This is a genomic window from Erythrobacter sp. S259 (genome assembly GCF_057364965.1).
In genome coordinates, this window is record NZ_CP200286.1 from 966,106 (window position 1) to 1,195,033 (window position 228,928).

The following is a 228,928-nucleotide window of genomic DNA, read 5'->3' on the forward strand; positions in this document are numbered from 1 at the left end:
GCCAATGGGCCCACGATTGCGATCAAGACTATGAAGCGCAACATTGCGACCGCGCTCGATGGCAGCGTCACCGAAGTGATGCTAGCAGAGGCCGAAGGTCAACGCATCGCCGGTGCAAGCCAAGATGCGATGGAGGGCGGCATGGCCTTCCTGCAAAAGCGCAAGGCCGAGTTTAAAGGCCAGTAGTGTCGAGGCGACTTTTGCCGCAATCGTCATCCTGAACTCGTTTCAGGATAACACTCACCAGATGTGCCATGTTATGCTGAAACAAGTTCAGCATGACGGAACTTGAGAACTATGACTGAAAAACCGACTCCCGCCGATTGGAACGCCCTCGCTGATAAAGAGGTGAAGGGCCGCGACCTCACTTGGAACACGCCAGAGGGCTTTGCGATCAAGCCGCTCTATACAGCCGAAGACCATCAGGGCTGGGACCCGGGCCTTCCCGGCTTTGCGCCGTTCACGCGCGGGGTGAAGGCGTCGATGTATGCAGGCCGCCCTTGGACGATCCGGCAATATGCGGGGTTCTCTACGGCAGAGGAATCGAACGCATTTTACCGGCGCAATTTGGCTGCGGGTCAAAAGGGACTGTCGGTCGCCTTCGACCTTGCAACGCACCGAGGCTATGACAGCGATCACAGCCGCGTAGTGGGCGATGTCGGTAAGGCGGGCGTGGCGATTGATACGGTCGCCGATATGCAAATCCTGTTCGACGAAATCCCGCTCGACACCATGAGCGTTTCCATGACGATGAACGGCGCGGTGATCCCGGTTCTGGCGTTCTATATCGTGGCGGCGGAGCGTTCTGGCGTGTCACAGGAGAAGCTTTCCGGCACCATTCAGAACGACATTCTCAAAGAGTTCATGGTCCGCAACACCTATATCTATCCGCCTGAGCCTTCGATGCGGATTATTTCAGATATCATCGGATATACTTCGGCTAACATGCCGAAATTCAACAGTATTTCTATCAGCGGCTATCACATGCATGAGGCCGGAGCGACGGCTGTGCAGGAGCTTGCCTTCACCATTGCCGACGGCAAGGAATATGCGACCAGAGCTATGGCAACGGGCCTCGATATTGACGCCTTTGCGGGGCGGCTCTCCTTCTTCTTCGGCATCGGCATGAACTTCTTTATGGAGATCGCCAAACTGCGCGCCGCGCGCACGCTTTGGTACGAGGTGATGGACGGGCTGGGCGCTAAGGCTGAACGGAGCAAAATGCTGCGCACCCACTGCCAGACTTCTGGGGTGAGCTTGCAAGAGCAAGACCCCTACAACAATGTCATGCGCACCACGATTGAGGCGATGGCGGCGACTTTGGGTGGTACACAGTCGCTCCACACCAATGCGCTCGATGAGGCCATCGCGCTTCCCACCGACTTCTCCGCCCGCATCGCTCGCAACACGCAGTTGGTGCTTCAGGAGGAGACCGGGATCACCAATGTCGTCGATCCGCTAGGCGGCTCGCATTATATCGAAGCGCTCACGTCGAAACTCGTCGAAGACGCGCGCGAATTGATGAAGACGGTCGATGAAGCCGGCGGGATGACCGCTTATGTCGGCACTGGCGCTCCCAAAGCAGAGATTGAGCGCGCGGCGGCGGAAAAACAAACCGGGATTGATCAAGGCAAAACCGTCATTGTCGGCGTGAACAAGTATCAGCCCGAAAGCGAAGAACTGATCGACACGCTCGACATCGACAATGCCGCGGTGCGCAAGGGCCAGATCAAGCGTCTCGCCGCTGTGCGTGCAGGGCGCGATGAAGCGGCGTGTCAGGCGGCACTGAAGGCTCTTACCGAGGGTTCCGCAGGCGACGCAAACGTGCTGCAATTGGCAGTGGAAGCCGCGCGCCATGACGCAACCTTGGGCGAGATTTCCAGCGCCATGGAAGAGGTCTTTGGCCGCCATGATGCTACGCCAAAGCCCGTGTCTGGCGTCTACAAAACCGCTTATGAATTCGATGCGCGCTGGGCGCAGGTCACGGACGGCGTTGAAGCGGTGGGGCGGCGATTGGGGCGCAAACCGCGGATTATGGTCGCGAAAATGGGTCAGGACGGGCATGACCGCGGTGCGAATGTGATCGCGAGCGCTTTTGCCGATATGGGTTTTGAAGTGGTCTCAGGCCCGCTGTTCCAAACCCCGCCAGAAGCTTGCGCGATGGCGCTTGAAAAGGACGTTGATGTGGTGGGAGCTTCCAGCCTTGCCGCTGGTCACAAGACGCTGATCCCCGAACTCATCCGTTTGCTCAAAGAAGCAGGCCGCCCCGATATCAAAGTAACCGCAGGCGGTGTGATCCCGCCGCAGGACTATGATTTCCTCCGCGAGGCAGGCGTGCAGGGAATTTATGGGCCGGGTTCGAACGTTGTGGAATGCGCCGCCGATATCCTGACGATGCTGGGGCATAATATGCCGCCTTTGGGAGAGGGACTTGAGGAGGCTGCGGAGTAAGACTGATCAACGAAAACCGTTCGTGCTGAGCTTGTCGAAGCACCGCTCTTTTCTTAGGGGCAACGGGCAAAGCACTAGAGCAGCCCTTCGACAGGCTCAGGGCGAACGGAGAATTTGAAGCTGTGACTATTCCCCGCAACGATTGGACCCGCGAGGAAATCGCGGATCTTTTCAACCTCCCTTTTACCGAGCTGCTTTTCCAAGCCGCTAGCACCCACCGCGAAAACCATCCGCCTGAGCAAATCCAGCTGTGCACTTTGCTCAGCATCAAAACAGGCGGCTGCCCTGAGGATTGCGGCTATTGCTCGCAAAGCGTCAAGGCTGACAGCGGCGTTGAAGCGACCAAGTTGATGGATGTGCAAGCCGTTCTGCAACGTGCAGCGCAGGCCAAGGATCAAGGATCGCAAAGGTTCTGCATGGGCGCCGCATGGCGCAATCCCAAGGACCGCGACATGCCTGCGATTGTTGAGATCGTGAAAGGCGTGCGCGATATGGGGCTGGAGACGTGCATGACGCTTGGCATGTTGGAGCCGCATCAGGCGGACATGCTCGCGGAAGCTGGGCTCGACTACTACAATCACAATATTGACAGCAGCCCGGAATATTACGAGCGGGTGATTTCGACGCGCGACTTTCAGTGCCGCCTCGATACGCTCGACCACGTTCGCAAATCGGGCATCAATGTGTGTAGCGGCGGCATTGTAGGCATGGGCGAAACACGCGAAGACCGGGTGGGCTTTATTCACACCCTTTCCACGCTTGAAGCGCATCCTGAAAGCGTGCCGGTGAATGCCCTCGTACCGGTCAAGGGCACGGTTCTAGGCGATATGCTGGCCGATACGCCGATGGCTAAGATCGACGATATCGAGTTTGTGCGAACCGTTGCGGTGGCTCGGATCACGATGCCGATGTCGATGGTGCGCCTCTCCGCTGGGCGTGAAAGCATGTCAGAGGCGACGCAGGCGCTGTGTTTCTTGGCTGGTGCGAACTCGATCTTCACCGGCGACAAGCTGCTGACCGCTCCCAATGCCGGGGACGACAGTGATGGGGCTTTGTTTGCGAAATTGGGGCTGACGGCGCTGCAACAGGAAGAACCTGCGCGGGCGTGCAAGCAGATGGAGCCTGCCGAGTGAAAAACAAACACGGCAACTCGAAACAGGATAAGTCGAGTTTCGGTGAAAATATACTGATCGGCTGCGGGTGCTTGTTCGCCGCAATCCCGATCATCCTGTTTTTGGTGTTTGATCGCTTGCAGAGCGCAATGAAGGTATTTGGTGGAGTGCCTCAATGACGCCTTTTTGTGTCTCTCAGGAGAAATGAGATCCTCGCCTATCCAGCGTCGATCGCGACATAGGTTGGTATGGACATGACCCTCGGCTTCTCCGTCAACTCACTTCTCCCCAAAGCGCGTGGGGGAGGGCAATTGCGGATGGGACTTTCCAAGCTCACCGAGCGTGAGTGGCTTCAACCCGAACCCGACCTTGCCGCGCGAGCTCGAGCCTTTGCCGAATGGCCGCAAGGGGTGCAGTTGACGCCGGAGGCGGTAGCTCCGGGCCGCGAATTGGCTGCGATGTTGGGGAAGGGCGGCGCTCTACCCGAGGCGGCGCTGGAATGCCACGAGGACATGTGCCTCCTCACTAAGGCCCGCGATGATGGACTATATCGCCTGATAGGAGCAGCGGTCGCGTGGCCCTCTGACTGGCATCCCGGAGAGAAAATCGGCCTTCCTTTGCGAGCGCTTCATAAGCCCATTGCGGGCTATGAAGAGCAACTCGCAACCGGGGTGGACCGGTTCATGGAAACGCTCAAACCCGGCGCAATCTACGGCGGTTGCAATTGGTTTGTCGCGGCAACCGGTGCGCGCCGCTGGCTGGCCGATGGTGACCCGCAAGAGCAATTTGCGCATGTTACTGCTCAAAACGCAGGCGAAACCCTGTTTGTGCGCTCCGAGCGCCAGACCTTGCGGCGGCTGCCCGAAACAGGGGCGATCCTCTTCACGATTGGGATCTATGTCGAACCGCTAGGGGCTCTAAAGGCTCCGAATTTGGAACACTTGGCCAAGGCGATTGCCACGCTTGTCCAGGGCGAAGGTGAAAGGCGCGCTGTGGGGGCTTACGCGCGAGAATTAATCGGCTATGCGGGTCAAAAGAGAGATGAAAAATAGGGGCTGCAAGGGCTGATATGTTTTCAAAGATTTTGGTAGCCAACCGCGGCGAGATTGCATGCCGTGTGTTTCAGACGGCGCGCAAGATGGGGATCGCCACCGTCGCGGTCTATTCTGATGCAGATCGCAATGCGCCTTTTGTGCGCATGGCCGATGAGGCTGTGCACATTGGCGCATCGCCTGCCGCTGAAAGCTATCTGATCCCTGAAAAGATCATCGCGGCGTGTAAGGAAACCGGCGCTGAGGCTGTGCATCCGGGCTATGGTTTCCTCTCTGAACGTGCCAGTTTTGTTGAGGCGCTTGAGGCCGAGAACATCGCCTTTATTGGACCGCCAGCGCGCGCGATCGCTGCGATGGGCGACAAGATCGAATCGAAGAAGCTCGCCCAAGAGGCAGGCGTGAATGTTGTTCCCGGCCACATCGGTGAAATTCGCGATACCGAGCACGCGGTCGAGATAGCCAACAAAATCACTTATCCCGTCATGATGAAGGCTTCCGCTGGCGGCGGGGGCAAGGGTATGCGGCTTGCATATTCTGAAAAAGACGTGCGCGAAGGGTTCGAGGCCACCAAGCGTGAAGGTCTCAATTCTTTTGGCGATGACCGCGTTTTCATTGAGAAATTCATTGAGAACCCGCGCCATATCGAGATCCAGATCCTTGGCGATAAGCATGGTAACATTCTCTATCTGAACGAGCGCGAATGCTCGATCCAGCGCCGCCACCAAAAGGTGGTCGAAGAAGCGCCATCGCCCTTCGTGACCCCCAAGATGCGCAAGGCCATGGGCGAGCAATGTGTCGCCTTGTCCAAGGCGGTGGATTATCACTCAGCAGGTACAGTTGAGCTGATCGTGAGCGGGGCGGACAAAACGGGCGAGAGTTTCTACTTCCTCGAGATGAACACACGGCTTCAGGTTGAGCATCCCGTCACCGAAGCGATTACAGGCGTTGATCTGGTCGAGCAGATGATCCGTGTGGCGGCGGGCGAAAAGCTTGAGCTGACGCAGGACGATATCGGCATTGATGGCTGGGCGATTGAAAACCGCGTCTATGCCGAAGACCCCTATCGAGGGTTCTTGCCTTCAACCGGCCGTCTCATCGAATATTCGCCTTCGGTTAAAGGCTGGAGCGATGACGGCGAAATTGCGGGAAAGCCGCGCCGCGGTGTTGCTCGCGGAACGGGCAGCGTGCGCGTCGATGATGGCGTCTTCGAAGGCGGCGAGGTCTCGATGTTTTACGACCCGATGATCGCCAAGCTCATCACATGGGCACCCAGCCGGGAAGAAGCAGCTGACCTCCAGATTGAGGCATTGGATGCTTTCCGGATCAAAGGTCTTGGCCACAACGTCGATTTTCTCTCTGCCATCATGCAGCACGAGCGCTTCCGCTCGGGCGAGCTGACCACTGGCTTTATCGCCGAGGAATATCCCGATGGGTTCGAAGGTGCGCCAGCAAGTGATGCGCATCTGCGCCAACTTGCCGCGCTTTTTGCAGGCGCGGAATTCGACACTCAAGTGCGCGCGCGCAAAATATCAGGCAAGCTTGCAGGCGTTGTTAATCCGCCGTCTCACTGGATGGTGAAAATTGGCAGCCAAAGTTTTGATGTGACGCTCGAAGAGGGCGGGGCAACAGTCGACGGCGTTGGGCTGAATGGCACATGGGATTGGAGCGTTGGTAAAACCTTTGCGAAGGTCACGGGCGACGCGATAGGTGCAGGGGAAATGGTGGTTCAAGTGGAGCGCGAAGGCGTTCGCTGGCGGATCACGACACGCGGCGCAGCCCACGAAGCGTTGGTTTTGCCGGCTCGTCTCACTGCCCACGAAGGCCGCATGATCGAAAAAGAGCCGCCTGACCTTTCCAAGATGCTCATCTGTCCAATGCCGGGCATGCTGATGAAACTGCATGTGACTGAGGGCGAAACGGTACAGCCCGGACAGCCGCTCGCCACGGTTGAAGCGATGAAGATGGAGAACATCTTGCGCGCTGAAAAAGAGGCCGTGATCGCCAAGGTCAACGCCGAAGAAGGTGAGAGCCTTGCGGTCGATGCGGTGATCCTCGAACTCGAGTGATTGCTCTCTCGCCCCGCATCATGACTTAACGTTTGTTATATAGGAAACGACATAAGGGTAACCACGTTCCGAAACCTTGAGACCGCAACATGCGCAGAAATTGGTCAAAACACACAGTTTTACGCAATCATACTAGCTAGGACTGCGGTATTGGTGGACAATACATACACCGACTCGGCGTGCTGAGTGGCACTTCAGGTTCAAGGAGAAGAGTACTATGGCTAGAAAAGGAACGGGTTATTTCGATCGCAAGGGGCATTTTTTCAAGACTGCTCGTGAGGCGACCGCTAGCGATATTGCTGGATTGCTTGGACAAATTGGCGACGGCGAAAGCCTCGCGCCTGGAATTGCACAATCCTTGATCGAAAAGCGCGCAGAGATTGAGCGTTTGTTCCGCGATCACGATGCGATGATGGAAGAAGATGCCGCCTCAGATACATCAGGCAAAGTGACCCAACTCCCGCGCACGGCGAGTTAATCTCTCAAGACAGCCTGGGCGTGCCTCTTTGTGTAATATCTCCCGCGTGTTAGAGGAAGCGCGTTTCGGGAGAGTTCCATGTCATTGCCTATCACCGCCACCACAACAGCGCTGCTCGCGCTTCTTCTTTTGTTTCTGGCGATCCTGACAGTTCGTCAGCGTCTACGATTGAAGGCTGCCTTTGGTGATGCGGACGATGCAGCGCTTATCTCAGCCAGCCGCAGCCATGGGAATTTGGCGGAGCACGCGCCAATCGTGCTGCTTATGCTCGGCTTGCTTGAGTGTGCCGGCGCTAATGCGACGGCCCTGATTTCTATCGCAGCCGCCTTTGTCGTCGCCCGCATTTGTCATGCGGTGGGCCTTCATACCCCGTCAGAGCCCGGAAAATCGCCTATCGCACGCCAGATCGGTGTTGTGCTGACTTGGCTGGTAATCCTTGCGCTTGCAGCGATGATTTTGATTGGTGTCTTCGCAGGTTAGTCCTCAATCATCGCAACAGCGCGTATCCACCCGGCGCTCGCCCGCTCAATCTTCACCGGGAAGCAGCTGAAGGTGAAGCCGTGGGAGGGAAGCGCTTCCAAATTGGTGAGCTTTTCAATCTGGTAGTAAGGCCGGATGCGGCCCGCCTTGTGGCCTTCCCAGATGATTGCCGGATCGCGGGTCTCGGCCCAACGCTTGGCCGTGTGGCTAAACGGCGCATCCCAGCTCCACGCATCTGTGCCGACGACTTCGACGCCTCGCTCAGTGAGCCACAAGGTCGCCTCTGCGCCGAGGCCGACGCCTTGGTCGGTGAAGTTGTCTGTGCCGTAGACCGCGCCTGATTGAATGAGCACAATATCAAGCGGTTGGAGCTCATAGTTGATATTGGCGAAAGCCTTTTCGAGCTCTGCGGCGCTGACCACATGACCGTGGGAGAGGTGCGAGAAATCGAGCTTCACGCCGGGGCGAAAGAACCGGTCCAACGGCGCTTCATCAATGCTGGGGGCGGGCGCAGCGCCTTCGTCAGTCGTTGAGTGATAATGCCACGGCGCATCCATATGGGTGCCGTTGTGGGTGGAAAGCTCGAGCATTTCCACCGCCCAGCCTTCGCCATCAGGAAGATCGTCTTTCTCAAGCCCCGGGAAGAACATCGCGATCTGTTCCCATGTGTTCTCATGGGTCATATAGGTGACCTTGGGGCGCATAACCTCCGGGTCTGAGATCACGTCATTGGTAATGGGGATCGAGAGGTCGATGAAACGTGTCATGCAAGCTCCTCATCAAGAAACGCGGCAATATCGGCAAGCTCGACATCGCGCGCCATGTATGCCTCGCCTATGCCTTTGAGGAGGAGGAAGGGCAGGGTGCCTGAGCCTTCCATTTTCTTGTCGTGGCGCATGTGGTCGGCAAGGGTTTCGCCCCCGCATCCGAGGCCAAGCTCAGCGATATCCGCAGGCAATCCGCTGGATCTGATTGCTGTGGCCGCGCGGTGTGCATCTCGTTCCGAAAGCGCGCCGCGGCGTGCTGAGTATCTCGCAGCCAAGACCATGCCCAAGGCTACCGCTTCGCCGTGGAGCAGGCGGTCGGAAAAGCCGGTTTCCGCCTCCAAAGCGTGCCCGAAGGTGTGGCCAAGGTTTAACAGCGCGCGAACGCCAGAAGTCTCACGCTCATCTTCTGCAACAATGCGTGCTTTTGCCCGAATGCTGGCCGCGATGGCGTATTCGAGCGGCTGTGCCTCGCGCGCCAGAACGCTTGCGCTGTTCGTTTCGAGCCATGTGAAGAACTCTGCATCTCCAAGCAGGCCATATTTGATGACCTCAGCGAACCCTGCGCGCATCTCGCGGCCAGGCAGGGTGTCAAGCGAGGTCGTATCGGCGAGCACCAAGGATGGCTGATGAAACGCGCCGATCATATTTTTGCCAGCGCCGGTGTTGATTGCGGTTTTGCCGCCCACCGAGCTATCGACTTGGGAGAGCAAAGTGGTCGGCAACTGAACGAAGCCGCAGCCGCGTTTGAGAACGCTGCAGGCAAAGCCGACCAAGTCGCCCACAACCCCGCCGCCAAGCGCAAACACATGGTCAGACCGGGTGATTCCAAGGTTGAGCAGCCAGTCAGTGAGCGTCTCGAGGCTTGCCCAGCTTTTTGAGGCTTCACCTGGCTCAACATCGTACCAAACCGTCTCAAAACCGGCTGCATTCAGAGAGGCATCAATGCGGCCGCCATGATGTTTGCGCGCATGGGTGTCGCCAACTACCGGAACCGGCCGCGCGCCAAAAGGCTCTATAAAAGGCCGGGCCAATTCGGCGATATCATCAAGCAGACTTGCTCCGACATGCACGTCATATGATCGCCCACCCAGTTCCACCCGGATGGTTTCGGTTGAAGTCACAGCCATGCGTCAATTGCCTCTAGGATTGCCTTTGCCGTCTCTACGTGCGGCGCATTTTTACTCTCTACTTTAATTTGAGCCTGAGAATAGTGGGGCCCGCGTTCTTTGAGCAGGCGCTGGAGGATTTCGCGCGGATCGCCGTTCTTTAGCAGCGGGCGTGTGTTTCGGCGCGATGTGCGTTCAACCAAGGTGTCGATGTCGGAATGAATCCACACCGCAATCGCATCCTGCAAGATGAGCGCGCGCGTTTCGCTGTCGGCAAATGCCCCGCCGCCTGTGGCGATTACGCCTGCGTCTTCGCTCATCAGCCGAGCAATGACCCGGCGTTCTCCATCGCGGAAATAGGCTTCCCCAAAATCCTCAAAAATTTCGGGGATAGAACGCTGCGCCGCTTTCTCGATTTCCTCATCGGCATCCACAAATCCGCATTGCAGCATCTCTGCCAGTTTTCGCCCCACGGTGGATTTGCCAACCCCCATCAGCCCGACCAGCACGATAGGCCGCGTTATGCGGGCCGCAATTCGGGCAAGCTCGCCCTCCGCCATTGCGGCGTCCGTTCGCGCATCCATTTGTGCGTCGTCGCTCATATCTGCCTCAACTTTTGCAAGGTTTGACTGTGTGCCATGGGTTTCCCACTTTCTGATAGGACTAGGCTTCTTCTTGGACTAGACTTGGGGTATGGCGCGCGCAATATGTCTGGCGATGCAATTCGAACTTCCATGCAAACTGATCCACAAAACCGCACCACCTCGCAAGGACAGCCGCAGCGCAAGCCGAGCCGCGGGTTGGCGAGCAGGCTGCGATATGGTCTATATGCGTTGGGAGCTATCGCCGTGCTTGTAATGGTTGCTTACATTGACGGCGGGGAGGAGACGTTGCACCCGATTGTGCAGTCTGTATCGCTTGGCCAATTGCAGGAGGCTCGGCCTTGAAATATCTGGCATCTCGCACGCGCATGATCTCTGGCGTTGCAGTTCTCGCGTTTGCAGGGTGCGCGACTGGCGCATTGCTGAGCGGTTTTGCCAATGCGCAAGATGCGCCTGAATCGCTGCTCCCTCCGGGATTTGATGATCCGGCGCCGGCCCCAACCCCTGCGCCCCAGCCAACCGCAGCGCCCACTGCCGCGCCGGTTCCAGTGGCCGGGAGCGGGTCCGGGCGTTGCCCCGCCTGCACCAATAGGCCCCGCCAGCAGGCCAAATCCGGGCAATCTGCCAGAAGTCCCTCAATTGTCGGCTGAAGAGCGAGCCGGGCTCCCCAGTCTTGAGGAATTGGAAAAACTCTCAACCGATGAGCTTGACGACCTTCTGGGGCTAAAGCCTCAATATGATATCCCGCCCGCTGCCCGGCGATCTTTGGCCGAGGTCGGCGTTTTGGCCCCGCAAGAAGGAGGCCTACCAACCGCCTCTCTCGCGAACCAGCCTGAGCGGCTTGTGAAAGCCATTCTTGCTGGAACCAATGGACCGATGGTTTCGCGCTGGGGCCACATTATGCTGCGCCGCGCTTTAGTCAGCAGGCTTGCCGCACCTGAGGGTATGAGCCCGGTTGAATTTGCAGCTCTTAGAGCCAGTGTGCTCAATGGGATGGGCGAATTCGCACTTGCCCGCGCGCTCGTTCAGGATATCGACACGGGCAATTGGAATGAGGCACTCACAGAGCAAGCCATCACCGCATATATCGGTTCAAGCGACGTGGTCGGTGCATGCCCGGCGGTCCGTTTGCAAGGCTCGCAGCGCGACGATGCGCAGTGGGTCATGCTCTCTGCGATCTGTAATGCGTATGCAGGCGAGGGCGCGCTCGCCTCGCGTCAGCTTAACACGGCCCAAAACGAGGAAATCGCCCCAGAAATAGATCTGCTGCTTGCACAGCGTTATGCCGGTGCAGCGGGCCGTGGGCGCGGCGGAACAACGGTCGAATGGGAAGGGGTGGACGGCATCACCCCGTGGCGGTTTAGCCTTGCCAATGCGGTCGGCGAAACAATCCCTGAGGGCATTTTGTCATCTGCGCTCGGCAGCAGGTCAGGCTCTTATTACCGGCTAGCGGGCGCTGCTTCTTCTGCAATTCCGCTGAATGAGCGTCTGGGTTATGCCGAATTTGCGGCAACCCGGGGCGTGTTTTCTTCGCAAAGCCTGGTTGGTCTCTACAGCGAACTCTACAATAATGAGGGCGTTGGCGGCGATGCCGCTCAGCGCGCATCGCGGCTAAGAGATGCTTACGTAGCGCTTGATCCTGCCGCGCGGATTGCAGCAATGCGAGGGCTTTGGGGCGAAGGCGAAGACGGCTTCGCAGGGCAGGTCCTCACCGCTTATGCCGCCGCCCGTATTCCTCCTTCTACCGAAGCTTTGGCGGATGCTGATATGTTGATCGCCTCGATCTTGACGGCGGGGCTGGACCGCGATGCGATGGCTTGGAATGCCTTCATCGAAGAGGGCTCGCTTAGCTGGGGAATGTTGGCGGTTGCTGGTCCCAATGGGCCAGCCGCCAGCATCACCGGGGTGGATGGGTTCTTGAGCGATGATCCAAGCGAAGAGGCCCGGAAATCAGGCTTTCTGATCGCTGGTCTTGGGGGGCTTGACCGGCTTCCAAGCGGTGATCTGAATGGATATGGGGCACAGGTTGGCATTGATTTTTCGCGGCAAACACGCTGGACGCGGAAGATTGTGCGGGCAGCTGAAGTGGACAACAAGGCGATGGTTGCGCTTCTCGCTGGGCTTGGCATGCAAGGCGAAAGCTGGAGCCAGATGACCCCGCTGCATCTTTATCACCTCGTCTCAGCACTCAACAAAGTTGGCTTTGAAGCCGAGGCCCGGATGATTGCCGCTGAGGCGGTTGCGCGCGGGTGAAGCTGGCTGATGTCGTCAGCGACTGAGGACTTTCTGAACATGCTTGCAGCGCAGCGCGGCGCATCTGCGAACACGCTTGCTGCTTACAGGCGAGACCTCGACGGGGCACAGCAATTGCTGGGTGATTTGGCCAATGCGCCGCGCAGCTCAATTGCGAAATTGTCGGGTGCTTGGTCTGATCTTGCGCCTTCAACCATAGCGCGCAAAGCGTCCGCTTTAAGGCAGTTTTTCGGCTTTGCAGTTGAGGAAGGGTGGCGCGAGGATGATCCATCGGGCGCGCTGCCGTCACCTCGCATGCGCCGTCCTCTGCCAAAAGTTTTGAGCCATGACGCTGTCGATGCGCTGTTTGCGCGTGCAGAATTGGAAGCGCATAGCGGCAAATCTTCAAGCGTTCGGCAGTTGGCGCTGCTCGAACTTCTTTACGGATCGGGCCTTCGGGCAACCGAATTGGTGAGCTTGCCCCTTAGCGCAGTGCCGCGTGATGCGCCGCTTCTGACCGTTATGGGTAAGGGCGGGCAGGCGCGCATGGTTCCAGTGAGCGAACGCGCAAAAGAGGCAATTTCGGCATGGCTTGATGTTCGCCCTAAAGAACCGGATTCGCGGTTTCTGTTCCCATCCAGAGGCGGCAAACCTCTGTCGCGTGTGCGGTTGTTCCAGATGCTGAAAGAGCTTGCGGCGCGCGCCGATCTTAACCCGGATGGCATCTCACCGCACGTTCTGCGCCATGCGTTTGCAACCCATTTGCTCGAAGGCGGGGCGGATCTCAGGGTGCTGCAGACTATGCTGGGTCATGCCGATATTGCGACCACTCAAATCTACACCCACGTTGATGCAGCGCGGTTGGTCGAGTTGGTAAACTCGCGCCACCCTCTTGCCCACAAGCCATAGAGGCACTAGCGGAAAAGCCATGATTTCTTATCTCGAGTTTGAAAAACCGGTCGCAAGCTTGGAACTGCGTATCAAAGAGATGCGCAGCCTCGAAACTGAAGAAGGCGTTGATGTTGCTGCCGAGATTGAGCGCCTGGAAACCAAAAGCGGCGAATTGCTCGCCTCGACCTATGCCTCGCTGACACCGTGGCAAAAGACGCAAGTGGCCCGCCATCCGCAGCGGCCCCATTTTCGAGATTACATCGAACACGCCTTCACCGATTTCATGTCACTTGGCGGGGACCGCAATTACGCTGATGACGAGGCGATTATGGGCGGCTTTGCAAAGCTTGGGGAGCGCCGGGTTATGGTAATTGGCCACGAAAAAGGTCATGACACCCAAACGCGCATCAAACACAATTTCGGTATGGGTAAGCCTGAAGGATACCGCAAAGCGATCCGATTGATGGAACTGGCTGGCCGGTTTGGTCTGCCGGTTGTGACGCTTGTGGACACCTCCGGCGCGTTTCCCGGGATCGAGGCGGAAGAGCGCGGGCAAGCCGAAGCCATTGCCCGTTCGACGGAAGCGTGTCTTGCGCTGCCAACACCGATGGTTTCTGTGATCGTGGGCGAAGGCGGCTCTGGCGGCGCGGTTGCTTTGGCGAGCGCTGAGCGGGTTTTGATGCTTGAGCATGCCGTATATTCGGTGATTTCACCTGAAGGCTGCGCGTCGATCCTGTGGCGCACATCGGACAAGGCAGCGGATGCAGCGCAGGCGATGAAAATCACCGCGCAGCATCTGAAACGGCTTGGTGTGATCGACAGAATTGTAAAAGAACCTATCGGCGGCGCGCACCGTGACCCATCAGGGACTGCCACTGCTCTCGGTGATGCTATTGGTGAAGAGCTTGATAAGCTTGCCAAAATGAATAGCGCTGCGATCCTTGCGATGCGCGAAAAGCGTTTCTTGGACATCGGCGGCTAATACGCTCATTTCTCAGAGCGGGGTTTTTACGGAACCCTGACATCCTTATACGGTTAATGTGGAGTTGACTGTATAAAATCGGGAGAGATGAAATGGCCAGCAAATGGCGCAAAGTTGGATTGGCGAGCACAGCGACACTTGCGCTTGCTCTGACAGGGTGCATGGGGGGCGGCGAAATTCCGTCTGCCTCCACTCCGATTACCACGAGCGAAGCGCAGCAAGGCGCTGAATATCATCCCCAATTGCTGGGCCAGTTTGGCGGCGCGATGAGCGGGTCTCAGGCGCAATATGTTGAGCAAGTGGGCAAGAACATCGCTGTGCAGTCGGGGCTTGGCAACGCGCGGGAGAGTTTCACAGTAAGCCTACTCAACTCGCCGGTGAATAACGCTTTTGCGGTGCCAGGCGGCTATATTTATACAACCCGGCAACTGGTGACGCTCATGAATAATGAAGCGGAATTGGCGGCCGTTATGGGTCACGAAGTTGGCCACGTCGCAGCGCGCCATTCGCAAAGGCGTCAGCAAAATGCGCAGCGCAATCAGATCGGCGGCGTGCTTGGCGCGGTGCTGTCCGGGGTTTTGCTCGGCGACAGTTCGATCGGAGAAACAGTTTCGCGCGGTTTCCTGCAAGGATCCCAGCTTCTCACCTTGCGGTTTTCTCGCAGCCAAGAGACACAGGCCGATGATCTGGGTATCCAATATCTGACTTCAGCGGGTTATGATCCTCGTGCGATGGGCACAGTCTTAGCCAGCCTTGCTGCGCAAAATGCGCTCGATGCGCGGCTTCAAGGACGCAACGCTAGCGTTCCGGAGTGGGCATCCACTCACCCGGAGCCCGCGAGCAGGGTGCAAAGGGCGCTTTCGGAATCTGAAGGATTGCCGGGCAGTGTTACCAATCGTGACACCTTCCTCTCGCGGATTGATGGCCTGCTTTATGGCGACGACCCTGCTCAGGGTGTGATCGAAGGCGATCGTTTCATTCACCCCGAACTGCGGCTGAGCTTCACGGCGCCTCAAGGCTATTATATGGTGAACTCATCGCGCGCGGTGAGTATTAATGGCCAAGGAGGGCAGGGACAGCTCACTCTGGCAAATTACTCAGGCGATCTGGCCGCGTATGTGCGGCAACAATTTGCGAGTCTTGGCGGTGAAGATCTCGCAGCTCACGCCTCAAACTTTGGAGCGTACAACCGTGAACGGCCTTTCAGCTGTCTACGGGCAGGCCCGCGTGAACAATGGCAATTCGCAGGTCGATGTGACGGTCTTCGCTTATGAGTTTGCGCAAGACCGCGCCTATCACTTTGCAACGATAACGCCCGCCGGGAGCACCAATCCGTTTACGTCAATGTTCCGCTCGATGCGGCGAATCAGTGCGAGCGAGGCAGGACAGGTCGTACCGCGGCGCTTAGATGTGGTGACGGTGCAAAGAGGGGATACGATTTCAGGACTTTCGCGCCGGATGGCTTATGACACTGCGCAAGAAGAACGCTTCCGGGTTCTCAACGGGCTCGGCCAAAGTGCCAGTTTGCAGGCTGGGCAGAAGGTGAAGCTTGTCGTTCGAGGGCGCTGAGTCTCGACGTCTACAGCGCACAAAAGAAAAGCGGCGGGGATGAACCCCGCCGCTTCGCTTTAGAGTTTCATCTCGCCTTATGCGTTGGCGTCGATGCCAGCCGCCATTTCGGATTCAACTTCGTTGAAGGTGTTTTCAAGCGTGCCGCCCAGTGCAGTCATGGCGGTGATTGCAGCAACAGCGATCAGAGCAGCGATCAGGCCGTACTCGATTGCAGTTGCGCCAGCTTCGTCACGTGCGAGTTTATTCATGAAAGTCATTAGTAGTCTCCTGGTTTTTTGGTCTTCGGTACCCGTGTCCGCCTGACTTGGTCATTTGGACGATTCGTGGAATAGACGGTCAGCGATTGAGAAATTCCTAATTCGGAACCTTTCGAATTGGTTAATTGCCTTCCATTGCCTCCACGGAGCGATCCTCAACCCTCGTCCATGTTTCGTCGGTTACTTGGGCTACACCCTGTAACGCGCCGATCGTGACGATAACGATGAGGCTCACAATCAGTCCGTATTCAACGGCAGTGGCGCCAGCATTGTCGTTCCCAATGTGCTTAAGGAATCTTGTCAATTGCATGATGACACCCGTAAAATTCTTCCTGATGAGACCGAAAATCGGATCAACCCATTAAAAAAAGACTAAGAGAGTGCGCCAAGGTGGAAAAAAATCTGACATGAACGATGAACGGCTATGGGTGGTGGGCGGTGCCTTGGCAGGGTCAAATGGCCGCTGGCTCATGCATCAAAGGCCTCTGGAAAAGGCACATGGCGGCCTATGGGAGTTTCCAGGGGGTAAGATTGAACCCACTGAAATGCCAGTAGAAGCTCTAACTCGTGAACTTCATGAGGAGCTAGGTGTTGTTGTCGAAGCTGCAGATTGCAGGCCTGCTGGATTTGCAGAAGAAGCCAGAAAATCGGACACGCGGCCAATTGTAATAATGCTTTACACGATCACCGATTGGCTCGGATCACCTTTGGCTTTGGAGGGCGGAGATATCGGGTGGTTCACACCTGAGGAGGTCGAGAAACTGGCGAAACCGCCTTTGGATGACCAATTGGCGGCGCAATTTTTCGAAAAACGAAAATAGTACGATCATTTGCGGCTTGAGGGGATTGCCAAGTGTTCCATGCGCCCCTAATAGCCGCATCTCTCGCGCGCCAGTAGCTCAGCTGGATAGAGTACCTGACTACGAATCAGGCGGCCGGAGGTTCGAATCCTTCCTGGCGCGCCAAAAAAGCCCATCCTCTGCGTGAGGGTGGGCTTTTTTGGTCGAGCATTGCCAAGATGCAAACTTCGTCAAATGACGCCGGGCGAGACAATTTGGAACGATCGGCCGTGCCATTCCTAGGTTAGGTATACGAACACTCAAGCCGACGGAGTTACCATGACAATCGAGACGAATATTCTCAAACGCATTGGAGAAGATCACAATCGCCAGCGTGAGCTGCTTGGCAAGATCGCTGAAACTGAAGGCGACAGCGAAGAGCGCAGGCAGCTTTTCGAACAGCTCACCAAAGAGCTCAAAAGTCACGCTGCAGCTGAGGAGCAGTCCCTCTACTCAGAAATGATTGCCGATCCGGAGGCCAACGACGAAACGCGCCACTCGGTGGCAGAACACCAGGAAATTGACGAGATGCTCAACGATCTGGCTGCGACAGATATGAGCTCGCCGGGATGGCTGCAAAAATTCAAACAATTCGATCACCGCTATCGCCACCACATTAACGAAGAGGAAGAGGACCACTTCCCCAACTTTGCAAAACTGATTGATGAAAAAACGGACGCCGAGATGGTGGAAGTTTTCGAAGAGCGCAAAGAGATCGAGAAGGCGGAAGCTGAATTGACACCGGTGAGCGCTGACGACGCCAAAGAATAATTGCTTATCCAAAAGCTGCCAATATCAAGAAGGCCCTTCACACAGCGTGGGGGGCCTTCTTGTTTGAACCGCAGCGTTGCTACACAAATTCGCACGCCTTTTTGTAATCCGCTCCATTTGCGCGTGCAATCGGCGGGATCATGCCTATATATGGACCGCAGGGGCAACCTATCACGGTTGCAATCAATTCAACCGCGCAGATCGGGTGCAAATTCCGCACGGAACGATTTGAGCTTGCAGAGATTTTCACCCTTGGGATCACGGAAGGAAAGTTGACGGACCGGTCACCGGGTCCCTTTGCTTGCCAGGAATATGCCGCACTTGCGGCAACAGAGAGGTAATGCCATGAACACAATGCACAGCCATAGCCACGGCGAATTTGACCCGGACAATCCGTTGAACAAACCCGACGTTCCAGAAGAAGTACAAGACGCGATCCGCACGCTCCTTCGCTGGGCGGGCGATGATCCGGCGCGCGAAGGTCTGATCGACACACCAAAACGTGTAGGGCGTGCATGGCTTGAATATTGCCGGGGCAACCAAGAGGATCCCTCGGTTCACTTGTCGCGCATCTTCGAAGAAGTGGGCGGTTATGAAGAGATCGTTCTCCTCAAAGACATCCCGTTCCAATCGCACTGCGAACATCACATGGCTCCGATCACGGGTAAGGCGCATATCGCATATCTCCCGCACAAAAAGATCGTCGGCATATCAAAGCTTGCCCGTGTCCTTCACGGATATGCCCACCGCCTTCAGGTGCAAGAACGCCTGACAGCTGAAGTGGCAGAGTGCATTTGGAACCATCTCGAACCGCGCGGTGTTGCGGTTGTGATTGAGGCAGAGCATGGCTGTATGACTGGCCGCGGTGTGAAAGTGCACGAGGTTGAGATGCTTACCAGCCGCATGATGGGCTGCTTCCTTGATGATCCGTCGAGCCGCAAAGAGGTTCTTGGCCTCATGGGCTTTTGACCGCGCGCGCTTTGCCGTTAAAGAGCGGGAATGACCTCTCACGACCTTGCGCCTGTGTTGAACGCCGACGAATTGACCGCATTCTTTTGCGAGGCCTTTCCAGGGCAAGACCGCTCGGTTCATGATTTTGTTTCGATTGAGCCGGGCTTTCTGCGCATGCGCCAGTCCGCTGCTCACGCGATGCTGCGTCCGGGAGGGATTGTTTCAGGTCCAACGCAAATGGCCACCGCGGACCGAGCCGCCTATGCAGTGATTTTGGCACATATCGGCATTGTTCCGATGGCCGTAACCAGCAACCTCAACATCAGCTTCCTTCGCGCTGTTGAGGCGCGCGACTTTTGTGCAGATGCATCCCTTATCAAACTTGGGCGCAGGTTAGCGACGGTCGATGTTCGTATATGGCAAGATGACCCGGCAAAGGTCGCAGCGCAGTCGACAGTGACATACGCTCTGCCCGAGACTTAGCCGGGCAAAACAAAAGGGGCGCCCGTTTGGACGCCCCTTTTCTTATATTCAATCAGTACCCGCTTACAGCTGGCCGAGCATGTGTTCCGCGCTGGAGACCTTAAAGTCGCCTGGTTCTTCGACGTTGAGCTGTGTCACAGTGCCGTCTTCGATCACCATTGAGAAACGCTGTCCGCGTTTGCCCATGCCAAAGCCTGATCCGTCCATGGTGAGGCCAACCGCCTCGACAAATTCGCCATTGCCATCGGCAAGCATTGTGATGTCGCCTGATCCGGCTGCATCATTCCATGCGCCCATAACGAAAGCATCGTTCACAGCAGTTCCGACAATCTCATCGACGCCTTTGGCTTTGAGGTCGGCGGCTTTTTCGACAAAGCCGGGAAGATGTTTGGCAGAGCATGTTGGGGTAAAAGCTCCGGGGACTGAGAACAGCGCCACCTTTTTGCCAGCGAAATACTCCGAGGAGGAGACCGGCTGTGGGCCTTCTGCGGTTGCTTTCACCATATTCACTGCTGGCATTTTGTCGCCGACTGAAATCGTCATTGTTGTCTCCTTGAGGGTCTAAGGACTCGTACCTAAGGGCGCATGCCGAATAGGTTTACACACCGATATAGGAGCTTGGCCCGCGTCCACAATGAATGATTTTTTTCCCGGTTTTTGAACGGGAAGCTTGGTTTAAATTGCTTAACTCCACATGTTGAAGTTCACGTAAACCTGCTCAGCGACACTCCGAGGCGTGGTGGAACACAGCTACCTTTGGGGAACGCACAATGAAGAGAGCAAAAGATATAGCAGTAGAGCGGGCAATGCGTCCGGTCACACGAACGGCCGGCCTGATTTTGGGCTTGGTAATGGCAGGCACGGTGACCAGCGCTCCTGCACATGCAAATGATGGGTTTGAAGACGCCCACTCTTTGCGAAGTCTCGACATAATGCTGATGGTGACAGCGCTGAGATGCAGAACGGGGCCGCATGATTTTCAGAACGACTATCACCGTTTTTCGGTAAACCACCTGCCGCGCCTGACTGCTGCGAGCAGAACTTTGAAACGCACGTTTGCAGCTCGCTCTGGCGAGAGAAACCCTGCGCGGGCACTTGACCGTATGGGAGTTAAGATCGCCAATGCTTATGGTGGAGGGCATCCGTGGATGAATTGCGCAGAATTGCAGCAGGTGACCCGCGACTTGTCTCAGAGCACCAATCCCGGAAGCCTCGCCATACGTGCTCGTCAATTGCTGAGCGTATCGCGTCCGCTCACCAATTCTGCGCCGCAAATTGCGCGGGCAGAAGGCGTGCGGATCGGGTACAATATGACGGCTGAATGGGAAAAGCGTCCCTGAAAAACGGGCCGTTTCGAAGAAAACTGCGGTGAGGGCAGGTGCACATATAAAGAAAACTTTATATTGTGATTGCTGAAAGGGTGTGAGGCGGCTATGGGCCTGCTCAACAAGCATCACCCCAAGGGCGTTTTGGCAAGATTGCTATCGCCCCGCACACCCAAGACAGGAGATGGCCCATGGCCACCGCAGCTCACACCCATGAATATGTGATCAAAGATATCGCCCTTGCCCAGTTCGGCCGCGATGAGATTGCCATTGCTGAGACCGAAATGCCGGGCCTTATGGCTCTGCGCGATGAATACGGCGCAAGCCAGCCTCTTAAAGGCGCGCGCATCACTGGTTCGCTGCACATGACGATCCAGACTGCCGTTCTAATTGAAACGCTTGTGGCGCTTGGTGCACAGGTGCGTTGGGCGACCTGCAACATTTTCTCGACGCAGGACCACGCAGCCGCTGCAATCGCTGATCAGGGTATTCCTGTGTTCGCGATCAAAGGCGAAACGCTTAGCGATTATTGGGATTATGTTGGCCGTATCTTCGATTGGTCGACCGCGGCCGATGCGGATCTTACCGCAAATATCATCCTCGATGATGGCGGTGATGCCACCATGTTTGCGCTTTGGGGCGCCCGCATTGAGGCAGGCGAAGAGCTTCCGGCGCCGGCGAACGCTGAAGAGATCGAATTCCAGCGCGCTCTCAAAGCCTATGTCAAGGCGAAGCCCGGCTACCTCACGAAGTCGGTTCAGAACATCAAGGGCGTTTCCGAAGAGACGACGACGGGCGTTATGCGCCTTTACCAGATCGCCAAGCAGGGCAAGCTCCCGTTCCCGGCAATCAATGTCAATGACAGCGTGACCAAATCAAAGTTCGACAATCTTTATGGCTGTAAAGAGAGCCTCGTCGACGCGATCCGCCGTGCAACCGATGTGATGCTTGCAGGTAAAGTCGCTTGTGTCGCTGGATACGGCGATGTTGGCAAAGGCTCGGCTGCGTCGCTTCGTGATGGCGGCGCGCGCGTTATGGTCACTGAGATTGACCCGATCTGCGCCCTTCAGGCTGCCATGGACGGCTATGAAGTTGTCTCCATGGAAGAGGCCACCAAGCGCGCTGACATCTTTGTGACTGCCACCGGCAATGAAGACGTGATCACTGGTGAGCACATGAAGAACATGAAAAACATGGCGATTGTGTGCAACATTGGTCACTTTGATAGCGAGATTCAGATCAGCGCTCTCGACAATTATGATTGGAAAGAGATCAAGGAAGGCACTGACATGGTCACCTTCCCCGAAGGCAATTCTCTGCTGATCTTGGCCAAGGGCCGCCTTGTGAACCTTGGCTGCGCCACCGGTCACCCAAGTTTTGTGATGAGCGCAAGCTTCACCAACCAAGTTCTTGCTCAGATCGAACTTTTCACCAAGTCGGATGAGTACAACAATGAGGTTTATGTCCTGCCTAAGCATCTCGATGAGAAAGTGGCAGCGCTTCATCTTGAGAAGCTTGGCGTACAACTGACCCAGCTTAGCCAGACGCAGGCCGATTACATCGGTGTACCGCAGGCCGGGCCATTCAAGCCGGATCATTACCGCTATTAAGCGGCGCTAACCAATTTTCGGCAAATGTTGACGCAAATTTTGGCCCCCAGACGCTCACTCCATCTGATGTGGTGAGTTTCTGGGGGCTTTTGCATGACTTGCCCGTTGCAAGCAGGCGCTCTCGCGCATAGCTGACAGGGAATGGAAATTTCGCCGCCCGCTCTCATTGCTATTGCGCTCATGCTTGCTGCTTGGACGATTGCAGCGGCTGTCATGGTGCTGCGGGCTTCTGCCAAAACCCAGCGCAGCGCAGCTCTCCAAGCGTCACTTAAGCGGATGCAGCATCTGGTCGATGCAGCGCCCGCCATACCGGTGCTGGTTCGCACCGATGGGAGGATCGAGGCGCCAGAGCGTTTGGCGCGCTGGTTGGGGCTTGAAACTATCCCCGCGTATCTCTCGGAACTCGTAGGCGAAGACGGTGAGGGCCTTTCGAAAGAACAAGCCGGCGCTCTGTGGGAGCATGTTCGCACCACCCAAAAGAGTGCTGCGCCGTTCTCTATGACAATGACGCTGCCGGGATCAAAGCGCAGCTTATCGCTCGAAGGTTCGCTTGCCGATCCGCATGTGTCTCCGGGCGGCGCTGCGATTGTTTGGGTTTTTGATTTCACTACCAGCGAAAGCGAGCTTGCGCGGCTTCGGCAGGATGCGAGCACAGCCAAATCGGATTTCGCGGCGCTCAGCGGCATGATTGCATCAGCGCCTACGCCCATGTGGATCCGCGATCCGGAGATGAAGATCCGTCTCGCCAATGAGGCCTATATTGAGGCGGTGGGCGCGCCCAATCTTGAGGCTGTGATCGAGGATCAAATTGAGCTGCTCGAAGCGCGCGAGGGGCAAACGCCGGCTCAGCTTGCGCGGATGTCATTCGACAATAAGCAGCAGGTTGACCGGATTGACGGTGTCACCATTGATGGCGAGCGCCGTTCGATGCGGATTACTGATTTGCCGCTGGGCGATGATGGAGTGGCGGGGTACGCCATTGATGTCGAGGAGCAACAACAGCTTGCCCGCGATTTTCGCGCCTTCCGCGATGCGCAGCGCACAATGCTGGATCAGCTTTCTGTTGGAGTTGCGCAGTTCAGCCCTGATGAAGCGTTGAGCTTTGCAAACCGACCGTTCCGCCGCCTCTTCGGCTTGTTTTCAACCGATGCACTTGAAGGGAAATTGCCCTTTGCGCGGCTCCTTACGGACGCGCGCGAACGCGGACAAACCCCTGAGGTGCGCGATTTTCCTGAGTGGCGCGAGGAACACCGCGCTTGGTTCGATGCAGCCGACACACAGGAAGAATATTGGCCTTTGCCTGGCGGCATGCACCTTCGCATCGTCGCTCAGCCCATGCCCGATGGCGGGCTCGTGATGATCGCCGAAGATCGCACGGAGCAACTCGCGCTTTCCGCAACGCGCGACACGCTGCTGCGCACAAGGGCAGCAACCCTTGATAGCCTTTTCGAAGCGCTCGCCATTTTTGCGCCAGATGGATCAGTCCAGCTTTGGAACCGAAGCTTTGCAGGCACTTGGGGGCTGACAGGGGAATTCCTAGACACTCACCCAAGCGCTGAAGACTTGCTTGAGGCGATTGGTACGAATCTCAAGGACCCAGCCGAGATCGAGGCGATTGGCGCTGTGGTGCGTGCAGCCACGTTAGACCGGCGGGAAAAACAAGGGCAGGTAGCCTTGGCTGATGGACGCACTTTGCGATTTGCTGGTGTGCCATTGCCGGACGGGAATGGGCTTTTGACGGTGCTGGATATCACTGATCTCGCAAAAGGCCGAGGCGGCCTTGCGCGAACGGGCTGTGGCGCTTGAAGAGGCCGACGCGGTCAAGGCCCGCTTCCTTGCGAATATGTCCTATGAATTCCGCACACCGCTCACCACTATCGGGGGGTTTGCCGAACTTCTGGCAAGCGGTGCAGCGGGCGATTTTAATGAGCAGGCCGCCGAATATGTCGACGCGATCATCACCTCGGTTGCTCGTCTGACAGAGCAGGTGGAGAACGTCCTTGACCTATCTCAGACCGAAGCGGGCCTCATGCCGATCACCAAGGAAGAGGTCGATTTGCTCCCGTTCCTGACCGGTTTGGTGCGCGAGCGAGAAACAGCAATTGTGGAGGCGGGGATTGGCCTTGATCTGAAAGGCCGCCGCGGCCGGATTGTTGATGCAGATCCGCGCCAACTTGGCCGGGCCGTGGGCAATTTGATTGACAATGCGATCAATGGAACGCCCGAGGGCGGCAAGATCACGATTGAGATACCCAAACCTGCGCGCGGCGATGAATGGCGCGGCCGGATCATAGTTCGCGATGACGGGCGGGGCATGTCACCTGAGCATCTTGAGCGGGTCATGGGCGCACTGCCGCAAGATTCTGATCCGTCACTTAAAACCGGATTGGGCATAAGGCTCGCGCGCCAATTGGTTGCAGCACATGGCGGCTTGTTGGAGCTCGACAGCAAGCAGGGCGTCGGAACCATCGCGGTCATTACCCTGCCGTGAGCGGGCTGTTTGAGCAGGACCTGCCCGATTTAGAGGCGGTGGCCGATTGGGGCGCGCAGCTTGCCAATCTTGCGGAAGCCGGCGACGTCATCGCTCTGGAGGGAGGCCTCGGTGCTGGCAAGACCACCTTGGCCCGCGCAATTCTCGCCGGGTTAGGACATCAAGAAGAGGTGCCCAGTCCCACTTTCACGATTATCGAATCATACGATGCGCCGCCAATGCGCCTTCCTGCAGCGCACGCGGATTTTTATCGGTTAGAGCATCCGTCTGAGGCAATTGAGCTGGGATTGGACGACTACCGCGAGGGCGCTGTGTTATTGGCCGAATGGCCCGATCATGCGGGCGGCTTTGCGCATGAAGCCCGGTGCCTCACGATTGTGTTGGAAACCAAGGGGAATGGCCGGATCGCGGTTGTGAAACCGGGCGCGGATTGGCTAGGACGATTTTCATGAGCGACCTGCCGTATGGACTAAACCCGTTTGTTGAAAGCGCTGGCTGGGGAGATGCCGCGATTGAGCCGATCCCGGGCGATGCCTCTTTCCGCCGCTATTTCCGCCTGCGACGTGCTAGCGGCGAGACCGCGATGCTAATGTATGCGCCGCCGCCAGAAGAAGACCCGGCGCCATTCATCAAGGTGGCCGCTTGGCTGACCGAAAATGAGCAGCGCGCCCCGCAAATCTTGAGCGCGGACAAGACACAAGGCTGGGTTCTCACCGAGGATTTTGGCGATGACCGGATGCGCGAATGGCTTGATGCGCGTCCGCAAGACGAGATGCCCGCCTACGAAGCGGCGATTGATGCTCTTGCGGACCTGCACCAGAGGCCAGCGGGGCCGTTTGCGCCCTATGATATGGAAGTGTATCAGCGCGAGGTCGCTCTTTTGACACAGTGGTATTGCCCGGCCAAATCGCTCGAAGTCGATGAGGCTGGGTATCAATTGGCTTGGGAAGAGGTTTTGACGCCTCTTCTTACAAGGCCTTCAAAACCCGTGACAGTGCTTCGCGATTATCACGCCGAGAACATTATGCTTCTAGGGGGCGGCCAAGTGCGCCTCAGGGGCTGATTGATTTTCAGGACGCTCTTACCGGTCACCGCGCATACGATCTCGTCTCTCTTTTGCAGGACGCGAGGCGTGATGTGTCGCCCGAGCTCGAGGAGACAATGCTGAGCCGCTATATCGCTGCGGCGGACGCTGATGAGCATTTCCGCGCCGATTATGCACGGCTTGGAGCGCAGCGAAATGCCAAGATTGTCGGGATATTCACCCGGCTCGCCAAACGCGATGGCAAACCCAAATATCTAAGCCTGATCCCGCGTGTCTGGACCGCGATGGAGCGTGACCTCAAACACCCCGCGATGGAACCGGTTGCCAGGTGGTTCGACGCCAACATTCCCGGCGATCTTCGCAGGTCAGGCGGCGGGACGTTCGAATGACAGACCTTGTGACCGATACCGCTATGGTCATGGCTGCAGGGATAGGCAAACGCATGCGTCCGCTTACCGCGAGCATGCCAAAGCCAATGGTACGGGTCGCTGGTAAGCCGCTGATTGACCATGCATTGGACCGCCTTGCGGAAAGCGGTGTGAGCCGCGCGGTGGTGAATGTGCACTATCTTGCCGATGCGCTTGAGGCCCATGTGCTCGAACGAGAGGTGCCCAAGGTCACAATCTCGGACGAGCGCAGTGAATTGTTGGAGACAGGCGGCGGGCTCATCAAGGCACAAGAAGCGCTGCCCGATCCGTTCTTTTGCTTGAATGCTGACAATATCTGGCTGGACGGACCGCGCACCGCCTTTCAGGATCTGTCAGCCCGCTGGAACCCCGATGAGATGGATGCGCTTTTGTTGCTTGTGGGGCATGCGCGGGCTGAAAATTTCACTGGCAAGGGCGACTTTCACATGGACGGGCTTGGCCGCTTGACCCGGCGCAAGTCAGGCCGGATCGCCCCCTTTATCTACACCGGTATCCAATTGGTGTCCAAGCGCCTCCTTCGCGATGCGCCTGAGGGCAAGTTTTCAACCAACATTTTGTGGAACCGGGCGATTGAAGAGGGGCGCTTGTTCGGCGTTTCCTTCACCGGACTTTGGTATGAGGTCGGGACGCCGGATGCCATCGGACCCACACAAGACGCGCTGAGCCGGGGTTAGGGGAGGCGTGGCCGAGGAAAGCGGACCCCAAATCTACTCAATCGCTGCCCACCGCGGCTTTGCTGATGCGCTGGTCGCAGGCCTTGTCCCGCGCTATTCTGAGGGGGATTTGGGGCTCGCGCGGCTAACCTTGCTGGTGCCCAGTTCGCGGGCAGCGCGCACTATTTCTGAGGCCTTTATCCGCCATACTGGCGAGGTGGGCGGGGCAGGCCTTCTTATGCCCCGTATGGTCGCCATCGGCGACCTTGATCTGGACGAGGCGCTGGGCGTTTTGCTCGATCCATTGAGCGCTATCGACATTGCGCCCGCCGCTGAGCCGACGCGGCGTTGGCTGGAGATTGCCAAGCTAATCGAAAGCGAGCGGGCCGAGCAGGGCGATCCAGAATTGCCGGGAGCCGCGCGGCTTCGTCTTGCGCGAGAATTGGCGCGAACCATGGACCGGCTTTTGGTCGAAGAGAAGACACCGGGTGATCTTCTTAGTGATCCCATCCTCGATATGCTGGGCGATCTGTCCGATCATTGGAAAAATTCTTTGCGTCTGTTTGCAAGGGTTCAAGAGAGGTGGCGCGCACGGCTTGATGAGCTTGGCGAAGTGGATGCAGCAACACGCCGCAACCGGCTGTTTGACCGGGCCGCAAAACACTGGCGGCAAGAGCCGCCGCAATCCCCAATTGTCGCAGCTGGCATCACCAGCGCCTCGCCCGCTCTGGCGCGGATGCTTCGTGTGGTCGCTGGCCTTCCCAATGGCGCGGTGATTCTGCCAGATCTTGACCTGACGCTGTCGGATGAGGCGTGGGAAGAGCTTGGCCGGGCAGGCACAGCGCCTGATGCTGGCGGTGATCCGTTTGGCACAAAAGAAGCGCTGACCCATCCGCAATACCACCTCAAACTGCTGCTTGAACGCATGGGGATCGCGCGCGAGGAAGTACGGCCATGGCATCGCTCCGGAATGGCCGCGGCAGAGCCATCGCGCAGCGTTGCGATCAGTTCGTTGTTCCTTCCGCCCAAGGCAAGCCGCACCTGGGCTGAGCTGGGCCCGGAAAAGCGCCGCCTGAGAGACGTTCGCCTCATGACAAGCGCCACGTCCGAAGACGAGGCTCAGAGTATTGCAATGCTGGTTCGCGAGGCGTTGGAGGTTCCGGAAAAACGCATTGCTGTGGTAAGCGCCGACCGGTCATTGGCCAAACGCGTTGCCCAAAATTTGCAACGCTGGCACATTGAAGCCGACGACACTGCTGGCCGCGCGTTGTCGCTGACGCCTGCGGGACGCCTCTTTGGCCTTATGGCTGATCTTGTGGTTCATGGACCCAGTCCTGCACAGGTGGTGGCATCGCTATCCCATCCGCTGGTCCTGCGCGATGACAACGAGGCGCGCGCGGCATGGCTTAGCGATTTACGAAAGTTTGACCGGCGGTTGAGAGGACCCACACCTGCTCCCGGGCTTGGGCCGCTGCGCAAAATCGCGATTGATGCGGGCGTTACAGAATGGTGGGAGGGGGTTGAACATATACTGTCTCCGCTCACCGATCTGCCCGCTGAGATGATGTTGGCGGATGCGATCGACCTTCTTGTGCTGGCGGGTGAGGCGCTTGCAGGCGATGCTCTTTGGGCACGCGAGGATGGGCGCGCGCTTGCGGCAATGGTCGAAGACCTGCGCCTTCATGCACGCACGCTGGAGACAAAGATTGCGCCTGCTGATCTGGCCGGTGTTTTGCGCGATTGTATGGACGAAATCGCAGTGCGTCCGCCTTATGGAGGGCATCCGCGCGTTGCCATTTACGGCTTGCTGGAATCGCGCCTTGCACGAGCAGATTTGGTGATTTGCGCAGGGCTAAATGAAGGCAGCTGGCCGCAATCACCGGGCGCGGATGCATTGCTTGCGCCCGGCGTCCTGCGCGCGCTCGGGGTGCCGGGTTCTGAATTCCGCATAGGCCTTGCTGCACACGATCTGGCAGGCGCGCTTGGAGCGCCTGAGGTGGTTCTTAGCCGTGCGCAAAGGGATGCTGAGGGCCCAACCTTGCCTTCGCGTTTTCTTTTGCGGGTGGAAGCGCTCTTGGGCGAACTTGCCTCAGAGGCGAGAGAAGACCGAATGGCAGGACTGCTCGCACAGCTCGACAGAGCGCCTGAACCTGCGCCGCAATACAAGCGGCCGCGCCCAGAGCCCAGCGCCAGGCAGCGCCGCGTCGATATCAAAGTGACAGGGCTCGACCGGCTTTTGGGCGATCCCTATCAGTTCTATGCCTCCGAGATTCTAAGCTTACGCAAATTGGAGCCGCTGGCAGCCGATCCCTTTGGTGATCCAGCTTTGCGGGGCACGTTGGTCCACGATATCCTTGATGCATGGCACAAGGTTAGGGTGTCTGATCCCAGCGTGAACATAGCGGAATTTGCGGCAGACGAATTTGCAAGGGCGCAGGTCCATCCGCTTTTCAAAGGTCTGTGGCAGCCGCGTTTGATCGCCGCGCTCGAACGGTTTGAAGCGTGGGTCAACGCAGCGTGCGCAGAGGGTCGGCAAGTGATCGCGAGCGAAGCTAACGGCGAAATGCGCGTGAAAGGCATCAAAGTGCGCGGCCGTGCTGACCGGATCGACCGGCTTGCCGATGGCACGCTTGCTATTGTCGATTACAAGACGGGAGGTCCGCCTTCTGCTGCACAGGTTGAGGCAGGCTATGCATTGCAGATGGGCCTGCTTGGCCTGATTGCGCACGATGGTGAATTTGACGGCGGCAGGCCCATTTCCGGCGATGCTCAGACCTTCGAATATTGGTCGCTGGCACGTTCGAAGAAAGATCGCGAGTTTGGCTACATCGACGTCCCTATGAAAGTGGGCGGTAAGCGTGCAGGCCTTACCCCAGAGGCGTTTTTGCCTGAGCATGCAGCCTATCTCCACCGAGCGATCGACGATTATCTTTTGGGCAACAAACCTTTCACCGCAAAGGAAAACCCCGATTATCCGGGCTATTCCGATTATGATCAACTTATGCGTTTGGAAGAGTGGATTGTGCTGCTCAGTGAACCGCACGGTGCGAGCGAGGCATGAGCGGCGCAGTCTTCCCTCTCAAGGACAACCAACTCCACGCCGCCGATCCGCGCGATAACGTCTGGCTCTCGGCCTCTGCTGGAACGGGCAAGACACAGGTGCTGTCCGCGCGCGTCCTCCGCCTGCTGCTGACCCCCGGCGTTGATCCCTCCCAAATCCTGTGCCTTACCTTTACCAAAGCGGGCGCTGCGGAGATGGCAACACGGATTAATTCGGTGCTTGCGCGCTGGGTTCGGCTTGATGCCGGGACGTTGGGTAAAGAGCTCAATTTTCTCGGCGCAAAATTTGATCCTGCCACGCAGGCCCGTGCACGGACGCTCTTTGCAAGCGTCCTTGATTGCCCCGGAGGGGGCTTGCGCATTGATACGATCCATGCGTTTTCACAGTGGCTTTTGGGAAGCTTTCCTGAAGAAGCGGGCCTGACACCTGGCGCAAAGCCGATGGAAGACCGAGAGCGCGAGCTATTGGCACGCGAGGTTTTGGCCAGCATGCTGAGTGAAGGGAATGCGTCCTTCAATGAAGCTGTCGCGCGCTTTGCCAAGGAAAAGGAACCCGATAGTTTGCGGTTCTGGCTTATGCGCTGCGCTTCGGCAGCAGACATGTGGGAGGGCAGGGCCGCATGGCAATCGCCGATGGGGGGCCGGGTTCGCACGCTCCTTCAAATCCCCAGCGACGCGGATGAAGCCTGGGCCAATGACGTGCTCCACCCGGACACTTTCCCGGATCACCACCTCGCCGCAATGCTTCCCTTGATGCAAAGCTGGGGCACCAAGGGCGGCGATGCATGCGCGGCGTTTTATTCCGTTTGGCTGGCACTCGATGCGTCAGAGCGGCCCCATCATGCCGACCGCTTCCTTGAGACGGCGCTTACGAAAAAAGGCACCCCGCGGCAGATGGCAAAGCCTGCCAAGAACGACCCGCAATTGCCTGAACGGTTACAGGAAATTGCTGATGCATACGCGCTTTACCAAGAACGACGCGCTCTTCTTGCGCTTGCGGAATTCCTGACAGGCGCGCTCGAAATGGGCCGAGCTTTTGCGCTGCGCTGGGAGGAGGCCAAAGCGCGGGAGGGGTATCTCGATTTTGACGATCTCATCCGCCAAGCCGCACGCCTTTTGGGCAATGCTGAGGCCTCGGATTGGATCAGATACAAGCTTGATCGCAGCTTCGACCACATCCTTATCGACGAAGCGCAGGACACAAATCCGGGCCAATGGGATATTGTATATGCGCTGATCGACGACTTCTTCTCTGGTGAGGGCGCACGCGGCGACAAAACGCGCACGATCTTCACAGTTGGCGATTACAAGCAGGCGATCTTTGGCTTTCAGGGCACATCGCCTGAGAATTTTGAACGCGCTAAGGAGAAGGTCCATCGCCGGATCGAAAACGCCCGTGCCAACGCCCATGAGATGCGTGATGAAAGGCGTTTGCCCACTTGGAATGACCTCGACCTTGGCCGGTCGTTTCGCACCGCATTACCCCTGCTCGATTTTGTTAATCACACGATGGATGCCATCGGCCATAGCGCGTTTGGACTGAGCAAGCCTTCAAAACCGCATGTCGGCGATGACCGTGCTGGCCTCGTTGCTTTGTGGCAGCCGGTGACAGGGGCTCAAGATGCATCACACGAAGAGGAGGGGGCCGAGCAGGATTGGCTTCCTGCCCATGATACCCAAATGGCCGAAAAAATCGCGGAACAGGTGAGGCTTTGGGTCAGTGATGAAGAGCCTTACGTGCTTGAAAAGGGCACGCGCCGACATGCACGCGAAGGCGATATTATGGTGTTGGTTCGAAAGCGCAAGGATTTGGCCGCACAGATCGTTGCCAAGCTTCATGCCAAAGGGGTGGCCGTTGCAGGGGTGGACAGACTGCGCCTTGGCGCGCCGTTGGCCGTTAATGACCTCATGGCCGCGCTGCGCTTCGCCTCCCAGCCGCTCGACGATCTGTCGCTTGCCAATCTGTTGGTGTCGCCCTTGATCGGTTGGACGCAAGACGAGCTTCTCGAATATGTGCCAAGAGCATACGGGATGCGCTTGTGGAGGCACCTGAAGGATCACGAAGACCCCCGCGTTATGGAGACTGCCGAGAGGTTGAAATCACTCCTTGCAAGGGCCGATTTTGAAACGCCGCAGGCTCTGTTGTCTTGGCTGCTCACCGGACCTTGGGGCGCGCGGCGCAAGCTGATCGCAAGGCTTGGGCGAGAGGCCAATGACCCGGTTGATGAGCTGATTAATTCTGCTTTCGCTTATGAGAGCGCTCACACACCCAGCCTTGCAGGCTTTATCGAATGGTTCGATGCGGGCACCGCCGACCTCAAACGCGATGCAGATGATGCAGGCGGTCAGGTGCGCGTGATGACTGTGCATGGGTCGAAAGGGTTGCAGGCCCCGATTGTGATCCTAGCCGATGCAGCGGGCGATCCCGGTACAAGCGGTGATCTTGAGCTTGCCGATGATCCCTTGGGCAAGGGGGTTACGGACGTCCGCGCTGTCCCGCTGCCCTCGCTTTCCAAAGAACAGCGTGTGGGGCCCGTCGAGAAAGCGCAAGAGCAGTCCGATATTGCCGCGATGCAGGAGCATTGGCGGCTGCTTTATGTGGCGATGACCAGAGCCGAAGAGGCACTCTTTATCGGCGGCTCTTTGGGACCGAAGCGGGTGAAAGCGGGCGGTCCGCATGAAGACAGCTGGTATGCAAGGTTAGAGCCCGTGTTTGATGGCCCCGCACTCGAAGACCCGGTTTGGGGTGCGCGCCGGGAATGGGGTGTGAGAGCCGATCCGCTTGTCGGCGACGATCTATCGCCGTCTGCGCCGGCCACGGCGGAACCGCCCTCTTGGCTGTTTGCGTCCATTGGCGAAGAGCCCAAACCGCCGCGTCCGTTAGCACCGAGTTCCGCTGGCGAGGAGCAGGGCTCTGATCCGCCGCTTAGCCCCGATATTGCCAAACACGCCGCGCGGCGCGGAACCTTGATTCATGCACTGCTTGAACGCCTGCCCGATGTTGCGGCAGCGCGCAGGCGCGAAACCGCGAGCCAATGGCTTGAAAGGCGGGCGGGGGACTTTGACGCAGACGCGCGTGCGGAGATGATCGACAGCGCGCTTCGTGTCCTCGATCATCCAGAGTTTGCAGCAATCTTCACCGCAGATGCGCTGGCCGAGGTGCCATTGACAGCGCAAGTGGGCGGCATCGTGATCGCTGGCACCGCTGACCGCCTGCTGGTCACCGATGAAGCGGCCACCGTGGTCGATTTCAAAACCACCCGCCGACCGCCCAAGGACGCGGGAAGCATCCCCACGGGCACGATCAAGCAGATGGCGGCTTACGTAAGCGCGCTCGAGGTGATCTATCCGGGAAGGACTGTGAAAGCCGCCATCCTTTATACCCATGCGCCCGCGCTCTTCGAGGTAACATCTGGGCAAATTGAGGCGCACAAAAGAAGTTTGGGGGACACACAGGATAAGTTTGTCCCTCTTGATATTGAGTGAGAGCCCGTCGCGCCCTACCTCAAGACCAACACAAAGATAAGGAGAGCCCCATGGCCACCGTCAATGTCACCGATGATAGCTTTAAAACCGATGTGCTTGAGAGCGATAAGCCTGTGCTGGTCGACTTTTGGGCCGAATGGTGCGGCCCGTGTAAGATGATCGCGCCTGCCTTGGAAGAAATCAGCGAAGAGCTGGGCGGTGCGGTTACCATCGCGAAAATGGACATCATGGAAAACACTGGCATTCCAGCCGACATGGGCGTCCAGTCAATTCCGTTGATGGTTCTTTTTAAGAATGGTGAGCCGGTTGCACGCAAAGTCGGCGCGGCTCCCAAAAGCCAGCTCAAAGAATGGATTGAAGGCGAAATTTAAGAGCGTTTAGAGCTCTTCATCGGAAGGGGCTGCTGGGCGGGGATGCCCGGTCGCCCCTTTTTTCGTTTCTAGCTTAGGTTGCCCTGAACCCGCGCGGCAAACGCCTCCCACAGATCGGGGCTTGATGCGCCGATCATGCCGGTGCGCTCGTGTTCATCGACGCGGTATTCGCTCCCGTCATAGCGTGCCGCTTTTCCGCCTGCCTCATTGAGCCATAAGACGCCTGCTGCATGATCCCATGCAAGCGTGCGCTTGAACACAGAGATATCGTTTTCGCCAAGTGCAAGCCGGGGATATTGCTCGGCAGCGCAGCGCGGAATGCCGACCAGACTGTAATGCGGAGCGATCCGCTCATCCATTTGGGCGCGCTCTTCTGCATCAAGGAACAAGGTGCTGATCCCGGCGATAGGCGGGGTTTGACCTGTTGTCTTGGCGCGGACCCGCTCACCATTGATAAAGGCGCCTTCGCCTTTTCGGGCATGGCACAGGCGGTCTTTGATCGGATCATAGAGCCAACCGGCCACTGCCACGCCTGCATCAGCCAAAGCGATAATGACCCCAAACGGCTCTTTGCCTTGCGTGAAATTCGCAGTGCCATCGAGCGGATCGATAATCCAGCAGGCTTCGGACAGTTTTTCGAGCACGGTCTCGTCCGCCGCAACAGCCTCTTCGCCAACCACCGCCACATCGGGGGCAAGCCGGGTAAGGGCTTCGGTGAGGAACTTTTCAATCTCGCGGTCGACGATGGTGACAGGGTCATCCTTACCCTTCATCTCGATCTCATCGTCCGCCAGCGCGCGGAAGCGCGGCATCATCGAGCGCTGGCAAGCAAATCGGAGGAGATCGCGGATCTCGGCATCCAAAGGTGAAAATTCAGTCATAAGCGCCCCTTATGAACGATAGTCCGCATTGATCGAGATATAGCCATGCGTCAGATCGCAGGTCCAAACTTGAGCTGATCCTGCGCCCATTCCTAAATCCACGGCGACGTCAATCTCTTGGCCTTTTAAGTGCTCAGCTACGGACGCTTCGTCGTAATCTTCAACTGGCAAGCCATCGCGCGCCGCCCATACGCCTCCAAAGGCAATGGAGAGCTTATCCCGGTCGGCAGGCTCGCCAGCTTTGCCCACTGCCATCACGACCCGGCCCCAATTGGCGTCCTCTCCTGCTATCGCCGTTTTGACGAGGGGGAGTTGGCGACCGCTAGACCCACACGGCGTGCGCTGTCGTCGTCCACTGCGCCTGAGACGCGGATGGTGATGAATTTGGAGGCCCCTTCGCCGTCGCGCACCACGGCCTGGGCGAGCTGGCGGCACACATCGCCCAAAGCGGCGGCAAAGGCGTCTGCTCCGGGGCTGTCCCATCCGGTGATCTTGGTATTGCCCGCTTTGCCCGTGGCAAACACCAGCACAGTGTCGCTGGTTGAGGTGTCGCCGTCCACGGTGATGCAGGAGAATGATTGCAAATTGGCAGAACTTAAAAGCTCTTGCAGGAACGCTGGCTCCACATCCGCATCAGTAAAGATATAGCCGAGCATGGTCGCCATATCGGGCGCGATCATGCCGGAGCCCTTGATAATCCCGCACAGCTCTACCCGAGCGCTGCCTAGCATGGCCGAGGCATGCGCGCCTTTGTTGAACGTATCCGTGGTGTTGATCGTGGCCGCAGCATCTTCCCAGCTGCAAGTTTCAGCGGTCAGGGCAGCCGCGACGCCTTCGCGCGCCTTATCCTTGGGAAGGGGCACTCCGATCACGCCGGTTGAGGAAACGAGCACTTCGGCCGGCTCGCACCCAATATGTTCAGCGACCTGGCCCATGATCTGCTCAACAGCCTCGCGCCCGCGATATCCGGTAAAGGCATTGGAATTGCCCGCATTTACGATCAGCGCGCGCGCGGTGCCCGACTTCACCTGTTCGCGCCCAAGCTCAACTTCGCTCGACGCACACGCGCTTTGGGTGAATACGCCTGCAACGCTGGTCCCTTGGGCCAACTCCACAAAGGTCAGGTCGCAGCGGTCCCATTCTTTGTAGCGAGCGCGCGCCACGCGCAGGGCAACGCCATCAATCGCTGGCATGTCGGGAAAGGGCAGGGCGAGGGGAGAAGTCTCTAAGTCCATAATGGGGAGAAGCCCTAATGCGGCGGCAGGATGCTAGCAATTGGGTTTTGTTTTTTGTGCGGTTTCAGTTTGTGTTACGAATGAGCGCATGAATTGGAAAACGGCGCTTTTCGCGGCACTGTGTACTGTCTCTTCTGGCATGCTGAGTGCGCAGGATAATCCGGCTGAGGTAATCCCGGCACCAAGCGGTGCAATTAAAATTGCGCCCGAAACAGTGGAAGCTGTTGAGGCAGAACGTGACAATGCCATTGCTGCTGCCGTTGCTGCTGCTGAGGCTGTTGCAAACCGGAATATCTATCCAAGAGATCCGCAGCCCATAAACTGGCGAAGCTCGAGTAGGCTTGCTGCTGATTACCCTCCACAATCATGGGTCACAATGCGCAAGGTCACCAAATATTCACCATGATTGCCCATAGCTGCTTGTAACCGCACGATAGGCGGTGGACGAACTGGGCTGAAATGCCTATTTGCAAGGTCTCTATGGTCAAACGCCATCTCTTGACGCTCTTTGTGCTGCTCAGCGGGCTTACCGCTTTGCAAGCGCCTGTGCATGCGTCGGCGGCAGAGACTGTGGCCGCGCAGGCCCGCGCGATTGTAGGCGGCTGCGAGGCGGTTGAGGCGGCACACGAGCTGTGCGCTTTTGTTGCTGAAGCGCGCGCAGAGGCGACGGAGCGGGTGAGCGATACGCAGCCGTCTTTTGGCGCACCGCCCCTTGCGGCTCTCAAGGCCCCCTTTGCTTTCGGGGTGGAACGCGCGCTGGAATAGCGTCTTTCTACGGCACCAATCCCTTTGCGCCAGTGGATTTGCCCGCGGCGTTTGTTCCATAATTTAGCAGCTTACGTGTGTGATGCCGAACCGGCACCCCGTGCAAGACCGCGATAAAACAAGAGTTTACCCTGTCCATGTTCAACGCAATCGTCAAATCAGTCTTTGGCTCTTCCAACGACCGCTACGTTAAGAAAATCGGCAAGGTGGTCGAAAAGATCAACGCGCTCGAACCCATGATCGAAGGTCTCTCAGATGAGGCACTAAAAGCGCAGACGTCCAAGTTTCGCGAGCAGATCGACGCAGGCTCTTCGCTTGATGACATTCTGCCCGAAGCCTTCGCGACCGTTCGCGAGGCCTCAAAGCGCGTTTTTGGGATGCGCCATTTTGATGTGCAGATGATCGGCGGTATTGTCCTTCAGCGCGGTGAAATCGCAGAAATGCGCACCGGCGAGGGTAAAACGCTAATGGCGACGCTTGCGTGTTACCTCAATGCGATTGAGGGCAAGGGTGTCCACGTTATTACGGTCAATGATTACCTTGCGCGCCGCGATGCAGAATGGATGGGGCAGCTTTACACTTGGCTTGGTTTGAGCGTCGGCGTGATCGTACCCAATATGATGGAGGCCGATAAGCGCGACGCTTACAATGCCGACATCACATACGGCACGAACAATGAATTCGGATTTGACTATCTGCGCGACAATATGAAGCACGAGCGCGCCGCCATGGTGCAGCGCCCGTTCAATTACGCGATTGTCGATGAGGTGGATCTCGATCCTGATCGACGAGGCTCGCACACCGCTCATTATCTCTGGTCCGACCGAGGACAAGTCTGACCTCTATGTCGCTCTTGATGCGGTCGCCAAAGAGATCCCCGAAGAGTGGTATGATAAAGACGAGAAGACCAAAAACATTCAGTTGAATGAAGACGGCCTTGATGAAGTTGAAAAGCTTCTCATGGAGAAGGGGCTTCTGGAGACAGACAACCTTTACGACGTTGAGAATACGCAGGTTGTGCACCACCTCGATCAAGCATTGAAGGCGGTCCATATGTTCCAGCGCGATGACCATTACATCATCAAGGACGATAAGGTGGTCATCATCGACGAATTTACTGGCCGAATGATGGAGGGGCGTCGCTGGTCCAATGGTTTGCATCAGGCGGTAGAGGCCAAGGAAGGCGTCAAGATCGAGCCTGAGAACCAAACGATGGCCTCGATCACCTTCCAGAACTATTTCCGCATGTATCCAAAACTTGCCGGGATGACCGGTACGGCCGCGACCGAGGCGGCGGAATTTTGGGACATTTATAAGGTCAACGTCGTTGAAATCCCCACCAATCTTCCCGTTGCGCGGATTGATGAGGACGACGAGTTCTACAAGAACACGATGGACAAGTTCCAGGCGATTGCAAAAGCGATCCGCGAAAAGAACGAAATCGGTCAGCCCATCCTTGTGGGCACGGTCTCGATTGAAAAGTCCGAACTTCTATCGAAATTCCTCGATGAAGAGGGTGTGCAGCATGAAGTTCTAAACGCGCGTCAGCACGAGCGCGAGGCGCATATTGTGGCGCAAGCAGGCCGTATCGGCGCGGTGACGATTGCAACCAATATGGCCGGGCGCGGGACCGATATTCAGCTCGGCGGCAACCTTGATTTTCGTATCAATGACGAGTGCGGCGAGATGCCTGATGGTCCCGAAAAAGAGGCAGCTATTGCCAGGATCAAAGAAGAGACCGCAGCTGAAAAAGCCAAAGTGCTCGAAGCGGGCGGTCTGTTTGTTCTGGGCACAGAGCGGCATGAAAGCCGCCGCATCGACAACCAGCTGCGCGGCCGTTCAGGCCGTCAGGGAGACCCCGGCCTTTCACGCTTTTACCTGTGCCTTGAAGACGATCTCCTGCGCATCTTTGGCCCTGACACCTTGTTTGCCAAGATGATGAACTCCAACCTCGAAGATGGCGAGGCTATTGGTTCGAAGTGGCTGTCGAAAGCTATTGAAACCGCTCAGAAAAAGGTTGAGGGCCGCAATTACGATCAGCGCAAGAGCGTCGTTCAATACGACGATGTGATGAACGACCAGCGTAAGGTCATCTACGAGCAGCGCGGCGAAATTCAGGATGCAGAGACCGTCGATGATGTCGTCATGGATATGCGCCACGACAGTCTATCTGCGATCATTTATGCCAATTGCCCGGTGGGTTCCTATCCCGAGCAGTGGAATGTTCAAGGTCTGAAAGACAAGATCGAAGAGGTCTTCGGTCTCACCCCTCCCATCGACACTTGGTTGGAAGAGGATGAGGTTGAACAAGAGATCATAGAAGAGCGCATTAAGGCTGAAGCTGATGCTCTTATGGAAGCGAAGATCGCGAAGAATGATCCAGCAATCTGGCGCATGGTTGAGAAGCAAATCCTGCTTGAGCGTCTCGACTTCCATTGGAAAGAACATCTCGCCACGCTAGATGCTTTGCGGCAAGTGATCTGGATGCGTTCTGTAGCGCAAAAGAACCCGATCAACGAGTATAAGCAAGAGGCGTTTGGCCTGTTCGAAAGTATGCTCGAGACGCTCCGCGAGGATGTGACCAAGCTTCTGCTTAAGTCGGAACTTCGCATTGCAGAGCCTGAGCCTCAGGCATTGCCGGACCTTCCTGATTTCCTGACGAGTCATATTGACCCGCTTACAGGGCTTGATAACTCGAACGATGGCGATGGGTCGGAACTGCGCGGCGACATGATCGGTTCGCTTGCGCCCTCGACCACTCCAGAAGCGGGAACGGGCGGGGCAATCACTGAAAACCCCTACGCGCATCTTAGCCTCAGCCGCAATGCCGTTTGCCCATGTGGATCAGGCAAGAAGTACAAACACTGCCACGGTGCCGCAGGCGTACCGCCGGTCGCTGCGCCTGTCTAATGGCTTTTCGTAGGGCTGACTAACCTGTGCCGTTGATCCTGCTGCTGGGGCTCGCGTTCTTTTTGACCGCGTTGCTCTATGCCAGTGTCGGGTTCGGCGGCGGTTCGACCTATTCCGCGCTCCTTGCGCTTACGGGTACGGACCACCGCGTCCTGCCGTTAATCTCGCTTGCGTGCAATATCGTGGTGGTAGCAGGGGCAAGCGTGCGGTTTGCCCGCGCCAAGGTGACCCCGTGGAAGGGTGCGTTTGCGCTAACCGCGCTGGCGGCGCCGGCTGCGTTTTTGGGCGGATTGATGCCGATAGACCGCGAGGCGTTTCTGCTGCTTTTGGGGGCAAGTCTCGTGCTGACGGCGCTCACCATGATGATCCCGGTCAGGGAGGACGCCGACGAGCGCACTTCAGGCAATTGGGCCAAAGCAATGCCCTTTGCCGCTGCTCCTATTGGGCTTCTTGCAGGATTAGTGGGCATAGGGGGCGGAATTTTTCTCGCCCCGCTCCTTCATCTGACCCGTTGGAACGGGGCCCGCGAGATCGCTGCAACTGCGAGCTTTTTTATTCTCGTAAACTCCGCTTTCGGCCTTGCGGGGCAACTCGCTAAGAACGGCGCGGCGATGTTTGCAGGCGTGGTGGCGGAAGCTCTCCCGCTTCTGCTTGCTGTAGTTGTCGGCGGACAGATCGGCAGCCTTTTGGCTTTGCGAGTATTGCCGGTCAAATGGATCAGGTGGCTGACCGCCGCACTGGTGTTTGCCGTTGGGATGCGCCTGTTGCTGGGGTCGTGAGGTTCTGAGGCTTACAGCCAGCCTTATTGCTCAAAAATCGCTTGCACTGCTTCTTCGGTGAGCGGCTTTTGGATGAGCTTTATTTGAGCGAATTCGGACGGCACGGTGGAAATACTCCCATAGCCTGTGACAAAGGCAAACGACACGCCCAGTTCGTTGAGTTTGACAGCGATAGGAAAGCTCACTTCCTCATCGCGCAGGTTAATGTCAAGCAGAGCGAAATCGGGCCTATGCTCATCAATCATGCTCATCGCGACGCGTATGGTAGAGGCCCGATCGACTTCGCAAAAGCCAACCTTCTCGAGAATTTTCGAATGCTCTGAGGCGAGCAAATAGCTGTCCTCAAGGATAAGAGCGCGGCCGCGTTCGGTCTTGGGCATGACCGAGACAACCGGCGCTTTTTTAACCGGTTCTGGGGCGCCCGGCGAACCTTTTTGTAAGAAAGGAGAGGTCGGGATGGTGTAGCTCGCTTCAAACCCTGTCGTTACGAACCGAAGGTCGGCGGTTCCGCCAAACTCAAATGGGATTGCCTCCCGCAAAAGCTCAAGCCCAAATCCTTGCTGTTGTGGCCGTTTTACAAGAGGTCCGCCGTGCTCTGTCCAATTGAGGGTGAATGTTTCACCGGCGACCTGCCAATCAATCGAAACCTTGCCGCCGGGCGCGGAAAGCGAGCCATGCTTTACCGCATTTGAGGTCAGCTCATGAAACAAAAGGGTGATCATCAATACTGCATCAGCTGAAAGGATCACATGCGGGCCAGAAATGGCATCCTCAATCTGACTGGCTGAAAGATAGGGAGCCAGTTCCATCTCGGTGACGTCTCTTAAGGGAAGCCCCTCCCTCTGCGAGCGTGTCATCATGTCATGCGATGCAGCCAACGAAAATAGACGCTTCTCAAGGCTTTCCGCATAACTCCCTGATCCATCGGTGCTATCGCGGGCATGGCTTGAAAGTGATTTTACCAGAGCCAAGATGTTTTTGACCCGGTGGTTCATTTCATTGGCAAGAAAACGCAAAGAGCCCTTTTGTTGGAGCGCGCGTCCAGTTTCGGTCTGCGCCGAACCGCAATCCTTTTGCATTTGGAGCGCGAACTGGATGTCATAGGCATCCCACTCTTCTGATATGTGGCCGCATTCCTCAAGGTAACGCTCAAACCGCAGAACATGGAAACTGGATTGGCCATATCCAACACCGAGGCTGTGATTACCTTGGTCCTCAAAGCGCTTAAAAGAACGCTTTGAAATGCTGCGCAAAGCCCTGCGAAAAAAGGTCAAGCTTACGCTTGGCTCACCGGACAAATCATCTGATAGGGGAATATGGAGATAGCCCGCCAAGTCAGCATCGCTTTCCCGATTGAGCAAATTTGCCGCATCGTTTGTCCCCTTTATGTCGTTCATCGGGGAGGCAGCGATCACGGGGCCGGTGTCAGGTATATCAAAGCTTTCAGGCGCATCGCCTGATGCGAACCAGGCACCGCCTTTCATCAGGCCGATGCCGTCATATTCAATCGAGCCCTGAACCGCCTCTTCAACGCTCGCCACGAATTGCTCTGGCGCAACATTGCCTTTCAGGAGATTGAAGAATGCGTCTTTGATGGAAGACGCAGCGTGCGCAAAATCAGCAATCTTCTTAGTAAGCACTTTGGCCACGCAAAACGATACGATATGACCAATGACCTCCGCTGAATCGAGCATATCCATGCTCGGCATACGCGGCAGTTCATTGTGGCAAATGATGAGGCCCCAAAGATTACCTTCTACCACAACGGGGATCGTCATTAGGGCGGCGACCTGCATGTTCGCTAAATAGTCGCTGTCGCTTTTTGAAATTCCGCGCAGGACGGCATCCGAGAGGTCAAAATCAGCAGCGCCCAAGCCTTTTGAATAATGCATGGGAATACTTGCCGCCTGGACATCGGCAATAAGACGGATGGGGGTGCGCTCAAAAAGATCGCGGGCCTGCCTGCCAAAATCTTCTGATGGAAACCGCAAACCCATCAGCGGCTCTACATTACCCGTCCGGCGTTCTGCGACCACTTCGCTGGAGCCATTTGGCAGAAAGCGGTAGAATGTTGTTCGGTCGTATTCGGCAATCGCGTGAACGGATTGGGCTGTGAACTTAAATATTTCGGGAAGCGTTTCCAGTTTCTGAATTTCGCTCGTCAAGGATGCAACACCGCCTTGTGCAGCTCTGGTGCCAGCCGACGCTCCTACGAATTCGAGATAGTCATATCGGGGGCCTGCCAGAATAAACACATCAAGGGTAGGCGGGGCCTCGCTGATTGCCGGGCCTTGAATAGTCGCCACATATTCCCGCCTGGCCCGAATGGTCGAGTAAGTAAGCTTGTTCGATATGACATGGACAAACCCGCGCTCAAACAAGTGATTGAGCGATTGATCAAGGCATTCTTCTGGAGCTTTGCCGATGAAATCTGCGCTGTTCTGAGAGATGGCGGTCACTTTGCGCGATCGCCGTTCAAATGCGATTAGACAGCCAAATTTCTGGGTTGTGCCGGGCAAGTGCAATGGTTGGAGATCGCTATCTTCCTGCGATGCTTGATCCATAGTGTCCATTACAATACCCAATGCATTACAAAGATCAGTCTCTCGGACAAGTCGCTGGGACCAATCCCTGTACGAACACGAAAAACGCACCTTACAACACGAATTGCAGTTTGCTGCATATTCAATCGACTTGCATGCGCAAATGTTCCTTTGCTTGTAAGTTTTACCCGTAATCGTTTATGAACATATTGAAGTGGTTTGGCCAATTTCTTGTGAAATCACTCCAAATATCTGAAGAATAAAATCAACAATTAGGATTCAAACGGCGTTGGTAGCTTGGTTTTTTTGTTCCTTATGCATAATGTGTGGCTATGAGTGCATTTGCCTTAATCTTGCCAATTTTTATCCAAGCAGCGCATGTTGCCGAGGATGTTGCACCTCCGCGATCATTGTCTCTTGCTGCAATAACCCCTTCGCTTCGTCAGGCACCGCCCAAACCGAGGTCAAGGGAAGAACCAGCGGACCTGAGCCAACACGCGGTAGCAAGCGGCCAAGGCGCTTGGGCTCGCAAAATCCTTCGAGATCAGCAATCTGATGCGGGCATATCCTCGCTTGAAGGGGCAGTTGCGTTGAGGGTTACTGTTACGCGGGAAGGGCGCGCTGAAGACTGTCAAATCACGGCCAGCAGCGGCACAGAAGCGCTGGACCAAGCGGCGTGTGCAGGGATGGAGAAGCACGCCCGGTTCGTCCCAGCTCGGGATCAGTCAGGCGAATTTGCAACCGGAGTATATTTCACCCGCATCATCTACCATTCGCGTGATTGAACCGACCAACGGGATAGCGGAGCGAAAATGGCTCCCCGAGTTGGATTCGAACCAACGACCAAGTGATTAAGAGAGAGCCTAATGCCTCATAGAAAACAGATAGTTAGGGCGACCAGATGACTAAGTGTCAGATTGTCTCGTTTCCTAAGCTGCTCAAGAGTCCCGTGAAATTTGAAGGCTCTCCAGCGCACGGATTTTAGCGACTAGAACAGCGACTAATCCACACCACTTCGTTCGATAAATGTTCTCTTTCTGTTAGTATGCTCGTATATGGCAATAGCTAAAGACAACTTCCCCAATAGGTTCGAGTGGAAAGACGTGAATAGTTTCGTTCCGCAAAAGCTTTGTGGATGCGAATATATATATCGACACTGCGACGACTGTCGCATGGAAGGATGTCCGTCCCACACGGCTAGATTTCAGTATCACTCGGTTACAGACTCGTTCGAGATGAATTTTGGTGATGGTAAGTCAATCCATCTCGACGGTCATCAGATGGACATAGTTCACGATTGGATTGAACGATTGCGGATTTAGATAGAACGACACCTATTGGGCTTTTTCATTACGCCCATTCATATGCAGCTAGCGCTATTGAGCTTGATGGCCATAAAGTTGAGGCCACTCATTCGGATGCACCAGTCCGCTATCTCTTCAGCCATGCGATAGAGCTTTATCTGAAATCATTCCTTTTGCTGAATGGTGTGCCTCTATCTGAGTTGCGAAGTAGGGGCCTAGGCCACGATCTTCCAGCCTTGCTGACAAGAGCGTCTGAGTTTCAGTTTCACGTCAGCGAAGAAATGGAAGCGCAGATTGGCTTAGCGAATGAGGCGATCTTGGATCGCTACATCGAGACCGGATACCGTCAGGTCTTAAACCCAGACGCACTCACGCGCATTTGCCAGCATTTGAACAATGAGATTGGAACGCTTGTTTATGCAGATTTCGGCACAAAAAGACCCGTTCCGACGCTCAATTCCAGCGACTAAAATGAGACTAGTCTAGGTCTAGAGAGAGCTAAGTCCTTGAAAAAATGGCTCCCCGAGTTGGATTCGAACCAACGACCAAGTGATTAACAGTCACCTACTCTACCGCTGAGCTATCGGGGAGCAGCTTCCCAAGCGGTATAAAGGGAAGCGAGGACGCGGCCTATATGGGGGTGTGCAGGGCTTGGCAAGAGGGCGCGTTTGCTTTTTTGCGCATTCCCGCGAATTCTCCCGAAAATTCCGAAAATCCTGTAGTGCCTAGTCGACCGCAAATTGCTCCGAGACTATCCGTTCGGCCAGCGATTGGCCCGGGTCAAACAGAAGCTCAAGCGCGCTCGAATGATCAATTTCAACGCTCACCTCAGCAATGTCGCGAAGCTCTTTCTGATCGGCGACAGCGGCAACCGGGCGCTTTGCTGGTTCGAGAACGCGCAATGTGATGCGCATTTCGTCCGGCAATATGGCTCCGCGCCAACGGCGAGGGCGGAACGGGCTGATCGGGGTGAGAGCGAGCATCGAACTGTCCAAGGGTAGGATCGGGCCGCTTGCAGACAGGTTATACGCCGTAGAGCCAGCGGGGGTCGCTACAAGAATGCCGTCACCCACAAGCTCTTCAATCCGCACCCGGCTTCCCACAGTGACTTCTATCTTTGCGGTCTGGCGTGTCTCACGCAGCAAAGACAGTTCATTGATGGCGCACATTTTGTGCATCTCACCGTCCTGTGTCACGGCAGTCACTCGCAGCGGCGAAATTGCCTTTCCGCGGGCCTTTTCAAGCCGCCGCATAACATTGGCGCGGTTATCATAACGGTTCATCAGAAAGCCCACTGTGCCTCTGTTCATGCCATACGCAGGGACGATCCGGCGCATATCCAGCATGCTGTGGAGCGTGTGAAGCATGAACCCATCGCCGCCCAGAACCACGACTGCATCCGCCTGTTCAAGCGGCACCCAGCCGCGTTGATCGCTGAGCTTGGCAAATGCCTCTTGCGCCCGCTGCGTGTCCGAGGCGACCAAAGCCACCTTCTCAAACCGTTTTGCGCCGGTGCCAGAAATTTCGCGCGCTGCATCCATAATGGTTGCCATATCCCCATGCGTATTGTGCAAGACTTTCCCCTACTGCATTACAGCTTTGCCTTGCCATGCGTGAAACAGCGTCACACTAAGGCTCTGACAAATCAACAACGCGCCCCCCAATTTTTGGCGCTAGTGGTGAACCCTGATGTTCCAAAATTGGCCGGATTGCAATCAGTCAGAGCATTTGGGGCGAGAATGCGTAAGGGGTTTTGAATGGCTAATGGGACAACTTCAAAGGTGGCACAGCTTGCCAATTCCTTGCGCGGACCGGTCGGCGGCGAGTTTCCGGGCGTGAAAGCGGCCGCGCTTGATGCGGATTTGTTGCGCGCGCTTGACCGGCGCGAGATTGAAGTTCTGTTTCAGCCGCAGTTTTCGTGCCGGACCGGCGCTCTGGTTGGGGCAGAGGCTCTCGCGCGCTGGCAGCATCCAACGCTCGGCGAGATCGGTGCGCGGGATCTATTTGCGATTGCTGAGCGGGCGGCCTTGGTTGCGCCTTTGTCGCGGCACGTGGTCGCGAGGGCTTTGGAGGATGCAGAGCAGTGGCCCTCGGAGCTTGGCGTATCACTCAATATCACGCCAGAGGAGCTGGGCGACCCCCGGTTTGCGGCTGATTTCGCAGGCGTGATTGCAAAGAGCTCGATTGAGCCGCAGCGCTTGATGCTTGAGATCACTGAGGATGTGCTGTTGCGCAATCTGGAACAGGCGGCATCGGCCTTGCGGGCTTTGAGGAAGCTGGGGTTCCGCACCGCATTGGACGATTTTGGCGCAGGCTTTTGTAATTTCCGATATCTGCGCGAACTGCCTTTGGATGCGCTCAAGCTCGATAAGAATATGGTCGACGATGTGCCCGGTGACCCCAAGGCATTGGCGGTGCTGCGCGCGATTATGCAGCTTGGCAAAGCGCTTGATCTGGCGATCTATGCCGAAGGGATTGAAGACGATGTGCAGCGCGCCGCGATTACGTCAGAGGGTTGCGATTATTGGCAGGGGTTCCTGCGGGCACAGCCGATGAAGAGCGATGATGTGCTGGCGCTAGCAGCGACGGCGCGGGGGCGAGGGCATGGGTAGGCGTTAGAAGTCGCCTACGTCACACTGAAGGCACGTAATGCCCCTGCGCCGCCACATATCGACGACCTGCTGCCGGTCATCAACAGTGAAGTGAATATCGAGCCCTTCCGCCAAAAGTTTGTCCAATATCTCTTCTTTGATGATGTGGTCGGCTCTGAAGTCTTTGGCTTTGCGCATCAGAAGGCGGCTGAACGGAATTTCATTCCACGTCAGCCATTGTTCGGTGATCTTTCGAGAGGCCTCACTTCTGCCGGTCACCAGGATCGGATTGAATTCTGGGTTGGACCACAGTGCAAGGTAGAGCGAGACGATTGGCTGATTGGGAGTGTCATCCCCCATGCCTTCGTTAAACGCCTTCCAGTCGGGTCTGGGCTGATCAAGGTGGCCGCGACGGTGCTCAATGTCCGCAAGGGTCCCGTCGATATCAAACAGAACAGTCTTGGACTGTGTGGGCTTACTCATTTCGCTTTCCCGCGATTGTACTTCCTCACAATCCCCGACAGCCCCTTAGTCAGCTGAAACAATCCGTTGAGGCGGCTTTCCGGGCTGCTCCATGCGCGGTTGATGACGAGTTTCATATCGGGGCGCAGTTTGGCGGTTTCTTGGCCGTTTTGGTTCTTGGTTTGGTTCAGCCGGTCGACATAGGCGACAAGGCCGGGGCCGTCGGGGAAGTCGTCCTTGTGGAAGGTCACGAGAGTGCCGCGCGCGCCTACGTCGATTTTGGCAATGTTGGCCTCGATGGCTTGGTGCTTGATCTCGATCAGTTTGACGAGATTTTGTGTGGGTGCTGGGAGGTCGCCGAAACGGTCGATCATTTCGGCGGCGAGCCCCTCGATCTCGGCCTTGTCGTTCGCTTGGTTGAGGCGGCGGTAGAGCGCCATGCGCACGGCAAGGTCTGGAACGTAATCCTCAGGGATCATGATAGGCGCATCAACCGTGATCTGGGGCGAGAAGGCGTCTTGCGCTTTCTCCAAGCCCATTTCGCCCGCTTTCGCCGCCATGATCGCGTCCTCAAGCATGGATTGGTAGAGTTCAAAGCCAACCTCGCGGATGTGGCCGGATTGCTCGTCTCCCAGGAGGTTGCCTGCCCCGCGTATGTCGAGGTCGTGGGAGGCGAGTTGGAAGCCTGCGCCAAGCGAGTCGAGGTCGCTGAGAACTTTGAGGCGCTTCTCCGCGATCTCGGAGAGCTGCACGTCTTTCTCATAAGTGAGATAGGCGTAAGCGCGCAGTTTGGAGCGGCCCACACGGCCTCTCAATTGGTAGAGCTGTGCCAAGCCAAAGCGGTCGGCCCGGTGGATGATGATGGTGTTGGCGCTCGGCAGGTCGAGGCCGCTCTCGACGATGGTGGTTGAAAGGAGAACTTCGTATTTGCCCTCGTAGAACGCGCTCATCCGCTCTTCGATTTCGCCTGCACCCATTTGGCCGTGGGCGCTGATGGGTTTTACCTCGGGCACGTTCTCGGCAAGCCATTCTTCGACCGCTGCCATATCGGAGATACGCGGCACCACGATGAAGCTCTGCCCGCCGCGGTGATGTTCGCGCAGCAGCGCCTCGCGCATCACCATGTCGTCCCACTCCATGACGTAGGTGCGCACCGCCAGGCGGTCGACGGGAGGGGTCTGAATGGTGGAAAGCTCGCGCAGGCCCGTCATCGCCATTTGCAGCGTGCGCGGAATGGGCGTTGCGGTGAGGGTGAGCATGTGGACATCGGAGCGCAGCTGTTTGAGCTTCTCCTTGTGGGTCACGCCAAAGCGCTGTTCCTCATCGACGATCACGAGGCCGAGGTTCTTGAACTCGGTCGATTTGGAGAGGATCGCATGGGTGCCAATCACAAGGTCGATGCTGCCATTGGCAAGGCCTTCGCGGGTTTCGGTCGTTTCCTTGGAGGAGACAAGGCGCGAGAGGCGGCCGACGTTCAGCGGGAAGCCGGCAAAGCGTTCTTTGAAGTTTGTGTAGTGCTGGCGGGCGAGCAAGGTTGTGGGGGCGACAACGGCGACTTGCTGACCGTTCATGGCGGCGACGAATGCTGCGCGCAAAGCCACTTCGGTCTTGCCAAAGCCCACGTCTCCGCACACGAGGCGGTCCATCGGCTTGCCGCTTTCAAGGTCGCGCAGGACATCGGTGATGGCGGCGTCCTGATCGTCGGTCTCCTCCCATGGGAAGCGGTCGACGAATTGGTTGAAGCTTGCATCATCGGCCTGGAAGACGGGCGCTTTCTTGAGCGCGCGTTCGGCGGCGACTTTCATCAGTTCACCAGCGATGGCGGTGATGCGTTCTTTAAGCTTCGCGCGGCGTTTCTGCCAGGCTTCTCCGCCGAGGCGATCGAGCATAACGGCGTCTTCGGAAGAGCCGTAGCGCGAGAGCACTTCGAGGTTTTCAACCGGGATGAAAAGCTTGTCGCCGCCTTTATATTCGAGCTGCACGCAGTCATGCTGGCTCTTGCCGACGGGGACGGGCTCAAGGCCCATATATTTGCCGATGCCGTGTTCGACATGGACGACAAGGTCGCCTTTGGTGAGCGCTTGAAGCTCGGCGAGGAAGGCATCGGAATCCTTGCGCTTCTTCTTTCGGCGCACGAGGCGGTCGCCGAGCACATCTTGCTCGGTGAGTATTTCGAGGTCGTCGCTGGAAAAACCGGTGTCGAGCGGCAGGACCATCGCGGCGATCTTGCCCTTTGCCGCCAGTCCCTGGGCTTCCTGCCAGCTCTCAGCGATGACCGAAGGTGCGCCTGCTTCGTCGAGGATCGAGGCAATCCGCGCCCGGCTTCCGGTGGAATAGGCGGCGAAGAGGGCTTTCCTGCCGGACTTGAGAATGGCGCTGAAGTGTTTGGCAGCAGCTTCGTAGATGTTGTCGCCCCGCGCGCGTTCCGGAGAGAAATCTCGGGCCGCTTTAAAGCCGAAGTCGAGCGATGTGCCGCTTTCGGGTTCGGCAAAGACGCTGGCCTTGTGGGCTTTTGCGCTGGCGATGGCGGTCTTGAACTCTTCCTCGGCAAGGTAGAGCGCGTCTTTCGCGAGGGGGCGGTAGCTGCCAGACTTTTCGCTCGCGATGCGCTGGCGCTGGTCGTGATAGTCGGTGATGTCTGATAGCCGCTCTTCCGCGGCCCCAATGGCGGCGGCGTCGATCACCACCACATCGTCTTTACCAAGGTGGTCGAAGAGGCTTGCAAGCTTCTCCTCGAACAGCGGCAGCCAATGTTCCATCCCCGCCAATCGCCTGCCATCGCTCACCGCCTCGTAAAGCGGGTCTTGCGTAGCGTTCGCCCCAAAAAGCTCGCGGTAGCGTGAGCGAAAACGCTTGATGCTATCATCGTCGATTAGAGCTTCGGAAGCCGGGAGCAAGAGGTGGTCTTGGAGACGGCCGGTCGAACGCTGCGTCGAAGTGTCGAACAGGCGCAGGCTCTCAAGCTCATCGCCGAAGAAATCGAGCCGCAAGCCTTCATCAAGCGAGGACGGGAAAATATCGACAATCGACCCGCGCACGGCGAACTCGCCATGGTCAATCACCGTGTCAGTACGCGAATATCCTTGGCGGGTGAGGAGCGCGGCGAGGCTGTCATGGCCGATTGTGGTGCCCACTTTGAACTCGCGCACGCTTTCGCGGATGCGGAAAGGGGTAAGGACGCGCTGGAGCACGGCGTTGGCGGTGGTGACCACCAATTGCGAAGAGCTCGACGGACGCTGCATGCGGAACAGCGCCGACAGACGCGCGGCGCTGACCGACAAAGCGGGCGAGGCGCGGTCATAGGGGAGGCAATCCCATGCAGGAAATTCCAGCACTTCAACCTCAGGCGCAAAGAACCGCGCGGCTTCCGCGACCGAACGCATCGCTGCATCGTCTGGCGCGATGAACACGGCGCGCTGTTTGGAGGCTCTAGCAAGGTCGGCCAGCACCAGAGGCTGAGCGCCTCGAGGAAGCGAGGAGAGCGTGAGCGGCGCGTTTGCGGAAAGGATGCGGGAGAGGTCAGGCATGGATGGTTGTTCGCAAATGAAACTGGGTAGTGCCCTTCGACAAGCTCAGGGCGAACGGGTCTTGGTGTTTGGGGCTTGCCCTTATCCGTTCGTGGTGAGCCTGTCGAACTAGGAAGCCACCCGATCGTTCCGTCAGCTTGGAATGTCGACGTAGTCGAGCTTCTGCATTTTCTCGATCATTGCGCCTTGGAAACGCTCCGGCACGGCCTGTGTCTGAAGACCCCACGCCATAACATCAACATCGTCTTCGGCGAGCAGGTCTTCAAACCAATCCATCTCCGCCTCGCCCCATGTCTCATGGTAGCGATCGAAATATCCGCCGATCATGTAATCGGCCTCACGCGTGCCTCTGTGCCAGGCGCGGAATTTGGCGCGGGCCAGACGGGTTTCTAATGTGGGCATATCCGACATGATTGCGCAGGTAGGGCACTCGAACTTTACGCGCAAGGCAGTATAAGTGTGCGCCATGCGGCCCGATGTGCTCAATCCCCTGTTTGCAGAAAGCCAGACGCTGGAAGGCGTGGGGCCTAAGCTTGCCAAGCCTTTGGAGAAACTGGGCCTGACGCGGGTGCGCGATATGCTTTACCACCTGCCAGAGCGGTTCGTGACACGGCGCGCGATTACCAACCTAGATGAGGCGGGTGAGGGCGAGCAGGTGATCGTCGCGCTCACGCCAACGGAGCACCGGGCATCGTACAATCCGGGCAGGGGGCCTTTCCGGATTTTAGCACAAGACGAGATTGGCAATATCTGCGCCGTCACCTATTTCGGGCGCGCGTCTTATACGGGCAAGAAGCAGCTTCCCGTGGGCGAGAAGCGCTGGGTTGCGGGGCGATTGGACCGCTATGGCGATATGCTCCAGATCGTGCATCCCGACCATGTCGCGGAAACAAGCGGCGCCAATATGGGCCGGATGACGGAAGCCGTCTATCGATTGTCCGAAGGGCTGACGCAGCCGCGCATTGCTTCGCTGGTGGAGCAATCGCTTACCAAATCCCCCGAGCTTCCCGAATGGATCGAGCCGGGGCAGTTTGAGCGGGAAGGCTGGCCATCATGGCAAGAGGCGGTGAAGGAGGCGCATAAGGGGCCGAACGAGCCTGCGCGCAACCGGCTCGCTTATGACGAACTTTTGGCAAACAGCCTCGCTCTGCTTTTGGTGAAAGCCGACAGCCGCCGCCGTAAGGGGCAGGCGCTCCAAGGGGATGGAAGCCTGCGCGCTAAGCTCGACCTGCCGTTTGAGATGACAGGGGCGCAGAAGCGTTCCGTGACTGAGATCGAAGGCGACCTTCAGCAAGAAGCGCCCATGCTGCGCCTGCTTCAAGGTGATGTGGGAGCGGGTAAGACTGTGGTTGCTCTCCAAGCCATGCTGATCGCCAATGAAGCCGGCAAGCAGGCGGCGCTCCTGGCCCCGACAGAGATCCTCGCGCGGCAACACTTCGAGACCCTGCGCAAAATGGCTGCGCCTTGCGGCGTTGAGGTCGCGCTTCTCACCGGGCGGGCGAAAGGGCGCGAGCGGGAAGGGCTGCTTATGGGGCTCCTCCAAGGCGACATCGACATTTTGGTGGGCACGCACGCGATCTTTCAGGACAGCGTTGCCTATAAGGACTTGGGCCTCGTGGTTATTGATGAGCAACACCGTTTTGGTGTGGCTCAGCGGTTGGCGCTGGCGGGTAAGGGCAAGCGCGCGCCCCATACGCTCGCCATGACTGCGACGCCGATCCCGCGCAGCCTGACCCTGGCACAATATGGCGAAATGGATGTGAGCCGCTTGGATGAACTCCCGCCGGGGCGCCAGGCCATCGACACTCTGGTCTTCCCGCAAAGCCGCCTCGACGAAATGGTCGCCGCGATGGGCCGCCACCTTGCAGGCGGTCAGCAAGCCTATTGGGTCTGCCCCATGGTCCGCGAGAACGAGATGACCGACATCGCCGCCGCCGAAGCGCGCTACGCCGCGCTGGCTGAGCATTTCGGCGACCAAGTCGTCATGGTCCACGGCCAGCTCCATCCGGATATCAAAGACGCAAACATGGAACGCTTTGCCAGCGGTCAGGCAAAGCTCCTTATCGCCACAACCGTGATCGAAGTCGGCGTCGATGTGCCCAGCGCGACCCTGATGGTGATCGAACAGGCAGAACGCTTTGGCTTGGCGCAGCTTCACCAATTGCGCGGGCGTGTGGGGCGGGGCTCTGAAAAGAGCCGCTGTGTGCTGCTGCGCGGCGATGAGCTTTCCGAAACCGGGAAAAAGCGCCTCACCTATGTGAAGGATTCCCAAGACGGGTTTGATCTGGCGGAGAAAGACCTTGAACTGCGCGGGGGCGGGGAACTCCTCGGAACACGGCAATCGGGAGAGGCGGCGTTCCGCATTGCCGACCTTGAGCAGGTGCAAAAGCTGCTGCCTGCCGCCCATGCCGATGCGCGGCTCTTGATGGAGCGTGATGGGGGCCTGACTTCTAAGCGCGGCGAAGCGGCGCGTATCCTGCTCTATCTGTTTGAGCGCGATTGGGGTGTGCAACTTTTGCGCGGCGGATAATGCTTACAAAAGGTGCAGCTTAATAAAGTATTCGACACTTTCCTCTAATCGGTCTGGCCGTTGGAGGGGCATATGTTGAAGACTGTTCGTTATTCACGCATGAAACTGGCTCTTGTCGCAGCGGCGGCGTGCCTGTTCATCTGGGGCGGGATTTGGGCGTTCACCACTCAGGAAGGCAAGACCGTATTTGCGGGTCTAATCATGGCGCCTCTTGGGCTTTATATTCTGGCTTTTACGGGCAAATATCTTGCAAGTAATACGATTGCGATAATCGGCCGGACCGCGCTTGAATATCACGGCCTCTTGGGCACCCGCACTGTGCGCTTTGATCAAGTGATTAGCATTGAGATCGAAAAAACCACCGTCAATTTCATTTCACAAAGACACTTGGTGATCAAATCCGCCGATCAAACCCTAGGCAAGGCGCGCATCTCAGAAATGCTGCTTGAACGCAAAGCTGGGAAGCTGGAGAGTGTTGTTGAAGCGATAGTCGCAGCGTCTGATGAGCCCGAACCGCAAGCGCGTCCCGCTCGCCGATGGGAGAAACCTTCACCAGCCTATGCGTCAAACCCTGGAGCTCAACGTGCTCAAGGTTTTGGCCGCAAGGCCGTGTGACATCTTTATGACTTTTCCAAACTGAACGGAGCGACCTCGTGAACACCATCTATTATTCTCGCGCAAAGATCAGCCTGGTCATCCTTTTTCCGGGGCTTTTCTTGGTCACCTCCTTGATTGCGCCCCTCATCGGTGAATGGAACTATTTCTTCGCGATGCTGATCGTTAATCTGACGCTTAGCCCGATCACGATTTGGGGACTGCGATTTATCAACGACAACAGGGCCGCTAAAGTCGGGCCAAGTGCGATCGAAGTCTACGGCATCTTCCAAACCAGAAAAATCCCCTATGACCACATCATAAGGATGGAAATCGAGACTGACGATACCGGATATAGGCCCACTCGCCAGTTGGTAATCGATTGTGCTTTTCAGAACGCTGGGAAGGCGAGAATTTCAGAGAGATTTTTGGATCATACAACGGGATCCCTTGAGAGAATTCTTGAGCGTATGGAAGACGCTGCGAACAGCGCCAATGTCCCTGCATCGCGGTCACAACCAGGCCGCCAGCCTTCTCCCACACGTGCCCTAGGAACGGGAGGTCGAGGAGGAGCAGCAGCGGGCGGTTTCGGGCGTAAAACCGTCTAATTAAGGTGGGCTGAAAAGGCTGCGCTAAGCGGCTTGGCGTTTGAACTCGGTAACTAGCGTTCTTGCGGCATCCCTGATTTGACCCCAGCATCGCTTAAAATCGCTTTCATCGCCGTGATAAGGGTCTGCGACAGAGGCGCCTGCGCCCGCGGCGTGGATATCCAGAAGCAAAGACAAGCGCGCCTTTGAGCCGCGCGGCTGACGCGCCTTGATACCGGCCATGTTCGCTGTGTCGAGCGCGATGATATGGGTGAACTTTTCAAAGTCTTTTTTGGATAACTGCCGCCCTCGCAGGCCCGAAATGTCGATGCCATTCTGGTGAGCAACTTTGATCGCACGTGGGTCCGGCGGGTCGCCGATATGATATCCGGCAGTGCCCGCTGAATCGATGGCCACGTTGAGCCCAGCCTCCAAAGCCGCAGCCCTGAAGATCCCTTCTGCCATTGGTGACCGGCAAATATTACCAAGGCACACAAACAGAACCGCGAGAGGTTCATTTTTTTCCCATTGCATGGCGCATACTTTAGCAGCGATGCTTGAGCGTTCAACCTAAGGCTTGCAAATTTTACAACTAATCCAATTTGGAGGTTTCTTTCAGCCCCTACTCGCAGCCACAGCAAAAGGCGTGGTGCTTGCCAATATGTCTTCGGTCATCCGCCGTACATTGACTTTAGCCTTGAGGCGCGCGCCCAATAGAGCGGTGCCGGAAACTTTGCGCTGTACAAACAGTGTTTCAATCGGAGGAAAGGCCCAAGTTGCCTTGTCCTGTGCAATCTCCCAACCTTCTTCGCGAAGAAGCGGCACAAAACTGCGGTCGCCAAAATCAAAGGGGGCATCCTCGCGCATTTCATTGATAACAATGTCGATCATGCGGGCCACGCGTTCAGGATGACGTTCGGCGACTATGGGCATCATGAAGCCAGCTTCGATTGTCGCTTTGAGCACTTCATCGCGGTCGCCATTGAGACCCGCTTCGAGCATGCGGCGATAGCCATTGGCGACCGCTGGATCGACCGGGCGGCAGGCTCCGAAATCCAATAGGATGATCTCGTCGGTTTCACGGCGATAGCGGAAATTGGCGAAGTTGGGGTCGGTCTGCATCACGCCAAACTCAAACAGTTCGCGGCTGACAAGGCGCATCATTCGCTCGCAGATGTCGTTGATGCGGCTTTCTGGTTCGTCGCCGAGCGCTTCGATGCTGGTTCCTGCCTCAAAGCTCATCGCAAGGATTGAACCGCGCGTTAGCTCCTTGTGCAGGGTAGGCACGACAAAGCCTCTCTCGCCCTCCATCTGCGCCCGGTAAAGCTCCATCTGTTCACCTTCGCGGGTGTAGTCGGCCTCTTCATGGAGCTGCTTCTTGGCGGCAGCGAGCAGTTTTTCTAGCTCAATTTCAGGCGGGGCAAAGCCAGCGATTTTGAGCAGGCTCATCACATTATCGACATCGCTGTCGATGCTTTTGGCAACGCCGGGATATTGGACCTTGATGGCGAGTTCTTGACCATCTCTGGTCATGGCCTTGTGCACTTGGCCGATAGAGGCAGCTGCAATCGGACGAGGGTTGAACCATTTAAACTGGCGGCGCCAATCATTGCCCCATTCTTTTTTGAGGACTGTGTCGAGCTGCTTGGTCGGCATGAAGTTCGCCTGATCGCGCAGGCGGGCAAGGATGCTGGAGAGTTCCTCGGGCAGGAAGTCGCCTGCATCCATGCTGATCATCTGGCCCATTTTCATGGCCGCGCCGCGCATGTGACTGAGCCTGTCGGTCATACGGGTGACGTTGCCCGGTGTCAGGATCAGATCGCGCGGATTTATCCCTTCGCCATTGGCAAGCCTGCGCGCGCCTTCCGCAGCCATTCCGCCAGCGACCCCGCCAACCAGCCTTCCAAGCGAGCCGAAACGTGCGAGCCGGCTGGAAGGGACTGCGCGCTCGCGCATCGCGTCGGGACTTGCCTTGTCAGAAAAGGATGAAGGGTCGTCTTGCGCCACGCGTTTCTCTCGGGGTTCTGATTGTATGGAACTCTAACGAGATTATGGGGAACCGGTTCCGCATTACCAAGGTTGTTGGGTCGCAAAGGCAAAGCAATTCCCCTATCGCTAAGGCCGGTAGCCCAATGACGGATAGCAAATGAACTCTGATACATCGCTCACTTCCGCCGCGCGCTGGCTTGGATTTGCGGGGCTTTTGCCTCAGCTGATCTGTCTTTGCCTGGTCACGGCGGAGCACGAATATGCTTACACGGCCCTCTCGGGCGGATTTGCCTATGCGGCTGCCATTTTCAGCTTCCTTGGCGGCGTTTGGTGGGGGCAAGCGATCCAAAACGGAAAGGCGGGGTCAGGCGCATATCTCATAGCGGTTATGCCAAGTCTGATTGCAGTTGCACTCTTTCTGCCGTGGAGTTTCGGGTGGGAATGGCCCGGGCCAGCGCTGCTGTATTTGGGAGCCTTTATTCTCCTGTCGCCACTTGTGGACCGCGGCCTTGGCCTATCATCGCCGAACTTCATGCGCCTTCGATGGCATTTGTCCTTGGGGCTTGGCGGGCTCACAATTGGCTTGGGTTTTGCCTCGATGAATCTAATGCGCGCTGGCCTAACAGTTTGAGTTTACAAGCTCCCGCGATTGGGTTCTAAACGGCCCAGTGTTTCTGCCAATCTAAGCCAACCTAAGGGAGCCTTCATGCTGACCCGAATTCTCGCGTTTCTTTCCTCGCTTCTGATCGCTGCCCCTGCATTCGCTGAACCGGTGAGCTACTTCCAAGTGGAAGGGACCGCTTACGATGAGAGCGTGCCTGCTTATGAGGATCACGCAGGCTATGAGATCGGCGAGCGCCCGGTGCGCATGGGCGAGATGGTGCCTTATTTGCGCGGGCTTGCCGCAAAGTCGGACCGCATTGTGGTGGAGACACTTGGCTATTCACATGAACGCCGCCCAATTCTCTCCTTCATCGTCACCAGCCCACAGAATCACGCGAACCTTGAAAGCATCCGGCAAACGCACTTGGCGCGCCTTGAGGGGAGAGCCGCTCCGGAGGCTGCCCCCATGGTGCTTTGGCTGAATTTCGGGGTGCACGGGGCGGAGACTTCGGGGATGGAGGCAGCGGTTCCCGTCCTTTATCACTTTGCAGCGGCACAAGGTGCAGAGGTTGAAACGCAGCTTGAGAACACTGTTCTGATTTTCACGGTGCCGTTCAATCCAGATGGTCACACACGCCGGATCGACCATGTGGACACCTTCTGGTCTTATGCCGACAATTCCGATCCTAATGATGCCGCGCATGATCTTTGGGTGGAGGCGCGCACCAATCACTACTGGTTCGATCTCAACCGCCAATGGCTGCTTCTCACCCAGCCCGAAGCGCAGGCTTGGATCAAGCAGTGGCACAAATGGAAGCCGATGCTTTCGGTGGATTATCACGAGATGGGGTCGAACTCGCCCTATTACTTCCACCCGGGGGAGGAGAAGCGCAAGAACCCGCTGATCCCAGACCGCGCGCGCGAGCTTACCTATGGTATTGCCACGCGCCATGCGGCCTATCTGGACGGGGAAAAGCATCTCTACACCACCGAAGAGCGCTTCGATAATTACTACATCGGTAAAGGCTCAACTTATCCGCAGATCAACGGCTCGCTGGGCATATTGTTCGAAGCAGGGGCTGCACGCGGCGGGGCCCTCCAAACAGAGCGCGGGCTTGTCAAAACGGCGCAGAATGTCCGTACACAGTTCCGCACCGCCTTAACCAGCATCCAAGGCGCATTGGACCTTCGCCAAGAGATCACCGCCTACCAGCGCGATTTCTTCGCTGAAAATGCGCGCAGCGGGTCGCGCGGCGGCTGGGTGTTCACGGCAGATGGCGATCCAGAGCGGGCCGCGCGCTTTGTTCGGCTTCTCAATATGCACGATATCGAGGTGAGCACGCTTGGTTCCAATATGACAGCGGGAGGCCGGACCTTCAACGCGGGCGAGAGCTTCTTTGTCTCCATGACGCAAACCAATAACCGCATGATCCGGGGCATTTTTGAACGCGTCACGCAGTTTGAAGAGAACATCTTCTACGACGTCTCCGGCTGGACCCTGCCGCTCACCTACGACCTCGACTACGCGCGAGTTTCGCGCGCACCGACGCTGGCCGCTGAGGCGAGGGGCAACTTCCAGAGCGCCGCTGCGCCGCAGCGCGCGCCTTATGGTTATGTCTTCGAATGGTCGCACACTTATGCACCGCGCGCGCTGAACCGAATTTTGGCGAACGGCATCATGGCAAGAGCCGCGATGGAGGGCACCGTCGTGCGCACCACCAGCGGCGAGGTCACTCTGGGGCGCGGGGCGATCTTTGTGCCGCTTGACCGTCAGGAAGTGTCCGAGGAGGAAATCCACGGCATTATGGAAGTGATCGCTGCCAAAGACGGCGTGCAGGTGTTTGCGGCGACGTCCGGGCTTACCCCGGTGCCGGGACGCGATTTGGGGGCTGCGAATATCTTCCGCGCTTTGGAGGAGCCCAAGGTGGTTCTCGCTTACGGTGACGGCCTTGCCTATTACGATGCAGGCGAGGTGTGGTGGACGCTTGATTACGGGCACGAAATGCCTGTGACCTTGGTGCGCAAGAGCAACTTGGCCCGCCTTGATTGGAGCGAGTACACCCACCTTATTCTGGTTGGCGGCAACGCGTCTTTGACTGAGCCTGTGACCGAGGGGCTCAAACGCTGGATTGAAGGGGGAGGCACTTTGGTGGCAACGCGCAGCGCTGCGCGTTGGGCGGAGGAGCATGTGCTTGGCCGGGCGCCTGAAGAGGCGGAAGACGAGCAAGACGGGGAAGATCGGGCCCCGCCGCAGCGCCGCAACTTTGACGAACTGGCGCTGCGCGACGCAGAGCATGTGATCGGCGGCGCCGTGTTTGCAGCCGATCTCGATACATCGCACCCGCTGGGCTTCGGCTTTTCGGACCGAGATTTGCCAGTTCACCGCAATGTGACCTTCACTTTGCAGACGCCGGATAAGAACCCTTACGGCGTGCCTGTCCAGTATACGGCCGACCCGCTCTTGTCCGGTTATGCCTCAGAGAAACGCCAGGAGGAGATCGCCGGTACGCCCTCGGTCGTTGCCGAGCGCAAAGGGCGCGGCACCGTTATTTTGATGGCCGACAACCCCGTGTTCCGAGGGACGTATCCGGGGACTGAAAAGCTGCTGATGAACTCGTTGTTCTTCTCAAAGCTGATCGACGCACCGCGCGGTGATTATGAAGAACAAGGCGGGCATGTTCACGAGCAGTAATTCGCGTGCAAAGGTGTGGCAGGGGTGTGGATAGCCTAGGTGGCAAGTGGCTGAATGCTGGCTATAGAAAACCCCATGACTATGCCGCATCCTGAACAGCAATACCTCAATCTTATGCGTTCAATTTGGACCTCAGGCAGCGAGCGCGCGGACCGCACTGGGATTGGCACCCGCTCGGTTGCAGGCGCGATGCTGCGCTATGATCTTGGCGGCGGTGCAATGCCGCTTCTCACCACTAAGCGGGTGTATTGGAAGACCGCGACGCGCGAGATGCTGTGGTTTCTTACAGGCGAGACCAATATTCGCCCGCTGGTGCTGCAAGGCGTAAAGATTTGGAATGAGTGGCCCCATGCCCGCTACGTCAAAGAGACGGGCGAGGATATTGCGCTAGGCCACTTTGTCCAGCGTATCGCCGATGATGAGGCGTTCGCGGCGCAATGGGGCGACCTTGGCCCCGTGTATGGCAAGCAATGGGTCGATTGGCCGACCTATAAGAGCCGCGATGATGGGCTGTTTGAAGCTGGCGAAAGCATCAATCAAGTCGCCGAAGTGGTCCAAAGCCTCAAGCACAATCCCGGCAGCCGCCGCCACATCATCGAAGGGTGGAATGTCGCTGAGCTCGACCAAATGGCTCTACCGCCCTGCCACAAGACTTATCAGTTCCATGTGGCAGACGGTCGGCTCAATTGCCTGCTTTACCAACGGTCCTGCGATGTCGCTTTAGGCTTGCCGTTTAACCTGTGGTCAGCGGCGCTTTTGAACCGGATGTTGGCTCAGCAATCGGGACTTGAGCCAGGGGAGCTTATCTGGATGGGCGGGGACGTGCACCTCTACCTCAACCATGCGCATTTAATCGAGGAACAGTTGAGTCGCGCGCCCTCCGGCAACCCGACGCTCGAAATCACCAGAAAGCCTGAAACAATTTTCGACTACCAAATCGAGGATTTTGTAGTGCATGATTACGCGCCTCAGGCTCCAATCAAGGCTCCTGTTGCGGTTTGATTCGCGCCGCTTGACCGTGTCTTTCGCCGCGGCCTATCGACCTCCCACACGTTTTATCGGGGAGAGCAACCATGGCCGAACCGGCCTCCAATCGGCCAAAGCTGGCCCTTCATGTGCCGGAACCCAAGTCCCGGCCCGGTGATCCAGTCGACTTTACCGAAGTTCATCTTCCCAAAGCAGGCGATCAGCCGCGTCCCGATGAGGCGACCAAACCTGAAGAGATGAAAGATTTCGCCTATGATCTCGTCCGCGTGCTGGGCGAGGACAATAAGGCGCACGGGGCCTGGGACCCCAAGCTTGATCCTGACACTTTGCGCACAATGCTTGGCCATATGGCGATGGTGCGGGCATTTGATGAGCGGATGTTTCGCGGGCAGCGTCAGGGCAAAACTTCGTTTTATATGAAGTGCACCGGCGAGGAGGCGACCAGTGTTTCCTCCTCTATGGCGCTCGCCTCGGACGATATGGTGTTCCCAAGCTACCGCCAGCAGGGCATTCTGATCGCGCGCGGTTACCCTCTGATTGAGATGATCAACCAGATTTACTCAAACGCAGGCGACAAGCTCAAAGGCCGCCAGCTGCCGATCATGTACTCAAGCCGTGAGCACAGCTTCTTCTCGATCTCAGGCAACCTTGCAACGCAAACCCCGCAGGCCGTGGGCTGGGCCATGGCGAGCGCGATTAAAGGCGATAGCCGGATTGCAGCGACTTGGGTGGGCGAGGGCTCGACCGCTGAGGGCGACTTCCACTCGGCGTGCACTTTTGCCAGCGTATACAACGCGCCAGTCATCCTCAATGTGGTCAACAACCAATGGGCCATTTCCAGTTTTAGCGGCTTTGCAGGCGCAGAACGCACCACATTTGCAGCGCGCGCTTTGGGTTACGGCATCGCCGGACTTCGCGTCGATGGAAACGATGCGCTTGCTTGCTATGCTGCGCAGCAATGGGCCGCAAACCGCGCGCGGGCGAACCACGGGCCGACTTTGATCGAGTTCTTTACCTACCGCGCCGAAGGGCACTCCACCTCGGACGACCCATCGGGCTATCGCTCTGCGCAAGAACGCGAAGAATGGCCGCTGGGCGATCCTGTGATGCGTCTCAAAAACCACCTTATCGAAATTGGCGAATGGGACGAAGAGCGGCAGCAGGCGATGGACTTAGCGTGCGCTGAGGAGGTCAAAAAGACAACGAAAGAAGCCGAGAAGAACGGAATCCTTGGCCACGGGCTTCACCACCCGTTCCACACTATGTTCGAAGATGTATTTGAGGAGCTTCCATGGCATCTTGAGGAACAAGCGGCTCAGGCGACCCGTGAACGCAAGATCAAATGGCCTGACCATCACCCCAAAGATGGAGCGGGCAAATGAGCGCAACCGTGACCACAAATGAGGCTGCCGTGACACCGCGTAAGAATATGATTGAGGCGATCAACGATGCGCTCGACATTATGCTCGCGCGCGATCCTGATGTGATCGTGATGGGCGAAGACGTTGGCTACTTCGGCGGCGTGTTCCGTTGCACCGCTGGACTTCAGGAAAAGCATGGGCGCACCCGCGTGTTCGACACCCCGATCAGCGAGTGCGGTATCATCGGCGTGGCTGTGGGGATGGGGGCGTACGGCCTTCGCCCGGTGCCTGAAATCCAATTCGCTGATTATATCTACCCCGGAATTGACCAGCTCATCAGCGAAGCCGCACGCCTGCGCTATCGCTCAGCGACGGAATATATCGCACCTATGACCGTTCGCTCACCCTTTGGCGGGGGAATTTTTGGCGGGCAAACCCACTCGCAAAGCCCTGAGAGCATGTTCACCCATGTCGCTGGGCTCAAGACCGTGATCCCCGCCACTCCCTATGACGCAAAAGGCCTGTTGATCAGCGCGATCGAAGACAATGATCCGGTGATTTTCTTCGAACCAAAGCGTATCTATAACGGGCCCTTCACAGGGTTCTATGACAAGCCGGTTGAACCTTGGAAAAAGCACCCAGCGAGCGAAGTGCCGGATGGATATTACAAAATCCCGCTGGGCAAAGCGCGTCAGGTCCAAGAAGGCGAAGCGCTGACGGTGCTGGCATATGGCACGATGGTTCACGTTGCCGAGGCGGTTGCGAAGGAAAAGGGCATCCATGCCGACATCCTTGATCTTCGCACGCTGGTTCCGCTTGATATCGAGGCGATTGAGGCATCCGTCAAAAAGACCGGCCGCTGCTTGATCGTTCACGAGGCGACACGCACCAGCGGGTTTGGCGCAGAACTCTCCGCGCTCGTCACAGAACGCTGTTTTTACCACCTCGAAGCCCCGGTTGAACGCGTCACCGGCTTTGACACACCCTATCCTCACAGCCTCGAATGGGCCTATTTCCCAGGCCCTGTCCGCATCGGCGAGGCAATGGACAAGATCCTCAAGGAGTGAAGACCTTGTTTCTAGGCTCCGGATACACCGACATTTCGCCACCAGCCCAGCCGGCAAGGATTGTCGCGCCGGAAGGGCTGGTGGTCCCTTGCAAGCGACGTGACGCAGTCCGGATGGGCTGGTGGCGGAACCGCGAAGCGGCGGGCCGAATTGCCCCAACTTCCGCGTTGCTCTTCAGTCACGATAAATATTCATCGCTCCCTCATCGCGCCTTGAATTCGGACCAATTCGGCTCCGTCTCGGCGTGTCCGGAGCCTAGAAACAAGGTCTAACATGGCAAAGTTCACATTCAACATGCCCGATGTGGGCGAAGGCGTTGCGGAAGCCGAGATCGTCGAATGGATGGTCAAAGTTGGCGATACCGTCTCCGAAGATCAACATCTTGTCGACGTCATGACGGACAAGGCGACAATTGACATTGAAAGCCCTGTTGACGGCACAGTGATCGAAGTCGCTGGCGAGGTTGGCGACGTGGTCGCCGTTGGCTCTATGCTGCTCGTGGTTGAAGTCGAAGGCGATGAAGTGCCTGAAGTTGACGCTAGCACGGCAGAATCTCCCCTCACGGACGGGGAGGGGCCGGGGGAGGGGTCTCCTACGGTAGCGGAAAAATCGCCTGCGCATGCGCCTGAACCCGAACCTGAACCCGAACCAGAGCCACAACCCTCGCAATCCCCCCTCAATCCCTCCCCTGAAGGGTGGAGAGGAAAAAGGGAAAGTCCTGGCTTCCCCCGCCGTGCGCCAACGTGCACGCGACCTTGGTATCGACCTTGCCGAAGTGAAACCTGCTGATGATGGCCGTGTGCGTCACGGCGATCTTGACCAATTCCTCGCTTACAACGCTGGCGGCGGCTTTTCCCCAGCGGGCGCGAAGCGCGAAGACGAGGCGATCAAGGTCATTGGCCTCAGAAAACGCATCGCTCAGAATATGAGCGCGGCCAAGCGCAACATTCCGCACTTCACCTATGTCGAAGAATGCGATGTGACCGCTTTGGAAGCTGCGCGCGCCGATCTTAATGCATCGCGCGGGTCAAAGCCCAAGCTCACTATGCTACCGATGTTGATCACAGCCTTCTGCAAGGTCCTTCCAAAGTACCCGATGATCAATGCGCGCTTCGATGATGAAGCAGGCGTTGTGACCCGCCATGGCTCTGTGCACCTCGGCATGGCGACGCAAACTGACAATGGTCTCATGGTGCCGGTCATTCGCGATGCTCAGGCACGCAACCTGTGGCAGCTTGCGACCGAGATCGGCCGCCTTGCACAGGCCGCGCGTGATGGTTCGGCCAAGTCAGAGGAGCTTTCTGGCTCCACTTTGACCGTAACTTCGCTCGGCCCGCTCGGAGGTGTTGCGACCACTCCTGTCATCAATCGACCTGAGGTTGCTATCATCGGCCCCAACCGCATTATCGAGCGCCCTATGTTCGTCTCAGACGGAATGGGAGGAGAGCGGATCGAGAAGCGCAAGCTGATGAATATCTCGATTTCCTGCGATCACAGAGTGGTCGATGGGTACGATGCAGCGAGCTTTATTCAGGACGTAAAAACCTTGATTGAGACGCCCATTTTGCTGCTTTCAGATTAGAGCCCAAAAAAAGCGCTTTTATGCCGCAAGAGGGCGTTGACAGCCTTTCGAACGTGGCCTAGATGCGCGTCTCCCAAGAGGCGCTAGCCGCTTAAATGCGCGGGTGTAGCTCAGTTGGTTAGAGTATCGGCCTGTCACGCCGAGGGTCGCGAGTTCAAGTCTCGTCACTCGCGCCACTTGGGACATTTTCTTCGAATGCAAAAGGTCTGGGCGGTCTGTTCCGCGCCAGCGTGTGCAAGCTGGCTGCGCTATTCGTCGCGGGGTGCGCCCCATTTGCCGGTTTCCATCCAGATTAGAAAGTTCCCCAGCGGCAGAAGCCATACCACGCCCAGGAAGATATAGATAACCGTCTGCGCCAACCAGTGCCATGACGCGAGCACATCTGCGAGATAGACCGCGATGAGAATGCCGTAGACCATCAGCCCCAAAAACAGGCCGATGATGCCAACGGGAATTCTCCAAGTGGGGGTTTCGCGCATTAGGCAGCACCTATGAAGTGGGTGTGGATTACGATTTGGGACAAAATTCGTGGTCGCGAGGATTGCGAGCGCGGGAAGTGCGACGCACTTTCGAGCGAGCGTGACGCTGCGACAGCGAATTTTGGCCAAACCCCATAGGGGCTGGATGAGAAATCGCCAGCTATACGTCCTTCGTCCTTGAATATGTTCCACATGTCCGTCGTCCTCACTCCTTTAGCTGACGATTTCTCATCCAGTCGTGACCACACCCACTTCGTAGGTGCTGCCTAATCTATTCCGTACATTCTTGTGGGGGTGATGACCCCGCTGAGTTTGATGTCGTGCGGCTCTATCGGCAATTCCTCGCACAATTGCACATCCCAAGCGAGGCCAATTGCTTCGGCCTCAGGGTGGGCGGCCAGCCAGCGGTCGTAGTGCCCGCCCCCTTGGCCTAGGCGTTCGAGCCTTTCGGTAAAGCCGAGCAAAGGTACGAATACTACATCAGGCGAGATGATCGCTGCGCCGTGTGCGGGCTGAACTAACCCAAAGGGCCCCGGCTCGAGGTCGGTCTCGCCGTGCGGGTCGGTGTGCTCGCGAAACTCCATAGCGGCGGCTCCGGATGCGAAGTAAGGAAGAGCGATGCGGTGGCCAGCCTCTTGGAAGAACCGGGCGTAAGCACCTGTTGGCGCTTCAAATTCCGTCGCGTGGTAGAGACCGATGGTGGCTCCGGCTTCGATTTGAGGCAGGAGCGGGCGGGGCGGCATGTTGAACAATAACCCGCGCACCATCTCAGGCTGTGCAGCGACGTGTTCGCGGCGAGCTTTGCGTAACGCTTTGCGGAATTGTGCCTTCGACTTCACCGTTCGCCCTGAGCTTGTCGAAGGGCCGTTCTTCCTTCGCGTCTGTTACAAGACCGGAGTGCGCGGGCTTCGACAAGCTCAGCCCGAACGGGTGTTGGACAAGAACACTCCGATTGGATCGGTAGCGGAACCACCATGGGCCGGACCATGAAATCCACTGACGCGAAAACGTCAGGTGGGCGCCGTATACTCTAGACCCCAGGACGAACCCGTAATCTAAAGAAGGGACAGCTCCCTATGGATTGCTTATAGCCTCAGGGATGTTCGTTGGCTCGTGCCGGGCAGCCCCGCCATCCATGTACTTAGGATGCCTCAAGGAGCCCTACAAGTCTGACCTTCAAGTCCGACCTTCTGGCTTGCTGTTCACGCTTGCCCTTCAAGCGCGTTGGCAGCCGCCTCTGCTCGTGTTGCAAGCGCTTCGAGTTTTTCGGCCATCGCCTTGGAGTGCGCCTCGTTGTCCTCCGGGCTTCCAAATAAGTCGTGCTGGTGACGGGCCTCTTCCTGAAGGGCAGCAATTTCGGCCCTTAACTTACTGTTTTCCTTACGAGCGTGCTCTTCGGCCTTGCGCAATGTTTCGATCTCGGCGTGAAGCTCGGCTTTTCCTTTGCTCGCCTTCTCCATGCCTTGGTCGGATTCTGCTTTGGCCTTGCGAACGGCGTTTTCGATATCGTCTTTCGCACGCGAAAGCTCTGCATTCGCCTGTGCAAGCTCCGTACGCGCATTGCCAATCTCGGTACGCGCTTCGTCCAGTTCGTCGGCCATAAACAGCGCAGCAAAGACCATATTGTCTGCCTCTTGCGCAGCACGGGCACCGCCCAATTTCGCGTAATTTTCGTCGATCAACGCCCCAAACTTGCGGACCTTTTCTTCGTCGGCAGGATCACAGGCGATCTGGTACGAGCGCGGGCCGATCTGGATTTTGACCTTATTCAACCTCAAGTTCCTCAATCACGCTGTCCAATTCGCCAAGAGTATCAGCGACTTCCTCGCGAAGCTTCTCATGCGCGTTGACGAGAGCCATGACGCGCGCTGAGCCGGGGCTTCCCGCTTTCTCTTCCTGCTGAGATGCAGACTTCAGCTCAAGGCGCGCGGCATCTATCCTTGCCATAGCGGCGTTTATGCGGGCGATCGCCTCGTCAATGCGTGTCGAGCTCATGACATGCGAAATACCAAGTTTGCGCCCGTTCGCAAAGCTTTGCGTAGGTCTGTTGATAAATGCTCTCCAAATCGCGGCAAATTTGAAGTCTCCGGGCAAGGGAACCGGGCTAAGTGTTGACCTCGCGTGGTGGCTCAGCAATGGCCTTTTGCACGGCGGGTTGCCGGGCGAATCGTCCCGATTTCTTGCTGTTAAATTTGCGATCAACAATGGAGCGCACCCGAGGAGGCGCGCCGCCGAGGAGCCCGTTCAGCGCTATGACTATGGACACATCTCGCCTTCAGCCCATGGCCAATGCCATCCGCGCCTTGTCAATGGATGCTGTGCAGGCCGCGAATTCGGGCCACCCTGGTATGCCCATGGGTATGGCGGATGCGGCAACGGTGCTATTCGACCGGCATTTGAAGTTTGATCCTGACCGGCCTGATTGGGCGGACCGGGATCGTTTCGTGCTTTCAGCGGGCCATGGCTCGGTGCTGATCTATTCGCTTTTGAACTTGGCGGGTTACGCGCACCCAACGCGCGAAGAGATTGCCAACTTCCGCCAGCTTGGAAGCCCGTGCGCTGGCCACCCTGAGAATTTCCTGCTCGACGGCGTTGAATGCACCACCGGCCCTCTGGGTCAGGGGCTTGCGATGGCAGTCGGCATGGCGATGGCTGAGAGGCATTTGAATGCGAAATTCGGCGATGATCTGGTGGATCACCGCACTTGGGTTGTTGCTGGCGATGGATGCTTGATGGAAGGCATCAATCACGAGGCGATTGGTCTTGCTGGGCACCTCAAGCTGGGTCACCTTAACGTGCTGTGGGACGACAACGCCATCACCATTGACGGCGGCACCGATATGTCGACCAGCGAAGATATTTGCGCGCGTTACCGCGCGACCGGTTGGCATGTCGTGACATGCGATGGGCATGATTTTGAGAGCGTGGATGCGGCGCTTGAAGAAGCGAAAGCGGACCCGCGCCCCTCGCTGATTGCGTGCAAGACTGTGATCGGCAAGGGTGCTCCTAACAAGGAAGGCACTAGCGCCACTCACGGCGCGCCGCTTGGCCCTGATGAAATTGCCGCCGCGCGCGATGTGCTGGGCTGGAACGCTGAGCCGTTTGTTGTTCCCGCCGATATCGAGGCCAATTGGCGGGCGCTTGGTGCCAAGGGCGCTGAAGCCAGTGCGGCTTGGGATGCGCGGCTTGCGTCATCGGCTCACAAGGACGCCTTTGATGCGCAAATGGCGGGGCCTTCTGCGGGGGCTGATGCAGCTTTGCAGGACTACATTCGCGGGCTTGCCGCAGAGCCCAAGAAAGTTGCGACACGTAAGGCGTCCGAAATGGCACTTGGCCCGCTAACCGAGAAGCTCCCGCAGCTCATCGGCGGCTCTGCTGACCTCACCGGCTCGAACAACACCAAGACGCCTTCGACCGCGCCGTTCACCAGCGACGACTACTCAGGCCGCTACGTCTATTACGGCATCCGCGAGTTTGGCATGGCTGCCGCGATGAACGGAATGGCGCTGCACGGGGGCGTGACTCCTTATGGCGGGACGTTCCTCATCTTCTCCGATTATTGCCGCAATGCGATACGTCTGTCGGCTTTGCAGCAGGTGGGCGCGATCTATGTCATGACCCATGACAGCATCGGCCTTGGTGAAGATGGCCCGACCCACCAGCCGATTGAGCAGGTGATGAGCCTTCGCCTGATCCCGAACCTCTATACCTTCCGTCCGTGTGACACCATTGAAACCGCTGAGTGCTGGGCGCTGGCGGTGAAATCAACCGAGACGCCTTCAGTCTTGGCGCTGACCCGCCAAGGCTTGCCGCAGCTGCGCGGCGATGGCGATGAGGCTTGGACGGGCGCTCACAACCGGTGCGCTAAGGGGGCCTATCGCCTCCTATCCGCCAAAGAGACCCGCAAGGTTGTGATCGTGGCTTCTGGCAGCGAAGTGTCCCTCTCCGCAGCCTGCGCCGCGCAACTGGAAGTGCAGGGCATCGGCGTGGATGTTGTCTCCATGCCGTGCACCGAGCTGTTCGACAAGCAGGATGCAGCGTACAAGGCTGACCTTTTGCCTCAAGATGCGCTGATCGTTTCGATCGAAGCCGGCGTCACCCAAGGTTGGGAGCGCTACACGGGTCTCGGCGGCCTCAACATCGGTATCGACCGTTTCGGAGCCTCAGCGCCCGCCGGTCAGCTGTTTGAGAAATTCGGCCTCACCCCGGAGGCAATTGTCCCACAAATCCTCAACAAATTGAGCAATTAAGCAGGAAACCCTCATAATGACGACTAAGGTTGCAATTAACGGTTTTGGCCGCATCGGCCGTCTTGTCGCCCGCGCCATCCTTGAGCGCAGCGATGACGATATGGAGCTGGTCTCGATCAACGATCTGGCCGACACCAAGTCAAACGCTCTCCTGTTCCAATACGATTCCACCCATGGCCGTTTCCCCGGCACGGTTGAGGTCGAAGACGGCGCGATTGTGGTCAACGGTCAGCGCATCGCTGTGACCTCTGAGCGTGATCCTGCAAACCTGCCGCATGGTGAGCAGGGCGTGGATATCGTGCTTGAATGCACAGGCTTCTTCCAAAGCGATGAAGCCTGCCGCCCGCATCTGACTGCTGGTGCCAAGCGTGTGTTGATCTCAGCACCCGCTAAGGGCGTTTCGGCAACCGTCGTTTACGGCGTGAACCACGATGTGCTGACCGCCGAAGATGTGATCGTCTCCAACGCAAGCTGCACCACCAACTGCCTCTCGCCGATTGCCAAGGTGCTGAACGATACGGTGGGAATCGAGCGCGGCTTTATGACCACGGTTCACTCGTACACCAACGATCAGCGCATGCTCGACCAGATGCATTCCGATATGCGCCGGGCACGCGGCGGGGCGCAGAATATGATCCCCACTACGACGGGTGCTGCGCGTGCTGTTGGTTTGGTTTTGCCGGAACTGGCGGGTAAATTGGATGGCTCGTCGATCCGTGTCCCAACGCCGAATGTGAGCCTCGTTGACCTGGTATTCCAACCGGGCCGCGACACCACTGCCGAGGAATTGAACGCTGCGCTTAAGGCCGCTGCTGAGGGTCCCATGAAGGGCGTGCTCGATTACACCACCGATCCGCTGGTTAGCTCAGATTTCAACCATCACCCGGCAAGCTCCACAGTGGACAGCCTTGAAACCTCCGTCATGGAAGGCAAGCTTGCCCGCGTGGTCAGCTGGTATGACAATGAATGGGGTTTCTCCAATCGCATGATCGATACCGCCAAAGTGATGGCGACGTTTTTATAAGTCCACTTAATCCCCTCCCGCCTGCGGGAGGGGCAGCGAGACTTGTGAGCTTGCTCACTAGTCGCAGCGGGGTGGGCCCACCTCGACCCCTCCCGCAGGCGGGAGGGGAGAAGGAGCAAGAAATGGCCTCGTTCAAAACCCTTGACGACCTCGGTGCCATCACAGGCAAGGTCGCACTTGTCCGCGTCGACTTGAACCTTCCGATGAAGGATGGTTCGGCCACCGACCTGACGCGCGCCGAAGCAGTGAAGCCGACTATCCTTGAACTCGCTGAGCGGGGCGCGAAGGTTCTCCTTCTCGCTCACTTTGGCCGTCCGGGCGGTAAACGCTCATCCATCCTTTCAACTAGCATGGTGGTGGGTGATGTTGAAAAAGTGCTCGGCAAAGAGATCATGTTCATCCCCGAGGTCTCTGGCCCCGTGGTGCAGCAAACGCTCGGCATCCTTCGCGATGGCGACATCGGCCTTCTCGAAAACACCCGCTTTTGGCCGGGTGAGGAGGTGAATGATGCGAACTTTGCCAAGGCGATTGCCGCGCATGGCGATTTCTATGTGAACGATGCTTTCTCCGCCGCCCACCGTGCCCATGCGACCACGGAAGGGATCACCCATCACCTGCCGAGCTATGCTGGCCGCGCGATGGAGAAGGAATTGAAAGCCCTTGATACAGCGCTCGGGAATCCAGAAGCGCCCGTTGCCGCAGTCGTTGGCGGCGCAAAGGTTTCGACTAAGCTTGCAGTCCTTGAAAACCTTGTGGGCCGGGTCCAGCATCTCATCATCGGCGGCGGGATGGCCAACACCTTCCTCGCGGCGCGCGGGGTCGATGTGGGCAAAAGCCTTTGCGAGCACGATCTCACCGACACCGCTGCCAAGATCATGGATGAAGCCGATCACGCAGGCTGCACCGTGCATCTGCCTTACGACGTAGTGGTCGCCAAGGAATTCGCGGCGAATCCATCGTCTTTGCGCACTTGCAACGTCCACGAGGTTGCTGAGGATGAGATGATCCTCGACATCGGACCGCAGGCAACCGAAGCGCTCGCAGACGTCCTTAAAACCTGCCGCACACTTGTTTGGAACGGTCCTCTTGGAGCGTTTGAGACCGAGCCTTTTGACACAGCCACCATGGCGCTTGCCAATCATGTCGCGGCTCTCACCCTCGAAGAATCGCTTATCAGCGTTGCCGGGGGCGGGGACACTGTCGCCGCTCTCGCGCAGGCAGGTGTAACCGAAGATGTGACCTACATCTCCACCGCAGGCGGCGCATTCCTTGAATGGATGGAAGGTAAGGTTCTCCCCGGTGTCGCGGCATTGGTATGATGCGCCTTGCCATCATCACCATCGCCCTAGCGCTTTTCGCTATGCCTATCTCTGCCCAAAACACCTCTTACGTCCAATTCGAGGAATTTCTCGAGCAATTCCGTAAGCAGAGCGGAACCCCTGCGCTTAGCGCACTCATTATCAAAGATCAGGAGATCGTTTGGGAAGGTTATTTCGGTACTTACGATGACGAAGGCGACCTGCCGACCCGCGCTGAGACGACTTACAAGATTGCCTCTGTGACCAAGCCGATTGCGGCCACTGCCATCCTTGCCGAGGCTGCGCGGGGCGGACTTTCACTCGATACTCCAATGACAAACGATGAAGGCTGGAGTGAGCTGTGTGAGTTCTTTGTTACGAATACGTCGATCCCATTCATGGCGGGCGGAGAGGATCGGCATGGAAACACCATTGCGCCGATGAACTGCGCAAAGCCCACGAGCCTTCGCGATATGCTGAACATGCGCGCAAACGGTGATGCATTCGTCTACAACCCAATTGCTTTTGCACGGATAGATCGTGCGATTTCGGGCGCGGGTGGACGAGATTTGCGCGAGATCGTGCGCGAGCGTGTCGCTGAACCGGCGGGAATGGTGGACACGGCGCTTGGCTGGCGAGATCCTGAGGGCGGGGCGGCACTACGCTTTCTCGCGGAACCCTTTCATATCGTTGATGGACGTGCCGTAAAACAGCCCCTCCCGGATGACGATTTCCGCGCCGCTGCAGGCATTATCGCAAGTCCACGTGCCATCGCCCGGTTCGACATCGCTCTGGACAAAGGCACACTGATCGCTGGATCAGACGGCGAGACCTACGTCGACCATCTGGCATCGCTCCCGCTAGGTTCGCTGGGCGATTACCAGTCGGGCTGGTTTCTCGAAGACTGGGAGGGCAAGCGGCTCCTGTGGCATTCCGGATGGAATGAGAAACAATATTCTGCGCTCTATCTCAAAGTCCCGGAAGAGCGGCTAACTCTGATCGTTTTGGCCAATACTGAAGCCGTCTGGTGGGGAAATTCGCAGGTGAAAGCGGAAGTCCACGAAGGTACGATCGCAAGGCATTTTCTGGAGCATTTTGCACGATGAGCGAGCCGAGAACCGAATATGGCTATGGCAATGCTGTCGCATGCCAAGAGGGTGAATTTGCCGGGTGGTATCATTGGAATCATGACCCGTATGAGACAGCGTCTGGCCCGTTCTTCATGCGCCGCGAGGAGGATGGTTCTTACCTGAGCGCCTTTCGCGCCGAGGACAAACACATGAACGGCGCAGGCTCAATGCACGGCGGGTGTTTGATGACCTTTGCCGACTTTGCGCTATTTGCCATCGCGACCGATGAGATGGCCGATTCCAACGGCGTCACGATGAACCTGTCCAGCGATTTTCTGGGCGGCGCGCAGCCTGGCGCTCTGATGGAAGCGCGCGGCGAAGTCACGCGCGGAGGCGGTAAGACCATCTTTATCAGAGGTCTGATAACAGGCGACGGCGCACCTGTGCTCAGCTTTACCGGCATTATTCGCAAGTTCTCCAAACGACCCTAGCAAGCCCGGTTGCCCCATACGGGTGGTCTGGCTAAAGGGCTGGCAATCATATCGCATACGAATGCATACGCAGGATTTTCAAACGATGAACACGCAAGACATGACCGCCAAAATCGCCACTGGACAGGGCTTTATTGCTGCCTTGGATCAATCGGGCGGTTCAACCCCGAAAGCTCTTCGCGGTTACGGCGTAGAGGATGGTGAGTGGTCGGGTGATGACGAAATGTTCGCTCAAATCCACACTATGCGGTCCCGGGTGATTACATCGCCATGTTTTTCAAACGGCAAGGTGATTGGCGCTATCCTGTTTGAGAAAACCATGGATGGGACGGTCGATGGCAAAACCACTGCTGACGCGCTCAAATCACGCGGCATTGTGCCTTTCATCAAAGTGGATCAAGGGCTCGCTGATGAAGCGAACGGTGTCCAGTTGATGAAGCCATTGGACAAACTTCCCGCGCTTCTCGAAAAGTCTGTGGGCCGCGGGATGTTTGGCACCAAAATGCGTTCTGTTATTAAGTCGGCCAACCGCGATGGCATTGCCGCTATAGTCGCGCAGCAGTTCGAAGTCGGCAATAAAATCGCGGATGCAGGCCTGATGCCAATGCTTGAGCCTGAATTCGACATCACGTCGGATACTCGCGAGGCAGGCGAGGATATCCTTTTGGCGGAAATCATGAAGGGCCTCGATGCGCTTCCTGAGGGCCGCAAAGTGATGCTCAAACTCTCTATTCCAGTGAAGCCTGGCCATTACACTCCTGCGATCGAGCACCCCAATGTGCTGCGCGTCGTGGCGTTGTCAGGCGGTTTCTCAACCGATGACGCATGCGCCCATCTCGCCAACAACCCCGGCATGATCGCCAGTTTCTCGCGCGGGCTTTTGCAGGACCTGCGTAAAGGGCAATCAGACGGCGAGTTCGACGGCGCTCTGGGCAAAGCGATTGACCAAATCCAAGCGGCTAGCGTTGCTGGTTAGAACGCGTATCTTGGCCTTGGTGAGGGTATGAACTCGATATCAAGAGCATATTCGCCAAGGGCCAGCGCGCCGCGGGCAACCGGGCGTGTGCCCGCATTGCGCAGCACAAGTAGTCCTTGCGGAATTTTCGTCGCCTTCCCAAGGGTCAACACCACTTCGCGGGGAATGCGTTGATCGTGCAGAATGACTGACACGCGCATGTCTTCGCGGCGATAGCAAAACCTTGGATCAGAGCAGCGTTGATCGCGCACGACGCCGAACGGAGTGAGTTCAATAGAACCCAATCTGGCTCGTTCGAAAAAGTTGACATCATAGGCGGTCACTGGCTCAGTTTCCGATTGCGCCTGTGCGGGCATGGATGCGCTGATAGCAGCCACGCTTAATATCAACAAAAGCCGGGTTGCCCATGTCATAGCGAGGTCTCCTTTTTTCAGCGATACCATACTAACCATGAAGCCGGGCGTGCTTTGTAAAACTGTACCGTGCTTGGACACTGATGCGTGTTAGCAAACCATTGGCGGGTGGGTATCGCAGCGCTATAACGAAGGTTATGAACGATTTAGCGACACAACTTTACCTGATTTCCCCCTCGAAGTGGGCGGCGACTTTCCGGCTCGTCTTGAGCGTGCACTTGCGGCCGGGAAAGGTCTTGTCACCGCGTTCCAGTTCCGGGTGAAGGGGGTGGACGACCAACACGAAGCAGCGCGGCTTGCGGCGCCTTTGCAAGAAATATGCGCCGCGCATGAGGTCGCGTTTATCGTCAATGACAGCGTGCCGCTTGCCAAACGGCTCAAGGCGGACGGCGTGCATCTGGGCCAAGACGATGGCGATCTCAAAGAGGCGCGCGAAGAATTGGGCCGCGATGCTCAAATTGGAGCGACCTGCCACGCGAGCATGCACATGGCGATGGAGGCGGGTGAGGCGGGGGCTGACTATGTCGCCTTCGGGGCATTCTTTGAAAGCTCCACCAAAGACACCGTTCAGTCCCGGGGCGAGGCAGAAAGGCCCACCACAGAAATGATTGAGCGCTGGGTCAAACTGTTTGAAATTCCACTGGTCGCAATCGGCGGGATCACCCCAGACAATTGTGCTCCGCTGGTCAAGGCAGGCGCGGACTTTCTCGCAGCTTCTGGAGCGGTATGGAACGGCGATGAAGCCGAAGCGGTCAGCGCTTTTGCGCGCGCAATAAAGGCGGCAAGCTAAAGCCTGCCTTACTTCCGGCGGTCAGCAAGCCGTGTGCAGAGCAGTTCACTCGCCGCGCCATCGCCGTTCAGTTTGCGCAGCTGATTCTCGCCTATACGTTCAAAACGCTCACCGTTCTTGGGCCCGGCCGTGAATGTCAGCTGGCCGCCGCGCATGATATAAGTGCCAGCGCCCACCGGGTCGGTGTAGCGCGACGCAGTGCTGATGCGAAAACCTTCAGCTGCAACGACTTTGTACGCGGTATCGCCAGCATCACCCGGCATAGCGCATTCATACATCCCATGAGGCATCGTGCGCAGCATCCCGCCAGAAGATGCGTTTGAATGATCAGCGGTTTTGTTTTGATCCGCTCGCGAAAGGACTGGTCCCGCGGTCGCGACAACCGCCCCGGACATTGCAAGCAGTATTATACAGAATGTTCTCATTTTCGCCGATCATGATCTATTTGCGCCTTTACTACAGATTTACTCTTAGACCTTCCAGCGTGTTAACCGTAAATTTGTGTGACTAGCAGACCGAACTCGGGCAGCATCATTCACTAAGCTTGCCGCACGAGCGTTGAACCGCTATTGGCGCGCGTTCATATTTGGACCGCGTGCGCCGCATATGGAATGCGCGGTCAAACCCACTTCAATCGAGAGCAAACCCTCATGAAAATCAGCGGTGTCGACATTCGTCCCGGCAATATCATCGAGTATGAAAAAGGCATCTGGAAAGTCGCCAAGATCCAGCACACTCAGCCGGGCAAGGGCGGCGCCTACATGCAGGTCGAGATGAAGAACCTGCAAGATGGCCGGAAAACCAACGTCCGCTTCCGCAGCGCTGATACGGTTGAGAAAGTGCGCCTCGATACGCAGGACTATCAGTTCCTGTATGAAGACGGCGATATGCTCGTCTTTATGGACACCGTGAATTACGAGCAGATCAACCTGCCAAACGACCTTCTTGGTGACGCGCGCCCATTCTTGCAGGACGGGATGCAGGTGATGTTGGAGCTGTGGGAAGAAAAGCCGATCAGCGTCCAATTGCCTCAGCAAATCGAAGCGGAGATTGTCGAAGCCGACGCCGTGGTGAAGGGGCAAACGGCTTCATCCAGCTATAAGCCTGCCGTGCTCGACAACGGTGTTCGCATCATGGTCCCGCCCCATATCGGCAGCGGCACGCGCATCATCGTTGATGTGTACGAGCAAACCTACGTGGGTAAGGCGGGCTAAGCTCTCATGTCGATGTTTTCAGGTCTGATCCGCGTGATGGAGCGCGCCGCTCGTAAAGCGGGTGGGCGTTTGCGCCGTGATTTTGGTGAAGTCGAGCACTTGCAGGTGAGCCGCAAGGGCCCTGCGGATTTCGTTTCCAAAGCCGATATACGCGCCGAACGCGCGGTCTATGACGAACTGCTCCATGCGCGGCCCGATTGGGGCTTTGTTATGGAAGAGGCCGGCGTTATTGAAGGCGCTCCCGATAAACCGCGCTGGATTGTCGATCCATTGGATGGAACCAGCAATTTCCTCCACGGCATCCCGCATTTCGCAATCAGTATTGCAGTGCAAGAGCCGCGTCTTGACGGCAAGGGCTGGGATGAGGTCACTGCGGGCGTCATTTACAACCCGATCAGCGATGAAACCTATTGGGCAGAGAAAACCCGCGGGGCTTGGCTCCAAGATGCGCGTCTGCGTGTGTCAGCGCGCAGGCACCTCTCCGACGCTCTGATCGCGACCGGCATCCCGTTCCAGGGCCACGGCGACTTTGCTGAATGGAGCCGTATCTTCGGCGCTATCGGCCCGGAAGTCGCAGGCATTCGGCGTTTCGGCGCTGCCTCACTTGACCTTGCTTATTTGGCGCAAGGTCGCTTCGACGGTTTCTGGGAAAGCGGGCTCAACGATTGGGATACGGCAGCAGGGTGTCTTCTTGTGCGCGAGGCGGGCGGCTTCGTCTCGGACTTCCGAGGCCGGTCGAACGCGATCCATTCCCAACAAATTCTAGCCGCAAACGATGCGCTGCATTCGAAATTGCACAAGATTTTGGCGAATAGCTTGAAGTAAGCGCGCAAGGCCGCTAACGGCTTGCTGCCGCTTTATGCAGGTGTGCCCCTGTGGTGGAATTGGTAGACGCGTTCGACTCAAAATCGAATTCCTAACGGAGTGCCCGTTCGAGTCGGGCCAGGGGCACCACTTCTCTATATCCTCGCAGCTGATCCCTCTGCGCCGCTCCGGGGCTGCTGCGGACGCGAGCTCTTGCGACCTTTCGCAGGTTTGATCTTCACATTGCGTGGTGATTCCCAAGGTATTTGCGTGCTATCGGTTCTTATTACCAAGGTGGGGGATCACATGCGATTACAGCCGTTTGAAGTGGGCGAAGAGCGTTATCCGCTCGAAAAAGGCAATGTGCACGCGCAAGACCCGGTAAAGCGCAACACGCAAAAACGACTGGCAGCAATTATTGGCTATGTCGCTTTGGGAATGCCGATAGTTCTCGCCCTTGGCGGAGTGATCCTCAGCCTGTTTGAGCTGGGCGAATTCGCTGAAAGCCTCAGTGCCTTTTATTATCAGGAGTTTTTCCTTGGCGACATTTTTGTCGGGTGCCTTGTATTCCTTGGCGTGGCGATGTTCGCCTATCAGGGCTGGCACTCAAAGATAGCCACGCTCGCGAACTTTTGCGGCATCTGCATGTTCGTGGTCGCGCTGTTTCCGGCGGATGGATGGATCATGCAAGGCGAAGTGCTGCCCAATTTCTACTTTGGCAATGTTATCTTTGAAAACATGAGCGACCGGATTCATTTTGGTGCATCGCTCATCGTCTTTCTGATCCTCGCGTGGTTTTGTTTCTTCGTTTTCACCCGTGTGACAGATGATCAAAGAAAGCCGGACGGATCGCTTATCGCCACCAAGCGCAACCGCAATCGGTTCTATCAGGCGTCTGGAGTGATCATCCTATTGTCTCTCGGTGCGACAGGGCTTGCCTTTCAATTGGATGAAGCGATTGTACGGCAATACCGCTTGATCTATGTGGGTGAGACAATCTGCCTCTTGGCTTACGGCGTTTCGTGGATGGTCCACGGACGCGTATTTGCGCCCCTTATCGACCCGCGCGATGTAGAGGATAGTATGGCAGAAGAGACGAGCGCGTAGAAATATCTTATCGCAAGTATTGGTAAAATCACTTGCCAAGCCTCTCGCAAATTGAGACATCCTAGCTAGCACGCTGATTATGATCGACGCACCCTCCTTTCACGCAATCGCTGCAATGGCTGTCACGGTGCTTATGTTCGTGGCATTCGTGCGCAATTGGGCCTCGATTGAGATTGTCTCGCTGTTCACCATCGCGGTTATTGCGGTGGGGCTTTATTTCTTCCCGCTAGAGATCATGGACCCCATAACGGGGGAGGCAATGATCGACCCTGCAACCGGCGAGGTGATGACGGCCAAGCCCACCGACGGGCTCGCCCTCGCTTTCGGAGGGTTCGGCCATTACGCGCTTATCACCATTTGCGCGCTGATGATTATGGGCAGGGGGCTGGTCGTGACCGGCGCGTTGGAACCAGCGGCCCGCGTATTGGAGCGATTGTTTAAGTTCAATCTTCAGGTCGGCCTGCTCATTTCGCTCGTGATCGCGCTTGTGCTGTCGATGTTCGTCAACAACACCCCTGTGCTGGTGTTGATGATCCCAATATTCGCCGCGCTTGCGGCCAAAGGCGCATTGCCTACGTCAAAGACGCTTATGCCGCTCAATGCCGCCAGTCTTATTGGCGGGCTTGCCACAACGGTCGGCACCTCGACCAATATCCTTGTGGTCTCCATCGCGGTGGACCTTGGGATGCGAGAGATTGGCGTCTTTGACTTCACGCCGATTGTACTGGGCGCAGCTCTGATTGCGCTTCCTTACATGTGGCTGGTCATGCCGCGCTTGCTTAAAGACAACAGCGTTGAGGCAGCGGCAGCTGCGCGCATGTTCCACACGCGCCTTCGCGTAGGGACCCAGTCGATGCTGACGGGCAAAGAGCTTTCTGAAATCGAAGAAGAGCTCCCGGATGGGATCACATTCCACGGCAAGCTCTCAGGCCCATTTCAACCCCAACAGCGCGTCCATATCTCTGGCACGCATGAGGCCCTCGAAGACGCAACGCGCGAGCTTCGCGGGGAGCTCGCTCCGACTTGGGTGCTTGACCGGATCAAGCGCACTGCCTCTGCAAAAGGGCTTGATCAGATGGTGGTCGAGATGACCGTCACAGCGGATTCGCGCCTGATCTCGCGCACATTGCCAAGTTCTGGCATCGCTGATCTTTACGGTGTCGCAGTTCTGGGCATCCACCGTCCCGAGCGCCTTATGGGTGAGCGGGATCAATATTCCGAAGGCGGCGATCTGCGCATCATGGAAGGCGATGTGCTTTTGGTGATGGGCATAGAGCCTGACCTGCAAGAGTTTGCCCGGGCTGATGCTTTGCTGATGCTCGAAGGCGCACGCGAATTGCCTCGCCGGTCAAAGGCCGTGCTTTCAACGGCGATCATGGGTTTCTCTGTGGTCATGGCCGCCCTTGGCTTCCTGCCCATCGCGATCAGTGCGCTTGTGGGCGCGATCTTGATGTTTGTGACCGGCTGTGTGAAGTTCGACCGAGTGGGAAGGGCGCTTTCTGGCCAAGTCATTGTGCTGGTCGCCGCGAGTATTACCATCGGCCGGTTTATCGACGAAAGCGGGGCTGCATCGTGGCTGGGCGAGACCTTGTCGCTGGGCCTTGTGTATTTGCCGCCTGCTTTGGTTTTGGCCGCGATCATGGCGTTTGTAACCGTGCTCACCAACTTTGCCTCCAACGCGACCGCAGCAACCGTTGGAACGCCGATTGCGTTCAGCATCGCGGCCACCTTGGGCCTTCCGCCAGAGCCGCTCGTGCTCGCTGTGCTGTTCGGGTGCAACCTGTGTTACGCGACGCCGATTGCGTATCAGACCAATATGTTGATCATGGCTGAGGGCAAATACGAGTTTGCCGACTACATCCGCACCGGAGTTCCTCTGGTGGTGATAATGGTGATGGCGCTCTCGGTCCTGCTTGTGATGAGCTATGGGCTTTAGCGCGTTTGAGGAGACCCCGCTGGCAACCAGCTTTCATCATTAAGATAAAGCGGTCCGCCATTTTCCTACATTGGAGCAATCTGTGATGGCGTAGAATGGCAGCGAACGTCACCAGTCATCACATTGAATTTACCTTTCAATTGTCTTCTTGGCGATCAATCAGATTGATGCCCCCAGGCAATGGACTTAGCGTATCAAACTCGCGCTTCAAAAGGAGTTGAAGCAAGTTTGCTTAACCTTGCGCACAAACAGTTACGGCCACCAAACAGGTCTAGAGACCCGCTTGGCGGCCGTGTTCTCCTCCCCAGGAGAATGCTGTGATAGAAAGACCTGTTTGGGCCGTCCGCGCCTTAGCTGGGAACGTAGGTTCCAAGTCGGTGGTGCAGGGCGTTGATCTTGGCCAGCTCGTCGCGGTCTTCGGTTCCGCGGGCGTGGCTCTCAAGCGCGCGGCGCAGGAGTTTCATGTCCGCAGTTGAAAGAAGCGCACGCGCGCGTGAAGGTTCGGTGCTTGGGGTATCTGTGTCGCTCATCGGTTCTCTCTTTAATGGTCCAGCATGGGCCGAATGATGAGTAAAGCTAATGAAGGGTTGGATCGGTTCCCGCAAGGCCAGTCTTTCGATTGACCTTGCGGGTTCCCTCTCCACCTCTTTGCGTAACCAGTTGGACGGCAGCGAATGACGCCCTAAGCCGCAGCGAACTGATTCATCGTGTTGTCTTTGCCCCCAGCTTTTAGGGCTGCTTCACCGGCGAAGTATTCCTTATGGTCATCGCCAATGTCGCTGCCAGCCATGTTCTGGTGCTTGACGCAGGCGATACCCTGACGGATTTCCTCGCGCTGCACGTTCTTGACGTAGCCGAGCATGGCTTGCTCACCGAAGTACTCCTTCGCGAGGTTATCAGTGCTGAGGGCAGCCGTGTGATAGGTCGGAAGCGTGATGAGGTGGTGGAAAATACCGGCACGCTTCGCAGCGTCTGCTTGGAAGGTGCGGATCTTCTCATCGGCTTCGATAGCAAGATCAGTCGCGTCGTAGTCAATACTCATCAAACGGTCGCGCTCGTATGCGGAAACGTCTTTTCCTGCTTCTTCCCAAGCGTCAAACACTTGCTGGCGGAAGTTGAGGGTCCAGTTGAACGATGGCGAGTTGTTGTAAACCAGCTTTGCATTCGGGACGACTTCGCGAACACGGTCCACCATGCCGGCGATCTGCTCAACGTGGGGCTTCTCGGTTTCGATCCACAGGAGATCAGCGCCGTTCTGGAGCGAAGTGATGCAGTCGAGGACGCAGCGATCTTCACCGGTTCCAGCGCGGAAGCTGTAAAGGTTCGATGGAAGGCGCTTGGGCGCAAGCAGTTTGCCATCGCGGCTGATGAAAACCTGACCGTTGGTGATGTCCGCTGGGTCCACTTCATCGCAGTCAAGGAAGGCGTTGTACTGGTCGCCAAGGTCACCGGGCTCTTTGCTGAACGCGATCTGCTTGGTCAGGCCAGCACCGAGCGAGTCGGTGCGGGCAACGATCACGCCGTCTTCAACGCCCATTTCGAGGAAGGCGTGGCGGCAGGCGCGGATCTTCTGCAAAAAATCCTCGTGAGGGACGGTAACCTTGCCGTCCTGGTGGCCGCATTGTTTCTCGTCAGAGACCTGGTTCTCGATCTGGAGTGCGCAGGCCCCTGCCTCAATCATCTTTTTGGCGAGAAGATAGGTGGCCTCGGCGTTGCCAAAACCTGCATCGATGTCGGCGATGATTGGAACGACATGCGTTTCGTAATTGTCGATATCATTCTGGATTTGCTTGGCTTTCACCTCATCACCGGCATCACGCGCTGCATCAAGAGCACGGAACATGCCCCCAAGCTCGCGCGCATCGGCTTGCTTAAGGAAGGTATAGAGTTCCTCGATCAGCGCAGGAACGGAAGTCTTCTCGTGCATGCTCTGGTCAGGGAGGGGGCCAAACTCGCTGCGAAGCGCCGCAACCATCCAGCCAGAAAGGTAAAGATAACGCTGTTTGGTGGTGCCGAAGTGCTTCTTAATTGAAATCATTTTCTGCTGCGCAATAAACCCGTGCCAGCAACCCAGCGACTGCGTGTAGTGCGCCGGGTCAGCGTCATAAGCGTCCATATCGGCGCGCATGATTTTCGCGGTATATTTCGCGATGTCGAGGCCGGTGGGGAAGCGATTCTGGATCGCCATTCGGGCGGTTGCTTCAGCATCAATCGCGCTCCAGCTCGGGCCGGCGGCATTGATGGTGTTGCTCATTTGCGAAATGGTGTTTTGATAGGTCATCGAAGGCACCTTGTTTAGTAGAGGGGAGGTATGCATCCCTCTTGCCATGATGCAGCGCAGCGCGATAGGAAAAGTTACAGACTTTATTGTCTGTATCGAGCGAATGCAGGTAATCATTGTGTAACTCTGTAAACTTATTTACAGAAGCGATATGACTGATACCTCTCTTCTGGCAGGGCCATCCCTTCGCCGCTTGCGGAAACGCGAAGGGCTTACGCAGGCCGCGATGGCCGCCTCTCTTGGTATTTCACCAAGCTATCTCAACCTTATCGAACGCAACCAAAGGCCGCTGTCGGCCCGCGTTCTGGTTCAGGTGATTGAGCGTTTCGATTTTGATCCGCGCGATCTTCGGGAGGACGAGGCGATCGGCGGGATTGACGGCCTTGCTCGCCGTATGTCCGATAAGCGCTTCGCAGACCTCAATATCGACCGCGAGGAACTGCAAGAGTTCCTCTCCGCAGCTCCGCAAGCAGCCGCAGCGTTCGCGCGGCTTTATGACAATTCCGATGAAAGAGAAGGCCGGGGCGAAAATCCTGCCGATGAGGCGCGCGAGGCGGTTGAGCGTTGGCAGAACCACTTTGCCGACCTCGATCACGCAGCAGAGGCGCTTGCGGACGAGCTTCGACTTTCGCGCGGGGACATTAGCGCTGGTCTGATTGAACGTCTGCGCGAAAAGCACCGGCTGTCCGTGCGCGTTCTCCCCGCTGAGGTTGTACCGGGACTTGTCCACCGGTTGGACCTACACGCTCGTCAATTGCAGCTTTCCGAGATGCTGGGCGGGGCGGCAAGGCGGTTCCAGATTGCGCGTCAGATCGCGAGCCTTGAACAGCGCGAAGGCATTGAGCTGATCGTCCAAGGCGCCAACCTTTCCTCACCCGAAGCGCGCGAGAGGTTTCGTGAGCACGTGACCGACTATGCCGCGTCCGCACTGCTTATGCCGTATGGGCGTTTCGTGCGCGCCTGCGAGCAAACGGGGTACGATCTGCCGGTCCTTTCGCGCCGGTTTGCCGTTAGCTTTGATCAATTGGCGCAGCGGCTGACCACGCTTCAGAGGGTCGGTGAACGGGGCTTGCCGTTCTTCACTGCTTGGTTTGGGCGCACAGGACGGATGGTCCATTTTAGCGCAGGGGCTAGCGGTGCACTTTACCCGCTTGATGGGGCAAGATGGCCTGCCTGGGCACCCTATGCCTCGTTTGAAAGTCGCGGGACCATGCACACGCAGGCTGTGACATTTGGTGAGGGAGAGGCTGCCCCAAAGCACTGGTTTACAGTGGCGCGTACAATCGAGGTTGATGGCGCTGCTTGCTCGGCGCGACGCTCCATTGTTCTGGGGCTTGAAGCGCGGTTTGCAGGAGAGCTTGCGCAGGCACGCGGCGTGTCCCTTGATCCGCTTGATGCCATGCCGCTGGGAGTTGGCTGCCCCAGATGCGGACGGGTTGAGTGTCTCAACCCCGCTCCTGCTCGCATGGCCATGGAGCGCGGGTGAACGCAATATCCTTTGCCCGCTATTAACTTCTGAAGCGCAAGCTTTCCTGCGGGTTCAAAAGCCATTGTAAAGTTTACCGACACTTAAACTCTCGTGCGTAAAGAGGACCATCAAGGGACCCTCGAAGGTAAGGCGCACGCGCACAATGATCCGGTTGTTCAAGCACTATATTCCCCATGCGGTCATGCTTCTTGGCTTGCTCGACTTTGCGCTATTGGTGCTTGCCGGTGAGTGTGCGTGGCTGCTGCGGGCCAATCAGATCGGGATGGACCCGGGCCCCATCGAAGGGCGCTGGGTCCCGCTGTTGGGATCTGCCTCGATTGTGTGGCTCGCGATGATAGCGGTTGGCGTTTACGGGCCTTACTCATTGAGATCACTGCGGTTTGCCAGTGCGCGTTTGCTCGTAGCGATCAGCCTTGGGATCATCGCGCTTGCGACCATTGATTGGATATTGCCGGGTGAGACCTTTTGGCGCTCGACCCTGCTTTACGCGATGGGTCTTTCCATCCTCGTACTGATTGCAGACCGGCTTCTCTTGAACAGTTTCCTGGGCTCATCCGCCTTCCGCCGCCGTGTGATGGTGCTCGGCGCAGGGGTGCGTGCTCAGCGGCTTCGCGAACTTGGCGACAGGGCAGAAAGCGGCTTCGTCATCGTTTCATACATTTCCATGGGAGAGCCTGAGCGCGTTGTCGAAGAGGCAATCGCGCGTGATGCAATCCATGACTTGGGGCGCTTTGTGGAAAACCTTGGCGTCAGCGAAGTGGTGCTCGCGCTTGAAGAACGCCGCAACTCGCTCCCACTGACCGACCTTTTGCGGATCAAGACCAAGGGCGTTCACGTCAATGATTTCTCCAGCTTCCTTGAGCGCGAGACGGGCCGGGTGGACCTTGATACGGTCAATCCAAGCTGGCTGATTTTTTCTGATGGCTTTTCGAGTGGCCGGATCTTGTCGAGCGCGTTCAAACGCGTCTTTGATATTGCCGCAAGCCTCATCTTGCTCGTTCTTACCTTGCCAGTCATTGCCGTCTTTGCAATCATCGTTAAGCTCGACAGCAAGGGGCCTGCCTTCTTCCGTCAAAAGCGTGTGGGGCTTTTTGGCGAACCATTTTACCTCATTAAGCTGCGCTCGATGCGGACAGACGCTGAGAAAGACGGCGCGAAATGGGCCTCTGAGAATGATGCCCGCATCACCCGCGTTGGCCGCTTTATCCGAAAGGTTCGCATCGACGAACTTCCGCAAACGTGGAGCGTCCTTAAAGGCGAAATGAGCTTCGTTGGCCCGCGACCTGAAGTGCCTGCCTTCGTCGATGATCTTCAAGAAGAGATCCGTTTTTATCAGGAACGCCACATGGTCAAACCCGGCATCACCGGGTGGGCTCAAATCAACTACCCCTACGGTGCCTCGACCGAAGACAGCCGCAAAAAGCTCGAATACGATCTGTACTACGCCAAGAACTACACGCCTTTCCTCGACTTCGTGATCCTGCTCCAAACGGTGCGCGTGGTCCTTTGGCCGGAAGGAGCGCGCTGATCTGTGCAGTGGTTAGTCGATCTTGAGCCGATGATTGCGCTTGCCTGCTATTGGGTAGGCGGGATTGCGGCTGCTGGCGCTGGCGCTTGGATTGCACAGGCCGGAGACCGCACGCGGCCTGATCGCAGCGCTGTGTTGGTGGCGCTTGGCGCGGCCGTTGTATGGTGCAGCCTTTCTATCGCCGCATCGCCCGGCTCGGTTGCGGTCATGATCGCAGAATCAGCGTGCAACTTGGCGTTGCTGGCTGTCATTTTTCAGCTTTTTGCAGCCGATGGGCGCGATGAAAGCTTGAAGCCGACACGCCCAGTGATCGTGACGCTTGTTCTTGTTGAGATACTCCAACTCATTGTGAATGTGGTCGAGAGCCTCACAGCCTTCATGCCTCAGGTGATGCAGCTTGCCCATGAGATCAGCGGTCTTTTCAGCATGATGATCGCCATCGGCGCGCTCGTATTGCTTCACAACCTTTACGCAGGCGCAGCCTCGGCCTCACGGCGGATCATTTTGTGGAGCGGGATCGGGCTGGGTGCGTTTTTTGCGTATGACCTCAACCTTCACACACTCTCCTATCTGGGAGAGACCGACCCGCCGTTTCTGACTTCGCTGCATGCAATTGTGGCTGGGATTATGGCCGTGATGATGGCCATCGGCGCGAATGCGACAAGCGCCGGCCTTGAATTTCGGCCCTCGCGCGCTGTCACGTTCCAGACGCTTTCTCTGCTCGTGATTGGCACCTATCTGATTGTAATGGTGCTCGTCACCCGGAGCCTGGCTTTGCTTGGCGGCGACGTCGGCAGAGCGAGCCAGATCGCCTTCATCGTTTTCGCAGTGGCGGCAGCGGCCATGTGGCTGCCATCACACCGGATCAGGCGGTCTGTCCGGGTGATGGCATCAAAGCATCTGTTCCAGCACCGTTATGATTACCGTGAAGAATGGCTTCGCTTTACGCGCACCATCGGCCACGCCTCAAGCGCTGGAAGCAGCTTTCAGGAACGTGCGGTAAAGGCGGTAGCCGATATCACCGACAGTCCCGCAGGCCTTTTGCTGATGCCCAATGAAGAAGCTCAGTTGGAGCTCAACGCTCGCTGGGAATGGGCAACGCTCGATGTGCCCGCTGTTGCAAGTGATCACATGCTTCCCAGCCTTCTTGAGCAACAGAACCATATCCTCGCACTCGATGAATCGCGTTCGGGTATCGAGTATTTTGGCGAACTCGAGCATATTCCCGCATGGCTTAGCGAAGCTGAAGATGCTTGGGCTCTTGTCCCGCTCCTGCATTTTGACCGCCTCGTTGGCGTCATAGTGCTCGCGCGCCCCCGGATCGAGCGTAAGCTCGATTGGGAGGACTTTGATCTCCTTCGCGTGGTGGGACATCAGCTTGCCAGCTATCTTGCCGAACAGGCGGGCCAACAGGCGCTGATGGACGCAAGCCGCTTTGACGAATTCAACCGGCGCATTGCGTTCGTTATGCACGACATCAAGAACCTCGCCAGTCAGCTTTCGCTGCTTTCGAGAAATGCCGAGAAGCACGCAGACAACCCCGATTTTCGCGCTGATATGCTCGTCACATTGCGCAATTCGTCGGACAAGCTGAACACGCTTTTGGACCGGCTCGGACGATACGGTGCTGGGCATTCGCAGGCCATGCGTGAGATTGATCTGGCGCAGCTTGCAGCCAAGGTTTGTGCACGCTTCAAGGGCGTGCATCCTGTCGTCCTGGCGAAGACCGATAAGGCTGTCGTCCTAGCGGATGCGGAGGCTGCCGAGCAGGCGCTTTTGCACATCGTTCAAAATGCCGTTGATGCAAGCGAGCCGGTTGAAGCGGTGATGATCAACACTCGCCGCGACGGGCTCAATGGCCTGATCGAAATTGTCGATTCCGGCACCGGTATGTCGCCAGAATTCATGCGCACCCGCCTGTTCAAGCCGTTCGTGTCTTCCAAGCAAGGCGGTTTTGGCATCGGCGCGTTCGAAGCGCGAGAAATGATCAAAGCGATGGGCGGCAGGTTAATGGTGGATTCTGCGTGAGAATATCGGATCACGCTTCTCGGTGAGCCTGCCTGTGCCGGAAGCTGCACGCATGGTTGACGCAGCCAGCGCAGTCAAACCCGCAGCAAATCTGAAAAATCCAGTTTCAAATGAAGAAGAGGTCGCCTGATGGCTGACAAGAAACCCACACTGCTCGTCGTCGAGGATGATGAGGGCCTTCAAGCACAGCTCAAATGGGCATATGAAGACTTTGAGGTAGTGATTGCGGGCGACCGTGACAGTGCCATTGCTGCTTTGCGCAGCGAGGTGCCGTCTGTGGTGACGCTCGACCTTGGCCTTCCACCTGATCCCGATGGAACGACGGAGGGCTTTGCGGTGCTTGATGCGATCATGGCATTGAAGCCTGACACCAAGGTAATCGTCGCAAGCGGTCATGGCGCGCGCGAAAGTGCGCTTCAGGCGGTTGAGCATGGGGCCTATGATTTCTATCAGAAGCCGGTTGATATCGAGCAGCTTGGATTGATCGTCCGGCGCGCGTTTAATCTCCACACAATCGAGGATGAGAACCGGCGTCTTGTCGCTAATGCTAGCGAAGACAAGACTGTGCTTGGCCGCTTGATCACTGGCGCGCCTGAGATGGTCAAAGTCGCCCGTACGATTGAGCGTGTTGCCTCGGCCAATGTATCGGTCATGCTTCTGGGCGCAAGCGGCACAGGCAAGGAATTGCTCGCCCAAGGCCTGCACAATGCGAGCAATCGCTGTGATAAGCCTTTTGTTGCGATCAACTGTGCGGCAATCCCGGAGAACCTTCTTGAAAGTGAGCTTTTCGGCCACGAGAAGGGCGCGTTCACTGGCGCTGTGAAAACCACCGAAGGAAAGATCGAAAACGCCAATGGAGGCACGTTGTTCCTCGATGAGGTCGGCGATATTCCGCTGCCCCTTCAGGTCAAATTGCTGCGTTTCTTGCAGGAACGTACGATTGAGCGGATCGGCGGGCGCAAAACGATTGCGGTCGATACCCGTATTGTCTGTGCGACCCATCAGAACCTTGAAGGGATGATCGCAGAAGGCACTTTCCGTGAGGACTTGTTCTACCGGCTTGCCGAAATTGTCATTCGTATTCCAAGCCTTGCTGAGCGCCACGGTGACGGTGTGCTTTTGGCCAAGGCGTTCCTCAAGCGGTTCGCCAAAGAGATGAACCCTGCGGTCACCGGCTTTGCTCCCGATGCGCTTAAAGCGATCGACGCGCACGATTGGCCCGGCAATGTGCGCGAGCTGGAAAACCGAGTGAAGCGCGCGGTCATTATGGCAGACGGTAAGCTTGTGGGCGCCGCCGATCTCGACTTTGATAGTGAGGGCGAAGAGGATGAAGAGGTCCTCAACCTGAAATCTGCACGCGAGCAATCGGACCGCCGCGTGATCCGTCATGCGCTCGCCAGGAGTGAAGGCAACATATCGAGCACCGCTAAGCTTCTCGGGATCAGTCGCCCCACTTTGTACGATCTCCTCAAGCAGTATGATCTCCATGCTTAAACCAAAAATCATTGTCGCGAGCCTTGTTCTGGCGGGCTCTGGAATTGCGGGCTGCTCCGGCGAGCCTGAGCCGCAAAGCGCATCAGAATTGCAGGGAAGCCAAGCCCTTCTCGATGCGGTCGAAGACGCGAGGCGTCATGTGCGTTTTGGCGATCTTGCCGCTGCTGGTCGGTCATACGATCAGGCGCTCGAACTGGATCCTGAAAACCCGGGATTATGGGTTGATATTGCGAGGCTTCGCTTTCTTGGCGGGGAACATCTCACCGCGATTGAGGCGGCGGACTATGCGCTTGAGCTGGGGCCCAATTATGCGCCTGCGCTTCTTCTGCGGGCCCAAATGGTGCGCGATGCCAATGGGCTTGAGGAATCGCTTGTGTGGTTCGAGGCGGCTTCTGCTGCAGACCCGAATAATGCCGAAATCCTTGGCGAATATGCCGCCACGCTGGGCGATCTTGGGTACAACGCAGACATGCTCTCAGCTGTGCGTGACCTCACCGAGTTCGCACCCGAAGAGCCCAAAGCGCTCTACCTTCAAGCCGTGCTTGCAGCGCGCGGTGAAAAACCTGCGATTGCAGCACGGCTGCTCGAAGAAAGCCGTTACATCGAAAACGGTGTGCCAGCGGCGAAAATGCTCGATGCAATCATCAATCTGCAATCGGGCAATTTCGATACGGCGGCCAATAAACTTGAGACTTTGGCAGAGGAGCAGCCTGCCAATGTCCGCGTCCGAGAGCTTTTGGCAAGAGCCTGGTGGCTTGGTGGACGTGATAATTTGATTGTCGATCGTTTCTCCAAATTTGTCGAAGGGCGCAGCGCCTCTTCCTACCTCACCATGCTCGTTGGCCGCGCGCTTGAGCGGATGGGTGAGCGTGAGCGCGCCCTTCCTATCATTGAGCGAGCCAATCTGTTGAACGCAGCTGCTATCTATGTGCTGCCTGACGAGACATCGCTTCCTGAAGTGACCAAACGTCTTCGCGGGCTCGTTTCAGCCCGCAATTTTGGGGCAGCTCGGACGGCTTCCACCTCATTCCTGCGCCAATATTCGCAGTCGGGCGATGCCCATTCGCTTGCCGGCGACATAGCGCTTGCCAGCGATAATCCACTGCCAGCAATTGAGCTTTATCAAGTCTCAGCGCAGGTTCGCCGTTCATGGCCACTGACACGCAAGCTTACCTCTGCCATGCTTCAGGTGGGCGAGGGTGAGGCTGCAAAGGCTCTTCTTGCGCGCTATGTCCAAGGCGATCCGCAAAACCTTGATGCGCTTGTGGTGCTGGCAAAGCTCAGCGCAGAAGAGGGCGATTGGCTCCGAGTTCAAGTCCTGCTTGATACAGCGATTGCACAAGGAGGTGGGAGTGATCCCGCCATCCTTAGCCTTCGTGTTAAGGCGGCGCAGGAGCTAGGCAATGAAGAGGACGCGGCTCAGGCCGCGGCGCTCTTGGCGGATACGCTGCCCCAACCGTTCCTTTAGGGCGCTTTCCTCCCTTCTCGACATTCTGCGGCTGACAGGGCAGGGCGCTCGCCGATGTTGAAGCGCCTCTCCTTGCTAGCCGATCCGATGATCGCGGTGTTGTTATCAGCGACACTGCTAGCCGCCGTGCTGCCAGCCGCCGGAGAGATGCGCGCCGCGGCGCAAATGGTCTCAAACATCGCGATCTTTCTCCTGTTCCTAGTCAACGGCATGCGCATTGCGCGCGGGGAGATTGCCAGGGGCCTTGCAAACTGGCGCTTTTTCGCGCCGCTGTTTGTTTGGGTATTTGGAGCCATGCCGCTTATTGGCTTTGGCTTGTCGAACGCTGCTTCCAGTATCCTTCCGCCTTTGGTCGCCCTTGGGTTCGTGTTTCTTGGCGTGCTGCCTTCAACGATCCAATCGGCGACTTCCTATACCAGCCTTGCAGGCGGCAATGTCGCTCTGTCCGTAGTGGGAGCGGCCCTCATCAATATAGCCGGTGTCTTCATCACCGCGCCGCTGTTTGCGCTTCTCGCCGGAAGCCAGGCGGCGGATATTGGGAACGAGACGATTGTGCGCATTGGCGTCATCTTGATCTTGCCATTTATGATCGGCCAAGCTGTGCAGGGGTGGACGATTGACTGGCTGAAGGCGCGCAAGTCCGATGTGGCTTGGCTTGACCGGATCGTCATTGGCATTGCCGTCTATGTCGCGTTCTCAGGGGCGGTTGAACAAGGGCTGGGTCAGATGTTTACGCTCCTTGGTTGGGTGGCTCTTATTGGTCTCATCATAGTCTATCTTATCGCGGCCTCAGGGGGCGCTTGGCTGACGGGCGGCCTTCTCAAAGTGGCCCGCGAAGACCGCATCGCATTCCTATTTGCCGGCGCTCAAAAAAGCGTTGCGATTGGAGCGCCGCTTGCCGCTATTCTGTTTGCACCAGACGTTGCAGGCTTCGTCATCGCGCCGCTGCTGCTTTACCATCTGCTTCAGCTGATGATCGCAGCGCCGCTTGCGAATATACTGGCGAAGGACACTAGCTCTTAGGCTGGTACGTCTGCTCTGCGGTTGGGAAGGTCCGCTCGCGCACTTCTTCGGCATAATGCGCCACCGTCTTTTCAATAACGGACGCGATGTCTTCATATTTCTTCACAAAGCGCGGCACCCGCTCGAACATGCCCAGCATGTCTTCGGTCACCAGCACCTGGCCATCGCATTGGTTAGAGGCACCAATCCCGATGGTGGGGCAGGACACCGCTTTGGTGGCTTTGATCGCAATAGGTTCAAGCACGCCCTCAAGCACAATTCCAAACGCGCCCGCCTGATCCAAGGCAATCGCATCGCTGACAATCTTCTCAGCCTCCGCATCAGAACGCCCGCGCGCCATATAGCCGCCAAGCACATTCACCGCCTGCGGGGTAAGCCCCACATGGCCCATGACCGGGATGCCGCGTTGGTTGAGAAACTCGACGGTCTCAGCCATGGCCTCACCGCCTTCGAGCTTCACTGCGGCTGCACCGGTTTGCTTGAGGAGGAAAGCCGCGCTCTCAAATGCCTGTTCCTTGGAGGCCTCGTAAGAGCCGAAAGGCATGTCCACCACCACCACGGAATGGTACGACCCGCGCACAACTGCCGCGCCGTGATTGGCCATCATCTCCAAGGTCACAGGGACAGTGGAGGGCAGGCCGTAAATCACCTGTGCGAGGCTATCCCCGACCAGCAGCAGATCGCAGTGAGCATCCAGCAATTGTGCCTGACGCGCAGTATAGGCGGTCAGCATGACCAAGGGTTCTTCTGTCACTCCATCCTTCTTGCGCGCCCTTACACGCGGCACGGTGAGCCGTTTCATTGGCTGAGGGGTGGGGTTTGCGCGGCTAGTGCTTGTATCAAGCTGGAATGTTGTGGACATGGGAACTTCTTTAAAAGGGGACTTTGCAAAACGCAAAGCAGTTGGAAACGGGCAAATTTGTGGTCAGCAAAGGCGCAGCGGGGTGAACCGGCTCGATAGGCCTATGGGACACCACTGTCCCATAGGATGGTCATTCCCTTCCTACTTCACTCATAAATTCAGTGGCTTGCTTGTTAACCTTATGGGACACTTGTGCGTTAGAAATTTGGCTATCTCCTGAAAGTGTACGGTGGCACAGCCAGAATGACGCCAGATGCAGGTGTAGGAAAGCGCTCGCTTGCGGCGCGTGTCTGCTTGGAACTGAGTGTTCAAGGGCGGTTCAAGGCGGGCATCATTCACGAAAACCGGCAAAGTGGCCCTTGGCCTCGCGCGCGAAACATTGCACAAAGGCGCGCATAAATGAGGGATAGCGCCAATGAGGGGCGCGCATAAAAGGGAACTAGCATAAGATGGCAGCAGCAGGTTCGGGCGCAAGAGCCGGTCACGAGAACTGGTCATCGCGCAGCGCGTTTATTCTTGCAGCCGTCGGATCAGCCGTCGGCCTTGGCAATATGTGGCGCTTCCCGGCAGAAGCGGGGGAAAATGGAGGAGGGGCCTTTGTCTTGTTCTACATTTTCTGCGTTCTGCTGATCGGCTTGCCGGTTCTTTTGTCAGAGGTTCTTATCGGCCGTCATGGTCAGGCCAATGCGCCTGAAAGTGTGCGCCGCGTTGCGCGCGATTCCAACGCATCTGATGGGTGGAGCGTACTTGCGTCGATGGGCGTTTTTGCAGCCTTCATGATCCTCAGCTTTTACTGCGTCGTGGGCGGTTGGGTTGTTTATTACATCGGTGTGTTCGCCAGTGACCTGTTCCAGACCGGCCTTGTTGGTGGTGCGTTCGAGGGGCGCGATCCGGAAGAGATTAAAGCGCTCATGCCGGACCTCTTTGGCAATGGCAGTCTTATGATTGGGCTCAATTTGGGCTTTCTTGCAGTGACGATGTTCTTCGTCTCGCGCGGGGTTTCAAGCGGGATTGAGTGGGTGGCGGTCTATCTTATGCCGCTGTTCTTCCTCCTGTTTTTGTCGATCACGATCTACGGCGCGTTCACCGGTAATTTCGCTGAGGCAGTCGCTTACCTGTTCACTTTCGACTTCTCGAAGCTAACGGGCGAAGTCATGCTGGCAGCGGTTGGTCAGGCCTTCTTTTCCCTCTCATTGGGTGTGGCAGGCATGATGACATATGGCGCATATGCCAATCGCGACACCAATCTGGGTGAAACCTCCGGCATTATCGCAGGCGCAGATACAGCGGTTGCGCTGCTCGCTGGCTTGGCTATTTTTCCGATTGTATTTGCAGCGGGCCTTTCGACCAATGCAGGTCCGGGATTGATGTTTGAATCGCTTCCGATTGCGTTTCAACAGATGCCATTTGGTTCAGCCATCGGGCTTGCGTTCTTTGTGATGATCTTCTTCGCAGCGCTTACAAGCTCGGTCTCTCTGCTTGAGGCTCCAACCGCTTATGTCTTCGAAAAGTTCAAACTGGCGCGGCCGGTGGCGACGATCATCGTTGGCGCGGGCGCTGCGGTGCTGGGGATTTTGTCTGCGCTGTCGTTCAACGATCTGGCAGAGTTTTATCCGCTCGGTTTCATCCCGCTGTTTGCGGAGACCAATTTCTTTGACACGTTGGACGGGGTGACGGCCAAATTGTTTATGCCCATCGGTGCGATTTTGACCTGCATCTTTGTCGGTTGGATCGCCGATGCGCGGCTGATCGACAAAGAGAACGGCCTTGATGGAGCTTTGCATAAGCTGTGGCGGGCGTTGGTGCGCTTTGTGTGCCCGATTGTTCTTGCCGTGATTCTGTTCGTGGGTCTGACCAGCTAGGGGCCTGACCCTAAGCAAAAATAGGGAGGAGTGCGGGACTTGCGCTCCTCTATTTTTTGTGGAACATAATAGGAACAAAGGGTCTTTCTATGAGTCTCTTTGTATGTTCCTATGACGAAACCCGATCCTCTTTCCCGGCCTGAAGCGCCGCCCCTTGCGCACCTCTCGGGTGTGGATGTCGCCGCTCTGTCAAAACAGCGCGAGGCGCGTTGGCGTCCGGGATTGGCGGATCAGCCTTTGCATAGCGAGATTTTTGCCAGCGCCCGTAATGGCAGCGGGGCGGGGCTGGCGCTTGCTTTGGCGCGCGATGCCATAAATGTTGCTGCGCCGGTTGCGGGCGCGAGCGATGATGCACTGGCAGAGGCCGAGGACAGGCGGCAGCTTTTGTGGGTGCAGGACAAACGCGCGGTCCAGATGAACGGGCGGCCTTATATCCACGCGCTGCCAGAAGAATGGCGCGAGCGGGTGATCTGTGTCGAGGCTCAGAAAGCTGAGGATGCTCTGTTTGCGCTGGAGGAGGGACTCAAATGCCGCGAGCTTGCCTGTGTGATCGGAGAGATTGCTGGCAACCCCCGCGCGCTCGACTTCACCGCCTCGCGCAGGCTTAGTCTGACAGCTGAAAAGCACGGGGTAGCCTTATGGCTGGTACGGCTTGAGGCGGATGCGGATTTGTCTTCGGCAAGGATGCGGTGGCGTGCGCGGTCTGCGGTTTCAGCGGAACCCAGATGGAATATGCAGGCGCCGGGGGAGCCCGCTTGGCAGGCGGAGTTATTCCGGGCGCGCTCCCATGCGCCGGGGGAGTGGAAGCTGGCCCACGATGGGACGCGACTGTGCATCTCCACCCCGCCCCAGAAACGACCACAAAAGCAACCCACCAAAGAAACTGAGCGCCCTCTCGAGCATACGCCCAATGACCCTTTCAAACCCTCCAAAAGAGCCCAGCAAAGAACGGCGTATGGATCGGCGCATAATGGCCATCTGGTGCGCGCGACTTTCGGTCGATCGCTGGCGGCTGTCGCGCGGGGATGATGCGCAAGAGAGTGATGAAGCAGCGGCGGGGAAAGAACCGCCAACCGTCCTCATCACCGAGACCGCTCATGGCCCCCGCATTGATGCGGTGAATGCGGCGGGGCACGCAGCGGGTGCTCGCTCAGGACAGATGCTGGCCGATGCGCGCGCGCTCTATCCGCAGCTTCAAACCGCTCCGGCAGACCCGGCAGGCGACCTCGCGTTCCTTGAAAAGCTTGCCGTGTGGGCACAGCGTTGGGGGCCGTGGAGCGCGCTTGATCCGCCCGACGGCGTGATCGTTGATGTGACAGCGGTAGCACACCTCTTTGGTGGTGAGCGACGGCTTCTCGCCGATGTGGAGCGCGCCTTTGCCAGGCGGCATCTGGCCGTCCGCGCGGCGATTGCTCCCTCAGCGGGCGCGGCATGGGCGCTTGCACATTATGGGGCGCATTACGGGCCGCGTGGCAGTATCCTTAACGCCTCTACGGGGGAGGCTATGATGCGCCAACTTGCCGATCTTCCGGCCGCAGCGCTCAGGCTCGATACCGATGTGCTCACAGTCTTGCGCCGCCTTGGCCTTAAGCGTTTAGGCGACCTTGCTGATATCACCACTGGCGCGATCAATCGCAGCGAGGCGGCTGCACGCGACGCCCTCCACCGGCGCTTTCGCGGCCGCAAATCGCCTGCGGCAAACCCGCTGATCCGCCTCGACCAGCTGCTGGGCCGCGTTCCCGAGCCGCTTCTTCCTGTGGTCCCTCAGCATATGCCTCTGGTGCAGCGCCGCTTGATGGAGCCATTGCGTCACCGCTCGCTGCTTGACCAAGTGCTGGGTGACTTGGCCCAAGATATGGCGCGTGAATTGGAGGCGCAGGGGCAGGGGGCAAGGCGGTTAGAGCTTGGGCTTTGGCGGGTCGATGGAGAGGTGGTTGTGCGCCGCTTGGAACTCGCCGCTGCCACGCGGGACCCTGAACACATCACCCGCCTGTTTGCAGAAAAGCTGGAGGGGATTGAGGCAGGCTTTGGCATTGAAACCGTGCGTCTGCGGGCCAGTTGGACAGAACCCTTTGCCGCCACGCAGGGCGATGTGGAGGAAGCCGCAGAGCGCCACGGCATCTCGCTTTCCGCCTGCATCGACCGGCTGAGTGTGCGTCTTGGCCCCCACGCCGTGCGCCGCCCGGTCCCTCACGCCAGCCACCTGCCCGAACGCGCCCAAAGCTGGCAGCCCCCACTTGGCGCTGTCGCTGCCTGCGACACTCTGGCACCGCCTGGGAAAAGGCCGCTTAAACTGCTCGACCGCGCTGAGAAGATCGCTGTGCTCTATGCCTCGCCCGATGGCTATCCGCAGCGCTTCCGTTGGCGCTCGCGCGTTTACGAAGTTGCCCGTGTCGAAGGGCCTGAGCGCATTGCCCCTGAATGGTGGCGCGAACGGTCGACCACACGCCTGCGCGATTATTACCGTATCGAAGACGCAAAAGGCGCGCGCTATTGGATATATCGCTCAGGGATTGCAGGCGATGGCCGGGGCGGGACACCTGAGTGGTTTCTGCATGGCCTGGATGCATGAAGAGGCATTGGTGCGGGAGGGGTTTTGTGAACTATTGTAAATGGTTACTCGCCGGTTAGCTTTTGTTTACTTATTTCTGCGACTATCCCTCCATGGCAATGGTTGAAACCCCTCGCAGATCTGATCGGCGCGCCCTTCACCTGATGGTAAAGGGGCGAGTGCAATCACGCGCCATCTATGCTGATCTTATTGATATCTCCGAGGGGGATGCAAACTGCAAGCAAGGGCTGGCTTTGCCAATGTTGGCGACCGTGTGACCATCCGTATGAACGGCATCAATGCGCCGCTTGGTGAAGTGGTGTGGGTGGATGAAAAAACGGCAGGCGTGGCTTTCCAACATCCGATGCACATCGCCATACTCGATCACCTGTACACCAGCGTGCACAGCGCCAGTTCTCAAGACAAGCAGCGCATGCACCAGATATAGCTCGCGCGGTCTTTCATAACCTAGATATGCACAAAAAAGGGGCCGGGAGTAACATCCGGCCCCTTTTGCGTTTGTAGCTCTCTCAGCTGCTTTTCCATTCGAGGAAAGCGGCGTTTTAGCTCGCGCTGTAAGGCATTGAACTGTGGTGAAGGACGATTTTCAGCTCGCCGTCTTCGTCACGTTCGTAAGCGAAAGAGTATTCAACCTTGGTTACATTGCCGTCAGTGCCGGTGAACATGTAATTGCCCATAGCTACTGCCATGTCGCCGCTATCTGAGATCACGGTGCCGTTGTTTTCCCAAGCGACGTTTGTGTAAGGCGCTATAGCAAACCCGCCATCTTCAGTGCCTTCAGTGCCCACAAAGTAGCTGAGCGCTTCTTCAGAGGTCTCGCGGAATTGGTCTTCAGCAGCAAGAGTTGGCTTGAACAGGATGTTTGCATCCTCACCATAGGCATAGTGTGTCTCAATGTGCTGAGCGGCGCGGGCGCGGTAGTCACCTTCATTGGTGTAGGTTGCGCCGATATCAACGATGCCTTCGCCCCAGGCTTTTTGAGCAGCGGCTACTTCAGCTTGGGTGATAGGGGTGGTTGTGCTGCCTGAGGCCGCTTGTGCATTGCTGCATGCAGCAACTGCGAGTGAGCCAAGGCCAACAACACCGATATAGGCAAGCTTTTTCATTTTAGTCTCCTTTGGGGGACGTCCCCTTAAATTCTGAGACGTAAATACGATGATTCTGGCCCTTCCGAAATTCCCCGGAGAGTTTACGTCGCTGTGTGTAGGCCGGGTGGCCTATGGCGCTGCGCTGCGATGCGTGTGTTGGTTCTATAGTAAGGTCATAATTTGCAGTTGCCGGAAGGGGAAATAGAACATACAAAGAACATATGATTCAGCGTTCCCCTCAAAAGCCTTTACGCGAAAGGCTGGAAATCCTCGCCGACGCGGCGAAATATGATGCGTCTTGTGCCTCGTCAGGGACGGCGAAGAAAAACTCGATCGGCGGCAAAGGTGTGGGCTCGACCGAGGGGATGGGCATTTGTCATGCTTATGCGCCTGATGGGCGGTGCATCTCGTTGCTTAAGGTGCTGCTCACCAATCACTGCATCTTTGATTGCCATTACTGTGTGAACCGCAAAAGCTCGAACACGCCGCGCGCGAAGTTCACGCCTCAGGAAGTCGCGGACCTCACGATCAATTTCTACAAGCGCAATTATATCGAAGGGCTCTTCTTGTCCTCCGGCATTATCAAAAGCTCCAATCACACGATGGAGCAGTTGATGGAGTCTGCGCGGATCCTACGCGAGGAATATGATTTTCGCGGCTATATTCATCTCAAGACCATTCCAGAGGCTGATCCTGAACTGATCGAGCAGGCGGGGATGTATGCAGACCGTGTGTCGATCAATGTGGAATTGCCGACGCGCGCTGGGCTGACGAAGCTTGCTCCTGATAAGGATCAGGAGGAGATTGAAGGGGCTCTGGCGAAGACCAAATCTCGCATCATTCAGGCAAAGGACGAACGAAAGCGTTTTCGCCACGCGCCGCGTTTTGCACCTGCGGGGCAATCGACACAGATGATTGTGGGCGCAGACGACGCCAATGATGCAGCCATCGTTGGGCGGGCGAGCGGTCTTTACAATCAGTTTGGCCTCAGGCGGGTCTATTACAGCGCCTTTTCCCCGATCCCCGATGCAAGCGCGGTGCTGCCTTTGAAACGGCCACCTTTGATGCGTGAGCACCGATTGTATCAATCCGATTGGCTGATCCGGTTCTATGGGTTCGGCGCAAATGATGTAGCTGATGCGACGGAGAAGGATGGGAACCTTCCGCTTGATATTGATCCTAAGCTTGCTTGGGCGCTGAAGTTTCGGGGCGAGTTTCCGGTCGATGTGAACCGGGCGTCCAAGGAACAGCTCTTGCGCGTGCCGGGCCTGGGGACGACAGCGGTTGGCCGCATTCTGAAAGCGCGGCGGCACAGGCGTTTGCGATTGGAGGATGTCGGGCGGCTCACCCAATCTATAGCCAAGGTACGGCCCTTTCTGGTGGCGGCGGATTGGCGGCCAACGCGCCTCACCGACCGGGCGGATTTGCGATCAATGCTCGCGCCCAAGCAAGAGCAGTTGGAGCTCTTTTGATGGGGTTTGGCTCAACTTGCTCCCCTCCCGCTTGCGGGAGGGGTTGGGGGTGGGCCAGCAAGGTTGCGTGGGCCCACCCCGCTGCGACTAGCGAGCAAGCTCGCAAGTCTCACAGCCCCTCCCGCAGGCGGGAGGGGAGAATATGACCGCGCTCCAAAACGTCTCTCTTGGCGCTCACTACGTCGTCCACCTGCCGCGCCCCGATGACTTCGCCTTTTGGCGCGAACGTGCGCGGCAGCTTATCCAGTGCGATGTGCCACCAGACCGGGTGAGTTGGGGGGAGCCGGGAAGGACGGGTGATTTGTTCGCTTACGAAGGCCCTTCCAGAGGTGAGAAGCGCTTGCCTGTTCCCGAAGCGAATGCAAGCGAGGTGCGCGCATCCAAACGCTTTATGCGCTTGGCGCGCAATGTGTGTGTCCACTCGGCCCCAGAGCGCTTCAGCCTCCTCTACCGTACCTTATGGCGTCTCCAATCGCAGCCCGGCATGATGCAGGACAGCGCCGACACAGACGTGCGCCGCATTGAAGAGCTCGACAAAGAGGTCCGCCGCGATGCCCACAAGATGCACGCCTTTGTGCGCTTCCGGGAAGTCGAAGATGAGAGCGGAGAACACTACGTCGCCTGGTTTGAACCAGACCACCACATCGTGCGCCGCGAGGCAGGCTTTTTCATGCGCCGTTTTGCCAATATGCGCTGGTCTATCCTGACCCCGCGCGGCTCAATCCATTGGGACGGCGAGACGATGCGCGAAGGCCCTCCAGCGCGCCGCGAAGATGCGCCGGCGGGTGACCCGGTGGAGGCGCTTTGGAAGTCCTACTACGCCTCGATCTTCAATCCCGCGCGGCTCAAAGTCGGCGCGATGCTGTCGGAGATGCCGAAGAAATATTGGAAGAATATGCCTGAGGCGGAACTCATCCCGCAGCTTATCGCAGGAGCCCAAGCGCGCGAGGCTGGCATGGTGGCTGCGGGCGAGCGTGAGGTTCGCGAAGTGCCCTCAAACCTTGAGACCATAGCCCAAGGGATCAGCGCCTGCCGCGATTGTCCCATTGCCGAATGCGGAACCCGCGCGGTTATGGGCGAGGGTGCTGTTGACGCTTCCTTGATGATCGTGGGCGAGCAGCCGGGGGACCAAGAGGATTTGGCGGGCAAACCCTTTGTGGGTCCTGCTGGCCAACTGCTTGATGTCTATCTCGATAAAGCCGGGATTGACCGAAGGAGCGCTTATGTCACCAACGCGGTCAAGCACTTCAAATTTGTTGCACGCGGGAAACGGCGCATCCACCAGACGCCGCAAGCCAAGGAAATTGATACTTGCCGTTGGTGGCTTGAGGCCGAGCGCAAAGTGGTCGCCCCGCGCGTGGTTCTTGCCCTGGGCGCAAGCGCTGCGAGAGCGATGCTTGGCCGCACGGTGAGCCTTGCCAAAGAGCGCGGCAGGCCTGTCCCTCTCGAAGATGGCAGCGAGCTGTGGATCACCGCCCACCCGTCCTATTTGCTGAGGCTCGAAGGCGAGGCGAGGGCGGCTCAACAAGAGTTGTTCGCCTGCGATCTCGCGGCAGTGCAGAGGCGGCTTGCAGAGGTGGCCTCGTGATATGCCCGAGGCCCCGCTTACCCCTGACAAACGCACGCTGGAGCTTGATCCTAACCTGATCGAACCGCCGCCACCCGCGTCCTTTGTGGAACTGGGGTTGGTGAGCTGTTTCAGCTTTCTTCGCGGTGCTTCTGATGCGGTGGACTTGGCGATGACGGCGCGCGCCCTTGGCTATGATGCGTTGGGGCTGGCGGATGCCAACAGTTTTGCAGGCGTGGTGCGGCTCCACACCGAAGCCAAAACCCTCAAACTGCGCCCCATTATCGGCACACGGATAGAGACGGTCGAGGGGCTCGCCTTTCTCGCCTATCCCAAAACCCGTGCCGCCTATGGCCGCCTATCGCGTCTCATCAGCCAAGGGCGAATGCAGACGATAAGCGGCGAATGGCAGGAAAAGGGCGTGTGCGAGATCAGCCTTGCGATGTTGGCGGAGCACTCTGACGGCGTTCAACTCATCCTGCTCCCGCCTGATGATCTGACTGCGCAATTCACCATTGAAGTTGAAAGCAATGTGGTCCCCTTTCGTCACCACGGGCTTGATCCGGGGTCCAGCTCGCTTGAGGCAGGCGAGAGGCAGGCTGGTTCCCGGCTCGGTGGCCGGGATGATGATAGAGTAAAGCTCACCGCTCCTTTCCCCAAGCTTCTCCCCCGTATCGCTCAGCAATTTGGGAGCCTGCGCCATATGGCTGCAAGCTATCTCTACAGAGGGGATGATGTGGCGCGGATTGATGAGCTTGACAGATTAGCGCGGGAAAACACTCTTACTCTACTCGCCACTAACGATGCGCATTATCACGCCCCTTCGCGCCGTCCTTTGCAGGATGTTATGATGGCGATTGCAAACAAGACCACGGTGGCAGAGGCCGGGCACCTGCTTCATGCCAATGCAGAGCGGCATCTTAAGTCGCCCGAGCAGATGGTGCGCCTGTTCGAACGCTGGCCCCATGCGATCCGCGCCGCGCGCGAGGTGGCGGACAATTGCGACTTTTCGCTCGATGAACTGGCCTACGAATACCCCGACGAAATCTACCCCGATGGCATGAGCCCGCAGGAATATCTCGAGGTTGAGACATGGTCAGGGGCCGAGCGGCGCTATCCTAATGGCGTTCCAGAAAGCGTCCGTGATACGTTGGAGCGCGAGCTTGCCTTGATTGCAAAGCTCGATCTTGCGCGGTATTTCCTCACCATCAAGGATATCGTCGATTTTGCCCGCAGCGTTGACCCGCCGATCTTGTGTCAGGGCAGGGGGTCAGCTGCTAATTCGGCCGTGTGCTATTGCCTCGAAATCACCTCTGTTGATCCTGCTAAACATGCACTGCTTTTCGACCGTTTCATCTCCGAAGACCGCAAGGAACCGCCCGATATCGACGTCGATTTCGAGCATGAACGGCGCGAGGAGGTGATCCAGTATATCTACGCCAAATATGGCCGCGCGCGCGCTGGGCTCACGGCGACGGTCATCCATTACCGTCCGCGCATGGCGATCCGCGAAGTGGGCAAGGCGATGGGCTTGTCTGAGGATGTCACTTCGCGCCTTGCCAAAAGCGTGTGGGGTTCATGGGGCCGCGAGATCAGTGAGAAGCATGCGGGCGAGAGCGGTCTGGATGTGACCGATCCGCATTTGAAGCGCGTGCTGGCTCTGACCGAGCAGATGATCGGAATGCCCCGTCACCTTAGCCAGCATGTGGGCGGATTTATCCTAACCGACAGACCGCTCACCGAGACGGTGCCGATTGGTAATGGCGCTATGCCAGAGCGGTCTTTTATCGAGTGGGACAAGGACGATATTGAGGCGCTGGGTATCCTTAAGGTCGATGTGCTCGCGCTGGGAATGCTGACCTGCATCAAGAAATGCCTCGATTTGCTTGAGGCGCATCATGAACGCTCTTTAACTCTGGCGACTGTTCCGCGCGAGGACCCGGAGACCTATGCGATGCTGCGCAAGGGGGACTCGCTCGGTGTTTTTCAAGTGGAGAGCCGCGCGCAGATGAACATGCTCCCGCGCCTTCGCCCGCGTGAGTTTTACGATCTGGTGATCCAAGTCGCAATTGTGCGCCCCGGTCCCATCCAAGGCGATATGGTGCACCCGTACCTCAAACGTCGGCGTGGGGCCGAGCAGGTGGTAATCCCCAAGCCGTCGCCTATCCACGGACCGCCCGATGAGCTTTCCAACATTTTGGAGCGAACTTTGGGCGTGCCAATCTTTCAGGAACAGGCGATGAAGATCGCTCTGGATGCGGCCAAGTTTTCCAGCAAAGAGGCAAACCGTCTGCGCAAAGCTATGGCGACGTTTCGCTCGCGCGGTATGGTTGATGAGCTGCAAGATATGATGGTCGGGCGCATGGTGGAACGCGGCTATGATCCCGAGTTTGCTGAGCGCTGTTTTAATCAGATCAGAGGCTTTGGCGAATACGGTTTCCCCGAAAGCCACGCGGCGTCTTTCGCGCATCTGGTTTACGTTTCAAGCTGGCTCAAATGCCATTTCCCGGCTGCTTTCGCGGCGGCTTTGTTGAACTCTCAACCGATGGGATTTTACGCGCCTGCACAGATTGTGAGAGACGCGCGCCAGCACGGGGTTGAGGTTCTTCCAGCGGATGTGAATTGCAGTCAGTGGGATTGTACGTTGGAAGAGGTGGGCGAGGGGATTGGAGAAGAATTTGTTTCGCGCAGAGAACGCAGAGAAGTTGGATCTGCGGTAAAGCCGCTTTCTTCTTTCAAGGGTGCGTCTGGAAACAAAGCTGGAGAGTGTGAGAACGCCTTCGGCGGGCACAATATCTCTGCCTCTCCCTTTCCTCTGCGTTCTCTGTGCGAAACCAGCAAGGGTCGAGATCAAGAAGAAGACCGACAAGACAAACACCGCCATGACAAACACATAGCCCTGCGCCTGGGCCTGCGCCAAATCGACGGCTTCCATGAACATGTCGCAGCACAGCTTGTCGCAGAACGCGCGGAGAATGGTCCTTACCGCGATGTGGCTGAGCTGCGTGAGCGGGCAGGGCTGTCGCCTCCTCATATCGAACGGCTTGCGAGCGCCGATGCTTTTACTTCGCTGAACCTTGCGCGTCGGCAGGCTCTTTGGGATGCGCGAAGCCTGATCGCAGCGCCTGACTTACCGCTGTTTCGTGCGGCTGAAGAGCGCGATGAAGGAGCCGAAAAGGTGCCTACCAAACTCCCTACAATGCCGCTTTCTGAGGAGGTGGTGAACGATTATCAGACCACGCGTTTGAGCCTAAAAGCGCACCCGCTGGCGTTCCTTCGGCCCAGTCTGGCAGAGCGCGGGTTTGTGCGTGCTAGCGACCTTCGCAATCGCAAGTTCCGCTCTATTGTGCAGGTCGCAGGCGTGGTCCTCATCCGCCAGCGGCCGGGCTCAGCCAAGGGCGTGTGTTTCATCACGCTCGAGGATGAGACCGGCGTTGTGAACCTTGTCGTATGGCCGGACCTTAAGGAAAAACAGCGCCAGGTGGTGATGGGCGCACGGCTTATGGAGGTGCGGGGCCGCGTTGAATATGATGATGAGGTGATCCATGTGATCGCTCACCATATGACCGATGCCAGCGATCAGCTTTATGCTCTTTCTGATGATATGCTCAACGCACCTTTGGCGCGCGCAGACCATGTGAACACGCCGCTGCAATCTCATTCGCAGGGGCGTAAGGTGCCTGTCTCAAGAGAAGTCGTAAATCCGCGCGACATGATTGATCAGTTACCGCCAAATCCTGGCCCCAATCTTGGAACACCAGGTGGCCATCCGCGTAACCATAGGATCATCCCTAAGTCGCGCGATTTTCATTAAGGGCCCATCATGGCAAAAACACAGACAAGCCTCACAGCTCGCCTGCTGCGCCGTCTTCTTGTTCTCGGTGTTGTTGCGACATTGGGATTGATGGGATGGGATTGGCTTCAAGAGCATCCCCAGCATAACCCGATGGCCCCGCTCGATCTGCGTCATCCGGTTGGATATGCGACCGCAATCAAGATGGATGCTTTGCGCGATGATATTGATCAGTGCCGCGCTGTCCTTGATCGAAGCGATGTGGCCTACACGGTCCTTCCGGAGACCGGGGAGGGGGAATGCGCGCGGCCAGATCGCACGCAGCTCACCCAGTTTCCCCTGAGCCCCAGCAATCCTGCAACCACTTGCCCGGTGGCCGCTGCGCTTGAGCTCTGGCGCACGCGAAGCGTCGAGCCTGCGGCGCGTGAAACCTTCGGAAGCGGTGCGGCGCGTTTTGAGCATATGGGCGTTTACAATTGCCGGCGAATACGCGGCTCGTCCGAAAATTGGAGCCAGCACGCGAGCGGCAATGCGATTGATATTAGCGCTGTCGTCTTGGAAGATGGCAGACGGATAAGCCTGATCGGCGATTGGAATGGTGATGCGGATAAGGCGCGTTTCTTACGCGAGATCCGCGATGGCGCATGCGATGTTTTCGCGGTGGTCCTATCGCCCGACTATAACGCTGCTCATGCCGATCACTTTCACTTTGATCAGGGCGGGAATATGCTCGGCGTCTGTCGTTAAAACAACGCTTTAAGCCGTCTCGAGCGCGTATCCGGCTGAGCGTACCGTGCGGATAGGGTCCTTCACCCCTTCGATATCAATTGCCTTGCGAAGGCGGCGGATGTGGACGTCAACGGTGCGCAGTTCAATGTCAGAGCCCGTCCCCCAGACCCCGTCGAGAAGCTGCCCGCGGCTGAAAACGCGGCCTGGGCTCTCCATAAAAAACTTGAGCAGGCGGTATTCGGTTGGGCCTAATTGCAGTGACTGACCCCGGCGCTGCACCCGATGAGCTACCGGATCGAGTTTGATGTCGCCCACTTCAATGGTTTCCCCCGCGAGTGCAGGGCGAATGCGGCGCATAACGGCGGCCACACGGGCCAGCAGTTCGCGCGGGGAAAATGGTTTTGTGAGGTAATCATCAGCGCCCATCTCAAGGCCGCGCACACGGTCATCTTCGGCTTCGCGTGCGGTCAGCATGATGATCGGCACATGCGCGGTTTCTTTATCGCGGCGCAGCTGGCGGCACACTTCGATGCCGCTAGTGCCTTCGATCATCCAATCGAGAATGATGAGATCCGGCACCTCTTCGCGTGCAAGGATCATCGCGTCATCGCCATCCTTGGTGCAACGCACCTGATAGCCCTCGTTCTGAAAACGATATTCGAGGAGCTCTGACAGTGCCGGATCGTCTTCGACGAGCAACAGTTTGGCTGCGATCATAACGTATGCCTCCTAAGCTCGATTTCTTTATGCGAACCCTCAGTCCAGATGATGTTTCATCTCAGCTACAATTTAATGACACCGGCGCTCAATACCATCAGCGCGCGGCCTTGTTGCTTTAGCGGTCATCTTCTGGCGGGTATGTGCCCGTTGCTGCGAAGTGCACCATTTCTGCGACATTGGTGGCGTGGTCACCAATTCGTTCCAGATTGCGAGCCACAAACAGAAGCTGCGCTGCGCTCGAAATGGTTGCAGGGTTTTCCACCATGTAGCTCACAAGATTGCGGAAAATACTGTTGTAGAACGCATCGACCTTGTTGTCTGTCGCGATGACTTCGCGCGCCAGATCGGGATCGCGCGCGGCATAGGCGGTGAGCACGTCATGGACCATTTCAGCCGCGACTTCGCCCATAGCGGGAAGAAGGGTTAGCGGTTCAAACCGGTCCTTGCCCTCGACACTCCCGACACGTTTCGCGATGTTTTTGGAATAGTCACCGATCCGCTCAATCACACCGGCAATCTTAAGCGCCGCGATCACTTCTCGCAGATCGTCGGCCATAGGAGCGCGAAGGGCGATGACACGAATGGCCAGCTTGTCGACCTGCATCTCGAGCTCATCCAGCTTCTTGTCGCCTTCGACAACCTTTTGCGCGCGCGCCGCATCGCCAGTGACCAGGGAGGCCAAAGCCTCCTCGATTGCAACTTCTGCAAGGCCGCCCATTTCGCCGATGAGACCGCGAAGCCGCGTGATGTCCTCGTCAAACGCCTTTACCGTATGGTCTGTCATTAGCCGTACCGCCCAGTGATATAGTCTTTAGTGCGCTGCTCGATTGGGTTTGTGAATATATCCGATGTACGGCCGTATTCGACGATTTCTCCAAGATGGAAGAAAGCCGTGCGATCAGACACGCGGGCTGCTTGCTGCATCGAGTGCGTGACGATGACTATAGCATAGCGGCCGGATAATTCCGCGATCAGCTCTTCGATTTTTGCGGTCGCGATGGGGTCAAGCGCAGAGCACGGCTCGTCCATCAAGATAACTTCTGGATCAACTGCAATTGCCCGCGCAATGCACAAACGCTGCTGCTGTCCGCCGGACAGTGCGGTGCCCGGATCATTGAGGCGGTCCTTGACCTCTTCCCATAGACCAGCGCGCCTCAGAGAATTCTCAACAATCCCGTCCAGGTCGCCTTTTTGCTCAAAAATCCCGTGAATGCGCGGGCCATAAGCGATGTTGTCATAGATTGACTTGGGGAAAGGGTTTGGCTTTTGAAAGACCATTCCCACCCGCGCGCGCAATTGCACCACGTCCATGCTGCTGGAGTAGATGTTCTCGCCGTCAAGCTCGATTTGTCCTTCAACCCGAGCGGACGGAATGGTGTCATTCATCCGGTTCAGTGCACGAAGGAACGTCGATTTGCCGCAGCCTGACGGACCAATAAAGGCCGTCACATATTTGGCAGGAATGCCAATAGAGACGTCTTTGATCGCCTGCTTATCGCCATAATAAACCGACACGCCCTCAGCGTTCATCTTTGGATCGACGGCTTCAAGATTGGGATGGATTTTGGTCACCAGGATTTCTCAAACTTGTTGCGCAGATAAATGGCGAGACCATTCATCATAAGGAGGACAATCAGAAGGACGATGATAGCGGCACTTGTGCGTTCCACAAAACCGCGGTCGATTTCATCGGACCACAAGAAGATTTGTACAGGCAGCACGGTTGCAGCGGAAGTGAGGCCATCGGGAGGCGATGCGACAAAGGCACGAAGGCCAATAAGGATTAGCGGAGCAGTCTCACCCAGAGCCCGGGCCATGCCGATGATGGTGCCAGTCAGCATGCCAGGCATCGCAAGCGGCAATACGTGATGAAACACAACCTGGACTGGAGATGCGCCCACAGCAAGCGCGCCGTCGCGGATAGACGGCGGTACAGCTTTAATGGCGTTGCGGCCCGAGATCACGATGACAGGCATCGTCATTAAAGCGAGCGTGATCCCTGCGATAATCGGAGTAGAGCGCAAGGTCGGGAAAGCCGTCATCAAAAAGAACAGACCCAAGAGACCAAAAATGATGGACGGCACGGCCGCAAGGTTGTTGATCGAGACTTCGAGGAAATCGGTCCACCGGTTTTTGGGTGCATATTCTTCAAGGTAGAGCGCGGCCATGATTCCGATAGGAAAGGCGAGCAGGAAGGTCACGAACATCGTGAGGACAGACCCCTTAAGTGCGCCCCAGATGCCGGCGAGCTGCGGGTCGGTCGCATCGGACCGTTCAAGGAAACCGAAATCGAAGTTCTTTTCCAAAACCCCTTTTGATGAAAGGTCGCTTGCCAAGGTTTTCATCGCGGGCGAGCCTTCACCTGAATACCCGGCGGAAAGATCAGCTGACGCAGGCAAAGACAGCACTTCTTTGCGCGTCAGGATCGTGGGATTATCGTAGATTATGCTGGCGACTTCGCGCCACGCCTCACTGTTCAATTGCTCTGCGCCTTCGGCGCCAAGGCTCGTTTGAGCAGCGCTCGAGACCACTGCGCGCAGGCCCTGATTATCGAGGCTGCGCATCGTTTCAGCTGGACTTGCAGCTGCCTCAGGGGCTCGCAATCCGCTTTGAACAAAGTCAATCTCGACCGATAGCTCAGCGCGCTGAAATCCGCCAAGGCCATTGAAGAGCATGTTTCCCAGCAGCAGGATTAAGACAAGGACCGAGAAAGAAATCGCACCAAAGCCGATTGCCTTAAAGCGTTTCTCTTGTGCGTAGCGAGCCTTCAAACGCTTCTCAAAACGCTCAGTGCGGTGCGCGCTGACCGGTTGGAGCCCTGTGTGTGGCTCGCCCGATGGAGGGGTGATGGCATCACTCATATGCTTCGCGATACCTTTTGACGACGCTCAAGGCGATGAAATTGAGCGCGAGTGTCACTAGGAAAAGTATGAAACCGAGCGCAAAGGCGCTGAGTGTAGCCGGGTGATCAAAGCTGCCTTCACCAGTTAGCATCGCGACAATTTGCACGGTCACGGTGGTCATTGAATCGAGCGGGTTCGCCGATAAATTGGCAGCCGTTGAAGCGGCCATAACCACGATCATGGTTTCTCCGATTGCGCGGCTGATTGCTAGCATAACGCCGCCGACAATGCCGGGAAGAGCGGCCGGGACTAGCACCAGTTTGATCGTTTCGGAGGTTGTCGCGCCCATCGCAAGGCTGCCATCGCGCATCGCTTGAGGGACAGCGGCAATGCTGTCGTCTGCCATTGACGAAACAAATGGGATGATCATCACGCCCATAACAAGCCCCGCTGCAAGCGCGCTTTCAGACGAGGCATTGGCGATCCCCACAGACATTGCAAAGTCGCGGATCATTGGCGCAACGGTAAGCGCTGCAAAGTAACCATAAACCACGGTCGGTACACCGGCGAGGATTTCCAAAGCAGGCTTTGCCCATGCGCGGAAACGAGGGTGCGCATATTGGGTGAGGTAGATCGCGCTCATCATTCCCAGAGGTATTGCAACGATCATCGCAATAATCGCACCGATTAGCAAAGTGCCCCAGAACAGCGGGATTGCGCCGTAGCGCGTTGGGTCTGGATTATCCGGATTGGCCATGGGGTCGGGGGACCAGAAAGTGCCAAACAGAAAGTCAATCGGTGAGACCATTTCAAAGAAACGGAAGGTTTCGAAAATGAGGCTCGCCAAAATCCCAAATGTGCTGAAAACCGCGACCAAAGAGGCGAGGATCAAAAAGGCCATGATCACGCGCTCAACCCGGGTGCGCGCGCCAAAGTCGGGTTTGATCTTGAGAAAGCTGTAAGCACCAGCAGCGCCTGCAATGATCAAAGTCAGCGCAATTCCAATCCAGCGATATTGCGATAGAGCATCGCTGAAAGGCGCAACCAGCGCGAGTGCGTCCGGATTGGTGGCTGAAGCAGCTGCTCCAGTTGCCACAGAGCGCGCTTCTCTCAAAGCATCCAGACGGGCGCTCTCGATAGCCGGAAGGTTTTCGGCAGCAGCGCTTCCCAAAACCGATTGGAGCACGAGCCCCGGAGAGATCGCGTTCCAAATGAAGACAAAAATGACGGTCGGTATGAAGATCCAGAGACCCACATACCAACCGTGGTAGTTAGGAAGGCTGGCAAGGCGCCCGCCTGCATCAGCGCGAAGCGCCCATGCGCGGCTGCGCGCTGACAACCACCCGGCAAGGGCCAAGCCCAGAACCAAGAGAAGGGAAGCTGCCAGCGAACTGTCCTTACATCAAAGACCCTACACGAAAGGCCTTACTTAAGCTCAGACCCGTCGAGGGTCGTGTACTCAGTTGCAGCTGAGAGATCTGCAGCCATAACGTCGTCTGGCGATGCCACTAGTCCAATGCCAGCCAGAGGGCCACCGCGTTCCCACATTTTTGTCCACTCGGTCAGATATTCAGCGAGGCCGCTGACTTCGCCAACATGCGCTTTCTTCACGTAGACAAACAGCGGACGCGCACCCGGATAGGCAAAGCTTGAGATGTTCTCATACGTTGGGTCAACGCCGTTCATAGGAAGACCTTGAACTTTGTCTGCGTTCTCTTCGAGGTACGAATAGCCGAATACGCCAACGGCGTTTTCATTGCCCTCGATCTTTTGAACGATCAGATTGTCCTGCTCGCCCTGATCAACATACAGCCCATCAGCACGCACTTCGGTGCAGACCTGGTCGTATTTGTCCTCATCTTCTTCCTTGAGGCTTTCCATCTCAGGGTTCGATTCACAGCCAACTTCAAGGATCAGCTCTTTAAGCGCATCGCGTGTGCCCGATGTGGTAGGCGGACCGTATACGAGGATAGGAAGGGCAGGGAGCGAAGGATCGACATCGGCCCAGGTTTTCGTTGTCTGCTCGCCGCCGTATGGGGCAGCGGCCAACGCTTCGTAGACAATCTTTGGTGTAAGGTTCAGCTCAATGCCGCCTTGTGCAGAGGCAAAGGCGATGCCGTCGAGGCCCACTTGCATTTCGATCACGTCAGCAACGCCGTTTTCCTGACAATCGGCAAATTCCGATGCTTTCATACGCCGTGATGCATTGGTGGCAGATGGTGTATTGAGGCCTGCGCCTGAGCAAAACAGCTTCATGCCGCCGCCGGTGCCGGTGGATTCGATTACAACCGCTGGCAGCTCTGGGTTCGAGCGAGCGAGCGATTCAGAAACCGCTTTGGCAAATGGGAAAACGGTGGATGAGCCGACCGAACGGATGGTCTCGCGGCTGTCCACTTCGCCCAGCTCGTCGCCGCAGGCGGCAAGAGCAAGGGTAGAGGCAGCGAGTAGGATGGCGGTTTTGCCAAGTGTCATTGTATTCACTCCTTAAGAGATTGGAGATGTCCAATAGGGATAGATGTTTCAGCTTAGAGACAGACGGTCATAAATTTTATGCACAGGCCGTGCATAGGTGACCGTCATATTACGCTTAAAAGTCGACTTGAGCCCGGGCGCCGAATACGTGGACGTTGTAAGACGTATCGCCGGTCGCAGTTGGGAAAGCGGCGTCGTCATATGACAAGAGGCCATAGTTAAACAGAAGTCTGGTGTAGTCAGTGAAGGTCCAGATTACGGAAGCCTGCACGCTGTCCTGCGTCCCGCCGATGATCCCTTGCGAATTCATATCGAGATAGTCGTAGCGCAAATTCAGTTGAACAGCGCCCTTGCCGCCTTCGCCAACGGGATTGTTCGGCTTCACGCGGTCAAATTCGCCCAGCTTATAGCCGCGCGTATCACCTTTTGTAAGGAAGTAACCGACCTCCGCTGATGCGCCAAAGAAGTCTGGATTGCCGAGCGCGCCGGGGCGGTTCACCCTTTGGTTGAAACCTTCAACCGACACGTGGAAAGGTCCGGAAATAGCTGCTGCTTCCAGGCCAATGCCCAGTTCGCTTGTCGCTGGGAAGCGGCCTGTGTCGATGAAGCGGTTGTCGGTGAAGTGGACGAGTGGACGTTGCCGATAACGCAGTTCACTGCCTTCACCCAAGATGTTGTAGTGAACAGAGCCGCCAAAATGCAGCTGAGTGTTGCCCGACTTTGGCGCATAGACAAACCGACTGTCAAAGCTGGTATTGTCATTGGGGAGATCTTCGCTGTTGTCGCTAAAGACACCGGCCTGGAACATGATTTCATCAGTCTTGTAGATGCCTGCGGCACCCACACGGCGTTCAAAGGGGATGACGTCCGTCCATGCCGAGCGCTCTATGAAAGAGGTGTGGAGCGAACTTGAAATCTCTTCAAGACCCCAAAAAGGGTTGAATTGACCGGCCTGAATGGTGAACCCGCCATCGGTGTAAGAGACAAGTGCGTCGGTAAGAGCGACTTCGTTCTCTGCGAAATCAGCTTCGACTTTGTATTTGAAACCGCCGGGGATTTTCCCCGATGCGCCGAGACGGATACGGCGAGCCTCTGCATCAAAACCGCTGTCTGCACCGGTGGAGTTGGGCGCGCTAACATAGCCAAAGTCGATATTCACGCGGCCGCGTGGTTTGAAGCTGAAGCCGCGGTCATCTTTGATCTCTGGCGCCGCTTTAAGATTAACCTGCGGTGCGGAATTGGCCGCCAATGTCGCTGCCTGCGCAGTGTCCGTGGCAGATTGCGCAACAGTCTGCGCTGTGCTTGCTGCATCTTGCGCCAATCGTGCGCTCGTCTGAGCAGCCTCTGCAGCTTGTGCGTTTTGGGTAATGCCGCTTTCGAGCTCTTGAATACGCTGTGCCAGGCGAAGCAGCTCGGCTTTCAGCGCTTCGATCTCTTCAGAATTTGACTGTGGGTCTTGTGCAAGAGCTTGACTAGAGACAGTGCAACATAAAATCGCTGCAAAAATTGCGACCGTTTTTCGGCTTGTCATTTATTTGGTTCCTCTACAACAGTCGGCTTATGTGACCGTTTTGCGATGCCAATATGACCAGCTTGTTACGCTTGAATGACGGTAATATGTCAGAAAAATGACAATGGTGGATAACCCGGTCCGAGACAGGATCGGCTCAAAATTTTATGCCCGCGATCCCGGTCTGGCTGACGCCCTGATCGCTAATCGGGCTCCCTATCAAATCAGCTTCCAGATCACTCACCGAACCATTTGCACGGTCATTCACCTCTTGCCCCGATATAATGGGCAGCCGGATAATCACGCTGGTTCCCACGCCCTCATCGCTTACAATGTCGAGCCGGCCCCGGTGGCGTTCAACGATGTGTTTGACGATTGCAAGGCCAAGCCCTGTTCCGCCTGAAGCACGGCTTCGGCCTGGGTCAGTGCGGTAGAAGCGCCGTGTGAGGTGGGGGACATGCTCCGGGGCTATACCTTCGCCTTTGTCGCTCACTGTGATGCGCGCCTCTCCCAGTTTTGAATGATCGAGCCGAATACGCACGTCGGCATCGACCGCGCCATATTTGAGTGAGTTCTCAACGAGGTTGCGCACCACTTGTTCGAGTTGCTGTTGATCGCCTTGAACAACGGGTTTCTCGATCAATTCAAAATTGAGCCTGTCTGTGCGCTCAAGGCCCGCAGCATCACGTGCAGCTCGTTCAATCAGGGGTGCGAGTTCGAGTTCTTTCTGGGGCAAGTCATGTTTTTCAGCCTCGACCCGGGACAGGCTCATCAAATCGCTGATGAGGCTGTGCATGCGCTTTGCCTCACGCTGGATCGTGTTTAAGAACTTTTGCGAGGTGGGCGCGTCAAAAGCGGTGCCATCTTCGCTTAAGGTTTCGACATATCCAAGGATCGAGGCAAGCGGCGTCCGCAATTCGTGGCTGGCATTCGCAACAAAATCCGTGTGCGCGCGACTGATATCGGCCTCCGCATTCTTGTTGATGAGTTCGAACACGGCAAGCTCATCATCAATCGTCTGCCGATTTATCCGCCAGATATCCTGCCGTCTGACAAGACCGCGTACGATCGCCTGCCCGCCGCCAACCTTATCAAGCAGCGCAATCGCTGCAGGTTGGCGAAAGATTACACGCGCGTCTTGGTCGATAATGTGTTCACCCAAGAGCTTTCGCGCCGAACGATTGGCAACAGCGATTGTATTGCGTTCGGTAACAAGCACGGGCGTCGAGGAATTTTCCAGAAGCTCGTGCATGGTCGATAGACTGAGCGTTTTTCTGGTGTTTAGCGAAGTGGGCTCGGGAGGCCTCGCAGAGACAAGGAATAAGGAGCCCACCCAGACCACGAAAACCGAGAATACAAGAGCTGGCTCCGATCCGAAAAGAACCATCACTCCGCTCGTTGCAACTGCGAGGAAGATGCCCGTTTGGGGGAAGCTCAAACCAGTATTCATGATGAATGCGCCTAAGCATGCCCAGCGCGCAGGTCAAACAGCTTATTTTCTTGGAGAGGGCAAGTCAGGGTACACCCTAAAACTTGCCGCCACAAAACCCTTGCTAGACCAAGGGGGAGGTGGTGACCCCTACGGGAATCGAACCCGTGTTTCAGCCGTGAAAGGGCCGCGTCCTAACCGCTAGACGAAGGGGCCACGCTCAATTGCGGAAGCGCGCATCTAGGGGGGCTGTGAGAAACGGTCAAGTCCTGTTTGGAGAAGTTCTGAGAAAAATTATCTAGGCCTTGGCCGCGCGCCGACATTGACGGACATCTCAATCGGCAAATGCTGCGTCTTCGAGATGAAGTTCTGCTGCTGGCCTGTTGCCCCAATCGTCCAATTTCACGCGGCCTGCGAAATGGAAAAGGCGCGCTTTGCTACGGTGCATAAGGGTTTGCGCCATCTCGGTTTCTGCCGCCCGGAAAGCAATTGCCTTGAAGCTTTTGCCATCCTGACCCGCTGCAATGACGCGCAGGTGATCTTTGCCGACAATATCGGCTTTGATCACGCGCACCGGGCCAACCGCTATTCTCGGGGCAGGCCAACCCACGCCAAACGGGCCAGCGGTCTCCAACATAGCCACAAGTTCGGGCGTTAGGCCTCCTGGTGCGAGCGACAAATCGAGCTTCATTGATTGCGATGCACGGGCGCGCTCCACCTCGCGCGCTAGCCTTGTGTCGAGAAAGTCGCTGAATGCGGACAGTTGATCGCTGGCAATTGTGAGGCCTGCTGCCATTGCATGCCCTCCGCCAGCTTCCAATAGCCCTGCCTCGCGCGCTGCAATGATTGCGGCGCCCAGATCTACCCCGCTGATCGAGCGGCCCGAACCTTTGCCCGTGCTACCAGCGCCCTCTCCATCAAGCGCAATCACGATTGAGGGTTTGCCTGTTTTTTCCTTTATCCGCCCAGCGACAATCCCAATGACACCCGGATGCCAGCCAGTCGCGCTGAGCACTTGAACAGCCATATTGTGCTGGCCTTCCAATTGCGCTTCTGCCGCCGCCTGTACCTCGGCCTCTATCGCGCGGCGCTCTTCGTTGAGAGCGGAGAGCTGCTCTGCAATGGCGCGGGCTTCTTCGGGGTCTGGGGTTGTTAGCAACCTTACACCCAAAGTGGACTCGCCAATCCGCCCCCCGGCATTGATGCGCGGTCCCAAAGCAAAGCCAAGATCAGAGGCAATGGGCGCTCGTTTCAATCGGCTTGCATCAATAAGGGCTGCCATCCCGATCCGGTCCCGCCGCGCCAGCACTTTGAGGCCTTGAGCAACAAATGCGCGGTTTAGCCCGTGCAATGCCGCAACATCCGCGACCGTTCCAAGTGCGACCAGATCAAGCAGGCCCATCAAATCGGGCTCTTTGCGGTTTTCGAAATAGCCTTGAGCGCGAAGTGTGCGAACGATTGCGATTGCCAAAAGAAACGCGACACCAACGGCGGCAAGGTGCCCGTGGGATGCAGCAAGGTCACTTTCATCGAGGCGGTTCGGATTGACGAGCGCCGCGGTCGGGGGAAGGTCGGGTGCACATTTGTGGTGATCAACGACGATCACATCAACACCGGCATCACGCGCCATAGTCAGAGCTTCATGCGCCATAGCGCCGCAATCCACGGTAATGATGAGCTCAGACCCTTGCTCTGCCAAACGCACCAGAGCCTCTCCGCTTGGGCCATACCCTTCCAGAAGGCGGTCTGGAATGTAATATCCCGCTTCAATTCCAAGAGAGCTTAGCAGATCAATCAGCAGCGCCGAACTGGTGGCACCATCGACATCATAGTCGCCGTAAACCGTGATCGTCTCACCGCCCAAAATAGCTTTGACAATGCGATCTGCGGCCTGATCCATATCTCTGAACTCAGATGGATTGGGGAGGAAATTGCGCATTGTGGGGTTTGCGTGCTTTTCAATCTCATCGCGGGCGACGCCGCGGGACAGCATCAACTGCGCCAAAATATCAGAGCCAAGACCGTAGGTTCCCTCAGCACAGTCCATCGTGCCGCCTCGCCACGACCACTCTTTGCCGCCAAGCGAGTTTGAAACACCAAGGACATTTGTAAGAGAACGGGTTGCCATGTTCTCGGAGTAGCCCATCCGTAGGGCGTATGACAGACTCCGGCATTGACAATCGACAGTCTGCTGGGATTGGTGCCTGGATGAGTGAAGGTAGGACGCTCTTGGTAATCTGGCATAGCCGGACAGGGGCGAGCAAACAAATGGCGCGTGCTGCTGCTTCGGGAGCAAACGTTCGCCTTCTTCGGGCGCGAGATACGCAAGCGCACGATTTGATGGCTGCGTCCGCATACCTTTTTGTCTGTCCAGAGAACCTTGCCTCAATGAGCGGCGAAATGAAGGACATGTTTGACCGCAACTACTACCCTGTTCTGGGGAAGATAGAGGGGAGGCCTTACGCGACCATCATTGCTGCTGGATCAGATGGCGAAGGAACACAAAAACAGATTGACCGGATCGCCGCCGGATGGAGGCTTAAACGTGTCTCAGAACCAATGGTGATAAACTTCAACGCTCAAACACCAGAAGAGATATTGAAGCGCAAAGAAATCACACCGCAGACAGAAAAGAAATGCCGAGAATTGGGATTGTCTATTTCCGAAGGCGTTGATCTGGGTGTTTTTTAGGTTATGACAATCGGCGAAACATGAGTATAGAGACGGCGAAATCAAAGGCGCCGGTGCACCGTCCTTTTGCCTTTCATTTGGTATTGATCAATACTTATGGGCACTATGGACGATCCCACTGGACCACTGGCCTAGGGGGAATTTGGTATCACGGACAATAGCCTCTCAAGCCCTGCAGGAGTGTATCTCCTGTTTTCGCAAGGCAACCGGCCCGATCGTCATGCTATCAAGCGATTTGCGGCTTGCTATCCAGCGCTTTCGATAAGTCATGATCCCTTGGGTGAAGCGCCGCTCCATCTGGTGAGCGCGAATGGAGAAAACGTTGAGCAGCCCGCCGAAACCTTAACCAGAGCCCGCAGTGATCAGGATTGGATTGAGCTTCTGCGCGACGGCCTGACGTTTGATCTGGCGGGGCTTTCGCCAGGCAAAGGCAGCAGCTTTCCGCCCGTCTGGCACAAGTTTGATATCAGCGAATTGCCTGGCGAAGAAGACTTTGAAGTCTTGCATCTGGCACCCGGTCATCATCTTTCAGGCGGGGCTAGGATGCTCCCTATTGCCATGAGCATGCTGGGTCTTGCGCGCGATCTGGTCGATCATTTCGATGAGCTTGCTGCTGTGATCTGGCCGCCTTCGATGAGCGTAATCGGTCGGCAATTTTTTGAATCAGTGATCACTGCCTGGCTGGATGGTGGTCCGTTCCCTGCGCTTGGCATAACAGCCTTTCGCGAAGCGGCTGATGGTGCCTTGCAAAGTGAGGGCCTTAGCTATTGGATTGGTCAGGATTTGCGGATCGAGCCGCCCCTTTCTCATGACAAGGTGGCTGCTACTCGTCTTGGTGTACGCCTGATAAACCAATTGGTATTGGTTGGTGGTGTAGAAACCAGTGAGCGGGTGGTGGCGCCTGATGGCACTGGCCTTGTTCTGCGTCCTTCCCGCAATGGAAATTTTGTCAGAGTATGGCGAGAGTGACCGCCTACGAAGAGGGATCAGTTGCCTGGGATCATAGCGCTGGAAACAGCGCGGGGCACAATTGGAAGACATTCGCAGGCGACAGTGCAGGGTACGCGGCCCCGTCGTGCTACGCGAAACACAATTACATTCAAATCAGTCAATCGCTGCGGTTCTGCGCATTACGATCCGGGGCTGCAACGCCACCATTTGCTGCCCAGTGCAGCTGCTGGGAAAACGCTATTTTCGCCGAATGTTTGAAAGCGTTGGCCGCGTGCCGGTCGGCTTTGACGATTTTCGGTTCAATGGCCTTTTGCTTCCATCAACCGAAGACACATCATTGAAGACCGGTCTGCCGCTACATCGCGGACCTCACCCGATTTACAATGAGCTGGTGATTGAGCGAGTGGGCCGGATTGAAAGCCGTTGGGCACAATGGCGCAAGAAAGACCCGGAAACAGCGCGGACCGAGGCTCTAGAGCGGATGCGCTTGCTCCAAAGAGCGCTACGCATCCGTCTTATCACAGAGCGGAAAAACTTTGTGCTCAACCGAAAAGACCCGTTGGGCACGGGATTTAACTTCGATACGCTAGACGCAATGGCCCAGCAGTTGTGGTCCTCGACCTAGGCGCCTTATTCCGCTGCTTCGGCCAGCGTATTCCACGAGGTATAGCCAGAAATATCGAGCATACGGGCACGGGCTTCGTGATATTCGCGCTCGAAGCGGGCGACCATATCCTCGACAGTGCCGACCGATTTGATCGCGCCAATGCCCTGACCCGAGCCCCAAATGTCTTTCCAAGCTTTGGCCTTGGTGTTGCCGCCAGAGCCGAAGTTCATCTTTGATGGATCGCTTGTCGGGAGGTTGTCAGGGTCCATCCCGGCATTCTCGATGGAAGAGCGCAGATAATTGCCGTGCACGCCGGTGAAGAGGTTGGAATAGACAATGCCTTCGGCTGACCCGTCTACGATGCCTTGCTTATAACCTTGATCAGCGTTCGCTTCTTCGGTCGCGATAAAGGCGCTTCCCGCATAGCCGAAATCTGCGCCTGCCGCCTGTGCCGACAAGATAGAGGCGCCGTGGCCAATTGAGCCTGAGAGCGCGATAAGGCCATCAAACCACTCACGAATTTCGCGAACCAATGCGAAAGGTGACTGCGTGCCTGCATGGCCTCCAGCGCCCGCTGCCACTGGAATAAGGCCGTCTGCGCCTTTCTCGATGGCTTTGTTCGCAAAGCGGTTGTTGATCACATCATGCATGGTGATGCCGCCCCAATTGCGCACCGCCTCAAAAATTTCAGTGCGCGCGCCAAGTGAGGTGATCACCAATGGAACCTGCCATTTCTCGCACGTCGCCATGTCCTGCATCACCCGGTCGTTTGACTTGTGGACGATTTGGTTCACCGCATAGGGTGCCGCTGGCTTATCCGGGTTCTCGCGGTTGTGTTTGGCAAGTTCTTCTGTGATCTGGTGCAGCCACTCGTCAAGCAGGCTTTGCGGACGCGCATTCAGCGCTGGAAAGCTGCCGATAATCCCAGCCTTACACTGCGCAATCACCAGCTCAGGGCCAGACACGATGAAAAGCGGTGAACCGATAAGCGGCAAGCGCAAACGGTCAAACGGGGCGGGAAGGGCCATCAAATTCTCTCCTGATCACTTTGGGCGCCAGCGTTAGGTTGCAAATCGCAATCAGACAACCGTTCTCAGGCGAGCAGGTCTTCTAACCCATAGAACCGCGCGGCGTTCCCGGCATATAGCGCGCTTTTCTCGTCGTTGCTGGCATTGGCTGAAATCCGCTTGAAGGTATTCCACAAAACCGGATAGCTCGCGCCCCACCGGTCGACCGGGTAATTGCTTTCAAACATGGCGCGGTTTGCGCCAAATGCCTCAATGCAGGTTTCGATATAAGGCTTCCACAAAGGAGCGAGTTTTTCAGAAGACCAACCGGCGGCAGGGCCTTCTGGCGGAAGGGCGCAATTGGACATGGCAAGCCCGCCCAGCTTTACCATGACATTTTCGCATTGACCAAGTTCCATGATGGCATCGCGCCAGAGTGGGAAGCGCTCTTCAAGCTTACCTGAATAGCTCTCATTGCCAAGCGGGGTGCCGCAGTGATCAAGGCAGATCGGGGTGTCAGGAAATGCGCGTGCTAGGTCGATCACATCGCCAATTTGCGGCTCCAATACCCAAGCATCAAAGCTAAGGCCGCGTTTACCCAGCTCAGCAAAGCCTTCGCGGAAAGCCGGATCGCGGTAGAGTTCAGGCGGCGCGTGAAAGGGAGGGCCGAGCACTTCGGGATCAGCGTCCCATGCGCCTTGATGGCGAATACCTTTAAGGCGGGAAGGGGCAGCCGCTGTCAAAGCGTCGAGCACCTCGCCAGCGCCTGCGCCCAGCATCAAATCGGCATGTCCCACAATGCCTGCACAAAGACGCGTGTCGCCGTACAGGCCGCTTGCGCTTTGAGCAGCGACGCCGTTCACATACTCAACCTCGCCCACGGTTTTCAGCGCCTCACCATAAGCCGCGTTGTAGAAAGCACCGCATTCCATAAAGACACTTGCGATGACATTGTGTCCGCTTGCCGCGATCTCAGAATTAAACTGATCAAAGGTGTAGTGCGCGACTGGCAAAAGTGTTTCGATGAAACGGTGGTGCGGCTTTGGGAACATGGGAAGCATAGGCCGCAGATCCCACAAATGGTGATGGGGGTCGATGATCGGCAAGTCAGGTTCGAGGATGCTTTCAGTCATTGGCAAATGTCTCCCTCATCATGCCAGGCAGGTACAACACCGCTATTTCACATTCTTAGCGTTGTAAGCCAATTTTGGCATACTTGGCACACTGTTCAGGGACATAAAAGCCTGGCCCTTGCAATGCTTGCAAAAACACCCCTAAGCTTGGCACGCAGCAGGCGCATTTGAACGTGCGGGCAAGGGGAGGCTGTTCTTTCCATACGAAAGCCATATACTTTCCATCAGGAAGTAGGAAACGCCAAGGCAGTTGGCATTCATCGATGGCTCTTGAGCATTCAACCTTATCGTAATTGCAAATTGCCTGATTGAGCGTTCAGTGTAGCTCCATTCAACTTGTAGGGACTTAAAAGCCATGGCCAAATTTGTATCGCGCATCTCCAGCCGGGTTCTGGCTCTCGCGCTTGCCTCCAGCGCGCTGCTTGCAATGCCTGCTAGTGCGCAGGAATCCACTGCCGACACAGAGACCGCCCTCGCGGTCGATGCAAATACATGGGATCTCACGCCTTTCTACGAAAACGATGATGCTTGGAACGCAGAATATGATCGCCTGCGCGGCGAGATTGAATCAATGGGCGCTGCCAAAGGTACGCTAGGCAATAATGCAGCCACTTTGCTTGCTACTCTCGAGGCGCGTTCAGCCTTCACTAAAGAATTGGTTCGGATGCTCGTCTATGCTTCCAATGGCCTCAATACGAACCTTGCCAACCCTGAAGGGCAGTCAAAAACGGGCCGTATGCGAGCGCTTGCCCGGCAAGCAGGGGCAGCAAGCGCATATCTGGTGCCTGAAATCGCAGCGATTGGCGAAGAGAGGCTGATGGGCTTTATCGCTGAGGAGCCGGGCCTTGAAGTGCACGCTTTCTTCCTTCGCGATGTTTTGCGCCAATCTGAACACGTTCTCTCACCAGAGACCGAACAGGTTTTGGCGCTTATGGGCGGCGCAATTGGTGCCTCGGGCAACGTGCGGAGCTTTCTGGCCAATGCGGAGATGGAATGGCCCACTATCACTTTGAGTGATGGAACTGAGGCGGAAATCAGCACCTCAGGCTATGCCAAATATCGCCAGGTGCCCAATCGCGCCGATCGTGTGGCCGTATTTGACGCATTTTGGGGCACGTGGAAGAAGTATGAAAGCACATACGGCGCAGCGCTCAATGGCGAAGTGCAGGGCAATGTTGGCGCGGCCAAAGCGCGCGGCTATGATAACACGCTCGAGTATTTCCTATCCGGCGACAACATCCCCAATGAGGTTTACCGCACCCTTGTCGAGGTGACGAACGACCGCATCGGCGTGCTGCATCGCTATTTTGAACTGCGCGCAAGAATGCTTGAAATAGATGATCTTGGTTATCACGATATCTATCCCCCGCTGGTTGAAACCGATCTGACCTTTCCGATTGATACAACGCGCGAGTTCGTACTGGCCGCTTCAGAGCCATTGGGCGAGGAGTTTGTGACCAAGTTTGATGCGGCCAGCCAGAAGCGATGGATGCACGTCTATCCGCAGCCCGGAAAGCGGTCTGGCGCGTATATGTCGGGCGGCGCCTATGATGTGAACCCGCTGATCCTTCTCAACCATCTGGACGACTACAATTCAGCATCGACCTATGCCCACGAATGGGGCCATGCGATGCATCAGGTGCTGACCAATGAGAATCAGCCGTTTGAGGCATCGAACTTTTCGATCTTCACCACTGAGATCGCAGCGATTGCGCAAGAGTTGATGCTGCAAGATTACATGCTCGAGAACGCCAAGGATGATGAAGAGCGCCTGTTCTATCTTGGCGCAGCTCTCGAGAAGATGCGCGGCACTTTCTTCCGCCAGGTGATGTTCTCAGAATTCGAGCTTGCTATCCACGAAGCGGTGGAGCGCGGTGGGGCTTTGACCGGCGCGAAAATGACGCAGATGTACGGCGAGATACTCAAGCGCTATCACGGGCATGACGCCGGGGTCATGGAGATCACCGACCGTGAGGCAATTGAGTGGGCCTACATTCCGCACTTCTATTACAACTTTTACGTCTATCAATACGCGACCTCAATCGCGGGGGCGGCCTATTTCGTTGGTGAGATCAAGGAAAACGGCGACGCCGCGCGCGGCACCTACATCAATTTCCTGAAGGCGGGCGGATCAGATTATCCGACCGAAATCCTGAAGGATGCAGGCCTCGATATGAGCACGCGCGCGCCCTACGACGCCGTGATCGACCGCATGGATGCGGTGATGGACGAGATCGAAGCGATTTTGGACAAGCGCGGGGGATAGCGCCCGCCGTTCAATGCTGAGTTAGCTGCCTGCGGCCGAATTCGCAGCGCTAAGCACAGCGCGCACGCTGGCGGTGGCGACGTCTTCATCAATACCGCAGCCCCAGATCACCCGGTCACCAGATTGGCACATCAGGTATGCAGCCGCCTTTGCATCGCGGCCCGTGCCAAGCGCATGCTCGGTGTAGTCAAGGATCTTGATGTTGAGATCAAAAGCAGTCTCGAGCGTGGTCACTACGCTTGAGATAAGCCCGTTTCCTCGGCCCGAGACGCTCTGTTCGTCGCCATCGACGGCGATCTTGCCAGCAAACAGCCGGGTGCCATCAGACGCGCGGCTTTCCTCGTAATCGACAAGCTGGAATTTCCGGTCCGTCGTGCCGACGTGGTATGCGCCTTTGAACGCGTCCCAAATGTCAGCGGCATTGAGCTCGCGGCCAAGCTCGTCTGCTATATGCTGCACATGGCGCGAGAAATCGGCCTGCAATTTCTTGGGCAGTTTCAGGCCCTGATCTTGTTCTAACACCCAGGCAAAGCCGCCTTTGCCGCTTTGTGAATTGACGCGGATGACCGCTTCGTAATCCCTGCCAAGGTCAGCGGGATCAATCGGGAGGTACGGCACGCGCCACAGCTCATCATTTTGCGCGCCGTGCGCTTCAAAGCCTTTTTTGATTGCGTCTTGGTGGCTGCCGGAAAAGGCGGTGTAGACCAGCTCTCCGCCATAAGGGTGGCGTTCATGCACGGGCAGGTCGTTGCAATATTCAACCGTTTCAATCACACGGTCGATGTCTGAGAAATCCAATTCCGGATCAACGCCTTGCGTATACATATTAAGCGCCATGGTGACGAGGCAACAATTGCCTGTGCGCTCTCCATTGCCGAACAGGCACCCCTCAACCCGGTCAGCCCCTGCCATCAGACCAAGCTCAGCAGCAGCCACTCCTGTGCCCCGATCATTGTGGGTATGAAGCGAGATTACAGCGCTCTCGCGGTTTGGCAGGTGCTTGCAGAAATATTCGATCTGATCGGCGTATATATTGGGTGTCGCCGCTTCGACGGTGGCGGGCAGGTTTAGGATGATCGGCTTTTCAGGTGTGGGCTGAAGCACTTCCATCACGGCAGCACACACTTCGATAGAGAAGTCGATTTCTGCGGTGGAGAATGTCTCTGGCGAATATTGGAAATGCCAATCGGTATCGGGCTGTGCGCTCGCGCAATCGCGCATCACTTTTGCGCCTGACTTTGCGATCTCGCGCACTTCGTCTTTGCTCATTCTGAACACGATATCGCGCCAGGCGGGGCTCACCGCATTATAGAGGTGGACGATGGCCGCACGGGCACCGCGAAGGCTCTCAAACGAGGTGCGGATGAGGTCTTCGCGGCTTTGTGTAAGCACTTGCACCAAAACATCATCTGGCACCGCATCGTCCCTAACAAGGCCAGAGATAAAGTCGAACTCGGTCGCGCCAGCGCTCGGAAAGCCAACCTCGATCTCTTTAACGCCTACCTCTATAAGCAGGTCAAAGAAGCGGCGTTTCTTGACCGCATCCATGGGATCAATGATCGACTGATTGCCATCGCGCAGATCAGTGGAGAGCCAGCGCGGGGCTTTGTCGATCACGCGCGATGGCCATTGGCGATCCTGAATATTGATTTGAGGAAAGGGGCGGTATTTGGCAGCAGGATTTTTCAGCATGGCTTAGGCTCGCTCAGCTCATATTTCATTTTCGGAGTGATGGCCCGGTGGACCGTTAGGCAGACCCTTGGACAGTGGGCCTCGCCATCTTCACGCGCGAAGCCCTACTCCGCCCAAGGGCGGATAAGTCGCAGGAGTAGCGTGTGGCCGTAAGTCATAGGTGTAGTCTTTGCCGATTTATGAGACCAGTGCAAGAAAATGCGCTGCCTGTAATGCCCAGTTTCCAGACAATTTCAAAATTTTTTGAAGCGCTGCTCTTTTTCCTGTAACCTATCGTCACTGGTCTGCGAAACAGCTATCGTCCCAGCAATCAGGCAGCTTGGGAAAAAGTTACCACAAATGGAGGATACCCCGATGACGAAATCAGTGTTTACACTTGCCCTGCTGGCAACCGTTGCTGCGTGCAGCGCGCCCGCTGAAAATGCCGCTGAAAGCGATTCCATGATGGCAGCGGAAGTGTCCGAACCGCAAGGCGGAGAGCTTTACGCCGATCTTGGCGGCGAGGCGGAAAACCCGATCTACACCGAGAACAAGGGCGATACGTTGGCAGTGCGCGGTTATGACGTGGTCAGCTACTTTGTAGGCGAGGGCACTCCTGTCGAAGGAACCGAAGACCTCACGGTACGCTACAACGGTTATGACTACCGCTTCGCAAACGAAGAAAATGCCAAAACCTTTATCGAAGACCCTGCAAAATATGCTCCTGCATATGGCGGTTACTGCGCCTGGGCGATCGGCGCCAATGATGCACTGGCACCGGGCGATCCAGAGGTCTTTGAAATTGTAGACGGCACGCTCTACCTGAACTTCAGCAAAGATGTTCAGACCAAGTGGGAAGCCGATATCCCTGGCTTCATCGAGAGCGGTGACAAGAACTACCCGACACACTCAGCGGATGAACACTTCAAAGGCTGATCGCTGAACTCACAAGCAAAAAACCCGGCGTTGAGCAATCAGCGCCGGGTTTTTTGTGACATGTGACTTGCTAGCAAGCGAATAGCCGCTAACCGCAGCGAGCGTCACGAATGACGCCGAGATTGTCGATCATGATGTTGAGACGAGGGCTCGTTGGATCGGGATTCACCGTAGCGCCCCCTGGTGTCACAAACCGCACCTCAGATGCGCTAGCGGCCGCCACCATAATGGCCAGCTTTGCCTCTTCATCTGCGGGCTTGCCGATATAGTCACCCATCAGATTGGCCGCGCACACAGAGCTTTGCGGGTCGGTCAAAGTGCCCGGTGCAAACGCGCCTTCGGCGGCTTGGGGCAAGGGCGCTGCGATAGTTGGCGTGCTTGTCGGCGTGGTCAGAGGCGCGGCCGTGGTCGCGGTCGTGGCCTCAGCCCCGGCAGCGTCCGTCTTATCAGCGTCGCCATTAATACGCGCAGCAAAATCATCGGCGGATTCACGTCCGCTCTCGGAGCTCGCGCCGCATGCGGAAACGGCGATCGCAAGGATTGCTGCGGATAGTGTTCTCATGGCCGTTCCCCTTTAATCTGGCGCTTAGTTGCGGTGCCTTAGCCGGGCCTGCGTCAATTGGTCTACAGATGTGACACCCATGAGACGCATACCGCGTTCGAACTCGTCTTTGAGAATTGAAAGCGCGCGTTCGACACCGTTTTGTCCCGCTGCGGCAAGTGCGTAAAGATAAAGTCGCCCGCCAGAGGCCGCTGTTGCCCCGCTGCACATAGCTTTTAACACATGTGTTCCGCGCCGAATGCCGCCATCGCAGATGATCTCAATCTCACCGCCGACCGCATCAACAATCTCTGGCAGTTGATCAAAGGGCGCGCGGGCGCCGTCCAATTGGCGGCCACCATGGTTAGAAATCATGATAGCGTCCGCGCCAATCTCAACCGCGCGCCGCGCATCGCCAGCACTCATTACGCCCTTAAGCACGAAAGTGCCGCCCCATTGCTCGCGGATGGCGGCGGCGGTGTCCCAATTCATCGACGTGTCGAGCATGGTGTTGAAGTATTCCGCAATACTCACAGCCTCGCTCGATCCCTCGCTTATATGGGTATCGAGATTGGGGAGGCGGAATTTCTCACGAAAAAGATAATCGAGCGTCCAGCGCGGGCGGGCGGCGTAACTCAGCACGCTTGAAGGAGTGAAACGGGGAGGCGTGGTAAAGCCGCTGCGCAAACAGCGCTCGCGCTTGCCTGAAACGATAGTGTCCACCGTCAAGGCTAGCGCGTCGAATTTTGCTTCTTGGCACCGCTCTATCATGTGGGTGTTCAGCCCTTTATCCTTGTGAACATAGAGCTGGAACATCTTCGGGCCGTTTGTAAGCTGTGCGATCTCTTCGATTGAGCGGGTCGCAAGGCTTGAAATACCAAACCACAAACCGAACCTCTCAGCCGCCTTTGCAACCGCAGTTTCACCCTGCCAATGGAAGGCGCGCTGAACCGCGGTGGGCGACAGGATCAGTGGCAGGGCGCTCTGGCGCTTAAGGATTGTGCAGGACGTGTCGATATTCTCAACCCCTGCAAGCACATCGGGCACCAGATCAACGCTGTCGTAGCTGTCTGTATTGCGCGCTTTGGTCAGCTCATCATCGGCGGCGCCATCAATATATTCGAACACAGGGAAGGGAAGCCGTGAGCGTGCAAGGCGGCGAAAATCTTCAATATTGTGGCAGTCCGTGAGGCGCATATCTTTCAGAATCCCTGTCGCGCTTGGCTGTGACTGATTGCCACATCGGTGTCGAGATACACTGCTGCAAACTTTTTTTCGGTCAAGTGTCACCAAACGCATCAAAGTCGCGAAACAACAGATGTGCGCGGCTGCAAGGCGCTCATCAGGTTCACGCCGGGTCCCTCCAAATTCCGGCTCTCCCCTGACACCCTTGCCTGATCAGCCCTTGCAGTCGCTGCACCATGAATATCTCTCAGGGCGCTTGTCCCGAAGCGGAATTTAAGGAGACTACAAATGAAACTCAGGTATTTAATGGTAGCAGCTGCTGCCGCGCTTGCCGCCCCCGTCGCAGTGAGCGCTCCTGTAATGGCAGACGGCGGCATCTTCGTCGGTGTTGAAGGGGGCAATGTTGCTGTGAGCGGCTACGACACGGTCAGCTATTTTAAAGGTAATGGCAAACCTGTCCGTGGCAGCGCAAACTTCAAAGCGAAGCATAACGGCGCTGTGTTTCATTTCTCAAGCCAAGCGAACTTGAACGCTTTTAAAGCAAATCCTGATGCATATGCCCCTCAGTATGGAGGCCACTGCGCCTGGGCGATGAGCCGCGGCTCGCTCGCTCCTGGAGATCCAACTCTCTACAAGATTCACGATGGGAAGCTTTATCTGAACTTCAATCGCAATGTGCAGACCACTTGGCTTGGCGACATAGATGGTTTCATTGCGAAATCTGATCCCGCCTGGACCAAAGTGCCCGACGGCAAGAAGTTTGGCGACTGAAAGCTCTGAACTTTTCAACTGACCCCTTTATTCTCCCGCGACTTTAAGGTCGTGGCAGATCACAAAATAACCCATTTTAATCGAGTGAGTACGGAAGGAAGAACAATGACTAAGAAAGCAAGTTTCGCAAAAATGTTGATGGTAGCAGGCGGTCTCGCGGTAGCGAGCGCCGGTGCGCCAGCGTTCGCTCAATGTGCCGCCGGGTGCCGCGCCGCATCGTGTAAAGCCAAAAGCTGCAATGCCTCTGGTTGCAGCGCTTGCGGCGGCTGTGGTGCATGTGGCGCTTGCGGTGCGTGTGGCGCTTGCGGTGGTGGTGCCTGCGGTGCGTGTGGCGCTTGCGGTGCGTGTGGTGCCTGCGGCGGCTGCGGCGGCTGCGGCGCTGAATGATTAATCCGCTAGGTTGCGCGCCTGCTGCCTGACGGGCGCGTGCTTGAGTGTGGTCGGAGGGTCATTCCTCCTAGCTCCTTCGACCACGCTCTTTTTCAGGTAATTTCACTCTCCATCAGGCCTTAGCAATTGGGCTCTGGCCCGCGAAAGCGATCTGACAGTTGATCGATTGAATAGGTCGGTGCGATCTCATCGGCAGCACAGGGCCGGTAGCGCGCGTCTTGCACCATACAATCAGCACCGCACACGAGCCGGGCCAGACCTGTTTCATGGTTGATCCACCAAAACCGGCCCCCAGGCGTTGCTATATATCCGTCAATCCCGCTCTCTACATCACTTTTGATATCGGTGATTGAAGGAACCTCGCTGTCATAATCGCGGCTAAATCGTCCATGGGTGTGAAAGCTGGCGATTGGAACCATGCCAGGTTCGTCGAAAAAGAGGAGATCACATGTTGCCTCATCCCCGTCCTTGGGGAAAGAGGCCCCCAATTGCGCTTCGCTGGTCTCAAAGATAATCCCGCAAAGTTCAATATTCTCAGCGAAACTGCGTTCCTGAAGAGCATCCAACTGCTCGCGGGCGAAGGCTTGGACCTCCGATTGTGGGACGACGGGTTGGAGGGCGTCAGGCCCTTTCACATTGAAATAGGCGCGCGCGATGATCACCACAAATGCGACGGCGCAAAGAGCATAAATGATACGGGTGGTTTGAGAAGCCTGCATTAGGGACTGCGCAGAATGCTCTCCATTTTTTTGCCCCTAGCAAGCTCGTCGACTAGCTTGTCCATATAGCGAAGCTCGCGCATGTAGGGTTCCTCGACCTCTTCCACCCGCACACCGCAGACGACGCCTTTGATCAAGGCCCGGTCTGGGTTGAGGGGCGCTGCATCGATAAGACTGCGGCAATCGGTTTTGGCCTCAAGATGCGCATCGAGTTGATCTTGCGAAAAGCCGGTCAGCCAGCACAGGACCCGATCAAGCTCAGCCTTAGTGCGTCCTTTCTTCTCGACCTTATTGACATAGGCCGGATAGAAACTGACGAACGGCATGAGCGTGACGTCGCGTTTTGGCATGTAATCCCCTTTCCTTGTGCGCATCCTAACACAATGGTGAACCCCCGCGAAGGCGGGGTCTCCCTCGATGTTGCACCCAGGCGGCGTGAGGCCCCCGCCTTCGCGGGGACCCGCACAAGGTTAGTTTTTCGCTTTGTCGACCAGCTTATTGGCGCTGATCCATGGCATCATAGCACGAAGCTCTGAGCCGGTTTTCTCGATGGGATGTGCCTCTGCGCGTTTGCGGGCGGCTTTGAGCTCAGGCTGCCCAGCGCGGTTGTCGAGAACGAAGTCTTTCACAAATCGGCCTGATTGGATGTCGTCGAGCACACGCTTCATTTCGGCTTTGGTCTCATCGGTGATGATGCGCGGGCCGGTGGTGATGTCGCCATACTCTGCGGTGTTCGAGATCGAATAGCGCATGTTCGCAATGCCGCCTTCATAAAGCAGATCGACGATGAGCTTGGTCTCGTGAAGGCACTCAAAATACGCCATTTCAGGGGCGTAGCCAGCTTCGGTCAGCGTTTCGAAGCCCGCTTGGATGAGGTGGGTGATGCCGCCGCACAAAACAGCTTGTTCACCAAACAGATCAGTTTCGCACTCTTCGCGAAAGTTGGTTTCGATGATGCCAGAGCGGCCGCCGCCAACACCAGAAGCATAGGCGAGGGCGACGTCTTTAGCCGCGCCGCTCGCATCCTGATGGATGGCGATCAGGCAGGGGACACCGCCGCCGCGTTGGTATTCGCTGCGCACTGTGTGGCCGGGGCCTTTGGGCGCGATCATGATGACGTCGATATCGTCTTGCGCCTCGATGAGGCCAAAGTGGATGTTGAGGCCGTGTGCAAAGGCAAGCGCTGAGCCTGGCTTCATGCGGCCATGAATGTCATCGGCATAGATCGCTGCTTGATGCTCATCGGGAGCCAAGATCATAAGGATATCGGCCCATTCAGCCGCGTCCTTGTTGGAGAGCACTTTAAAGCCTGCATCCTCAGCCTTTTTGGCCGTGGCTGAGCCTTCACGCAGTGCGATGGCAACTTCTGCCACACCGCTGTCGCGTAGGTTTTGTGCGTGGGCGTGACCTTGCGAGCCATAGCCGAGAACGGCGATTTTCTTGGATTTGACGAGGCCCAAGTCCGCGTCGGCGTCGTAATAGACTTTCATTGTATTTCTTCTTCCTACGTCATCCCAGCGAAAGCTGGGATCTAGGGCTACGAAACTCTGCCCCTGGTTGCTTGAGACCCTAGCTTGCGCTGGGGTGACGAAAAACTAATTACCGTGATTGCCGCGCATCATGCCGACCACGCCGGAGCGGCCCACCGATTGAAGGCCGATGCCGCGCATAAGCGCGATGAAGCTATCGATCTTGTCCGGCGACCCGGTGAGTTCGAAAACGAAGCTCTCGGTTGTGGTGTCGACCACATTGGCGCGGAAAACATCGGCAATGCGCAAGGCTTCGACCCGAGCCTCGCCTTTCCCAGCCACTTTGATGAGAGCAAGCTCGCGTTCCACATGCGGGCCGGCGGCGGTGAGGTCAGTGACTTTGTGTACCGGGACGAGCCGTTCCAACTGCGCTTCAATCTGGTCAATCACCTCGGGCGGGCCGTTGGTGACAACGGTGATCCGGCTGATCGCGTGGTCGTCAGAGATATCGGCCACGGTGAGGCTGTCGATGTTGTATCCACGCGCGGTGAATAGGCCGGTGATTTTGGCCAGAATGCCCGGCTCATTGTCGACCGTAATGGTGAGAACATGGCGTTCGCTCTGGGCATTTTTGATTTTCATCACACAAGAGCCTTCGCTTCATCATCCATCGTGCCGTCAACCTGATCGCCGTAAAGCAGCATTTCGGTGTGCGCTGCGCCTGAGGGGATCATCGGGAAGCAATTCGCGTCTTTGGCAACGCAGCAATCGACGATCACTGGCCCGTCGTGGTCAATCATCGCTTGGATACCGGCGTCGAGTTCACCCTTATCGGTGATGCGAATACCTTTCCACCCGTATGCCTCCCCCAGCGCCACAAAGTCGGGCAGGCTGTCGGAATAGGAGTTGGAATAGCGGCTTTCGTAGGTCAGCTCCTGCCACTGGCGTACCATGCCCATATATTCGTTGTTCAAGATGAATATCTTGACCGGAAGACGGTATTGAGAAGCCGTTCCAAGCTCTTGAATATTCATCTGAATACTGGCTTCCCCCGCCACATCAATGACCAGCGCATCGGGATTGCCCAATTGCGCGCCTATGGCCGCTGGAAGGCCGTAACCCATGGTGCCAAGCCCGCCTGAGGTGAGCCATTTGTTGGGCTTATCGAACCCGAAATACTGCGCCGCCCACATCTGGTGCTGGCCGACTTCGGTGGTGATGATAGGGGACTGCTCGTGGGTGAGGGCATAGAGCCGCTCAATCGCCTTTTGCGGCATGATGGCGTTTGCATCAGCACGCGAGGTTTCAGGGTAGGCTAGGCACTCACGCGCGCGCCAACCAGCAATGCGCGCCTTCCATTCGCCAAGATCGCGGGGCTTTCGGTCACCCCATGCAGCAATAAGCTGCTCCAGAACGGTCGCACAGTCGCCGACAATGCCCATATCGACGGGCACGGTTTTGTTGATCGAGGAGCGGTCAATATCAATGTGGATTTTCTTGGAGTCCGGGCTGAATGCGTCGAGACGCCCTGTCACCCGGTCGTCAAAACGCGCACCGATGCAGACCATCACATCGCACTTATTCATCGCCAGATTGGCTTCATAAGTGCCGTGCATGCCAAGCATCCCGAGCCAATCGGGATGGGTGTTGGGAAAGCAGCCAAGACCCATCAAGGTCGAAGTCGTCGGCGCACCGGTCAAATCTTGGAACTGGCGCAAAAGCTCGCTCGCGCGCGGGCCTGAATTGATAACGCCGCCGCCAGTGTAAAAGACCGGCGCATCCGCCTCAGCGATCATCTCAATCGCCTCGGCAATCTGCTCTGCTGGCGCGACTGTTTGCGGGTTGTAGCGATGCGAGCCATGGTGAGCAACATGGTCGCGGCTCTCCGATGGAACAGCGATCTGCACGTCCTTGGGGATGTCAACCACAACGGGGCCGGGACGCCCAGTGGTGGCTATGCGAAAGGCTTCTTCGAGCGTCGCGACAAGTTCCGCAGGGTCTTTTACCAGATAGTTGTGTTTGGTGCAGTGCCGGGTGATGCCGACAGTGTCCGCCTCTTGGAACGCATCGGTTCCGATAAGGCCGGATGGGACCTGACCGGTGATGACTACCATAGGGATCGAGTCCATCCATGCATCGGCAATGCCTGTCACTGCATTGGTCGCGCCAGGGCCGGAGGTGACGAGGACTACGCCCGGCTTGCCAGTGGCCCGCGCATAGCCTTCTGCCGCATGAGCCGCGCCCGCTTCGTGGCGAACGAGGATGTGCCTGATCCTTTCATCACCAAAAAGCTCGTCATAGATAGGGAGCACCGCGCCGCCGGGATAGCCGAAGACATATTCAACCCCTTGGTTGATCAGGCATTCCATCAAAAGGGCCGCTCCAGAGCGCTGTCCCACGATTACTCACTCCCAATTAGCAATGACCCATAAAAAAGGCCCGGTGCGTGTTCGCATCGGGCCGGTCAGGTCATCTATGATAGATCCCGATCAGCCCGTTTTTCCCACAAGAATGACAACTGTCATGATCGGTAATCCTATACGTTTGTTTCCAGTCATACCGCCAATGACCACGGCGGCGATATAGCGGTTTCAAAAAGGCAAGCCAAGCGTTCGCTAGGCTATTTCGCAGAGGCGCTACTCATTACAATCTAACAAGTCAAGATATAACTGTGTAATTATATTACATTTATGGCAATACTGAAGAAATTTCCTCAGGCGTGATGCGCGGCCATTCCGGCGGGCATTGGTTGCGCAGCCAGGTGAATTGACGCTTAGCATATTGGCGGGTGGATCGGCCGCCTGCCTCTATGGCCTCCTCGCGGGTGATCTCGCCGCGAATGAGCTGAGCGATTTCGGGCACTCCAATAGCGCGCATTACTGGGAGTTCGGGCGAGAGGCCGCGAGCAAGCAGCGCCTCAACCTCTTCCACAGCGCCGCCATCCAGCATTTGTTCAAAGCGCGCATCGCAGCGGTCATAGACCCACTGCCGCTCTGGCATGAGCACGATGGGGTGTAGGGTCACTTCCTCACCAATGCCGCCCGATTTTGCCTGCTGCCAATCGGCGAGGGTTACACCGGTGGAGCGTTTGACTTCGAGCGCGCGGGCGATGCGTTGACTGTCGCCGGGCTCTAAAATGTCTGCGCGCAAGGGGTCTTCGAGTTGGAGCGCCGCATAGGCGTCCGCGGTTTTCATCGTTCGCACTTGTTCTCGCACAAGCGCGTCAATTTCAGGGATCGGCGCAATGCCTTCCAGCAGGACTTTAAGGTACATGCCCGTCCCGCCCACTAAGATGGGTGTCTTGCCCGCCTCATGCGCTTCGTCGATTTCAGCCTTGGCCCGCGCCGCCCAATTGGCCGCCGAACACACCTCTGCGCCGTCCCAAGCGCCATAAAGGCGGTGCTCGCAGTGCTTCATCTCAATCTTCGTGGGCGCAGCGGACAACACCGGAATATCGGCATAGACCTGCATGCTGTCGGCATTGATGATAACGCCGGTCTGGCCCCGCTTGTCCAAGGCTTTTGCCAGTTGCAGCCCACAATCGCTCTTGCCGCTGGCGGTCGGCCCTGCAATGAGCCAAACCGGCCGCGCAGATGTGGTCATCGAAGGAGAATTCTCAGTGGTCATCGCGCGTCTGATAGCAGACAATTGTGATTGGAAAATACGTGTTGATGAAATGGCTCGCGGTTTAGCTCCCACTAGCGAGGTGGGTGCAGACCTGCGACCGATTGCTGTTGAACCTTTGAGCGCAGTTCCGCACGTAATTGAGCTGCATTTTCAAACTGAGGAAGTGCGGCTTGTCTCAAACATATTGGAGGTGCATTTTGCTGAATGCGATCATGTGATCGCGTCCGAAGAATTCCAAATACCTAATCTCTTTGTTTCTGACATGGACTCGACCATGATCGGCCAGGAATGCATTGATGAGCTGGCCGATTATGCGGGTCTCAAGGCCAAAATCGCGGACATCACCGAGCGCGCCATGCAAGGGGAATTGGACTTCGAAGACGCACTTAGGGAGCGGGTTGGCCTGCTCGAAGGGCTTGAGGAAAGCGCCATTGATCGCTGCCTTCAAGAGCGCATCTCGCCGACCGCTGGCGCGAGGACCTTAGTGCAGACGCTCAAATCCAAAGGAACGCGCTGTGTCTTGGTGACGGGGGGCTTTCATCATTTTGGCGACCGCGTGGCAGAATGGCTGGGGTTCGACCGGGTCGTGGGCAACAGGCTTGGCACAGCAAATGGGAAGCTCACAGGACTGCTCGATGGTCCGGTGTCGGATGCCAATACGAAGCTTGCGGTTCTTGAAGAAGAACGCGCGGCGCTTGGCGCGAGCTCTGTCGTGCTCTCAAGCGGCGATGGCGCGAACGATATTCCGATCTTGCAAGCTGCCGACTACGGTTTTGCCTACCGCGCTAAACCGAAGGCGCGAGAAATGGCTAAGGGCCGAGTTGATGAGGGCGATCTTAGGGTGATCCTATCGCTTTTAGGCATTCCAAAAGAGGAGTGGGTGGAGGGTTGAACAAGAAGGGTTGCAAAAGCGTACCGATGTCGTTATTTACATAAATGTAAGTAACGAGCTTTAGAGCTTTTCGAGCATTTCTAACCCAAAGGTTCGCCCCCATGTCTGACACCGCCCGCTACACCCAAATGTTCGCAACCGATGGTACGGTATTGCGCCATCCCGACCGCCCAGCGCCGCGTTACTCTTTGCCGCGAGCGGTTAAGAATTTCCGCCTGCTGATGAAGGATAAAGAAGACACGAGCCTCGTCTTCAAAATCTACGAATCTCTGCCATCCAAGAATTTTATGCCTCGTGTCCAAGATCTGATGCTGTCAGAGCGCGGCGAGGCTTTGCGGGCCTCTGAGCCCAATCTTCCAGAAATCCTCGATGACCATACGAGCCTTCGCAAAACGCCCAAAGGCAGTCTCGCCCATGCTTACTGCGACTTCATGGAAAATGAAGGGCTCACGGCAGCTGGCCTTGTGGCTGAAAGCGACCGTTTGGGACGTCCAAAGTATGATGACCTTGTGCAATGGTTCGGTGACCGTTCGCGCGACACGCATGATCTGTTCCATGTTCTCACCGGCTACGGCCGTGACGCACTGGGTGAGCAATGCGTTCTGCTCTTCACCCACGGCCAATCACCAACGCAAGGCCATTTGCTGATTGGCTACGCTGGCTCTGCCAATATCAAGAAGATGGTGTGGGGCTCCAAAGCCCCTGTCATGGGCGCGGTGCGCCAGGCCAAAGCCACCGGACGCGGTGCACCGACACTGCTTGAACAACCCATTCGTGAGCTGCTGGCTCAGCCGGTTGATGATGTGCGTAAGTTCCTTAATATTGCTGAGCCCACGCTTTACCGCGAATGTCACCGTGTTTGGGCAGCGGAGGGGATCGACCCACATGACCTTCTCGCCAGTGAAAACGCAGCCGAACAAATCGCGGCAGCTTAACTTCGAACCCGAAATTTGAGCCAAGCGGTTAAGCGGATCGCGGCCGCGGCAAGGGCGATGCTGGTGAAAACCAGCCCCTCGGCGATGTGTTCAGGTGATCCGATGCGCCCTGCATAGCTTTGGAGGAATATGAACCACAGATAGTGAACGCCGGCCGTGTGCAGTGTCTTCCATCGCCGTCCCAAAGCCCGCATGGAACGCTGGTTGGACGTGAGCGCCATGGCATAAAGCACGACATAAGCTGCCCCTCCGCCGATCATCGCGATCAGGGCAGGCCATTCCCCAAGGCTCAGATATATCAGCACAATGGCGGCCAAATGGACCGTGTGCGTAATTGCAAAGCCCAGCCCGAATTCGCGCCGTCTTTCGAGTAAATGCTTAGCCCAGCCCGCCCGGGTCAATTGCATCAATGGCCTTGCCGCATATACGATGATCAGCAGGGGAAAACCCACCCGCGCGGTGTACCTCGTCGCTGCTGACAATTGGTTTGATGGATCGCCGAAAAAGATGAACCCCGCCGCAAAAGAACCTACCCCCAAGATTGTAGCAATCCAAAGCGGATAGGTCTTACTCACAGCCAGCTGGCAATTTGGCTCAGCGGTTTTTTGCGAAGTGCATGGGTGGGAACGCTGGCATCCGCACTTGGCCGTCCCACCACCACAATCATAAGCGGCTTTTCCCATTCGGGACGCTCACACGCCTCCCGCAGGAAACCCATGGGCGAGGGTGTATGGGTAAGGGTGGCAAGCCCCGCCTCATGCAATGTTGCAATTAGCATACCGCAGGCGATGCCAACGCTTTCATTGACGTAGTAGTTTTGCGTTTTCCCATCCTCTTCAATCCCGCCTTTGCGCTGGGCAAAGACAACGATGAGGTAAGGCGCGGTCTCCAAAAACGGCTTTGCGTCGTCGGTGCCAAGGTCCTTGAGCGCGCCGAGCCATTCTTCGCTCGCCTTGGGATCATCGCCGTCCGCTCCGTAAAAGCGGCGCTCTTCGGCTTCGGCGGCTTCGCGGATGGCGCGTTTTTTCTCAGGCGAGGACACCACCGCGAAATGCCATGGCTGATGGTTCGCGCCATTGGGAGCCGTGCCCGCTGCCTCAATCGCCGCCTCGATCACTTCGCGGGGCACGGGCTCATCGGTGAAATACCGGCAAGTCCGCCTTTCTTTGAGGCGGTCGCGCAAAGACTGCGCACGCTCAATACTTTCCGCATCGGTCAGGGGGACAAGCGAATAGGGTACAGTGTCGTGATCACGCATGGCAGGCCTTATCGCTGTTTCGCGTCCGAAACGCCAATAGACATTTCACTGACATCGTTGTAATTTTAGCAAACAAAAGAAGGATGCTCAAGATGGCCCAGACGGATGTGCAACTGGCGGATTTGCCTTTGGTGGCACCGGACCGTGTTGTATCGGGCTTTCGCCCAATCAAGGTGCTCCGCCACTATGGAAAGCTGGTGGAAGACAAAGAGGACACAGAGCAGGTCTTCCATATTATCGAGGCCACAAAGGGGCGCAAGTCGCACCGGCAGGCCTGGAATTTCATCAAATCCGATTTTGGTCGGCGTTTGATGCGCGAGCAAACGAACATCCCTCCGATGCTCGACGATCATAAGCGCTGGTCTGATCTGCCAGAAAACAGCGTGGGCAAGCATTACATCCGCTTTATGGAGCGTGAGGGTCTGAGCGCGCAAGGACTTGTCGATGAGAGCCACAAATGGGCCTCTCCTGATGAGCGTCCGCGTGATCAAACCGAATGGTACTTTGACCGTCTGCGCGACACCCACGATCTTTTTTACGTGCTCACCGGCTATGGCCGTGACACCCTTGGTGAGACGTCGCTTTTGGGTTTTAGTTATGCGCAGAACCACAACACAGGCGTGATTTTTATCGCCTATGCTGGCGCGCACCAAATCAAGAAGTTGACGGGCACAAAGGCTCCTTTGTTCGCGTCAGTGCGCGAGGGGCAGCGCATGGGTAAGTCGGCTGCAAAGATTGCACATCTTGATGTGGCAGAGCTGATGAAACAAGACATCGACGAGGCGCGCTCTCGTCTTGGTATCGGCAAGCCTGTGATCTACCGCGAATGCCTCAAGACGCTCAAAGCGGAAGGCCACACCGAGGATATGCTCGACCTTTCGAACAAGGCGCCGCAACCTCAGGTCCAGCAGTCTCAGGCTGTCTGATCATCGTTTTTGATGCGGCGGATATTCCAGTAGGCGATGGCCATGGCGGCCATCCCGCAAAGGAATGCCAGAAGATAGGGTGCACCGGGGAAAAATAGGCCTTCATCATCGGCAAACATGCCGAATGCCTTGGTCATCACGATGGGGCCAATAATGGCGGTGATGCTCATAGTGCTGGCGATGGCACCTTGAAGCTCACCTTGCGCGTCCTCTGAAACCCGGGCGCTCATCAGTTGCTGCATGGCTGGGAAAGTAAGCCCGCCAATTGCTCCGATTACGATACCGATGATCATGAAATATCCCGCAGGGGCAAAAGCGAACAGCAGGTTAGCGGGCAAGGAAACCACGAAGCCCAGCATGATGGTGCGCTCCGCTCCGATCTTTGCGATGACTTTGCCGGTAAGCCCCCCTTGAACAATTACCAGCATGACGCCGAACAGCGCGACGCTGAGCCCAATTTCAAGCCCGCTCCAATTGAATAGCAACTTGGTATGATAGGCCCAAACATTTTGGTGGGATTGTGCTCCCAATTGGGAAAAGAAAATCACGGCAAGGAAGCCCAGGACCACCGGAACGCGGGCCATTTGCGTGAGCGTTCCAAGCGGATTGGCGCGTCCCATGCTGAATGCACGGCGGCGCTGCGGCGGCAAAGTTTCTTTAAGAATCCAAATCCCGGCGATGGCTCCTAAAATTCCAAGCACCGCTGCGCAAACAAAGGGCAGCCGCACGTCGATGGTGACGAGCAGCCCGCCTAACCCAGGCCCAATCACAAAACCGCCTGCCCCTGCAGCGCCCATGATGCCGAAATATTTGCCGCGTGTTTCAGGCCCAGCAACATCAGCAATGCATGAATTGGCCGCAGCCCAGCTTGCGCCCATAATTCCTGACAGGATGCGGCCTACAAAAAGCCAAAACAGCGTCGGTGCCCATGCCATGATGGCATAGTCCACCCCGAGCAGGAACAGCGTGGTGAGAAGCACTGGTCGGCGGCCAAATCGGTCGGACAGCCCGCCAATGATCGGCGCGAACACAAACTGCATTAGCGCGTATGAAAAGAGTAGCCAGCCGCCAATTTGCGCGGTTTCATCAAGGCCGAGGCCCGTTATTTCCCCTAGCAGATCAGGCAAAGCGGGGATGATCAATCCAATCCCCAACATGTCGATGAACACGATCAATGCCACCATAAACAGGGTCGCCGGGACCGCTTGATCTGGCGTTCCATGCGTATCGGGCGGGGCGGGCTCACTCATAGAAGAAGCGCATTCATCGCCATGCAGTCGCCTGCATCCACCATGAGATGCCACAAAGCGCCCGCGCCAAAGGCTCTAGCCCACCAACGCGGAACAAAGAGCAGGGCGAGGTACACGAGGCCTGCCTCCCAACCGTGGAAGGTGTGAAAGCCGATGGAGCACCGGTCTGGATCGTATATCGGCACGGCCCAGATGTGATCGACGTCTATCAGATTTGCGGCAACCATAACGCCTGCAAACCGCAGCCATTCAGACTTCACAAATGCCCAAGCGATCAGGAACGGGAAGAGCAAATGCCCGCTGTAATGGAAGAAGAGTTGGAGAAACTCTATCCGTTCATCCATTCGGCAAAGAAGCTTTGGTGTGCTGCGCGCAAGTCGCTGAGCGACACGCCAAGTAGACTGTCCCCGCCAACGGTTCCGATACGCGTAAAGCCGACCATTTCCGCTTCGTCGATGTCAGGGCCTTCTGCGAGGATTCTGTTGAAGGCGTCGGCGTTCTCGGGAGATACTGTGACGACATATCGCGCCTGATCTTCGCCGAACCACCACTGGGCCGCAGTGTAGGCATCGCTCGTTGTCACTTGCGCACCAATACCGCCGGACATTGCCATTTCAGCGAGCGCAACCGCGAGGCCTCCGTCAGAGAGGTCATGCACCGCTGAAAGAAGGCCTTCACCGATGAGTTTTCGCACAATCTGTCCCGCGCCGCGTTCTGCGGAAAGATCCACGGGCGGCGCGCGGCCCTCGTCGCGGCCTTTGACAATGTCAAGCCATAGCGACTTTCCAAGGTGCGAGCGGGTTGGGTCTGGTTTCGCCCAGAATTCGGGCGCGATAAGGTAGATTGCATCGCCCTCGGCCTTGAAGGCGGGCGTCACCATTCTTGATGCATCTTCAAGAATGCCCACACCGCCAATTGCCGGGGTTGGAAGGATGGCCGAGCCGCCGCCGGTGGCCTTGCTCTCATTGTACAGACTGACGTTGCCTGACACGATTGGGAAATCCAAAGCGCGGCAGGCATCGCCCATACCTTCGAGGGCGTGGACGAACTGGCTCATAATCTCGGGCCGCTGCGGGTTGGCAAAATTCAGACAGTTGGTGACCGCGAGAGGACGAGCCCCAACTGCGCAGATGTTGCGGTAAGCCTCGGCAATCGCTTGTTTGCCGCCCTCATACGGGTCAGCATAGACATAGCGCGGTGTGCAGTCGGTGCTGATCGCGAGCGCTTTGTCACTGCCATGAATGCGTACCACGCTGGCATCACCGCCGGTTTGCAGCGTGTCCGCCATGACCTGGCTGTCATATTGCTCGGTAATCCAGCCGCGCGAGCCGAGGGCAGGGGAGGCGAGCATTTTAAGGAGGTCCGCGCCCGGATCACTGGTGTCTGGCGCATCCTTCATCGGCTGAATGCCAGCCCACGAGGCGTATTCCTCTTTCGAGATGTAGGGCCGCTCATACTCGGGTGCGTCGGCTGCAAGAGGTCCAAGCGGAATATCGCACACGACCTCGCCGTCAAATTCGAGAACCATGTGCTGCGTATCGGTCACTTCGCCGATAATAGCGAAATCCAATTCCCACTTTTCAAAGATAGCCGCAGCCATCTCTTCCTTGCCGGGTTTGAGGACCATAAGCATTCGCTCTTGGCTCTCGGACAGCATCATTTCGTAAGGCGTCATCCCCTCTTCGCGGCATGGCACTTTGTTCATGTCGAGGCGGATGCCCGCCTTGCCATTGGTCGCCATCTCGACGCTGGATGAGGTAAGTCCGGCTGCGCCCATATCCTGAATGGCAACGATGGCGTCGGTCGCCATCAGCTCAAGGCATGCCTCGATCAGGAGCTTTTCGGTGAAGGGATCGCCCACTTGCACCGTGGGACGCTTGGCCTCCGCATCTTCCTCAAAGTCCGCGCTCGCCATAGTCGCGCCGTGGATGCCATCGCGGCCAGTCTTGGAGCCGACATAGACGATGGGGTTGCCGACGCCTGTCGCCGCTGAATAGAAAATCTTATCCGCATCCGCGATGCCGACGGTCATGGCGTTGACTAGGATATTGCCATCATAGGCCGGGTGGAAATTCGTCTCACCGCCGATAGTCGGTACGCCCACGCAATTGCCATAGCCGCCGATGCCAGCAACCACGCCTTGGACAAGGTGCTTCATTTTGGGGTGATCGGGACGGCCAAACCGCAGAGCGTTCATATTCGCCACAGGCCGCGCGCCCATGGTAAAGACATCGCGCAAGATCCCGCCAACCCCGGTTGCCGCGCCTTGGTAAGGCTCAATGTAAGAGGGGTGGTTGTGGCTCTCCATCTTGAAGATAGCGGCCATTTTTTGTCCATCAGGCCCGTCACCAATATCGATGACGCCCGCATTCTCACCCGGCCCGCAAATCACCCATTCCGCCTCAGTCGGCAGCTTCTTCAGATGAAAGCGCGAGGATTTGTAAGAGCAATGCTCGGACCACATGACCGAGAATATGCCCAGTTCCACAAGGTTCGGCTCACGGCCAAGTCCAGCGAGCACACGCTCGTACTCTTCGGGTGACAGTCCGTGTTGCTCGACAATTTCTGGGGTAATTTCGCTCATGCGCGTCCCCTTAATCTAGAGGCTGGCTGCCGCCAACCCGCCAGCTTGCGTAAAATAGCGATTCTTCCCCACCCATACGGCGAGCAGCGTCACAACCCCAAATGCGAACAAAGATTGGGCATAAAGGAACAGGCTCGCCTCAGCGGGAAGCGGGGCGAACCAGCTAATCGCTTGAAATGTCAGGAGCACGCCCAGTAAGATGAGCGGCTGCACGATCGGCCCGCGTGATCGCCGTACGTAAAAGATGAACGCTGCGAGGATTATCCCGACCTCGAGCGGCATAGCAATTTCCGGATGATTCCAAAGGCCAAGACCATAAACCGCATCCCCGCCCGCTAGGGTGAGATCGGGCCGGTGTGTCAACCAATCAAGCAGCCAATGCGACACGACGACGCTTGCAGTAAGGAGACCTGCAAGGCTGTCCCTGTGCCAGATGGCGATGACTATACCAAAGCCAAGCGCCCATACACCGACCCCCATAAGGCTATGAGTGTAAGGCATATGATGGAGATCGAAGGGCACCATTACAGTCGCATTTGGATCAATCCGCATCTTTTCCACGCCTATCATCGCCAGTGTGAAAAAGGCCCAATCGACAAGCTGTGCTGCAACAAAATAGGTGGCGAGCTTTGGACCCTTGGAATAGGCTGCCGCTGCCACAAATGCTGGTGCGAAATGACCGATAAACATGAATGCGCCCCCGCGAATGCTTTGTTCTTATAAATTACCTAATGGCGGGTGAAGCGCAAAGCGATCCAGCATGCAAGGGTGCTTGTGGTGCCGGTCGCAAATGCTCCCCAGCATATGTCGAATATCGTCACTCTGGTCGCCCAGACTTTAAATACAGCCTGACTGGTGAGATCAAATGTCGCGTAGCACAAGGCGCCTAGCAAAACTCCGTTAAGAAGGCTTTGGCGCACATCGCCGCTTTCAATGCCAGGCCGGATTGCGAACCAGGTCATGCCGCATAGGTAAATGAGGTAGAACGCGCCAGCGGCTCCCACATTGAAGTCCTCTGCCATAATTTCGCCGATGGTGGGCGTGTAGAGGTTGGGGCCTGCCCAATTCAGCCAAACGGCATCCAGAGCGCCGAAAATCACCGCAGCGCTGAAAAACGCGATCAAATATCTGGTCATCACCTGTTCCTTCTTAATGCTGGCCTTGACCGGGCGTGTGCGCGGCGTCAATGCTCCGAACTATGGACGAGGGAAATGCAAGCGGCGGCCAAGGCGCAGCCGACATCGAACAAATGAGCTTTGAACAGGCGCTCACCGCGCTTGAGGCGATTGTTACGCAGCTGGAGCGCGGCGATGTCCCGCTCGACAAGTCGATTGAGCTCTATGAACGCGGCGAGAAACTGCGCACTGCATGTCAGAACCGCTTGGATAGCGCGCAAGCACGGATTGAAAAGATTGTCGCCGGCTCGGATGGAGCGCCAAGCGGGACAGTTCCCCTTGATGGAGGCCATTGAATGAGCGTGGTCGGTATGGACGGCGACCTACTTCAGGACGGCCTTAAACGGGTTCAGGCGGAAATTGATTCGGTTTTCGACGCGTTTTTGCCAGTTCCCTCAGACACGCGCGCGCGGCTTGTCGAGGCCATGCGGTATGCCGCTATCGGCGGCGGTAAGCGGGTTCGCCCATTGCTGTTGGTGGCGACCGCAGAGCTTTTCGGGGTGGACCGCACGTCGGCTTTGCGCGCGGGCGCTGCTGTGGAGGCGATCCATTGTTACTCGCTGATCCATGATGATCTGCCCTGCATGGATGACGACGACCTTCGTCATGGCAAAGCCACACTTCACCATGTCTATGATGAAGCAACCGCAGTGCTTGCAGGCGATGCGCTCCATGCTCTGGCGTTTGAAATTCTTGCCGAAACTGAGACAAGCGCCGATCCATTTGTGCGCAGCGAACTGATCATGACGCTTGGCACGGCCAGCGGCATGAACGGTATGGCGGGCGGTCAGATGATGGATATGGTCGCTGATCAGGAAGACGTGACATACGACCTTCAGGCGATCACCCGGTTGCAGCAATTGAAAACTGGCGCGCTGCTATCCTGTTCGGTTGAGATGGGCGCGGTGCTAGGCAAAGTTCCATTGGAGGGACGCACGCATTTGCGAGCGTATTCGCGTGACATTGGCCTTGCTTTCCAGATTGCCGATGATCTTCTCGATGTTGAGGGCGATGCCGAGCTTGCTGGAAAGGCTCTGCGCAAGGACAATGAACAGGGCAAACAGACGTTCGTGACATTGATGGGCGTGGATAAGGCGCGCGATCAGGCACGGATGCTGGTCGATCAGGCGGTTGGGCATTTAAGCTCGCACGGAAGCGAGGCGGACGTCTTGCGCGCTCTTGCCCGTTTTATCGTGGAGCGTGATCGGTGAAGCTGGCTTTCGCTATTCTTGCTGCGGCCAGCGTCACGTTGTTCTCGTGCGACGACCACATGAGCGAACAATCGAAAGCCTCACTAGTCGATAGGTTCGATGCTCCATCGTGCTCAAATTCTCGGGTGCTGAGCTCTGGTGGCCGACAAGGCAAAAACGGCCACGAGGCTTTTCGCACTTTCAGTGTTGATGATGATTGCATGGCAGAGGTTGTTTCCAGCGCAAATGAGATTGGCTTCGAGCAAGATCAATCGGCGGCTTTCATCCACAATGACAGTTTCGGGATGACCGAGAGAATTGCAATTATACCATCAGAAACCGGCGACGTTTACCTGATTGAATGGGTCGAATGGGGATTTGACAAATGACCAAACGCATCGGGGTCTACCCCGGAACTTTTGACCCGATCACGTTGGGTCACGCGGATATCATTCGGCGCGGCGCAAAGCTCGTGGACGAACTCATTATCGGCGTCACAACGAGATCCTTCAAAAAACCCGATGTTCTCAACCGAGGAGCGCTTCGCCATGGTTGAGCGCGAGGTGGAGAACCTTGGCCTCGTCAACGTGAAAGTTGTTGGGTTCAATGCGCTCCTTGTGAAATTCGCGAACAAGATGGGGGCCAATGTTGTTATCCGGGGCCTTCGCGCCGTCGCTGACTTCGAATACGAATATCAAATGGCGGGCATGAACCAGCAATTGGATGAGAATATAGAAACCGTCTTCCTCATGGCAGACGTCTCGCTTCAGCCGATCGCATCGAAACTCGTTAAAGAAATCGCGGTCTATGGCGGTGATATCACCCCGTTCGTAAGCCGGGATGTCAAGTCAGAGGTCACCGCGCGCGTCGAGGAGATAGGGCGCAAGGGCGATTATTGAAGCCGTTCATAAACTGTGTGAGCCCGCCCACTCATTCATTGAAGTGTCAGGCTCGGGGCTTTAGGGGCACTACCGAACAGTTACGGACTAAAGATCACATTTATGCTTAAATCAGTCACCGCGCCATTAACGGCTTTGGCACTTCTCGCATCTGGCTCCGCCGTTTGGGCGCAAGACACAGATGCGCTCGAGGAGGCAGTTAAAGACACGCGCACCTACCCTGCGATAAATTTTGACCAAAGCGAGAAGCCTGAGAATGTTTGGGTGCTTGACCTATCCAACGGTGAACGGGTCAAAATCCGCCTGATGGAAGAGTGGGCGCCAAAGCACGTAGAGCGCGTTAAAACGCTTACGCAGCAGGGTTTTTATGATGGAATCATTTTCCACCGCGTAATTGATGGCTTTATGGCGCAAGGCGGTGATCCCACCGGGACCGGGCAGGGCGGATCTGAGCTTCCTAATCTTGAAGCAGAATTCAATCCTATGCCTCACGTGCGCGGTTCGGTTGCAATGGCGCGCGCTACGGAAGAAAACAGTGCGAACAGCCAGTTCTTCATCGTGTTCTATCCCCGTTTCAGCCTCGACAAGCGCTACACCAATTTTGGCCGCGTGATTGAGAATATGGGCGCTGTGGATGCTATCAACAAAGGTGAACCGCCCACAGAGCCAACTCGGATTGTCCAAGCTTCACTCGCAAGCGACAATCGGCCTGTACCAGCCGGCGGCTCGCCGCCGCGCGTCGATACTGAGGTGACGGCTGATCTTCTCAATGCGCCTTTGGGGTCGCAATAAGCTCGGACAATTTCGAAAACGCGAAAATAGGTTTTCGTAACCGTCAGGCGTCCCTAATGGGATGCCTATGCGCGTTGACCTTTTTGACTTTGACCTCCCCCAAGACCGTATAGCCCTTCGCCCTGTGCGGCCGCGTGATGCTGCACGGATGTTATTCGTACAGGGAAAAGATGCGGCGCTCGAAGATGCAGGCGTCTTAGACTTACCGAAATTCCTAAAGGCCGGCGATATGCTGGTCTTCAACGATACCCGCGTTCTGCCAGCACAGCTTGAAGGGCGCCGGGTAGGAGGCGAGGCCCGTATTGGAGCGACGCTTCATAAACGTATGGATCTGCGACGGTGGCAGGCATTTGTGCGCAATGCGAAACGCGTGAAAGAGGGCGATCAACTGATCTTTGGCGGCGGGGTGACCGCGATTGCCGAGGAGCGCTATAAAGACGGTTCAATCACATTATTCTTCGAGGGCGATGAGCCGGTGGAAGTCCTGCTAGATAGGGCGGGGACCATGCCGCTCCCCCTATATCGCGCAAAAGCGCGGCGTGGATGAACAAGACTGGTCCGACTATCAAACCATGTTCGCCTCCGAAGACGGGGCAGTGGCCGCACCCACTGCTAGTCTGCATTTTACCACAAGGCTCGTGTCGGCATTGGACCATGCGGGCATCAAGCGAGAAACGCTTACTCTGCACGTGGGGGCAGGCACGTTCCTGCCTGTGAAAGCCGACGATACGGATGACCACCAAATGCACTCCGAGTTTGGGCGGATTAATGCCGGGACCGCAAATCGGCTCAATGCGGCGAAAGAGGCAGGGGGACGGCTTATCGCTGTCGGGACTACATCGCTGCGCCTGTTGGAAAGCGCCGCTGGCGAGGATGGCCGTATCTGCGAATTTTCAGGCGACACCGATATCTTCATTACGCCGGGATACCGGTTTAAAGCTGTTGATGGGTTGATGACCAATTTTCACCTGCCAAAATCAACTTTGATGATGCTGGTCAGCGCTCTGATGGGCCGCGAGCGGATGATGCAAGTCTACTCCCATGCGATTGAAAACGAGTACCGTTTCTATTCCTATGGTGACTCGTCCCTGCTCCTGCCCTAGCGGGAAGTGGTTATGTCCGAGCCCATACTTTCCATTCATGGCCTTACCAAGGTTTATTCCGGCGGCACAAAGGCGCTGGACAATGTCGATCTCGACATACGCAAGGGCGAGATATTTGCTCTTCTCGGGCCCAATGGTGCTGGCAAGACGACTTTGATTGGCGCGGTGTGCGGGCTGGTGCGTCCCACCTCTGGCACGATGAACGCGTTCGGCCACGACCTTGCCCGCGATTGGCGCGCGGCAAGGGCGCGCATTGGGCTCGTCCCGCAAGAGCTTGCAACCGATATGTTCGAGACCGTTTGGCGGGCTGTTTCCTATTCGCGCGGGCTTTTTGGCTTGGCACCGGACAAGGCGCGCATTGAGGAGATCCTCAAATCGCTCAGCCTATGGGAAAAGAAGAACAGCCAGATCCGCGAGCTTTCCGGCGGCATGAAACGCCGGGTTTTGATCGCAAAAGCGCTCGCGCATGAACCCGATCTTCTTTTCCTTGATGAGCCCACAGCCGGCGTCGATGTTGAACTGCGCAAAGGCATGTGGGAGCAAATCGGCGCTCTGCGTGAGCGCGGCACCACGATCATCCTCACCACCCACTACATTGAAGAAGCCGAACTGATGGCGGACCGGGTGGGCATCATTCGCAGGGGCCGGATCCTGATGGTCGATGATAAAACTTCGATCATGCAGCACATGGGGAGCACTGAGGCCATGATTTCGCTGGCTGCGCCGCTTGACAGCATCCCTGAGAGCATTGCGGCCTTCCCAGTCACATTGGGCGAGGGCGGGCGCACATTGATTTACCGCGGGGGCAGCGCGAACGATGCTGGCAGCAGCAATACCGAAATCGCCTCGCTGACCAAGACGCTCACGAAAGCTGGGATCGACTACAACGGCATCGACATTCACGATTCCTCGCTGGAAGACATCTTCGTTGGTCTGGTCTCTGAACACGAAGAAGAGAGCGCGTGATGGCAGCGGGAAGCGGATTTAACGCGCGCGGCGCTTGGTCGATCTACACACGCGAATTAATGCGGGCGATGCGAACAGCATTTCAGTCGATTTTGTCGCCTGTCCTCACCACATCGCTTTATTTCATTGTTTTCGGCACTGTGATCGGTGCCCGGATGGAGCCTGTCGACGGCGTAGCATATGGCGCTTTCATCATTCCCGGCCTGCTTATGCTGACACTTCTGGGGGAAACCACAAGCAACTCCTCGTTCGGTATCTATATGCCGCGCTTTACTGGCACGATTTACGAACTGCTTTCAGCGCCTGTGGGCGTCGCTGAGACGCTTGCGGGGTTTGTCGGCGCTGCGGCAACCAAAGGCTTGATCCTTGCTGCGATCATTTTGGGCACCGCCACGCTTTTTGTGGATTACGAGATCAAATACCCGCTTGCCGCATTCGGATACATAATGCTGGTCGCAGCAAGCTTCTCGCTCTTTGGTTTCATTCTGGGCTTATGGGCGGATAGCTTTGAAAAACTTGGGATTATCCCGCTTCTCTTCCTCACACCGCTGACGTTCTTAGGCGGAACTTTCTATTCCATCGACGACCTACCCGGTATCTGGTCAACGATCGCCTACGCCAACCCAATTGCCTTTCTGGTGAGCGGGCTTCGTTGGACATTCTACGGTACGTCCGATGTGTCGATATGGGTGTCGCTGGGCCAGACTTTGGGTTTTCTGAGCGTTTGTGTCGCGGTTATTGCCTTTATCTTTAAGTCCGGATGGAGGCTCAGGGAGTAATTGTTTGCGAGAAAATTGGCATAACGATTGTTTAAGCCAATGGGTTTACTTGAAAGGTGATCTTTGAAGAGGAGCATCGGTAATGGGCAAGCCTGTCGCAACAAAGATTAGTGCGCACATAGTTTCGGCTTTGCTAGCAGGAGCTTTTGCAACTGCTCAGTTTCGTCACTATAACGCTTGGGAAGGGGACCTTTCAGGAATCTCGCCCGACGAGCTTATCGTGACTATGACCCTGCCGACTGTGGTATTTGCCGCTATCTTTGTCGCCGGGCATATAATGCTCCGAAAGCTTCAAACAAAGGCACGCGTGACCTATCCTTTACTAGGCATTGTTGCCCTAATGGCGGCAAGCGTGGCAGTTATGCCAATGGCCCTTATCCAGACCGCCTCGGATGAAGGAATCGTCTCGATTTTTGTCGCGTTAACGTTTGGAACTGGAGCGCTTGTGGGCTTTCTTCACCTTAGGTCCGCAGGGTATGAGTATGACGAGGATGAGATTGCTCAATTAGAGAAAGCGGCAGCGTCAAGCGTGCATACAACTGTCGTTCGAGAAAACTCTGCTAAGGACCAATCGCCAAACCAAGCCGAGCCTGCAGCACAAAGCCAAGCGCAACCGCACGACATGGCAAACGCGAGCGTTGTTCAAACACAAAGCGCCACGTTTTTTGATGGACCATTGCAAGTTATAACCTCAGGAAATGCGGTTGTAGCTGCTGCTTTGGCAGGTGGATTGGTCCATTTTTGCTATACCGCCGTCTTCCATCTCGGGTTTTCTAATGGGGAGTTTGGCGCCAGCGAGAACCTCAAAGAGAACATCTTAAGCGGAGATTTCTTTTCAAGCATTGTGTTTGGTCTGATATTCTCTCTTATTGTTTGCATAACCGTACTGCCACCAGCGATTTATATCTTGCACAAGTTTCTAGCCTCTAGAAATCGTGCCGATCTGACGAGTTATGTGGTGGCTGGTGGTGCCCTTCCTTTGGCCACGGGACTATTGATGTTTGGGTTTGGAATTGTTCTGACACATTGGCTGATACTTCCACTTGCCGCTGCAATGGGCGCTTATCATCGTCTTGCGGGGATCGAGCCAGCATCGCTCCCAGAGGATATCGAAGTTTCAGACCCGCGCACTCTCGTGGGTGAGGATCATGTTAGGCGCCGGTTGCGCCGCGTGGTGGGATAACGTGCCCTCGACATCTCTACCATAGGAGCTAAGGGAGCGCTTATGACTGAGCGCTTCACCTTCGATCTTCACGCAACCGATGGCCGCGCGCGCACTGGTACAATCACCATGCAACGGGGCGAAATTCGCACGCCTGCTTTCATGCCTGTGGGCACCGCTGCGACGGTCAAGGCCATGAAGCCTGAGAGTGTCCGCGAAATTGGCGCGGATATCATCCTTGGCAACACATACCATTTGATGCTGCGCCCCGGTGCTGAGCGGGTGGCGCGGCTTGGCGGGCTTCATAACTTTATGAAGTGGGATCGCCCGATCCTGACCGACAGTGGCGGATATCAGGTGATGAGCCTGTCTGAACTTCGCAAGCTGACCGAGGACGGCGTCGAGTTCCGCAGCCATATTGATGGTTCGAAACATATGCTGACACCCGAACGCTCGATGGAAATTCAGCGCCTGCTCGGGTCCGACATTGTCATGTGCTTTGACGAATGCCCGCGCGCGGACCGGCCGCGTGATGAAATCGCTGCCTCGATGGAGCTGTCCATGCGCTGGGCCAAGCGCAGCCGAGAGGGCTTTGACAGCGGCGAAGAGCATGCTGCGCGTTCTGCATTGTTTGGTATCCAGCAGGGCGCTCTCGACGAAGACCTGCGCCGTGTGAGCGCTCAGAAGCTTATCGACATTGGTTTTGACGGCTATGCGGTGGGCGGTCTTGCGGTGGGTGAGGGGCAGGAGGCGATGTTCGGGGTGCTCGATTATGCGCCCGAGATGCTTCCCAAAGACCGTCCGCGCTATTTGATGGGGGTTGGCAAACCCGACGACCTTGTTGGCGCGGTGGAACGAGGGATTGATATGTTCGATTGTGTTCTGCCGACGCGCTCTGGCCGCAATGGACAGGCGTTCACATGGAATGGCCCGATCAACTTGCGCAATGCGCGCTTTGTTGAGGATCAAAGCCCGCTTGACGAGACGTCTGATTGTTCGGCCTCACGCGACTATTCCAAGGCGTATCTGCACCACCTGCACAAGTCCCATGAAATTTTGGGCGCCATGCTGCTGACCGAGCATAATTTGGCATTTTATCAAGCGCTCATGCAGAAAATGCGTGATGCTATTGCTGCGGGGCGTTTTACTGCCTTTGCAAGAGAATTTCGCCATAATTATCTTGGGGAATGAGGTTTGACAAAGCTCTGATACTTGGCAATGTTATTTCCATTACGGGTATGGGACGAATTTCATGAAACTGACTGCAAAAAGCCTTTCGGGCTTTGTCGGCTGTGCTTTGCTTACAGGGCTGACAGCCCTTGGCGGGTCGCCATTGACTGCTTCAGACGCTGAAGAAGACGCAAAACGTTTTGGTGCACGCTCTTCGGTGCTTGATATCAGCTTGTCGCCGTCAGGAACGAAGCTCGCCTGGATTGCGCCGGGACCTGGCCATAGTGAGGTCCTCTATGTGATTGATATGGAGGACGGTTCGGCTGTTACCCAGATTGCCGGTAATGATGAAATTCAGGCTGATCTGAGCCGGTGTGAATGGGCAACCGATGAGCGTATTGTGTGCGAGGTTTTCGGGATGGCGCGCACTGGCGATGGTTTGCTGCTCCCCTATTCGCGCATGTTTGCAGTGAGCGCCGACGGCACAGACGCTCTCGGCATGAATCGGCGGCGTTCATCGCGCGCACTTGGCTTCAATCAGAACGGCGGCGATATCGTCGCGCTTGATGTCGATGGGCAAGAGGGTCAACTCTTGCTCACGAGGAACTACCTCGAAGAGCGCACCACCGGCACGCGTGTTGCCAGCACCAAGGAAGGTCTCGGAGTCGATCGCTTCGATGTTGTGAGCGGGCGAAGAAAGGTGGAGGTGCAACCTGACAAAGGGGCGAGCTTCTATCTTGCCGATGACAGGGGTAATTTGAGGTTGAAGGTCCGGCGCAGTGTCGATGGCGCGGGCTTTCTCACCTCCGATCGCACTTTCATGACGCGCGATCCGGGTGAAAAAAGCTGGCGGCGTATCGAGGATGTGACATTGAACGGCAGTCCGCTCAATTATTCTCCGGTGGCCGTTGATGCCAACAGCAACTCGCTTCTGGCTTACACTTCGATCGGGGGATACCGAGCTCTTGTCGGAGTGCCATTGGACGGGAGCAATGAAGCTCGTGTGATAGCGGCGCGCGATGATGTCGATGTTGACGGGCTTATCCGTATTGGCCGGCAGCGCCGCGTGGTTGGGGTGACCTATGCTACTGAGAAACGGTCGGTCGAATATTTCGACCCTGAACTTGCGGGGCTAGCGGACGCTCTGGGCAACACACTTTCTAGCCAGCCGCTGATCAACTTTGCAGGAGCGAGCGCGGATGAGAACAAACTCGTGATCATCGCTTCTTCGGACACGGATTCGGGTACCGTCTATCTCTTCGATAAGACCAGCAAGAACCTCGAGATGTTGCTTGCTATGCGTGACGGCCTGGTCGATCGCCCGATGGGGTCGATGAAACCAGTGACATACCCAGCCGCTGACGGGACTGAAATCCCTGCATATCTTACACTGCCACCGGGGTCGGACGGCAAAAATCTGGCCACAATCGTTCTACCCCACGGTGGTCCTGCCGCGCGTGATTATTGGGGTTTTGACTGGCTCGTCCAGTTCTTCACCGCTCGTGGATACGCCGTACTTCAACCCAATTACCGCGGTTCATCGGGCTATGGTGAAGCATGGTTTGGTCGCAACGGCTATCAGGCTTGGGATGTGGCAATTGGCGATGTGAACGATGCGGGCCGGTGGCTTATATCAGAAGGGATTGCTGATCCTGAGAAGACCGCCATCGTAGGTTGGTCTTATGGGGGCTATGCCGCGCTTCAATCGCAGGTGGTTGAGCCTGATCTATACAAAGCCGTGGTGGCTATCGCGCCTGTGACTGACCTCGAGTATCTGCGCTCCGATGCGCGCAGATACACCAATTTCCGATTTCGCGATGAACAACTGGGGCGCGGGCCCCATATTGCTGCGGGCAGTCCAAGGCGTCATGCTGAAACGTTTGCAGCACCTGTGGCGCTTTACCATGGCACGCTTGACGTGAATGTGGAGGTCCGGCACTCAAAAGATATGGCGGATGCGCTGAAAGATGCTGGAAAATCTGTGACCTATGTTGAATTTGAAGACCTCCAGCACGGTCTTCGTGACAGCAATGCGCGCGCGCAGATGCTTGGTTCGATTGATCAGTTCCTCACTGAAAGCCTTGCTCGCTGAATTTGGGCGCACAAACTCTCGACAAATGCGAGGGGAGAGGCCAAGTGGCACCCTATGACTGACTCTCCCACCAAGCCGCCTGAAGACTGCGAGACCATGATTGATGTGCGTGCAGGGGTAGACGCGACTGACCGCGAGCTCGTGGCACTGCTCGAGCGGCGCTTTGGCTACATGCGGGCAGCGGCCCGGATTAAGCCGACGCGAGAGGCTGTGCGTGACGAAGGGCGCAAGGCGAGCGTGATTGCAGCGGCGAAGGCTGAGGCTGATGCGCGCGGGCTGCCGGGGGAACTGATCAGTGAACTTTGGGAGCAGCTTGTCGAAGGCTCTATCGCCTATGAATTTGTCCATTGGGACGCGGTTCGCAAATAATTGAAGCGTGTTCGTGAGCTTCTGCCGATTGAACGACCTTGAGCCCGCCGTAGCGCGCCGATTTCGCTGCGATTAAGCGGTCCATGCATTCGGCTAGCATTCGCGTCCCTTAGATCTTTGGCGAACCTGCAAAAGAAAAGGGCGGCCCCGAAGGACCGCCCTGAATTCCTGATTGTGCTCGGCGCGACGATTAGCGCGAATAGAACTCGACCACGAGGTTTGGCTCCATCGTGACCGGATAAGGCACCTCGTCGAGTTTAGGCACGCGGGTGAACTGAACTTTGTCATTACCGTCTGGGGCAACATAGTCCGGAATTTCACGCTCTGGCAGGCTTTGCGCTTCGATGACGAGAGCCATTTCTTTCGCTTTCGAGCCAAGGCTGATCACATCGCCAACGTGGCAACGACGTGAAGGAATGTCACACTTCACACCGTTCACATAGATGTGGCCGTGGTTGACGATTTGACGCGCAGCAAAGATCGTAGGCGCGAATTTTGCACGGTACACGATCATGTCCAAACGGCGCTCAAGCAGGCCGATGAGATTTTGACCAGTATCGCCCTTAAGCTTCGTTGCGTCTTTGTAAGTCGAGCGGAACTGCTTCTCAGTGACGTCGCCGTAATAGCCTTTAAGCTTCTGCTTAGCGCGAAGCTGAAGGCCGAAATCGCTCATCTTGCTCTTACGGCGCTGACCGTGTTGGCCGGGGCCATAGGCGCGCTTGTTCACTGGAGAGTTTGGACGGCCCCAGATGTTTTCACCCATGCGGCGGTCAAGTTTATGCTTAGAGCTCTTACGCTTAGACATATGTCTATCCTTCAAATTTGCTGGATCGCCCATTTGGCGATCATTGAACCCGGCACCGCACCATTAAGCCAAAGCGCCCAATGCGGTCTCCGCTTCACCGGGGTGCGGGACCAATTGCGTGGGCGCGCGTATACAGTGGTGGGCCGCGAAATCAACCCTTATCAGGCAGGTCCTTGGATGAGTCCTTATCAGCCCGGCCAAGCGAGGTGAGAACCCCGCGCAAAGTGCGCACCTCAAGGTGGTTCCAAGCAGGCTTGGTCAGAACGGTGCGAAGCGTGCGGCGCGTGGCCTCTGCGCGCGCTTCCGGGTAGAAATACCCCTTTGAGCCCAGCATTCCTTCGAGATGCGCGATCAGGCCTTCGAGTTCTTTCTGAGGCGCTGGGGGCAGGGTTCCGCCTTCCGCAGTGGGTTGCACTAATGCGCTGGCCTCATACTCGCTACCGATGCGCGACCACTCATAAGCGGTGAGGATGACGGCCTGCGCCAAGTTGAGCGAGCCAAACTCCGGATTGATGGGCACGGTAAGGATATGCCGGGCAAGCGCCACGTCTTCTGTTGCAAGCCCTGATGCCTCGCGTCCGAAGAGCACGGCATGGCGGCCGCTTTCGGAATGCATCAACCGCGCCGCGCCATCTGGACCGACCACCGGTTTTGTTAAGCCTCGTTTGCGCACGGTGGTGGCGTAAACATGCTCGCAATCCGCGACAGCCTCAGCGGTGGTCTCGTATATCTTTGCCTGATCAAGCACGACATCAGCGCCCGCTGCCGCAGGGCCTGCGCTGGGATTGGGCCAGCCATCACGAGGGGCAACAATGCGCATCTCGGTGAGCCCAAAATTGAGCATCGCGCGCGCGGCCTTGCCAATGTTCTCGCCCAGTTGGGGGCGCACCAGCACGATAATGGGCCTATTTGTCACAGGTCAGTCTTTAGCCGCATCAGCGACAGTGCTGGCAAATTCTTCGAAATCCTTGGCCTCTGAGAAATCGCGGTAGACACTGGCAAAGCGGATGTATGCCACGGAATCGAGCTGCTTTAGCCCGTCCATCACCATCTCACCGATGCGAGACGACGGCACTTCCGCATCGCCAGCGGTTTCGACCTGACGCTGGATGCCGGAGACCAGTTGGTCGATGCGCTCTTGGCTAACAGCGCGTTTGCGGCAGGCAAGGGCCACCGATTTTTCAAGTTTGGAGCGGTCAAAAGGCTCTCTGCGTGGCTCAGATCCGTCGATGCCCGTTTTCACGATAACCACCTCGCGCAGCTGGACGCGTTCAAATGTGGTGAAGCGGGCGCCGCAAGAATTGCACTGACGCCTTCGCCTGATCGAGGTGTTGTCCTCGGTCGGGCGGCTGTCTTTCACCTGCGTGTCTTCATGGGCGCAAAACGGGCAGCGCATTTTGGTTGCTTACCCTTCGGGATAAACCGGGAAGTCGGCGCACAGCTTGGCGACGCGTTGACGCACGCTCTCTTCGACCTGCGCGTCGCCCTCTGGACCGTTCTTGGAGAGACCATCGACGACCTCTGCGATGAGTTGGCCGACTTGGCGAAACTCCACCGGACCAAAGCCGCGGGTGGTGCCCGCTGGCGTACCAAGACGAATGCCAGAGGTCACAAACGGTGAGCGGGTATCGAACGGAATGCCGTTTTTATTGCAGGTGAGCCATGCGCGGTCGAGGCCTGCTTCTGCGGCCTTACCTGTCACGTCCTTCGCGGTGAGGTCCACCAACATGGAGTGGTTGTCAGTGCCACCGGAGACAATCCGAAGGCCATTTTCTTCCAAACTCGCCGCAAGCGCACGGGCGTTCTCCACGACGCGGTGAGAGTAGGTCTTAAACTCTGGGGCCAGCGCCTCTTTGAAAGCCACCGCTTTGGCAGCAACGACATGCATCAATGGTCCGCCCTGAAGACCGGGGAACACCGCCATATTTAACGGCTTGGTGTACTTCTCATCATTCCAAAGGATGATGCCGGAACGCGGCCCGCGCAGGCTTTTGTGCGTTGTCGAAGTGACGATATCACAGTGCGGGAAGGGCGATGGGTGCGCGCCGCCTGCCACGAGTCCGGAAATGTGGCTCATATCGCACAGCAGGATCGCGCCCACTTCATCGGCGATTTTGCGGAACGCGGCAAAATCCCAAATGCGCGAATAGGCAGTGCCGCCGCAGATAATGAGCTTTGGTTTGTGCTCACGCGCGGTCGCGGCAACCGCGTCCATATCAATCAGTTCATCACCCTCGGTCACGCCGTAGCTGACAGGGTTGAACCATTTGCCTGACATGTTGACCGGCGAACCGTGAGTGAGGTGCCCGCCGGAATTGAGGTCGAGGCCCATAAAGGTATCGCCCGGCTCAAGCATCGCGAGGAAAACGGCCTGATTCATCTGGCTGCCTGAATTCGGCTGAACATTGGCAAAGCTGCAGCCGAACAATTGCTTGGCACGCTCAATGGCCAGAGTTTCGACAATATCGGCATAGTCGCAGCCGCCATAATAGCGTTTGCCGGGATAGCCTTCGGCGTATTTATTGGTGAAGACGCTGCCTGTCGCTTCTAGAACAGCTTTTGATGCGATGTTCTCAGACGCGATCAACTCGATCTTGTCCTGCTGGCGCGCGAGTTCCTTGCCAATAGCGCTCGCGATTTCGGGGTCGGCGCTGGCGAGATTGTCGTGCCAGAAGCCATGCATAGGATCGGCTGTGTGGTCAGGCTGGGTGCTCATTGATGGGTCTCGATATGGTCTGGGCCAGAATCTGGGAGTTGTGGCGGTTTGCCGAGCTTTGCAACGCGGCGCTGATGGCGGCCACCCGGATCGCCTTCGTCGGCAAACTGGGTGCTTAGAAAAGTAGCTACGCAAGACTTCGCCATTTCGATGCCGATCAGGCGCGCGCCAAGGGCAATGCAGTTTGCATTGTTGTGTTCGCGGGAAAGGGCCGCTGACAATGGCTCAGATACCAAAGCGCAGCGGACCCCTGGATGGCGGTTTACACTTATCGAAATGCCGATGCCCGATCCGCAAAGCGCAACGCCAAATTCCGCAGTTCCATCGGCGATCACATCGGCAAGTTTGTAACCGTAATCGGGATAATCGACACTTTCCCCGGCTTCGGGGCCAAGGTCGGCGATTTCGTGACCTTCTTCCATGAGCCATTCGGCAAGCTCACTTTTTAGGTCGGTCGCGGCGTGATCAGAGGCAATGGCTATACGCATGGGCACGCTACATAGTGTGGTCAGCGCTGTGTAGCCAGCCCGATATAGCGGCTTTTCAACTTTCTGATTGATGGCGGGGCCCGATTGATGAAAGGGTCGAGGCATTTGGTTCACAATAGTCTCGCCGCTGAACCGGCCTTTGCTCTCGTGCCAAACTTGTTAAATCCTTGCTCCTACTTAGTTCGGCTCCGAAAGGTGCGTTTTCATGCGATTTATGTGCTTTCTTTTCGCGGCCTTGGTCGCCTAATTGAGCGTAGGAACCTATCGCCTCGTTGCCAGCGGGATAGAAGCCCGAAGGTTCCTGCTGTAAACGAACGCTGCCTGATTGAGCGGCAAGCGCTCATCAGCACCGTTGAGGTTTCCCGGCCCTCGGTGCCGGTCGATGAGTTGGGTAAGATATCGTGGCGATTGAGCGGGATCGCAAACGGTCCAGAGCCTGTGATCCCTGATGATTATAAGCTCAAATACGAGCTCTTTGCGCGCAGCTTTAGGAATGATCGCAGGCGGCGCGACTAAATCTTACCGACGCGAAGGGTACGGCTATTTCTCCGCTTTTTTGAGCGATTTTCTCAGCCATTTCCAAAGCTTGTCGATTTCTTTGGCCGCCTTACCATCAGGCGCAAGCTCGCCTGCGGTTTCACCCTTGGCGCTTGAGCGGTGGAAGTCGGCGCGGTCGCCCAGTTCGATTGGACATATCTCCAGGCCCATTTCCTTGGCCGCCGCGCGTGCGCTTTTGGCAAGTTTGGTCGCGCCAGTGGGTACACCGTTAAGCACTACAAAGGCGGGCGTTTTGGCGTAGTTCACAAGGTCAGCAATCGGTTCGAGTGCGGCGAGATCGAATGCCCGCGGTTTGGTTGGGATAAGGACAATGTCAGCGACCTTGATCGCTTCGCGCGCCGCAGCATCGGCATGGGGAGGGGTGTCGATCACGACAAAATCCACACCGTTCTTTTTCGCGCTCTCAATGGTGCGGGCAAGTCGGGCAGGGGGAGCGGTGACCACCACGGGCAGGAAATCCCCGCGCCAATCTGACCATGAGGCAGCAGTCGCTTGCGGATCGGTGTCTACCACACAGCTTTCGTGTTTCGCATCCGCAGCGCGGGTGGCGAGATTTACCGCAAGAGTGGTTTTGCCGGAGCCGCCCTTCTGGCTGACGATTGCAATCGTGGCGACTTCGGATTTTGGCATAGAAGGTTGCTTTCAGCAGTATTTAATTCGGCCAAACATTCCGGAGCCAAACCAATATTGCAAGTGCGAAGAACGGTTTTCCGCAGCCGCGAAGGACTTAGGGGCTTCAGTTCAACTCGCGTTGTCCGCTTGCTCGACTGATGAGAGATAGTCCATGATGTCATCCTTCAATTGTTCTTGCATCGGCGGAAGCAGGGTCATGACATCATTCATATATCGTTGATTGGCGGCTGCAAAATTGGGCTCAGCGGCAATCGCAGGGCTCAATTCAAAGAAGCGCTGCCCGCTTGGAGTTGCCACGAAATCGCGGATATCGATAAGCTCTTCTTTTGTGAACATGTTGGCATAAGCGAGAGCCCATCCCTCCATAATGCTGGGTAAATGAAACGACATTTTCTCCATCGCTTTGACCTTGAAGTCGCCGAGGCTGCGCTCGACGATGGCCGTAAGCCGTGGGTCTTCGATAGGGCTTGACTGCCGCTGAGCCTCTTTCATCTGAGCCATCATCTGTTCCATGGTGGCAAAAAAGATCGCCTCCCGTTTTTCCTCGGGCATCCCCAGATCTATGATCTCGCGCGCGACCACAACCGATTCTGATTGCGGTGCAGCGGTGATTGCAGGGCCTTCTTGCGCGGCAGCGGACTGCACCGGGATTGCGAGCGCAAACGAAGCAAGGATAAGGCTAAGACGAAATTTCATTGTTTGCCCTTTCCTGAGCAAAGACAGAACTACTGATCCAAGAACGAACGCATCTTGCGCGAGCGGCTTGGGTGCTTGAGCTTCCTAAGTGCCTTCGCCTCAATCTGCCTAATCCGCTCCCGGGTCACGGAGAACTGCTGACCCACTTCTTCTAAAGTGTGATCGGTGTTCATGCCGATACCAAAACGCATCCGCAAAACACGCTCCTCACGCGGGGTCAGCGAGGCGAGCACGCGGGTAACGGTTTCCTTGAGGTTTGCCTGGATAGCGGCATCCACAGGGATGATCGCATTCTTGTCCTCGATAAAATCGCCAAGGTGCAGAATCTTCTTCGTCGCCAATCGGTGTCTCAAGCGAAATTGGCTCTTTGGCGATTTTCATCACCTTGCGAACCTTCTCCAATGGCATGGAGAGACGCGCTGCCATCTCTTCCGGGGTCGGCTCGCGGCCTTCTTCGTGCAGGAATTGGCGGGAAGTTCGAACAAGCTTGTTGATCGTCTCGATCATGTGGACCGGAATACGGATAGTGCGCGCCTGGTCAGCGATCGAGCGAGTGATCGCCTGACGGATCCACCATGTCGCGTAGGTCGAGAATTTATAACCACGGCGGTATTCGAATTTATCGACCGCCTTCATCAGACCGATGTTGCCTTCTTGAATAAGATCAAGGAATTGCAGGCCGCGATTGGTGTATTTCTTAGCGATAGAAATCACGAGGCGAAGGTTGGCTTCCACCATTTCCTTCTTCGCAATCCGCGCCTCACGCTCGCCTTTTTGCACCATGTTGACGATGCGTCGGAATTCGGGAAGCGCCATGCCGGTGTTTGCAGCAATATCGGTGATTTCGGTGCGGATCCGGTCAAGCGCGCCTTCTTCCTTCTCGGCAAACGCAGCCCATTTCTTGTCCTTCGCGGCACGTTCAGCAATCCAACTGTCGTCAAGCTCATTGCCGACGTATGATTTGAGAAAGTCGATCCGCTTGATTTTATGGCGCTCAGCCAGACGCAGCATTTGGCCGCCAAGAGCGGTCAAACGGCGGTTAAAGGCATAGAGATTGTCGACGAGGAACTCGATTTTCGCAGCATGGAACTGCACGCTCTCAACCTCTGCGGTTAGCTCGTCTGAAAGCTTCTCGTATTTGTTCTCTTTTGCCTTGGGAAAAATGTCGCCTGCGGCAATCGTGTCAACCCGCTCGAGCTGCAATTTCTCAAAAGATTTGAAAAGCTTGGTGATGCGGGCAAAACGCTCAATCGCATCAGGTTTAAGCGCGGCTTCCATTTGAGCAAGAGAGAGGGTGTTGTCCTCCTCTTCTTCCTCTTCTTTCTTGGCCCCTTCGCCTTCCTCGCCGTCTTCACCTTCTTCTTTGTGATCTTCGACTTCATCGTCGTCATCACGGATGGTGGGGCCAGCGGTCTCCTCGGAGATCTCGCCGCCTTTTTCAGCTTCCTCGTTCTCCTCTTCCATTTTGTCAGGCGGAGGCTCTTTGGAAAGCATCGCGTCAAGATCGAGGATTTCGCGAAGCTGCATGTCTTCAGAGTTTAGCGCTTCGGACCACTGGATGATCGCGTGGAAAGTGATCGGGCTTTGACACAGCCCCATGATCATCATGTCGCGGCCCGCTTCGATACGCTTGGCAATCGCGATTTCGCCTTCGCGCGATAGCAGTTCCACTGCGCCCATCTCGCGAAGGTACATGCGCACTGGGTCGTCGGTTCGCTCACCCGTTCCGGTTTTCTTTGCGGCAGGTTTTGCAGCGGCCGGTTTTTTCTTGTCGTCGTCGACTTCCATTGCCTCGACTTCGGCGTCTTGTTCCGCTTCAGCCTCAGCCTCTTCGTCGTTCTCGACGATCTGGACCCCCATTTCGGAAAGCGCAGTTTGGATGTCTTCAATTTTGTCCGGGCTCATCTCTCCCGAGGGCAAAGCTGCGTTGAGCTCATCATAAGTGATGTAGCCCTTCTTCTTTGCTTTAGTCATGAGCTTCTTTACAGAAGCTTCATTGAGGTCGATCAGCGGTGCGTCGTCTTTGTCGGCTTTTGCGGTCGAGGCCATATATTTTTTCAGTCCGTGTCCCGGGCAATTGTTTGGCCGCCGGATCCCCTTACCCAGCTGTGGCCGATCAATCACCTAACTGTTAATCCCAATCTGGATACAAAAGCCCCAGATTAACCCTGTTCAGCCGGAGCCCCGGCTTTTTTGCGCCCGAATTCCTTGAGGCGCTCATCAACTGTATGGAGCTGTTCTCGCAATCTGGCCTGCTCTACCAAAGCCCCCTCCGGGTCTTCATCAAACCGCGCGATTGTCGCTGCCATAGCAGCTTCAAGCGCTGGTTTTAGGGCCAGCAGCGATACAGCTTCGGACAATTCCTCGCGCGCTTCACCGGGGTCTGTGCCTTCTCGAAGAAAGGCGAACTGATGGTTTTCCGGTGGGGCAGGAATGCCTTCGAGCCCCGATATGGCGTTTGTGACGCCCGAATCAAGTGTTTCTGCAAGCTCCATCAACGATTCTATCGCAGGTGCAGCTTTGTGGTCGGCTAAGGCGAGGCGCGAAAGGGCTTCGGAATGGACCGCGATTTCGTCTGGGTGGCGCACAAGTCCGGCGATCACAGCGGACATTAAGGACGCGCGCTGGCCGCCTGACATGGCCCGCCCGAGCGTCCCGCGCGCTTCGCCTGAAAGGCCTCTGGGGACGGCGCGCCCTGCTTGCCATTTGCCGCCGGAGTTCTTGCTCCAAGCCTTGCCGCCAGAGCTATCACGCTGCGGGAAGGCGAAGGCGGAAAATCGGTCGAGCAATTCGCGGCGGTAGAGTGCCTGAATGTCCTTATTTCCGATTGTGTCGACATGCTCCATCAGCCGGGCTTTGAGCCCAGCTTTGGATTCCGGGGAGCTAAGGGGCTGGGCATCGCGCTCACCTTCCCACAAGGCGTCTAGCAAGCTTTTGGGATTGGCGAGCAATTGGCCCATCGCTTTTGCCCCTTGCGCATTGATCAAATCATCAGGGTCCATCCCGCTTGGAAGGCGGACGATGGAAAGAGAGCGCATGGGGGCGAGAAGGGGAAGGGCGCGTCCAATTGCCCTCATGGCGGCGCGCTCACCTGCTTTATCGCCGTCGAAGCATAGCACGGGCACTTCAACCATGCGCCACAGCATTTCCAGCTGCGTTTCGGTCAGAGCGGTTCCCAAAGGCGCAACCGCATCCTCGAAGCCCGCCTGCGCGAGCGCGACCACATCCATATACCCTTCGACCACAACAATCCGCCCTGATTGGCGCGAGGCAGGTGAGGCGCGGTGGAGATTGTAGAGCGTCCGGCCTTTATCAAAGAGCGGCGTGTCGGGGGAGTTTAGATATTTCGCCACCCCATCGCGCTTGTCCATGATCCGCCCGCCAAAGGCGATCACTCGGCCCCGCGCGTCTTGGATCGGGAGCATGACCCGGCCACGAAAGCGGTCATAGGTCGTGCCGTCATCGGTCTTGATCCGCATGCCGGTCTCAACCAGCATTTCGTCATCATACCGGGCAAGGGCGCGGTTCAACGCCTGCTTGCTCTCGGGCGCATAGCCAAAGCCAAACTCTTGCAAGACTTCCGGTTTTAGACCGCGTCCCGCAAGATATTGCATCGCCTCGCGGCCATCGGAACTGCGCAGATTGTCGTAAAACCACCCCTGCGCATCGGTGGTCACATCAATCAGCTCGGCGCGTTTCTCTGCCTTCTTTGCAGCCACTGGGTCCGGGGCAGGGACCTCCATCCCAGCTTCGCCCGCAAGCTCCTTGCAAGCGTCGATAAAAGACAGCCCGCGCTGCTCCGTCATCCACGAGATGACATCGCCATGCGCACTGCAACCAAAGCAGTGGTAGAAGCCTTTCTGATCGTTGACGTAAAAGCTGGGCGTCGCCTCATTATGAAACGGGCAGCACGCCTTAAACTCGCGCCCCGCACGGGTGAGCTTGGTCGTGCGATTGATCACGGTAGAAAGCGTGATCCTCGCGCGCAGCTCATCCTTCCATTGCGGGGTGATAGACATGGGTTTGTTATGCCTTAGGTGGGCTCGGTGTGTCGAGCATGAGAGCGCAGTAGTTTTGCACTAGCTTTACACACCCACCTCCGTTCGTCCTGAGCCTGTCGAAGGACGCGCTCTTGTGCCTACCAATCGTACTTCGACAAGCTCAGCACGAACGGTGTTATGTTACGACAAAGCCGCCTTCACAAGCCCGCTCGCCAGTTTCCCATCGAGCACCGCGCCGTGTTTTGCTTTCAAAGCGCCCATGACCTGGCCCATATCTTTCATCGAAGACGCGCCGGTTTCTGCCTTGATCGCTTCAATCGCGGACCTAGTTTCCTCTTCGGACATCATCTGCGGCAAGAAACCTTCGATTACGGCCAGTTCCGCTTTCTCATTATCCGCAAGCTCCTGACGGCCGCCCTTCTCGTACATCTCAATCGATTCGCGGCGTTGCTTGGCCATTTTTTGCAGCACGCTCGTCACCAGGGCATCGTCGTCGATATCCTTACCCGACGTGCGCTCTTCAATATCGCGGTCCTTGATCTTAGCGCTCATCTGGCGAAGGGTGGCAGTGCGCTCCTTCCCCTTGGCTTTCATCGCGGTAATGGTCGCTGCTTTGATATCATCGCGGATCATCGAAAAATCGTCTTTCTTGTGGATTGAATTACGTATGCAGGCCGCTTAGCCCAAATATGCGTCCCTAGATAGGTTGACGTGAGCCCCTCGCAAGCTTAGCGGGTGGGTCTTAGCGACATTGCTGGAAAACCTTATCTCGGAGAGCCCCAAATGGCTTCTGCTGCCACTATTCCTGCGCAACCTGATGGTGCGACGGGTTGTCTTGTTTTGGCCGATGGAACGGTTGTTTGGGGGCGCGGGTTTGGAGCCTCCGGTGACGCGGTGGGTGAAGTGTGCTTCAACACGTCGATGACCGGATACCAAGAGGTGATGACCGATCCCTCTTACGCAGCGCAAATCGTCACCTTCACCTTTCCCCATATCGGAAACGTCGGCACGAACGGCGAGGATATTGAAAGCACTGTTGAAGGCGCGGTGGGCTGCGTTGTGCGCGAAGATGTGACTGAGCCTTCGAACTTCCGCAGCTTGGAGCGCTTCCAAGAGTGGATGGAGAGAAATGGCAAAATCGGCCTATCGGGCGTCGATACGCGGGCTCTCACCCGCCGTATCCGCCTATCCGGCGCGCCCAATGCGGTGATTGCCCATTCGATAGAGGGCAAGTTTGACATTCCCGCCCTCATCAACCGCGCGCAGGGCTGGGCAGGGCTAGAGGGCATGGACCTCGCCATCCGAGTAAGCCGCGCCACCCAAGAAAACTGGGAAGGCGGCTACTGGCGCTTGGGTCATGGCTATGGCCGCGCGAACCGCGATGCGACCCCGCATGTGGTCGCGATCGACTATGGCGCGAAGGACAACATCTTCCGGAACCTCGTACGCGCTGGTGCCAAGGTGACGGTGGTCCCTGCCAAGACGCCTTACGACGACATCATGGCGCTAAAGCCCGACGGAGTGTTCCTCTCCAACGGTCCCGGAGACCCGGCGGCGACAGGCGAGTACGCGGTGCCGGTGATCAAGAAATTGCTCGAAGCTAACATGCCGCTTTTTGGTATATGTTTGGGCCACCAAATGCTTGCTCTCGCAGCTGGCGCAAAGACGATCAAAATGCACCAAGGCCACCGCGGCGCAAACCACCCGGTTCAGCGTGTCGGAGAGGGCTGGGGCGAGACCACGGGGCTCGTTGAGATCACCAGCATGAACCACGGCTTTGCAGTCGATGCGGAGACGTTGCCCGAGACGCTGGAGCAGACCCATGTGAGCCTCTTTGACGGCTCCAACTGCGGGATTGCGGTGAAGGGAAAGAACGCGTTTGGAGTGCAGTACCACCCGGAGGCGAGCCCCGGTCCGCAAGATAGCTTCTACCTCTTCGAGAAGTTTGTCGGGGGTTGGGGTGAGCGAAGTAGCTATCGAAACCGTTCTAGATGCCTACTATTTCAAGCAAACGAGCAATCTTAGATTTGCCGATGGCTTTTTGGATATTGATGAGTTGACTGAACAAGCCCGTGAGTTGTTTGAAAAACTGCCGGGTCTGGCAATGACCGAGCCCGTGGAAGACACAAATGTAGGTGCAGAGAGGTTCTTGGGCTATCTCCTAGAAGCGGGTTGCTTCCAAAAGAAGGAGATACCCTTTTCGCGCCCGGTTTTTCGTTTTGTTCCGAACAAATTTTCTGACTATCGAAATGCCTTCCTCAATGGGAGCTCGGTGTACAATCAGTCGAAGGATTATCCGAGGTATTTTGCCCGCGTTTTTGAGGGGTATCTAGATAAGACTGAATTGATCAAAGTCAGCGAAATCGGTGAAACAGTCGGCGCAGATGTGATCGCCTCGCAGAACTGGCCAGTGGTTGGCGAAGTTCTCCAAGGAGAGACGCTGAAAGAGATTAGGTCCAAGGCGATTGAACTAGCCAGCGCTATCCAACAAGCCGATTTAGAAGACAAGCTAAAGGGACAACTGCTAGCAAGAACTCGTGCAGTGATGGCGCTCTTAGAGGCAGACGATCCTGAATGGCCAGAGATCGTGAACCTTCTCAACTACCCATATTTGACTGCATTCCTCAATGCGTATGCTATTCTGTCGATTGTTCTCGGGCTCGCGTCATGATCCGGCGAAGTGCTTCAGTGCTCATGGTGATTAGCCTCACCGGCTGCCACATCCTCTTCCCCGAGGACCCGCGCGAGGGCGCAGAGCTCAGCGAAGAATGTCCCACACGCGTCGCCAGCCTACTCGGCCCCACCAGCCAATTCGCCAGCTACCCAGAGGAAATGGGCGTCCCCACATTCACCTTCGACATCACCAAAATGGCGTTTGAGGACATGCAGCGCCTGATGGTGGAGGGGAGCGACGACACTGCTGGCAACCGTGCGATGACGTCCACCAATGAGACCTCCACCGCCGTCGATATCTTCATGCAAACACCCGTCGATGAGAAGGGCGCTTTCTTCACTGGCCGCGACCCTGCGCTTTACCGCGTGCGCGGCGGGCTTCAGCCCAAATCGACCATGATCGCAAGCGGCTGTGCCCGGCAACAAGAGGGCATGCGGCTGATTATGATCGACGTGGGCCCCGTGCCTGTTGAGCCCGAGCCCGAGCCCGAAACTGACCCCGACAACACCGAAACAACTTCCGAAAACGCCAGCCCCCAAAACGAGAGCCAATAATGCCCAAACGTAATGACATCTCCTCTATCCTTGTGATTGGCGCTGGGCCGATCATCATCGGGCAGGCGTGCGAGTTCGACTATTCGGGCACGCAGGCGATTAAGGCTCTGAAAGAAGAGGGGTACCGGGTCATTCTGGTGAACTCGAACCCGGCAACGATCATGACCGATCCCGAGTTTGCCGACGCGACCTATGTCGAGCCGATTACGCCCGAAATCGTCGCCAAGATCATCGCCAAGGAAAAACCCGACGCGCTGCTCCCCACGATGGGCGGGCAGACGGCCCTAAACTGCGCGCTGGCTCTGGAGGATATGGGCATCCTCGAAGAGCACGGCGTCGAGATGATCGGGGCAAAAGCGGACGCCATCGACAAGGCGGAGAACCGCCAGCGGTTCCGCGATGCGATGGACAAAATCGGGCTGGAAAGCGCTCGCAGCGGCGTTGCCAACACCATCGAAGAAGCGCGCGAAATCGTGAAGCGCACAGGCCTTCCCTCGATCATCCGTCCAAGCTTCACCCTTGGCGGCACGGGCGGGGGGATTGCTTACAATACGCAGGAATTCGACCGGATCGTGCGCGAGGGGCTCGATGCCTCTCCCACCACCGAAGTTCTGATCGAAGAATCGCTGCTGGGCTGGAAAGAGTATGAGATGGAGGTTGTGCGCGATAAGGCGGACAATTGCATCATCATCTGCTCGATCGAAAACGTCGATCCCATGGGCGTGCACACGGGCGATTCCATCACGGTGGCCCCGGCGCTGACCCTGACCGACAAAGAGTATCAGATCATGCGCAATGCCTCGATTGAGGTGCTGCGTGAGATCGGCGTTGAGACAGGCGGCTCTAACGTTCAATTCGCGGTAAACCCCAAGGACGGGCGCCTCATCGTGATTGAGATGAACCCGCGTGTGTCACGCTCTTCCGCATTGGCGTCCAAGGCAACCGGCTTCCCCATCGCGCGCGTCGCGGCGAAATTGGCGGTGGGTTATACGCTCGATGAAGTCACCAATGAGATCACCGGGGCTACGCCTGCAAGCTTTGAGCCCACGATCGACTATGTTGTCACCAAGATCCCGCGCTTCACTTTTGAAAAATTCAAAGGCGCAGAGCCCTATCTTGCCACCGCGATGAAGTCGGTTGGCGAGGTGATGGCGATTGGCCGCAACTTCCAAGAGAGCGTGCAAAAGGCGCTTCGCGGACTCGAAACAGGGCTCGACGGATTTAATCGGGTGACCGAGATTGAGGGCGTCCACAAAGATGTCATAACCGCCGCTCTGTCAAAGCGCACCCCTGATCGTCTGCTCCAAGTGGGGCAAGCGTTTCGCGAGGGGCTTTCCCTGGAGGATATCCAGAATGTCACCGGATACGATCCATGGTTCCTGCGTCAGATCGAAGCGATTATTGCAGCGGAGAAAGGCGTTCAGGTCGACGGACTTCCGCGCAATGCTGCGGGCCTTCGCAAGCTCAAATCAATGGGCTTTTCTGATAAGCGCCTCTCGACCTTGGCGGTGCGCAGCGTAGGCGTTAAAGACGGGCTTGCCGAGACACAGGCCAAACGTTCCGGTCTCCTCCACGATGCGCTCCAGGCCATGGCAGGGGCAACCAGCGAAGAGGAAGTGCGCGAGCTTCGCCACAGTCTAGGCGTGACGCCTGTGTTCAAACGCATCGACTCTTGTGCGGCTGAGTTTGAGGCGATTACGCCGTACATGTACTCCACCTATGAGGCCCCGACCTTTGGCGAGCCTGAGTGCGAGGCAGATGTCTCAGATCGCAAAAAGATCGTCATCCTTGGTGGCGGGCCCAACCGGATCGGGCAGGGGATTGAATTCGACTATTGCTGTGTCCACGCCTGTTTTGCGCTGGCTGAGCAAGGTTTTGAGACGATCATGGTCAACTGCAACCCGGAGACCGTTTCGACCGATTACGACACGTCCGACCGCCTCTATTTTGAGCCTTTAACAGCAGAAGACGTGCTTGAAATCCTGCGGGTAGAGCAGCAATCGGGTGAGCTTGTCGGTGTTATCGTCCAGTTTGGCGGTCAAACACCTCTGAAACTCGCCCAAGCCTTGGAAGATGCCGGGATCCCGATCCTTGGTACATCACCCGATGCCATTGATCACGCCGAAGACCGCGAGCGGTTTGCGAAGCTCGTGAATGAGCTGGGCCTGAAACAGCCCGACAACGGTATTGCCTACACCCGCGATGAAGCCGCGGCAGCAGCAGCACGTATTGGCTATCCTGTGCTCTTGCGTCCAAGTTTCGTGCTCGGCGGCCGCGCGATGGAAATCGTCGATAGCGAAGCTCAACTTGATGACTATATCAAAACCGCCGTGAACGTGTCCGGTGACAGCCCTGTGCTGGTCGACCAATACTTACGCGATGCGATTGAGTGCGATGTCGATGCGCTGTGCGATGGCGACGAAGTGCGCATCGCAGGCGTGATGCAGCATATCGAAGAGGCAGGGGTCCACTCCGGCGACAGCGCCTGCACCTTGCCGCCATATTCGCTCCCTCAAGAGATCATTGAGGAAATGGAGCGTCAGGCCGAAGCGCTTGCCTTTGCGCTCAAAGTACGCGGCCTCATGAACGTCCAATTCGCGGTTAAAGATGGTGAGGTCTACCTCATCGAAGTGAACCCGCGCGCGAGCCGCACCGTACCCTTCGTTGCCAAAGCCATCGGGCAACCCGTCGCCAAAATCGCCGCGCGCGTCATGGCAGGCGAAAAGCTAGCCGATTTCGAACCCTTCCGCCGCGATCTGCCTTACATGGCGATCAAAGAGGCCGTGTTCCCATTTGCCCGCTTCCCCGGCGCTGACCCTGTGCTGTCGCCTGAAATGAAGTCGACGGGCGAAGTCATGGGGCTCGACTGCGCTTTCGAGCCTGCGTTCTTCAAATCGCAGCTGGGCGCCGGAATGGTTCTGCCGCAAGAGGGCACCGCGTTTGTCTCTGTTAAAAACGGAGACAAAGGGCAAATCGTCTCAGCGGTTCGAGACCTCATTGACTGCGGCTTTAAAGTCGTCGCGACCTCAGGGACGCAGCGCTATCTGACCGAACAGGGATTGGACGTCGAACTGGTAAACAAGGTTGCCGAAGGACAGCCGCATATTGTCGATAAAATCATCGACGGTGAAATTGCGCTCATCTTCAACACGACCGAAGGGTGGCAGTCTTTGATGGACTCAAAATCCATCCGCGCCACCGCCTTGGAAAAGAAGGTTCCGTATTACACAACAGCCGCGGCATCGCGCGCTGTTGCGGCCTCAATTAAGGCGCTTAAACCCTCACAGCTTGAAGTTCGGTCTTTGCAAGACTACTATAGCTGAGAATTCACGACGTTCTCCCCTTCATTTCGAGACTACGTGGCCGCTTCTTGCGAGGCGGTTGGGGGCGAAATTTCCCGGATGATAAGCTGGGGGAGGGCGTACAGACTAAGAGAAACAGGAATGGCTACGATGGATAAGGTGCCGATGCTCGCTGAAGGCTATGAGCGTCTGACCACAGACCTTAAGGCGCTTCGCGACGAACGCCCACGAATTGTTGATGCGATCGAAGAAGCGCGCGCGCATGGCGACCTTTCAGAGAATGCTGAATATCATGCCGCTAAAGAGCGTCAGGGCCAGGTTGAAGCGCAAATCGGCGATCTTGAAGGCAAGATCAGCCGCGCGCAGATCATTGATCCTACCACTCTGTCCGGCGACAAAGTGGTGTTTGGCGCGACTGTCACCATGCTGGATGAAGACGACAAACCGGTCAAATATCAGATCGTGGGTGAGACTGAGGCGGATGCTGCTAAGGGCCGCATCTCTTATTCCTCGCCCATCGCCCGTGCTATAATTGGGAAGCAGGTCGAAGAAGAGATCGAGGTTTCGGTCCCTTCTGGCGATAAATTTTATCTTATCGAAAAGATCGAATTCATCTAAAGTTTAAGTCGCAAAGGCCTTATCTCAAAGGCTTTTCCATCGCATAATTGTGGATTGCGACCCCGTGCATCTCAAAGTCACGGCGCTTTAGCATCACGTATCCCGCGCGTTCAAATGGGCCGCGCGCAAGTTCGCTTGCCTCGGTATAGAGTTTTGTCACACCCATTTTGATCGCCTCGCTCTCTGCATGATCGAGTAACCGTGCAGCCAGACCGCGGCCCGAGTGGCCGGGTGAGCAATAGAGCATGTCCAAATGGCCATCTGGCTCCAGCAAGGCATAGGCGGCGATTTCGCCGGTCTCATCGGTCATCACATAAATGTGATGACCTGCCTTCGCGCGCGCAGCAAACCGCTCTGCTTGGATGTGCCCGGATGACCAAACCTCCACCTGCTCAGGCAAATAGCCGCGCGCACCAATAGTCTGGATCGCATCCAGAGTAAGGGCGGCAAGGGCAGGGGCATCGCCCACTTCGTAAGGGCGAAGCGTGTAGGTCATCTCAGTGAAAGCTGCGTTTAGGCGTCTGGTGTAAGAAGCTTGTGGATGTGCACGATGACATATTTCATCTCGGCATCATCGACGGTGCGCTGAGCCTGGGCCCGCCAGGCATCTTCGGCGGCTTCATAAGAGCTGAACACGCCTACGACATGAACGCTTTCAGGGTCGGCAAAGTCGTGGCCGCGCGGGTCAATCACACGGCCTCCCATGACGAGGTGGAGCTTTTGGCTTGGTGTTGCTTCTTCCATGGCGTGCTTCCTTGGGGAGGAGTTAGTAGGGCAAGGCGGTGCGCGGTGCCCCAATCGTTCCCCGCCCGTTAATAGAAGCTCGCTCTAAGCACAAGGCGAGAGAGCAAGCTCTGCCCCCGGCCTAGGCAAGAATTTCTATAGACGAATTTCTATGGGCGAATTCTGGAGCAGCTTAGTGGCGCACACGCTCGGTCAGGTCGCGAACAGCGCGTTCGGCGCGGCGTTTTGTGCGCCTTGTGGCTGTGCGACCCTTGTCGGCGACGCTTCCCGCCATGTAACTGGCCTCTCGGCGAAGATCGCGCGCTTTGGAAACGGCGCTGTCGCCAAAGTCTTCGAGAGTGTCCTTGCCAGCATTAGCCCCGCCAAAGACCTGATCAATGAAAGCGATCGCATGGCCAGCAAGCGCATCAGCGATGAGAGCCCAAAAGGCGCTCGTGCGATCTTTGGTCACATTTTTCACGGTGCCTGCCGCCGTTCCCGCAGCGCTTGTGGCAGCATCGCCAACTTTTACGGCGGCACCGGAGGCAGCGCTCGCAGCACTGGTGGCCGCTTTGCTAGCCGCGCGCTGACCAGGCTGTGTCATAAGGCCGATGGCAACACCCACCACAACAGCGCCGCCGATCACTTTGAGCGGGTTTTCGCGGGTGTAGTCGATCGCAGCCTTCGCCGTATCTCTGGCGGAATCGCCAAGCGTGCGCTCTGCGATCCGGCGCTCATTCGCCTCGATTTTTTGGCGGAGGGTATCGCGTTTGGCTGCGTCGTTGGTATCTTTAGTCGTCATTTGTGTCTCCGGAAGACGGTCCTTCTGGCGGGGTTTCGGTTTCGTTTGGCTGAACGGGGTCCTGAGCAGAGGATTGCGCGGGAGCGGCGTCTTCATCTGGTTCTTCGATTACTTCGGTCATCGCTGCCAGCAGAGGCTCGCGGCCAAACCACAAGGCGAGAGCGCCCAGCATAATCGCGATGATCCCGCGGTTGTCGACGGTGTGGACCTTAGCCACTTCGTAGACGCCCTTTGCACCTTCCGCGACGCCGCCAAGATAGCGATCGGTCAGGCCTTTGGCGGAAAAGGTGGCGCGGGCATGCTTAATGTCGGACATCAGCGCATTTTTGGATGCATCGCGAAGCTCGCGGTAGTCGGTAAGGCGCTCATCAATCGTGCTCATGCGCCATCCTTATCGGAAGAAGAGAAGAGCGAGGATAGCTTTTTGACCCGAGTAAACGCGCCCCATCCAAGCAATCCCACGACCAGCAAAAGCCCGCCAAAGACAATTCCGATAGCGCCCCAGATACCGGTCAGCGGCTCAAACGCCAGAACCAGCCCAACGGCTAGCGCGAGAAAAGCGATGTGGAGCAAGATGAGCGCAACGACGACAAGGCCGAGCGATACGCCCAACAAACGACCAGCATATGCCGCGCGGGTTTTTTGGAAGCCCAGCTCAGCCTCGGCATAGGTTCGCGCATTGTCGATTAGGGCTGATGCTTCGTCCATCAAAGAGGGATCAAAAGGAGGCGCAGCGTTCTCCTGCCCCTCCTCAAGTTCAGTATCAGCAGAATTGGGAGCAGCACCGTCAACGCGTCCAGCGCCGGCGGGCTTTTGAGCCTCCTCCATTCAGTCCCCTCTCTCTAGGCCTTAAGGGCTGCACCCGCCGGTTTAGCGGTTGCGGAACAGGCGTGCGACGAGAAAACCGACAACCGCAGCGATGCCAACCGCGGCCGCTGGGCTTTTGCGGATCGCCTCGCGGGTGTCTTCGCCAAGCTCTTCGATGCTTTTGGCCTCCAGCTTAGCCGAAGTTTCAGCCAGTGTGCGCGAGGCTGACCGGGCATAGTCGCCATATTGCTCGCCAAAACGCTCGTCCAATTGCGTTGCCGTATCGCCCACGGCCTTACCAACAGAAGCGATTGCATCGCTAGCTGCTGCTTTTCCGTCCACAGCCAGTTCGCCTGCGCGTACTTTGGCTTTGTCACCATATTCTTTAACATCAGACATCACGTCATCTCCGCGGCTTTTTGCATTGTCGCGCACCTCATTTGCGCGTGTGTTCGCCTCGTTACGAAGCGCTGCTGCACCTGCCTTTGCTTCCGCAAGAGCTGCATTGAAGCGGCTTTTCGCCTCGACGGTGCCAGTGCCAGCGCTTTCTGCTTCTGCTGTCTTCGCGGTTGCGCCGGTCTTCTTTGGTGCCGCCTTGCGAGTTGTGGTGCGTTTTGCCGCAGTCTTTGCAGGAGCCTTGCGCGTGGTCTTTGTTGTCTTCGATTCTACCATGGGGTCTCTAGCCTTCAAGTTTTTTGCGGTGCACTATCATGTAAATACGAGTTCGTCTCATGCAAGCCTGCCTCATGCAAACCTATGTTTCTTGCACCTTGCACCTCGCGCGCATAAAGGGCGGGGCGAAGCAGTGATGCGGGCATCCGGAGTAGGGGATAACACCGGACGTCCTAATAGTTATATACGTTTCTCACCCCGGAGTTCCAATAATGACAACGATAATTGACATTCATGGCCGCGAAATCCTCGACAGCAGGGGCAATCCGACGGTCGAAGTGGATGTTCTACTCGACGACGGTAGTTTTGGACGCGCGGCGGTTCCCTCAGGTGCGTCCACCGGCGCGCACGAAGCGGTCGAACTGCGCGATGGCGATACGTCTCGTTATATGGGCAAGGGCGTTTTAAAGGCTGTTGAAGCGGTCAATACGGATATTCGCGACTTGCTTGTCGGCGCGTATGATGCGGAAGATCAGCGCGACGTCGATTTGTCCATGATCGCCTTGGATGCCACGGCGAACAAGGGACGACTTGGCGCCAACGCTATTCTCGGCACCAGCCTTGCGGTGGCGAAGGCGGCGGCAAATGCACGCGGACTTCCACTTTATTCCTACCTTGGCGGTGTCGCGGCACACGTCCTTCCGGTGCCGATGATGAACATCATCAACGGCGGTGAGCACGCCGATAATCCTATCGACATTCAGGAATTCATGATCATGCCTGTCGGCGCCAACAGCATTGCAGAAGCTGTGCGGTGGGGCTCAGAAGTGTTTCATACGCTCAAAAAAGGCCTCCACAACAAAGGTTTGGCGACCAGTGTTGGTGATGAAGGCGGCTTTGCCCCTGACCTTGCAAGCACGCGTGCGGCGCTTGATTTTATCATGGCCTCAGTTGAACAAGCGGGCTTCAAACCGGGTGAGGACATAGTTCTTGCGCTCGATTGCGCTGCGACCGAATTTTACCGCGATGGCAAATACGAAATCTCCGGCGAGGGGCTTAGCCTGGACGGGGAGGGCATGGCCGATTACCTCGCAAAGCTGTGCGATGACTATCCTATCTTATCTGTCGAAGACGGAATGAGCGAGGACGATTTCGAGGGCTGGGCCGCCGTCACCAGAGCCATTGGGGACCGGGTACAGCTTGTGGGTGATGACCTGTTTGTGACCAACCCAGCGCGTCTGGGTCAGGGGATCACGGACGGGCTTGCCAACTCGCTTCTCGTGAAGGTTAATCAGATTGGCACGCTGACTGAGACGCTCGCCGCCGTCGATATGGCGACCCGCGCGCGTTACACCTCGGTTATGAGCCACCGTTCGGGCGAAACCGAGGACGCAACTATCGCCGATCTGGCGGTCGCCACCAATTGCGGCCAGATCAAAACCGGCAGCCTCGCGCGCTCTGACAGGCTGGCGAAATACAACCAGCTCATCAGGATCGAGGAAGAGCTTGGTGACAGCGCGGTTTACGCAGGGCGCGGATGTTTCGGATCGCTTGGCGCATAATTACGCATAAATGGGAGGCAGCGGGACGCCGAAACCGCTCAGATGTATGATAAGTTTAGGCCGTGTGCATGGCTTTGGCGAAGTATTTGTCCATTGCCTCGAGGCCCTTATCGGTTAAGCGCACGAGGACACGTCGCTGGTCCTCCGGGTCGTGTTCGCGTACAATCAAGCCTTGCTCGGAGAGGACACCGAGCCATCGCAGACCGGTTGTCGGCGGCGCTGCGGACCCTATGCATGCGCTCGACACCGAGACAGGCTTGCATTCGGATTGGGCAACGTAAAGATCGAGCAATATGTCCCACGCAGGTTCGCCGAAGAGTTCGGCATTTTCGAAAATATCGCACCGCCGCCTGCGAATAGCATAGGCTTCGCGCGCAAGGGCTGCGTAGCGCCTGCGCTGCAATATTGGATCGGAGTGCACGGGGCGCGGTGATTGAGCCGCAGGAATAGGCTCATGCGGTGCAGGTTGTGAAGCCGCACTCAACGCGGCCGTATCAGACATTGTCCGGAACCCCTCGAGAGCGGACATTTCTGCCTGATCCATGCTGCCAGTTGTTTTGCGCAATGCATCAGCAATCACCGACAAGTGTTCCGCCAAAGCGCTGAGATCGGTCCCAGATACCGGCTCATCACCGTTTTGGGGTTGAGCAATCTGTGTAAGCATAAGCCTCTCCATCACTCCGTCCGTGGTTTACACGATTGACGCCGCCTCACCCTGAGGGGGACATCAAATGGAGCAGCCCCATCGCGCGAGCGTGTGGCTGGGGTAAGGCCCTAAAATATTTGATGGTTTTGCAGACACTGTGCATAGGCCAACCCCTTCCCCATAGGGTAGCGCCAAGCCAGTATGGCGTGGTTCAGTGGATCGCTTGCCCCTGTTAATGTTTAATCGAGCCTACGGTGCGGAACACTAAGGGAGACCCCGTAGTTTGAGCGCAAGAATGGTCCATTATCCAACAAACCAAGCGATTAAACCGCCAATATGGAGGGACTAGCCGTTCTCCTCGTTGAAAAAGATCCGCGCGCCGTTGGAGTTTTGCCCGCCCGTTTCGACCACCTGAAGGTTTTTTTCCAATTGCTCGATCGCAGCGTTGACATGAATAGCAGCTATGCCTGCTCCTGCTTGGTCAAGCAGGCTGAGCACGCCTTTTAGTTCGTCCATACAGAACTTAAGTTCATCGACTTCGTGGGAAGTGAGTTGGATCATCCCGCCCTCCTTATCTTTTTCGCAATGTGGGAGCACCAAGGGACCCTTTCGGGGCCGCCTAGGGACAACCCTTAGCTGGGCGTGGTGGAGGGAGGTATCCGTACAAACACGTAGTTATGGGCATAAGAAGGCGCTGCCACAGGATATTATACATGCAGGCGTCTTAAACGTCTCAGCACGGACACGCGGACAGATCGGCTGCTATGGCTCAGGCGTCTACTATGGCTTAAGCATCAAAACGCGCTTGAAGATCAAGAAGCGCTATGGCTGCATTGGCCGCTTCGCCGCCCTTATCCTTTTGCGCAGGATCAGCGCGCACGCTGGCTTGAGCTTCATTTTCAACCGTCAAAATGCCGTTGCCGATAGCAATGCCGTCCATCGTCAGAGCCATAATCGCCCGCGCGCTCTCACCAGCGACAATCTCAAAGTGATAAGTCTCTCCGCGAATAACCACACCAATCGCTACAAAAGCGTCATACTCCCCGCTCTCTGCCGCGAGGGCGATGGCCCCTGGAATTTCCAGTGCGCCTGGAACTGTGAGCACTTCGGCATCGTGACCCGCAGCTTTCAGGACGGCTTTTGCCCCTGCAATCAGCTGATCGTTGAAAGCTTCATAGAAACGCGCTTCGACGATGAGTATTTTTGCCATGGTTCGGGTCCTTTGCTGTGGATGGATGTTGCGTGGCGGCTCAGATCGCCCACATCACGGGCAGAAAATGCGTGAAGAAAGGGAGAGCTTGAGGCAAGCCCTAAAGGCAGACCTTTACCCTTCCGATTACTCAGGGATGGGCAGGTGGCCGGTGACCGAAATGCCATAGCCTTCAAGCGCCACGAGATCAGGGCGCGAATTGGACAGCAGAGTCATTTCCTGCACGCCGAGATCAGCGAGGATCTGCGAGCCGATACCGATGTTGCGATGCTCTTCATCGGGCGTCCATTTGGCACCCTGGCCCACGCGCTGCGTTAGGATCACGATAATGCCGGCTCCTTTGTCACCAATCGCACCCATTGCTCTTTGCAAAGTGCGCTTGCGCGGCCCTGGAGCGCCCAGGACATCGTCAAACACAGAGATAGGATGGACGCGAGTGAGGGTGGGTTCGCCAGGTGTAATATGCCCTTTTTGGAGCACATAGGCCTCATTATCGGATACGGTGTTGCGATAGGTTATCATGCGCCACTGGCCGCCGTAATCGCTTTCAAAGCTGCGCTCATCTACGCGCTCGATCAGATAATCGTTGCGCATACGGTAAGCAATAAGATCGCGAATGGTGCCGATTTTGAGCTCATGTTTGCGCGCAAATTCGATCAAGTCATCGAGACGGGCCATGGTCCCATCCTCATTCATGATCTCGCAGATCACTCCAGAGGGGTTTAGGCCAGCGAGCCGGGAAATATCGACCGCCGCCTCTGTATGGCCAGCGCGAACAAGTGTCCCGCCATCACGGGCCATTAGTGGGAACACATGTCCCGGCGTAACGATATCATCTGAACCCTTGCTCGCATCAATCGCCACCGAAATCGTTCGCGCCCGGTCTGCTGCTGAGATGCCGGTCGTGACCCCTTCTTTAGCCTCAATCGAGACAGTAAAGGCGGTTTGCATGCTTTCCTTGTTGTTGCGGCTCATCGGGTCGAGCCCAAGCTGATCCACACGCGCTTTGTCGAGTGCCAGACAGATGAGCCCCCGGCCGTGCGTTGCCATGAAGTTCACTGCGGCCGGTGTTGCCATCTGGGCAGGGATAATGAGATCGCCTTCATTCTCGCGGTCTTCATCATCGACAAGAACGTACATCCGTCCGTTGCGCGCTTCGTTGATAATCTCTTCAGCGCCGACAAGGACGGGTGTGTTGTCGTTGGCGTCGAGGAATTTTTGCAATTTTGCAAGCGTCTCCGCAGTGGGGTTCCAATCCGCTTCGCTGGCGTCGCGCAATGTGTTTGCGTGCAGACCAGCAGCGCGCGCAATTCCCGCTTTTGTAAATGCGCCAGCTGCGATGAGTTTCTGGACCTGTGTGATTGTTGATGTGTTCATGGGGTCGGTATAACACATTTCGATGTGATTGCAACTTTGACGGTGTGATCTGCTTGGCTGTGGTGGATTGCCGAGCGCCTGCGTGAAACCGGTTAATTTTCCCGTCGCCTCTCCTAAAGTGAGTGCTGCCCGTTGAAGCTTTGAGCTCGCCGACTTTTGCCCGTTTGCAGAATAATCGTTGATACCAAGCCCGGTAAGCAAACTTTGTGCCGACAGGACCTGCAATCTGTCAGATGCCTTTCGTGAGCTGATACCTAGCCCATCTGTCGCCCGTGAAAGTTGGAATGCGGCTCCATTCTGCGATGCGAAAGCGTGGCCGATTGGTACAGCCCCCACATCCGCATCCGCAGCGTTGAGATCTGCAAGCGCAGTTTGCATCTTTCGCTCAAAATGATCCAAGACACTGCGCAAGCTTCTCGCGCGGCCCGACCGGGTGAAAAAGACCGGGCGATTGGCGCGCGCGGCCTTGGGGAAAAGGTAGGCCGCCATTTGGTGGGGATTGTGTTTCCATGCCGTCATGAAACGAACTGCCCCGCCGCCTCCGAGAAAATGCGCGAGATAAAGCTCGGTTGATTTCGCTGTTCGGCCAAGAACATTTCTCAACCGTTCTCCATTATCGACAGCAAACGAAGCGGCCACGAGTGAGGCAAGTTCGGGGTTATAACGCAATTCAAGTTGCTCTTGGCGCGTGGCGTCGGGGGAGAGACCGCCGGAAATCGCCGCTTTTGCGCGGATTTTATCCCTGTATTTGTCCAAGCTGCCCAGCCATGTGCCCTCAATGAACTGAAAAAGGCCAGCTGCGCTCGATGTGCGCGCTTTTGCCCTGGGATCAAGGCCAGATTCGAGCTGCGCCTGAGCTAGCAGATACTCATATTCGACACCTGTTTGCTGAGATGCACGCCAAATGGCATTCATAACTTTTGCGCTGGGCACATTTAGGTGCTTGCTCTGGTCACGGTTTGAGGAGGCGGTATTGGGCAAAAAACCGCGGGCAGCAGGACTGTTTCCCAACCGCTGATAAGAGCTATGATCAGGATTGAACTCTTTGAAATCTTGCGCAAATGCAGGCAATGCACAGCTTAATAGCCAAGCTGACAAGAGAATATGCAAGATCGCTGCGGCCCTACCCATTCAATCGGGATAGGCCAGCAAGGGTTAAAGAGAGCCTGACGCTGCGCGGACAAATTCACCCACTCACGCCGCCGTCATCTTGGCGGTTCGTCACCGGACGTGAGGCTCTGCGCAGATAAGCGGTTAGTTCAAGTTGGAGGGCTGATTGATTGCCGCGAGCGCAATGCGTTCAGCTGGACAAACCTGAACGAGGCGCTTCGCGGTTCCATCTGTTGACCATCATAAGCACGCCGATGCAGATCATATTGGTCATCATCGAAGAGCCGCCATGGCTCATAAAGGGTAGGGGAATGCCAACCACGGGCGCCATTCCCATAACCATCATGAGGTTGACCGCGACGTAGAAGAAAATCGTTGCCGTCATTCCGGCCGCGAGAAGACTGGCAAAACGGTCCTGTGATTCTCGGGCCACGCGCAAACCCCAACCCAATATTATGGTGAAAACGGCGAGCACAAATAGGCCTCCTGCCAAACCCCATTCCTCAGCCATTGTGGCGAAGACAAAGTCTGTCTGCGGCTCGGGTAAATACTGCAAATGGCTTTGCGAACCGTTGTTAAACCCTTTTCCGAAAACGCCTCCAGAACCGATTGCGATCTTGGACTGATTGATATGATAGCCGGCACCCAAAGCGTCCGCCTCAGGGTTGAACATCGTCATGACGCGGCGCTGCTGGTAATCTTGGAGGCCAAAGAAGTAGACGAGAGGGGCAGCCGCCGCCGCAGCAGCACCGCCTCCTATGAACCATTTCAGGGGCAAGCCTGCCAAAAGCATCACCACCGCGCCGCCAAATACGATAGCCAGTGAGGTTCCCAGATCGGGCTGGAGCAAAACCAATGAGACGGGCAGAGCAATCAGAACGCCAGGGATAACCAAAGCGCGCCAGCCAGCAATCATTCCAAGCGGGAGGCTGGCATAAAACTGAGCAAGGGTGACAACGATAACCGGCTTCATAAGCTCAGAAGGTTGGAGCACCATGAAGCCAAGGTCGAGCCACCTCTGGCTTCCTCCGCGAACATTGCCGAGAATTTCCACCCCGACAAGGAGCAGCATAACAACGACATAGGCCGGATAGGTCATGAACCGAACAAAAGCGCGCGGGAGCGAGGCGATGATTGAGGCCATCACCAAGAATACGCAGAAGCGGACCAAGTGCGAGGATGCGAACGGGTCCATTTTGCCGCCCGCCGCAGAAAAAAGCACAGCTGCGCCGAACGCTACAAGCAGGAACAACGGGACGAGCATTCCCCACGGTTGGCGCGCTATCGGCTCGGGTATGACACCTGTGTTTGCGCTCATGTGGAAGGCTCAGCCGCTGGAGGGGGCACGATTGAATCGGGCGGAGGTGTTCCTGAGGCGGATTGATCTTCTCTCGGCTTAACGAAGTTATCGCCGATTTCCTGTGTTTGTTCTGCTTCGAGCCGTGCCTCTGCCTCGACCTTGTCGAAGATATCCTCATCGCGCTGGGGAGGGGGTGAAACGACTGTGCCGCGCTCGGCTGCATACGCGGCATAACGCTTCTCGAGCCGTTCCTGCGCAGTGCCGCCCCACTGACTTTCGAGGCGTTTGAGTGCGTCAACCCCTTTGGCGGGATCGAAAATGAATGTCACGACATCGCGCGCAATGGGGTATGCAGCGCCCGAGCCGCCGCCATGCTCAATGACAACGGCGCCTGCATAACGCGGGTTTTCTGCCGGCGCATGGAAAGTGAACAACCCGTGATCGCGGTACTTCCACGGACCGCTGCGGCCATCAGACACGCTCAGTGATACGACTTGCGCAGTTCCGGTTTTGCCCGCAATCTTTACATTATCGAGCGGCAGACGCGCTCGGCGGGCAGTACCGGCGCCGTTGACCACATTGCTCATCCCCTGATGGACATAGGCAAGCTGCTCAGGATCAAAGCCATAGCTTTCAGGCTTCTCCGCCGGACTATCCAGAAGCAGGCGGGGGCTCACGCGTTTACCAGTGGCGAGCCGCGCGCTCATCACGGCCAGCTGTAGAGGGCTTGCGAGATAATATCCCTGTCCGATGGATGCATTGACTGTATCAAACGCCTGCCATTCGCGCCCGAACTTGTTGAATTTCCAGTCAGATGTAGGAACAGTGCCATAAAATTGACTGGTTACGGGAAGCTCAAATTCCTGCCCCATGCCAAGATCTTTGGCGAGCGCTGCGACCTTATCGAAACCGATTTGCTGGGCGAAGTGGTAGAAGTAGCTGTCGCAGCTTTGCGCGATGGCTTTGTCCATATTGACCACGCCGTGATTGGAGTGGCAGTTGAAAAACCTGCTCCCAATCCGCCGCCCGCCGCCGCAAACGATTGTGTCTTGCGGCGAGACTCCGGCCTGTAGAAACGCCAAGCAGTGCATTGGCTTAACCGTTGATCCTGGTGGATAAAGCCCTTTCAGAACCTTGTTGCGTAAGGGCACGCGTTGATCCTCGCGCAGCATCGAGTATTCGACAGATCCTATGCCATCGGAAAAGCTGTTTGGGTCAAAGCTTGGCATCGAGGCCATGCACAACAGGTCGCCTGTCTGGCAGTCCAAGACCACGACTGAACCGCTTTCCAGTCCAATACGGCGCGCTGCATAATCCTGAAGCGGGCCGTCAATGGTGAGCTTCACCGCATCGCCTTGGATATCCTCGCGCGTCTCAAGATCGCGGACAATGCGGCCGCCGGCCGTTACCTCGACCCGGCGCGCTCCGGGTGTTCCGCGAAGTCCCTGTTCGAATTGTTTTTCAAGACCATCCTTGCCGATCTTATAACCGGGTGTGATCAGGATGGGGTTTCGATCAAGCTCATATTCCTCAGCCGATGCAGGGCCGACATAGCCAATCAAATGGCCAACTGAAGAGGCAGTGGGGTAAAACCGCGAAAACCCGCGTTGAGGTACCACCCCTTGCATATCAGGAAGCCTCACGCTGAGCGCTGCGAAATGCTCATATCTGAGACCGCTTGCCACTTCGACAGGGGCAAACCCGCGTGCGCTTTCGACCTTTGCTTTAAGGTCGGTGACACGGTCAGGCTCAAGCTCCAGCAGCGCACCGATCTCAGAGAGCATACGCCCGGGATCGGACAAGCGATCAGGAATCACATCGACGCGAAAATCAGCACGATTGGAGGCTAGAGGAGCGCCGTTGCGATCCAAAATCCATCCACGCCGCGGCGGAATGAGAGTAAGGTTGACCCGGTTACTCTCTGACTCGAGGAGATATTTCTCATTCTCAGCAATCGCGAGATAGCCCATACGGCCAGCCAGAAGAACGGCAACGGAAGCTTGGATCCCGCCAATGACCACCGTGCGGCGATCAAAGGTATTGCGCAATGTCGAGGCATTCACCACGGGACCCGCGCGCCTCGCACCGCTCTTGAATTTGAAAAACCGTTTCACCCGATCCTCCGCGCCCGTGAAAGGCGGAACCGATCAGCCCGCGCAATCACCCGTGCAAGCAGCGGGTAGAGCAGGATCGAAAGCGCAACTTGAGGGGCAAGCAGGCTAAAGAGAGTGGGTGAGATGGTGGCTCCGGAAACAAGCATGGCAGCCGCGATATACAGCGCGATTGCGAAACCTGCAGTGAACCAATCTTGCCAGAATCCTCGCCAGGGGAACCTGGTTTCGATAAGTTCTAACGCGATCATAGTGAGCGACCACAAGAATATCGCGCTTCCAAAAGGTTGCCCGCTAAAAAAGTCATCAAACGCGCCCAGCGGAACGCCAACCCACATCGGCATAAGCCCCGGGCGCATCAGTCTCCAACCAAGGAAAATGATAAAGCCCAGCGGCGGGGCAATCGGCATAATGTCTGCCATTATAAAGAATGGCAGGAGAGAGCCCAAAACGATTGTCACGTAATGAACGGAGTGCGTCCGCCAAGGGTCTTGCACCCGGTTGATATTCGCGCCGCCATAGGCGCGGTGATGGGTAGGTGGTTCAAGCCCGTCCATCAGTTCGAAAGCTCTTCTTCGGTTAGTTCGTCGCGCTCCCTGACCCCGGCTGCTTCCACTGCCTTGGGCTCGTAAATCGGCTCAACGCTGACATAGTTGGTTGCCGCTGGTTCAGCGATCAGCTGCGCGATGCCGCCGTCGGGGGTGATCTCAGAAAGCACCGCAACGGCCACACCGGGGCGGTAATAACCGCCAGCCCCGCTGGTCACAAAAACATCGCCAACTTCAAGCGGATTAATACCAAGGTTGATGAGGCGAATCCGCAAAAGTCCATCTCCGCGCCCTTCTGCAAAGGCGACCGTCTGATCGGATGCGCGGCGCACTGGCAGTACGCTTTCGGTATCGGTCAAAAGCAGCACGCGCGAGGAGGCGAGTGAGGTTTCCAGCACCCGTCCGATTACCCCTCGCTCTGAATGCACGGGCATGCCGATTTCAATACCATCGCTATTTCCGACACCGATATAAGCGAAGCGGCGAACCGATGACGCGCTTGAGGCAACAAGGCGGGTCGTTGCAATCGGAGGGGTCTCTTCGTTGTAGAGCCCTAGAAGCGCCTTTAACCGGTCATTTTCAGCCTCAACTGCTTCAGCCTCAGCGATCCGGATACGGGCGATCTCGATCTCTTCGCGCAAATTTGCGTTTTGGCTGCCCGCGTACCAAAAACCGCTTACCGTATCCCAGATGCTTTGCCGCTCGGTGCGAACAGCGGCAGTGACCTCGCCTGCGGGGCTAACCGCAGTGGTCGCGCCGCCGCGCAAAGGTTGCATGATGGAGGGCTGCCAAAGAGAAATCACCAACAGCGCAAGGCCCAGCACCGCGCCAAGGGTCGCCAACAAATATCCGGTAAATACCGAATATTGCTGCTTTTTCGAAAAGCCCGATCGACGCGATTTGGGCGACGCCATGGCCTTAGCTATTCCCTTGCTTCAAATGTTTCCTCAGTCGGTACTCTATCAGGCGGTCATCAAAACGCCGCGGTAAATCGGGTCTTCCATCGCGCGGCCTGTGCCGATCGCAACACAGGTGAGCGGGTCTTCTGCGATCGAAACTGGAAGACCAGTTTCCTCGCGAAGATGCTCATCCAAACGGCGGATCAGCGCGCCGCCACCAGTAAGCACGATGCCTTGATCGACGATGTCAGCAGCCAGTTCAGGCGCAGTATTCTCAAGCGCGATCCGCACACCTTCGACGATAGCGCCGATAGGTTCGGACAAAGCCTCTGCCACATGAGCCTGATTGATGGTGATCTCTTTGGGTACACCGTTCACAAGGTCGCGGCCCTTGAGGGTGATGCTTTCGCCAGCGCCGTCTTCAGGCACAACTGCGATGCCGTAGTCTTTTTTGATCCGCTCAGCGGTTGCATCGCCAATCAACAGATTGTGATGCCGCCTGACATAGGAGACGATTGCTTCGTCCATCTTGTCACCGCCAGTGCGCACCGATGTCGTGTAGGCAAGACCACGAAGCGAAAGGACGGCAACCTCAGTCGTACCGCCGCCTATATCGACGACCATCGACCCCACAGGCTCTGTCACCGGCATATCAGCGCCAATCGCCGCGGCCATAGGTTCAAGGATAAGGTGCACTTCGGATGCACCAGCGTTGGACGCGGCATCACGAATGGCGCGCTTCTCAACGGAGGTCGAACCTGAGGGCACACAAATAACGATCTCTGGATAGCGGAACAGATTGCGTTTGCCATGAACCTTGCGGATGAAGTGCTTGATCATCTCCTCCGCAATTTCGATGTCCGCGATAACACCGTCGCGAAGCGGACGGATCGCCTCAATCGTATCAGGCGTTTTGCCCATCATCATCTTCGCATCATCGCCAACCGCTTTGACACGTTTGATCCCGTTGATGGTCTCAATCGCGACCACCGAAGGCTCATTCAAGATAATCCCTTGATCCTGAACATAGACCAACGTGTTCGCGGTCCCAAGATCGATCGCCATATTTTGCGATCCGAATTTGAAAAGATTGGCAAAGAAGCTCATTTTGCAGTGTTTCCGTGATGTCCCAAAGTAGCATACCGCATGCGCGGCCAGCTCTCCAAAGATCGTGTTCACACGATGTGTTCACTCCGCCTAGCGAAACCCGCGCAAAAGGGAAAATTTTTTGTTGAGAGAGAAGGCGATTTTCCCCGGTGATACTCGAAATTGCGTTGATTAAGCGCTAGCTTGCGACAAATGCCCCAAATCCGACGCCTTCCTGAAACACTTGTGAACCGTATTGCGGCGGGCGAAGTGGTTGAAAGACCTGGGGCAGCGCTCAAAGAGCTGGTTGAAAATGCAATTGATGCAGGCGCTGCGCGAATCGCTGTGGCGCTCGTCGATGGCGGGCTCACCCGGTTGGAGGTCACCGATGATGGCTGCGGAATGGGGCCAGAGGAAATGGCTTTGGCGCTAGAACGCCATGCAACCTCCAAATTGCCGGATGAAGCCATCGAAATGGTGGCGACACTAGGCTTTAGAGGAGAAGCGTTGCCGTCGATTGCCAGTATCGCACGTCTGACCCTTGAAAGCCGGGTGAGAGGGGCAACAGATGGCTGGCGCCGTGTGGTCGACCATGGCGAAGTGGTCGAGGAAGGGCCTGCTGCGCTTCCGTTCGGTACGCGCATTCGGGTTGAGCAAATCTTCGCGAAAGTTCCCGCACGCCGCAAATTTCTGCGCACACCTCGCAGTGAATATATCGCCTGCCTCGACTGTGTACGCCGTCTGGCGATGGCGCGGCCAGATATAGCCTTCACCCTTGAAAACGTCGTCGATGGAAAGACCCGCAAAGGTCTGACCACCCAGAGCAATGAAGCGCTTGCCACCCGTGTTTCGCAGATTGTTGCGCGCGAGCTTAAAGACAATGCGGTTGAGATTGAACTCACGCGCGATGGCCCGCATGGGACGATCCGCCTCACAGGCCTCGCGGGGCTCCCGACGTACAATCGCGGGGTGGCTGATCACCAATATCTCTTCGTGAACGGCCGTCCGGTGAAAGACAAGCTGCTAACAGGCGCAGTGCGCGGGGCCTATTCCGATATGCTGGCGCGCGACCGCCATGCGGTGCTGGCGCTGTTCCTTGATATCCCGCCGCAAGACGTCGACGTGAATGTGCATCCGGCCAAGACAGAGGTGCGCTTTCGCGATGCCGCTGGGGTTCGCGGATTTATCGTCTCTGGCCTTCGCCAGGCGCTCGCCACCGGTGACAGGCGTTCTGCGCAAGGGCCTGACCGTACGGCGATGGGGCGATGGGAGGCGGAACCTTCGGGCCCTATCGCGCAGCAAGAGCAAGCACCCGCTTTGCGCTCTATGTTTGAGACGCGCCCGGTTGCAGAGCTACAAAGCCATGTCGCCGAGGCGCGGCCTGCTTTTACAAACCCTCATGCGCCCTCTGCTCAGGATCACGCTTTGCCGCAAGGCCGGGCAGAAGAAGCGGCGGCGATGCCGGAAGCGGCGCAGGATTACCCACTTGGGATAGCGCGCGGACAAGTCGCAAGCACCTATATCGTTGCCGAAAGCAGTGACGGGCTTGTCCTTGTCGATCAGCACGCAGCGCATGAGCGTCTTGTGCTCGAGCGCTTGAAGCGGTCGGGCGCAGAAGAAGCTGTGCAACGCTCGCAAGCGCTTCTTGTCCCTGATGTGGTCGAGATGGATGAGGCGGATTGTGACCGACTTGAAGAAGCGGCTGAGGGCCTTGCGCGCTACGGTCTGGTGGTTGAACGCTTTGGCCCTGCCGCCATGTTGGTGCGCGCCGTTCCTTCGGCAATTGCGAAGGCGGATACTGCCCGGTTACTGCGTGATCTAGCCGATGATATTGCCAAGCACGGGCGTCAGGAAGACAGCGGCTCTCTGCTCCTCGCGGAACGTCTGGACTATGTGCTTGCTACAATGGCGTGCCATGGGTCAGTCAGGGCAGGGCGGGTGCTAAGCGTTGCTGAAATGAACGCACTTCTTCGCGAGATGGAGGCGACACCGCGTTCGGGTCAGTGCAATCACGGAAGGCCGACCTGGGTTAAGTTGGCTCTTGAAGATGTGGAGAAACTCTTCGGGCGGCATTGAGCGATATCCAGCAACATTGATGACAAGGCGCTAGAAAGCTGCGGCAACTGGCTTAGATCTTTTTCGGATCAAAGCGTGTTAGCGAGCGTTACAGTCACAGTGTCCTTTACAAGTGCATAATATGATTAAGTTAATCATTGTTCCAAATAATATCAGCTCATTTCTTCAAGATTTTGTCATATCTGATTTTATTTAGACTTGAACTTTCAAATGTATTTGGCTGTAATGCTCAATGTTCGCGACGTTCTGGAAATTTAGCGAGCGCAAAGGGGGTAAATGAAGCCGGGTTGGACTAATTCGTTAGCTGATCCTGTCATTTTGCAGGCAGAAAAGGTGTTTTCTCAAAGGCAGGCGCGGGGTCTGGTCATCGACCCGGACCTTTTGGGTGAACCAGCGTGGGACATCCTCCTTTGTGCATTTATCGCGGCGGGAAAAAAGAACGCGTGCAGCACCGAAAGTTTGGCCAAGGACTTGAGCCTTTCGCAGGTCGCTGCCCAGCAATGGGTTGATCTACTGTCATTGCGGGGCTTTTTGCAGCATAGCGGCGCATCGGTCACGGTCACCGCGAAGTCTGATCGGCTGCTGCGCAATATGTTTGGGGCGCAAATGCGCGACCTGCTTCATGAGTGGGCAGGCGGCGACGGGAGGCTTGAATTTTCAAGCAGTCAGGACCCAATAGCCAGCTAAGGATTGCGCCGGGCTTATTACGAGGGGAAACATCCATCCTCAAAGATCCGCTCACCGGCTTATTCCAGACCGGGATTTTTGTCTGGCGCAAGCTTGTTACACCGTATGCCGATCAATCGCCGCACAGCGAAATGCGCAAGAGCTAGGCGCTAGACGTTGAATTTGAACAGCATTATGTCGCCGTCTTGAACAACATACTCTTTGCCTTCCTGGCGCAGTTTACCCGCATCACGCGCAGCTGCTTCACCGCCCAGTTCAATGTAATCATCATAGGCGATGGTCTCCGCCCGGATGAAACCCTTCTCAAAATCGGTATGAATTTCGCCGGCCGCTTGGGGAGCCTTGGCGCCGTCGGGAAAGGTCCACGCGCGCGATTCTTTGGGGCCTGCGGTGAAGAAGGTCTTGAGACCCAGCAAAGTGTAGCCAGCGCGGATTACACGGGCGAGGCCGCTTTCTTCCAGACCAAGTTCAGCCAAATATTCTGAGCGGTCTTCCTGCGGCATCCCCACCAATTCCGATTCAATAGCGGCGGACACGACAACGGCCTGCGCGCCTTCGCTTTTCGCTTTCTCGAACACTTTGGCTGACAGGGAATTGCCGGTGGCAGCTTCCTCTTCTGCAACATTGCAGACGTAGAGAACCGGCTTTGCGGTCAGAAGCTGTGCCTGTGAGAACACCCGCGCTTCCTCATCATCATTGGGCTCGACGAGGCGTGCTGGTTTTCCGTCTTTGAGAAGTTCGAGTGCCTGGCCCAGAACCGAAGCCATAATTTTGGCTTCTTTATCGCCAGCGGTCGCGCGTTTTGCTGCGTTGGCAACCCTTTTCTCAAGGCTTTCAAGGTCCGAGAGCATAAGCTCCGTTTCAACCACTTCGGCATCGGCAATCGGGTCCACATGGTTAGAAACATGTTGGATATCGTCATCCTCAAAGCATCGGAGGACATGCACAATCGCGTCAACTTCGCGGATATTGCCGAGGAATTGGTTGCCCAAACCCTCACCAGCGCTCGCACCTTTCACAAGTCCGGCGATATCGACAAACGACAGTTGTGTCGCGATGACCTTCGCACTTGAGGCGATCCCTGCGATTTTCTCAAGGCGCTCGTCAGGGACGGCGACCTGACCAACATTGGGTTCGATCGTGCAGAAGGGATAGTTTGCAGCCTGCGCGGCCTGCGTCTCGGTAAGAGCGTTAAAGAGGGTGGACTTGCCTACATTGGGCAGGCCAACGATCCCGCAACGGAAACCCATGGGTCTGTTCTTTCGATTGTGATGTTTCGCCGCGCCTTAGCCCCGGGCGCAGCGAATGGCCAGCCTTGGTGTGAGCCCTTTGAATTAGGCGTTATGAACCGCTTTGATCCAAGGGCCAAACGGGCTCTCGCCGAGCCATCCGACTTGCACATCGGAGGCCACCTTGTTGATGGCGATCTGCGGTTTGGTGCCGGGGTGAACTTCGCGGCGGAGAGGGCGCGTACCTGCGGGCATGGCGATGACTTCTGCCATTGCGCGCGGCACGTCCATCGGATCGGTTGACCCGCCGCCTGTGCGATTGCCCAATGGTGCGATGAGAGCCTCGTAACCGCTGGTGTGCCTTTCCTCGGCCCGTTCAAGGAGGTTTTGACTGTTTGTGTTGGAGTTGCTCCAGATCATGGTTGGATAACCGCCCGGTTCAATGATGTTCACATCGACACCAAACGGCACCAGCTCATAGGCGAGCTGTTCACTCATCGCTTCGAGCGCAAATTTGGTTGGCGAATATTGGCCATAGCTTGGCACAATGACGCGGCCCAATTGCGAGGTCACATTGATGATCAGGCCGCTTTTCGCTTTGCGCATAGCGGGAAGAACCGCGCGCGACATGCGGTGAGGGCCGAAGACATTGACGTCAAAAAGGTGCTGCGTTGCTTGCATATCCTGGATTTCAATCGGACCGCCATAAGACGTGCCTGCATTGTTGATCAGAACGTCGAGCGTGCCGCCACTTGCTGCGAGAGCCTGCGCTACGCCTTGTTCAACCTGTTCATCCGAGGTCACGTCAATCTCGATCACTTGAAGGTCGAGCATTTCAGTGCGAGCCAACGCCCGAAGCTCTTCTGCTTCTTTGCGTGGCAAATTGCGCATAGTGGCAAACACCTTTGCGCCTTTGCGTGCATAGTCTTCAGCCGCGAGGCGTCCAAAGCCGGTTGAGCAACCCGTGATCAGGATTGATTTGCCTTTGAGATCAGGCTCGGCGTCGATCATATCCTTTGCCGCGACACTGGCGGTGGCAGCAAGAGCTCCGGTTGCGGCGGCACCTGCAAGAAGGCTGCGGCGATTGAGGTCAGGCATTGGAGGCTCCTTTGGCATTAGCGGTCTTGCGCATTTCGCGCTTCTTCGGCTTCAAGCTTAGTCAATTCGCGCAAGAGATACCACAGCGCGAAAATATCATAGAGGAAATGCGCTAGCATCACGACCAGAAGACTGCCTGTTTGCCAATATATGACGCCGAAAAGGCAGCCTATAAGGAATTGCAGAAAGCCGATGATGGGCTTGGTCAAATGGACCGCGGCAAAGACGGCGGATGCTATGAGGATTGCTAGCGGGGTGCCGATGTAATCGGTGAGCAAGACCTGCAAACCGCCGCGAAACAGCGCCTCTTCCCAAACGCCCGCGAAGAACGAAATAACGATAATCACGCGCCAGGAATTGAACTGGGCGAGCCAGCCATAACTCTCGCGCTGCATGCGGATGAGATATTCTGAAACGCGCGGGAAGAAAAAGCCGGCAAGAGCAAGCGTGATTAAGGCGAGGGTGGTCGCGATCCCGATCAGGACATCTTGAAGCGTGAAGGTCACCCAATCCGCAGTCTCGCGTCCAGAAAGCCACCACAGCGATAGGCCAAGGAAGGTCAAACCGATCCCTTGAATTGCGGTTATCCCGAGGAGCGAGCCTTCGGTAAAGTCTGGAACTGCCGTATTGGCGGTGTTCCCGGTCTCGTGGCTCATCTCGGCCGCCTGCTCATCCTTGCTGCCTGAGCGCGACATCGCTCATAAAGCGCGGCGAGTTTCCTTCCGCCAGCCACTTAGCCTCTGCTCCCACTGCGCCGAGCATATCCACGAGGGGGTCTTGTTCAGCCTTGGCATAATTGCCGAGCACATAAGAGTTTACCGCGTCCTTGTGCCCCGGATGGCCAATGCCAAGGCGAATGCGGCGGAAATCGGCACCAAGATGCTTGTCGATCGAGCGAAGACCATTGTGCCCCGCATGACCGCCACCTTGTTTGACCTTCACTTTGAAAGGCGCAAGATCGAGTTCGTCGTGAAAGACGGTAAGGGCATCCAACTCGAGCTTATAGAAGCGCATTGCCTCGCCAACACTGCGCCCGCTTTCATTCATGAAGGTCGCAGGTTTGAGCAGCAGGATTTTCTCAGTACCAATCCGGCCTTCCTGAACCCAGCCCTGAAACTTCTTCTGCTCAGGGCCAAAGCCGTGCATCTCAGCGATAACATCCAGCGCCATAAAGCCGACATTATGCCGGTGAAGGGCATATTTGGGTCCGGGATTTCCAAGGCCAGTCCAGATTTGCATGGTGGTCCTTTAGCGAGGCATCGCACAAAACAAAACACCGAGCTCTTTATCAGAGCCCGGTGCCTTGGTGATTTCGTGTAATCGAAAAAGGCTTAGCCTTCGTCGTCACTCTTTTGCGCAGTTGCTTCAACTTCGTCAGCTGCCGGCGCATCTTCATCTTCGTCGGTGGTGTCACCTTCAGATTGCTTGAGCGCCGATGGTGCTACCAGAGTAACGATAGTGAAGTCGCGGTCTGTAATCGCGCTCTCTGAGCCTTCGGGAAGGCTGATTTCGCTGATGTGGACCGCATCGCCAACGTCTTTGCCAGCGACCGATACTTCGATTTCGCTAGGGATTTTGTCCGCTGCACAAACCAGTTCAAGCTCGTGGCGCACGACGTTGAGAACGCCGCCTTTGACAAGGCCGGGCGAATCTTCCTCGCCAACAAAGACAACCGGGATCGACACATCGACCTTGGCGTCTTTCGACAGGCGATAGAAGTCCGCGTGCGTCGGGCGGTCAGTGACCGGATGCAGAGCAACGTCTTTTGGAAGAGTGCGAACTGTATCGCCGCCCACTTCGACCTGCACAATCGAGTTCATGAAGTGACCAGTCATCAGCTGACGAACCAGTTCCTTTTCCTCGACGTGGATCATTTGGGGTTCTTCCTTGCCGCCATAGATGACAGCGGGGACCCGGCCTTCGCGGCGAAGTGCACGGGAGGCTCCCTTGCCTGCCCGTTCGCGCGCTTCGGCGGGCAATTTCAGAGCGTCGCTCATAACATTAGCCTTTCGAATACATGTTGATTTAGATGCCTTGCACGCCCCGCCTCCAGGGATGACCAGAGCGCCAAGATGCGCGCACATACCGCGCTGAGGTAAGAATACAACCGAAAACTCGCGTGACGTGCCGCTATGAGGGGGTGAGCCGCGTTACGGTATAGCCCTCTTTTTTGAGCATCACGGCAAGCCCGTCGGGGCCCACCAGATGCGCGGCACCAACTGCGATCAGGGGTTTGAGCTCTTGCCCAAGCACCGGCCGCAATTGCCTCATCCAGGCATTGTTGCGATCAACCAAAAGCGCGGCGCGCAATTCAGGGTCTTCCATGATGCCGCGACTTGCCGCCTCTTCAAGGACCGCGCTATCGCCTGTGAGCCATGCCCGCAAAAGACGTTCTGGATTGTCTCTTGAAGAGGCCCATTCCTCGACCGTCCCCTCGAGAAGTTCGCGTTGATCATCAGCGGCAAGCTGGTCAAAAATTCCAAGTTGCTCTCTCGCTGTCTCAAATCCGAGAATCGGCCGGTCTTGGAAATCCTTTATGAGCTGGCGGTCAACGCCGAACTCAGGCTTCCCGGCCGCGTCGACCTGAGCTAGCATAATAGCGGCCGCCCAATCCTCGGCTGCCCGCAATTGCTCCCGCGAGAGGTTTGAGCGGTCCACCATCTCCTCTAGCTGAGGGCGAAGCTCAGGGGCGATCCGGTCCGTTATTGCGGGAAGATCAGGGCTGCGCGAGAGGCTCAGGAACGTCTGTCTGATCGTGTCATTTTGTCCAAGGATTGCGACTTCGACCAGCAATAAATCGGCCTCAGTGACAACCTCATCGAGCTTAGGAGTGCGCCATAATACGCCTTCGGGGAGGGCGTGGATGGTGCCTAGCAGCCATCCCTCGACCTCCCCGTCAGCGTTTGCGAGCTCGTAAAAGAGCGGATTGGGGGGCGGGTAAGGTTTAGTCTCGCTTGGCGCTTCACCCGCCGCCGGTTCACTGCTGCACGCACCAAGCAAAAGCAGCAGGCCAAGGGTGAGTGCAGCCACAGAAGTGGTCCAAATCTTTGTCAGATTGGATTGCCCCATATTTGCACTCACTCTGCCCATTATTTTCTGCCCATCATTGGACGCGCTCGCTTTGGATGCCGCGCGCCTCAAGGTAGTCTTGCACGCTTTTATCGCCTGCAAGGTGACCTGCACCCACTGCCATAAAGACGGTGCCAGGCGTGCTTTCAAGGCGGCTTTCGATCCACTCCGCCCATTTCGCATTGCGCGAATAAAGGAGCGATTCTGCTAGAGCCTCATCATCGAGGTCTTCGTTCATGATCGCAGCAAGGCCATCGGAGTCGCCTTCAACCCATTCTGCTACCATGGCATCAATAGTGTCTTTGACCTTCGGCATGCCCTCAACCGCTTCCATCATAAAGGCGACCTGAGCGTCTTGGGGAAGACCATCGAAAATGCCGATTTGGAATTCTGCGGTTTCCAGCGCATCTTGCGTTGCATCACCGGCTTTTGACAGAATGACCTTGTCGACACCTGAGTTCGGGTCATAACCTTGCTGCATCAGCGGGATGATTGAGAGGGTCAGACCTGCAAGCCATGGTTTCATGGGATCAAAAGCTTGCGGCGGTGCACCAATCCCTGCAAGCGCTGCCTCATAACTTGTCGTTTGTTCCTCATTGAGAAGCGAGCGCAAGGTTGTGCCATCGGTAAATTGACCGCGGGTCTGGGCAAGTTGACCCATTGCAGCTTCGCTTGCCGGGTCCATTTTGATCTCGGTGACCACTGTATCCGACGAGCCCAAAGCTGCATCAATTTCAGCGTCATACCATTCGAGGTCTTTTGGGAGAACGTGTACCGTGCCGAAGAGGTAAATTGTGGTGTCATCATCAGACACCTTCCAAAGCGCAGGTCCTGCGGGGCCGCTTGGCAGTTCAATTAGCTTCGGCTCTACCTCAGTATGATCGTCGGCGAAGGCGGGGCTTGATGCCAGAAGCGCAAGACCTGCGACACTGGCGGTGAGGAGTGAAGATAGTTTCATGGATAGTCCTTTCTTTAGGGATATTGGTCAGTTGAAATTGAGTGAATCTTCGGGAAATTTAGGTGAAACGGCGGTAGCACCAGACTGCGCACCAAACTGTCATCACAATGAGAAACGTAATCATCGGGTCTTGAGCCGGTGCCCAGCCAGCCCGCGAGGCGATCCACCAAAGCGGTGTCAGGCCGGTGTAGAAGTAGAGAGCCAGCATAGCCCCTGCATTATTAGCGGCTGTTTCGTGTTCATCGATAGTGCGCACCCACAAGATTCCAATCACCAATGCAGCGATTACTCCGATGGACAGCACAACCGCCGGTGCCGTTTGCATCGGGGCGTTAGAATACAGTTCTGTATTTTTGTCGCCCGCGGTGATTGCATAGGCAATTCCAATGAACAGACCAGTAATGACTGATCCTTGGAGCAGGCGCGAGGCTTTACGTGTGGTTTTGGATTGGATTTCTCGATCGCTTTTCCGCCAGAATTTCCAAACTCCATAGCCGATCAATGCAGAAGCGCTAAGTACTCCAACCAAGACGCCTAACGACTTAGCAGAGACTTCGCCTTTTTCGAGAGCGGCGCTGGCAAACCCAAACCCGACCCCCAGGACAAATATAAAGAGGAACGCTCCAAGAGTTAAGGCTATCGCTCGCCAAATCCCACCGCTGAAGTGAAATACTGAGCCCTTTTCTGAGCCGTTATCTTTATCAGATTGCGAACCAGCTGTGTCATCAAAATTCGTCATGGAATATCTCCTCAATCGCCATGTCAAACAGACGTGAGATGCGAAAAGCCAGGGGCAAAGAAGGGTCGTGCTTGCCGGTTTCAATGGCGTTGACCGCCTGACGCGAAACATCGAGATGGCCTGCCAAATCGGCCTGCGACCAATCACGCTCGGCGCGCAGCACTTTGAGACGGTTTTTCATGTCATATTGCTCTTTGAGCAGTCCCTTGGGTCGAGAAGTTGCGCGGTCAGATGATCTTTGCCGCGATGTTTCCGGTGGCGTAACCGATGAAGGGCATCGCGAGGAAAATCTGCCAAAGCTTGATGGGTACGCATGTATTGAGAATTTTCATGGTGAAGCTCCTATTGGGCCGGCCAAATCAAAGAATAAGGCCGGCAAAATCAATCGCGACGCTGGCGAGGCCGTAGGCTGCGAGCGCAAAGGTGAGGCTGGCGAGCGCTTGGGCGGTGTTTTCGCGCCAATCGGCCAATGTGCTCTCAGAATTTTTGACCATCGGATCGCCCCTTACCAATCAGTGCTGACGTTTTGTCAGGTTACCCTTACTTTATGTAGCGATTCGCTGACAATGTCAACACTACCTGACTTTTTGTCGGCATAGGGTGACTAAAAGCCCGGAAAAGCTGACTTTTCGGGCATGGGAATCATTCATGGTGCGGCGCACCATTGACGCCTCTCGGGCCATCAGCCATTGGCCACATCGCTATGGCTACAGTGCTTTCCACTCCCGCGATTCCCGCGCGCGATCCGTCCAAGAGCTTTCAGGACATGATCCTGACGCTGCATGATTTCTGGGCGGCCAATGGCTGCGTCATCCTCCAACCATACGATATGCGCATGGGGGCAGGCACGTTTCACACGGCAACAACTCTGCGCGCGCTTGGCCCTGAGCCTTGGAATGCGGCGTTTGTGCAGCCTTGCCGCCGTCCGACCGATGGGCGCTATGGCGAGAACCCCAACCGCTTGCAGCATTATTATCAATATCAGGTGATCCTGAAGCCTTCGCCGAGCGATATCCAAGAGCTGTATCTTGCAAGCCTTCGCGCGATTGGCATTGACCCGCTTGCCCACGACATTCGCTTTGTCGAGGATGATTGGGAGAGCCCGACGCTGGGCGCGTGGGGGCTTGGCTGGGAAGTGTGGTGCGACGGGATGGAAGTCACCCAGTTCACTTATTTCCAGCAGATGGGCGGCTTTGACTGTAAGCCCGTCGCAGGCGAGCTCACCTACGGCCTTGAACGTCTCGCAATGTACATCCAAGGCGTTGATAATGTGTACGACCTTGCGTTTAACAGCCACGGCGTAAGCTATGGCGAGGTGTTCCTTGAGAACGAGCGCCAAATGTCCAAATGGAACTTTGAAGTTGCGGACACCGACGCCTTGTTCGACCTGTTCGCCAAGGCGGAGGCTGAGTGTCAGAACGCTCTCGCCGCTGACGTTCCTATCGCGGCCTATGAGCAAGCGGTGGAGGCCAGCCACCTTTTCAACCTTCTCCAAGCGCGCGGCGTGATCAGCGTCCAGGAACGCGCTTCCTATATGGCGCGGGTGAGGGATCTGGCGCGCTCGTCCTGCGAGAAATATGCTAAGAAGATGGCACCTGAATGGGCCGCAAAATACCCGGAATGGAGCCTTATCTGATGGCTGATTTCCTCCTTGAACTTCTCACCGAAGAAATCCCTGCGCGCATGCAAAAGGGCGCGCGCGCTGAGTTGGAGAAGCTCTATACCCGCGAGCTATCGGCGAGCGGCGTTGCAGCCGGCGACATTACCGTATGGTCGACCCCGCGGCGTTTGGCTCTGATTGCGCGCGACCTGCCGACTGAGACCGAAGCAGTGCGCGAAGAGGCCAAGGGGCCGCCGGTGGGCGCTCCTGATCAGGCTGTTGATGGTTTCTGCCGCAAGAACGGTGTCACCCGCGAGAGCCTCGAGGAACGCGAGATTAAAGGCCGCGCGACCTACTTTGCCGTGATCGAAAAACCGGGTCAGCAGGTTGCAGACCTTCTTGCATCCGCGATCCCTACGATCATCCGCGACTTCTCATGGCCCAAATCCATGCGCTGGGGCGAGGCGTCTGTTTCCTCGGAAAGCACGCGGTGGGTCCGCCCTTTGTCTGGCATCGTAGCGTTGCTGGGCGGCGAAGTAGTGCCGGTGGTGATGGAAGGCTTTGCAAGCGGGCGCGAGACCATGGGCCACCGTTTCCACTCCGACGGGCCGATCTCGATTGATGGCGCGGACGACTACCCCGACAAATTGCGCGCCGCGCGTGTGATCGTCGACCATGAAAAGCGTGCGGCAATCATCCGCGAAGGCGCGAAGAAAGCCGCCGAGGACGCCGGGCTCGTTTTGCTCGAGGATGAGGGGCTGGTGGTTGAGAACGCAGGGCTAACCGAATGGCCCGTGCCGCTGCTTGGACGCTTCGACGAAGAATTCCTCGAAGTCCCACCCGAAGTCATCCAGCTCACCGCGCGGGTGAACCAGAAGTATTTTGTGTGCGAAGACGCGGCCAATGACGGGATGAACCGCCTCGCCAATGCTTTTGTCTGCACAGCCAATATTGAGGCAATTGACCCCGCCGTAGTGGTGGATGGCAACCGCAAGGTGCTTGCGGCGCGATTGGCCGATGCGCGGTTCTTTTGGGAGCTCGATCAGAAGACGACCTTGGCTGAGCACGCGACCAAGCTGGAGCGGATTACCTTTCACGAGAAGCTGGGCACAGTCGCCGACAAGGTTGAGCGGGTGGCAAAACTTGCGCGTTGGCTTTGCGAGGAAGGCATCATTACACCCACATCCGTTCGCCCTGAGCCTGTCGAAGGGCGCGCGCGTGCTTCGACAAGCTCAGCACGAACGGTTGAGGAGTTAGCGGACCTAGCCGAACAAGCTGCACGACTTTGCAAGGCAGACCTCGTTACCGAAATGGTCGGCGAGTTCCCCGAGCTGCAAGGCCTGATGGGCGGATACTACGCCGAGAAAGAGGGCCTTCCGCCAGAAGTCTCAGACGCGATCCGCGACCACTACAAACCCGTGGGGCAGGGCGATGATGTGCCGACTGCTCCGGTGACGGTCGCAGTGAGCCTGGCGGATAAGTTGGATACTCTTTTTGCGTTTTTCGCAATTGATGAAAAACCTACTGGATCAAAAGATCCATTTGCGCTGCGTAGAGCCGCGATCGGTATTCTTCAGATTTTGGGCGAAAACTCATTGGATTTGTCGGTCCTTCGCTCCTTCAAAGTGTCCTCCCTTGCTTGGATTGAAATGGCTACTCGGCGAGTCAGGAAGGACACGAAGTATCGACTGAACGAGGAGGACTTGGACTTTGATGACGTCGACCGCCTTCGGCTAATGATAATTAATCAAGACCTCGAATTTGCGCCTACCGATTTCGTTCAGGAGTTTTCTCGCCTCTATCAGCTATGGGACTATAGTGCGCGGCACAGCGCTCTCGATTTCTTCGCCGACCGCCTAAAAGTTCAGCAACGCGAGGCGGGCGTTCGCCACGACCTCATTGACGCTGTATTCGCCCTCGGCGGAGAGGACGATCTCGTCAGGCTCCTAGCCCGAGTCCATGCCCTCCAAAGCTTCATCGAAACAGATAACGGCGCAAACCTCCTCGCTGGCTACAAGCGGGCGGCGAATATCCTCAAGAAAGAGGAATGGGAGGCGGGCGCTATAAATCCTGCTCCCGAACCTGCCGAAGCCGCTCTGATCGCCGCGCTCGATACAGCGGAACCAAAGGCTGCTTCCGCCATTGAAGCCGAGGATTTTGAAGCCGCTATGGAAGCGCTTGCATCCTTGCGCGCTCCCATCGACGCGTTCTTTGAAGGCGTCACGGTGAATGATCAGGATACGGTTAAACGTGACAGTAGGCTTGGTCTCCTGGCGCGCCTACGCAACGCGGTGCACGGTGTCGCAGATTTCTCAAGGATTGAAGGTTGATGGTCGAGACAGTCTACCCCTTCGGCGGAAGCGCCGCTCACGATGATCCCCGTCAGGGTGACAAGACGATCACCGGGGGCAAGGGCGCAAACCTTGCCGAAATGGCGAGCATTGGCCTGCCTGTTCCTCCGGGTTTCACCATCACCACCGAAGAATGCGTGCGCTATCTGAACGAAGGCGCGGACTTCTCTGATGAGCTGCGCGGCAGTGTCGATGAGGCGATTGGACATATCGAGAAATCGGTCGGTAAGCGCTTTGGTGATGCGTCTGACCCGATGCTCGTATCCGTTCGCTCAGGCGCGCGCGTGTCGATGCCAGGGATGATGGACACGGTCCTCAATTTGGGCCTCAACGATGAAACGGTTGAAGGTTTAGCGCAAACAAGCGGCGATGAACGGTTTGCCTGGGATAGCTATCGCCGTTTCATCCAGATGTATTCTGATGTTGTGCTCGGAATTGACCATGGATTGTTCGAGGAGGCGCTGGAAATCTGCAAGGAAGACAATGGCTTCTATGCAGACACTGAACTCTCTGCCGATGATTGGAAGGCGCTTGTAGGAGAGTTCAAGGGCATCGTTTCGAGTGAATTGAACGAACCCTTCCCGCAAGACGTGTTTCATCAACTTTGGGGCGCGATCCGGGCTGTGTTCGACAGCTGGGACTCAGACCGCGCCAAGGTTTATCGCCGCCTCAACGACATCCCCGGTGACTGGGGAACGGCCGTCAATGTGCAGGCGATGGTGTTCGGCAATATGGGCGACACGTCGGCAACCGGCGTTGCCTTCACCCGCGACCCTGCGACGGGTGAGCGTGCGTATTACGGCGAATATCTCATCAATGCGCAAGGGGAAGACGTTGTCGCTGGCATCCGCACGCCGCAATACCTTACCAAGGCCGCGCGTGAGACCGCAGGCGCAAAGGCGCTTTCAATGGAAGAGGCGATGCCAGAGGCTTATGGCGAGCTGGCGCGCGTGTTTGACCTGCTCGAAGGTCATTATAAAGATATGCAAGACATCGAGTTTACCGTTGAGCGCGGCAAGCTTTGGATGCTGCAAACTCGCTCTGGTAAACGCACGGCGAAAGCCGCGCTGCGCATGGCGGTGGATATGGAAGGCGAAGGCCTCATCACGCAGGAAGAGGCCGTGCGCCGCGTTGATCCCATGGCGCTGGACCAGCTGCTCCACCCGACCCTTGATCCTGATGCGGAGCGCAACATCCTCGGTTCTGGTCTTCCAGCATCGCCGGGCGCTGCCGCGGGTAAGATCGTGCTTGATGCCGATACGGCTGAGCAATGGGTTGAGCGCGGTGAGAAGGTCATCCTTGTTCGGGTCGAGACATCGCCCGAAGACATCCACGGGATGCACGCAGCACAGGGCATTCTTACCGCGCGCGGCGGTATGACCAGCCACGCAGCCGTGGTGGCGCGCGGCATGGGACGGCCTTGCGTCTCTGGTGCCAGTGCAGTGTCGATCGACCTTGCCTCGCGCACGTTGCGGATTGGTTATGAGGAACTCAAAGAGGGTGACGAGATCACTCTTGACGGCGCGAACGGTCAGATCATGCTGGGCATTGTGCCCACGGTTGAGCCTGAGCTTGCCGGTGACTTTGGCACGTTGATGGTGTGGGCAGACGCTCACCGCCGCATGAAAGTGCGCACAAATGCCGAAACTCCAGAAGACTGCAAAATGGCGCGCAGCTTTGGCGCAGAAGGCATCGGCCTTTGTCGCACAGAGCATATGTTCTTTGATGCAAGCCGCATTAAGGCCGTGCGCCAGATGATCCTCGCCGAAGAAGACGCGGGCCGCCGCGCGGCTTTGGACGTTCTGCTTCCCGAACAGCGCGCGGATTTCACTGCGATTTTCGAAGTTATGGCGGGACTGCCTTGCACGATCCGCCTGCTTGATCCGCCTTTGCATGAGTTCCTGCCCACACAAGACGCTGAGTTCGAAGAGCTTGCCGATGTGACTGGGCTGGGTGTGGATCACTTGAAACGCCGGGCAGGGGAGCTGCACGAGTTCAACCCAATGCTGGGCCACCGTGGTTGCCGTTTGGGGATCACTTTCCCGGAAATCTACGAGATGCAGGCGCGCGCCATTTTCGAGGCGGTGTGCGATGTGAAGGCATCCTCCGGCGAAGCGCCTTTGCCCGAGATCATGATCCCGCTGGTGGCGACTTCGAAAGAGCTCGCTATCCTTAAAACGCTTATTGATGAGACCGCGCAAAAGGTGTTTGCCGAGAAGGGCGCAGAGGTTGAATACCTCGTGGGCACTATGATTGAACTGCCGCGCGCAGCGTTGATGGCCGGTGAGATCGCCGAGGAGGGCGCGTTCTTTAGCTTTGGCACCAACGATTTGACGCAGACCACTCTCGGGGTGAGCCGCGATGATTCAGCGCGCTTCCTTGCGCCTTATGTCGAGAAAGGCATCTTTGCGCGCGATCCATTCGTGAGCCTCGATATAGAAGGTGTAGGCCAGCTGGTCGAGCTTGCCGCCGAGCGGGGCAGGGCGACGCGCCCTGACATCAAACTCGGTATTTGCGGTGAGCATGGGGGCGACCCTGCCTCCATCGCTTTCTGCGAAAGCGTTGGCCTCGATTACGTCAGCGCCTCGCCTTACCGCGTGCCGATTGCACGGCTTGCAGCGGCTCAGGCAGCGCTAAAGTAAGGCTTACCGCCACCCTGTCAGAACGAGGATATTGAAGATCTCCGTGACCTTCCCGTCGTCTTCGCGCATAGTATCGAAGGCGGCTTCAGCGCGGCCTATCCATTCGCGTGTCAACAGCGGAACGGGGCTGTAAAGGCTTCGCGTGAGGCCATGGTCTCTCAGATCGCTAATTAACTGGTGAAACGACGAGAAACGCACGTTTAGCGGAAAGCTGTCGACCACCTTGCGGGTGAACCCAGCGCGTTCGAGCAAAGCGGTGCCCGCGCGGTTATCGACTAAGGGATGCATGCGTGCAGCGGGCCTCTCACCGTCCGCCTCAAGCACGATTTGACGAAGCGCCGGAAGCGATCCGGCGCCGGGAAAAGCTGCGATGAAAATCCCGCCATCCTTAAGAGCATTGCGCGCATGGATGAGAGCGCCTGGCAGATCGTTCACCGCCCCAAGGCCAAGGACGTGCGCAATAAGGTCATATTCCTCGAATCCGCCCGGTGTTTCTTCGTCAAACTCCCCCAAACGCTTTCGGATTTGGGCAGGCAACCCGCCCGTTTCATCGCCCACGACCAAGGCGGCCTCTGCCTTGAACCTCATAAAGTCCAATCGGTCGGCAATATCCTCAGCAATCGTAGCGGTGAGATAAGATGCGCTGCCTGCGCGTCCCTGCCGCGTGCGGGCACGCGCCCATTTGGCCGCTGCCGCTTTGCGATCAAATATCTGAGGAACGGGGCTGGCGGTCATGCCTCCACGCATTGGCGCGCTTGCAGCCCAAGCGCAAGAGGTGCAAACCATGCCCGATGGCTCCGTCCAAATCTCTTATGCCCAAGCAGTTTGGTAAAGACCTCAAGGAGGGTCTAAGGCCAATCGCCGACCTCGTTTACCCGCCGCGTTGCTCATCATGCGGCGCTGCTACGGCCAATCACGGTGCGCTTTGCCTCGATTGCTGGGGCGAATTGGAGTTTTCCAGCGGCGAAGGGGATGCCGCTGGCGGTGCATCCGGGCATTCGGGGATCATCGCGGCAACCATCTACAACGATATGTCACGCAGCTTGATTTTGAAATTCAAGCACGGCGGCAAACTCGCGCTTGCCCCATTGCTTGGCAAGATGATGGCATCGCGCATTCATGTCGAGGAGGGGGCGAACCCGCTAATAATTCCCGTACCGCTTCACCGCACCCGCATTTGGCAGCGAGGGTTCAATCAATCCGCCATGCTTGCGCGTGAAATTGCGAAAGCGGGGAAGGGTGAGCTTTTGGTGGATGGCCTCGTCCGGCAGAAACGCACGCCGAGCCTCGGCAATATGAATTCGCAGGATCGGCATAAGGTTCTGAAAGGCGCCATCGCGGTACGCAAATCGGCACAAAGTTTGATTAGAGGGCGCGCCGTAATCCTCGTGGATGATGTTCTGACAAGCGGTGCGACAAGCGGCGCAAGTGTCGATGTTCTGCTGGCTGCGGGCGCGTCTCGCGTTCGCATCGCTTGCTTTGCCCGGACACCGGGCAGTCTGGGGGCGTCAAATCCTAATTCAGAAATAGGACTCGAATAAGAGGCCGCACACCGAAACGCCCGAGGTCGTTAGACCCCGGGCGCCACGTGACGAAACGGTTTAGGTCCGCTCTAAAGAGCTGAGCAGGAGACCCCCTAACTTCTCCTCCAGGACCACGTCCCTCAATCGTTCAATCGGTCATCCAACACCCCGCTGTTGGTCCTGACCGACAACCCCCTGAACCCGGCGTTTGACAACACCGTTTGTTAGGTGGATGGACGCTTTTAACGGCGCCCGTAAGCAGTGTTGTTCCACTCGGGTTCCGCCACGGAAAGGTGCTTTGCGGATTTTCACCTATTTTGGCGCTCTTATGTGGTTATCTTGCAACATTTGGTCGCATGCCTTGAACCCTTGGGCGCTGTTTGTCTTATAATATTGCGTTGATGGAGAATTTTCTTGCCCGCAGAGAAGTTGATCAGTTCTGACGCACGCGAAGAAGGGAGCATCTTTGCGCCTAAATTCGACGACACGGGGCTTCTATCAGCGGTCGTGCTCGATTCTCTCAGCAAAGACGTGTTGGTGGTCGCATTCATGAATGCCGCAGCGCTCGCCCAAACGCGGCAGAGCGGTAATGTCACGTTTTGGTCGCGTTCACGCCAAGAGCTTTGGATGAAAGGTGAGACATCCGGCAATGTACTCAAGGTGGTCGAGATCCGGGTCGATTGTGATCAGGACGCGCTTGTCATTTATGCAGAACCCGCCGGGCCGACGTGTCATACGGGACGCACATCATGTTTTTACAGACGGCTCGATATGAATGCGGAAGACGCTTCCGCTCTCGTAAAGGTCAACACTTGACGCTCACGTAAGGGGAAGGTAATCCACCCAGTATGGACACCCAAACCGACTCGCTCGCCGATACTCTCACTGAAGCTGCTGAGCCGCGCCGCAATGGTGCGCATCTTGATAGACCTGACGATTTGGCGCGGGAACAGTTTTCGATTTCCGATCTAACTTCAGAGTTCGGCTGCACAGCAAGGGCTTTGCGGTTTTATGAGGATGAGGGGCTGATCAGCCCGGCACGCGTCGGTTTGACCCGGGTGTATTCAAAACGTGACCGCGCGCGGCTCGCGTGGATCATGCGGGCCAAGAATGTTGGTTTCAGCCTTACCGAAATTCGCGAGATGATTGACCTGTATGACCTTGACGATGGCCGGGTCGAACAACGCCGCGTTACGGTTGAGCGGTGCCGCGCGCATATTGCCAAATTGAAAGAGCAGCGCGATGATATCGAATCGTCCATCAAAGAGCTCAGCGATTTTGTTGTCGAAGTCGAAAAGCTCGAGCTGGGCTGACGCCGCCTAAAGTAGACACCGTATTTAACCCCCATACGCATGCCAGAAGAGGGATCACCTGATGCCAACCTACACCGCTCCCACCCGCGACACCCGCTTCGTTCTGAACGAGATGCTCGACCTTGCGTCCTATGGCAATTTGCCCGGCTTTGAGAACGCCACACAGGACATGATTGATACGATTGTGAATGAGGCTGGCAAGTTTTGCTCCGAGGTTTTGGCGCCGATCAACCAATCGGGCGATGAAGAAGGATGCACCCGTCACGAAGACGGCAGCGTGACAACACCCAAAGGCTTTAAAGAAGCTTATGATGCTTATGTCGAAGGCGGTTGGGGCACGCTGGCTAAGCCTGAAGAGTTCGGCGGGCAGGGCCTTCCGCACACCTTGGGCATGGTGGTCGAAGAATTTACCGCCGGTGCCAATCAAGCGTTCGGCATGTATCCCGGTCTCACCAATGGCGCATCGGCCGCTCTGGAAGCTGCTGGCACACAGGAGCAGAAAGACGCCTATCTGCCGAAGATGATTTCGGGCGAGTGGTCGGGCACAATGAACCTGACTGAGCCGCACTGCGGGACCGACCTTGGCCTTATCCGCACAAAAGCCGAGCCGCAGGCGGATGGCTCGTACAAGATCACGGGGACGAAGATTTTCATCTCTGCGGGTGAGCATGATCTTACCAGCAACATTATCCACTTGGTTCTCGCCAAGACACCTGGCGCGCCGGACAGCTCAAAAGGTATCTCGCTCTTCATCGTTCCCAAATTCGTTCTCGACGAGAATGGTGAGCCTGGGACACGCAACGGCGTTTCGTGCGGTTCTATCGAGAAAAAGATGGGCATCCACGCAAACTCTACCTGTGTCCTCAACTATGATGAGGCGACTGGCTATCTGCTGGGTGAGGAGAACAAGGGCCTTGCCGCGATGTTCGTGATGATGAACGCGGCGCGTTTGGGTGTGGGGCTCCAAGGGCTCGCACAAGCGGAGGTTTCTTATCAGAACGGCGTCACCTATGCGCTCGATCGTCGACAGGGCCGCGGCCTTACAGGCCCGGCAGAGCCCGACGCCAAAGCGGACCCGATTTTCGTGCACCCGGATGTGCGCCGGATGCTTATGGACGCCAAAGTCTTTAACGAAGGCATGCGTGCTTTGTGTCTATGGGGTGCTTTGCAAGTGGACCTCACGCATAAGGCGCAGACCGAGGAAGAGCGTCAGCTTGCCGATGACCTGATCGGTCTGATGACCCCGGTTATCAAAGGGTATGGCACTGATAAAGGCTATGACATCGCCAACAATATGCAGCAGGTCTACGGCGGCCACGGCTATGTGCGCGAGTGGGGCATGGAGCAGTTCGTGCGCGATAGCCGGATTGCTATGATCTACGAAGGCACCAACGGCGTTCAAGCGATGGACCTTTGCGGGCGCAAACTTGCCAGCAAAGGCGGCCGCGCGGTTCAAGCCTTCTTTAAAATGATCGACGACGAAATTGCCGAGGCCAAGGGTAATGAGGCGCTTAGCGATATCGCCACCAAGCTTGAGAAAGCTTTGGGCGAGCAGAAAGCGGCGACCATGTGGTTTATGCAAAACGCAATGGCCAATCCGAACCACCTTGGTGCTGGCGCCCACCACTACATGCACATCATGGGCATTGTGACGCTCGGTTTCTTCTGGCTCAAGCAGGCGAAAACCGCATCTGAAGCGCTTGCAGGCGCGCCGGAGGACAAGGCGTTCTACGAAGCGAAAATGACGTCTGCCGCGTATTATACCGAGCGCTTCTTGCCAGATGCAGGCGCACTTCGCCGCAAGCTTGAAGCGGGCAGCGAAAACATGATGGCGCTTCCCGAAGAGGCATTCTCAACCGCCGCGTAAATCACAGCGCTGCACACATGAAAAACCCCTGCTGGCTGCGCGCTGGCGGGGGTTTTACTTTGCCGAAAAGGTTGATGCAGATCACAGACACGCTTGCCACGCGGGCCCACTCTCAATAGCTTCTGGGTCGAGAAAAATGAGGGAGAGAGACAATGCGCGTACTGGCTTATAGTTTAGGAGCGCTTCTGGCATCGACCGCATTGACCGCAGCTGCAATCGCTGACGATCACAGTCCATCAGACGAAGGGCCATTCAAGGCCGAGATTACCCGCACGACCCATAATATCGCTCATATCGAAGCGCAAACTTGGGAGGGCGTCGGCTACGGCGTCGCCTATGCTTATGCTGAGGACAATATCTGCATGTTGGCCGAGGAATTCGTCAGCGTGCGCGGCGAACGCTCGCTCTATTACGGGCCAGAAGGGCGCAATGAGCTTGGCCTCAGGGGCGCGGACAACCTCACCTCCGATATATTCTTCCGCAGCCAAATCAACCTGCCCGCCCTTCGCGATGGCCTTGCCGCTTCCAGCTCGGTCAATCAGGCGCTGATCGCGGGCTATGTGGCGGGGTATAATCGCTATCTGTTCGACAATCCCGTGGCCACCTTGCCTGAGGAATGCCGCGATGCGGAATGGGTGCGCCCGATCACCACAGACGACATGCTGCGCGTCAACGAGAAAACGATGCTGCTGGCAAGCTCGCTGCAATTCGCAGGCGCGATTGCCAATGCTGAACCGCCAAGTGGTGGCCAAGCGGCAGCCAATCTCGAGACGCTCACATTCCCCGGACCGCCAGAGCCGAATTATGGCAGCAATGGCTGGGCTTTTGGTTCGGATGCAACGGCTGACGGGAAGGGGCTACTTATAGGCAATCCGCACTTTCCGTGGGAGGGACCGGCGCGGTTCTGGCAAATGCATGTTCGCGGGCCTGATGGCTATGACGTGATGGGAGTGGGCATTGCAGGAACACCGCTGCCAACGCTCGGCTTTAACAAGGATGTTGCCTGGACCCACACGGTGACCAAGGCGCGGCATTTTACCGTCTATATGCTGCAATTGGCACCCGGCGATGTCACCAGCTATGTTGTCGATGGCGAAACCATCCCGATGGCAGAAACAATCGTCAGCGTGCCGATGCCTGGCGGTGCAGAGCCGCATGAGGCAGTGCTCTATTCAACGCAGTTCGGACCCGTCGTGACCTTGCCGAGCGCAGGGGCCCAATGGACTGGTCAAATGGCCTTCACCTTGCGCGATGCCAACACTGGCAATCAGCGCGGGATGGACGCATGGCTTGGCATTGGGCAGGCGAGCAATGTCGCAGAGATTGAGGCCGCGATCAGCGGCACACTTGGCATTCCGTGGGTGAACACGATTGCCGCTGACCGTCACGGGGACGCGCTGCATTCTGATATCACCGCTGTGCCCAATGTGAGCGCTGAGTTTGCGCAAAGCTGCGGGACGCCGTTCTCGCAGATGGTGTCGGGACAGGTGACGCTGCTCGATGGAAGCCGGTCTGAGTGTGATTGGATGACACAGCCAACAGCAGCGCCAGTGCCGGGCCTTCTTCCTGCATCGGATCAGGCCTCGCGGGCGCGTACAGACTATGTGACCAACTCAAACGACAGTTATTGGCTGAGCCACGCTGGCGAGCCTTATCGCGAATTGTCGCCGATCCTTGGCGGGTATAAAACTGAGCTGAGCTTGCGCACGCGCTCAAACTACACCGAGACCGAGGCGATGCTCGCCGAGGCGCCGATGGATCACGCAAGGGCGAAAGAGCTGGTCTATGGCAATAAGGTTCTCGCCGCTGAGATGACAATCGAAGCACTGCTCGCGGCGTGTGAGGGAAGCAATTCGCTGGCGCAGCCATGCGAGGTTTTGTCCCAATGGGACCGCCGCGTCGATAATGACAGCAAGGGCGCGCACCTGTTCCTTGCGTTCTGGAACAAGGTTCGCGGGCGAAACGATTTGTGGGAGGTGCCTTTCGATAAGGAAGCCCCCATCGCGACCCCATCTGGGTTCAAAGCAAGCGCTTCTATGATGGAGGCGCTGGGTGAGGCGGCCGAGGAAATCACCGCAAAAGGCATTCCGCTCGACGCTCCATGGGGCATGGTCCAAACACGCGTGGACGGTGATGATAAGATATCCATCCACGGCGCAACGGGCCTTGCGGGCATCCTCAACATGCAGGAATCGCGCGAGGTGGAAGGCGGCCTGACGCCAGTGCACGGGTCAAGCTACATCCAGATTGTCGGGTTTGACGGGGATGGCCCGGTGGCCGACGCGATCCTAAGCTATTCGCAAAGCACCAACCCCGCATCGCCCTATTACGCTGACCAGACCCGGCTCTATTCGCGCAAAGAATGGCACCGTCTGCCGTTCTCGGAGGAAGAGATTGAGGCGGCTCGGATTGGCGAGACAGTAAAGATAGCTGAGTAGCGACCTAAGCTGCGCCAAGCCGTTTCATCATGAAGTAGTGCGGGTAGTAGGGTTCTGGCCCGTCGATCTGGCCGAACACTTCAAAGCCATGCGCCTCATAAAAGGCGCGCGCTTGGAAGGCGTAGGTGTCCAACCGCATGTGGTGGCACCCACGTGCCCTTGCTTCTGCCTCGGCTTTTTCGAGCAAAGCCGCGCCCCAACCTTGGCCGCGTAGCCCATCGCTGAGCGTGAGAATATCGACATGAAATCCGCCCCAACGTGATTGCGCGATCAGACCTCCGACCAAAGTGCCCTCTTCGTCCCTAAGGAGAAGAGCGAAATCATGGTTATCCAATGTTGGGACACTTGCCCTTGTAAAGGTCCGCAAGACCTCCAAAAGTTCGGCGTATTCTTTGTCGCTCGGTCTGTCGGACCTGTGGGTTTCAATGGTCGACATAGAATCGCGCGCCTCGCCTTAGCCAAGACACTCATCAAAAAGCGCCAACATCGCGTTCCAGCTTTGTGCCTCAGCACTCGGGTCGTGGGCGGGATTTGCCTCCCCGTCAAAGCGCAAAGGCATGGTGAAGCCGTGATCGACGCCTGAATAAGAGTGGAAGTGCCAGTTTGCGCCGGCGGCGTCCATTTCCTCCCAAAACCCGAGGACCTGCGAGCGCGGGACCATGGGGTCGGCATCGCCATGGCATACAAGGATACGAGCGGGTATGGTTCCGCTCGCGGGAAGGGCCGTATCGAGCAGGCCGTGGAAGCTCGCAACCGCCAACACGTCCTGCCCCTCGCGTGCCATTTCGAGGACCGCTTTGCCGCCAAGGCAATATCCAATCGCTAATTGAGGCATGCCTTCGGTCAGAGCGCGCATCGTCTCCAGCGAACTGCGAAAGCGGGTGCGCATTGCGGCAGGGTCGCTGCTGAGCGTGCCCATCGCTGCAAATGCCTCATCGAATGTTGAGGGTGCCGCAGGTCCGTAAAAGTCAGCGATGAACACGGCGTAACCTTCGTCCACAAGCCGCACCGCCTTTTCTTCGACGCCGGGTGTCGTGTTCATGAACGTTGGGTAGACAGTGATCGCCCCGCGCACCGCGCCATCGGGCTTTGCAAAAAGTCCTTTGAGCGCGGTTTTGCCGTCTGCGTATTCGATTGTCTCAAATGTATTCACTGGTCGCCTTTATTCGGCAGGAAGGAAGTCCGGCACGGAGAGGTAGCGCTCGCCTGTGTCATAGTTGAAGCCCATCACGCGGGTTCCAGCTTTCAGTTCGGGCAGCTTCTGTGCAATCGCGGCCAGTGTTGCGCCAGAGGATATGCCGATCAGCATGCCTTCTTCGCGGGCTGCTCTGCGGGCCATTTCTTTTGCGTCGTCTGGATCAACCGTGATCGCGCCGTCGATCGCGTCAGTATGAAGGTTACCGGGAATAAAGCCTGCGCCAATTCCCTGGATCGGGTGAGGGCCCGGCTCGCCGCCATTGATGACGGGGGAGGCTGTGGGCTCAACACCGTAGGCTTTGAAATCCTTCCAGTGCCTTTTGAGCTCTTCCGCGCAGCCCGTCAGGTGACCGCCCGTGCCAACGCCGGTGATCATCACATCAATCGGCGTGTCGATAAAGTCCGAAAGAATCTCTTGAGCCGTAGTGCGCGCGTGAACCGCAGGGTTTGCGCCGTTATCGAACTGGCTCGGCATCCAAGCGCCGTCTGTGCTTTCAACGATCTCGCTCGCACGCGCAATCGCGCCTTTCATACCCTTTTCCTTGGGCGTGAGGTCGAAGGTTGCACCATACGCGAGCATCAAGCGGCGGCGTTCGATTGACATGCTTTCAGGCATGACCAGCACCAATGTGTAGCCCTTGACCGCTGCCACCATGGCAAGGCCAATACCGGTGTTGCCGGACGTGGGCTCAACAATGGTGCCGCCGGGTTTGAGAAGGCCTTTCTCCTCAGCGTCTTCGACCATAGCCAGCGCAATCCGGTCCTTGATCGAGCCGCCGGGGTTGGCGCGTTCTGACTTGAGCCAGACTTCGTGATCGGGGAACAACTTGGACAAACGGATATGCGGCGTTGCCCCGATGGTTTGGAGAATGTTTGCAGCTTTCATGGGTTTAGGCTCCTGACGATTCTTTTGTTGCCTTATCTTCTATCATGTCATCTGGCGGATCGAAGGTCTTTGTTGTTCTGAGGACTGGGAACATATGGCTCCACCAGGCAACTGTTACAATCGCGCCGACACCGCCTGCCACCAGTGCCCAAACAGGACCGATCGCAAAGGCGAGCGCGCCGGAAAAGGCATCGCCGCCCTCGTTTGATGCGCTGATGGTCATTTGTGACACCGCTGACACCCGGCCGCGCTTATCGTCTGGCGTGTGCAATTGGATCAGCGATTGGCGCACATAGACGCTGAACATATCGGCCGAACCGATGATAAAGAGCATCGCGAGGCTGAGCGCCATATTGCGCGAGAAGGCAAAGGCAATCGTCGCAATCCCAAACACCAACACAGCCCAGAGCATTTTGGGGCCCACTTGCGTCTTGAGCGGGCGGAAAGAGAAATAAGCAGCGGTGAGAGCGGCTCCGATGCCCGGCGCCATGGCAAGCTGCGCCAAGCCATCTGCGCCCACTTGCAAAATGTCCCGCGCAAAAACCGGCAAAAGCGCGTTTGCTCCCGCCAGAAACACTGCGAACAGATCGAGTGTGATCGCGCCCAAGACCATCTTGTTGCGGCCCACATACCGCATCCCATCAACGATAGCGCCGATTGGGCGCTGGTCTTTCTTCATCGCAGGTTGAGGGACTTTCCCAACACTGCTCAGCGCGATGAAACCTACGATATAAAGGCCGAAACCCACGGCGTAGGGAAGGGCAGGTGCGAGCGAATAGAGGTATCCCCCCATGGCCGCTCCCAAGATCGTGCCCAATTGCCAAGCGACGGTGGAGACCGCGATTGCCGTCGGCAAAAGTGCTTTGGGAACAAGATTTGGGGCAAGGGCGGAGTAAGCGGGCCCCGCAAACCCGCGCGCTATCCCTAATAACACTGCGACAGCGAAGAGGACCGGTAATGAGAGCGTGCCGGCATAGGTGAACCACCCAAGCACGCCTGCGCAAACCATTTGTAAAAGGACTGTAAGGAGGCCGAGCATCCGCCGGTCAAACCGGTCTGCGGCAAGCCCTGTAAATGGGGTCAGCACAAACAGCGGCAAAAACTGCAAAAGGCCAATGAGTGCCAATTGCCCAGAGGCGGCAGCAATGCTCATCCCGGCATCGCGCGCAAGATTGTAGGTCTGCCACCCGATGATCAAAATCATCGCATATTGGCCAAGCGTCATCGCAAAGCGCGATGTTAGATAGGCGCGGTAATTATGGACCTGAAGAGGATGTGTGGGCGCATTTGAAGTCACGCACTCGCCATGACAGGCAAGCTCGACAAAGCCAAGCGCAGCGTTTCGTCAGCCGAGCAGAGCCAGAGTGTGCTGGTTTTTACTTAACGATTCCGGCGAAGTCGAGGATTGGGCTGGAGCGTGTCAATCATCGCCACAAAATCATCAAGACGGATAATGCGCTCAAACTGGAAGCCTGCGCGTTTCTCGCGGGTCCAGATGACGTAGGCTTCGATCCGGCCCACTACTGGCAAGCGTATGATGATCCGCTCACCGCGCCCAAGACCTTCTGTATCATCGACCATAAACCCATGGGCCGAGATGTTGCAGACGTGCAGATTGAGGTCACCCTTCGAATGATGTTCGACGATTACCGGGAAATCGACCGGGTGCCGCGCGGCGCGCCGCATGTCTGTTACGCTTAAGTTTGCTCCGGCAGCCACAGGCTCAGCCCTCCATTACATCAACCCCCACCTCTCTGGGGTATTGAGTAAACTGGAGAAAAAAGGCTGATATTTCGTAAAGCGCCTGAGACAGTTGCGAGGTTAACCCATTCACCTAGGCCGCGTGGACAAATTCAACCCGGTCACGGCAAGTCAAGAAACCGCCAGTTCGAGGAGTGAGGACGATGGACATGCCCTTGCATATTCAAGACGAAGGACGCTGAACTGGCGGTTTCTTGACTTGTCCCGAAGGGGTTCGGCCAAAATTCGCCCTCACCGCGTCACTCATGCTCGAAAGTGCGGTGCACTTCCTTCGCAATCGTTCCTTGTGAGTACAAATTTCGGCTCAAACCGTGACCGGGTTGAATTTGTCCACGCGGCCTAAGCAAAAGACCATGAATCCAGGCGGTCAGTGCGCCTTTATTCAAACAACAATCAGGCCGTGCTTCTTCTTACCAAGGCTTAGCTTTAGCGGCTGCTCTGTGTGTGGGTGAACAACAAAGCCCGCATCCAAAATGACATCTCCATCAATCTTCACCGCGCCTTCTGCAATCTTACGCTTGGCCTCGCCGTTCGACCCGGTAAAGCCGATGCCGGTGAGCACTTCCAAGAGCCGTGCGCCTCCTTGTCCCGCTGCAAAACTAGGCAAATTTTCGCCTGCCCCGCCGCTGGCAAATGTCTCTTTCGCGGTCGCCTCGGCCGCTTTCGCCGCTTTGAAACCGCGCACTAAGGCGGTCGTTTCATTGGCGAGAATGATCTTGGCCGAGTTGATCTCAGCACCTTCTAACGATTCGAGCTTTGCGATCTCGTCCAAAGGAAGATCGGTGAACAGGCGCAGGAACTTGCCAACATCACGGTCATCAGTGTTGCGCCAATATTGCCAGAAGTCATACCCAGGCAGCGCGTCCTCATTGAGCCAAATTGCACCATCGACAGACTTGCCCATCTTGGCCCCATCCGCGCGGGTGATAAGGGGCGCGGTCACTCCGTAAACCTCGCGCGCATCAATCCGGCGGTTCAATTCGATCCCGTTGACGATGTTGCCCCATTGATCAGAGCCGCCCAGTTGAAGCGTGCAATCATAATCGCGTGCCAACACTAGAAAGTCATACGCCTGCATGATCATGTAATTGAACTCAAGAAAGCTCAACGGCTGCTCACGCTCAAGGCGTGTTTTCACCGAATCGAAGGTCAGCATCCTATTAATCGTGAAATGCGGGCCCACATCACGGAGCATCTCGACATAGCCGAGTTTGCTGAGCCAATCGTCATTGTTGATCAGCAGCGCATCGGCCGCGCCATTACCAAACTCTAGGATCCTCTCAAAACTGCCTTTTATACCAGCGATGTTAGCGGCAAGACGCTCGTCGGTCATCAGCTGGCGGGTTTCATCTTTACCCGAAGGATCGCCCACTTTGGCCGTGCCGCCGCCCATGATGACAATGGGACGGTGGCCAGCCTGTTGCAGTCGGCGCAGCAGCATGATCGAGGCTAGGTTCCCGATGTGCAGCGAAGAGGCCGTGGGATCAAAGCCGACATAGCCTGTCATGACCTGCTTCTTAGCGCGCGCGTCCAATGCGCCCGGATCAGTGATTTGATGCAGGTGGCCGCGTTCCTCGAGCAGGCGCAATAGGTCGGATTCGTAAGTCATAGTGCCGTTGGTCATTGGGAGCGCTTATCAGTGTGGGCGGCCTGTTGAAAGTCTATTGGGCGAAAGTCTATCGGGGGGGGGCTAAGCCACTTGCGCAGCTTGTCTCGCTTGGCGATAGAGGCGGGCATGAAACCTTTGATGCTCCACAATTCCTGCGACCTTGGTCCCATCCGCTCTGTCACCGCTGAGATTGAGGCGAATGATGTGGGCTGCGAGGTGCGTTTCAAACTTGAGGGCGGTGTGGACCAGATCACGCTTCCTCCGGCTGCGCCAAGCGTTCGAACCGACAACTTATGGAAGACAACGTGTTTTGAGATTTTCTGGCAGCCAGTTGGCGGGACGTATTACCGTGAGTTTAACCTGTCGCCGTCTGGCCGCTGGGCCGCGTACGACTTTGATAGCTTTCGCGAAGGAATGCGCGATGCTCCGGTGGACGCAATTTCGCTCAGCGTGGCGCAAGGATCAAGTGATGGCGCCGGCCAGCTCGTGCTTTGCGCCAGCATCGCCAGTGACCTTCCCACTCCTGCCCAGGTGGCCCTCAATGCGATTGTTGAGCACAAGGATGGTGCGCTGCAATTTTGGGCGCTTGCCTTTGCGCCGGGTAAGGCGGAATTTCACTCCGAGGCATGCCGCCAGTGGCTGCTGGGCGGAGAATAGCGCGGGGTTTTTTGCCCTAAGCCGATCGCGTGCCGAACGGCCGGTTCAATTGCACAACTTTCCAATTGAGAGCGAGCGCGAATGTGACCCACGCGAGATACACCCAATTCAGCTGTCCAGCGAGCTCGGAATAACGCGGAAGGATCAGAACAAGCGCCAGCACGGAGAGCCATAGAAAGATGTTTTCGATGAGCGCCCAATCAGGGCGCTTCACTTTGAAGAACAAGGGCGACCACGCAAAGTGCAATATAAAATTGGCTGCAAACAACCCGCCGATAAGAACCGTATCACTGGCGGTGTCGGCTTCGGCTAAAGCGAGGTAAAAGCTCCAGCCAGCAAGCCCGAGGATAACTGTCCATGCTGGGCCAAACAGCCAATCAGGCGGCTGCCAACTGGGTTTGTTGAGGTTCTTGTACCAGTCGCCAATTTCAGTAAGCGCACCGCCTGCGCCGCCTAAGATAATGGCCCACCCGGCAGCGATGCTCGCTAGCGTCCAGTCGATTTCCATGAGGGCCCTCTAACACGATCTGTAGTGAGTAAGAAACCACTAGCTACGCATGCGGGATTGCGTTTGACGCGAGGCTACGCCAATCCGGCATGCATGACTTCACAAGTAAAATTCGGCATCGACCGCCTTCTCGCCAGCCCTGAACTTTTGCACCAGCTGAAGGACAAGCGTGTCGCTCTGGTCGCTCATCCGGCCAGTCTGACTGAGGATCTGACGCATAGCTTGGATGCTTTGATCGCAGCCGGTGTAAACGTGACCGCCGCCTTTGGCCCGCAGCACGGGCTTAAAGGCGATAAGCAGGACAATATGGTTGAGACAGCTGATGAGGTGGATGCGGAATACGGCATCCCGGTGTTCTCGCTCTACGGCGAAGTCCGGCGGCCCACGGTTCAGATGATGAGCACAGCCGACTTATTCCTCTATGACCTTCAGGATTTGGGCTGCCGAATCTACACATTTGTGACGACGCTCCTCTACCTTCTGGAAGAGGCGCAGAAGCTGGGCAAAGAGGTTTGGGTGCTGGACCGCCCCAATCCTGCGGGACGTCCGGTTGAGGGAACACTGCTGGTGCCGGGGCATGAGAGCTTTGTTGGCGCTGCCCCTATGCCGATGCGCCACGGGCTCACCATGGGCGAGATGGGGCACTGGTTTTTCGATCATTTCGGCCTTGATGTGGCTTACAAAGTGGTCGCGATGGAGGGCTGGGAGCCGACCGCCGGCGGCAGCGCGGTCGCAAGCGGCTATGGCTGGCCCGAAGACCGCATCTGGGTGAACCCATCGCCCAATGCGGCGAGTGTGAACATGGCGCGATGCTACGCCGGAACGGTGATGATCGAAGGCGCGACGGTAAGCGAGGGCAGGGGGACAACGCGGCCCTTGGAGGTGCTGTTCGGTGCGCCTGACATTGATGCAAAAGCTGTGATGAAAGAGATGCTGAGCCTAGCGCCTGATTGGTGCGAGGGTGTGCGCCTTCGCGACTGCTGGTTCGAGCCAACGTTCCACAAGCATGCTGGAAGCTTGTGCAACGGGGTCATGCTCCACGCCGAGGGGCCGGGATACGACCACGATGCGTTCAAGCCATGGCGGATGCAGGCTTTGGCGTTCAAAGCGATCCGGCGACTTTATCCCGACTATGAGCTGTGGCGCGGGACTGACTTTAAGTACGAGTACACGAATGATGTGCTGGCGATTGATGTAATTAACGGCGGGCCGGGTTTGCGGGAATGGGTGGATGATCAGGCGGCAATGCCTGATGATTTGGATGCGCTGGCGTCAACCGATGAAGCGGCTTGGGTGCAGGCGGTGAAGGGGCATCTGCTTTACTAATCCAGCACAACCAAACCTCCGTCGTCCCGGCCCCCGAGCCGGGGTCCAGCTTCTTCTTGCGACGCCGAAAGAAAGCTGGACCCCCGATCAAGTCCGGGATGACGAAAAAAAGGCAAAATGAAGTGGGTTATGTTTGACATATCGCCATTCCGAGCGAAGGATTTCAAAATGAAATTTCAACTTGAGTCCTTCAATCGGAATTCATCTGACGAAGAACTCCTTGATGAAGTGCGCCGTGTGGCGAAGTTGCTAGATCAAAAAACTGTCACGATCGAACAGTTTAATGAACACGCGACTTTTCATAGCACTACGCTGTCCAGACGGTTCGGTTCTTGGTTAAAAGCCTTGGAGGCTGCGGGCTTGGAAAAATCCCGTAATCTTCACATTTCTGACGAAGAGCTATTTGAGAACCTAGTGGACCTTTGGGTGAAATCAGGCAAACAACCACGTTACAATGACCTCTCGTCTGATCGGTCCAAATTCTCTGCTGGGACCTATGCCAATCGCTTCGGGTCTTGGCGTTCAGCGCTTGAGGCATTCGTAGCTTGGGCAAACGAGAATGATCCGGTTTCAGATGAGCCACTCGTCAGGGAAAAACTGCCAAAAAGGCGAACACCGAGAACCATAAATTGGAGACTGAGAGCGCAGGTACTCATGCGCGATGGTACGACGTGTCGAATGTGTGGTGCAACAGTTCAAAATGGCGCTGTACTTCACGTGGACCACATTCAACCATGGAGCAAAGGAGGCGAAACAGTCCTCGAAAACCTTCAGATTCTCTGTGAGCAATGCAACATCGGAAAGAGCAACCTATCTCTCTAATGCCCCTGTTTGCGGCTCAGCTCCCGCATCGCATCATCCAGCCCCTCTAGCGTCAGCCCATACATCCGGTCGTTCACCAGCTCTTTGAGCATCTTGGTCGACTGCGAATAGCCCCATTGCTTTTCGGGCACGGGGTTTAGCCACACGGTTGCGGGGTAGGTGTCGGTCACACGCTTCATCCACATGGCGCCGGCTTCTTCGTTCATATGCTCGACCGAGCCGCCTGCATGGGTGATCTCATAAGGGCTCATCGCCGCATCGCCCACGAAGATGACTTTGTAATCGTGGCCGTATTTATGGAGGATGTCCCAGGTCTTTTGCCGCTCCTGCCAGCGGCGTTTGTTGTCCTTCCACACGCCTTCATAAAGGCAATTGTGGAAGTAGAAAAATTCGAGGTTTTTGAACTCGGTAGTGGCCGCACTGAAGAGTTCTTCGCACAGCTTGATGAAAGGATCCATCGACCCGCCCACATCGAGGAACAGGAGCAGTTTCACCGCATTGCGGCGTTCGGCACGCATGTGGATATCGAGAAAGCCTTGTTTGGCTGTGCCATCAATCGTCGCATCCAGATCAAGCTGATCCTGCGCGCCTTCGCGGGCAAAGCGGCGCAGACGGCGCAGAGCCATCTTGATGTTGCGGGTGCCCAGCTCCTTTGTGTTGTCGAGGTTTTTAAACTCGCGTTTTTCCCAGACCTTTACGGCTTTCTTGTGCTTGCCCTCACCGCCGATGCGTACGCCTTCGGGGTTGTAGCCTGAATTGCCAAAAGGGGAAGTGCCCCCTGTGCCAATCCACTTGTTCCCGCCCTCATGGCGCTTTTCCTGCTCTGCGAGGCGTTCTTTGAGCTTTTCCATTAGCTCATCCCAATCGCCGATCTTCTCGATCTCGGCCATTTCCTCCTCAGTGAGGAATTTCTCAGCGACGGCTTTCAGCCAATCTTCGGGCACATCGACTTCGGTTTGCCCGTAATCGGACATGATGCCTTTGAAGACCTTGTGGAACACCTGATCGAACCGGTCGAGCATCCCTTCGTCTTTCACGAAAGTCGCGCGGCTGAGGTAGTAAAACGCCTCGGGCGTCTGCTCGATCACGTCCTTATCCAACGCCTCAAGCAGCGTCAGATGCTCTTTGAAACTTGCGCCGATACCAGCCTCGCGCAGCTCATCCATGAAGTTGAAAAACATGGGCGCTGTCCTAATGGCGATTTCGCGCCGTTACCAGCCCTATCGCGCCGGCGGATATTAAGCCTTCGATAACCATATTTTGTCAAAGCAGACCGACCATTGGGGACACGAAGCATTATGAAGCCAATCGCGATTGACACTGATACAGCATCAGCAATCCATTCTATCCCGGAAAAATGCGGCAAAGTGACCGTTGGCTGCACCGACGTTGCAGGGATCGTTGACGCTGTCATCAGTTCATCTGAAACATTGCGACGAGAGCATAAGGCACTTCGTAGAACGGTGACGGCGCTTGAAGATGATCAGCGCAGAGTATCTGAAGCAAGCGATGAAGCACGGCTTTTGTCCGAGCGCGCAATTGAGAGTTTGAATGAGGGGACCGATCTAATTCAATCCTCGCTTGGTCAAATCGCCTCGATGCTGGAATTAGTGGACACTCTCGGCCAGCATGTCACCGGTTTTTCATCGGCGATGGAGCAAGTGCGGCGCAGCGCCAAAGACATTGAAGAAATCGCTGAGACCACCAATATTCTGGCCCTCAACGCGACCATTGAAGCGATGCGAGCAGGCGAGGCTGGCCGGACATTTGCGGTGGTCGCCAACGAGGTAAAAAGCCTTGCCAACGACACCCGGCGAGCAACCGATGAAATTGCGACCACCATCGACACTCTTGGCGAGGAAGCCAATGAAGTGATCGAACGAATCGAAGAAGGGTCACATGCCAGTGATACGGCCAAGGCTTCGGTGGCTCAGATTGAAAACACGATCGCCCGCGTAGGAACTCTGGTTGAGGAGGTTGACAAGCAGAACGATGTAATTGCCCGAGCAACAGGCACGATCAGCGGCCATGTCGATGGGGTTCAACGCGGCCTTGAGAGCTTTGACAAAGCCGGTGAGGAGAGTGAAACCCGTTTGAAAGACGTGCATGAGCGCATGGGAGAGCTGGAGGATACAGCCAACGATATGTTCTCTTCCATGGTGGATGCAGGTCTTAGCCCGCAGGACAGCCAATGGGTGCAAGAAGTTCAGGACGAAGCCAAGAAGCTCGCTAGCATGGTTGTGGATGCAATCACCTCCGGCGAACTTACGAGTGAAGAGGTTTTTGACAGCGATTACAAACTGATCGAAGGCAGTAACCCCAAACGTTATCGCAACAGGTTCAGCGATTGGGCAGACCGCAATTGGCGTCCGTTATTCGACAAACACGTTGCGACAAATGCGGAGCTTATCGCCTCAGTGTGCTCTGACGTGAATGGTTTCCTTCCCACACATACATCCAAATATTCTGCACAGCCGACCGGGGATATCACCCATGACACGATGCTGTGCCGCAATGGACGGATCCTTGATGATCCAGCCACCAAGAAGGCCAAGCGCAACAACGCCCCTTACCTAATATCCATTTCTCGCCAAGAGGGCGATGGTGTGAACTTCATTCTGTCGCGCGCCATCTTCGTGCCGCTGTTTATTAACGGCAAGCGTTGGGGAGATTATCTGGTCGGCTACAGCGTGGATTGATGAAAGAACGCTCGGACCCCTAGCCAGGCCCTAGCCAGGGTTGCGGCGGGCCATAAATGCGAGCCGTTCAAACAGCATCACATCCTGTTCGTTTTTCAAAAGAGCGCCGTGGAGCGGCGGGATCGCGCTGTTCGGATTGGCGTCTTGCAGAACGTCCAAAGGCATATCCTCGTTCAAAAGAAGCTTGAGCCAATCGAGAAGTTCGCTTGTCGAAGGCTTCTTTTTAAGACCCGGCACCTCGCGCAGTTCATAAAAGATATCCATGGCCTTCTTCACCAATGTCTTTTGAATGCCGGGGAAGTGGACGTCTATGATTGATGACATCGTATCACGGTCGGGAAACTTGATGTAGTGGAAGAAGCAACGCCGAAGAAACGCATCAGGCAGTTCTTTTTCGTTGTTTGATGTGATCACCACGATCGGGCGCTCTTTGGCCTCGATCCGCTCCTGAGTTTCGTAAACATCAAAGCTCATTCGGTCGAGTTCTTGCAAGAGATCGTTAGGAAACTCGATATCGGCCTTGTCGATTTCGTCGATCAAAAGAACGGGCAATTGCTCACTGGTGAAGGCTTCCCAAAGCTTGCCCTTCTTAATGTAATTTTTGATGTCGTGAACCCGCTCATCGCCAAGCTGGCCGTCACGAAGGCGCGCCACGGCGTCATATTCATACAGGCCCTGCTGCGCTTTGGTGGTGGATTTGATATTCCACTCAATCAGGGGGGCGTTGAGCGCTTTGGAAATCTCATGTGCGAGCACAGTCTTACCAGTGCCGGGTTCACCTTTGACCAACAATGGCCGGCGAAGCGTTACAGCGGCATCAACTGCGACCTTTAGATCGTCTGTGGCAATGTAATTGCTGGTGCCTTCAAAGCGCTGGCCTGTGGTGTCGCTCATAAGTTTTCCTTCAAAACGCAAAAGTTCTTTGGCGCGTCGATAAGGTGCCCTGCTTCACTGTGCAAGAGGGGTTTGGGAACGGATGCGGTCTCGCCGTTTGCTGCGCCCGTTATCGCTCTATTAAAAGAAGCCGCTGCGCAATCAATTCGAGCGGTGTCGGATCAAACCGCAAGGTGTCATTGCGCCAGCTCAGAACCAATGCGTGATCATTGCCATCATTATCCCGCAGCAACCAACTGAGATTGAGAACACCGGGCTCTGAGCCGCCCTTGTACCCGGCGTATTCCCAATTGCTGCGTATGCTTTTGGGCATGGATGGATTGATTGCCATAATCTTGAAAGCCTCCTCGTCCGAGGTGGCACGCATGAAGCGAAAGAGATTGGCGATGTCTTGTGTGTTTGCAAACCACTCTACATCCAGTGCCACCGGAGGTCCTGCAAAGGCGTTCTGCACCTGGCTTTCGTTTACGGCGATGTCCTCGATCCCCTCAAGGATCTGTGCTTTTACCTCAGCATTGCTGCGCTGATAAGTTTGAAGCCGTGCGGGTGGCCCGGCTTTGAGCAAAAACAACTCCCGCGTCTTCAGGAATGGATCGTTCATTGCGGGATTAGAGTGGCCGCTTTGTGCCATAACCGCCAAGATTTCTGCGCGGCCAAGCGTATCAATCAACACGTCCGTTGCGGTGTTGTCGCTGATCGAGATCATAAGGCTTGCAAGGGAGTGCAGGGTGATAGGCGCGTTCTTAGGCCAGTTCTGGATCATTCCGCTCGGAAAACTGCGGTTTTCAGGCAGCACAACCTGATCAGACCAATTGCGCTTCCCCTCAGCCACCTCTCTTGCCAGAGTCGCCAGCACGTAGAGCTTAAACGCCGAGCCAATAGGCATTGGCCTTGTGTCTTGGGATGACGTGACAGCAGGAAGCGATCCATCCAGCGGCCCCAGCCACCAACTCACATCTCCATCCAGACCATTAAGATCAGTCTCGATCTTCGCGAGGTCATCATTCGTGGGCTCGAAGGATTGAAACAAAAGCTCGCTGATGCGGCTTTCATCGGCGGGGTCGATGGCGATACTGCCGCTCGCAATTGCTCGCTCCATCCGGATCGCGAGTGCAGCTCTGCTTCCGGTGGCAGGGTCCAGCGTCTCTACCGAAATGGCTGCCCCAAATTGCGCGGTGAGCTGACTAACGATGGCCTTGAATTGGTGGGCAGGGACAGCTCTCAAAAAGCCGTCCGTGAAGACCTCATCAGGTTCAATCGCACCGTTAATGATATCCACAACCTGATCGGCGCGCATTTCTATGTCGGTTTGTTCAGCTTGCACGGATTGCTCACCCACCGGACTTTGCGCAGAGGCCGCAAAGGCGGCCAACGGAGCGATTAAAAGTGACGCGATTGCTAGGATCAGGCCTCGTGTCATGGTGATCTCTCTGTCTAAGGCTCTTGGCGAGATTACAGGCTGGCCGCAGCGCCGAGGCACACGAATGCCAGCTGGCTTACCAATACCACAAAGGTCGCGGCCTTCCATGCTGTGCTTGCCGCCTTCATCCCCCGCTCCCACGTCCACATGCCAATCGCGCCAGTCGCGAGACTGCAAAGCGCTATCGTAAGGTAGGCTGATTGCGAGGCGAGGCCGATAAAGATGACGAACAGGACCACCATCTGAACGAGAAAAGCCGCCGCGAACCATGCGATGGGGATGGGCCGATATTTGGCGTCGGGAATATGCCAATCAGGAAGCGCGCTATCAGGCCGAGAGACACGCCGATCACCGGCATAAATATCTTCCTCGCGCGGGTCAGGGTATTCAGGTTTATCGCCGCGATCAGGCATCAATCATATCCCGGTCCATTTCACCCGCTCGGTTTTGGATAAAGTTGAAGCGGTGCTCTGGATTGCGGCCCATCAGTTGGTCGACGAGTTCCTTGACCACGGCGCGCTGTTCAAACTCTTGGGGAAGGGTGATCCTGACTAAGCTTCGCGTCTCCGGGTTCATTGTGGTTTCGCGCAATTGCTGAGGGTTCATTTCACCAAGACCCTTAAACCGCCCAACCTCAACTTTTTTGCCTTTAAACACAGTCGCCTCGAGTTCTGCGCGGTGGGCATCATCGCGGGCATAGCGGCTCTCTTTACCTGCGGTGAGACGGTAGAGCGGGGGCTGGGCCAGGAAGAGGTGCCCTTTGCGGACAATGTCCGGCATTTCTTGAAAGAAGAAGGTCATAAGCAGCGTCGCAATGTGAGCCCCGTCGACGTCCGCATCGGTCATGATAATGATGCGGTCATAGCGAAGGTTTTCCGGATCGCAGTCTTTGCGCGTCCCGCATCCCATCGCTAGGCTCAGGTCAGCGATCTCAGAATTTGCGCGTATTTTGTCAGCCGTTGCGCTCGCAACATTGAGGATCTTGCCTCTGATCGGCAGAATGGCCTGCGTTTTGCGGTCGCGCGCTTGTTTGGCCGAACCGCCGGCAGAATCGCCTTCAACAATGAACAGTTCTGTTTCGCGCTCGCCTTCACCAGAGCAATCGGTCAGCTTGCCGGGAAGGCGCAGTTTCTTCGCATTTGTCGCGGTTTTGCGCTTGATTTCGCGCTCTTGCTTACGCTTCAAACGCTCATCCATGCGCTCCATTACCTCACCAAGGAGCGCCTTGCCGCGGTCCATATTGTCAGTAAGGAAAAGGTCGAACTGATCGCGTACAGCATTTTCGACAAGGCGCACCGCTTCTGGCGAGGTGAGCCTGTCCTTAGTTTGTGACTGAAACTGGGGGTCTCTGATAAAGACGCTGAGCATCATTTCAGATCCGGTCATGACGTCATCAGCGGTGATGTCTTTGGCCTTCTTGACCCCTGTAAGCTCTCCAAAAGCGCGCAGGCCCTTTGTCAAAGCGCCGCGCAGGCCTTGTTCATGGGTTCCGCCATCGGGTGTTGGCACCGTGTTACAATACCAGCTTGTCGAACCATCAGAATACAGCGGCCATGCTATCGCCCACTCGACGCGGCCCTGCTGTGCACCGTCTACCTCGGGAAATTCCTGGCTCCCTGTGAAGGGCTGGGCGGTCACGCATTCGCGCGCTCCCACTTGCTCTGCTAAGTGATCGGCAAGGCCGCCTGGGAATTTGAATACGGCCTCGGCGGGCACATCTTCAGACGCCAAGCTCTCAGCGCATTTCCAGCGGATCTCAACGCCCGCGAACAGATACGCTTTAGACCGGGCGAGTTTGAACAGGCGGCGGGGTTTAAAATCGCGCTGACCGAAGATTTCGGTGTCGGGCGTGAAGACAACTGTTGTGCCCCTGCGATTGGGAGCTGCGCCCACAACCTCGATAGGCCCAAGGGTCTGCCCCTTTGAAAACTTCTGCGCGTAAAGCTGCTTGTCGCGCGCGACCTCGACCCTCGTATCAGAAGAAAGGGCGTTCACGACGCTAATCCCAACACCGTGCAGGCCGCCGCTAGTGGCGTATGCTTTTCCAGAAAATTTGCCGCCAGAGTGAAGGGTGGACAAGATTACCTCAAGCGTAGATTTGCCTGGGAACTTGGGGTGCTCATCCACCGGAATGCCCCGCCCATTGTCCGAAATACTCAGGCGATTGCCTTCTTCGAGCCGGACTTCGATGCGGTTCGCATAACCTGCAACGGCTTCATCCATGGAGTTATCGAGCACCTCGGCCGCGAGGTGATGAAGCGCGCGGTCATCTGTGCCGCCGATATACATGCCAGGGCGGCGGCGAACGGGCTCCAACCCTTCGAGGACCTCAATTGAGGAGGAATCATAGTCACCGCCAGATGCAGGCGCGTTTTCAAACAGATCATCGGACATAGTGCGGGGTATAGGCGCGCACACGCCGCTCTCACAAGGAGCAGCACGCGCGTTTTGCGCCGATATCGCCGGAAATTATCGAAGTTCTGCTTGCTGGTCCGGAGCGTTTACTGAGCGAAGCTGCGCGGCGCTGCCTCGACCGCGACGACCTGATTTCCTTTAACCTGACGCACTTCAAGCGCCCGCTCCGCAACGCCATTGCGCATAAAGCGGAAAGCTCCATCAACCCCAAGAAAGCCGCCGCTGTCATAGAGGCGGGACTTTGGAAAATTGTCGCCGACGCGCCAATCGCGGGCGATACGCAAGGTCAAAAGGACCGCATCATAGCCAAGCGTTGAGATGCGGAACGGTTTTGTGCCAAACCGTGTCTCATAACTGTCTGAGAACCGGCGGAAGCGTCCATCCGAAACCGCCGAGAATATAGCGCCTTCAACCGCTTTTGAGCGCGTGATTGAGCTTTCGCCGCTCCACAATTCGGTTCCCAAAAGGCGCGTGTTTTCTGCGCCTTGGCTGCGCAATTGGCCCGCAGCCTGAAGCGCGAGCCTTGCGCTTTCAGCGATGAGAACCGTGTCATAGCCCCCGCGTTGACGCAGGCGTTGTGCAGCGCCGACAATCGACGTGTTGCCTCGGGCGTAGCGTTCAAACCCAACCAGATTGCCGCCATAGTCGCGCAAAGAGTTTTGCAGGGCGCTGTATGCTTTTTGGCCGTAGTCCCCCTCAGGAAGGATTGCAGCAAAGCTCGTTGATCCATTTGCACGGGCATAGCGCACAGAGCGCGTGATGGATTGTTCAGGCACATGACCCATGACGAAAACATCGCTGCTGGCAACGCCTGCATCGTTTGAGAATGCGATAGATGGGACCCTGGCAGGACGTGCTGCAGCTTGAACGGCAGGTACATTGTCCGCCAAAAGCGGGCCAAGGATGAGCTTGTTACCATCGGCAATCGCTTTCCGAGCAGCGCCGCCTGCCCCTCTTGAGGTGTCGTAAGTTGTAATCCGAATATTTTCAGCATTGGTATCAAGCAGTGCCATGGTCGTCGCATTGGCAAGCGCTTGGCCAACATCTGCAGCCGTGCCGCCCATCGGAACAAGCAATGCCACACGGTGACGCGTTGTATCACTGGGAAGCTGAGTAGCGCTGGGCTGCGGGGTCGGCGCTGGGGGAGGGGCCGTGCGCACCGTATCAGTGCGCGGGACGACCTGACACCCGGCAAGCAGGGCTGCCGAACCTGCAATTGCCAAATTGCGGCGATGAAACGCGCCAGATAGCAACTTCGCCACAACACCAAGCGCTAAACGCACTTTATCCTTGCCGAAAACCGACTTAACCATCCGCTTCATTCTTGAAGACCCTCTAAGCTTTCTCCAAAGGTGGCTATTGTGAACACGCCGCCATCTGAATCATGTGAACCCAAACCTCTTGATCCGGGGTTCTATATCGTCGCAACGCCGATTGGCAATCTTGGCGATGTAACGATCCGTGCGCTCGACGTATTGCGCCGGGTGAGCGTAATTGCCTGTGAAGACACACGAGTAACGGGCAAACTGCTTAAGGCCTATGACATTCCGAGCCGGATGCAGCGTTATGACGACCATGCATCTGCGGCGACGCGCGAGAAGTTGGTAGCAAGAGCGTGTAGCGAAGCGGTTGCTTTGGTGAGTGATGCTGGAACACCGCTGATCTCAGACCCGGGGTATCGGCTGGTGCGTGATGCGAGGGATGCAGGCGTTGATGTTACGACGATCCCTGGGGCATGCGCGGCTGTTGCAGGGCTTACTTTGTCCGGACTTCCTAACGATCGCTTTTTGTTTGCAGGTTTTCTGCCGGTCAAGGAAAAGGCGCGCGCAGATTTGCTTGAAGAGCTTGGCTCGGTTGAGACCACTTTGATCTTTTATGAGACCGGCCCGCGCTTGGTGCGCAGCTTGACCGCGATGGCGCAGGCTTGGCCCAAGCGCGAGATCGCCGTAGCGCGCGAACTGACAAAGCTTCACGAAGAATGCCGACGGGGATTGGCCAAGGAGCTTATCGGACACTTCGACAAACACCCGCCCAGGGGCGAGATTGTGTTGCTTGTGGGACCACCTGCGGATGACGCCAGCGAGATAGACGCAGATGCTCTGTTGCAGTCGGCACTTTCTGAAATGAGCGCGAGTAAAGCAGCTGCCAAAGTTGCCAAAGCCACCGGGCTTGATCGACAAGAGCTTTTTGCGCGCGCCGTCGAATTGAAACAGCGATGAGCGAAAAGCGGATTACAGCGGATCGAAAAGGGCGCGAGGCCGAGGCGCAGGCCGCTCAATTCCTTATGCAGAAAGGGTTCGAAATCTTGGCTGAGCGGCGCAAGACCAAACTTGGTGAGATTGACCTTATTGCCCGCAAAACCGGACTTGTCGTTTTCGCTGAGGTGAAATGGCGCGCGCGCAAAGCTGATCTTGCCACGGCAATAGACGAACACCGATTGGCACGGGTAGCAGCGGCTGTAGAAGTTGTCGCACACGAATATGCTCAGAACGGCGAGGACATCAGGGTTGATGTTATCCTTCTTGCGCCGGGTAGCCGCCCGGCTCACATCGAAAACGCTTGGATGCCTTAGGAAATTTGCACATGACATTGAAGATTGCGGTTCAAATGGACCCTATTGAAAACATCAATATCAAAGGCGACAGCTCGTTTGCGTTGATGCTCGCAGCTCAGGCGCGCGGGTATGAGGTGTTTGAATACCACGTTGAAAGCCTGTCGCTTGATGCCAATGATCGGCTTTACGCTGATTGCTCCCGAGTGACAGTGAAACCGGTGCAGGGTGATCACTTTGAGAAAGGGGAGGCGCAAAGGCTTGATCTAGGGCGCGATATTGACGTGGTCCTGATGCGGCAGGACCCGCCGTTTGATATGGGCTACATCACCGCAACGCACCTGCTGGAGCGGATTAAAGACGAGACGCTGGTGGTGAATGATCCGGTGAGTGTTCGCAATGCGCCTGAAAAGGTCATGGTCCTCGACTACCGCCAGTTTATGCCCCCGACATTGATAACCCGCTCGGTGGATGAAGTCCGCCGGTTCATGGCAGAACACGGCGCGGTGGTGGTGAAACCAATCCACGGCAATGGCGGAAAGGCGATTTTTCGTATCCCGGCTGATGGCGACAATCTAACCGCGCTTTTCGAAGTCTTCAACCAAACATGGCCTGAG

At 56.8% G+C, this 228,928-nt stretch carries 206 protein-coding genes, 5 tRNA genes, 1 other RNA gene and 9 pseudogenes (2 of these 221 running past the window's edge); 115 read left to right on the forward strand and 106 right to left on the reverse strand.

Annotation, left to right across the window (positions count from 1 at the left end; genetic code table 11):
• The 7 genes from AC0V60_RS04555 to AC0V60_RS04585 all read left to right on the forward strand — a co-directional run.
• Positions 1–186, forward strand: partial view of an enoyl-CoA hydratase-related protein gene (locus tag AC0V60_RS04555; protein WP_486177337.1) — the 3' end only. The gene continues 600 nt to the left of window position 1, outside the view; only the last 186 of its 786 coding nucleotides appear in the window; its start codon lies off the left edge, out of view; it ends in the stop codon at positions 184–186.
• A gap of 111 nt (positions 187–297) precedes the next feature.
• Positions 298–2,451: a methylmalonyl-CoA mutase gene (scpA, locus tag AC0V60_RS04560; protein ID WP_486177338.1), complete on the forward strand. Its 2,154-nt coding sequence runs from the start codon at positions 298–300 to the stop codon at positions 2,449–2,451.
• Positions 2,452–2,573: 122 nt separating this feature from the next.
• Positions 2,574–3,584: a biotin synthase BioB gene (bioB, locus tag AC0V60_RS04565; protein WP_486177339.1), complete on the forward strand. Its 1,011-nt coding sequence runs from the start codon at positions 2,574–2,576 to the stop codon at positions 3,582–3,584.
• A 296-nt stretch (positions 3,585–3,880) separates the two neighbouring features.
• A complete protein-coding gene (locus tag AC0V60_RS04570) occupies positions 3,881–4,615 on the forward strand; it encodes a heme-dependent oxidative N-demethylase family protein (protein WP_486177340.1) in 735 nt (244 codons plus the stop codon).
• A gap of 17 nt (positions 4,616–4,632) precedes the next feature.
• Positions 4,633–6,681 carry an ATP-binding protein gene (locus AC0V60_RS04575; protein ID WP_486177341.1) on the forward strand — a complete coding sequence of 683 codons (2,049 nt, stop codon included), beginning with the start codon at positions 4,633–4,635 and terminating at the stop codon, positions 6,679–6,681.
• Positions 6,682–6,898: 217 nt separating this feature from the next.
• On the forward strand, positions 6,899–7,159 hold the full coding sequence (locus tag AC0V60_RS04580) for a hypothetical protein (RefSeq protein WP_486177342.1): 261 nt from the start codon (positions 6,899–6,901) through the stop codon (positions 7,157–7,159).
• A 78-nt stretch (positions 7,160–7,237) separates the two neighbouring features.
• Positions 7,238–7,639, forward strand: a complete 402-nt coding sequence (locus AC0V60_RS04585; protein ID WP_486177343.1) for an MAPEG family protein — start codon at positions 7,238–7,240, stop codon at positions 7,637–7,639.
• Here the strand turns inward: AC0V60_RS04585 and AC0V60_RS04590 are convergent.
• The 3 genes from AC0V60_RS04590 to AC0V60_RS04600 are packed head-to-tail and all read right to left on the reverse strand — an operon-like array spanning position 7,636 to position 10,114.
• Complete coding sequence (locus tag AC0V60_RS04590) at positions 7,636–8,406, reverse strand: cyclase family protein (RefSeq protein WP_486177344.1); 771 nt, start codon at positions 8,404–8,406, stop codon at positions 7,636–7,638. The genes AC0V60_RS04585 and AC0V60_RS04590 overlap by 4 nt on opposite strands.
• Entirely contained in the window at positions 8,403–9,533 is a 1,131-nt protein-coding gene (aroB, locus tag AC0V60_RS04595) for a 3-dehydroquinate synthase (protein ID WP_486177345.1), read from the reverse strand. The genes AC0V60_RS04590 and aroB overlap by 4 nt, the downstream gene beginning before the upstream one ends.
• A complete protein-coding gene (locus tag AC0V60_RS04600; protein WP_486177346.1) occupies positions 9,524–10,114 on the reverse strand; it encodes a shikimate kinase in 591 nt (196 codons plus the stop codon). The genes aroB and AC0V60_RS04600 overlap by 10 nt, the downstream gene beginning before the upstream one ends.
• Positions 10,115–10,219: 105 nt before the next feature.
• Between AC0V60_RS04600 and AC0V60_RS04605 the strand changes: the two genes are divergently transcribed.
• The 5 genes and pseudogenes from AC0V60_RS04605 (at position 10,220) to AC0V60_RS04625 (ending at position 15,788) form a co-directional block, all read left to right on the forward strand.
• Positions 10,220–10,459, forward strand: a complete 240-nt coding sequence (locus tag AC0V60_RS04605) for a hypothetical protein (RefSeq protein ID WP_486177347.1) — start codon at positions 10,220–10,222, stop codon at positions 10,457–10,459.
• A gap of 135 nt (positions 10,460–10,594) precedes the next feature.
• Positions 10,595–12,367, forward strand: a complete 1,773-nt coding sequence (locus AC0V60_RS04610) for a hypothetical protein (protein ID WP_486177348.1) — start codon at positions 10,595–10,597, stop codon at positions 12,365–12,367.
• Positions 12,368–12,376: 9 nt separating this feature from the next.
• Positions 12,377–13,255: a tyrosine recombinase gene (locus AC0V60_RS04615; protein WP_486177349.1), complete on the forward strand. Its 879-nt coding sequence runs from the start codon at positions 12,377–12,379 to the stop codon at positions 13,253–13,255.
• Positions 13,256–13,274: 19 nt separating this feature from the next.
• Positions 13,275–14,219, forward strand: a complete 945-nt coding sequence (locus tag AC0V60_RS04620) for an acetyl-CoA carboxylase carboxyltransferase subunit alpha (RefSeq protein ID WP_486177350.1) — start codon at positions 13,275–13,277, stop codon at positions 14,217–14,219.
• 92 nt (positions 14,220–14,311) lie between these two features.
• A pseudogene (locus AC0V60_RS04625) lies at positions 14,312–15,788 on the forward strand (M48 family metalloprotease).
• 77 nt (positions 15,789–15,865) lie between these two features.
• Here the strand turns inward: AC0V60_RS04625 and AC0V60_RS04630 are convergent.
• Both AC0V60_RS04630 and AC0V60_RS04635 read right to left on the reverse strand, forming a co-directional pair.
• Positions 15,866–16,048 (reverse strand): Flp family type IVb pilin, encoded by a 183-nt coding sequence (locus AC0V60_RS04630; RefSeq protein WP_486177351.1) that lies wholly within the window; start codon positions 16,046–16,048, stop codon positions 15,866–15,868.
• A 121-nt stretch (positions 16,049–16,169) separates the two neighbouring features.
• A complete protein-coding gene (locus tag AC0V60_RS04635) occupies positions 16,170–16,358 on the reverse strand; it encodes a Flp family type IVb pilin (protein ID WP_486177352.1) in 189 nt (62 codons plus the stop codon).
• Between the two features lie 97 nt (positions 16,359–16,455).
• On the opposite strand from AC0V60_RS04635, the gene AC0V60_RS04640 reads away from it, so the two are divergent.
• The 5 genes from AC0V60_RS04640 (at position 16,456) to AC0V60_RS04660 (ending at position 19,092) form a co-directional block, all read left to right on the forward strand.
• Positions 16,456–16,869, forward strand: coding sequence for an NUDIX domain-containing protein (locus AC0V60_RS04640; RefSeq protein WP_486177353.1), 414 nt, complete (start codon positions 16,456–16,458; stop codon positions 16,867–16,869).
• A gap of 67 nt (positions 16,870–16,936) precedes the next feature.
• A tRNA-Arg gene (locus AC0V60_RS04645) sits at positions 16,937–17,013 on the forward strand.
• A 153-nt stretch (positions 17,014–17,166) separates the two neighbouring features.
• Positions 17,167–17,658 (forward strand): hemerythrin domain-containing protein, encoded by a 492-nt coding sequence (locus tag AC0V60_RS04650; RefSeq protein WP_486177354.1) that lies wholly within the window; start codon positions 17,167–17,169, stop codon positions 17,656–17,658.
• Positions 17,659–18,003: 345 nt separating this feature from the next.
• On the forward strand, positions 18,004–18,627 hold the full coding sequence (gene folE, locus AC0V60_RS04655; protein ID WP_486177355.1) for a GTP cyclohydrolase I FolE: 624 nt from the start codon (positions 18,004–18,006) through the stop codon (positions 18,625–18,627).
• Between the two features lie 30 nt (positions 18,628–18,657).
• Complete coding sequence (locus AC0V60_RS04660; RefSeq protein WP_486177356.1) at positions 18,658–19,092, forward strand: PaaI family thioesterase; 435 nt, start codon at positions 18,658–18,660, stop codon at positions 19,090–19,092.
• A 63-nt stretch (positions 19,093–19,155) separates the two neighbouring features.
• On the opposite strand, the gene AC0V60_RS04665 is transcribed toward AC0V60_RS04660, so the two are convergent.
• A complete protein-coding gene (locus AC0V60_RS04665) occupies positions 19,156–19,635 on the reverse strand; it encodes a redoxin family protein (protein ID WP_486177357.1) in 480 nt (159 codons plus the stop codon).
• A gap of 227 nt (positions 19,636–19,862) precedes the next feature.
• Here AC0V60_RS04665 and AC0V60_RS04670 point away from each other — a divergent pair, with 227 nt between their 5' ends.
• From AC0V60_RS04670 to trxA, 10 genes and pseudogenes are all read left to right on the forward strand, one after another.
• Entirely contained in the window at positions 19,863–20,432 is a 570-nt protein-coding gene (locus tag AC0V60_RS04670) for an S-adenosyl-L-homocysteine hydrolase (RefSeq protein ID WP_486177358.1), read from the forward strand.
• Positions 20,433–20,608: 176 nt separating this feature from the next.
• Positions 20,609–22,027, forward strand: coding sequence for an adenosylhomocysteinase (gene ahcY / locus AC0V60_RS04675; protein ID WP_486177359.1), 1,419 nt, complete (start codon positions 20,609–20,611; stop codon positions 22,025–22,027).
• A 141-nt stretch (positions 22,028–22,168) separates the two neighbouring features.
• Positions 22,169–23,833 (forward strand): PAS-domain containing protein, encoded by a 1,665-nt coding sequence (locus AC0V60_RS04680; RefSeq protein ID WP_486177360.1) that lies wholly within the window; start codon positions 22,169–22,171, stop codon positions 23,831–23,833.
• A complete protein-coding gene (locus AC0V60_RS04685; RefSeq protein ID WP_486177361.1) occupies positions 23,808–24,518 on the forward strand; it encodes a sensor histidine kinase in 711 nt (236 codons plus the stop codon). The genes AC0V60_RS04680 and AC0V60_RS04685 overlap by 26 nt, the downstream gene beginning before the upstream one ends.
• Positions 24,515–24,970, forward strand: a complete 456-nt coding sequence (gene tsaE, locus AC0V60_RS04690) for a tRNA (adenosine(37)-N6)-threonylcarbamoyltransferase complex ATPase subunit type 1 TsaE (protein ID WP_486177362.1) — start codon at positions 24,515–24,517, stop codon at positions 24,968–24,970. Before AC0V60_RS04685 ends, tsaE begins: the two co-directional genes overlap by 4 nt.
• Positions 24,967–25,952 (forward strand): annotated as a pseudogene (locus tag AC0V60_RS04695) (aminoglycoside phosphotransferase family protein). The gene tsaE and the pseudogene AC0V60_RS04695 overlap by 4 nt, the downstream one beginning before the upstream one ends.
• Positions 25,949–26,665 carry a nucleotidyltransferase family protein gene (locus tag AC0V60_RS04700; RefSeq protein ID WP_486177363.1) on the forward strand — a complete coding sequence of 239 codons (717 nt, stop codon included), beginning with the start codon at positions 25,949–25,951 and terminating at the stop codon, positions 26,663–26,665. The pseudogene AC0V60_RS04695 and the gene AC0V60_RS04700 overlap by 4 nt, the downstream one beginning before the upstream one ends.
• Before the next feature lie 7 nt (positions 26,666–26,672).
• Positions 26,673–29,705, forward strand: a complete 3,033-nt coding sequence (locus AC0V60_RS04705) for a PD-(D/E)XK nuclease family protein (RefSeq protein ID WP_486177364.1) — start codon at positions 26,673–26,675, stop codon at positions 29,703–29,705.
• Entirely contained in the window at positions 29,702–33,190 is a 3,489-nt protein-coding gene (gene addA, locus AC0V60_RS04710) for a double-strand break repair helicase AddA (RefSeq protein WP_486177365.1), read from the forward strand. Before AC0V60_RS04705 ends, addA begins: the two co-directional genes overlap by 4 nt.
• A gap of 50 nt (positions 33,191–33,240) precedes the next feature.
• Positions 33,241–33,561 carry a thioredoxin gene (gene trxA, locus AC0V60_RS04715; RefSeq protein ID WP_486177366.1) on the forward strand — a complete coding sequence of 107 codons (321 nt, stop codon included), beginning with the start codon at positions 33,241–33,243 and terminating at the stop codon, positions 33,559–33,561.
• 68 nt (positions 33,562–33,629) lie between these two features.
• Here the strand turns inward: trxA and AC0V60_RS04720 are convergent, their stop codons facing one another.
• Together AC0V60_RS04720 and argJ are read right to left on the reverse strand one after the other, a co-directional pair.
• A complete protein-coding gene (locus AC0V60_RS04720) occupies positions 33,630–34,442 on the reverse strand; it encodes an inositol monophosphatase family protein (RefSeq protein ID WP_486177367.1) in 813 nt (270 codons plus the stop codon).
• A 9-nt stretch (positions 34,443–34,451) separates the two neighbouring features.
• Positions 34,452–35,677, reverse strand: a pseudogene (gene argJ, locus AC0V60_RS04725) (bifunctional glutamate N-acetyltransferase/amino-acid acetyltransferase ArgJ).
• A gap of 88 nt (positions 35,678–35,765) precedes the next feature.
• Between argJ and AC0V60_RS04730 the strand changes: the two are divergent.
• The 4 genes and pseudogenes from AC0V60_RS04730 to AC0V60_RS04745 all read left to right on the forward strand — a co-directional run bounded on the left by AC0V60_RS04730 (position 35,766) and on the right by AC0V60_RS04745 (position 40,131).
• On the forward strand, positions 35,766–36,083 hold the full coding sequence (locus AC0V60_RS04730; protein ID WP_486177368.1) for a hypothetical protein: 318 nt from the start codon (positions 35,766–35,768) through the stop codon (positions 36,081–36,083).
• A 53-nt stretch (positions 36,084–36,136) separates the two neighbouring features.
• Positions 36,137–36,442 carry a hypothetical protein gene (locus AC0V60_RS04735; protein ID WP_486177369.1) on the forward strand — a complete coding sequence of 102 codons (306 nt, stop codon included), beginning with the start codon at positions 36,137–36,139 and terminating at the stop codon, positions 36,440–36,442.
• A 137-nt stretch (positions 36,443–36,579) separates the two neighbouring features.
• Positions 36,580–39,352: pseudogene (secA, locus tag AC0V60_RS04740) on the forward strand (preprotein translocase subunit SecA).
• Positions 39,353–39,384: 32 nt separating this feature from the next.
• A complete protein-coding gene (locus AC0V60_RS04745; RefSeq protein WP_486179440.1) occupies positions 39,385–40,131 on the forward strand; it encodes a sulfite exporter TauE/SafE family protein in 747 nt (248 codons plus the stop codon).
• 23 nt (positions 40,132–40,154) lie between these two features.
• Here AC0V60_RS04745 and AC0V60_RS04750 read toward each other — a convergent pair whose 3' ends face one another.
• Entirely contained in the window at positions 40,155–42,704 is a 2,550-nt protein-coding gene (locus AC0V60_RS04750; protein WP_486177370.1) for an HWE histidine kinase domain-containing protein, read from the reverse strand.
• A 302-nt stretch (positions 42,705–43,006) separates the two neighbouring features.
• Here AC0V60_RS04750 and AC0V60_RS04755 point away from each other — a divergent pair, with 302 nt between their 5' ends.
• Together AC0V60_RS04755 and AC0V60_RS04760 are read left to right on the forward strand one after the other, a co-directional pair.
• Positions 43,007–43,459: a TonB family protein gene (locus AC0V60_RS04755; protein ID WP_486177371.1), complete on the forward strand. Its 453-nt coding sequence runs from the start codon at positions 43,007–43,009 to the stop codon at positions 43,457–43,459.
• A gap of 755 nt (positions 43,460–44,214) precedes the next feature.
• A complete protein-coding gene (locus AC0V60_RS04760; protein WP_486177372.1) occupies positions 44,215–44,448 on the forward strand; it encodes a hypothetical protein in 234 nt (77 codons plus the stop codon).
• Between the two features lie 45 nt (positions 44,449–44,493).
• Here AC0V60_RS04760 and AC0V60_RS04765 read toward each other — a convergent pair.
• Together AC0V60_RS04765 and AC0V60_RS04770 are read right to left on the reverse strand one after the other, a co-directional pair.
• Positions 44,494–44,568: transfer RNA gene (locus tag AC0V60_RS04765), tRNA-Asn, on the reverse strand.
• A 135-nt stretch (positions 44,569–44,703) separates the two neighbouring features.
• On the reverse strand, positions 44,704–45,531 hold the full coding sequence (locus AC0V60_RS04770; RefSeq protein WP_486177373.1) for an NAD kinase: 828 nt from the start codon (positions 45,529–45,531) through the stop codon (positions 44,704–44,706).
• Between the two features lie 204 nt (positions 45,532–45,735).
• Between AC0V60_RS04770 and AC0V60_RS04775 the strand changes: the two genes are divergently transcribed.
• Positions 45,736–46,590: an EAL domain-containing protein gene (locus AC0V60_RS04775; RefSeq protein ID WP_486177374.1), complete on the forward strand. Its 855-nt coding sequence runs from the start codon at positions 45,736–45,738 to the stop codon at positions 46,588–46,590.
• A 3-nt stretch (positions 46,591–46,593) separates the two neighbouring features.
• On the opposite strand, the gene AC0V60_RS04780 is transcribed toward AC0V60_RS04775, so the two are convergent.
• The 3 genes from AC0V60_RS04780 to AC0V60_RS04790 form a co-directional block, all read right to left on the reverse strand.
• On the reverse strand, positions 46,594–47,052 hold the full coding sequence (locus tag AC0V60_RS04780; RefSeq protein WP_486177375.1) for a phosphatase domain-containing protein: 459 nt from the start codon (positions 47,050–47,052) through the stop codon (positions 46,594–46,596).
• Positions 47,049–50,558 carry a transcription-repair coupling factor gene (mfd, locus tag AC0V60_RS04785; protein ID WP_486177376.1) on the reverse strand — a complete coding sequence of 1,170 codons (3,510 nt, stop codon included), beginning with the start codon at positions 50,556–50,558 and terminating at the stop codon, positions 47,049–47,051. The genes AC0V60_RS04780 and mfd overlap by 4 nt, the downstream gene beginning before the upstream one ends.
• A gap of 132 nt (positions 50,559–50,690) precedes the next feature.
• Entirely contained in the window at positions 50,691–50,969 is a 279-nt protein-coding gene (locus AC0V60_RS04790) for an FAD assembly factor SdhE (RefSeq protein WP_486179441.1), read from the reverse strand.
• A gap of 55 nt (positions 50,970–51,024) precedes the next feature.
• Between AC0V60_RS04790 and recG the strand changes: the two genes are divergently transcribed.
• The 3 genes from recG to AC0V60_RS04805 all read left to right on the forward strand — a co-directional run bounded on the left by recG (position 51,025) and on the right by AC0V60_RS04805 (position 54,290).
• Positions 51,025–53,088, forward strand: coding sequence for an ATP-dependent DNA helicase RecG (gene recG, locus AC0V60_RS04795; RefSeq protein WP_486179442.1), 2,064 nt, complete (start codon positions 51,025–51,027; stop codon positions 53,086–53,088).
• A gap of 72 nt (positions 53,089–53,160) precedes the next feature.
• On the forward strand, positions 53,161–53,703 hold the full coding sequence (locus tag AC0V60_RS04800; protein WP_486177377.1) for a hypothetical protein: 543 nt from the start codon (positions 53,161–53,163) through the stop codon (positions 53,701–53,703).
• Positions 53,704–53,741: 38 nt separating this feature from the next.
• A complete protein-coding gene (locus AC0V60_RS04805) occupies positions 53,742–54,290 on the forward strand; it encodes a hypothetical protein (protein WP_486177378.1) in 549 nt (182 codons plus the stop codon).
• A 24-nt stretch (positions 54,291–54,314) separates the two neighbouring features.
• On the opposite strand, the gene AC0V60_RS04810 is transcribed toward AC0V60_RS04805, so the two are convergent.
• Complete coding sequence (locus AC0V60_RS04810) at positions 54,315–54,803, reverse strand: low molecular weight protein-tyrosine-phosphatase (RefSeq protein WP_486177379.1); 489 nt, start codon at positions 54,801–54,803, stop codon at positions 54,315–54,317.
• Positions 54,804–54,884: 81 nt separating this feature from the next.
• Complete coding sequence (locus tag AC0V60_RS04815) at positions 54,885–56,225, reverse strand: ABC1 kinase family protein (RefSeq protein ID WP_486179443.1); 1,341 nt, start codon at positions 56,223–56,225, stop codon at positions 54,885–54,887.
• 190 nt (positions 56,226–56,415) lie between these two features.
• Between AC0V60_RS04815 and AC0V60_RS04820 the strand changes: the two genes are divergently transcribed.
• The 7 genes and pseudogenes from AC0V60_RS04820 (at position 56,416) to AC0V60_RS04850 (ending at position 64,726) form a co-directional block, all read left to right on the forward strand.
• Complete coding sequence (locus tag AC0V60_RS04820) at positions 56,416–56,889, forward strand: DUF3429 domain-containing protein (protein WP_486177380.1); 474 nt, start codon at positions 56,416–56,418, stop codon at positions 56,887–56,889.
• Positions 56,890–56,964: 75 nt separating this feature from the next.
• Complete coding sequence (locus tag AC0V60_RS04825) at positions 56,965–59,553, forward strand: M14 family zinc carboxypeptidase (protein ID WP_486177381.1); 2,589 nt, start codon at positions 56,965–56,967, stop codon at positions 59,551–59,553.
• 75 nt (positions 59,554–59,628) lie between these two features.
• Positions 59,629–60,555 (forward strand): thymidylate synthase, encoded by a 927-nt coding sequence (locus AC0V60_RS04830; RefSeq protein WP_486177382.1) that lies wholly within the window; start codon positions 59,629–59,631, stop codon positions 60,553–60,555.
• A 71-nt stretch (positions 60,556–60,626) separates the two neighbouring features.
• A complete protein-coding gene (locus AC0V60_RS04835; protein ID WP_486177383.1) occupies positions 60,627–61,922 on the forward strand; it encodes a thiamine pyrophosphate-dependent enzyme in 1,296 nt (431 codons plus the stop codon).
• Positions 61,919–62,968, forward strand: coding sequence for an alpha-ketoacid dehydrogenase subunit beta (locus AC0V60_RS04840; protein WP_486177384.1), 1,050 nt, complete (start codon positions 61,919–61,921; stop codon positions 62,966–62,968). Before AC0V60_RS04835 ends, AC0V60_RS04840 begins: the two co-directional genes overlap by 4 nt.
• 273 nt (positions 62,969–63,241) lie before the next feature.
• Positions 63,242–64,550, forward strand: a pseudogene (locus AC0V60_RS04845) (dihydrolipoamide acetyltransferase family protein).
• Between the two features lie 99 nt (positions 64,551–64,649).
• Positions 64,650–64,726, forward strand: a tRNA-Asp gene (locus AC0V60_RS04850).
• Between the two features lie 72 nt (positions 64,727–64,798).
• On the opposite strand, the gene AC0V60_RS04855 is transcribed toward AC0V60_RS04850, so the two are convergent.
• The 5 genes from AC0V60_RS04855 to AC0V60_RS04875 all read right to left on the reverse strand — a co-directional run bounded on the left by AC0V60_RS04855 (position 64,799) and on the right by AC0V60_RS04875 (position 67,024).
• On the reverse strand, positions 64,799–65,029 hold the full coding sequence (locus AC0V60_RS04855) for a DUF2842 domain-containing protein (RefSeq protein ID WP_486177385.1): 231 nt from the start codon (positions 65,027–65,029) through the stop codon (positions 64,799–64,801).
• A 266-nt stretch (positions 65,030–65,295) separates the two neighbouring features.
• Positions 65,296–65,868, reverse strand: a complete 573-nt coding sequence (locus AC0V60_RS04860; protein ID WP_486177386.1) for a 5-formyltetrahydrofolate cyclo-ligase — start codon at positions 65,866–65,868, stop codon at positions 65,296–65,298.
• Between the two features lie 123 nt (positions 65,869–65,991).
• Positions 65,992–66,159, reverse strand: a non-coding RNA gene (ssrS, locus tag AC0V60_RS04865) — 6S RNA.
• Between the two features lie 72 nt (positions 66,160–66,231).
• The gene (locus AC0V60_RS04870) at positions 66,232–66,801 is read right to left on the reverse strand and encodes a cell division protein ZapA (protein ID WP_486177387.1); all 570 of its coding nucleotides are present in this window, start codon (positions 66,799–66,801) and stop codon (positions 66,232–66,234) included.
• Positions 66,794–67,024, reverse strand: a complete 231-nt coding sequence (locus tag AC0V60_RS04875) for a hypothetical protein (protein WP_486177388.1) — start codon at positions 67,022–67,024, stop codon at positions 66,794–66,796. The genes AC0V60_RS04870 and AC0V60_RS04875 overlap by 8 nt, the downstream gene beginning before the upstream one ends.
• Before the next feature lie 257 nt (positions 67,025–67,281).
• On the opposite strand from AC0V60_RS04875, the gene tkt reads away from it, so the two are divergent.
• The 6 genes from tkt to AC0V60_RS04905 all read left to right on the forward strand — a co-directional run bounded on the left by tkt (position 67,282) and on the right by AC0V60_RS04905 (position 74,138).
• Positions 67,282–69,279, forward strand: coding sequence for a transketolase (tkt, locus tag AC0V60_RS04880; RefSeq protein WP_486177389.1), 1,998 nt, complete (start codon positions 67,282–67,284; stop codon positions 69,277–69,279).
• Positions 69,280–69,295: 16 nt separating this feature from the next.
• Positions 69,296–70,303, forward strand: coding sequence for a type I glyceraldehyde-3-phosphate dehydrogenase (gene gap, locus AC0V60_RS04885; RefSeq protein WP_486177390.1), 1,008 nt, complete (start codon positions 69,296–69,298; stop codon positions 70,301–70,303).
• 122 nt (positions 70,304–70,425) lie between these two features.
• Positions 70,426–71,622, forward strand: coding sequence for a phosphoglycerate kinase (locus AC0V60_RS04890; protein WP_486177391.1), 1,197 nt, complete (start codon positions 70,426–70,428; stop codon positions 71,620–71,622).
• Complete coding sequence (locus AC0V60_RS04895; RefSeq protein WP_486177392.1) at positions 71,619–72,707, forward strand: serine hydrolase domain-containing protein; 1,089 nt, start codon at positions 71,619–71,621, stop codon at positions 72,705–72,707. The genes AC0V60_RS04890 and AC0V60_RS04895 overlap by 4 nt, the downstream gene beginning before the upstream one ends.
• Entirely contained in the window at positions 72,704–73,162 is a 459-nt protein-coding gene (locus AC0V60_RS04900; protein ID WP_486177393.1) for a PaaI family thioesterase, read from the forward strand. The genes AC0V60_RS04895 and AC0V60_RS04900 overlap by 4 nt, the downstream gene beginning before the upstream one ends.
• Before the next feature lie 85 nt (positions 73,163–73,247).
• A complete protein-coding gene (locus AC0V60_RS04905; RefSeq protein ID WP_486177394.1) occupies positions 73,248–74,138 on the forward strand; it encodes a fructose bisphosphate aldolase in 891 nt (296 codons plus the stop codon).
• Here AC0V60_RS04905 and AC0V60_RS04910 read toward each other — a convergent pair.
• The gene (locus tag AC0V60_RS04910) at positions 74,135–74,551 is read right to left on the reverse strand and encodes a hypothetical protein (RefSeq protein ID WP_486177395.1); all 417 of its coding nucleotides are present in this window, start codon (positions 74,549–74,551) and stop codon (positions 74,135–74,137) included. The two genes, AC0V60_RS04905 and AC0V60_RS04910, sit on opposite strands and share 4 nt — an antisense overlap.
• Before the next feature lie 137 nt (positions 74,552–74,688).
• Here AC0V60_RS04910 and thiE point away from each other — a divergent pair.
• Positions 74,689–75,341: pseudogene (gene thiE, locus AC0V60_RS04915) on the forward strand (thiamine phosphate synthase).
• 8 nt (positions 75,342–75,349) lie between these two features.
• Here the strand turns inward: thiE and AC0V60_RS04920 are convergent.
• Entirely contained in the window at positions 75,350–75,643 is a 294-nt protein-coding gene (locus tag AC0V60_RS04920; RefSeq protein WP_486177396.1) for an elongation factor P, read from the reverse strand.
• 348 nt (positions 75,644–75,991) lie between these two features.
• Here AC0V60_RS04920 and efp point away from each other — a divergent pair, with 348 nt between their 5' ends.
• The 5 genes from efp (at position 75,992) to AC0V60_RS04945 (ending at position 80,402) form a co-directional block, all read left to right on the forward strand.
• Positions 75,992–76,555: an elongation factor P gene (gene efp / locus AC0V60_RS04925; protein WP_486158658.1), complete on the forward strand. Its 564-nt coding sequence runs from the start codon at positions 75,992–75,994 to the stop codon at positions 76,553–76,555.
• Positions 76,556–76,561: 6 nt separating this feature from the next.
• A complete protein-coding gene (locus tag AC0V60_RS04930; protein WP_486177397.1) occupies positions 76,562–77,380 on the forward strand; it encodes an inositol monophosphatase family protein in 819 nt (272 codons plus the stop codon).
• A gap of 44 nt (positions 77,381–77,424) precedes the next feature.
• Positions 77,425–77,509 (forward strand) — tRNA-Leu (locus AC0V60_RS04935).
• A gap of 156 nt (positions 77,510–77,665) precedes the next feature.
• On the forward strand, positions 77,666–78,466 hold the full coding sequence (locus AC0V60_RS04940; protein ID WP_486177398.1) for a hypothetical protein: 801 nt from the start codon (positions 77,666–77,668) through the stop codon (positions 78,464–78,466).
• Positions 78,467–78,545: 79 nt separating this feature from the next.
• Positions 78,546–80,402, forward strand: a complete 1,857-nt coding sequence (locus AC0V60_RS04945; protein WP_486177399.1) for an SLC13 family permease — start codon at positions 78,546–78,548, stop codon at positions 80,400–80,402.
• Between the two features lie 350 nt (positions 80,403–80,752).
• Here the strand turns inward: AC0V60_RS04945 and AC0V60_RS04950 are convergent, their stop codons facing one another.
• Entirely contained in the window at positions 80,753–80,932 is a 180-nt protein-coding gene (locus tag AC0V60_RS04950) for a hypothetical protein (protein WP_486177400.1), read from the reverse strand.
• Between the two features lie 152 nt (positions 80,933–81,084).
• Positions 81,085–82,683 carry an isocitrate lyase gene (locus AC0V60_RS04955; protein ID WP_486177401.1) on the reverse strand — a complete coding sequence of 533 codons (1,599 nt, stop codon included), beginning with the start codon at positions 82,681–82,683 and terminating at the stop codon, positions 81,085–81,087.
• A 151-nt stretch (positions 82,684–82,834) separates the two neighbouring features.
• Between AC0V60_RS04955 and AC0V60_RS04960 the strand changes: the two genes are divergently transcribed.
• The 6 genes from AC0V60_RS04960 (at position 82,835) to AC0V60_RS04985 (ending at position 91,713) form a co-directional block, all read left to right on the forward strand.
• A complete protein-coding gene (locus tag AC0V60_RS04960; protein WP_486177402.1) occupies positions 82,835–84,169 on the forward strand; it encodes a helix-turn-helix domain-containing protein in 1,335 nt (444 codons plus the stop codon).
• Between the two features lie 145 nt (positions 84,170–84,314).
• Positions 84,315–85,700, forward strand: coding sequence for a TIGR03013 family XrtA/PEP-CTERM system glycosyltransferase (locus AC0V60_RS04965; protein ID WP_486177403.1), 1,386 nt, complete (start codon positions 84,315–84,317; stop codon positions 85,698–85,700).
• Positions 85,701–85,703: 3 nt separating this feature from the next.
• Positions 85,704–87,728, forward strand: a complete 2,025-nt coding sequence (gene prsK, locus AC0V60_RS04970) for an XrtA/PEP-CTERM system histidine kinase PrsK (RefSeq protein ID WP_486177404.1) — start codon at positions 85,704–85,706, stop codon at positions 87,726–87,728.
• Positions 87,729–87,857: 129 nt separating this feature from the next.
• Positions 87,858–89,222 carry a PEP-CTERM-box response regulator transcription factor gene (gene prsR / locus AC0V60_RS04975; protein ID WP_486177405.1) on the forward strand — a complete coding sequence of 455 codons (1,365 nt, stop codon included), beginning with the start codon at positions 87,858–87,860 and terminating at the stop codon, positions 89,220–89,222.
• Entirely contained in the window at positions 89,215–90,690 is a 1,476-nt protein-coding gene (locus tag AC0V60_RS04980) for a tetratricopeptide repeat protein (protein WP_486177406.1), read from the forward strand. The genes prsR and AC0V60_RS04980 overlap by 8 nt, the downstream gene beginning before the upstream one ends.
• 54 nt (positions 90,691–90,744) lie before the next feature.
• Entirely contained in the window at positions 90,745–91,713 is a 969-nt protein-coding gene (locus AC0V60_RS04985; RefSeq protein ID WP_486177407.1) for a bile acid:sodium symporter family protein, read from the forward strand.
• Here the strand turns inward: AC0V60_RS04985 and panB are convergent.
• A complete protein-coding gene (gene panB, locus AC0V60_RS04990; RefSeq protein ID WP_486177408.1) occupies positions 91,703–92,575 on the reverse strand; it encodes a 3-methyl-2-oxobutanoate hydroxymethyltransferase in 873 nt (290 codons plus the stop codon). The genes AC0V60_RS04985 and panB overlap by 11 nt on opposite strands.
• 449 nt (positions 92,576–93,024) lie before the next feature.
• Here panB and AC0V60_RS04995 point away from each other — a divergent pair, with 449 nt between their 5' ends.
• The 4 genes from AC0V60_RS04995 (at position 93,025) to AC0V60_RS05010 (ending at position 97,436) form a co-directional block, all read left to right on the forward strand.
• Positions 93,025–94,437, forward strand: coding sequence for a sodium-dependent transporter (locus AC0V60_RS04995; protein ID WP_486177409.1), 1,413 nt, complete (start codon positions 93,025–93,027; stop codon positions 94,435–94,437).
• Positions 94,438–94,548: 111 nt separating this feature from the next.
• On the forward strand, positions 94,549–95,466 hold the full coding sequence (locus AC0V60_RS05000; RefSeq protein ID WP_486177410.1) for a recA-like protein: 918 nt from the start codon (positions 94,549–94,551) through the stop codon (positions 95,464–95,466).
• Entirely contained in the window at positions 95,393–97,009 is a 1,617-nt protein-coding gene (locus AC0V60_RS05005; protein ID WP_486177411.1) for a DUF6504 family protein, read from the forward strand. The genes AC0V60_RS05000 and AC0V60_RS05005 overlap by 74 nt, the downstream gene beginning before the upstream one ends.
• A gap of 265 nt (positions 97,010–97,274) precedes the next feature.
• Positions 97,275–97,436, forward strand: a complete 162-nt coding sequence (locus AC0V60_RS05010) for a hypothetical protein (protein WP_486177412.1) — start codon at positions 97,275–97,277, stop codon at positions 97,434–97,436.
• 115 nt (positions 97,437–97,551) lie between these two features.
• Here AC0V60_RS05010 and AC0V60_RS05015 read toward each other — a convergent pair whose 3' ends face one another.
• The gene (locus AC0V60_RS05015) at positions 97,552–98,115 is read right to left on the reverse strand and encodes a phosphoribosyl-AMP cyclohydrolase (RefSeq protein ID WP_486177413.1); all 564 of its coding nucleotides are present in this window, start codon (positions 98,113–98,115) and stop codon (positions 97,552–97,554) included.
• Positions 98,116–98,318: 203 nt separating this feature from the next.
• Between AC0V60_RS05015 and AC0V60_RS05020 the strand changes: the two genes are divergently transcribed.
• From AC0V60_RS05020 to AC0V60_RS05035, 4 genes are all read left to right on the forward strand, one after another.
• Positions 98,319–99,569: a putative DNA modification/repair radical SAM protein gene (locus AC0V60_RS05020; protein ID WP_486177414.1), complete on the forward strand. Its 1,251-nt coding sequence runs from the start codon at positions 98,319–98,321 to the stop codon at positions 99,567–99,569.
• 142 nt (positions 99,570–99,711) lie between these two features.
• Entirely contained in the window at positions 99,712–101,157 is a 1,446-nt protein-coding gene (locus tag AC0V60_RS05025) for a UdgX family uracil-DNA binding protein (RefSeq protein ID WP_486177415.1), read from the forward strand.
• A gap of 1 nt (position 101,158) precedes the next feature.
• The gene (locus AC0V60_RS05030; protein ID WP_486177416.1) at positions 101,159–104,950 is read left to right on the forward strand and encodes an error-prone DNA polymerase; all 3,792 of its coding nucleotides are present in this window, start codon (positions 101,159–101,161) and stop codon (positions 104,948–104,950) included.
• A gap of 9 nt (positions 104,951–104,959) precedes the next feature.
• Positions 104,960–105,676: an extensin-like domain-containing protein gene (locus AC0V60_RS05035; RefSeq protein WP_486177417.1), complete on the forward strand. Its 717-nt coding sequence runs from the start codon at positions 104,960–104,962 to the stop codon at positions 105,674–105,676.
• A gap of 9 nt (positions 105,677–105,685) precedes the next feature.
• Here AC0V60_RS05035 and phoB read toward each other — a convergent pair whose 3' ends face one another.
• From phoB to recJ, 10 genes are all read right to left on the reverse strand, one after another.
• Positions 105,686–106,375, reverse strand: a complete 690-nt coding sequence (gene phoB, locus AC0V60_RS05040; RefSeq protein WP_486177418.1) for a phosphate regulon transcriptional regulator PhoB — start codon at positions 106,373–106,375, stop codon at positions 105,686–105,688.
• A gap of 118 nt (positions 106,376–106,493) precedes the next feature.
• Positions 106,494–107,162: a phosphate signaling complex protein PhoU gene (gene phoU, locus AC0V60_RS05045; protein ID WP_486177419.1), complete on the reverse strand. Its 669-nt coding sequence runs from the start codon at positions 107,160–107,162 to the stop codon at positions 106,494–106,496.
• Entirely contained in the window at positions 107,162–107,908 is a 747-nt protein-coding gene (pstB, locus tag AC0V60_RS05050; protein WP_486179444.1) for a phosphate ABC transporter ATP-binding protein PstB, read from the reverse strand. The genes phoU and pstB overlap by 1 nt, the downstream gene beginning before the upstream one ends.
• Positions 107,909–107,946: 38 nt before the next feature.
• Complete coding sequence (pstA, locus tag AC0V60_RS05055) at positions 107,947–109,239, reverse strand: phosphate ABC transporter permease PstA (RefSeq protein ID WP_486177420.1); 1,293 nt, start codon at positions 109,237–109,239, stop codon at positions 107,947–107,949.
• Complete coding sequence (pstC, locus tag AC0V60_RS05060; RefSeq protein WP_486177421.1) at positions 109,232–110,590, reverse strand: phosphate ABC transporter permease subunit PstC; 1,359 nt, start codon at positions 110,588–110,590, stop codon at positions 109,232–109,234. Before pstC ends, pstA begins: the two co-directional genes overlap by 8 nt.
• 56 nt (positions 110,591–110,646) lie before the next feature.
• Positions 110,647–111,693, reverse strand: coding sequence for a substrate-binding domain-containing protein (locus AC0V60_RS05065; RefSeq protein WP_486177422.1), 1,047 nt, complete (start codon positions 111,691–111,693; stop codon positions 110,647–110,649).
• A gap of 115 nt (positions 111,694–111,808) precedes the next feature.
• Positions 111,809–113,224: an OprO/OprP family phosphate-selective porin gene (locus tag AC0V60_RS05070; protein ID WP_486177423.1), complete on the reverse strand. Its 1,416-nt coding sequence runs from the start codon at positions 113,222–113,224 to the stop codon at positions 111,809–111,811.
• Positions 113,225–113,360: 136 nt separating this feature from the next.
• The gene (locus AC0V60_RS05075) at positions 113,361–114,653 is read right to left on the reverse strand and encodes a sensor histidine kinase (protein ID WP_486177424.1); all 1,293 of its coding nucleotides are present in this window, start codon (positions 114,651–114,653) and stop codon (positions 113,361–113,363) included.
• 120 nt (positions 114,654–114,773) lie between these two features.
• Positions 114,774–114,848, reverse strand: a tRNA-Glu gene (locus tag AC0V60_RS05080).
• A 118-nt stretch (positions 114,849–114,966) separates the two neighbouring features.
• The gene (gene recJ / locus AC0V60_RS05085) at positions 114,967–116,760 is read right to left on the reverse strand and encodes a single-stranded-DNA-specific exonuclease RecJ (RefSeq protein ID WP_486177425.1); all 1,794 of its coding nucleotides are present in this window, start codon (positions 116,758–116,760) and stop codon (positions 114,967–114,969) included.
• Positions 116,761–116,789: 29 nt separating this feature from the next.
• Here recJ and AC0V60_RS05090 point away from each other — a divergent pair, with 29 nt between their 5' ends.
• The 3 genes from AC0V60_RS05090 to AC0V60_RS05100 all read left to right on the forward strand — a co-directional run bounded on the left by AC0V60_RS05090 (position 116,790) and on the right by AC0V60_RS05100 (position 118,899).
• Positions 116,790–117,323 (forward strand): flavodoxin family protein, encoded by a 534-nt coding sequence (locus AC0V60_RS05090; RefSeq protein WP_486177426.1) that lies wholly within the window; start codon positions 116,790–116,792, stop codon positions 117,321–117,323.
• Positions 117,324–117,623: 300 nt separating this feature from the next.
• On the forward strand, positions 117,624–118,292 hold the full coding sequence (locus AC0V60_RS05095; protein ID WP_486177427.1) for a hypothetical protein: 669 nt from the start codon (positions 117,624–117,626) through the stop codon (positions 118,290–118,292).
• 232 nt (positions 118,293–118,524) lie between these two features.
• Positions 118,525–118,899: an AHH domain-containing protein gene (locus tag AC0V60_RS05100; protein ID WP_486177428.1), complete on the forward strand. Its 375-nt coding sequence runs from the start codon at positions 118,525–118,527 to the stop codon at positions 118,897–118,899.
• A 5-nt stretch (positions 118,900–118,904) separates the two neighbouring features.
• Here the strand turns inward: AC0V60_RS05100 and AC0V60_RS05105 are convergent, their stop codons facing one another.
• Positions 118,905–119,909, reverse strand: coding sequence for an NAD(P)H-dependent flavin oxidoreductase (locus tag AC0V60_RS05105; protein WP_486177429.1), 1,005 nt, complete (start codon positions 119,907–119,909; stop codon positions 118,905–118,907).
• Positions 119,910–119,974: 65 nt separating this feature from the next.
• Complete coding sequence (locus AC0V60_RS05110; RefSeq protein ID WP_486177430.1) at positions 119,975–121,021, reverse strand: amidohydrolase family protein; 1,047 nt, start codon at positions 121,019–121,021, stop codon at positions 119,975–119,977.
• A 355-nt stretch (positions 121,022–121,376) separates the two neighbouring features.
• Between AC0V60_RS05110 and pepF the strand changes: the two genes are divergently transcribed.
• On the forward strand, positions 121,377–123,287 hold the full coding sequence (pepF, locus tag AC0V60_RS05115; RefSeq protein WP_486177431.1) for an oligoendopeptidase F: 1,911 nt from the start codon (positions 121,377–121,379) through the stop codon (positions 123,285–123,287).
• Between the two features lie 21 nt (positions 123,288–123,308).
• Here the strand turns inward: pepF and leuA are convergent, their stop codons facing one another.
• Complete coding sequence (leuA, locus tag AC0V60_RS05120; RefSeq protein ID WP_486177432.1) at positions 123,309–124,979, reverse strand: 2-isopropylmalate synthase; 1,671 nt, start codon at positions 124,977–124,979, stop codon at positions 123,309–123,311.
• Positions 124,980–125,333: 354 nt separating this feature from the next.
• Between leuA and AC0V60_RS05125 the strand changes: the two genes are divergently transcribed.
• Positions 125,334–125,894, forward strand: coding sequence for a YHS domain-containing (seleno)protein (locus tag AC0V60_RS05125; protein WP_486177433.1), 561 nt, complete (start codon positions 125,334–125,336; stop codon positions 125,892–125,894).
• Positions 125,895–125,982: 88 nt separating this feature from the next.
• On the opposite strand, the gene AC0V60_RS05130 is transcribed toward AC0V60_RS05125, so the two are convergent.
• Together AC0V60_RS05130 and AC0V60_RS05135 are read right to left on the reverse strand one after the other, a co-directional pair.
• Positions 125,983–126,456 (reverse strand): hypothetical protein, encoded by a 474-nt coding sequence (locus AC0V60_RS05130; RefSeq protein WP_486177434.1) that lies wholly within the window; start codon positions 126,454–126,456, stop codon positions 125,983–125,985.
• 24 nt (positions 126,457–126,480) lie between these two features.
• Positions 126,481–127,632 (reverse strand): alpha-hydroxy acid oxidase, encoded by a 1,152-nt coding sequence (locus AC0V60_RS05135; protein ID WP_486177435.1) that lies wholly within the window; start codon positions 127,630–127,632, stop codon positions 126,481–126,483.
• Between the two features lie 276 nt (positions 127,633–127,908).
• Between AC0V60_RS05135 and AC0V60_RS05140 the strand changes: the two genes are divergently transcribed.
• Positions 127,909–128,391, forward strand: a complete 483-nt coding sequence (locus tag AC0V60_RS05140; protein WP_486177436.1) for a YHS domain-containing (seleno)protein — start codon at positions 127,909–127,911, stop codon at positions 128,389–128,391.
• A 172-nt stretch (positions 128,392–128,563) separates the two neighbouring features.
• A complete protein-coding gene (locus AC0V60_RS05145) occupies positions 128,564–128,782 on the forward strand; it encodes a hypothetical protein (RefSeq protein ID WP_486177437.1) in 219 nt (72 codons plus the stop codon).
• 118 nt (positions 128,783–128,900) lie between these two features.
• On the opposite strand, the gene AC0V60_RS05150 is transcribed toward AC0V60_RS05145, so the two are convergent.
• The 6 genes from AC0V60_RS05150 to miaA all read right to left on the reverse strand — a co-directional run bounded on the left by AC0V60_RS05150 (position 128,901) and on the right by miaA (position 134,596).
• A complete protein-coding gene (locus AC0V60_RS05150) occupies positions 128,901–129,500 on the reverse strand; it encodes a DUF4329 domain-containing protein (RefSeq protein ID WP_486177438.1) in 600 nt (199 codons plus the stop codon).
• The gene (locus AC0V60_RS05155) at positions 129,500–129,850 is read right to left on the reverse strand and encodes a DUF2200 domain-containing protein (RefSeq protein WP_486177439.1); all 351 of its coding nucleotides are present in this window, start codon (positions 129,848–129,850) and stop codon (positions 129,500–129,502) included. Before AC0V60_RS05155 ends, AC0V60_RS05150 begins: the two co-directional genes overlap by 1 nt.
• 120 nt (positions 129,851–129,970) lie before the next feature.
• Positions 129,971–130,990, reverse strand: a complete 1,020-nt coding sequence (gene ilvC / locus AC0V60_RS05160) for a ketol-acid reductoisomerase (RefSeq protein ID WP_486177440.1) — start codon at positions 130,988–130,990, stop codon at positions 129,971–129,973.
• Between the two features lie 105 nt (positions 130,991–131,095).
• A complete protein-coding gene (gene ilvN / locus AC0V60_RS05165; RefSeq protein WP_486177441.1) occupies positions 131,096–131,611 on the reverse strand; it encodes an acetolactate synthase small subunit in 516 nt (171 codons plus the stop codon).
• Complete coding sequence (gene ilvB / locus AC0V60_RS05170; RefSeq protein ID WP_486179445.1) at positions 131,611–133,371, reverse strand: biosynthetic-type acetolactate synthase large subunit; 1,761 nt, start codon at positions 133,369–133,371, stop codon at positions 131,611–131,613. The genes ilvN and ilvB overlap by 1 nt, the downstream gene beginning before the upstream one ends.
• 286 nt (positions 133,372–133,657) lie before the next feature.
• Positions 133,658–134,596: a tRNA (adenosine(37)-N6)-dimethylallyltransferase MiaA gene (gene miaA / locus AC0V60_RS05175; RefSeq protein ID WP_486177442.1), complete on the reverse strand. Its 939-nt coding sequence runs from the start codon at positions 134,594–134,596 to the stop codon at positions 133,658–133,660.
• On the opposite strand from miaA, the gene serB reads away from it, so the two are divergent.
• Together serB and AC0V60_RS05185 are read left to right on the forward strand one after the other, a co-directional pair.
• Complete coding sequence (gene serB / locus AC0V60_RS05180) at positions 134,541–135,488, forward strand: phosphoserine phosphatase SerB (protein ID WP_486177443.1); 948 nt, start codon at positions 134,541–134,543, stop codon at positions 135,486–135,488. The genes miaA and serB overlap by 56 nt on opposite strands.
• 101 nt (positions 135,489–135,589) lie before the next feature.
• Positions 135,590–136,423 (forward strand): Coq4 family protein, encoded by an 834-nt coding sequence (locus tag AC0V60_RS05185; RefSeq protein ID WP_486177444.1) that lies wholly within the window; start codon positions 135,590–135,592, stop codon positions 136,421–136,423.
• Here the strand turns inward: AC0V60_RS05185 and AC0V60_RS05190 are convergent.
• Both AC0V60_RS05190 and AC0V60_RS05195 read right to left on the reverse strand, forming a co-directional pair.
• Positions 136,420–136,962, reverse strand: a complete 543-nt coding sequence (locus AC0V60_RS05190; protein WP_486177445.1) for a hypothetical protein — start codon at positions 136,960–136,962, stop codon at positions 136,420–136,422. The two genes, AC0V60_RS05185 and AC0V60_RS05190, sit on opposite strands and share 4 nt — an antisense overlap.
• A gap of 32 nt (positions 136,963–136,994) precedes the next feature.
• Positions 136,995–137,681, reverse strand: a complete 687-nt coding sequence (locus AC0V60_RS05195; RefSeq protein WP_486177446.1) for a nitroreductase family protein — start codon at positions 137,679–137,681, stop codon at positions 136,995–136,997.
• A gap of 92 nt (positions 137,682–137,773) precedes the next feature.
• Between AC0V60_RS05195 and AC0V60_RS05200 the strand changes: the two genes are divergently transcribed.
• Positions 137,774–138,607 carry a Coq4 family protein gene (locus AC0V60_RS05200; protein ID WP_486177447.1) on the forward strand — a complete coding sequence of 278 codons (834 nt, stop codon included), beginning with the start codon at positions 137,774–137,776 and terminating at the stop codon, positions 138,605–138,607.
• On the opposite strand, the gene AC0V60_RS05205 is transcribed toward AC0V60_RS05200, so the two are convergent.
• The 5 genes from AC0V60_RS05205 to AC0V60_RS05225 are packed head-to-tail and all read right to left on the reverse strand — an operon-like array spanning position 138,595 to position 143,577.
• The gene (locus AC0V60_RS05205) at positions 138,595–139,857 is read right to left on the reverse strand and encodes a TCR/Tet family MFS transporter (protein WP_486177448.1); all 1,263 of its coding nucleotides are present in this window, start codon (positions 139,855–139,857) and stop codon (positions 138,595–138,597) included. The genes AC0V60_RS05200 and AC0V60_RS05205 overlap by 13 nt on opposite strands.
• A complete protein-coding gene (locus tag AC0V60_RS05210) occupies positions 139,854–140,201 on the reverse strand; it encodes a DUF6122 family protein (protein ID WP_486177449.1) in 348 nt (115 codons plus the stop codon). Before AC0V60_RS05210 ends, AC0V60_RS05205 begins: the two co-directional genes overlap by 4 nt.
• Positions 140,186–142,441, reverse strand: coding sequence for a phosphoribosylformylglycinamidine synthase subunit PurL (gene purL / locus AC0V60_RS05215; protein WP_486177450.1), 2,256 nt, complete (start codon positions 142,439–142,441; stop codon positions 140,186–140,188). The genes AC0V60_RS05210 and purL overlap by 16 nt, the downstream gene beginning before the upstream one ends.
• A gap of 15 nt (positions 142,442–142,456) precedes the next feature.
• Positions 142,457–143,131, reverse strand: coding sequence for a hypothetical protein (locus AC0V60_RS05220; protein ID WP_486177451.1), 675 nt, complete (start codon positions 143,129–143,131; stop codon positions 142,457–142,459).
• 38 nt (positions 143,132–143,169) lie between these two features.
• Positions 143,170–143,577, reverse strand: a complete 408-nt coding sequence (locus tag AC0V60_RS05225; protein WP_486177452.1) for a DUF2177 family protein — start codon at positions 143,575–143,577, stop codon at positions 143,170–143,172.
• Positions 143,578–143,639: 62 nt separating this feature from the next.
• Here AC0V60_RS05225 and AC0V60_RS05230 point away from each other — a divergent pair, with 62 nt between their 5' ends.
• The 12 genes and pseudogenes from AC0V60_RS05230 (at position 143,640) to AC0V60_RS05285 (ending at position 154,138) form a co-directional block, all read left to right on the forward strand.
• A complete protein-coding gene (locus AC0V60_RS05230) occupies positions 143,640–143,912 on the forward strand; it encodes an exodeoxyribonuclease VII small subunit (RefSeq protein ID WP_486177453.1) in 273 nt (90 codons plus the stop codon).
• Positions 143,913–144,827 (forward strand): polyprenyl synthetase family protein, encoded by a 915-nt coding sequence (locus tag AC0V60_RS05235; RefSeq protein ID WP_486177454.1) that lies wholly within the window; start codon positions 143,913–143,915, stop codon positions 144,825–144,827.
• A complete protein-coding gene (locus tag AC0V60_RS05240; RefSeq protein ID WP_486177455.1) occupies positions 144,824–145,195 on the forward strand; it encodes a hypothetical protein in 372 nt (123 codons plus the stop codon). The genes AC0V60_RS05235 and AC0V60_RS05240 overlap by 4 nt, the downstream gene beginning before the upstream one ends.
• Positions 145,192–145,705: pseudogene (gene coaD / locus AC0V60_RS05245) on the forward strand (pantetheine-phosphate adenylyltransferase). Before AC0V60_RS05240 ends, coaD begins: the two are co-directional and overlap by 4 nt.
• Positions 145,706–145,807: 102 nt before the next feature.
• Positions 145,808–146,497: a peptidylprolyl isomerase gene (locus AC0V60_RS05250; RefSeq protein ID WP_486177456.1), complete on the forward strand. Its 690-nt coding sequence runs from the start codon at positions 145,808–145,810 to the stop codon at positions 146,495–146,497.
• Between the two features lie 67 nt (positions 146,498–146,564).
• Positions 146,565–147,600: pseudogene (gene queA / locus AC0V60_RS05255) on the forward strand (tRNA preQ1(34) S-adenosylmethionine ribosyltransferase-isomerase QueA).
• A 12-nt stretch (positions 147,601–147,612) separates the two neighbouring features.
• Entirely contained in the window at positions 147,613–148,566 is a 954-nt protein-coding gene (locus tag AC0V60_RS05260) for an ABC transporter ATP-binding protein (RefSeq protein WP_486177457.1), read from the forward strand.
• A complete protein-coding gene (locus AC0V60_RS05265; RefSeq protein WP_486177458.1) occupies positions 148,566–149,345 on the forward strand; it encodes an ABC transporter permease in 780 nt (259 codons plus the stop codon). The genes AC0V60_RS05260 and AC0V60_RS05265 overlap by 1 nt, the downstream gene beginning before the upstream one ends.
• Positions 149,346–149,427: 82 nt before the next feature.
• Positions 149,428–150,528 (forward strand): hypothetical protein, encoded by a 1,101-nt coding sequence (locus AC0V60_RS05270; RefSeq protein WP_486177459.1) that lies wholly within the window; start codon positions 149,428–149,430, stop codon positions 150,526–150,528.
• Positions 150,529–150,570: 42 nt separating this feature from the next.
• On the forward strand, positions 150,571–151,698 hold the full coding sequence (gene tgt / locus AC0V60_RS05275; protein ID WP_486177460.1) for a tRNA guanosine(34) transglycosylase Tgt: 1,128 nt from the start codon (positions 150,571–150,573) through the stop codon (positions 151,696–151,698).
• Between the two features lie 61 nt (positions 151,699–151,759).
• Positions 151,760–153,769, forward strand: coding sequence for an alpha/beta hydrolase family protein (locus tag AC0V60_RS05280; RefSeq protein WP_486177461.1), 2,010 nt, complete (start codon positions 151,760–151,762; stop codon positions 153,767–153,769).
• A 54-nt stretch (positions 153,770–153,823) separates the two neighbouring features.
• Positions 153,824–154,138 carry a chorismate mutase gene (locus tag AC0V60_RS05285; RefSeq protein ID WP_486177462.1) on the forward strand — a complete coding sequence of 105 codons (315 nt, stop codon included), beginning with the start codon at positions 153,824–153,826 and terminating at the stop codon, positions 154,136–154,138.
• 190 nt (positions 154,139–154,328) lie between these two features.
• Here the strand turns inward: AC0V60_RS05285 and rpsD are convergent, their stop codons facing one another.
• The 11 genes from rpsD to AC0V60_RS05340 form a co-directional block, all read right to left on the reverse strand.
• Positions 154,329–154,943 carry a 30S ribosomal protein S4 gene (gene rpsD / locus AC0V60_RS05290; protein WP_486177463.1) on the reverse strand — a complete coding sequence of 205 codons (615 nt, stop codon included), beginning with the start codon at positions 154,941–154,943 and terminating at the stop codon, positions 154,329–154,331.
• Between the two features lie 151 nt (positions 154,944–155,094).
• Positions 155,095–155,859 carry an RNA methyltransferase gene (locus AC0V60_RS05295; RefSeq protein WP_486177464.1) on the reverse strand — a complete coding sequence of 255 codons (765 nt, stop codon included), beginning with the start codon at positions 155,857–155,859 and terminating at the stop codon, positions 155,095–155,097.
• A gap of 3 nt (positions 155,860–155,862) precedes the next feature.
• Positions 155,863–156,339: a transcriptional regulator NrdR gene (gene nrdR / locus AC0V60_RS05300; RefSeq protein WP_486177465.1), complete on the reverse strand. Its 477-nt coding sequence runs from the start codon at positions 156,337–156,339 to the stop codon at positions 155,863–155,865.
• Positions 156,340–156,348: 9 nt separating this feature from the next.
• Positions 156,349–157,659 (reverse strand): serine hydroxymethyltransferase, encoded by a 1,311-nt coding sequence (gene glyA / locus AC0V60_RS05305; RefSeq protein WP_486177466.1) that lies wholly within the window; start codon positions 157,657–157,659, stop codon positions 156,349–156,351.
• Positions 157,656–158,147, reverse strand: a complete 492-nt coding sequence (rpiB, locus tag AC0V60_RS05310) for a ribose 5-phosphate isomerase B (protein WP_486177467.1) — start codon at positions 158,145–158,147, stop codon at positions 157,656–157,658. Before rpiB ends, glyA begins: the two co-directional genes overlap by 4 nt.
• A 540-nt stretch (positions 158,148–158,687) precedes the next feature.
• Complete coding sequence (gene parA, locus AC0V60_RS05315) at positions 158,688–159,335, reverse strand: ParA family partition ATPase (RefSeq protein WP_486177468.1); 648 nt, start codon at positions 159,333–159,335, stop codon at positions 158,688–158,690.
• Positions 159,336–159,446: 111 nt separating this feature from the next.
• Positions 159,447–160,034 carry a DUF2059 domain-containing protein gene (locus AC0V60_RS05320; RefSeq protein WP_486177469.1) on the reverse strand — a complete coding sequence of 196 codons (588 nt, stop codon included), beginning with the start codon at positions 160,032–160,034 and terminating at the stop codon, positions 159,447–159,449.
• Positions 160,035–160,063: 29 nt separating this feature from the next.
• A complete protein-coding gene (locus tag AC0V60_RS05325; protein ID WP_486177470.1) occupies positions 160,064–160,267 on the reverse strand; it encodes a sigma factor-like helix-turn-helix DNA-binding protein in 204 nt (67 codons plus the stop codon).
• Positions 160,242–162,083 carry an RNA polymerase sigma factor RpoD gene (rpoD, locus tag AC0V60_RS05330; RefSeq protein ID WP_486177471.1) on the reverse strand — a complete coding sequence of 614 codons (1,842 nt, stop codon included), beginning with the start codon at positions 162,081–162,083 and terminating at the stop codon, positions 160,242–160,244. Before rpoD ends, AC0V60_RS05325 begins: the two co-directional genes overlap by 26 nt.
• A gap of 113 nt (positions 162,084–162,196) precedes the next feature.
• The gene (gene dnaG, locus AC0V60_RS05335) at positions 162,197–164,053 is read right to left on the reverse strand and encodes a DNA primase (protein ID WP_486177472.1); all 1,857 of its coding nucleotides are present in this window, start codon (positions 164,051–164,053) and stop codon (positions 162,197–162,199) included.
• Between the two features lie 162 nt (positions 164,054–164,215).
• Complete coding sequence (locus AC0V60_RS05340; RefSeq protein ID WP_486177473.1) at positions 164,216–164,668, reverse strand: GatB/YqeY domain-containing protein; 453 nt, start codon at positions 164,666–164,668, stop codon at positions 164,216–164,218.
• Between the two features lie 150 nt (positions 164,669–164,818).
• Between AC0V60_RS05340 and carA the strand changes: the two genes are divergently transcribed.
• The 5 genes from carA to greA all read left to right on the forward strand — a co-directional run bounded on the left by carA (position 164,819) and on the right by greA (position 171,183).
• Positions 164,819–166,060 (forward strand): glutamine-hydrolyzing carbamoyl-phosphate synthase small subunit, encoded by a 1,242-nt coding sequence (gene carA, locus AC0V60_RS05345; RefSeq protein WP_486177474.1) that lies wholly within the window; start codon positions 164,819–164,821, stop codon positions 166,058–166,060.
• Positions 165,996–166,706, forward strand: coding sequence for a hypothetical protein (locus tag AC0V60_RS05350; protein WP_486177475.1), 711 nt, complete (start codon positions 165,996–165,998; stop codon positions 166,704–166,706). The genes carA and AC0V60_RS05350 overlap by 65 nt, the downstream gene beginning before the upstream one ends.
• Positions 166,703–167,263, forward strand: a complete 561-nt coding sequence (locus tag AC0V60_RS05355) for a hypothetical protein (RefSeq protein ID WP_486177476.1) — start codon at positions 166,703–166,705, stop codon at positions 167,261–167,263. Before AC0V60_RS05350 ends, AC0V60_RS05355 begins: the two co-directional genes overlap by 4 nt.
• The gene (carB, locus tag AC0V60_RS05360; protein WP_486177477.1) at positions 167,263–170,586 is read left to right on the forward strand and encodes a carbamoyl-phosphate synthase large subunit; all 3,324 of its coding nucleotides are present in this window, start codon (positions 167,263–167,265) and stop codon (positions 170,584–170,586) included. Before AC0V60_RS05355 ends, carB begins: the two co-directional genes overlap by 1 nt.
• 120 nt (positions 170,587–170,706) lie before the next feature.
• The gene (gene greA, locus AC0V60_RS05365; protein ID WP_486177478.1) at positions 170,707–171,183 is read left to right on the forward strand and encodes a transcription elongation factor GreA; all 477 of its coding nucleotides are present in this window, start codon (positions 170,707–170,709) and stop codon (positions 171,181–171,183) included.
• Between the two features lie 19 nt (positions 171,184–171,202).
• Here greA and AC0V60_RS05370 read toward each other — a convergent pair whose 3' ends face one another.
• The 6 genes from AC0V60_RS05370 to AC0V60_RS05395 all read right to left on the reverse strand — a co-directional run bounded on the left by AC0V60_RS05370 (position 171,203) and on the right by AC0V60_RS05395 (position 174,187).
• The gene (locus AC0V60_RS05370) at positions 171,203–171,679 is read right to left on the reverse strand and encodes a GNAT family N-acetyltransferase (RefSeq protein ID WP_486177479.1); all 477 of its coding nucleotides are present in this window, start codon (positions 171,677–171,679) and stop codon (positions 171,203–171,205) included.
• A gap of 17 nt (positions 171,680–171,696) precedes the next feature.
• Positions 171,697–171,927 (reverse strand): DUF4170 domain-containing protein, encoded by a 231-nt coding sequence (locus AC0V60_RS05375; RefSeq protein WP_486177480.1) that lies wholly within the window; start codon positions 171,925–171,927, stop codon positions 171,697–171,699.
• A 172-nt stretch (positions 171,928–172,099) separates the two neighbouring features.
• On the reverse strand, positions 172,100–172,708 hold the full coding sequence (locus AC0V60_RS05380; protein ID WP_486177481.1) for a hypothetical protein: 609 nt from the start codon (positions 172,706–172,708) through the stop codon (positions 172,100–172,102).
• Positions 172,698–173,090 carry a hypothetical protein gene (locus AC0V60_RS05385; protein ID WP_486177482.1) on the reverse strand — a complete coding sequence of 131 codons (393 nt, stop codon included), beginning with the start codon at positions 173,088–173,090 and terminating at the stop codon, positions 172,698–172,700. The genes AC0V60_RS05380 and AC0V60_RS05385 overlap by 11 nt, the downstream gene beginning before the upstream one ends.
• Complete coding sequence (locus AC0V60_RS05390; protein ID WP_486177483.1) at positions 173,087–173,536, reverse strand: phage holin family protein; 450 nt, start codon at positions 173,534–173,536, stop codon at positions 173,087–173,089. Before AC0V60_RS05390 ends, AC0V60_RS05385 begins: the two co-directional genes overlap by 4 nt.
• A gap of 42 nt (positions 173,537–173,578) precedes the next feature.
• Positions 173,579–174,187, reverse strand: a complete 609-nt coding sequence (locus AC0V60_RS05395; RefSeq protein WP_486177484.1) for a hypothetical protein — start codon at positions 174,185–174,187, stop codon at positions 173,579–173,581.
• Between the two features lie 212 nt (positions 174,188–174,399).
• On the opposite strand from AC0V60_RS05395, the gene eno reads away from it, so the two are divergent.
• Positions 174,400–175,689, forward strand: a complete 1,290-nt coding sequence (eno, locus tag AC0V60_RS05400) for a phosphopyruvate hydratase (RefSeq protein WP_486177485.1) — start codon at positions 174,400–174,402, stop codon at positions 175,687–175,689.
• A 55-nt stretch (positions 175,690–175,744) separates the two neighbouring features.
• Here the strand turns inward: eno and AC0V60_RS05405 are convergent, their stop codons facing one another.
• The 10 genes and pseudogenes from AC0V60_RS05405 to AC0V60_RS05450 form a co-directional block, all read right to left on the reverse strand.
• A complete protein-coding gene (locus AC0V60_RS05405; RefSeq protein WP_486177486.1) occupies positions 175,745–176,353 on the reverse strand; it encodes a winged helix DNA-binding protein in 609 nt (202 codons plus the stop codon).
• Between the two features lie 327 nt (positions 176,354–176,680).
• On the reverse strand, positions 176,681–176,896 hold the full coding sequence (locus tag AC0V60_RS05410; RefSeq protein WP_486177487.1) for a hypothetical protein: 216 nt from the start codon (positions 176,894–176,896) through the stop codon (positions 176,681–176,683).
• Positions 176,897–177,122: 226 nt separating this feature from the next.
• Positions 177,123–177,545, reverse strand: a complete 423-nt coding sequence (gene ribH / locus AC0V60_RS05415) for a 6,7-dimethyl-8-ribityllumazine synthase (protein ID WP_486177488.1) — start codon at positions 177,543–177,545, stop codon at positions 177,123–177,125.
• Between the two features lie 126 nt (positions 177,546–177,671).
• On the reverse strand, positions 177,672–178,922 hold the full coding sequence (gene ribB / locus AC0V60_RS05420) for a 3,4-dihydroxy-2-butanone-4-phosphate synthase (protein WP_486179446.1): 1,251 nt from the start codon (positions 178,920–178,922) through the stop codon (positions 177,672–177,674).
• A gap of 780 nt (positions 178,923–179,702) precedes the next feature.
• A pseudogene (locus AC0V60_RS05425) lies at positions 179,703–180,053 on the reverse strand (transglycosylase SLT domain-containing protein); the annotation flags it as partial.
• 169 nt (positions 180,054–180,222) lie between these two features.
• The gene (gene rodA / locus AC0V60_RS05430; protein ID WP_486177489.1) at positions 180,223–181,350 is read right to left on the reverse strand and encodes a rod shape-determining protein RodA; all 1,128 of its coding nucleotides are present in this window, start codon (positions 181,348–181,350) and stop codon (positions 180,223–180,225) included.
• A complete protein-coding gene (mrdA, locus tag AC0V60_RS05435) occupies positions 181,347–183,446 on the reverse strand; it encodes a penicillin-binding protein 2 (RefSeq protein WP_486177490.1) in 2,100 nt (699 codons plus the stop codon). The genes rodA and mrdA overlap by 4 nt, the downstream gene beginning before the upstream one ends.
• Positions 183,443–184,000: a rod shape-determining protein MreD gene (locus tag AC0V60_RS05440; RefSeq protein WP_486177491.1), complete on the reverse strand. Its 558-nt coding sequence runs from the start codon at positions 183,998–184,000 to the stop codon at positions 183,443–183,445. Before AC0V60_RS05440 ends, mrdA begins: the two co-directional genes overlap by 4 nt.
• Positions 184,000–184,905 carry a rod shape-determining protein MreC gene (gene mreC, locus AC0V60_RS05445; RefSeq protein WP_486177492.1) on the reverse strand — a complete coding sequence of 302 codons (906 nt, stop codon included), beginning with the start codon at positions 184,903–184,905 and terminating at the stop codon, positions 184,000–184,002. The genes AC0V60_RS05440 and mreC overlap by 1 nt, the downstream gene beginning before the upstream one ends.
• A gap of 48 nt (positions 184,906–184,953) precedes the next feature.
• The gene (locus AC0V60_RS05450) at positions 184,954–185,997 is read right to left on the reverse strand and encodes a rod shape-determining protein (protein ID WP_486177493.1); all 1,044 of its coding nucleotides are present in this window, start codon (positions 185,995–185,997) and stop codon (positions 184,954–184,956) included.
• Between the two features lie 192 nt (positions 185,998–186,189).
• Between AC0V60_RS05450 and mutL the strand changes: the two genes are divergently transcribed.
• Together mutL and AC0V60_RS05460 are read left to right on the forward strand one after the other, a co-directional pair.
• Positions 186,190–188,052, forward strand: coding sequence for a DNA mismatch repair endonuclease MutL (gene mutL, locus AC0V60_RS05455; protein ID WP_486177494.1), 1,863 nt, complete (start codon positions 186,190–186,192; stop codon positions 188,050–188,052).
• A 276-nt stretch (positions 188,053–188,328) separates the two neighbouring features.
• A complete protein-coding gene (locus AC0V60_RS05460; RefSeq protein ID WP_486177495.1) occupies positions 188,329–188,739 on the forward strand; it encodes a hypothetical protein in 411 nt (136 codons plus the stop codon).
• A gap of 149 nt (positions 188,740–188,888) precedes the next feature.
• Here AC0V60_RS05460 and ychF read toward each other — a convergent pair whose 3' ends face one another.
• The 10 genes from ychF to AC0V60_RS05510 all read right to left on the reverse strand — a co-directional run bounded on the left by ychF (position 188,889) and on the right by AC0V60_RS05510 (position 196,326).
• A complete protein-coding gene (gene ychF, locus AC0V60_RS05465; protein WP_486177496.1) occupies positions 188,889–189,989 on the reverse strand; it encodes a redox-regulated ATPase YchF in 1,101 nt (366 codons plus the stop codon).
• Positions 189,990–190,073: 84 nt separating this feature from the next.
• Positions 190,074–191,066 (reverse strand): SDR family oxidoreductase, encoded by a 993-nt coding sequence (locus AC0V60_RS05470; protein ID WP_486177497.1) that lies wholly within the window; start codon positions 191,064–191,066, stop codon positions 190,074–190,076.
• 17 nt (positions 191,067–191,083) lie between these two features.
• Positions 191,084–191,722, reverse strand: a complete 639-nt coding sequence (locus AC0V60_RS05475; protein WP_486177498.1) for a CPBP family intramembrane glutamic endopeptidase — start codon at positions 191,720–191,722, stop codon at positions 191,084–191,086.
• Positions 191,723–191,735: 13 nt separating this feature from the next.
• The gene (gene pth / locus AC0V60_RS05480) at positions 191,736–192,305 is read right to left on the reverse strand and encodes an aminoacyl-tRNA hydrolase (protein ID WP_486177499.1); all 570 of its coding nucleotides are present in this window, start codon (positions 192,303–192,305) and stop codon (positions 191,736–191,738) included.
• A gap of 92 nt (positions 192,306–192,397) precedes the next feature.
• The gene (locus tag AC0V60_RS05485) at positions 192,398–193,063 is read right to left on the reverse strand and encodes a 50S ribosomal protein L25/general stress protein Ctc (RefSeq protein ID WP_486177500.1); all 666 of its coding nucleotides are present in this window, start codon (positions 193,061–193,063) and stop codon (positions 192,398–192,400) included.
• A 133-nt stretch (positions 193,064–193,196) separates the two neighbouring features.
• On the reverse strand, positions 193,197–194,096 hold the full coding sequence (locus tag AC0V60_RS05490) for a TraB/GumN family protein (protein ID WP_486177501.1): 900 nt from the start codon (positions 194,094–194,096) through the stop codon (positions 193,197–193,199).
• 73 nt (positions 194,097–194,169) lie between these two features.
• Positions 194,170–195,093, reverse strand: coding sequence for a TraB/GumN family protein (locus AC0V60_RS05495; protein ID WP_486177502.1), 924 nt, complete (start codon positions 195,091–195,093; stop codon positions 194,170–194,172).
• Between the two features lie 58 nt (positions 195,094–195,151).
• Entirely contained in the window at positions 195,152–195,832 is a 681-nt protein-coding gene (locus AC0V60_RS05500) for a hypothetical protein (protein WP_486177503.1), read from the reverse strand.
• Positions 195,819–196,013: a helix-turn-helix transcriptional regulator gene (locus AC0V60_RS05505; protein ID WP_486177504.1), complete on the reverse strand. Its 195-nt coding sequence runs from the start codon at positions 196,011–196,013 to the stop codon at positions 195,819–195,821. Before AC0V60_RS05505 ends, AC0V60_RS05500 begins: the two co-directional genes overlap by 14 nt.
• A gap of 178 nt (positions 196,014–196,191) precedes the next feature.
• Positions 196,192–196,326 (reverse strand): hypothetical protein, encoded by a 135-nt coding sequence (locus AC0V60_RS05510; RefSeq protein ID WP_486177505.1) that lies wholly within the window; start codon positions 196,324–196,326, stop codon positions 196,192–196,194.
• Between the two features lie 272 nt (positions 196,327–196,598).
• On the opposite strand from AC0V60_RS05510, the gene AC0V60_RS05515 reads away from it, so the two are divergent.
• From AC0V60_RS05515 to ppdK, 3 genes are read left to right on the forward strand one after another with little or no spacing between them, the layout of a single operon-like run.
• Entirely contained in the window at positions 196,599–197,468 is an 870-nt protein-coding gene (locus AC0V60_RS05515) for a glycine--tRNA ligase subunit alpha (RefSeq protein WP_486179447.1), read from the forward strand.
• Positions 197,468–199,762, forward strand: coding sequence for a glycine--tRNA ligase subunit beta (gene glyS / locus AC0V60_RS05520; RefSeq protein ID WP_486177506.1), 2,295 nt, complete (start codon positions 197,468–197,470; stop codon positions 199,760–199,762). The genes AC0V60_RS05515 and glyS overlap by 1 nt, the downstream gene beginning before the upstream one ends.
• The gene (gene ppdK / locus AC0V60_RS05525; protein WP_486177507.1) at positions 199,762–202,425 is read left to right on the forward strand and encodes a pyruvate, phosphate dikinase; all 2,664 of its coding nucleotides are present in this window, start codon (positions 199,762–199,764) and stop codon (positions 202,423–202,425) included. Before glyS ends, ppdK begins: the two co-directional genes overlap by 1 nt.
• A 3-nt stretch (positions 202,426–202,428) precedes the next feature.
• Here the strand turns inward: ppdK and AC0V60_RS05530 are convergent, their stop codons facing one another.
• Positions 202,429–203,160, reverse strand: coding sequence for a class I SAM-dependent methyltransferase (locus AC0V60_RS05530; protein ID WP_486177508.1), 732 nt, complete (start codon positions 203,158–203,160; stop codon positions 202,429–202,431).
• A 56-nt stretch (positions 203,161–203,216) separates the two neighbouring features.
• Here AC0V60_RS05530 and AC0V60_RS05535 point away from each other — a divergent pair, with 56 nt between their 5' ends.
• The 5 genes from AC0V60_RS05535 to AC0V60_RS05555 all read left to right on the forward strand — a co-directional run bounded on the left by AC0V60_RS05535 (position 203,217) and on the right by AC0V60_RS05555 (position 209,566).
• Positions 203,217–203,966, forward strand: coding sequence for a ComF family protein (locus AC0V60_RS05535; RefSeq protein ID WP_486177509.1), 750 nt, complete (start codon positions 203,217–203,219; stop codon positions 203,964–203,966).
• A gap of 396 nt (positions 203,967–204,362) precedes the next feature.
• On the forward strand, positions 204,363–204,764 hold the full coding sequence (gene hisI / locus AC0V60_RS05540) for a phosphoribosyl-AMP cyclohydrolase (RefSeq protein ID WP_486177510.1): 402 nt from the start codon (positions 204,363–204,365) through the stop codon (positions 204,762–204,764).
• A gap of 32 nt (positions 204,765–204,796) precedes the next feature.
• Positions 204,797–205,261, forward strand: a complete 465-nt coding sequence (locus AC0V60_RS05545; RefSeq protein ID WP_486177511.1) for a MerR family transcriptional regulator — start codon at positions 204,797–204,799, stop codon at positions 205,259–205,261.
• Between the two features lie 61 nt (positions 205,262–205,322).
• On the forward strand, positions 205,323–207,128 hold the full coding sequence (locus AC0V60_RS05550; protein ID WP_486177512.1) for an acyl-CoA dehydrogenase C-terminal domain-containing protein: 1,806 nt from the start codon (positions 205,323–205,325) through the stop codon (positions 207,126–207,128).
• 152 nt (positions 207,129–207,280) lie between these two features.
• Positions 207,281–209,566 carry a penicillin acylase family protein gene (locus tag AC0V60_RS05555; protein ID WP_486177513.1) on the forward strand — a complete coding sequence of 762 codons (2,286 nt, stop codon included), beginning with the start codon at positions 207,281–207,283 and terminating at the stop codon, positions 209,564–209,566.
• Between the two features lie 4 nt (positions 209,567–209,570).
• Here the strand turns inward: AC0V60_RS05555 and AC0V60_RS05560 are convergent, their stop codons facing one another.
• From AC0V60_RS05560 to tyrS, 6 genes are all read right to left on the reverse strand, one after another.
• A complete protein-coding gene (locus AC0V60_RS05560; protein ID WP_486177514.1) occupies positions 209,571–210,002 on the reverse strand; it encodes a GNAT family N-acetyltransferase in 432 nt (143 codons plus the stop codon).
• Positions 210,003–210,020: 18 nt separating this feature from the next.
• A complete protein-coding gene (locus AC0V60_RS05565) occupies positions 210,021–210,719 on the reverse strand; it encodes a dienelactone hydrolase family protein (protein ID WP_486177515.1) in 699 nt (232 codons plus the stop codon).
• Positions 210,720–210,728: 9 nt separating this feature from the next.
• On the reverse strand, positions 210,729–211,649 hold the full coding sequence (gene cysK, locus AC0V60_RS05570) for a cysteine synthase A (RefSeq protein ID WP_486177516.1): 921 nt from the start codon (positions 211,647–211,649) through the stop codon (positions 210,729–210,731).
• Between the two features lie 4 nt (positions 211,650–211,653).
• Entirely contained in the window at positions 211,654–212,946 is a 1,293-nt protein-coding gene (locus AC0V60_RS05575; protein WP_486177517.1) for an MFS transporter, read from the reverse strand.
• 83 nt (positions 212,947–213,029) lie between these two features.
• On the reverse strand, positions 213,030–213,368 hold the full coding sequence (locus AC0V60_RS05580; RefSeq protein ID WP_486177518.1) for a PilZ domain-containing protein: 339 nt from the start codon (positions 213,366–213,368) through the stop codon (positions 213,030–213,032).
• 424 nt (positions 213,369–213,792) lie between these two features.
• The gene (gene tyrS / locus AC0V60_RS05585) at positions 213,793–215,019 is read right to left on the reverse strand and encodes a tyrosine--tRNA ligase (RefSeq protein ID WP_486179448.1); all 1,227 of its coding nucleotides are present in this window, start codon (positions 215,017–215,019) and stop codon (positions 213,793–213,795) included.
• Between the two features lie 126 nt (positions 215,020–215,145).
• Here tyrS and AC0V60_RS05590 point away from each other — a divergent pair, with 126 nt between their 5' ends.
• Positions 215,146–215,676, forward strand: coding sequence for a DOMON domain-containing protein (locus AC0V60_RS05590; protein ID WP_486177519.1), 531 nt, complete (start codon positions 215,146–215,148; stop codon positions 215,674–215,676).
• Between the two features lie 16 nt (positions 215,677–215,692).
• Here the strand turns inward: AC0V60_RS05590 and AC0V60_RS05595 are convergent, their stop codons facing one another.
• Positions 215,693–216,184, reverse strand: coding sequence for a TspO/MBR family protein (locus AC0V60_RS05595; protein WP_486177520.1), 492 nt, complete (start codon positions 216,182–216,184; stop codon positions 215,693–215,695).
• A 93-nt stretch (positions 216,185–216,277) separates the two neighbouring features.
• Between AC0V60_RS05595 and AC0V60_RS05600 the strand changes: the two genes are divergently transcribed.
• Positions 216,278–217,510: an exo-beta-N-acetylmuramidase NamZ family protein gene (locus tag AC0V60_RS05600; RefSeq protein WP_486177521.1), complete on the forward strand. Its 1,233-nt coding sequence runs from the start codon at positions 216,278–216,280 to the stop codon at positions 217,508–217,510.
• Between the two features lie 168 nt (positions 217,511–217,678).
• A complete protein-coding gene (locus tag AC0V60_RS05605) occupies positions 217,679–218,332 on the forward strand; it encodes a homing endonuclease associated repeat-containing protein (RefSeq protein ID WP_486177522.1) in 654 nt (217 codons plus the stop codon).
• Here AC0V60_RS05605 and AC0V60_RS05610 read toward each other — a convergent pair.
• Positions 218,329–219,513 (reverse strand): vWA domain-containing protein, encoded by a 1,185-nt coding sequence (locus AC0V60_RS05610; RefSeq protein ID WP_486177523.1) that lies wholly within the window; start codon positions 219,511–219,513, stop codon positions 218,329–218,331. The genes AC0V60_RS05605 and AC0V60_RS05610 overlap by 4 nt on opposite strands.
• 117 nt (positions 219,514–219,630) lie before the next feature.
• Here AC0V60_RS05610 and AC0V60_RS05615 point away from each other — a divergent pair, with 117 nt between their 5' ends.
• On the forward strand, positions 219,631–221,031 hold the full coding sequence (locus tag AC0V60_RS05615) for a methyl-accepting chemotaxis protein (RefSeq protein WP_486177524.1): 1,401 nt from the start codon (positions 219,631–219,633) through the stop codon (positions 221,029–221,031).
• A gap of 30 nt (positions 221,032–221,061) precedes the next feature.
• Here AC0V60_RS05615 and AC0V60_RS05620 read toward each other — a convergent pair whose 3' ends face one another.
• From AC0V60_RS05620 to AC0V60_RS05640, 5 genes are all read right to left on the reverse strand, one after another.
• Positions 221,062–221,925, reverse strand: coding sequence for an AAA family ATPase (locus AC0V60_RS05620; RefSeq protein WP_486177525.1), 864 nt, complete (start codon positions 221,923–221,925; stop codon positions 221,062–221,064).
• A gap of 109 nt (positions 221,926–222,034) precedes the next feature.
• A complete protein-coding gene (locus AC0V60_RS05625; protein ID WP_486177526.1) occupies positions 222,035–223,345 on the reverse strand; it encodes a serine hydrolase in 1,311 nt (436 codons plus the stop codon).
• Positions 223,346–223,377: 32 nt separating this feature from the next.
• Positions 223,378–223,758, reverse strand: coding sequence for a hypothetical protein (locus AC0V60_RS05630; protein WP_486177527.1), 381 nt, complete (start codon positions 223,756–223,758; stop codon positions 223,378–223,380).
• On the reverse strand, positions 223,751–225,739 hold the full coding sequence (gene parE / locus AC0V60_RS05635) for a DNA topoisomerase IV subunit B (protein WP_486179449.1): 1,989 nt from the start codon (positions 225,737–225,739) through the stop codon (positions 223,751–223,753). The genes AC0V60_RS05630 and parE overlap by 8 nt, the downstream gene beginning before the upstream one ends.
• 107 nt (positions 225,740–225,846) lie before the next feature.
• Entirely contained in the window at positions 225,847–227,082 is a 1,236-nt protein-coding gene (locus AC0V60_RS05640; protein WP_486177528.1) for a penicillin-binding protein activator, read from the reverse strand.
• 39 nt (positions 227,083–227,121) lie between these two features.
• Between AC0V60_RS05640 and rsmI the strand changes: the two genes are divergently transcribed.
• The 3 genes in view from rsmI to gshB are tightly spaced (at most 11 nt apart) and all read left to right on the forward strand, a layout consistent with a single transcriptional unit that may run on beyond the window.
• Positions 227,122–227,979: a 16S rRNA (cytidine(1402)-2'-O)-methyltransferase gene (rsmI, locus tag AC0V60_RS05645; RefSeq protein ID WP_486177529.1), complete on the forward strand. Its 858-nt coding sequence runs from the start codon at positions 227,122–227,124 to the stop codon at positions 227,977–227,979.
• Positions 227,976–228,332, forward strand: a complete 357-nt coding sequence (locus tag AC0V60_RS05650; RefSeq protein ID WP_486177530.1) for a YraN family protein — start codon at positions 227,976–227,978, stop codon at positions 228,330–228,332. The genes rsmI and AC0V60_RS05650 overlap by 4 nt, the downstream gene beginning before the upstream one ends.
• Before the next feature lie 11 nt (positions 228,333–228,343).
• Positions 228,344–228,928: the 5' portion of a glutathione synthase gene (gene gshB, locus AC0V60_RS05655; RefSeq protein ID WP_486177531.1), read on the forward strand. The gene runs 366 nt beyond the window's last position; 585 of the gene's 951 nt are visible here — the first part of the coding sequence; the start codon lies at positions 228,344–228,346; its stop codon lies off the right edge, out of view.

What these genes read in the sequence shown, in the direction of transcription:
- scpA (WP_486177338.1), top strand. Translation starts at nt 298, where the DNA reads ATGACTGAAAAACCGACTCCCGCCGATTGGAACGCCCTCGCTGATAAA.
- AC0V60_RS04570 (WP_486177340.1), top strand. Translation starts at nt 3,881, where the DNA reads ATGGGACTTTCCAAGCTCACCGAGCGTGAGTGGCTTCAACCCGAACCC.
- AC0V60_RS04575 (WP_486177341.1), top strand. Translation starts at nt 4,633, where the DNA reads ATGTTTTCAAAGATTTTGGTAGCCAACCGCGGCGAGATTGCATGCCGT.
- AC0V60_RS04580 (WP_486177342.1), top strand. Translation starts at nt 6,899, where the DNA reads ATGGCTAGAAAAGGAACGGGTTATTTCGATCGCAAGGGGCATTTTTTC.
- AC0V60_RS04585 (WP_486177343.1), top strand. Translation starts at nt 7,238, where the DNA reads ATGTCATTGCCTATCACCGCCACCACAACAGCGCTGCTCGCGCTTCTT.
- AC0V60_RS04590 (WP_486177344.1), bottom strand. Translation starts at nt 8,406, where the DNA reads ATGACACGTTTCATCGACCTCTCGATCCCCATTACCAATGACGTGATC.
- aroB (WP_486177345.1), bottom strand. Translation starts at nt 9,533, where the DNA reads ATGGCTGTGACTTCAACCGAAACCATCCGGGTGGAACTGGGTGGGCGA.
- AC0V60_RS04600 (WP_486177346.1), bottom strand. Translation starts at nt 10,114, where the DNA reads ATGAGCGACGACGCACAAATGGATGCGCGAACGGACGCCGCAATGGCG.
- AC0V60_RS04605 (WP_486177347.1), top strand. Translation starts at nt 10,220, where the DNA reads ATGTCTGGCGATGCAATTCGAACTTCCATGCAAACTGATCCACAAAAC.
- AC0V60_RS04610 (WP_486177348.1), top strand. Translation starts at nt 10,595, where the DNA reads ATGATCCGGCGCCGGCCCCAACCCCTGCGCCCCAGCCAACCGCAGCGC.
- AC0V60_RS04615 (WP_486177349.1), top strand. Translation starts at nt 12,377, where the DNA reads ATGTCGTCAGCGACTGAGGACTTTCTGAACATGCTTGCAGCGCAGCGC.
- AC0V60_RS04620 (WP_486177350.1), top strand. Translation starts at nt 13,275, where the DNA reads ATGATTTCTTATCTCGAGTTTGAAAAACCGGTCGCAAGCTTGGAACTG.
- AC0V60_RS04630 (WP_486177351.1), bottom strand. Translation starts at nt 16,048, where the DNA reads ATGACTTTCATGAATAAACTCGCACGTGACGAAGCTGGCGCAACTGCA.
- AC0V60_RS04635 (WP_486177352.1), bottom strand. Translation starts at nt 16,358, where the DNA reads ATGCAATTGACAAGATTCCTTAAGCACATTGGGAACGACAATGCTGGC.
- AC0V60_RS04640 (WP_486177353.1), top strand. Translation starts at nt 16,456, where the DNA reads ATGAACGATGAACGGCTATGGGTGGTGGGCGGTGCCTTGGCAGGGTCA.
- AC0V60_RS04650 (WP_486177354.1), top strand. Translation starts at nt 17,167, where the DNA reads ATGACAATCGAGACGAATATTCTCAAACGCATTGGAGAAGATCACAAT.
- folE (WP_486177355.1), top strand. Translation starts at nt 18,004, where the DNA reads ATGAACACAATGCACAGCCATAGCCACGGCGAATTTGACCCGGACAAT.
- AC0V60_RS04660 (WP_486177356.1), top strand. Translation starts at nt 18,658, where the DNA reads ATGACCTCTCACGACCTTGCGCCTGTGTTGAACGCCGACGAATTGACC.
- AC0V60_RS04665 (WP_486177357.1), bottom strand. Translation starts at nt 19,635, where the DNA reads ATGACGATTTCAGTCGGCGACAAAATGCCAGCAGTGAATATGGTGAAA.
- AC0V60_RS04670 (WP_486177358.1), top strand. Translation starts at nt 19,863, where the DNA reads ATGAAGAGAGCAAAAGATATAGCAGTAGAGCGGGCAATGCGTCCGGTC.
- ahcY (WP_486177359.1), top strand. Translation starts at nt 20,609, where the DNA reads ATGGCCACCGCAGCTCACACCCATGAATATGTGATCAAAGATATCGCC.
- AC0V60_RS04680 (WP_486177360.1), top strand. Translation starts at nt 22,169, where the DNA reads ATGGAAATTTCGCCGCCCGCTCTCATTGCTATTGCGCTCATGCTTGCT.
- AC0V60_RS04700 (WP_486177363.1), top strand. Translation starts at nt 25,949, where the DNA reads ATGACAGACCTTGTGACCGATACCGCTATGGTCATGGCTGCAGGGATA.
- addA (WP_486177365.1), top strand. Translation starts at nt 29,702, where the DNA reads ATGAGCGGCGCAGTCTTCCCTCTCAAGGACAACCAACTCCACGCCGCC.
- trxA (WP_486177366.1), top strand. Translation starts at nt 33,241, where the DNA reads ATGGCCACCGTCAATGTCACCGATGATAGCTTTAAAACCGATGTGCTT.
- AC0V60_RS04720 (WP_486177367.1), bottom strand. Translation starts at nt 34,442, where the DNA reads ATGACTGAATTTTCACCTTTGGATGCCGAGATCCGCGATCTCCTCCGA.
- AC0V60_RS04730 (WP_486177368.1), top strand. Translation starts at nt 35,766, where the DNA reads ATGAATTGGAAAACGGCGCTTTTCGCGGCACTGTGTACTGTCTCTTCT.
- AC0V60_RS04735 (WP_486177369.1), top strand. Translation starts at nt 36,137, where the DNA reads ATGCCTATTTGCAAGGTCTCTATGGTCAAACGCCATCTCTTGACGCTC.
- AC0V60_RS04750 (WP_486177370.1), bottom strand. Translation starts at nt 42,704, where the DNA reads ATGGACACTATGGATCAAGCATCGCAGGAAGATAGCGATCTCCAACCA.
- AC0V60_RS04755 (WP_486177371.1), top strand. Translation starts at nt 43,007, where the DNA reads ATGAGTGCATTTGCCTTAATCTTGCCAATTTTTATCCAAGCAGCGCAT.
- AC0V60_RS04770 (WP_486177373.1), bottom strand. Translation starts at nt 45,531, where the DNA reads ATGGCAACCATTATGGATGCAGCGCGCGAAATTTCTGGCACCGGCGCA.
- AC0V60_RS04775 (WP_486177374.1), top strand. Translation starts at nt 45,736, where the DNA reads ATGGCTAATGGGACAACTTCAAAGGTGGCACAGCTTGCCAATTCCTTG.
- AC0V60_RS04780 (WP_486177375.1), bottom strand. Translation starts at nt 47,052, where the DNA reads ATGAGTAAGCCCACACAGTCCAAGACTGTTCTGTTTGATATCGACGGG.
- mfd (WP_486177376.1), bottom strand. Translation starts at nt 50,558, where the DNA reads ATGCCTGACCTCTCCCGCATCCTTTCCGCAAACGCGCCGCTCACGCTC.
- AC0V60_RS04790 (WP_486179441.1), bottom strand. Translation starts at nt 50,969, where the DNA reads ATGTCGGATATGCCCACATTAGAAACCCGTCTGGCCCGCGCCAAATTC.
- recG (WP_486179442.1), top strand. Translation starts at nt 51,025, where the DNA reads ATGCGGCCCGATGTGCTCAATCCCCTGTTTGCAGAAAGCCAGACGCTG.
- AC0V60_RS04800 (WP_486177377.1), top strand. Translation starts at nt 53,161, where the DNA reads ATGTTGAAGACTGTTCGTTATTCACGCATGAAACTGGCTCTTGTCGCA.
- AC0V60_RS04810 (WP_486177379.1), bottom strand. Translation starts at nt 54,803, where the DNA reads ATGCAATGGGAAAAAAATGAACCTCTCGCGGTTCTGTTTGTGTGCCTT.
- AC0V60_RS04815 (WP_486179443.1), bottom strand. Translation starts at nt 56,225, where the DNA reads ATGCGCGAGCGCGCAGTCCCTTCCAGCCGGCTCGCACGTTTCGGCTCG.
- AC0V60_RS04820 (WP_486177380.1), top strand. Translation starts at nt 56,416, where the DNA reads ATGAACTCTGATACATCGCTCACTTCCGCCGCGCGCTGGCTTGGATTT.
- AC0V60_RS04825 (WP_486177381.1), top strand. Translation starts at nt 56,965, where the DNA reads ATGCTGACCCGAATTCTCGCGTTTCTTTCCTCGCTTCTGATCGCTGCC.
- AC0V60_RS04830 (WP_486177382.1), top strand. Translation starts at nt 59,629, where the DNA reads ATGACTATGCCGCATCCTGAACAGCAATACCTCAATCTTATGCGTTCA.
- AC0V60_RS04835 (WP_486177383.1), top strand. Translation starts at nt 60,627, where the DNA reads ATGGCCGAACCGGCCTCCAATCGGCCAAAGCTGGCCCTTCATGTGCCG.
- AC0V60_RS04840 (WP_486177384.1), top strand. Translation starts at nt 61,919, where the DNA reads ATGAGCGCAACCGTGACCACAAATGAGGCTGCCGTGACACCGCGTAAG.
- AC0V60_RS04855 (WP_486177385.1), bottom strand. Translation starts at nt 65,029, where the DNA reads ATGCGCGAAACCCCCACTTGGAGAATTCCCGTTGGCATCATCGGCCTG.
- AC0V60_RS04875 (WP_486177388.1), bottom strand. Translation starts at nt 67,024, where the DNA reads ATGAGCTCGACACGCATTGACGAGGCGATCGCCCGCATAAACGCCGCT.
- tkt (WP_486177389.1), top strand. Translation starts at nt 67,282, where the DNA reads ATGACTATGGACACATCTCGCCTTCAGCCCATGGCCAATGCCATCCGC.
- gap (WP_486177390.1), top strand. Translation starts at nt 69,296, where the DNA reads ATGACGACTAAGGTTGCAATTAACGGTTTTGGCCGCATCGGCCGTCTT.
- AC0V60_RS04890 (WP_486177391.1), top strand. Translation starts at nt 70,426, where the DNA reads ATGGCCTCGTTCAAAACCCTTGACGACCTCGGTGCCATCACAGGCAAG.
- AC0V60_RS04895 (WP_486177392.1), top strand. Translation starts at nt 71,619, where the DNA reads ATGATGCGCCTTGCCATCATCACCATCGCCCTAGCGCTTTTCGCTATG.
- AC0V60_RS04900 (WP_486177393.1), top strand. Translation starts at nt 72,704, where the DNA reads ATGAGCGAGCCGAGAACCGAATATGGCTATGGCAATGCTGTCGCATGC.
- AC0V60_RS04905 (WP_486177394.1), top strand. Translation starts at nt 73,248, where the DNA reads ATGAACACGCAAGACATGACCGCCAAAATCGCCACTGGACAGGGCTTT.
- AC0V60_RS04910 (WP_486177395.1), bottom strand. Translation starts at nt 74,551, where the DNA reads ATGACATGGGCAACCCGGCTTTTGTTGATATTAAGCGTGGCTGCTATC.
- AC0V60_RS04920 (WP_486177396.1), bottom strand. Translation starts at nt 75,643, where the DNA reads ATGCTGCGCACGATGCCTCATGGGATGTATGAATGCGCTATGCCGGGT.
- efp (WP_486158658.1), top strand. Translation starts at nt 75,992, where the DNA reads ATGAAAATCAGCGGTGTCGACATTCGTCCCGGCAATATCATCGAGTAT.
- AC0V60_RS04930 (WP_486177397.1), top strand. Translation starts at nt 76,562, where the DNA reads ATGTCGATGTTTTCAGGTCTGATCCGCGTGATGGAGCGCGCCGCTCGT.
- AC0V60_RS04940 (WP_486177398.1), top strand. Translation starts at nt 77,666, where the DNA reads ATGCGATTACAGCCGTTTGAAGTGGGCGAAGAGCGTTATCCGCTCGAA.
- AC0V60_RS04945 (WP_486177399.1), top strand. Translation starts at nt 78,546, where the DNA reads ATGATCGACGCACCCTCCTTTCACGCAATCGCTGCAATGGCTGTCACG.
- AC0V60_RS04950 (WP_486177400.1), bottom strand. Translation starts at nt 80,932, where the DNA reads ATGAGCGACACAGATACCCCAAGCACCGAACCTTCACGCGCGCGTGCG.
- AC0V60_RS04955 (WP_486177401.1), bottom strand. Translation starts at nt 82,683, where the DNA reads ATGACCTATCAAAACACCATTTCGCAAATGAGCAACACCATCAATGCC.
- AC0V60_RS04960 (WP_486177402.1), top strand. Translation starts at nt 82,835, where the DNA reads ATGACTGATACCTCTCTTCTGGCAGGGCCATCCCTTCGCCGCTTGCGG.
- AC0V60_RS04965 (WP_486177403.1), top strand. Translation starts at nt 84,315, where the DNA reads ATGATCCGGTTGTTCAAGCACTATATTCCCCATGCGGTCATGCTTCTT.
- prsR (WP_486177405.1), top strand. Translation starts at nt 87,858, where the DNA reads ATGGCTGACAAGAAACCCACACTGCTCGTCGTCGAGGATGATGAGGGC.
- AC0V60_RS04980 (WP_486177406.1), top strand. Translation starts at nt 89,215, where the DNA reads ATGCTTAAACCAAAAATCATTGTCGCGAGCCTTGTTCTGGCGGGCTCT.
- AC0V60_RS04985 (WP_486177407.1), top strand. Translation starts at nt 90,745, where the DNA reads ATGTTGAAGCGCCTCTCCTTGCTAGCCGATCCGATGATCGCGGTGTTG.
- panB (WP_486177408.1), bottom strand. Translation starts at nt 92,575, where the DNA reads ATGTCCACAACATTCCAGCTTGATACAAGCACTAGCCGCGCAAACCCC.
- AC0V60_RS04995 (WP_486177409.1), top strand. Translation starts at nt 93,025, where the DNA reads ATGGCAGCAGCAGGTTCGGGCGCAAGAGCCGGTCACGAGAACTGGTCA.
- AC0V60_RS05000 (WP_486177410.1), top strand. Translation starts at nt 94,549, where the DNA reads ATGACGAAACCCGATCCTCTTTCCCGGCCTGAAGCGCCGCCCCTTGCG.
- AC0V60_RS05005 (WP_486177411.1), top strand. Translation starts at nt 95,393, where the DNA reads ATGGATCGGCGCATAATGGCCATCTGGTGCGCGCGACTTTCGGTCGAT.
- AC0V60_RS05010 (WP_486177412.1), top strand. Translation starts at nt 97,275, where the DNA reads ATGAACGGCATCAATGCGCCGCTTGGTGAAGTGGTGTGGGTGGATGAA.
- AC0V60_RS05015 (WP_486177413.1), bottom strand. Translation starts at nt 98,115, where the DNA reads ATGAAAAAGCTTGCCTATATCGGTGTTGTTGGCCTTGGCTCACTCGCA.
- AC0V60_RS05020 (WP_486177414.1), top strand. Translation starts at nt 98,319, where the DNA reads ATGATTCAGCGTTCCCCTCAAAAGCCTTTACGCGAAAGGCTGGAAATC.
- AC0V60_RS05025 (WP_486177415.1), top strand. Translation starts at nt 99,712, where the DNA reads ATGACCGCGCTCCAAAACGTCTCTCTTGGCGCTCACTACGTCGTCCAC.
- AC0V60_RS05030 (WP_486177416.1), top strand. Translation starts at nt 101,159, where the DNA reads ATGCCCGAGGCCCCGCTTACCCCTGACAAACGCACGCTGGAGCTTGAT.
- AC0V60_RS05035 (WP_486177417.1), top strand. Translation starts at nt 104,960, where the DNA reads ATGGCAAAAACACAGACAAGCCTCACAGCTCGCCTGCTGCGCCGTCTT.
- phoB (WP_486177418.1), bottom strand. Translation starts at nt 106,375, where the DNA reads ATGATCGCAGCCAAACTGTTGCTCGTCGAAGACGATCCGGCACTGTCA.
- phoU (WP_486177419.1), bottom strand. Translation starts at nt 107,162, where the DNA reads ATGACAGACCATACGGTAAAGGCGTTTGACGAGGACATCACGCGGCTT.
- pstB (WP_486179444.1), bottom strand. Translation starts at nt 107,908, where the DNA reads ATGAACGCTGAGGGCGTGTCGGTTTATTATGGCGATAAGCAGGCGATC.
- pstA (WP_486177420.1), bottom strand. Translation starts at nt 109,239, where the DNA reads ATGAGTGATGCCATCACCCCTCCATCGGGCGAGCCACACACAGGGCTC.
- AC0V60_RS05065 (WP_486177422.1), bottom strand. Translation starts at nt 111,693, where the DNA reads ATGACACTTGGCAAAACCGCCATCCTACTCGCTGCCTCTACCCTTGCT.
- AC0V60_RS05070 (WP_486177423.1), bottom strand. Translation starts at nt 113,224, where the DNA reads ATGACAAGCCGAAAAACGGTCGCAATTTTTGCAGCGATTTTATGTTGC.
- AC0V60_RS05075 (WP_486177424.1), bottom strand. Translation starts at nt 114,653, where the DNA reads ATGAATACTGGTTTGAGCTTCCCCCAAACGGGCATCTTCCTCGCAGTT.
- recJ (WP_486177425.1), bottom strand. Translation starts at nt 116,760, where the DNA reads ATGGCAACCCGTTCTCTTACAAATGTCCTTGGTGTTTCAAACTCGCTT.
- AC0V60_RS05090 (WP_486177426.1), top strand. Translation starts at nt 116,790, where the DNA reads ATGACAGACTCCGGCATTGACAATCGACAGTCTGCTGGGATTGGTGCC.
- AC0V60_RS05100 (WP_486177428.1), top strand. Translation starts at nt 118,525, where the DNA reads ATGTTTGAAAGCGTTGGCCGCGTGCCGGTCGGCTTTGACGATTTTCGG.
- AC0V60_RS05105 (WP_486177429.1), bottom strand. Translation starts at nt 119,909, where the DNA reads ATGGCCCTTCCCGCCCCGTTTGACCGTTTGCGCTTGCCGCTTATCGGT.
- AC0V60_RS05110 (WP_486177430.1), bottom strand. Translation starts at nt 121,021, where the DNA reads ATGACTGAAAGCATCCTCGAACCTGACTTGCCGATCATCGACCCCCAT.
- pepF (WP_486177431.1), top strand. Translation starts at nt 121,377, where the DNA reads ATGGCCAAATTTGTATCGCGCATCTCCAGCCGGGTTCTGGCTCTCGCG.
- leuA (WP_486177432.1), bottom strand. Translation starts at nt 124,979, where the DNA reads ATGCTGAAAAATCCTGCTGCCAAATACCGCCCCTTTCCTCAAATCAAT.
- AC0V60_RS05125 (WP_486177433.1), top strand. Translation starts at nt 125,334, where the DNA reads ATGACGAAATCAGTGTTTACACTTGCCCTGCTGGCAACCGTTGCTGCG.
- AC0V60_RS05130 (WP_486177434.1), bottom strand. Translation starts at nt 126,456, where the DNA reads ATGAGAACACTATCCGCAGCAATCCTTGCGATCGCCGTTTCCGCATGC.
- AC0V60_RS05135 (WP_486177435.1), bottom strand. Translation starts at nt 127,632, where the DNA reads ATGCGCCTCACGGACTGCCACAATATTGAAGATTTTCGCCGCCTTGCA.
- AC0V60_RS05140 (WP_486177436.1), top strand. Translation starts at nt 127,909, where the DNA reads ATGAAACTCAGGTATTTAATGGTAGCAGCTGCTGCCGCGCTTGCCGCC.
- AC0V60_RS05150 (WP_486177438.1), bottom strand. Translation starts at nt 129,500, where the DNA reads ATGCAGGCTTCTCAAACCACCCGTATCATTTATGCTCTTTGCGCCGTC.
- AC0V60_RS05155 (WP_486177439.1), bottom strand. Translation starts at nt 129,850, where the DNA reads ATGCCAAAACGCGACGTCACGCTCATGCCGTTCGTCAGTTTCTATCCG.
- ilvC (WP_486177440.1), bottom strand. Translation starts at nt 130,990, where the DNA reads ATGAAAGTCTATTACGACGCCGACGCGGACTTGGGCCTCGTCAAATCC.
- ilvN (WP_486177441.1), bottom strand. Translation starts at nt 131,611, where the DNA reads ATGAAAATCAAAAATGCCCAGAGCGAACGCCATGTTCTCACCATTACG.
- serB (WP_486177443.1), top strand. Translation starts at nt 134,541, where the DNA reads ATGAGCCAAACCGGCCGCGCAGATGTGGTCATCGAAGGAGAATTCTCA.
- miaA (WP_486177442.1), bottom strand. Translation starts at nt 134,596, where the DNA reads ATGACCACTGAGAATTCTCCTTCGATGACCACATCTGCGCGGCCGGTT.
- AC0V60_RS05185 (WP_486177444.1), top strand. Translation starts at nt 135,590, where the DNA reads ATGTCTGACACCGCCCGCTACACCCAAATGTTCGCAACCGATGGTACG.
- AC0V60_RS05195 (WP_486177446.1), bottom strand. Translation starts at nt 137,681, where the DNA reads ATGCGTGATCACGACACTGTACCCTATTCGCTTGTCCCCCTGACCGAT.
- AC0V60_RS05200 (WP_486177447.1), top strand. Translation starts at nt 137,774, where the DNA reads ATGGCCCAGACGGATGTGCAACTGGCGGATTTGCCTTTGGTGGCACCG.
- AC0V60_RS05205 (WP_486177448.1), bottom strand. Translation starts at nt 139,857, where the DNA reads ATGAGTGAGCCCGCCCCGCCCGATACGCATGGAACGCCAGATCAAGCG.
- AC0V60_RS05210 (WP_486177449.1), bottom strand. Translation starts at nt 140,201, where the DNA reads ATGGATGAACGGATAGAGTTTCTCCAACTCTTCTTCCATTACAGCGGG.
- purL (WP_486177450.1), bottom strand. Translation starts at nt 142,441, where the DNA reads ATGAGCGAAATTACCCCAGAAATTGTCGAGCAACACGGACTGTCACCC.
- AC0V60_RS05220 (WP_486177451.1), bottom strand. Translation starts at nt 143,131, where the DNA reads ATGTTTATCGGTCATTTCGCACCAGCATTTGTGGCAGCGGCAGCCTAT.
- AC0V60_RS05225 (WP_486177452.1), bottom strand. Translation starts at nt 143,577, where the DNA reads ATGACCAGATATTTGATCGCGTTTTTCAGCGCTGCGGTGATTTTCGGC.
- AC0V60_RS05230 (WP_486177453.1), top strand. Translation starts at nt 143,640, where the DNA reads ATGGACGAGGGAAATGCAAGCGGCGGCCAAGGCGCAGCCGACATCGAA.
- AC0V60_RS05235 (WP_486177454.1), top strand. Translation starts at nt 143,913, where the DNA reads ATGAGCGTGGTCGGTATGGACGGCGACCTACTTCAGGACGGCCTTAAA.
- AC0V60_RS05250 (WP_486177456.1), top strand. Translation starts at nt 145,808, where the DNA reads ATGCTTAAATCAGTCACCGCGCCATTAACGGCTTTGGCACTTCTCGCA.
- AC0V60_RS05260 (WP_486177457.1), top strand. Translation starts at nt 147,613, where the DNA reads ATGTCCGAGCCCATACTTTCCATTCATGGCCTTACCAAGGTTTATTCC.
- AC0V60_RS05265 (WP_486177458.1), top strand. Translation starts at nt 148,566, where the DNA reads ATGGCAGCGGGAAGCGGATTTAACGCGCGCGGCGCTTGGTCGATCTAC.
- AC0V60_RS05270 (WP_486177459.1), top strand. Translation starts at nt 149,428, where the DNA reads ATGGGCAAGCCTGTCGCAACAAAGATTAGTGCGCACATAGTTTCGGCT.
- tgt (WP_486177460.1), top strand. Translation starts at nt 150,571, where the DNA reads ATGACTGAGCGCTTCACCTTCGATCTTCACGCAACCGATGGCCGCGCG.
- AC0V60_RS05280 (WP_486177461.1), top strand. Translation starts at nt 151,760, where the DNA reads ATGAAACTGACTGCAAAAAGCCTTTCGGGCTTTGTCGGCTGTGCTTTG.
- AC0V60_RS05285 (WP_486177462.1), top strand. Translation starts at nt 153,824, where the DNA reads ATGACTGACTCTCCCACCAAGCCGCCTGAAGACTGCGAGACCATGATT.
- rpsD (WP_486177463.1), bottom strand. Translation starts at nt 154,943, where the DNA reads ATGTCTAAGCGTAAGAGCTCTAAGCATAAACTTGACCGCCGCATGGGT.
- nrdR (WP_486177465.1), bottom strand. Translation starts at nt 156,339, where the DNA reads ATGCGCTGCCCGTTTTGCGCCCATGAAGACACGCAGGTGAAAGACAGC.
- glyA (WP_486177466.1), bottom strand. Translation starts at nt 157,659, where the DNA reads ATGAGCACCCAGCCTGACCACACAGCCGATCCTATGCATGGCTTCTGG.
- rpiB (WP_486177467.1), bottom strand. Translation starts at nt 158,147, where the DNA reads ATGCGTATAGCCATTGCCTCTGATCACGCCGCGACCGACCTAAAAAGT.
- parA (WP_486177468.1), bottom strand. Translation starts at nt 159,335, where the DNA reads ATGCCAAAATCCGAAGTCGCCACGATTGCAATCGTCAGCCAGAAGGGC.
- AC0V60_RS05320 (WP_486177469.1), bottom strand. Translation starts at nt 160,034, where the DNA reads ATGAAATTTCGTCTTAGCCTTATCCTTGCTTCGTTTGCGCTCGCAATC.
- rpoD (WP_486177471.1), bottom strand. Translation starts at nt 162,083, where the DNA reads ATGGCCTCGACCGCAAAAGCCGACAAAGACGACGCACCGCTGATCGAC.
- dnaG (WP_486177472.1), bottom strand. Translation starts at nt 164,053, where the DNA reads ATGTCTATCACCCCGCAATGGAAGGATGAGCTGCGCGCGAGGATCACG.
- AC0V60_RS05340 (WP_486177473.1), bottom strand. Translation starts at nt 164,668, where the DNA reads ATGATCCGCGATGATATCAAAGCAGCGACCATTACCGCGATGAAAGCC.
- carA (WP_486177474.1), top strand. Translation starts at nt 164,819, where the DNA reads ATGGCTTCTGCTGCCACTATTCCTGCGCAACCTGATGGTGCGACGGGT.
- AC0V60_RS05355 (WP_486177476.1), top strand. Translation starts at nt 166,703, where the DNA reads ATGATCCGGCGAAGTGCTTCAGTGCTCATGGTGATTAGCCTCACCGGC.
- carB (WP_486177477.1), top strand. Translation starts at nt 167,263, where the DNA reads ATGCCCAAACGTAATGACATCTCCTCTATCCTTGTGATTGGCGCTGGG.
- greA (WP_486177478.1), top strand. Translation starts at nt 170,707, where the DNA reads ATGGCTACGATGGATAAGGTGCCGATGCTCGCTGAAGGCTATGAGCGT.
- AC0V60_RS05370 (WP_486177479.1), bottom strand. Translation starts at nt 171,679, where the DNA reads ATGACCTACACGCTTCGCCCTTACGAAGTGGGCGATGCCCCTGCCCTT.
- AC0V60_RS05375 (WP_486177480.1), bottom strand. Translation starts at nt 171,927, where the DNA reads ATGGAAGAAGCAACACCAAGCCAAAAGCTCCACCTCGTCATGGGAGGC.
- AC0V60_RS05380 (WP_486177481.1), bottom strand. Translation starts at nt 172,708, where the DNA reads ATGACGACTAAAGATACCAACGACGCAGCCAAACGCGATACCCTCCGC.
- AC0V60_RS05385 (WP_486177482.1), bottom strand. Translation starts at nt 173,090, where the DNA reads ATGAGCACGATTGATGAGCGCCTTACCGACTACCGCGAGCTTCGCGAT.
- AC0V60_RS05390 (WP_486177483.1), bottom strand. Translation starts at nt 173,536, where the DNA reads ATGGAGGAGGCTCAAAAGCCCGCCGGCGCTGGACGCGTTGACGGTGCT.
- AC0V60_RS05395 (WP_486177484.1), bottom strand. Translation starts at nt 174,187, where the DNA reads ATGGTAGAATCGAAGACAACAAAGACCACGCGCAAGGCTCCTGCAAAG.
- eno (WP_486177485.1), top strand. Translation starts at nt 174,400, where the DNA reads ATGACAACGATAATTGACATTCATGGCCGCGAAATCCTCGACAGCAGG.
- AC0V60_RS05405 (WP_486177486.1), bottom strand. Translation starts at nt 176,353, where the DNA reads ATGCTTACACAGATTGCTCAACCCCAAAACGGTGATGAGCCGGTATCT.
- AC0V60_RS05410 (WP_486177487.1), bottom strand. Translation starts at nt 176,896, where the DNA reads ATGATCCAACTCACTTCCCACGAAGTCGATGAACTTAAGTTCTGTATG.
- ribH (WP_486177488.1), bottom strand. Translation starts at nt 177,545, where the DNA reads ATGGCAAAAATACTCATCGTCGAAGCGCGTTTCTATGAAGCTTTCAAC.
- ribB (WP_486179446.1), bottom strand. Translation starts at nt 178,922, where the DNA reads ATGAACACATCAACAATCACACAGGTCCAGAAACTCATCGCAGCTGGC.
- rodA (WP_486177489.1), bottom strand. Translation starts at nt 181,350, where the DNA reads ATGAGCGCAAACACAGGTGTCATACCCGAGCCGATAGCGCGCCAACCG.
- AC0V60_RS05440 (WP_486177491.1), bottom strand. Translation starts at nt 184,000, where the DNA reads ATGGACGGGCTTGAACCACCTACCCATCACCGCGCCTATGGCGGCGCG.
- mreC (WP_486177492.1), bottom strand. Translation starts at nt 184,905, where the DNA reads ATGGCGTCGCCCAAATCGCGTCGATCGGGCTTTTCGAAAAAGCAGCAA.
- AC0V60_RS05450 (WP_486177493.1), bottom strand. Translation starts at nt 185,997, where the DNA reads ATGAGCTTCTTTGCCAATCTTTTCAAATTCGGATCGCAAAATATGGCG.
- mutL (WP_486177494.1), top strand. Translation starts at nt 186,190, where the DNA reads ATGCCCCAAATCCGACGCCTTCCTGAAACACTTGTGAACCGTATTGCG.
- AC0V60_RS05460 (WP_486177495.1), top strand. Translation starts at nt 188,329, where the DNA reads ATGAAGCCGGGTTGGACTAATTCGTTAGCTGATCCTGTCATTTTGCAG.
- ychF (WP_486177496.1), bottom strand. Translation starts at nt 189,989, where the DNA reads ATGGGTTTCCGTTGCGGGATCGTTGGCCTGCCCAATGTAGGCAAGTCC.
- AC0V60_RS05470 (WP_486177497.1), bottom strand. Translation starts at nt 191,066, where the DNA reads ATGCCTGACCTCAATCGCCGCAGCCTTCTTGCAGGTGCCGCCGCAACC.
- AC0V60_RS05475 (WP_486177498.1), bottom strand. Translation starts at nt 191,722, where the DNA reads ATGAGCCACGAGACCGGGAACACCGCCAATACGGCAGTTCCAGACTTT.
- pth (WP_486177499.1), bottom strand. Translation starts at nt 192,305, where the DNA reads ATGCAAATCTGGACTGGCCTTGGAAATCCCGGACCCAAATATGCCCTT.
- AC0V60_RS05485 (WP_486177500.1), bottom strand. Translation starts at nt 193,063, where the DNA reads ATGAGCGACGCTCTGAAATTGCCCGCCGAAGCGCGCGAACGGGCAGGC.
- AC0V60_RS05495 (WP_486177502.1), bottom strand. Translation starts at nt 195,093, where the DNA reads ATGAAACTATCTTCACTCCTCACCGCCAGTGTCGCAGGTCTTGCGCTT.
- AC0V60_RS05500 (WP_486177503.1), bottom strand. Translation starts at nt 195,832, where the DNA reads ATGACGAATTTTGATGACACAGCTGGTTCGCAATCTGATAAAGATAAC.
- AC0V60_RS05505 (WP_486177504.1), bottom strand. Translation starts at nt 196,013, where the DNA reads ATGAAAAACCGTCTCAAAGTGCTGCGCGCCGAGCGTGATTGGTCGCAG.
- AC0V60_RS05510 (WP_486177505.1), bottom strand. Translation starts at nt 196,326, where the DNA reads ATGGTCAAAAATTCTGAGAGCACATTGGCCGATTGGCGCGAAAACACC.
- AC0V60_RS05515 (WP_486179447.1), top strand. Translation starts at nt 196,599, where the DNA reads ATGATCCTGACGCTGCATGATTTCTGGGCGGCCAATGGCTGCGTCATC.
- glyS (WP_486177506.1), top strand. Translation starts at nt 197,468, where the DNA reads ATGGCTGATTTCCTCCTTGAACTTCTCACCGAAGAAATCCCTGCGCGC.
- ppdK (WP_486177507.1), top strand. Translation starts at nt 199,762, where the DNA reads ATGGTCGAGACAGTCTACCCCTTCGGCGGAAGCGCCGCTCACGATGAT.
- AC0V60_RS05530 (WP_486177508.1), bottom strand. Translation starts at nt 203,160, where the DNA reads ATGACCGCCAGCCCCGTTCCTCAGATATTTGATCGCAAAGCGGCAGCG.
- AC0V60_RS05535 (WP_486177509.1), top strand. Translation starts at nt 203,217, where the DNA reads ATGGCTCCGTCCAAATCTCTTATGCCCAAGCAGTTTGGTAAAGACCTC.
- AC0V60_RS05545 (WP_486177511.1), top strand. Translation starts at nt 204,797, where the DNA reads ATGGACACCCAAACCGACTCGCTCGCCGATACTCTCACTGAAGCTGCT.
- AC0V60_RS05550 (WP_486177512.1), top strand. Translation starts at nt 205,323, where the DNA reads ATGCCAACCTACACCGCTCCCACCCGCGACACCCGCTTCGTTCTGAAC.
- AC0V60_RS05555 (WP_486177513.1), top strand. Translation starts at nt 207,281, where the DNA reads ATGCGCGTACTGGCTTATAGTTTAGGAGCGCTTCTGGCATCGACCGCA.
- AC0V60_RS05560 (WP_486177514.1), bottom strand. Translation starts at nt 210,002, where the DNA reads ATGTCGACCATTGAAACCCACAGGTCCGACAGACCGAGCGACAAAGAA.
- cysK (WP_486177516.1), bottom strand. Translation starts at nt 211,649, where the DNA reads ATGAAAGCTGCAAACATTCTCCAAACCATCGGGGCAACGCCGCATATC.
- tyrS (WP_486179448.1), bottom strand. Translation starts at nt 215,019, where the DNA reads ATGACTTACGAATCCGACCTATTGCGCCTGCTCGAGGAACGCGGCCAC.
- AC0V60_RS05590 (WP_486177519.1), top strand. Translation starts at nt 215,146, where the DNA reads ATGAAACCTTTGATGCTCCACAATTCCTGCGACCTTGGTCCCATCCGC.
- AC0V60_RS05595 (WP_486177520.1), bottom strand. Translation starts at nt 216,184, where the DNA reads ATGGAAATCGACTGGACGCTAGCGAGCATCGCTGCCGGGTGGGCCATT.
- AC0V60_RS05600 (WP_486177521.1), top strand. Translation starts at nt 216,278, where the DNA reads ATGACTTCACAAGTAAAATTCGGCATCGACCGCCTTCTCGCCAGCCCT.
- AC0V60_RS05605 (WP_486177522.1), top strand. Translation starts at nt 217,679, where the DNA reads ATGAAATTTCAACTTGAGTCCTTCAATCGGAATTCATCTGACGAAGAA.
- AC0V60_RS05610 (WP_486177523.1), bottom strand. Translation starts at nt 219,513, where the DNA reads ATGTTTTTCAACTTCATGGATGAGCTGCGCGAGGCTGGTATCGGCGCA.
- AC0V60_RS05615 (WP_486177524.1), top strand. Translation starts at nt 219,631, where the DNA reads ATGAAGCCAATCGCGATTGACACTGATACAGCATCAGCAATCCATTCT.
- AC0V60_RS05620 (WP_486177525.1), bottom strand. Translation starts at nt 221,925, where the DNA reads ATGAGCGACACCACAGGCCAGCGCTTTGAAGGCACCAGCAATTACATT.
- AC0V60_RS05625 (WP_486177526.1), bottom strand. Translation starts at nt 223,345, where the DNA reads ATGACACGAGGCCTGATCCTAGCAATCGCGTCACTTTTAATCGCTCCG.
- AC0V60_RS05630 (WP_486177527.1), bottom strand. Translation starts at nt 223,758, where the DNA reads ATGCCTGATCGCGGCGATAAACCTGAATACCCTGACCCGCGCGAGGAA.
- parE (WP_486179449.1), bottom strand. Translation starts at nt 225,739, where the DNA reads ATGTCCGATGATCTGTTTGAAAACGCGCCTGCATCTGGCGGTGACTAT.
- AC0V60_RS05640 (WP_486177528.1), bottom strand. Translation starts at nt 227,082, where the DNA reads ATGAAGCGGATGGTTAAGTCGGTTTTCGGCAAGGATAAAGTGCGTTTA.
- AC0V60_RS05650 (WP_486177530.1), top strand. Translation starts at nt 227,976, where the DNA reads ATGAGCGAAAAGCGGATTACAGCGGATCGAAAAGGGCGCGAGGCCGAG.